The 230,686-nt window shown below is 60.7% G+C and carries 203 protein-coding genes, 6 tRNA genes, 1 other RNA gene and 1 pseudogene (2 of these 211 cut by a window edge); 106 read left to right on the plus strand and 105 right to left on the minus strand.

Features of this window, described 5'->3' with window-relative positions; all coding sequences use genetic code 11:
- Both hmgA and fahA read left to right on the plus strand, forming a co-directional pair.
- A protein-coding gene (hmgA, locus tag ACSOSP_RS16665; protein ID WP_455308405.1) for a homogentisate 1,2-dioxygenase crosses the window boundary here: on the plus strand, positions 1 to 10 show its end. 1,343 nt of this gene lie to the left of the window's left edge; only the last 10 of its 1,353 coding nucleotides appear in the window; its start codon lies beyond the left edge, outside the window; the stop codon is at positions 8 to 10.
- Positions 7 to 1,323, plus strand: coding sequence for a fumarylacetoacetase (gene fahA, locus ACSOSP_RS16670; protein ID WP_455308406.1), 1,317 nt, complete (start codon positions 7 to 9; stop codon positions 1,321 to 1,323). Before hmgA ends, fahA begins: the two co-directional genes overlap by 4 nt.
- 1,122 nt (positions 1,324 to 2,445) lie before the next feature.
- Here fahA and ACSOSP_RS16675 read toward each other — a convergent pair.
- Positions 2,446 to 3,612 (minus strand): MFS transporter, encoded by a 1,167-nt coding sequence (locus ACSOSP_RS16675; protein ID WP_455308408.1) that lies wholly within the window; start codon positions 3,610 to 3,612, stop codon positions 2,446 to 2,448.
- Positions 3,613 to 3,864: 252 nt separating this feature from the next.
- Here ACSOSP_RS16675 and ACSOSP_RS16680 point away from each other — a divergent pair, with 252 nt between their 5' ends.
- Entirely contained in the window at positions 3,865 to 4,317 is a 453-nt protein-coding gene (locus tag ACSOSP_RS16680; RefSeq protein ID WP_455308409.1) for a hypothetical protein, read from the plus strand.
- On the opposite strand, the gene pdeM is transcribed toward ACSOSP_RS16680, so the two are convergent.
- The 6 genes from pdeM to ACSOSP_RS16710 form a co-directional block, all read right to left on the minus strand.
- Positions 4,311 to 4,976, minus strand: a complete 666-nt coding sequence (gene pdeM / locus ACSOSP_RS16685) for a ligase-associated DNA damage response endonuclease PdeM (RefSeq protein WP_455308411.1) — start codon at positions 4,974 to 4,976, stop codon at positions 4,311 to 4,313. The two genes, ACSOSP_RS16680 and pdeM, sit on opposite strands and share 7 nt — an antisense overlap.
- Positions 4,973 to 7,600, minus strand: a complete 2,628-nt coding sequence (locus ACSOSP_RS16690; protein WP_455308413.1) for a ligase-associated DNA damage response DEXH box helicase — start codon at positions 7,598 to 7,600, stop codon at positions 4,973 to 4,975. The genes pdeM and ACSOSP_RS16690 overlap by 4 nt, the downstream gene beginning before the upstream one ends.
- Positions 7,597 to 9,267: an ATP-dependent DNA ligase gene (locus ACSOSP_RS16695; RefSeq protein WP_455308415.1), complete on the minus strand. Its 1,671-nt coding sequence runs from the start codon at positions 9,265 to 9,267 to the stop codon at positions 7,597 to 7,599. The genes ACSOSP_RS16690 and ACSOSP_RS16695 overlap by 4 nt, the downstream gene beginning before the upstream one ends.
- Positions 9,264 to 10,355: a ligase-associated DNA damage response exonuclease gene (locus ACSOSP_RS16700; protein ID WP_455308417.1), complete on the minus strand. Its 1,092-nt coding sequence runs from the start codon at positions 10,353 to 10,355 to the stop codon at positions 9,264 to 9,266. The genes ACSOSP_RS16695 and ACSOSP_RS16700 overlap by 4 nt, the downstream gene beginning before the upstream one ends.
- A 258-nt stretch (positions 10,356 to 10,613) precedes the next feature.
- Entirely contained in the window at positions 10,614 to 11,606 is a 993-nt protein-coding gene (locus ACSOSP_RS16705) for a 2-hydroxyacid dehydrogenase (RefSeq protein WP_455310998.1), read from the minus strand.
- Positions 11,607 to 11,644: 38 nt separating this feature from the next.
- A complete protein-coding gene (locus ACSOSP_RS16710; RefSeq protein ID WP_455308419.1) occupies positions 11,645 to 12,625 on the minus strand; it encodes a LysR family transcriptional regulator in 981 nt (326 codons plus the stop codon).
- Positions 12,626 to 13,208: 583 nt separating this feature from the next.
- Between ACSOSP_RS16710 and aspT the strand changes: the two genes are divergently transcribed.
- The 3 genes from aspT (at position 13,209) to ACSOSP_RS16725 (ending at position 17,770) form a co-directional block, all read left to right on the plus strand.
- Positions 13,209 to 14,891 (plus strand): aspartate-alanine antiporter, encoded by a 1,683-nt coding sequence (gene aspT / locus ACSOSP_RS16715; RefSeq protein WP_455308421.1) that lies wholly within the window; start codon positions 13,209 to 13,211, stop codon positions 14,889 to 14,891.
- Between the two features lie 114 nt (positions 14,892 to 15,005).
- Positions 15,006 to 16,787, plus strand: a complete 1,782-nt coding sequence (locus tag ACSOSP_RS16720) for an aspartate-alanine antiporter family protein (protein WP_455308423.1) — start codon at positions 15,006 to 15,008, stop codon at positions 16,785 to 16,787.
- Between the two features lie 119 nt (positions 16,788 to 16,906).
- A complete protein-coding gene (locus tag ACSOSP_RS16725) occupies positions 16,907 to 17,770 on the plus strand; it encodes an aldo/keto reductase (RefSeq protein ID WP_455308425.1) in 864 nt (287 codons plus the stop codon).
- A 944-nt stretch (positions 17,771 to 18,714) separates the two neighbouring features.
- Here ACSOSP_RS16725 and ACSOSP_RS16730 read toward each other — a convergent pair.
- The 9 genes and pseudogenes from ACSOSP_RS16730 to ACSOSP_RS16770 form a co-directional block, all read right to left on the minus strand.
- On the minus strand, positions 18,715 to 20,787 hold the full coding sequence (locus ACSOSP_RS16730) for a dipeptide ABC transporter ATP-binding protein (RefSeq protein WP_455308427.1): 2,073 nt from the start codon (positions 20,785 to 20,787) through the stop codon (positions 18,715 to 18,717).
- Positions 20,784 to 21,647 (minus strand): ABC transporter permease, encoded by an 864-nt coding sequence (locus ACSOSP_RS16735; protein ID WP_455308429.1) that lies wholly within the window; start codon positions 21,645 to 21,647, stop codon positions 20,784 to 20,786. Before ACSOSP_RS16735 ends, ACSOSP_RS16730 begins: the two co-directional genes overlap by 4 nt.
- Positions 21,644 to 22,675 (minus strand): ABC transporter permease, encoded by a 1,032-nt coding sequence (locus tag ACSOSP_RS16740; protein ID WP_455308431.1) that lies wholly within the window; start codon positions 22,673 to 22,675, stop codon positions 21,644 to 21,646. Before ACSOSP_RS16740 ends, ACSOSP_RS16735 begins: the two co-directional genes overlap by 4 nt.
- Before the next feature lie 51 nt (positions 22,676 to 22,726).
- A complete protein-coding gene (locus ACSOSP_RS16745) occupies positions 22,727 to 24,412 on the minus strand; it encodes an ABC transporter substrate-binding protein (RefSeq protein ID WP_455308433.1) in 1,686 nt (561 codons plus the stop codon).
- 280 nt (positions 24,413 to 24,692) lie between these two features.
- Complete coding sequence (locus tag ACSOSP_RS16750) at positions 24,693 to 25,181, minus strand: cupin domain-containing protein (RefSeq protein ID WP_455308435.1); 489 nt, start codon at positions 25,179 to 25,181, stop codon at positions 24,693 to 24,695.
- Positions 25,182 to 25,335: 154 nt separating this feature from the next.
- Positions 25,336 to 27,441 carry an elongation factor G gene (gene fusA / locus ACSOSP_RS16755; protein WP_455308437.1) on the minus strand — a complete coding sequence of 702 codons (2,106 nt, stop codon included), beginning with the start codon at positions 27,439 to 27,441 and terminating at the stop codon, positions 25,336 to 25,338.
- A 348-nt stretch (positions 27,442 to 27,789) separates the two neighbouring features.
- Positions 27,790 to 28,242 carry a DUF192 domain-containing protein gene (locus ACSOSP_RS16760; RefSeq protein ID WP_455310999.1) on the minus strand — a complete coding sequence of 151 codons (453 nt, stop codon included), beginning with the start codon at positions 28,240 to 28,242 and terminating at the stop codon, positions 27,790 to 27,792.
- A 330-nt stretch (positions 28,243 to 28,572) separates the two neighbouring features.
- Positions 28,573 to 28,767: a hypothetical protein gene (locus ACSOSP_RS16765; protein ID WP_031359822.1), complete on the minus strand. Its 195-nt coding sequence runs from the start codon at positions 28,765 to 28,767 to the stop codon at positions 28,573 to 28,575.
- 329 nt (positions 28,768 to 29,096) lie between these two features.
- Positions 29,097 to 29,674: pseudogene (locus ACSOSP_RS16770) on the minus strand (pseudouridine synthase).
- Positions 29,675 to 30,091: 417 nt separating this feature from the next.
- Here ACSOSP_RS16770 and icd point away from each other — a divergent pair.
- The 3 genes from icd (at position 30,092) to ACSOSP_RS16785 (ending at position 32,684) form a co-directional block, all read left to right on the plus strand.
- Entirely contained in the window at positions 30,092 to 31,345 is a 1,254-nt protein-coding gene (gene icd, locus ACSOSP_RS16775; protein ID WP_455308438.1) for an NADP-dependent isocitrate dehydrogenase, read from the plus strand.
- Between the two features lie 203 nt (positions 31,346 to 31,548).
- Positions 31,549 to 32,073 (plus strand): hypothetical protein, encoded by a 525-nt coding sequence (locus ACSOSP_RS16780; RefSeq protein WP_455308440.1) that lies wholly within the window; start codon positions 31,549 to 31,551, stop codon positions 32,071 to 32,073.
- 20 nt (positions 32,074 to 32,093) lie between these two features.
- Entirely contained in the window at positions 32,094 to 32,684 is a 591-nt protein-coding gene (locus tag ACSOSP_RS16785; RefSeq protein WP_455308442.1) for an ImmA/IrrE family metallo-endopeptidase, read from the plus strand.
- 100 nt (positions 32,685 to 32,784) lie between these two features.
- Here the strand turns inward: ACSOSP_RS16785 and ACSOSP_RS16790 are convergent, their stop codons facing one another.
- Positions 32,785 to 32,994: a cold-shock protein gene (locus ACSOSP_RS16790; protein ID WP_031359827.1), complete on the minus strand. Its 210-nt coding sequence runs from the start codon at positions 32,992 to 32,994 to the stop codon at positions 32,785 to 32,787.
- 651 nt (positions 32,995 to 33,645) lie between these two features.
- On the opposite strand from ACSOSP_RS16790, the gene clpS reads away from it, so the two are divergent.
- From clpS to ACSOSP_RS16820, 6 genes are all read left to right on the plus strand, one after another.
- Entirely contained in the window at positions 33,646 to 33,960 is a 315-nt protein-coding gene (clpS, locus tag ACSOSP_RS16795) for an ATP-dependent Clp protease adapter ClpS (protein ID WP_455308444.1), read from the plus strand.
- Positions 33,957 to 36,257 carry an ATP-dependent Clp protease ATP-binding subunit ClpA gene (gene clpA, locus ACSOSP_RS16800; RefSeq protein WP_031359829.1) on the plus strand — a complete coding sequence of 767 codons (2,301 nt, stop codon included), beginning with the start codon at positions 33,957 to 33,959 and terminating at the stop codon, positions 36,255 to 36,257. Before clpS ends, clpA begins: the two co-directional genes overlap by 4 nt.
- Before the next feature lie 142 nt (positions 36,258 to 36,399).
- Positions 36,400 to 37,770, plus strand: a complete 1,371-nt coding sequence (locus tag ACSOSP_RS16805; RefSeq protein ID WP_455308446.1) for an amino acid permease — start codon at positions 36,400 to 36,402, stop codon at positions 37,768 to 37,770.
- Between the two features lie 95 nt (positions 37,771 to 37,865).
- Positions 37,866 to 38,705 carry a DeoR/GlpR family DNA-binding transcription regulator gene (locus tag ACSOSP_RS16810; protein ID WP_455308448.1) on the plus strand — a complete coding sequence of 280 codons (840 nt, stop codon included), beginning with the start codon at positions 37,866 to 37,868 and terminating at the stop codon, positions 38,703 to 38,705.
- Between the two features lie 54 nt (positions 38,706 to 38,759).
- Complete coding sequence (locus ACSOSP_RS16815; protein WP_455308450.1) at positions 38,760 to 39,737, plus strand: tagatose kinase; 978 nt, start codon at positions 38,760 to 38,762, stop codon at positions 39,735 to 39,737.
- A gap of 4 nt (positions 39,738 to 39,741) precedes the next feature.
- A complete protein-coding gene (locus ACSOSP_RS16820) occupies positions 39,742 to 41,025 on the plus strand; it encodes a D-tagatose-bisphosphate aldolase, class II, non-catalytic subunit (RefSeq protein WP_455308452.1) in 1,284 nt (427 codons plus the stop codon).
- 22 nt (positions 41,026 to 41,047) lie between these two features.
- Here the strand turns inward: ACSOSP_RS16820 and dut are convergent, their stop codons facing one another.
- The 6 genes from dut to ACSOSP_RS16850 form a co-directional block, all read right to left on the minus strand.
- Positions 41,048 to 41,494 carry a dUTP diphosphatase gene (gene dut, locus ACSOSP_RS16825; RefSeq protein ID WP_455308453.1) on the minus strand — a complete coding sequence of 149 codons (447 nt, stop codon included), beginning with the start codon at positions 41,492 to 41,494 and terminating at the stop codon, positions 41,048 to 41,050.
- Positions 41,491 to 42,504 carry an LLM class flavin-dependent oxidoreductase gene (locus tag ACSOSP_RS16830; protein WP_455308454.1) on the minus strand — a complete coding sequence of 338 codons (1,014 nt, stop codon included), beginning with the start codon at positions 42,502 to 42,504 and terminating at the stop codon, positions 41,491 to 41,493. The genes dut and ACSOSP_RS16830 overlap by 4 nt, the downstream gene beginning before the upstream one ends.
- Before the next feature lie 40 nt (positions 42,505 to 42,544).
- Positions 42,545 to 43,762, minus strand: a complete 1,218-nt coding sequence (gene coaBC / locus ACSOSP_RS16835; protein ID WP_455308455.1) for a bifunctional phosphopantothenoylcysteine decarboxylase/phosphopantothenate--cysteine ligase CoaBC — start codon at positions 43,760 to 43,762, stop codon at positions 42,545 to 42,547.
- A 20-nt stretch (positions 43,763 to 43,782) separates the two neighbouring features.
- Entirely contained in the window at positions 43,783 to 44,289 is a 507-nt protein-coding gene (gene lspA / locus ACSOSP_RS16840; protein ID WP_455308456.1) for a signal peptidase II, read from the minus strand.
- Positions 44,289 to 47,123, minus strand: coding sequence for an isoleucine--tRNA ligase (ileS, locus tag ACSOSP_RS16845; RefSeq protein ID WP_455308457.1), 2,835 nt, complete (start codon positions 47,121 to 47,123; stop codon positions 44,289 to 44,291). Before ileS ends, lspA begins: the two co-directional genes overlap by 1 nt.
- Before the next feature lie 153 nt (positions 47,124 to 47,276).
- Positions 47,277 to 48,266, minus strand: coding sequence for a bifunctional riboflavin kinase/FAD synthetase (locus tag ACSOSP_RS16850; RefSeq protein ID WP_455308458.1), 990 nt, complete (start codon positions 48,264 to 48,266; stop codon positions 47,277 to 47,279).
- A 190-nt stretch (positions 48,267 to 48,456) separates the two neighbouring features.
- Here ACSOSP_RS16850 and purN point away from each other — a divergent pair, with 190 nt between their 5' ends.
- The 5 genes from purN (at position 48,457) to nadC (ending at position 54,052) form a co-directional block, all read left to right on the plus strand.
- Positions 48,457 to 49,107, plus strand: a complete 651-nt coding sequence (gene purN, locus ACSOSP_RS16855; protein WP_455308460.1) for a phosphoribosylglycinamide formyltransferase — start codon at positions 48,457 to 48,459, stop codon at positions 49,105 to 49,107.
- Entirely contained in the window at positions 49,104 to 50,405 is a 1,302-nt protein-coding gene (locus tag ACSOSP_RS16860) for an RsmB/NOP family class I SAM-dependent RNA methyltransferase (RefSeq protein ID WP_455308462.1), read from the plus strand. The genes purN and ACSOSP_RS16860 overlap by 4 nt, the downstream gene beginning before the upstream one ends.
- A gap of 280 nt (positions 50,406 to 50,685) precedes the next feature.
- On the plus strand, positions 50,686 to 51,882 hold the full coding sequence (locus tag ACSOSP_RS16865) for a DesA family fatty acid desaturase (protein WP_455308464.1): 1,197 nt from the start codon (positions 50,686 to 50,688) through the stop codon (positions 51,880 to 51,882).
- Positions 51,883 to 52,019: 137 nt separating this feature from the next.
- Positions 52,020 to 53,150 carry a quinolinate synthase NadA gene (gene nadA, locus ACSOSP_RS16870; RefSeq protein WP_455311001.1) on the plus strand — a complete coding sequence of 377 codons (1,131 nt, stop codon included), beginning with the start codon at positions 52,020 to 52,022 and terminating at the stop codon, positions 53,148 to 53,150.
- Entirely contained in the window at positions 53,150 to 54,052 is a 903-nt protein-coding gene (gene nadC / locus ACSOSP_RS16875; RefSeq protein ID WP_455308466.1) for a carboxylating nicotinate-nucleotide diphosphorylase, read from the plus strand. Before nadA ends, nadC begins: the two co-directional genes overlap by 1 nt.
- 3 nt (positions 54,053 to 54,055) lie before the next feature.
- Here the strand turns inward: nadC and ACSOSP_RS16880 are convergent, their stop codons facing one another.
- A complete protein-coding gene (locus tag ACSOSP_RS16880) occupies positions 54,056 to 54,358 on the minus strand; it encodes a hypothetical protein (protein WP_455308468.1) in 303 nt (100 codons plus the stop codon).
- Positions 54,359 to 54,385: 27 nt separating this feature from the next.
- On the opposite strand from ACSOSP_RS16880, the gene ACSOSP_RS16885 reads away from it, so the two are divergent.
- From ACSOSP_RS16885 to hutG, 10 genes are all read left to right on the plus strand, one after another.
- Entirely contained in the window at positions 54,386 to 55,252 is an 867-nt protein-coding gene (locus ACSOSP_RS16885; protein WP_455308470.1) for a transporter substrate-binding domain-containing protein, read from the plus strand.
- A 94-nt stretch (positions 55,253 to 55,346) separates the two neighbouring features.
- Entirely contained in the window at positions 55,347 to 56,069 is a 723-nt protein-coding gene (locus ACSOSP_RS16890; RefSeq protein WP_455308472.1) for an ABC transporter permease, read from the plus strand.
- A 40-nt stretch (positions 56,070 to 56,109) separates the two neighbouring features.
- On the plus strand, positions 56,110 to 56,889 hold the full coding sequence (locus tag ACSOSP_RS16895) for an ABC transporter permease (RefSeq protein ID WP_455308473.1): 780 nt from the start codon (positions 56,110 to 56,112) through the stop codon (positions 56,887 to 56,889).
- A gap of 18 nt (positions 56,890 to 56,907) precedes the next feature.
- The gene (locus ACSOSP_RS16900) at positions 56,908 to 57,699 is read left to right on the plus strand and encodes an ABC transporter ATP-binding protein (RefSeq protein ID WP_455308474.1); all 792 of its coding nucleotides are present in this window, start codon (positions 56,908 to 56,910) and stop codon (positions 57,697 to 57,699) included.
- Between the two features lie 85 nt (positions 57,700 to 57,784).
- Positions 57,785 to 59,305, plus strand: a complete 1,521-nt coding sequence (locus tag ACSOSP_RS16905) for an HAL/PAL/TAL family ammonia-lyase (RefSeq protein WP_455311003.1) — start codon at positions 57,785 to 57,787, stop codon at positions 59,303 to 59,305.
- Positions 59,306 to 59,587: 282 nt separating this feature from the next.
- Complete coding sequence (gene hutU, locus ACSOSP_RS16910) at positions 59,588 to 61,270, plus strand: urocanate hydratase (RefSeq protein WP_455308476.1); 1,683 nt, start codon at positions 59,588 to 59,590, stop codon at positions 61,268 to 61,270.
- Positions 61,271 to 61,272: 2 nt separating this feature from the next.
- Positions 61,273 to 61,863: a HutD/Ves family protein gene (locus ACSOSP_RS16915; protein WP_455308478.1), complete on the plus strand. Its 591-nt coding sequence runs from the start codon at positions 61,273 to 61,275 to the stop codon at positions 61,861 to 61,863.
- Positions 61,860 to 63,092 carry an imidazolonepropionase gene (gene hutI, locus ACSOSP_RS16920; RefSeq protein WP_455308480.1) on the plus strand — a complete coding sequence of 411 codons (1,233 nt, stop codon included), beginning with the start codon at positions 61,860 to 61,862 and terminating at the stop codon, positions 63,090 to 63,092. Before ACSOSP_RS16915 ends, hutI begins: the two co-directional genes overlap by 4 nt.
- Complete coding sequence (locus ACSOSP_RS16925; RefSeq protein WP_455308482.1) at positions 63,089 to 64,474, plus strand: formimidoylglutamate deiminase; 1,386 nt, start codon at positions 63,089 to 63,091, stop codon at positions 64,472 to 64,474. The genes hutI and ACSOSP_RS16925 overlap by 4 nt, the downstream gene beginning before the upstream one ends.
- A 12-nt stretch (positions 64,475 to 64,486) precedes the next feature.
- Positions 64,487 to 65,287, plus strand: a complete 801-nt coding sequence (gene hutG, locus ACSOSP_RS16930) for an N-formylglutamate deformylase (RefSeq protein WP_455308484.1) — start codon at positions 64,487 to 64,489, stop codon at positions 65,285 to 65,287.
- A gap of 11 nt (positions 65,288 to 65,298) precedes the next feature.
- On the opposite strand, the gene nadB is transcribed toward hutG, so the two are convergent.
- The 4 genes from nadB to radC form a co-directional block, all read right to left on the minus strand.
- Positions 65,299 to 66,897 (minus strand): L-aspartate oxidase, encoded by a 1,599-nt coding sequence (gene nadB / locus ACSOSP_RS16935; protein ID WP_455308485.1) that lies wholly within the window; start codon positions 66,895 to 66,897, stop codon positions 65,299 to 65,301.
- Positions 66,898 to 67,137: 240 nt separating this feature from the next.
- Positions 67,138 to 67,305 (minus strand): 50S ribosomal protein L33, encoded by a 168-nt coding sequence (gene rpmG, locus ACSOSP_RS16940; protein WP_006478046.1) that lies wholly within the window; start codon positions 67,303 to 67,305, stop codon positions 67,138 to 67,140.
- 11 nt (positions 67,306 to 67,316) lie between these two features.
- Positions 67,317 to 67,550, minus strand: coding sequence for a 50S ribosomal protein L28 (gene rpmB, locus ACSOSP_RS16945; protein ID WP_031359861.1), 234 nt, complete (start codon positions 67,548 to 67,550; stop codon positions 67,317 to 67,319).
- Between the two features lie 339 nt (positions 67,551 to 67,889).
- The gene (gene radC / locus ACSOSP_RS16950; protein WP_455308486.1) at positions 67,890 to 68,666 is read right to left on the minus strand and encodes a RadC family protein; all 777 of its coding nucleotides are present in this window, start codon (positions 68,664 to 68,666) and stop codon (positions 67,890 to 67,892) included.
- A 315-nt stretch (positions 68,667 to 68,981) separates the two neighbouring features.
- Between radC and ACSOSP_RS16955 the strand changes: the two genes are divergently transcribed.
- The 7 genes from ACSOSP_RS16955 (at position 68,982) to ACSOSP_RS16985 (ending at position 76,010) form a co-directional block, all read left to right on the plus strand.
- The gene (locus tag ACSOSP_RS16955; protein WP_062081042.1) at positions 68,982 to 69,437 is read left to right on the plus strand and encodes an FKBP-type peptidyl-prolyl cis-trans isomerase; all 456 of its coding nucleotides are present in this window, start codon (positions 68,982 to 68,984) and stop codon (positions 69,435 to 69,437) included.
- Between the two features lie 2 nt (positions 69,438 to 69,439).
- Positions 69,440 to 70,396 carry a 4-hydroxy-3-methylbut-2-enyl diphosphate reductase gene (gene ispH, locus ACSOSP_RS16960; RefSeq protein WP_031359864.1) on the plus strand — a complete coding sequence of 319 codons (957 nt, stop codon included), beginning with the start codon at positions 69,440 to 69,442 and terminating at the stop codon, positions 70,394 to 70,396.
- A gap of 486 nt (positions 70,397 to 70,882) precedes the next feature.
- Positions 70,883 to 72,151 (plus strand): branched-chain amino acid ABC transporter substrate-binding protein, encoded by a 1,269-nt coding sequence (locus tag ACSOSP_RS16965; protein WP_455308487.1) that lies wholly within the window; start codon positions 70,883 to 70,885, stop codon positions 72,149 to 72,151.
- A 185-nt stretch (positions 72,152 to 72,336) separates the two neighbouring features.
- Positions 72,337 to 73,287, plus strand: a complete 951-nt coding sequence (locus tag ACSOSP_RS16970) for a branched-chain amino acid ABC transporter permease (RefSeq protein WP_455308488.1) — start codon at positions 72,337 to 72,339, stop codon at positions 73,285 to 73,287.
- A 16-nt stretch (positions 73,288 to 73,303) separates the two neighbouring features.
- On the plus strand, positions 73,304 to 74,473 hold the full coding sequence (locus ACSOSP_RS16975; RefSeq protein ID WP_455308489.1) for an ABC transporter permease subunit: 1,170 nt from the start codon (positions 73,304 to 73,306) through the stop codon (positions 74,471 to 74,473).
- Positions 74,474 to 74,499: 26 nt separating this feature from the next.
- The gene (locus ACSOSP_RS16980) at positions 74,500 to 75,276 is read left to right on the plus strand and encodes an ABC transporter ATP-binding protein (protein ID WP_455308490.1); all 777 of its coding nucleotides are present in this window, start codon (positions 74,500 to 74,502) and stop codon (positions 75,274 to 75,276) included.
- 29 nt (positions 75,277 to 75,305) lie between these two features.
- Positions 75,306 to 76,010: an ABC transporter ATP-binding protein gene (locus ACSOSP_RS16985; RefSeq protein ID WP_455311004.1), complete on the plus strand. Its 705-nt coding sequence runs from the start codon at positions 75,306 to 75,308 to the stop codon at positions 76,008 to 76,010.
- 65 nt (positions 76,011 to 76,075) lie between these two features.
- Here ACSOSP_RS16985 and ACSOSP_RS16990 read toward each other — a convergent pair whose 3' ends face one another.
- The 3 genes from ACSOSP_RS16990 to ACSOSP_RS17000 all read right to left on the minus strand — a co-directional run bounded on the left by ACSOSP_RS16990 (position 76,076) and on the right by ACSOSP_RS17000 (position 79,006).
- Complete coding sequence (locus tag ACSOSP_RS16990) at positions 76,076 to 76,498, minus strand: GNAT family acetyltransferase (RefSeq protein WP_455308491.1); 423 nt, start codon at positions 76,496 to 76,498, stop codon at positions 76,076 to 76,078.
- Positions 76,495 to 77,679 carry an acetylornithine transaminase gene (locus ACSOSP_RS16995; RefSeq protein WP_455308492.1) on the minus strand — a complete coding sequence of 395 codons (1,185 nt, stop codon included), beginning with the start codon at positions 77,677 to 77,679 and terminating at the stop codon, positions 76,495 to 76,497. Before ACSOSP_RS16995 ends, ACSOSP_RS16990 begins: the two co-directional genes overlap by 4 nt.
- A 295-nt stretch (positions 77,680 to 77,974) precedes the next feature.
- Positions 77,975 to 79,006 carry a CDP-6-deoxy-delta-3,4-glucoseen reductase gene (locus tag ACSOSP_RS17000; RefSeq protein WP_455308493.1) on the minus strand — a complete coding sequence of 344 codons (1,032 nt, stop codon included), beginning with the start codon at positions 79,004 to 79,006 and terminating at the stop codon, positions 77,975 to 77,977.
- A gap of 59 nt (positions 79,007 to 79,065) precedes the next feature.
- On the opposite strand from ACSOSP_RS17000, the gene ACSOSP_RS17005 reads away from it, so the two are divergent.
- Complete coding sequence (locus tag ACSOSP_RS17005) at positions 79,066 to 80,205, plus strand: NAD-dependent epimerase/dehydratase family protein (RefSeq protein WP_455308494.1); 1,140 nt, start codon at positions 79,066 to 79,068, stop codon at positions 80,203 to 80,205.
- Here ACSOSP_RS17005 and ACSOSP_RS17010 read toward each other — a convergent pair.
- The 3 genes from ACSOSP_RS17010 to ACSOSP_RS17020 all read right to left on the minus strand — a co-directional run bounded on the left by ACSOSP_RS17010 (position 80,171) and on the right by ACSOSP_RS17020 (position 82,201).
- Positions 80,171 to 80,347 carry a hypothetical protein gene (locus tag ACSOSP_RS17010; protein ID WP_031359874.1) on the minus strand — a complete coding sequence of 59 codons (177 nt, stop codon included), beginning with the start codon at positions 80,345 to 80,347 and terminating at the stop codon, positions 80,171 to 80,173. The two genes, ACSOSP_RS17005 and ACSOSP_RS17010, sit on opposite strands and share 35 nt — an antisense overlap.
- A gap of 124 nt (positions 80,348 to 80,471) precedes the next feature.
- The gene (locus tag ACSOSP_RS17015) at positions 80,472 to 81,341 is read right to left on the minus strand and encodes an alpha/beta hydrolase (RefSeq protein ID WP_455308495.1); all 870 of its coding nucleotides are present in this window, start codon (positions 81,339 to 81,341) and stop codon (positions 80,472 to 80,474) included.
- Between the two features lie 146 nt (positions 81,342 to 81,487).
- Positions 81,488 to 82,201, minus strand: coding sequence for a pseudouridine synthase (locus ACSOSP_RS17020; protein ID WP_455308496.1), 714 nt, complete (start codon positions 82,199 to 82,201; stop codon positions 81,488 to 81,490).
- Positions 82,202 to 82,503: 302 nt separating this feature from the next.
- On the opposite strand from ACSOSP_RS17020, the gene poxB reads away from it, so the two are divergent.
- Together poxB and ACSOSP_RS17030 are read left to right on the plus strand one after the other, a co-directional pair.
- A complete protein-coding gene (gene poxB, locus ACSOSP_RS17025) occupies positions 82,504 to 84,225 on the plus strand; it encodes a ubiquinone-dependent pyruvate dehydrogenase (protein WP_455308497.1) in 1,722 nt (573 codons plus the stop codon).
- 86 nt (positions 84,226 to 84,311) lie between these two features.
- Positions 84,312 to 84,599: a hypothetical protein gene (locus ACSOSP_RS17030; protein ID WP_031359878.1), complete on the plus strand. Its 288-nt coding sequence runs from the start codon at positions 84,312 to 84,314 to the stop codon at positions 84,597 to 84,599.
- Between the two features lie 117 nt (positions 84,600 to 84,716).
- Here ACSOSP_RS17030 and ACSOSP_RS17035 read toward each other — a convergent pair whose 3' ends face one another.
- Positions 84,717 to 85,598 carry a LysR family transcriptional regulator gene (locus tag ACSOSP_RS17035; protein WP_455308498.1) on the minus strand — a complete coding sequence of 294 codons (882 nt, stop codon included), beginning with the start codon at positions 85,596 to 85,598 and terminating at the stop codon, positions 84,717 to 84,719.
- A 75-nt stretch (positions 85,599 to 85,673) separates the two neighbouring features.
- Between ACSOSP_RS17035 and ACSOSP_RS17040 the strand changes: the two genes are divergently transcribed.
- Genes ACSOSP_RS17040 through ACSOSP_RS17060 form a run of 5 tightly spaced genes read left to right on the plus strand, consistent with a single transcriptional unit; the run spans position 85,674 to position 91,470 of the window.
- Entirely contained in the window at positions 85,674 to 86,597 is a 924-nt protein-coding gene (locus tag ACSOSP_RS17040; RefSeq protein ID WP_455308499.1) for an HpcH/HpaI aldolase/citrate lyase family protein, read from the plus strand.
- A complete protein-coding gene (locus ACSOSP_RS17045; protein ID WP_455308500.1) occupies positions 86,594 to 87,796 on the plus strand; it encodes a CaiB/BaiF CoA transferase family protein in 1,203 nt (400 codons plus the stop codon). The genes ACSOSP_RS17040 and ACSOSP_RS17045 overlap by 4 nt, the downstream gene beginning before the upstream one ends.
- A gap of 30 nt (positions 87,797 to 87,826) precedes the next feature.
- Positions 87,827 to 88,651 carry an amidohydrolase family protein gene (locus ACSOSP_RS17050; RefSeq protein WP_455308501.1) on the plus strand — a complete coding sequence of 275 codons (825 nt, stop codon included), beginning with the start codon at positions 87,827 to 87,829 and terminating at the stop codon, positions 88,649 to 88,651.
- Between the two features lie 47 nt (positions 88,652 to 88,698).
- Positions 88,699 to 90,069, plus strand: coding sequence for a short-chain fatty acid transporter (locus ACSOSP_RS17055; RefSeq protein ID WP_455308502.1), 1,371 nt, complete (start codon positions 88,699 to 88,701; stop codon positions 90,067 to 90,069).
- 48 nt (positions 90,070 to 90,117) lie between these two features.
- Positions 90,118 to 91,470, plus strand: coding sequence for a 2-hydroxycarboxylate transporter family protein (locus tag ACSOSP_RS17060; RefSeq protein WP_455308503.1), 1,353 nt, complete (start codon positions 90,118 to 90,120; stop codon positions 91,468 to 91,470).
- A 27-nt stretch (positions 91,471 to 91,497) separates the two neighbouring features.
- Here the strand turns inward: ACSOSP_RS17060 and ACSOSP_RS17065 are convergent, their stop codons facing one another.
- Positions 91,498 to 92,397 (minus strand): LysR family transcriptional regulator, encoded by a 900-nt coding sequence (locus ACSOSP_RS17065; protein ID WP_455308504.1) that lies wholly within the window; start codon positions 92,395 to 92,397, stop codon positions 91,498 to 91,500.
- Between the two features lie 134 nt (positions 92,398 to 92,531).
- On the opposite strand from ACSOSP_RS17065, the gene ACSOSP_RS17070 reads away from it, so the two are divergent.
- From ACSOSP_RS17070 to ACSOSP_RS17080, 3 genes are read left to right on the plus strand one after another with little or no spacing between them, the layout of a single operon-like run.
- A complete protein-coding gene (locus ACSOSP_RS17070) occupies positions 92,532 to 93,836 on the plus strand; it encodes a CitMHS family transporter (protein WP_455308505.1) in 1,305 nt (434 codons plus the stop codon).
- 26 nt (positions 93,837 to 93,862) lie between these two features.
- Positions 93,863 to 95,233 carry an acyclic terpene utilization AtuA family protein gene (locus ACSOSP_RS17075; RefSeq protein ID WP_455308506.1) on the plus strand — a complete coding sequence of 457 codons (1,371 nt, stop codon included), beginning with the start codon at positions 93,863 to 93,865 and terminating at the stop codon, positions 95,231 to 95,233.
- 1 nt (position 95,234) lies between these two features.
- Positions 95,235 to 95,543, plus strand: coding sequence for an AtuA-related protein (locus ACSOSP_RS17080; protein WP_455308507.1), 309 nt, complete (start codon positions 95,235 to 95,237; stop codon positions 95,541 to 95,543).
- A gap of 140 nt (positions 95,544 to 95,683) precedes the next feature.
- On the opposite strand, the gene ACSOSP_RS17085 is transcribed toward ACSOSP_RS17080, so the two are convergent.
- The 5 genes from ACSOSP_RS17085 to ACSOSP_RS17105 form a co-directional block, all read right to left on the minus strand.
- A complete protein-coding gene (locus ACSOSP_RS17085) occupies positions 95,684 to 97,033 on the minus strand; it encodes a RidA family protein (protein ID WP_455308508.1) in 1,350 nt (449 codons plus the stop codon).
- 657 nt (positions 97,034 to 97,690) lie between these two features.
- Positions 97,691 to 99,328 carry an NYN domain-containing protein gene (locus tag ACSOSP_RS17090; protein ID WP_455311006.1) on the minus strand — a complete coding sequence of 546 codons (1,638 nt, stop codon included), beginning with the start codon at positions 99,326 to 99,328 and terminating at the stop codon, positions 97,691 to 97,693.
- 263 nt (positions 99,329 to 99,591) lie between these two features.
- Positions 99,592 to 99,676, minus strand: a tRNA-Leu gene (locus ACSOSP_RS17095).
- 122 nt (positions 99,677 to 99,798) lie between these two features.
- The gene (locus tag ACSOSP_RS17100; RefSeq protein ID WP_455308509.1) at positions 99,799 to 100,959 is read right to left on the minus strand and encodes an ABC transporter substrate-binding protein; all 1,161 of its coding nucleotides are present in this window, start codon (positions 100,957 to 100,959) and stop codon (positions 99,799 to 99,801) included.
- Between the two features lie 115 nt (positions 100,960 to 101,074).
- On the minus strand, positions 101,075 to 102,016 hold the full coding sequence (locus ACSOSP_RS17105; RefSeq protein WP_031359892.1) for a CysB family HTH-type transcriptional regulator: 942 nt from the start codon (positions 102,014 to 102,016) through the stop codon (positions 101,075 to 101,077).
- Between the two features lie 219 nt (positions 102,017 to 102,235).
- Here ACSOSP_RS17105 and ACSOSP_RS17110 point away from each other — a divergent pair, with 219 nt between their 5' ends.
- The 6 genes from ACSOSP_RS17110 (at position 102,236) to cobA (ending at position 108,359) form a co-directional block, all read left to right on the plus strand.
- On the plus strand, positions 102,236 to 103,915 hold the full coding sequence (locus tag ACSOSP_RS17110) for a nitrite/sulfite reductase (protein ID WP_455308510.1): 1,680 nt from the start codon (positions 102,236 to 102,238) through the stop codon (positions 103,913 to 103,915).
- 19 nt (positions 103,916 to 103,934) lie between these two features.
- Positions 103,935 to 104,474 (plus strand): DUF934 domain-containing protein, encoded by a 540-nt coding sequence (locus tag ACSOSP_RS17115; protein WP_455308511.1) that lies wholly within the window; start codon positions 103,935 to 103,937, stop codon positions 104,472 to 104,474.
- Positions 104,471 to 105,202, plus strand: coding sequence for a phosphoadenylyl-sulfate reductase (locus ACSOSP_RS17120; protein ID WP_455308512.1), 732 nt, complete (start codon positions 104,471 to 104,473; stop codon positions 105,200 to 105,202). The genes ACSOSP_RS17115 and ACSOSP_RS17120 overlap by 4 nt, the downstream gene beginning before the upstream one ends.
- 66 nt (positions 105,203 to 105,268) lie before the next feature.
- Complete coding sequence (gene cysD, locus ACSOSP_RS17125; RefSeq protein WP_455308513.1) at positions 105,269 to 106,231, plus strand: sulfate adenylyltransferase subunit CysD; 963 nt, start codon at positions 105,269 to 105,271, stop codon at positions 106,229 to 106,231.
- 31 nt (positions 106,232 to 106,262) lie between these two features.
- Positions 106,263 to 107,588 carry a sulfate adenylyltransferase subunit 1 gene (locus ACSOSP_RS17130; protein ID WP_455311008.1) on the plus strand — a complete coding sequence of 442 codons (1,326 nt, stop codon included), beginning with the start codon at positions 106,263 to 106,265 and terminating at the stop codon, positions 107,586 to 107,588.
- A 21-nt stretch (positions 107,589 to 107,609) separates the two neighbouring features.
- Positions 107,610 to 108,359: a uroporphyrinogen-III C-methyltransferase gene (gene cobA, locus ACSOSP_RS17135; RefSeq protein WP_455308514.1), complete on the plus strand. Its 750-nt coding sequence runs from the start codon at positions 107,610 to 107,612 to the stop codon at positions 108,357 to 108,359.
- 207 nt (positions 108,360 to 108,566) lie between these two features.
- On the opposite strand, the gene ACSOSP_RS17140 is transcribed toward cobA, so the two are convergent.
- The 5 genes from ACSOSP_RS17140 to lptF all read right to left on the minus strand — a co-directional run bounded on the left by ACSOSP_RS17140 (position 108,567) and on the right by lptF (position 113,198).
- Positions 108,567 to 109,871, minus strand: coding sequence for a type II toxin-antitoxin system HipA family toxin (locus ACSOSP_RS17140; RefSeq protein ID WP_455308515.1), 1,305 nt, complete (start codon positions 109,869 to 109,871; stop codon positions 108,567 to 108,569).
- Positions 109,861 to 110,229, minus strand: coding sequence for a helix-turn-helix domain-containing protein (locus ACSOSP_RS17145; protein WP_455308516.1), 369 nt, complete (start codon positions 110,227 to 110,229; stop codon positions 109,861 to 109,863). The genes ACSOSP_RS17140 and ACSOSP_RS17145 overlap by 11 nt, the downstream gene beginning before the upstream one ends.
- 307 nt (positions 110,230 to 110,536) lie before the next feature.
- Positions 110,537 to 110,905: a sirohydrochlorin chelatase gene (locus tag ACSOSP_RS17150; protein ID WP_455308517.1), complete on the minus strand. Its 369-nt coding sequence runs from the start codon at positions 110,903 to 110,905 to the stop codon at positions 110,537 to 110,539.
- A 42-nt stretch (positions 110,906 to 110,947) separates the two neighbouring features.
- Positions 110,948 to 112,096: an LPS export ABC transporter permease LptG gene (lptG, locus tag ACSOSP_RS17155; protein WP_455308518.1), complete on the minus strand. Its 1,149-nt coding sequence runs from the start codon at positions 112,094 to 112,096 to the stop codon at positions 110,948 to 110,950.
- Positions 112,097 to 112,100: 4 nt separating this feature from the next.
- Positions 112,101 to 113,198, minus strand: coding sequence for an LPS export ABC transporter permease LptF (lptF, locus tag ACSOSP_RS17160; RefSeq protein WP_455308519.1), 1,098 nt, complete (start codon positions 113,196 to 113,198; stop codon positions 112,101 to 112,103).
- Between the two features lie 254 nt (positions 113,199 to 113,452).
- Here lptF and ACSOSP_RS17165 point away from each other — a divergent pair, with 254 nt between their 5' ends.
- From ACSOSP_RS17165 to ACSOSP_RS17175, 3 genes are all read left to right on the plus strand, one after another.
- Positions 113,453 to 114,964: a leucyl aminopeptidase gene (locus ACSOSP_RS17165; RefSeq protein ID WP_455308520.1), complete on the plus strand. Its 1,512-nt coding sequence runs from the start codon at positions 113,453 to 113,455 to the stop codon at positions 114,962 to 114,964.
- Positions 114,965 to 115,001: 37 nt separating this feature from the next.
- Positions 115,002 to 115,427: a DNA polymerase III subunit chi gene (locus ACSOSP_RS17170; protein ID WP_455308521.1), complete on the plus strand. Its 426-nt coding sequence runs from the start codon at positions 115,002 to 115,004 to the stop codon at positions 115,425 to 115,427.
- 146 nt (positions 115,428 to 115,573) lie between these two features.
- Positions 115,574 to 115,984: a DUF2486 family protein gene (locus ACSOSP_RS17175; protein WP_455308522.1), complete on the plus strand. Its 411-nt coding sequence runs from the start codon at positions 115,574 to 115,576 to the stop codon at positions 115,982 to 115,984.
- Positions 115,985 to 116,112: 128 nt separating this feature from the next.
- Here ACSOSP_RS17175 and ilvD read toward each other — a convergent pair whose 3' ends face one another.
- On the minus strand, positions 116,113 to 117,786 hold the full coding sequence (ilvD, locus tag ACSOSP_RS17180) for a dihydroxy-acid dehydratase (RefSeq protein WP_455308523.1): 1,674 nt from the start codon (positions 117,784 to 117,786) through the stop codon (positions 116,113 to 116,115).
- Positions 117,787 to 117,892: 106 nt separating this feature from the next.
- Between ilvD and ACSOSP_RS17185 the strand changes: the two genes are divergently transcribed.
- Together ACSOSP_RS17185 and lgt are read left to right on the plus strand one after the other, a co-directional pair.
- Complete coding sequence (locus tag ACSOSP_RS17185) at positions 117,893 to 118,840, plus strand: LysR substrate-binding domain-containing protein (protein ID WP_455308524.1); 948 nt, start codon at positions 117,893 to 117,895, stop codon at positions 118,838 to 118,840.
- A gap of 21 nt (positions 118,841 to 118,861) precedes the next feature.
- Positions 118,862 to 119,767, plus strand: coding sequence for a prolipoprotein diacylglyceryl transferase (gene lgt, locus ACSOSP_RS17190; protein WP_455308525.1), 906 nt, complete (start codon positions 118,862 to 118,864; stop codon positions 119,765 to 119,767).
- A gap of 78 nt (positions 119,768 to 119,845) precedes the next feature.
- On the opposite strand, the gene ACSOSP_RS17195 is transcribed toward lgt, so the two are convergent.
- The 5 genes from ACSOSP_RS17195 to ACSOSP_RS17215 all read right to left on the minus strand — a co-directional run bounded on the left by ACSOSP_RS17195 (position 119,846) and on the right by ACSOSP_RS17215 (position 122,359).
- Complete coding sequence (locus ACSOSP_RS17195) at positions 119,846 to 120,571, minus strand: SIMPL domain-containing protein (RefSeq protein WP_455308526.1); 726 nt, start codon at positions 120,569 to 120,571, stop codon at positions 119,846 to 119,848.
- Between the two features lie 84 nt (positions 120,572 to 120,655).
- Complete coding sequence (locus ACSOSP_RS17200) at positions 120,656 to 121,114, minus strand: EVE domain-containing protein (RefSeq protein ID WP_455308527.1); 459 nt, start codon at positions 121,112 to 121,114, stop codon at positions 120,656 to 120,658.
- 162 nt (positions 121,115 to 121,276) lie between these two features.
- A non-coding RNA gene (gene ssrS / locus ACSOSP_RS17205) (6S RNA) lies at positions 121,277 to 121,458 on the minus strand.
- A gap of 206 nt (positions 121,459 to 121,664) precedes the next feature.
- Positions 121,665 to 121,979: a cell division protein ZapA gene (locus ACSOSP_RS17210; RefSeq protein ID WP_455308528.1), complete on the minus strand. Its 315-nt coding sequence runs from the start codon at positions 121,977 to 121,979 to the stop codon at positions 121,665 to 121,667.
- Entirely contained in the window at positions 121,976 to 122,359 is a 384-nt protein-coding gene (locus ACSOSP_RS17215) for an ATPase (RefSeq protein ID WP_455308529.1), read from the minus strand. Before ACSOSP_RS17215 ends, ACSOSP_RS17210 begins: the two co-directional genes overlap by 4 nt.
- A gap of 692 nt (positions 122,360 to 123,051) precedes the next feature.
- Between ACSOSP_RS17215 and ACSOSP_RS17220 the strand changes: the two genes are divergently transcribed.
- From ACSOSP_RS17220 to cobC, 5 genes are read left to right on the plus strand one after another with little or no spacing between them, the layout of a single operon-like run.
- Positions 123,052 to 124,044: a FecCD family ABC transporter permease gene (locus ACSOSP_RS17220; RefSeq protein WP_455308530.1), complete on the plus strand. Its 993-nt coding sequence runs from the start codon at positions 123,052 to 123,054 to the stop codon at positions 124,042 to 124,044.
- Positions 124,041 to 124,850 (plus strand): ABC transporter ATP-binding protein, encoded by an 810-nt coding sequence (locus ACSOSP_RS17225; protein ID WP_455308531.1) that lies wholly within the window; start codon positions 124,041 to 124,043, stop codon positions 124,848 to 124,850. Before ACSOSP_RS17220 ends, ACSOSP_RS17225 begins: the two co-directional genes overlap by 4 nt.
- A complete protein-coding gene (cobT, locus tag ACSOSP_RS17230; RefSeq protein WP_455308532.1) occupies positions 124,847 to 125,896 on the plus strand; it encodes a nicotinate-nucleotide--dimethylbenzimidazole phosphoribosyltransferase in 1,050 nt (349 codons plus the stop codon). Before ACSOSP_RS17225 ends, cobT begins: the two co-directional genes overlap by 4 nt.
- 7 nt (positions 125,897 to 125,903) lie before the next feature.
- Positions 125,904 to 126,665: an adenosylcobinamide-GDP ribazoletransferase gene (locus ACSOSP_RS17235; RefSeq protein ID WP_455311009.1), complete on the plus strand. Its 762-nt coding sequence runs from the start codon at positions 125,904 to 125,906 to the stop codon at positions 126,663 to 126,665.
- Positions 126,650 to 127,222: an alpha-ribazole phosphatase family protein gene (cobC, locus tag ACSOSP_RS17240; protein ID WP_455308533.1), complete on the plus strand. Its 573-nt coding sequence runs from the start codon at positions 126,650 to 126,652 to the stop codon at positions 127,220 to 127,222. The genes ACSOSP_RS17235 and cobC overlap by 16 nt, the downstream gene beginning before the upstream one ends.
- A 4-nt stretch (positions 127,223 to 127,226) precedes the next feature.
- Here cobC and ACSOSP_RS17245 read toward each other — a convergent pair whose 3' ends face one another.
- From ACSOSP_RS17245 to cobU, 4 genes are all read right to left on the minus strand, one after another.
- Positions 127,227 to 128,135 carry a cobalamin-binding protein gene (locus tag ACSOSP_RS17245; protein ID WP_455308534.1) on the minus strand — a complete coding sequence of 303 codons (909 nt, stop codon included), beginning with the start codon at positions 128,133 to 128,135 and terminating at the stop codon, positions 127,227 to 127,229.
- Between the two features lie 102 nt (positions 128,136 to 128,237).
- A complete protein-coding gene (cobD, locus tag ACSOSP_RS17250; protein WP_455308535.1) occupies positions 128,238 to 129,245 on the minus strand; it encodes a threonine-phosphate decarboxylase CobD in 1,008 nt (335 codons plus the stop codon).
- Positions 129,238 to 130,179, minus strand: coding sequence for an adenosylcobinamide-phosphate synthase CbiB (gene cbiB, locus ACSOSP_RS17255; protein WP_455308536.1), 942 nt, complete (start codon positions 130,177 to 130,179; stop codon positions 129,238 to 129,240). The genes cobD and cbiB overlap by 8 nt, the downstream gene beginning before the upstream one ends.
- 1 nt (position 130,180) lies before the next feature.
- Entirely contained in the window at positions 130,181 to 130,729 is a 549-nt protein-coding gene (cobU, locus tag ACSOSP_RS17260) for a bifunctional adenosylcobinamide kinase/adenosylcobinamide-phosphate guanylyltransferase (RefSeq protein ID WP_455308537.1), read from the minus strand.
- Positions 130,730 to 130,805: 76 nt separating this feature from the next.
- Between cobU and ACSOSP_RS17265 the strand changes: the two genes are divergently transcribed.
- A complete protein-coding gene (locus ACSOSP_RS17265) occupies positions 130,806 to 132,296 on the plus strand; it encodes a cobyric acid synthase (RefSeq protein ID WP_455311010.1) in 1,491 nt (496 codons plus the stop codon).
- A 112-nt stretch (positions 132,297 to 132,408) separates the two neighbouring features.
- Here the strand turns inward: ACSOSP_RS17265 and ACSOSP_RS17270 are convergent, their stop codons facing one another.
- A complete protein-coding gene (locus ACSOSP_RS17270; RefSeq protein WP_455308538.1) occupies positions 132,409 to 132,828 on the minus strand; it encodes a PaaI family thioesterase in 420 nt (139 codons plus the stop codon).
- Positions 132,829 to 132,989: 161 nt separating this feature from the next.
- Here ACSOSP_RS17270 and ACSOSP_RS17275 point away from each other — a divergent pair, with 161 nt between their 5' ends.
- Positions 132,990 to 133,616, plus strand: a complete 627-nt coding sequence (locus ACSOSP_RS17275) for a ParA family protein (RefSeq protein WP_455308539.1) — start codon at positions 132,990 to 132,992, stop codon at positions 133,614 to 133,616.
- Between the two features lie 117 nt (positions 133,617 to 133,733).
- On the opposite strand, the gene panD is transcribed toward ACSOSP_RS17275, so the two are convergent.
- From panD to ACSOSP_RS17295, 4 genes are all read right to left on the minus strand, one after another.
- Positions 133,734 to 134,120 (minus strand): aspartate 1-decarboxylase, encoded by a 387-nt coding sequence (gene panD, locus ACSOSP_RS17280; RefSeq protein WP_455308540.1) that lies wholly within the window; start codon positions 134,118 to 134,120, stop codon positions 133,734 to 133,736.
- A gap of 22 nt (positions 134,121 to 134,142) precedes the next feature.
- A complete protein-coding gene (gene panC, locus ACSOSP_RS17285) occupies positions 134,143 to 134,976 on the minus strand; it encodes a pantoate--beta-alanine ligase (protein WP_455308541.1) in 834 nt (277 codons plus the stop codon).
- 104 nt (positions 134,977 to 135,080) lie between these two features.
- Positions 135,081 to 135,866 (minus strand): segregation and condensation protein A, encoded by a 786-nt coding sequence (locus tag ACSOSP_RS17290; RefSeq protein WP_455311012.1) that lies wholly within the window; start codon positions 135,864 to 135,866, stop codon positions 135,081 to 135,083.
- 131 nt (positions 135,867 to 135,997) lie between these two features.
- Positions 135,998 to 136,186 (minus strand): DUF3460 family protein, encoded by a 189-nt coding sequence (locus tag ACSOSP_RS17295; RefSeq protein WP_455311014.1) that lies wholly within the window; start codon positions 136,184 to 136,186, stop codon positions 135,998 to 136,000.
- 656 nt (positions 136,187 to 136,842) lie between these two features.
- On the opposite strand from ACSOSP_RS17295, the gene ACSOSP_RS17300 reads away from it, so the two are divergent.
- Both ACSOSP_RS17300 and ACSOSP_RS17305 read left to right on the plus strand, forming a co-directional pair.
- A complete protein-coding gene (locus ACSOSP_RS17300) occupies positions 136,843 to 138,576 on the plus strand; it encodes an autotransporter assembly complex protein TamA (protein WP_455311016.1) in 1,734 nt (577 codons plus the stop codon).
- Positions 138,577 to 138,616: 40 nt separating this feature from the next.
- A complete protein-coding gene (locus tag ACSOSP_RS17305; protein WP_455308542.1) occupies positions 138,617 to 142,678 on the plus strand; it encodes a translocation/assembly module TamB domain-containing protein in 4,062 nt (1,353 codons plus the stop codon).
- Between the two features lie 92 nt (positions 142,679 to 142,770).
- Here the strand turns inward: ACSOSP_RS17305 and metG are convergent, their stop codons facing one another.
- Together metG and ACSOSP_RS17315 are read right to left on the minus strand one after the other, a co-directional pair.
- Complete coding sequence (gene metG, locus ACSOSP_RS17310; protein WP_455308543.1) at positions 142,771 to 144,918, minus strand: methionine--tRNA ligase; 2,148 nt, start codon at positions 144,916 to 144,918, stop codon at positions 142,771 to 142,773.
- Between the two features lie 387 nt (positions 144,919 to 145,305).
- On the minus strand, positions 145,306 to 145,962 hold the full coding sequence (locus ACSOSP_RS17315; RefSeq protein ID WP_455308544.1) for an OmpA family protein: 657 nt from the start codon (positions 145,960 to 145,962) through the stop codon (positions 145,306 to 145,308).
- 260 nt (positions 145,963 to 146,222) lie between these two features.
- Here ACSOSP_RS17315 and apbC point away from each other — a divergent pair, with 260 nt between their 5' ends.
- The 4 genes from apbC to ACSOSP_RS17335 all read left to right on the plus strand — a co-directional run bounded on the left by apbC (position 146,223) and on the right by ACSOSP_RS17335 (position 151,207).
- Complete coding sequence (gene apbC, locus ACSOSP_RS17320; RefSeq protein ID WP_455308545.1) at positions 146,223 to 147,311, plus strand: iron-sulfur cluster carrier protein ApbC; 1,089 nt, start codon at positions 146,223 to 146,225, stop codon at positions 147,309 to 147,311.
- Positions 147,312 to 147,545: 234 nt separating this feature from the next.
- Positions 147,546 to 148,019, plus strand: coding sequence for a superoxide dismutase family protein (locus ACSOSP_RS17325; RefSeq protein ID WP_455311018.1), 474 nt, complete (start codon positions 147,546 to 147,548; stop codon positions 148,017 to 148,019).
- 216 nt (positions 148,020 to 148,235) lie between these two features.
- Positions 148,236 to 148,805, plus strand: a complete 570-nt coding sequence (dcd, locus tag ACSOSP_RS17330) for a dCTP deaminase (RefSeq protein ID WP_455308546.1) — start codon at positions 148,236 to 148,238, stop codon at positions 148,803 to 148,805.
- Between the two features lie 104 nt (positions 148,806 to 148,909).
- Positions 148,910 to 151,207 (plus strand): Orn/Lys/Arg family decarboxylase, encoded by a 2,298-nt coding sequence (locus ACSOSP_RS17335; RefSeq protein WP_455308547.1) that lies wholly within the window; start codon positions 148,910 to 148,912, stop codon positions 151,205 to 151,207.
- Between the two features lie 55 nt (positions 151,208 to 151,262).
- Here ACSOSP_RS17335 and ACSOSP_RS17340 read toward each other — a convergent pair whose 3' ends face one another.
- From ACSOSP_RS17340 to ppc, 6 genes are all read right to left on the minus strand, one after another.
- Entirely contained in the window at positions 151,263 to 152,204 is a 942-nt protein-coding gene (locus ACSOSP_RS17340; RefSeq protein ID WP_455308548.1) for a bestrophin family protein, read from the minus strand.
- Positions 152,205 to 152,342: 138 nt separating this feature from the next.
- Positions 152,343 to 153,749 carry an argininosuccinate lyase gene (argH, locus tag ACSOSP_RS17345; RefSeq protein ID WP_455308549.1) on the minus strand — a complete coding sequence of 469 codons (1,407 nt, stop codon included), beginning with the start codon at positions 153,747 to 153,749 and terminating at the stop codon, positions 152,343 to 152,345.
- 203 nt (positions 153,750 to 153,952) lie between these two features.
- The gene (locus ACSOSP_RS17350) at positions 153,953 to 154,738 is read right to left on the minus strand and encodes an anti-sigma factor (protein WP_455308550.1); all 786 of its coding nucleotides are present in this window, start codon (positions 154,736 to 154,738) and stop codon (positions 153,953 to 153,955) included.
- Positions 154,738 to 155,322 (minus strand): sigma-70 family RNA polymerase sigma factor, encoded by a 585-nt coding sequence (locus ACSOSP_RS17355; RefSeq protein ID WP_089163524.1) that lies wholly within the window; start codon positions 155,320 to 155,322, stop codon positions 154,738 to 154,740. The genes ACSOSP_RS17350 and ACSOSP_RS17355 overlap by 1 nt, the downstream gene beginning before the upstream one ends.
- A gap of 346 nt (positions 155,323 to 155,668) precedes the next feature.
- Complete coding sequence (locus ACSOSP_RS17360; RefSeq protein ID WP_455308551.1) at positions 155,669 to 156,517, minus strand: helix-turn-helix transcriptional regulator; 849 nt, start codon at positions 156,515 to 156,517, stop codon at positions 155,669 to 155,671.
- Positions 156,518 to 156,910: 393 nt separating this feature from the next.
- Complete coding sequence (ppc, locus tag ACSOSP_RS17365) at positions 156,911 to 159,967, minus strand: phosphoenolpyruvate carboxylase (protein ID WP_455308552.1); 3,057 nt, start codon at positions 159,965 to 159,967, stop codon at positions 156,911 to 156,913.
- Between the two features lie 347 nt (positions 159,968 to 160,314).
- Here ppc and hemC point away from each other — a divergent pair, with 347 nt between their 5' ends.
- The 3 genes from hemC to ACSOSP_RS17380 are packed head-to-tail and all read left to right on the plus strand — an operon-like array spanning position 160,315 to position 164,701.
- Positions 160,315 to 161,325, plus strand: coding sequence for a hydroxymethylbilane synthase (gene hemC, locus ACSOSP_RS17370; RefSeq protein WP_455308553.1), 1,011 nt, complete (start codon positions 160,315 to 160,317; stop codon positions 161,323 to 161,325).
- Positions 161,325 to 163,508, plus strand: a complete 2,184-nt coding sequence (gene hemDX, locus ACSOSP_RS17375; RefSeq protein WP_455308554.1) for a fused uroporphyrinogen-III synthase HemD/membrane protein HemX — start codon at positions 161,325 to 161,327, stop codon at positions 163,506 to 163,508. The genes hemC and hemDX overlap by 1 nt, the downstream gene beginning before the upstream one ends.
- On the plus strand, positions 163,508 to 164,701 hold the full coding sequence (locus ACSOSP_RS17380; protein WP_455311020.1) for a heme biosynthesis HemY N-terminal domain-containing protein: 1,194 nt from the start codon (positions 163,508 to 163,510) through the stop codon (positions 164,699 to 164,701). The genes hemDX and ACSOSP_RS17380 overlap by 1 nt, the downstream gene beginning before the upstream one ends.
- A gap of 54 nt (positions 164,702 to 164,755) precedes the next feature.
- Here ACSOSP_RS17380 and ACSOSP_RS17385 read toward each other — a convergent pair whose 3' ends face one another.
- From ACSOSP_RS17385 to ACSOSP_RS17405, 5 genes are all read right to left on the minus strand, one after another.
- The gene (locus ACSOSP_RS17385) at positions 164,756 to 166,267 is read right to left on the minus strand and encodes a TolC family outer membrane protein (protein WP_455308555.1); all 1,512 of its coding nucleotides are present in this window, start codon (positions 166,265 to 166,267) and stop codon (positions 164,756 to 164,758) included.
- Positions 166,268 to 166,337: 70 nt separating this feature from the next.
- Positions 166,338 to 166,661 carry a rhodanese-like domain-containing protein gene (locus ACSOSP_RS17390; protein ID WP_455308556.1) on the minus strand — a complete coding sequence of 108 codons (324 nt, stop codon included), beginning with the start codon at positions 166,659 to 166,661 and terminating at the stop codon, positions 166,338 to 166,340.
- A 160-nt stretch (positions 166,662 to 166,821) separates the two neighbouring features.
- The gene (locus ACSOSP_RS17395; RefSeq protein ID WP_455308557.1) at positions 166,822 to 167,475 is read right to left on the minus strand and encodes a protein-L-isoaspartate O-methyltransferase family protein; all 654 of its coding nucleotides are present in this window, start codon (positions 167,473 to 167,475) and stop codon (positions 166,822 to 166,824) included.
- 168 nt (positions 167,476 to 167,643) lie between these two features.
- Positions 167,644 to 168,264 carry a trimeric intracellular cation channel family protein gene (locus tag ACSOSP_RS17400; protein ID WP_455308558.1) on the minus strand — a complete coding sequence of 207 codons (621 nt, stop codon included), beginning with the start codon at positions 168,262 to 168,264 and terminating at the stop codon, positions 167,644 to 167,646.
- A 2-nt stretch (positions 168,265 to 168,266) separates the two neighbouring features.
- Positions 168,267 to 169,103: a Smr/MutS family protein gene (locus ACSOSP_RS17405; RefSeq protein ID WP_455308559.1), complete on the minus strand. Its 837-nt coding sequence runs from the start codon at positions 169,101 to 169,103 to the stop codon at positions 168,267 to 168,269.
- On the opposite strand from ACSOSP_RS17405, the gene ACSOSP_RS17410 reads away from it, so the two are divergent.
- Positions 169,096 to 169,419: a hypothetical protein gene (locus ACSOSP_RS17410; protein ID WP_455308560.1), complete on the plus strand. Its 324-nt coding sequence runs from the start codon at positions 169,096 to 169,098 to the stop codon at positions 169,417 to 169,419. The two genes, ACSOSP_RS17405 and ACSOSP_RS17410, sit on opposite strands and share 8 nt — an antisense overlap.
- Here ACSOSP_RS17410 and trxB read toward each other — a convergent pair.
- Entirely contained in the window at positions 169,370 to 170,365 is a 996-nt protein-coding gene (trxB, locus tag ACSOSP_RS17415) for a thioredoxin-disulfide reductase (RefSeq protein WP_455308561.1), read from the minus strand. The two genes, ACSOSP_RS17410 and trxB, sit on opposite strands and share 50 nt — an antisense overlap.
- Before the next feature lie 378 nt (positions 170,366 to 170,743).
- Between trxB and ACSOSP_RS17420 the strand changes: the two genes are divergently transcribed.
- Positions 170,744 to 173,062 (plus strand): DNA translocase FtsK, encoded by a 2,319-nt coding sequence (locus ACSOSP_RS17420; protein WP_455308562.1) that lies wholly within the window; start codon positions 170,744 to 170,746, stop codon positions 173,060 to 173,062.
- A gap of 57 nt (positions 173,063 to 173,119) precedes the next feature.
- Positions 173,120 to 173,785, plus strand: coding sequence for an outer membrane lipoprotein chaperone LolA (gene lolA, locus ACSOSP_RS17425; protein WP_455308563.1), 666 nt, complete (start codon positions 173,120 to 173,122; stop codon positions 173,783 to 173,785).
- A 90-nt stretch (positions 173,786 to 173,875) separates the two neighbouring features.
- Here the strand turns inward: lolA and cytX are convergent, their stop codons facing one another.
- Positions 173,876 to 175,249 carry a putative hydroxymethylpyrimidine transporter CytX gene (gene cytX / locus ACSOSP_RS17430; RefSeq protein WP_455308564.1) on the minus strand — a complete coding sequence of 458 codons (1,374 nt, stop codon included), beginning with the start codon at positions 175,247 to 175,249 and terminating at the stop codon, positions 173,876 to 173,878.
- A gap of 246 nt (positions 175,250 to 175,495) precedes the next feature.
- Between cytX and ACSOSP_RS17435 the strand changes: the two genes are divergently transcribed.
- The 3 genes from ACSOSP_RS17435 to ACSOSP_RS17445 all read left to right on the plus strand — a co-directional run bounded on the left by ACSOSP_RS17435 (position 175,496) and on the right by ACSOSP_RS17445 (position 178,536).
- Positions 175,496 to 176,809 (plus strand): replication-associated recombination protein A, encoded by a 1,314-nt coding sequence (locus tag ACSOSP_RS17435; RefSeq protein WP_455311021.1) that lies wholly within the window; start codon positions 175,496 to 175,498, stop codon positions 176,807 to 176,809.
- 184 nt (positions 176,810 to 176,993) lie between these two features.
- Entirely contained in the window at positions 176,994 to 178,292 is a 1,299-nt protein-coding gene (gene serS / locus ACSOSP_RS17440) for a serine--tRNA ligase (RefSeq protein WP_455308565.1), read from the plus strand.
- A 154-nt stretch (positions 178,293 to 178,446) separates the two neighbouring features.
- A tRNA-Ser gene (locus ACSOSP_RS17445) sits at positions 178,447 to 178,536 on the plus strand.
- 107 nt (positions 178,537 to 178,643) lie between these two features.
- On the opposite strand, the gene ACSOSP_RS17450 is transcribed toward ACSOSP_RS17445, so the two are convergent.
- Positions 178,644 to 179,012, minus strand: coding sequence for a hypothetical protein (locus ACSOSP_RS17450; protein WP_455308566.1), 369 nt, complete (start codon positions 179,010 to 179,012; stop codon positions 178,644 to 178,646).
- Positions 179,013 to 179,462: 450 nt separating this feature from the next.
- On the opposite strand from ACSOSP_RS17450, the gene ACSOSP_RS17455 reads away from it, so the two are divergent.
- Positions 179,463 to 179,957: an outer membrane beta-barrel protein gene (locus tag ACSOSP_RS17455; RefSeq protein WP_455308567.1), complete on the plus strand. Its 495-nt coding sequence runs from the start codon at positions 179,463 to 179,465 to the stop codon at positions 179,955 to 179,957.
- Positions 179,958 to 180,047: 90 nt separating this feature from the next.
- On the opposite strand, the gene ACSOSP_RS17460 is transcribed toward ACSOSP_RS17455, so the two are convergent.
- Positions 180,048 to 180,410: a hypothetical protein gene (locus tag ACSOSP_RS17460; RefSeq protein WP_455308568.1), complete on the minus strand. Its 363-nt coding sequence runs from the start codon at positions 180,408 to 180,410 to the stop codon at positions 180,048 to 180,050.
- A 262-nt stretch (positions 180,411 to 180,672) separates the two neighbouring features.
- On the opposite strand from ACSOSP_RS17460, the gene map reads away from it, so the two are divergent.
- The 6 genes from map (at position 180,673) to ACSOSP_RS17490 (ending at position 184,861) form a co-directional block, all read left to right on the plus strand.
- On the plus strand, positions 180,673 to 181,455 hold the full coding sequence (gene map / locus ACSOSP_RS17465; RefSeq protein WP_455308569.1) for a type I methionyl aminopeptidase: 783 nt from the start codon (positions 180,673 to 180,675) through the stop codon (positions 181,453 to 181,455).
- Between the two features lie 193 nt (positions 181,456 to 181,648).
- The gene (locus ACSOSP_RS17470; RefSeq protein WP_455308570.1) at positions 181,649 to 182,179 is read left to right on the plus strand and encodes a GNAT family N-acetyltransferase; all 531 of its coding nucleotides are present in this window, start codon (positions 181,649 to 181,651) and stop codon (positions 182,177 to 182,179) included.
- A 209-nt stretch (positions 182,180 to 182,388) separates the two neighbouring features.
- Positions 182,389 to 183,144 carry a septum site-determining protein MinC gene (minC, locus tag ACSOSP_RS17475; RefSeq protein WP_455308571.1) on the plus strand — a complete coding sequence of 252 codons (756 nt, stop codon included), beginning with the start codon at positions 182,389 to 182,391 and terminating at the stop codon, positions 183,142 to 183,144.
- Between the two features lie 96 nt (positions 183,145 to 183,240).
- The gene (gene minD / locus ACSOSP_RS17480; protein ID WP_031359135.1) at positions 183,241 to 184,056 is read left to right on the plus strand and encodes a septum site-determining protein MinD; all 816 of its coding nucleotides are present in this window, start codon (positions 183,241 to 183,243) and stop codon (positions 184,054 to 184,056) included.
- Positions 184,057 to 184,065: 9 nt separating this feature from the next.
- Positions 184,066 to 184,320 carry a cell division topological specificity factor MinE gene (gene minE / locus ACSOSP_RS17485; protein WP_031359136.1) on the plus strand — a complete coding sequence of 85 codons (255 nt, stop codon included), beginning with the start codon at positions 184,066 to 184,068 and terminating at the stop codon, positions 184,318 to 184,320.
- A gap of 235 nt (positions 184,321 to 184,555) precedes the next feature.
- Positions 184,556 to 184,861 carry a YXWGXW repeat-containing protein gene (locus tag ACSOSP_RS17490; RefSeq protein WP_436204998.1) on the plus strand — a complete coding sequence of 102 codons (306 nt, stop codon included), beginning with the start codon at positions 184,556 to 184,558 and terminating at the stop codon, positions 184,859 to 184,861.
- Positions 184,862 to 185,073: 212 nt separating this feature from the next.
- On the opposite strand, the gene ACSOSP_RS17495 is transcribed toward ACSOSP_RS17490, so the two are convergent.
- Entirely contained in the window at positions 185,074 to 186,444 is a 1,371-nt protein-coding gene (locus tag ACSOSP_RS17495) for a chloride channel protein (RefSeq protein WP_455308572.1), read from the minus strand.
- A 296-nt stretch (positions 186,445 to 186,740) separates the two neighbouring features.
- Positions 186,741 to 186,920 carry a hypothetical protein gene (locus tag ACSOSP_RS17500; protein ID WP_455308573.1) on the minus strand — a complete coding sequence of 60 codons (180 nt, stop codon included), beginning with the start codon at positions 186,918 to 186,920 and terminating at the stop codon, positions 186,741 to 186,743.
- A gap of 207 nt (positions 186,921 to 187,127) precedes the next feature.
- Between ACSOSP_RS17500 and ACSOSP_RS17505 the strand changes: the two genes are divergently transcribed.
- Complete coding sequence (locus ACSOSP_RS17505) at positions 187,128 to 188,261, plus strand: OpgC domain-containing protein (RefSeq protein ID WP_455308574.1); 1,134 nt, start codon at positions 187,128 to 187,130, stop codon at positions 188,259 to 188,261.
- Positions 188,262 to 188,325: 64 nt separating this feature from the next.
- Here ACSOSP_RS17505 and ACSOSP_RS17510 read toward each other — a convergent pair whose 3' ends face one another.
- Complete coding sequence (locus ACSOSP_RS17510; RefSeq protein WP_455308575.1) at positions 188,326 to 189,585, minus strand: MFS transporter; 1,260 nt, start codon at positions 189,583 to 189,585, stop codon at positions 188,326 to 188,328.
- Between the two features lie 349 nt (positions 189,586 to 189,934).
- Positions 189,935 to 190,423: an energy transducer TonB family protein gene (locus ACSOSP_RS17515; protein WP_455308576.1), complete on the minus strand. Its 489-nt coding sequence runs from the start codon at positions 190,421 to 190,423 to the stop codon at positions 189,935 to 189,937.
- A gap of 114 nt (positions 190,424 to 190,537) precedes the next feature.
- Between ACSOSP_RS17515 and ACSOSP_RS17520 the strand changes: the two genes are divergently transcribed.
- From ACSOSP_RS17520 to ACSOSP_RS17530, 3 genes are all read left to right on the plus strand, one after another.
- Positions 190,538 to 190,696 carry a hypothetical protein gene (locus ACSOSP_RS17520; protein ID WP_455308577.1) on the plus strand — a complete coding sequence of 53 codons (159 nt, stop codon included), beginning with the start codon at positions 190,538 to 190,540 and terminating at the stop codon, positions 190,694 to 190,696.
- 135 nt (positions 190,697 to 190,831) lie between these two features.
- Positions 190,832 to 191,098, plus strand: coding sequence for a BrnT family toxin (locus tag ACSOSP_RS17525; protein ID WP_455308578.1), 267 nt, complete (start codon positions 190,832 to 190,834; stop codon positions 191,096 to 191,098).
- Positions 191,085 to 191,372, plus strand: a complete 288-nt coding sequence (locus tag ACSOSP_RS17530; RefSeq protein ID WP_158936422.1) for a BrnA antitoxin family protein — start codon at positions 191,085 to 191,087, stop codon at positions 191,370 to 191,372. The genes ACSOSP_RS17525 and ACSOSP_RS17530 overlap by 14 nt, the downstream gene beginning before the upstream one ends.
- Positions 191,373 to 191,438: 66 nt before the next feature.
- Here the strand turns inward: ACSOSP_RS17530 and ACSOSP_RS17535 are convergent.
- The 5 genes from ACSOSP_RS17535 to rph all read right to left on the minus strand — a co-directional run bounded on the left by ACSOSP_RS17535 (position 191,439) and on the right by rph (position 195,521).
- A tRNA-Ser gene (locus ACSOSP_RS17535) sits at positions 191,439 to 191,528 on the minus strand.
- 134 nt (positions 191,529 to 191,662) lie between these two features.
- Complete coding sequence (locus ACSOSP_RS17540; RefSeq protein ID WP_455311023.1) at positions 191,663 to 192,853, minus strand: MFS transporter; 1,191 nt, start codon at positions 192,851 to 192,853, stop codon at positions 191,663 to 191,665.
- A 40-nt stretch (positions 192,854 to 192,893) separates the two neighbouring features.
- Complete coding sequence (gene hemW, locus ACSOSP_RS17545) at positions 192,894 to 194,138, minus strand: radical SAM family heme chaperone HemW (protein ID WP_455308579.1); 1,245 nt, start codon at positions 194,136 to 194,138, stop codon at positions 192,894 to 192,896.
- Positions 194,138 to 194,767 carry an RdgB/HAM1 family non-canonical purine NTP pyrophosphatase gene (gene rdgB, locus ACSOSP_RS17550; protein ID WP_455308580.1) on the minus strand — a complete coding sequence of 210 codons (630 nt, stop codon included), beginning with the start codon at positions 194,765 to 194,767 and terminating at the stop codon, positions 194,138 to 194,140. The genes hemW and rdgB overlap by 1 nt, the downstream gene beginning before the upstream one ends.
- A complete protein-coding gene (rph, locus tag ACSOSP_RS17555) occupies positions 194,760 to 195,521 on the minus strand; it encodes a ribonuclease PH (RefSeq protein WP_455308581.1) in 762 nt (253 codons plus the stop codon). Before rph ends, rdgB begins: the two co-directional genes overlap by 8 nt.
- Positions 195,522 to 195,853: 332 nt before the next feature.
- Here rph and ACSOSP_RS17560 point away from each other — a divergent pair, with 332 nt between their 5' ends.
- The 5 genes from ACSOSP_RS17560 (at position 195,854) to ACSOSP_RS17580 (ending at position 200,814) form a co-directional block, all read left to right on the plus strand.
- The gene (locus tag ACSOSP_RS17560) at positions 195,854 to 196,786 is read left to right on the plus strand and encodes a YicC/YloC family endoribonuclease (protein ID WP_455308582.1); all 933 of its coding nucleotides are present in this window, start codon (positions 195,854 to 195,856) and stop codon (positions 196,784 to 196,786) included.
- 7 nt (positions 196,787 to 196,793) lie between these two features.
- On the plus strand, positions 196,794 to 197,459 hold the full coding sequence (gene gmk, locus ACSOSP_RS17565) for a guanylate kinase (protein ID WP_455308583.1): 666 nt from the start codon (positions 196,794 to 196,796) through the stop codon (positions 197,457 to 197,459).
- Positions 197,460 to 197,516: 57 nt separating this feature from the next.
- On the plus strand, positions 197,517 to 197,720 hold the full coding sequence (rpoZ, locus tag ACSOSP_RS17570; RefSeq protein WP_031359151.1) for a DNA-directed RNA polymerase subunit omega: 204 nt from the start codon (positions 197,517 to 197,519) through the stop codon (positions 197,718 to 197,720).
- Between the two features lie 62 nt (positions 197,721 to 197,782).
- Entirely contained in the window at positions 197,783 to 200,212 is a 2,430-nt protein-coding gene (locus ACSOSP_RS17575; protein WP_455308584.1) for a RelA/SpoT family protein, read from the plus strand.
- A 110-nt stretch (positions 200,213 to 200,322) separates the two neighbouring features.
- Positions 200,323 to 200,814: a phage protein NinX family protein gene (locus ACSOSP_RS17580; protein ID WP_455308585.1), complete on the plus strand. Its 492-nt coding sequence runs from the start codon at positions 200,323 to 200,325 to the stop codon at positions 200,812 to 200,814.
- Positions 200,815 to 200,937: 123 nt separating this feature from the next.
- Here ACSOSP_RS17580 and ACSOSP_RS17585 read toward each other — a convergent pair.
- Both ACSOSP_RS17585 and ACSOSP_RS17590 read right to left on the minus strand, forming a co-directional pair.
- A tRNA-Arg gene (locus ACSOSP_RS17585) sits at positions 200,938 to 201,014 on the minus strand.
- Between the two features lie 77 nt (positions 201,015 to 201,091).
- Positions 201,092 to 201,168, minus strand: a tRNA-Arg gene (locus tag ACSOSP_RS17590).
- 139 nt (positions 201,169 to 201,307) lie between these two features.
- On the opposite strand from ACSOSP_RS17590, the gene greB reads away from it, so the two are divergent.
- Complete coding sequence (gene greB / locus ACSOSP_RS17595) at positions 201,308 to 201,868, plus strand: transcription elongation factor GreB (RefSeq protein WP_455308586.1); 561 nt, start codon at positions 201,308 to 201,310, stop codon at positions 201,866 to 201,868.
- A 109-nt stretch (positions 201,869 to 201,977) separates the two neighbouring features.
- Here the strand turns inward: greB and ACSOSP_RS17600 are convergent, their stop codons facing one another.
- The gene (locus tag ACSOSP_RS17600; protein WP_031359155.1) at positions 201,978 to 203,120 is read right to left on the minus strand and encodes a porin; all 1,143 of its coding nucleotides are present in this window, start codon (positions 203,118 to 203,120) and stop codon (positions 201,978 to 201,980) included.
- A gap of 548 nt (positions 203,121 to 203,668) precedes the next feature.
- Complete coding sequence (locus ACSOSP_RS17605) at positions 203,669 to 203,899, minus strand: hypothetical protein (RefSeq protein ID WP_455311024.1); 231 nt, start codon at positions 203,897 to 203,899, stop codon at positions 203,669 to 203,671.
- 330 nt (positions 203,900 to 204,229) lie between these two features.
- On the opposite strand from ACSOSP_RS17605, the gene ACSOSP_RS17610 reads away from it, so the two are divergent.
- Positions 204,230 to 205,444 carry an exonuclease domain-containing protein gene (locus tag ACSOSP_RS17610; RefSeq protein ID WP_455308587.1) on the plus strand — a complete coding sequence of 405 codons (1,215 nt, stop codon included), beginning with the start codon at positions 204,230 to 204,232 and terminating at the stop codon, positions 205,442 to 205,444.
- On the opposite strand, the gene ACSOSP_RS17615 is transcribed toward ACSOSP_RS17610, so the two are convergent.
- The 5 genes from ACSOSP_RS17615 to pepN form a co-directional block, all read right to left on the minus strand.
- Positions 205,441 to 206,013 (minus strand): chorismate mutase, encoded by a 573-nt coding sequence (locus tag ACSOSP_RS17615; protein ID WP_455308588.1) that lies wholly within the window; start codon positions 206,011 to 206,013, stop codon positions 205,441 to 205,443. The genes ACSOSP_RS17610 and ACSOSP_RS17615 overlap by 4 nt on opposite strands.
- Positions 206,014 to 206,310: 297 nt before the next feature.
- Complete coding sequence (locus ACSOSP_RS17620; protein WP_455311049.1) at positions 206,311 to 206,460, minus strand: hypothetical protein; 150 nt, start codon at positions 206,458 to 206,460, stop codon at positions 206,311 to 206,313.
- A 665-nt stretch (positions 206,461 to 207,125) separates the two neighbouring features.
- Positions 207,126 to 207,201: transfer RNA gene (locus tag ACSOSP_RS17625), tRNA-Thr, on the minus strand.
- Between the two features lie 54 nt (positions 207,202 to 207,255).
- The gene (locus ACSOSP_RS17630; protein WP_455308589.1) at positions 207,256 to 208,281 is read right to left on the minus strand and encodes a class 1 fructose-bisphosphatase; all 1,026 of its coding nucleotides are present in this window, start codon (positions 208,279 to 208,281) and stop codon (positions 207,256 to 207,258) included.
- Between the two features lie 198 nt (positions 208,282 to 208,479).
- Entirely contained in the window at positions 208,480 to 211,188 is a 2,709-nt protein-coding gene (pepN, locus tag ACSOSP_RS17635) for an aminopeptidase N (protein WP_455308590.1), read from the minus strand.
- A gap of 254 nt (positions 211,189 to 211,442) precedes the next feature.
- Here pepN and ACSOSP_RS17640 point away from each other — a divergent pair, with 254 nt between their 5' ends.
- From ACSOSP_RS17640 to aepY, 7 genes are all read left to right on the plus strand, one after another.
- Complete coding sequence (locus ACSOSP_RS17640; RefSeq protein WP_455308591.1) at positions 211,443 to 212,189, plus strand: DUF4136 domain-containing protein; 747 nt, start codon at positions 211,443 to 211,445, stop codon at positions 212,187 to 212,189.
- Between the two features lie 194 nt (positions 212,190 to 212,383).
- The gene (locus ACSOSP_RS17645; RefSeq protein ID WP_455308592.1) at positions 212,384 to 213,088 is read left to right on the plus strand and encodes a CDP-alcohol phosphatidyltransferase family protein; all 705 of its coding nucleotides are present in this window, start codon (positions 212,384 to 212,386) and stop codon (positions 213,086 to 213,088) included.
- The gene (locus ACSOSP_RS17650) at positions 213,085 to 213,903 is read left to right on the plus strand and encodes a HalD/BesD family halogenase (protein WP_455308593.1); all 819 of its coding nucleotides are present in this window, start codon (positions 213,085 to 213,087) and stop codon (positions 213,901 to 213,903) included. Before ACSOSP_RS17645 ends, ACSOSP_RS17650 begins: the two co-directional genes overlap by 4 nt.
- Positions 213,900 to 214,907 carry a flippase-like domain-containing protein gene (locus ACSOSP_RS17655; protein WP_455308594.1) on the plus strand — a complete coding sequence of 336 codons (1,008 nt, stop codon included), beginning with the start codon at positions 213,900 to 213,902 and terminating at the stop codon, positions 214,905 to 214,907. The genes ACSOSP_RS17650 and ACSOSP_RS17655 overlap by 4 nt, the downstream gene beginning before the upstream one ends.
- A 21-nt stretch (positions 214,908 to 214,928) precedes the next feature.
- Positions 214,929 to 215,696, plus strand: a complete 768-nt coding sequence (locus ACSOSP_RS17660) for a phosphocholine cytidylyltransferase family protein (protein ID WP_455308595.1) — start codon at positions 214,929 to 214,931, stop codon at positions 215,694 to 215,696.
- The gene (gene aepX, locus ACSOSP_RS17665; RefSeq protein ID WP_455308596.1) at positions 215,693 to 217,402 is read left to right on the plus strand and encodes a phosphoenolpyruvate mutase; all 1,710 of its coding nucleotides are present in this window, start codon (positions 215,693 to 215,695) and stop codon (positions 217,400 to 217,402) included. Before ACSOSP_RS17660 ends, aepX begins: the two co-directional genes overlap by 4 nt.
- The gene (aepY, locus tag ACSOSP_RS17670; RefSeq protein ID WP_455308597.1) at positions 217,399 to 218,574 is read left to right on the plus strand and encodes a phosphonopyruvate decarboxylase; all 1,176 of its coding nucleotides are present in this window, start codon (positions 217,399 to 217,401) and stop codon (positions 218,572 to 218,574) included. The genes aepX and aepY overlap by 4 nt, the downstream gene beginning before the upstream one ends.
- Positions 218,575 to 218,642: 68 nt before the next feature.
- On the opposite strand, the gene ACSOSP_RS17675 is transcribed toward aepY, so the two are convergent.
- The 9 genes from ACSOSP_RS17675 to ACSOSP_RS17715 all read right to left on the minus strand — a co-directional run.
- Positions 218,643 to 219,113, minus strand: coding sequence for a hypothetical protein (locus tag ACSOSP_RS17675; protein ID WP_455308598.1), 471 nt, complete (start codon positions 219,111 to 219,113; stop codon positions 218,643 to 218,645).
- Between the two features lie 397 nt (positions 219,114 to 219,510).
- Positions 219,511 to 220,842 carry a guanine deaminase gene (gene guaD, locus ACSOSP_RS17680; RefSeq protein ID WP_455308599.1) on the minus strand — a complete coding sequence of 444 codons (1,332 nt, stop codon included), beginning with the start codon at positions 220,840 to 220,842 and terminating at the stop codon, positions 219,511 to 219,513.
- Between the two features lie 35 nt (positions 220,843 to 220,877).
- Entirely contained in the window at positions 220,878 to 222,239 is a 1,362-nt protein-coding gene (locus ACSOSP_RS17685; protein WP_455308600.1) for an NCS2 family permease, read from the minus strand.
- An 11-nt stretch (positions 222,240 to 222,250) separates the two neighbouring features.
- The gene (locus ACSOSP_RS17690; RefSeq protein ID WP_455308601.1) at positions 222,251 to 223,288 is read right to left on the minus strand and encodes an adenosine deaminase; all 1,038 of its coding nucleotides are present in this window, start codon (positions 223,286 to 223,288) and stop codon (positions 222,251 to 222,253) included.
- A 29-nt stretch (positions 223,289 to 223,317) separates the two neighbouring features.
- A complete protein-coding gene (xdhC, locus tag ACSOSP_RS17695) occupies positions 223,318 to 224,343 on the minus strand; it encodes a xanthine dehydrogenase accessory protein XdhC (RefSeq protein ID WP_455308602.1) in 1,026 nt (341 codons plus the stop codon).
- A gap of 19 nt (positions 224,344 to 224,362) precedes the next feature.
- Positions 224,363 to 226,795: a xanthine dehydrogenase molybdopterin binding subunit gene (xdhB, locus tag ACSOSP_RS17700; protein ID WP_455308603.1), complete on the minus strand. Its 2,433-nt coding sequence runs from the start codon at positions 226,793 to 226,795 to the stop codon at positions 224,363 to 224,365.
- Positions 226,796 to 226,823: 28 nt separating this feature from the next.
- Entirely contained in the window at positions 226,824 to 228,335 is a 1,512-nt protein-coding gene (gene xdhA / locus ACSOSP_RS17705; protein ID WP_455308604.1) for a xanthine dehydrogenase small subunit, read from the minus strand.
- 417 nt (positions 228,336 to 228,752) lie between these two features.
- Complete coding sequence (locus tag ACSOSP_RS17710; protein WP_455311025.1) at positions 228,753 to 229,265, minus strand: disulfide bond formation protein B; 513 nt, start codon at positions 229,263 to 229,265, stop codon at positions 228,753 to 228,755.
- A 131-nt stretch (positions 229,266 to 229,396) separates the two neighbouring features.
- On the minus strand, positions 229,397 to 230,686 hold the 3' portion of the coding sequence (locus ACSOSP_RS17715; protein WP_455308605.1) for an amidase. Its footprint extends 87 nt past the window's final position; the window shows 1,290 of its 1,377 coding nt (coding positions 88-1,377); the start codon falls outside the window, past its right edge; its stop codon occupies positions 229,397 to 229,399.

The raw sequence follows: 230,686 nt of genomic DNA on the forward strand, positions 1-230,686 counted from the left end.
GCAACGATGAGCTTTTCAGCCGGCCCGACTCACGAAGCGCTTGAAGCGACGCGCGATCCAGCGCTTAAAAGCTGGATCGAATCCGCGAACGATCCGTTAAGCGACTTCCCGATCCAGAACCTGCCGTTCGGCATTTTCACCGATGAAGTCAATCCAGTGCCGCGCGCGGGCGTGGCGATCGGAGACTGGATTCTCGACCTTGCCATCGTGCATCGAGCGGGGTTGATCGAATGCGAACCGGTGTTCGCGCAGCCGACGCTGAATGCGTTTATTGCATTGGGACGCGATGCGTGGCGACACGTTCGTGTCCAGGTGAGCGCACTGCTCGCAGCCGATTGCGACACGCTGAAGAGCAACACGGCGTTGCGTCCGCGCGCGCTCATACCCAGAGCAAGTGCGACGCTCCATCTGCCTATCGATATCCCCGGCTACACGGATTTTTATTCATCGAAGGAACACGCGACCAATGTGGGTTCCATGTTCCGCGATCCTAAGAACGCGCTACTGCCGAACTGGTCGGAGATGCCCATTGGGTACAACGGGCGTGCTTCATCGGTGATCGTGAGTGGTACGCCGGTGCGGCGTCCGAGTGGCCAGATCAAGTTGCCCGATGCCGAGCGGCCGGTGTTCAGCGCATGCCGGAAGCTGGATATTGAACTGGAGACGGGGTTTGTCATCGGCGCGGGGAATGCGTTGGGAGAGCCTATCGACTGTGAAGATGCGGAGTCGCATATCTTCGGCATGGTTTTGCTTAACGACTGGAGCGCTCGCGATATCCAGCAATGGGAATACGTGCCGCTCGGGCCGTTCAACGCGAAGGGTTTTGCGACCACGATCTCGCCTTGGATTGTTACGCTCGATGCGCTCGAACCGTTCCGTACTGCCACGCCGAAGCAAGAACCTGAACCGCTGCCGTATTTGCGCCACGCTGGCAATCACGCATTCGATATCGAACTCGAAGTGCATTTGCGGCCGGCGCTGGCTGAGTCGGCGACGAAGCTCACGCGAACTAATTTCAAGCTGATGTATTGGTCGATGGCGCAGCAACTTGCGCATCACACCGTGGCGGGATGCAACACGCGTGTGGGCGATCTGATGGGTTCCGGCACGATCAGCGGCCCGACGCCGGATTCATGCGGAAGCCTGCTTGAGATGACTTGGAACGGGCAGCGCCCGATTACGCTGGAAGAGGGCGGCGAGCGCAGGTTTATTGAAGACGGCGATGAATTGACGCTTACCGGATGGTGTCAGGGGGAGGGGTATCGGGTGGGGTTCGGCGAATGCCGGGGGGGGATTTTGCCTGCGGGTGGAGGGCCGGGGTAGGGCGGTTCGGGGTGGTGGGTTCTGGGGTTGGTCGGTGGGGTGCCAGATTTCTGCGTTAGTGGTCGGGGTCGGTGCCGGGTTGGTGCTTTCGGCCTTAGTGGTCTGCGAGAGTCGGATTTTCTCTTTATCACTATTAGCCACTGTGTGTGGCGGCACGTCATTTCTTGGTCCTTAGCGACAAAGAAACGAAGCAAAGAAAACGCTTTTAACCACGCTACCCTAAGTGTCCACAGCGTGCAGTTTTCATTCATGGGTGCCCCAAAAGCACGGTGCTCGCCAGAGCGGAGGATGTGTGAACCCCTCTTTCTCCGAACACCGATACCCACACGCTTCGCCACCAGTGACTGAACCTGCCCAAGGAACACCCCGCGCTATCCGCGTGAACCAACCACCGAATTTGTACGCATGCCGAACCACGTCTCCAACCCACCTCGAAATGAGGCAGCGCAGGTCCATGAGGTCCTACCCACAAGAATAAGCGCGCAGATCAAGCAGCTAACCCACGAAGAAACGCAGCAGCAAATAGACGTGAGGCCCGGACCGACGAAATAACCGTCTAGCCCACGCAATCAATCCACCAAAAACGAAGCTGCAAATATCCGTGAGGCTGTGTGGCCCACGAAGATAGCCGCGCCGAGCTCAGTTAATCCAGCAAAAAACGAGGCCGTAAAGACGCGTGAGGCCGTGCGGGTTCCTTGGCAATGGAGCTTGCCCGAGAGCGTTGGGGGCGAAGCGTGTTCGTGTCAAGATTCGCGAGAAGGAGGGTTTCACACATCATCCGCTCTGGCGAGCACCGTGCTTTTGGGGCACCTATGAATAGAAACTGCACGCTGTGGACACTTAGGTAGCGTGGTTAAAAGCGTTTTCTTTGCTTCGTTTCTTTGTCGCTAAGGACCAAGAAATGACGTGCCGCCACGCACAGTGGCTAATAATGATAAAGAGAATATCCGACTCTCGCAGACCACTAACACTGAAAGCACCAACCCGGCATTGACCCCGACCGCTAACGCAGGAACCTAGCACCCCGGCATCAACCCCGACCGCTAACACCGAAGGCTCCGCCCCGCCCACCAACCCCAAAACCGCCCAACCACCAAAACCCGTCCGCCGGTGCGAACGAACCTAAACTCCGATACTTGCGCGCCGCGCCCGCCGATCCAGCGACGCTGACAACAACGTCAACCCAAACGCGCCGCAGGCCATCACCACGCCAACCCACGGCAGCATGCTGAGCGCTGCACCCGCGCCAATCGCCATCCCGCCGAGCCACGCACCTATCGCGTTGCCGAGATTGAACGCACCCTGATTCAACGTAGACGCGAGATTTGGCGCATCACTCGCGCGATTCACGATCAACATCTGCAATGGCGGAACAATCGCAAAAGCAAGCACGCCCCAGACAAAAATGGTGATCATCGCGGGAATGGCTGCGTGCATCGTGGCGGCGAAAATGGCCTGGACCACGATGATCGATACGAGAAACGTCAGCAGCGAACGCAATAGCTTCCAGTCCGCGAGCTTGCCGCCAAGCGTGCTCCCCACGGTCAATCCAAGCCCGAACAACAGCAGCACCAACGTGACCGCGTGCGGTGAAAAACCGGTCACGTCCTCGAGGATCGGCGTGATATAGGTGAACACGGAAAAGAGACTCGCCGATGCCAGCACGCTGATGCCCAGCACCATCAACACCTGCGGATTCTTGAGCACGTTGAATTCGCGCAGGATGCTCGATTCCCTCATCTCGATGTGCTTCGGCAAGCACACGGCGAGCGCACCCGCCGCGCCCAGCCCAATCAACGTCACCACCCAGAACGTTGCGCGCCAGCCGGCGACCTGACCGAGCGCGGTGCCAAGCGGCACGCCAAGCACGTTCGCGAGCGTGAGGCCGGTGAACATCAGTGCAATGGCTTGCGCGCGGCGGTTGGGCGCGACCAGGTCCGCCGCGACCACCGAGCCGATACCGAAGAACGCGCCATGACAGAACGCGGTCAGGATGCGCGCCACCATCAGCATCCAGTAACCCGGCGCGACGGCGCACAGCAGGTTGCCGACGATGAATACGCCCATCAGGCTCATCAGCGCTCTCTTGCGCGGCATTTTCGCGGTGACGATAGCCAGAATGGGCGCGCCGATGGTCACGCCCAGCGCATAACCCGACACAAGCATGCCGGCTGCGGGGATAGACACCCCGAGGTCCCGCGCGACGTTGGGCAGCAAGCCCATGATGACGAATTCGGTCGTGCCGATACCGAACGCGGCAATGGCGAGGGCGAGGAGGGGCAGAGGCATGGGGTAAGCGGTGACTGAGTGCTGGCCGGTCGCGCGTTATCGGGGTGAGGAACGCAAGCGAGGGCGAGCTGAAGGGATCAAATTGTACCGAACGTTGTTGGGTTTGCTTGGTGAAAACCCTGAGATTTGTGCAGTTGATTCAACGAGTTGGATTTTCGGCCTGTCTCCAGCCTGTCGAGAGGCGATCTGTGTTGCTTTTTGCCATCGTGCGGACTAGGTTGCGAGTTTCTGCTTCTCGACCAAGGATCTTCAATGATTGCGTTCCGGCAATTTTTTCCGTCGATGGTTGCCGCGTTGCTGGCATTCGCGCTCGCGCCGGGGGTGTTTGCTCAGGAAGCCGACGAGAGTGCGGGACCGATTCACACCACGGGCGGCAGCGTGGTCTTCATCCAACAAGGTGCCACCTTCGAAGCGCAAATCGATGGCAAGCCGTTCGATCAATTGAACGCCCGTCGCATTGCGCATTTCGAGGAACCGTCCGGCGCGCGGATGATCGTCGAGGCATTCGATACCGGCGCACCCGAACTCGTTCTCTACGATTTCACCAAGCGGCCGCCCACGGTTGAGCGCATGACAAAGCGCCTGAAGCTAACCGGCGTGTTCTGGCAGCGCGACGAGGTAGTGCTGAAAAGCACCGACGGCTGGTACAGGTTCCAGCGCGGGACGCTGACGAAACTGACGTCATCGAAGATGACTTATCACTGAGACCGCACCGCCATCACGCGTTCCCCCGCAACCACGAAGATCCGTTCGCCGCGCGCGCTGTCGTTCACCTCGAAGCCGCCGGTAAACGCACCGAACGCCGGCAGCACGCCAGAGTCCGCACCGAAACGAAAACACGGCAATCTCGCGCTATCGCGCCGCGTGGCGACGCGGTAAACCGGATGTTCATGCCCTGCCAGCGCATACGCACCGGCCACCCGCTGAGGGTAATGACACAACGCCCAGGGCCCGAACCGGTACGGCTCTTCAACCACCTCGAGCGCGAGCGCGTCGGGTGGCCCGCCCGCATGGCGATCATGATTGCCTTCGACGAGAACCAGCCGCAAACCGGCATGTCGCTCGCGCCACTCGGCCAACGCGCCGAGCGTAGTCAGTGCATGTGACTCGCGGGCATGCAACAGGTCGCCGAGAAACACGATCGTCGCCGGCCGATGCATCGCAATCAGGACGTCCAGGCGCGCGAGCGTTTCCGCAGTCGAGCCTTCCGGCACGGGAATGCCCCGCGCGCGAAACACGGCGTCCTTGCCGATATGCGCATCGGCGATAAACAAGGTTTGCCGCACCAGATCGAACGCCGCTCGCGCCGCCGAGAGCACCAGCGCATGCCCGCCAATATCCACCGTCAACGCTTCGAGCATCATGCGCGCGCCGCCTTTTCCAGATCGGCGAGCATGCGCGCGACGCGATCCGATAACTTCTCGGTGCTCACCTTCTCCCGCAACCGCGCGATGATCAGCGGAAACGCAAACGGCGTCGGCTTCTTCGGGCGTGTGAGCGCGAGCCGGCTCGTGCTCATGCTCTTGAGCGCGGCTCGTATCCTGTCGAGTTCCAGTTCCTGCAACATCACCTCTTCCTCGGCCTGTGCAAGCAGCAAATTCCCGCTGTCATGCCGGCGAAAAACTTCATAGAAAAGCCCACTCGATGCCTGCAATTGCCGCGCACTTTTTTGTTGTCCGGGATGTCCCTGGAAGATCAGCCCGGACACCCGCGCAATCTCGCGAAACCGTCGCGCGGCAAGCTCTGAAGAATTGAGGCTCGCGAGAATGTCGTGTTCGAGATTATCGGGCGAAAAAAGTCCTTCCTGTATGAGCGTCTCCCAGTCGAAGGGTTGTGCGGACAACAACTCGAAGCCGTAATCGTTCATCGATATGGAGAACGTACTCGGTTGATCGCGCGCCACGCGCCAGCCGATCAGCGAACCGAGGCCGACGTGCGCCATCCGTCCAGCAAATGGATAACAGAACAGGTGATGCCCCTCACGCGAACGGATCAGTTCGACCAGCAACAGGCCCGGCTCGGGCAGCGCCGACCACTTCGCCTGCAATTCGAGCAGCGGCCGCACGGCCTGCATCTCGGGTTCATCGTAGATACCGTTCACTGCACGCGCGAGCATCATCAGCGTGGCATCGGCGAGTTCCGACGACAGCGGCATCTTGCTGCCCGCCCATTGAGGCATGGCGCCACGCGAGGACGTCGCGCGTTTCACGTACGCGGTCATCTCGCGTACGCGCACGAGTTCGAGCGCGCGGCCGCCGAACGTGAATACGTCGCCGGGTTTCAGCCGTGAGACGAATGATTCTTCCATCGAGCCAATCCGGCCTCCCGTCATATACGCGATGCTGATGGTCGCGTTGGCGACAATCGTGCCGACGTTGTTACGGTGACGCCGGATCAAGTCCTCACGCGGTACGCGATACACCCCGTCGGTATCGAGCGTCACGCGGTGATAATCCGGATACGCCGCGAGCGACGTGCCGCCGCGTTCGACGAACGCCAGTGCCCAGTCGAACTCCTGCTGCGTCAGGTCGCGATACGCGTAGGTCGTGCGCACTTCGTCGAAGAGTTCACGTGCCTTGAAGCCGCCGCCTATGGCAATGCTCACCAGATGCTGGACAAGCACATCGAGCGGCTTCGCGGGCATCTCGCGGCCTTCTATGCGCCGTTCCTCGACGGCCCAGCGCGCAGCGGCGGCTTCCACCAGTTCGAGCGCGTGCGTGGGTACGATCGTCACCCGCGATGTCCGCCCCGGCGCATGTCCGGAGCGTCCGGCGCGTTGCATCAATCGCGCGACGCCTTTGGGCGAACCGATCTGGAACACGCGATCGACCGGCAGGAAGTCGACGCCAAGATCAAGACTCGACGTGCACACCACCGCTTTCAACTGACCGTTTTTAAGGCCAAGTTCGACCCACTCGCGGACTTCCTGGTCGAGTGACCCATGATGCAGCGCGATCACGCCCGCCCAATCGGGGCGCGATTCGAGCAGCGCCTGATACCAGACTTCGGCCTGCGAACGCGTGTTGGTGAAAACGAGCGAACTGCGCGCATGCTCGATCTCAGCGGCAACGGGTTGGACCTGACGCGTGCCGAGATGGCCACCCCACGGAAAACGTTCGATGGTCTGTGGAATCAGCGTATCGACGATCAGCGTTTTCGGCTGTGCGCCCCGCACCACGATACGCGGCGTTTTCACCGGTGCAAGCAATGCGTCGCGGGCGAGCTCAAGGTTGCCAAGCGTCGCCGATAACCCCCATACCTGGAGCTCAGGCCGCCAGTGAGCAAGGCGAGCGAGGGCGAGCTGGGTTTGCGTGCCGCGCTTGTTCCCAAGCAGTTCATGCCATTCATCGATGACGACCAGCCGCACGTGCTTCATCTCCTCCTCGGCGTTTGCGCGCGTGAGCATCAGCGTGAGACTTTCAGGCGTGGTGACCAGCGCCGTCGGCATGCGCTTGTTTTGCCGCGCGCGTTCGGCGGACGGGGTATCGCCGGTACGCAAACCGATGCTCCACGGCGCCGCCAATTCAGTCACCGCGGTTTGCAATGCGCGGGCGGTATCGGCGGCGAGTGCGCGCATGGGCGTGATCCACAGCACGGTCAGCGGCGCCGGCAGCGTACGTGCCGGATGCTCGGGAAGGTAAGCCGCAAGTGCCCCCAGCCACACGGCCCACGTCTTGCCGGCGCCCGTGGTTGCATGAAGCAGGCCGCTCGCGCCGCCCAATATCTCCTTCCATACCTCGCGTTGAAACGGGAACGGCTGCCAGCCGTGCCGCTCGAACCACGCAGCGAGACGTGCTTCGAACGGGATGTTTACCACGTCCTGATCGATGACGATCGGCACGGGCCGAAACAGTTCGGCAACGGCATCGGCCTTCGCTTGCGCTGCGCGTGTTTTGGGCACCCTGCGCGCACGCGGTGCGCGGCGCTTCGTATCGCTGCTTGGTTGGGTATCCTGATTTTCTGCATCGTCCTCGGCCGGCGTGCTCATGGCGCCGCTCCTTCCAGGAAACCCTTGAGCATGCCGAGCGTGTCGGCGTCGTCAATCTGCTTGTCCGTACGCCATCGCAACATGCGTGGAAACCGCACCGCAATGCCGGATTTATGGCGCGGACTCGCCTGGATTCCTTCGAAGCCGATCTCGAACACGAGCGTCGGTGTGACGCTGCGCACCGGCCCAAATTTTTCGATGGTCGTCTTGCGCACGACCGCATCGACTTTGCGCATCTCTTCGTCCGTCAAGCCGGAATACGCCTTCGCGAAGGGCACGAGGGTGCGCACGCCATCGGCTTCGTCCCACACCGCGAAAGTAAAGTCGGTGTACAAACTCGCACGCCGGCCGTGGCCGCGTTGCGCGTAAAGCAAAACGGCGTCGATGGCGTAAGGCTCGATCTTCCATTTCCACCATGTCCCGGAAGCCTTTGTGCGCCCGACGCCATAAAGCGATTCACGACCCTTGAGCATCAGGCCTTCAACACCTCGACCGCGGCTTTCGTCGCGCAACGTGGCAAGCGTTTCCCAATCGGGCGCTTCGACCATCGGCGACACTCGCAGCAGGTCGACCGCCAGTGTTTCGCCCAACGCGGCGGCCAAGGCATCGAGTTGCGCGCGGCGTTCGATCAGCGGCGTCACGCGCAGATCACGTCCATTGACTTCGAGCAAATCATAGGCAAGAAACGTGGCGGGCGAATCGGCGAGCACTTTCTTCGACAAGGTCTTGCGCGTGATCCGCGGTTGCAGCCGCGCAAACGGCAAGGGTGCATCGCCACCCGGTTCCCACGCGAGGATCTCGCCATCGATGACGGTGCCGTCCGCCAGCGCGGAGCCGAGCGACGCGAGTTCGGGAAAGCGATCGGTGATGAGATCTTCCCCGCGCGACCATAACCACACGCGCCCACCGCGCTTCACGAGTTGCGCTCGAATCCCGTCCCACTTCCATTCGATCACCCACTCCGACGGCGTGCCGAGCGTCGCCGGATCGGCTTGCAAAGGGTGGGCGAGAAAAAACGGATAGGGCAATCCGAGATCGCTCTCATGCGGCGCGGCGGTGTTGTCATCGTCCGTGCTTTCCGGTGCGATCAGACGCAGATATCGCGCCGCGCCCGGCGCTTGCCGCGAATCGGTCCAGCCGACCATGCGCTGCGCAATGCGCGTGTGATCCACGCCCGCAACTTCGGCCAGCGCCCGTACGACAAGCTGACGCGCGACACCCACGCGAAAGCCGCCGCCTATCAGCTTGGTCAACAGGAAACGTTCGCTCCAGTCGAGTTCGTCCCAATAGCCGAGCAAACGGGTTCGAAGCTCACCCGGCTCGAGGCCGCGCAAGGTCAGCACGCGCTCCTCGATCCATTGCGCGAGGCCGAGTTCGGATGTGCGTTGCGCGGGCGGCAGGATATGGGCGATGGTTTCGGCCAGATCGCCGACCGCCTGGTACGACTCTTCGAACAGCCATTCCGGCAGGCCGGCGCGCTCGCGGGCGAACTCGGTGAGAAGACGTGTGGGTACTGACTGGCGTGGTTTGCCGCCGCTGAGAAAGTACGACGCCCAGGCGGCGTCCTCGGGTTCGGCCGCCGAGAAATACGCGATCAGCGCCTCGAGCTTTTCATTTGTCGACGTGGTGCCGTCCAGAGCGGTGTACAGCGCGGCGAAGCGTTTCATCGCGAGTCGGCCTCGGGCGGCGGAGCGGGTTCGACGGCTTGCTGCCCGGTTCGGCTCGCCTGGCCGCTTTCCGCTTCGTCGGCTTCTACCGTGTCATCGCCGTACTCGGTGGTGAACGCGCCCGCTTCCAGGCCCTGTTCCCGCAGCCAGCGCACCATCGGCTCGATTTGTCCGTGCGTGACGATCACGCGTTGCGCGCCCGTCGCACCAATCGCTGTCTGCAAGCCCGGCCAGTCGGCGTGATCGGAGAGCACGAAGCCGCGATCCAGGCCGCGTCGTCGCCGCGTGCCGCGCAGGCGCATCCAGCCCGACGCAAACGCGTCGCTATAGTCGCCGAAGCGACGCATCCACGTGCTTCCTTGCGCAGACGGCGGCGCGATGATCAGCGCGCCCTTGAACGCGGTCTTGTCTTTCGCGGCGATGGCGCTGACCGGCCGCGTCAGCGGCAAGTTCACGCCGGCTTGCGCATATGCGCGGTTCAGCGGCTCCACTGCGCCATGGCAAAAGATCGGCCCGATGGCCGGATCAACGCTGGCCAGGATCCGCTGCGCCTTGCCGAACGAATAGCAGAACAGCACGGAAGCGCGTCCCTCGGCCGCGTTATGCCGCCACCAGGAATCGATGCCGTCGAACACCGTGCGAGGCGGTTCCCATCGATAAATCGGCAAGCCGAACGTGGATTCCGTGATGAACGTATCGCAGCGAACCGGTTCAAACGGTGCGCAAGTGGGATCGGGCTCGACCTTGTAGTCGCCCGAGGCGACCCAGACCCGGCCCGCGTGCTCGACGCGCACTTGCGCGGAGCCGAGCACGTGGCCGGCCGGATGCAGTGAGATCGAGACGCCGTTGATGCTCAGGCGCTCGCCATAGGGGACACCTTGCAGGGAGATGCCGGGCAGCCGCGACAGCAATACGCCGACACTCGCCTCAGCCGCGAGATAACTGGCGTGTCCCGCACGCGCGTGATCGGCATGGGCGTGAGTAATGATTGCCCGATCGACAGGGCGCCACGGGTCGATATAGAAATCCCCCGGCGGGCAATAAAGGCCTTCCGGCCTGGCGACGATCAGATCTTGCGATGCGTCCAACCGTTCCCCACTCGCGAATAAAGGATGATGACCGACAAAAACGGTGCCAGCACGGGCGGGCGGAAATAGCCGCGACTGCCGAAGTGGCATTGGCTAATAGCAAACGGCATGCCGCCTTGAAGTAATAAAACTCCAATTGTTTTGTAGGTTTAATCGTATGAAGAATACTTTGATTATCCGAAAAGCTGATTTATTGGACGGTAAGTATAAAAAACAGCCCGCCAATAAAATCTGCATTCGAATCGTGCAACCGGATTGTCAGGGAAGAACTTGATTGCGCGCAGAGCCGTCAAACCAGGCTTTTACATTTCCGAGCGTGGTAATGGCGATCTCGTTGAGAGCTTCGCGCGTGAAGAAAGCCTGATGGGAGGTAACGATAACATTGGGAAACGACAATAGCCGCGCGAGCACGTCGTCCTGCAGCATGTGATTCGAATGATCTTCAAAGAAGAGCCCGCCTTCTTCCTCGTATACGTCGAGTCCGAGGTGGCCCAGTTGCCCGCTTTTCAATGCGCCGACGAGCGCCAGGCTATCGATCAAACCGCCGCGGCCGGTATTAATCAGCATGGCGCCGTGTTTCATGCGGGCGAGTGCGGCGGCGTCGATGAGGTGATAGGTGGAGGGTAAAAGCGGACAATGCAGGCTGACAATGTCCGACTCGGCGAGGAGAGTATCGAGCGGAACATAATGCGCTCCGGCTTCCAGAAGATCGGCTGCTGGCGCTCCTGGATCAAACGCCAGCAGTGTCATTCCGAAACCGGCCATGATTCGCCCGAATACCCGCCCGATTACACCCGTACCAATAATGCCAAGCGTCTTGCCGTGCAGATCGAAACCCAGAAGGCCGTTGAGCGAAAAATCGCCGTCGCGAGTCCGGGCATAAGCCCGGTGCAACTTGCGATTCAGCGTCAGAATTAGCCCGACGGCGTGCTCCGCCACCGCATGGGGGGAATAAGCCGGCACACGCACCACGCCAATTCCGAGCCGGACTGCCGCTGCCAGATCGACGTGATTAAAACCTGCCGAGCGCAGCGCCACAAGCTGCGTGCCGCCCTCGCAAAGTGTTTCCAGGACAGCTTCGTCAAGGATGTCATTCACAAACGGGCATACCACTGCACATCCGTGCGCAAGAATGGCCGTTTGTGCGTCAAGTTGTGATTCCTGGAACTGCAGAGAGTAACCAAACGCCGCGTTTGCCTCACTGAAGACATCGCGATCATATTGCCGGCTGCTGAAGACGATCATGTGAATCGGCACCGTAGGGTCTCCCTGCCAGCCAGGTAAATGAATCAACTAGCGACTGCGCTCGCCGGGGGCACCATCGAAAGTCGGGAAAGAACGGTTTCCGGCTGCGGCAGTCCGACTTCTCCGCCCGGGCCCATATGTTCAAGCGTGTAGTCAATGAAGGCGCGCGTCTTGGCCGGCAGATATTGTCTCCCCGGATAAACGATAGACACCTTCACGTCCGGATCATCAATAGCGTAATCACCCAATACCCGAACCAGCGAGCCGTTCTCCAGGTCCGCCGCGACAATGCCTTCCGGAATGATCGAAATGCCCATGTGCGCCAGCGTTCCCAGCCGTACCATCAATGCGCTGTTGACAGTATAGACGGGGGCGAGCGTGACCTGGTCGGCGCTGCCGTTGTTGCGATGGCGGAAGTGCCAGGTGGCGCTGCGCATTTCGCTGGGCAAGGCCACGAACGCATGATGCAGCAAATCGGCCGGCGTGCTGGGCGAGCCGTGTTCTTCCAGATAAGCGGGCGTGGCGACGGGAATCAGCGTGTTGGTGGCGACCGGGCGTTCTACCAGCGCCGTACTCGTCACCATGAATGCCGTGACAATCCCGACATCGAATCCGTCCTCCACCAGATCCACATGACGCTCGGATAAGGTGAGGCGCACATTCACCTTTGGATAAACCTGTCGGAAGCCGTCGATCAGCGGCGTCAGCGCCATGAGTGAAAGCGATCCGGAAGCCACCACGCGCAATGTGCCGCTGGGGTCGCCTTCGGTATGCGCCACCATTGACTCGAGATGATCGAGTTCTTCGAGCAATGCGCGGCAGCCTTCGAGATAACGGGTGCCAGCTTCTGTCAGTGAGAGGTTACGAGTAGTGCGATTGATTAACCGTGTGCGCAAATGCGCTTCCAGCATTGCAATTGCTCGAGTAACAAGCGCGTTTGATACGTCGAGTTGTTGTGCGGCTCGCCGAAAGCTTTCGGTTTCCGACACTCGTACGAACACACGCATGGCATGAATTTGATTCATCGTCTCTTACCTCTCAGTGTGCAAAACAGTGTGGGGCCGTATTACGCGGCATCGCGCATACGACGTTTTTAGATCGGCGCCAAGAACCCGTATTGACACCCATGCGGAATTGCAATCTCTGGGCCATTTCTTGTCTGCATTCCGCATTAACCGCAAGACTTTCACATTTGCTAATTCATTGCAATGAAAAATTACACTTCCTCGGATTTTGGAATAGATCGTCTGATTTATGCAGATTTTTGTTTCAAGAGTTGTGTTACGCAATTCGACTCTTGATGCGATCGATATACGACTTGTCTATTGCATGCAATCTGGCGGTTCGACTCTCACCGAACCGCGATAAGCTCTGCCAGGCGTCACGATTACAGGTGATTATTGAGTGGAAACGATACCCGTATGTGCCAAAAATGAAGATGGGCGTTAAATTCATACCGTCCCAACTTGACGGCTGGCAAACTGCGATTTACGAGGTACATTGTTCAACGATTCCGGAATCACGATCATAATTAATCGAATCCTTAATTTCCGTCATTCAAGGCCGCTTGATAGTTGCATTTAAATAATCAATATAGGCGATAATTTCATGATCTGGAATCTGCTGGCGAGTCAACCTGAAATTGCATTGTTCGCGAGTCTGGCACTCGGCTTTTTCATCGGCTCTTTCAAGTTGGGACCCATCCAGCTCGGCGGGGTATGCGGCACCTTGATTGTGGCGCTGGTTCTCGGACAAAGCGGTGCGCGCCTGTCACCGGATCTAAAGAATATTGCATTTGCGCTGTTTATCTTCGCACTGGGTTTCACCGGTGGACCGCAATTCTTCGCGAATATCGGGCGCGGCTGGCGATATGGGCTCCTTTCAGTTGTCGAGCTGGTAGTCGTACTTGGGCTTGTACTCGGAGCCGTCGCCCTCTTCAAGCTCGATCGCGGCACTGCGGCCGGTTTGCTCGCCGGCGCCGCGACGGAATCGGCCGTGGTCGGCACGGCGTCCGAGGCAATCGGCAAGCTCGCGCTGCCTGCTGCCGAGGTTGCCCGGCTGCAGGCCAACATTGTCACTGCCTACAGCGTGAGTTACCTGTTCGGGCTCGTCACTATCGTGTTGTTCACCAGCCAGATCGCGCCGCTCATGTTGCGCGTGAATCTGCGCGACGACGCCGAGCGCCTGTGGCGCGCGCTGGGTGGCGACAGCGCGCTGGCCGAGGGCCAGCGACTGGCGGCGCCGTCACTCGTCGCGCGCGAGGTCAGTGTCTCGGGCGCGGCGGATTTGAGCATCGATGCCCTCGAAAAGCGCCATGGCAACGAGCTCACCGTGGCGCGCGTGGTGCGCGGCCGCTCGCTCGTGAAGGCGCAGCCGAATCTCGTGTTGAAGAAGGGCGACCGGATCGTGATCGGCGGGCGTCGCACGGCGCTCGTGGAGGCGCTGCCGTCCATTGGCGAGGAAGTCACCGGCCGCGATGTCGCCGACGTCTATGCCACCGCGCTCGACGTGATGCTCACGCGGCGCGAAGTGCATGGCCTGACGGTCGCGCAGGTGCGTGCCCGCGCGGCGCCCGCCGATGGCCGCGGTGTCTATATCTCGGCCGTCACGCGGCTGGACAGCACGATCCCCGCGTTGCCGGGAACGGAGCTGCATCGCGGCGATGTGCTGACCTTGATCGGCGGGGCCGATGACGTGCGGCGGGGCGCTGCGAAGCTCGGCTACGTGGTCCGCGCGACGTTGAAGACTGATTTCGTGTTTCTCGGCATCGGTGTCATTGCGGGGATTGTCGTGGGGCACTTGAGCGCACGCGTTGGCGGCGTGCAGATCGCGCTCGGTACCGGCGGCGGCTGTTTGCTGTCCGGGCTGCTGTTCGGCTGGATTCGCTCGCGCTATCCGGTGATCGGTTCGCTGCCTTCCGCTGCGGCGCAGGTGCTCAAGGATTTCGGACTGTGCACGTTTATCGCCGCGGTCGGGCTGGGGGCAGGCGCCGATGCGATCCGCCTGATCCGCGAGTACGGCGTTGCGCTGCCGCTGGCGGGCGTGGTCATCACGCTCGGGCCGGCGTTGGTGTCGCTTGCGGTCGGACGCTGGCTGTTGAAACTCGAAGTGCCGATGCTGCTGGGTGCGATCGCCGGCCAGCAATGCAGCACACCGGCAATCAGCGCGCTGGTCGGTGTGACGGGCAATGCGACGCCGGTGATCGGCTACACGATCACCTACGCGTTATCGAACGTTCTCCTGCCGTTGATGGGGCCGGTGATCGTCGGACTCGCAGGGAAGGTGGGATGAGCAGGTTTCTGTTGTAGAAAAACTTAACGGGCGCGTCGTGAAAAGCCTCAGTAGTGGTATCAGTAGCAGATTCATCAGTAGTCGCGCAGGGCATACCAAACTAGAGAGGGCACTATGGAATGGATACATCAGGTTTTCACGAAATCACCGGAGATCGCGCTTTTCCTGTCTCTGGCGGTGGGGTACTTCATCGGCCAGATCAACTTCGGCAAGTTCCAGCTCGGTGGCGTGGGCGGGTCGTTGCTGGCGGCGGTCGTCATCAGTCAGTTCGGTGTGCAGATCGATAACGGCGTGAAGTCCGTCATGTTCGCGATCTTCATCTATGCAGTCGGCTATGACTCAGGACCGCAGTTTTTCAACTCGCTGTCGCGCAAGACCCTGCGTGAGATCGCGATGGCGGTGTTCCTCGCGGTGTCCGCCCTGGTGACGGTGCTGGTGTGCGCGAAGCTGTTCGGCTTGAACAAGGGCATTGCGGCCGGCTTGGCCGGGGGAGCGTTGACGCAGTCAGCCATCATCGGAACAGCGGGTGACGCCATCGCGCGGCTCGGGCTGCCGGTGGCTGAAACCAAGGCGCTCCAGGGCGACGTGGCAGTCGCTTATGCCGTGACGTACGTATTCGGATCGCTGGGCGCGATCATCGTGTGCGTGAATATCTTGCCGAAGTTCATGGGGCAAGGTCTGAAGGAGGCCGCAGCGGAAGCGGAGAAAAATTTGCTGGGCGGCGCGGTCGCGCATGGGGCCGGTCAGACAGCGGCGCTGCCGGAGCTGGTCGGGCGGGCTTATCGCGTAACCGGCGGCAGCGGTGCGGCGGCGCGCGCGGGCGGCGCGGATGCCGGGGCGCTGTCGATCAAGGCCGCTCCAGGCGGATTGGGTGAATCGGGCGCGGGCGGTGCTGCGGGCCGGACAGTCGCCGAGATCGAGATGGCCGAGTCCGACATGATCACCATCGAACGAATCCGCCGGGCCGGCAAAGCGGTGGAGCCGCGGCCGGACGTGATGCTGCAGGTCGACGATATCGTGCTGGTCGTCGGCCGGCGTGAGGTCATGGTGACGGCGGCGTCGAACATTGGTGAAGAGGTCGCGGACACCGACGGCATCAGCGTCGTGATGCAGAACCGGCAGGGCGTGTTCACGCGCAAGGGCATGAATCACATGACCATTGCGGCGGTGCGCACGACCGTGGATCGTGACTTGCGGCACGGCGTCTTCGTGCAGGAAATTCGCCGGGCGGACCAGCCGTTGCCGATCCTTCCCGAGACCCAGCTCGAACATGGCGATGTCATTACGTTCTACGGCTCGCCGCAGGATACGAAGCGCGCCGTGGATGCAGCGGGTTATGAATTGCCGGTTACCAACAAGACCGATTTCATCTACATGGGCGTAGGGATCGTGCTTGGTTTGCTGATCGGGTTGATCGTGGTGACTGTAGGCGGTGTGCCATTGACCCTGGGCTCCGGCGGAGGCTGTTTGCTTGCTGGGCTGGTATTCGGCTGGATGCGGGGCAAGCATCCGATGTATGGGGTGATGCCATCGGCGGCATCGCAACTGATGAAGGATTTCGGGCTCGCGGCGTTCGTGGCGGCGGTTGGTCTGAACTCCGGGCTGGCGGCCGTGGTGACAGTGAAGAACAGCGGCCTCACGATCTTTTTGCTGGGTGCGATCGTCACGATAGTGCCGCTCGTTCTCACGATGCTGTTCGGCAGATACGTGCTGCGATACACAAACGCCGCGCTTCTTGCAGGCGCCCTGACCGGATCGCGCAGTGCGAATCCTGCGTTCGGCGGCGTGCTTGATAAGGCGGAAAGCGCGGTGCCAACGGTGCCGTTCGCGATTACCTATGCGTTGGCGAATGTCTTGCTGACATTGCTGGGACCCCTGGTGGTGGGATTGGTCTGAAGATGGCCTGAAGATGGTTTGAGTGCGCACGGTTAAGTGAAATCATGCGCACTCAAAAAAATTTGAACTGAAGCGAAGGGCTTGAGCCCAACGACATTCAGCATGAAAGGAGACCGCCCATGACGTCGCAACAAAAGACCGTTCATCTTCCGGCAGCAACCCCGCATGGGACCGGGGAGCAGGTCCCGGCCCTGGGCCAGGGCACTTGGGAAATGGGCGACAGCGCCAGAACCCGCCACGCCGAAATCGCCGCGTTGAAAGCTGGCGTGGACCTTGGCATGACCGTGATCGATACCGCGGAAATGTACGGCGAAGGCGCGAGTGAAAAGCTGATCGCTGAAGCATTGAAAGAGCGTCGCGAAGAGCTTTTCATCGTCAGCAAGGTTTATCCGCATAACGGCAGCGAATCCGGCGTGAAGGCCGCGTGTGAACGAAGCCTCAGGCGGCTGCAGACTGACCGCATCGATTTATATCTGCTGCATTGGCGCGGCGGTGAGGATCTGGAAGGGGTGATCGGCGGCTTCGAGGCTTTGAAGGCGCAGGGCAAGATCCGCCACTGGGGCGTGAGCAATTTCGACACCGAGGACATGGTCGAACTCTTCGCCCTGGAAAACGGTAACCGGTGTGCAACCAACCAGATTCTTTATAACGTCGCCCGGCGCGGTCCCGAATTCGAACTCCTGCCGTGGCTGCGCGAACACAATTTGCCGGCGATGGCATACAGCCCCGTCGATCACGCGCGCCTGCCGAAACAGAGCGTCCTGAACGACATCGCGAAGGCCCGTGGTTTGTCTGTGATGCAAGTCGCGCTCGCGTGGGTCTTGCAACAACCGCAGGTCATGGCGATCCCGAAAGCCGCGACTGTCGCGCATGTGATCGAGAACGCGGCAGCGCGGGAGGTGATTTTATCGACGGAAGAATTGAGTCTTATCGACACCCAGTTCAAACCGCCGAAATCAAAACGTCCGCTGGAAATGCTTTAAGGGGGCGGGGCGGTTCGGGGTGCCAGGTTCCTGCGTTAGCGGTCGGAGTCATTGCCGGGTTGCTGCTTTCGGCCTTAGCGGCCTGCTTGAGTTAGCTGTTTTCTTTACCACTATTAGCCACTGCGCGTGGCGGCGCGTCATTTCTTTGTCCAAAGCGACAAAGAAACGAAGCAAAGAAAGCGCTTTCAAAACGCGGGCTCATAAGTTGACCTAGCGTGCAGTTCCTGCGTTTTTGGCACCCCAAAAGCACGGTGCTCGCAAGAACGACGGATGTTTGAACCCCTCCTTCTCGCGAATCCTGACACGAACACGCTTCGCCCCGTACGCTCTCGGGCAAGCACCCTTGCCAAGAAACCCGCACAGCCCCACGCGTATTTACTGCTACGGGTCTTCATGGGTTAGCTGCTTGGTCGGCATGATTGGCCCGGTTATTTTTTGACGTTAAGGCCTCATCTATCCGAGCACCTTGTTTCGAGGCGGGTTGGCGACGTGGTTCGGCATGCGTACAAATTCGGTGGGTGGTTGTTCGCGGATAGCGCGGGGTGCACCTGTGGCAGGTTCAGTCACTGGTGGCGAAGCGTGTGGGTATCGGTGTTCGGAGAAGGAGGGTTTCACACATCCGTGGCTCTGGCGAGCACCGTGCTTTTGGGGTGCCAAAAACTTGGAAACTGCACGCTAGGTCAACTTACGAGCCCGCGTTTTGAAAGCGCTTTCTTTGCTTCGTTTCTTTGTCGCTTTGGACAAAGAAATGACGCGCCGCCACGCGCAGTGGCTAATAGTGATAAAAAAATGAGCCAACTCAAGCAGACCACTAAGGCCGAAAGCAGCAACCCGGCATAGACCTAGAACCCCTAACGCAGGAACCTGGTACCAACCCCGACCACCCCCCCGAACCTGCTTCCGGTAACGCCACGTTCCTTCAACCTTAACTTCAGCGCGCCGACTCACTCAGGCTTTTGCAAGCGCTTCAGCTCGGCTACAGGAATGTGGCATCGAATCCTGTGTCCATCGGCGGCGTGCGTGTACGGCGGTTCCTCCTGCTCGCAGACCGCTCCAATCTTGCGCGGACAGCGGGTATGGAACACGCATCCCGAAGGTGGGTTCGCGGCGCTCGGCAACTCGCCTGAAAGGCGGATACGCTCGCGCGCTTGCGGTTCATCGCCAATTGCCGGAATCGATGACAACAGCGCTTCGGTATAAGGATGATGCGGCCCGTCGAAGACGTCCGTCGCGCGGCCAATCTCCATCAGCCGGCCGAGATACAGCACCGCAATACGATCGGACAGATAACGCACCACGTGCAGATCGTGCGAGATGAATACGTAACTCACGCCGCGCTCGCGCTGCAGGTCCGCAAGCAGATTCAGGATGGCGGCTTGCACGGAGACATCAAGCGCGGACGTAGGCTCGTCGCAGACCACGACGCGCGGATCACCGGCGAACGCCCGGGCAATCGCCACGCGCTGTTTCAACCCGCCCGACAATTGCCGCGTGCGCGAGCTCAGATAGCGTTCGGGCAAGCGCACGGCGGCAGTCAGCGATTGCAGCCGCGCCTCCTTCGCCGCCCCACGCAACGCGCCGAGTTTCGATAATGACCGCGCGATCAGCCGACGCACCGAATGCGCCCGGTTCAACGCGGAATCCGGATTCTGGAACACGATCTGCAGCGACTTGACCTGCTCGTCGTTGCGGTTTGTCACGCGCGCCGGCAGAGCGGCGCCGTCGAGCTCCAGGGAGCCGCCCGCATCCGGCGAGAGCAAGCCCAGCAAAAGCTTCGCGAGCGTGGTCTTGCCGCTGCCTGACTCGCCGACCAGCCCGAGCGTTTCACCCAGCGCCAGTTCCAGCGACACATCGTGCACCGCCCGCAGAGATTCCCCGCCGACATGAAACGTCTTCGATAAATTCTCCGCGCGCAACGCAACCGGCGCATCCGTCCGGTCGACAGCCGCGCTCAATACTTCCGGTGTCGCGCGCGGCAAATCGATTGCCCGTTCGTGGTAGTGGCAGCGCGCCATCTGGTCACCATGTGCGGCCGATACCCGATACGGCGGCGGCGCGTCACGATGGCAACGGTCATCGGCGAGCTTGCAACGCTGCGCATAGATACACCCCTGCGTCACCGATCCCGGCAGCGGCAGCGAGCCCGGAATGGTGTCGAGGCGGCCGGTGTCCTTGCTGCGTCCCGTGGTCGGCAGGCAGCGCAGCAAGCCCACCGTGTACGGATGCCGAGGCCGCGCGAATACATCGCGTGTGGTGCCTTCTTCGACCAGCTTGCCTGCATACAACACGCCGACGCGATCGCACATCCGTCCGATCACCGCCAGGTTGTGGCTGATGAAAAGCACCGCTGTGCCAAGCTCTTCGCGCAACTGCGCGATCAGGTCGAGCACCTCGGCTTCCACCGTGGCGTCGAGCCCGGTAGTGGGTTCATCGAGGATCAGCAACTCCGGGTTGCACGCGAGCGCCATCGCGATGACCACGCGCTGCTGCATGCCGCCCGACAATTGATGTGGATAACTATCCATCACGCGCTCGGGCGACGAGATGCGCACGCGCCGCAGGATGTCGATGGTGTGTTCCAGCGCTTCATTCACTGACGCGCCCGCGAGCTCGAACGCTTCCGACACCTGCCGCGCGATGGTCAGAGACGGATTCAATGCGCGGCCCGGGTCCTGATAAACCATCGATACCGCGTTGGCGCGCATGTGCCTCAACGTGTCGGCGTTCATCGAAGCGATGTCGTGGCCGGCGATCGAAATCTTCCCCGACTTCACGCGGCCGTTGCGCGGCAGATAACGCAATATGGCGAGTGCGGCGGTGGACTTCCCACAGCCCGACTCGCCAACCAGCCCGTACGCCTCGCCGCGTTTTACCCGCAGCGAGATGTCCTGCAGCACTTCGCGGTCGCGCCCGCGCGAACGGTACGCGACCGTCAGGCCGACGAGCGTCAGCGCGTCGGTGTCGGCGCTTTTCGATCCATCGAAGATGGGGAAGGCCGATGGCGGCGGTCCGTTCATCGGTCGAGCACTCCCTGTATGCCATCGGCGACGAGGTTCACGCCCACCACCAGCGAGGCGATCGCGGCGGCATCGAACACGACGGTCCACCATGCGCCGCCTGCCATCAGCGTGTAGCACTCGGAGAGGGCGAGGCCCCAGTCGGCCGACGGCGGCTGAATGCCGAAGCCGAGGAACGACAGCGTGGCGACCGCGAAAATGGCGTAACCGAGCCGCACGGTGGCTTCCACGATGATCGGCTGCAGCACGTTCGGCAGGATCTCCGCGAACATGATGTAGAACGCGTTTTCGCCGCGCAATTGCGCAGCCAGCACATAGTCGAGATTGCGTTCGGCAAATACGGCCGCACGCACGGTGCGCGCGGTGATCGGCGTGAAGGTGATGCCGATCACCAGGATCACGGTGGTGTTGCTCGCGCCGACTGCCGCGAGAGCAAGCAACGCGACGATCACCAGCGGCAACGCGAGCACCGCGTCGATCAGCCGGCCGATCACGTTGTCGACCCATCCATCGAAATAACCGACGATCAAGCCAACCGCCGTCCCGGCTAGCGTGCCTAGCAGGGTCGCAAGCGGCGCAATGGTGAGAATGTCGCGCGCGCCAACGATCACGCGCGCGAACACATCCCGGCCGAGTTGATCGGTGCCGAACCAGTGCGTCGCGTCGGGCGGGGTGAGTGAGCTCAGCGGATCGGTCGCGTACGGGTCCTGCGGCACGACCCAATGTCCGAACAGCGCGCACGCGACCCAGAACAACAGGATCAGCACGCCGACCACGAACGTGGGTGAACGCAGCAAGGCCTTGCTGCGTTCGAAACGCGGCGCCTTGTGCGGCACGGGCGCGACAGTTGCCGTGCTCATTGCGCGTTCCTTACCCGCAAGCGCGGGTTCAGCACCACATATAACGCATCCGCGATCAGGTTCGCCGCCGTATAGATGACGCCGATAGTCAGCACACCGGCTTCGAGCATGGGGAAGTCCTTGCCTTTGGCGGCGTTGTAAATGAGCGAGCCAATACCCTGGTAGTGGAACAGCGTCTCCACCACGACCAGCCCGCCGATCATATAGCCGAGTTGCGTGGCGGCGACCGTGACGGTCGGCAGCAGCGCATTGCGCAACACGTGGCGCATGATCACCACGCGGCGCGGCAGGCCCTTGAGGATCGCGGTGCGGGTGTAGTCGGCATCGAGCGCTTCGACGGTTCCGGCGCGCGCCATTCGTGCGATGTAACCAAAGAACACCAGCACCAGCGGCAACACGGGCAGGATCAGATGCTGCAACTGAATGAACACGTTCGACCCGGGTGGGAACGTCGCTTCAATCGGCAGCCATTGCAGCCAGATGCCGAACACGAGAATCAGCACGATGGACGAGACGAACTCCGGCACCACCGTCGCCGATAACCCCGCAATGCTGATCGTCCGGTCGATCCAGCGCCCTTCGTGGAGCGCGGAGTACACGCCGCCGGCAATGCCGAGCGGCACGACGACGATAAACGCCAGCGCGCCGAGCTTCGCCGAATTCAACAACGCGTCGCCTATGAAGGGCGCAACCGGTGCGCGATACGAATACGACTGGCCCATGTCGCCGCGCAGGAAGTGGCTGATCCAGCCGGCATATTGCGTGAGCAAAGGCCGGTCGACGCCCAGTTGATGATTGAGCGCGGCGACCGCGCGTGCATCGGCTAGTGGCCCGAGGATTGCACGGCCGACATCGCCGGGAAGCAACTGTCCGCCCGCGAACACGATCACCGACAACAGCCACAACGTGATGAACGCAAGCAACAGCCGCACGCCGATAAACCGCGCAATGCGCGCGGCGCTTCCGGCGTGGCTGCGTGAGCTTATTTTCGGCGCGCCCGGCGCGGCGGGAGGAGAGACCGTGTTCATTGTCGGAGCGTCCTCGGGTCAGGCTTCAATGCGCGAGACTCAAAAATGCGCCTACGCGCCGATAGTCGCGCGTTGGAAATACAACTGCGAAATGGCATTGAAGCGCACGCCTTTCACGTTCGCCCGCGTGACGATCAGCTGATCGTAGAAATAGGGAATCACGATCGGGGTTTCATCGAGCAGCAGGGTCTGGATCTGACCGGAGAGTTTTTTCTGCGATGCCACGTCGAGCGCCGCCACGAAATCCGCCACCAGCTTGTCGTATTGCGGGTTCTTGAAATGCGCGGCGTTCCACGTGCCTTCGCTGGTCAGCGGTGCATTGAGAAACACGTTCGGCACACCACGATGCCCGTAGTCCGTAATGCCGAGCGGGGAGTCGAGCCAGTCCGATTTGCCATACGTGCCTGCGCCGTAATACAGCTCCTGGCTTTCCACCTTCAGCGTGATGCGGATGCCGACCGCTTTCGCAGCGTTCTGGATCACGACGGCGAGATCGGGAATCTCCATGTACTTCTCGGTGGTGAGCGTGACATCGAAACCGTTGGGCACGCCTGCCGCCGCGAGCAATTGCTTCGCCTTCGCGACATCGAGCTTGCGCTGCGGCACCGACAAATCGCTGGACGGAAACACCGGCGAGAACGGACTGTCGTTACCGAGCGCGGCGTGGCCCTTGAACAGCCCCTTCACGATCACCTCGCGATTCACCGCCAGCGCCAAAGCCTGACGCACGCGTTTGTCCTTGAACGGACCGGTGTCGGTGCGCATATGCATCTGCCGATGCGCGCTCGACTTTACGCCGAGCACCTTGAACTCGGGATTCGTCATCATGCCAACGCCGCCCTGCACGGTGAAGTCGCCCATCACGTCGGCTTGCCGGCCTTGCAGCGCGAGCAGCTCCGATTGTTCGTCGGCGTAGAAGGCGAACGTCACCCGGTCGGGCAGCGCTTTTTCGCCCCAGTAATCCGGATTGCGCACGAACGCCGCGCCCACTTTCGGCGTGTACGACTCGAACTTGAACGGCCCTGTGCCCGGGAACGACTTCTCGTACGTGCCGCTGAAATTCGCCGGCAGGATCACGGCGTTGTACGTGTCCGAGGAAACGTAATACGGGAAGTTGCCGTTCGGCGCGTCCAGATGGAACTCGACCGTCATGTCGTCGATAACCTTCACCGAGCCCTTCGACAACACGCCCTTGAGCACCGAGAGCGCCGCCGAACCGCTGGCCGGATCGGCGAGCCGGTTGAAGGTTGCCGCGACGTCCTTGGCGGTCATCGATTGACCGTCGTGGAACTTGACGTTCGGACGCAGCTTGAAGGTCCACACATCGCCCTTGTCGTTCGGCTTCCACGAGAGCGCGAGGGAAGGGCGCAGCACGAGCGCCTGACCGTCATCGTCGATGAGAAACTCGCCGGTCTGATTGATCAGCGCGAGGCCGGCCGGATCAGTGACGGTGAGCGGATCGACCTGGCCCGACGGCGTCAGATGGGCCACGCGAATCGTGCCGCCGGGCTTGCCCGCAGGCGCCTGTGCGCGCGCGTGCGGCATGCCGATCAAGCCGCCCGCGGCCATCGACAAACCCAGCAAGCTCGCGTGCCGCAGCAACTCGCGGCGCGAGAGCCGGCCGGCCTTGAATTCATCGATGGCGTGGTTGCCGAGTTCTCCCGCAGATCCCCTCGCCTGTTCCAGCGCTGCGTGGAAGGGGGAAAGCGACTCCAGATCGGTTGCGGTCTTTTTCATCGGGCTGTCCGGTTCAGGGTTCGGTTGTTGTTTTGACTCGACGATACTGCGCCACCCCACGAGGGACGGTAGCAGCTACGGAATCGGATGCTGCTTTCAGTTTAACGGAGCAAATAGTGTTCTGATTCCTGACGCGCGTTTCACGTGGCAATTAATTGCACGTGCCGCGGGACAGGCGCTCCGTTGCGGAAAAGCTTGCTCAAAGCGTGTGAACGAAGCGTCAGGAAGACGGTAGAAAATTCCGCACCTGACGCGCGTGGCTCAGGTCATGCCATCGTGTTCAATGCTGGTGTGGGTGTTTATGAATCGGATCAACCCAGAACACTTCCTCGGGCTCCTCCACTGCATCGATATTCAGATTCACCACCACCGCCTCGTTGTCGCTGCGCACGAGTACGCATTCGAGCGGTTCGTCGGTGAGTGCGTTGATTTCCTGATGCGGCACGTATGGCGGCACGAAGATGAAGTCCCCCGGTCCGGCTTCAGCGGTGAATTCCAGATGATTGCCCCACTTCATGCGCGCCTGGCCGCGCACGACGTAGATCACGCTTTCCAGCGCGCCGTGATGATGCGCGCCGGTCTTCGCATTCGGATGGATCGTGACTGTGCCCGCCCAGATTTTCTGGGCGCCTACGCGTGCAGCGTTGATTGCGGCCGCTCGATTCATTCCGGGCGTCTGTGGGGTATTCGTATCAAGTTGATCGCCCTTGATCACCTTGACGCCGTTCTCGCGCCAGTCGGTGTGTTCGTGGTCGTGTTCGTCGCTCATTGTCTTCGTCTCCGCCGATCCATGAAAAGGCTGCCGTCAATCTACGTCACAGTCACTCTGGCAAAAAGCAAAAAAGTCCGTTGCCGCCGGGAGGCAACAACGGACTTCGTTACGTCGCTAAGTCGCCCGATTCGATTTTCGAGCCTGGCAACGTCTACTTGCTCTTCGAATTCACGATGGCTTCAGCGACGTTGTTCGGCGTCTCGGCATAGTGCTTGAACTCCATCGTGTAAGTGGCGCGGCCTTGGGTCAGCGAGCGCAGCGTCGTCGAGTAGCCGAACATTTCAGCCAGCGGCACCTCGGCGCGCACGATCTTGCCGCCGCCGCCCGCAATGTCTTCCATGCCCTGCACGATCCCGCGGCGTGACGACAAATCGCCCATCACGTTGCCCATGAAATCCTCAGGCGTTTCCACTTCCACGGCCATCATCGGTTCGAGCAGCACCGGCTTGGCTTTCCTCATGCCGTCCTTGAACGCCATCGATCCAGCCATGCGGAACGCGTTTTCGTTCGAGTCCACGTCGTGGTACGAACCGAAGGTCAGCGTCACCTTCACGTCCACCACCGGATACCCCGCCAGCACGCCGGCTTTCAGCGTTTCCTGAATACCCTTGTCGACCGCCGGAATGTATTCTCGCGGCACGACGCCGCCCTTGATGGCATCGACGAATTCGTACCCCGTGCCCGGCTTTTGCGGCTCCAGCTTCAGCACCACGTGCCCGTATTGACCGCGTCCGCCGGACTGCTTGACGAACTTGCCTTCAATATCTTCGACCGGAATGCGGATCGTCTCGCGATACGCAACCTGCGGTTTACCGACCGTCGCTTCGACGCCGAACTCACGGCGCATCCGGTCGACCAGAATTTCGAGGTGCAGCTCGCCCATGCCAGAAATGATCGTCTGGCCGGATTCCTCGTCGGTCTGCACGCGGAACGACGGATCTTCCTGCGCGAGCCGGTTCAACGCGATACCCATCTTTTCCTGGTCGGGCTTCGTCTTCGGCTCGACGGCCTGCGAGATCACCGGTTCCGGGAAGATCATGCGTTCGAGAATGATCGGATGAGCCGGGTCGCACAGCGTATCGCCGGTGGTGGCTTCCTTCAGGCCCACGGCAGCCGCAATATCGCCGGCGCGCACTTCCTTGATTTCCTGACGCTCGTTCGCGTGCATCTGGAGAATCCGGCCGAGCCGCTCCTTCTTCTCCTTGATCGCGTTGTAGACCGTATCGCCGGAATTGACCACGCCCGAATACACCCGGAAGAAGATCAACTGGCCGACAAACGGGTCCGTCATGATCTTGAACGCGAGCGCGGAGAACGGATCTTCATCGGTCGGATGACGTTCCGCGTGTTTGTCGTACTCGTCCACGCCGTTGATGGCGGGGATGTCCGCCGGCGACGGCAGATAGTCGATCACTGCATCCAGCATGGCCTGCACGCCCTTGTTCTTGAACGCGCTGCCGCAGAACATGGGGACGATCTCGCTCCTGAGCGTGCGCGCCCGGATGGCTTCCTTGATCTCGTCTTCGCTGATTTCTTCACCGCCAATGTACTTGTCCATCAGCGCTTCATTTGCGTCCGCTGCAGCCTCGATCATCTTCTCGCGCCATTCTTCGGCGGTGGCGACCAGGTTCGCGGGGATGTCCTGGTATTCGAACAGCACGCCCTGGCTGGCTTCATCCCAGATGATTGCTTTCATCTTGACCAGGTCGACCACGCCCTGGAAGTGTTCCTCAGCGCCCACGGGAATCTGCATGGGCACGGCGACGCCCTTCAGGCGCTCGCCGATCTGACGTTGCACGCGGAAAAAGTCGGCGCCCACACGGTCCATCTTGTTGACGAACGCAATGCGCGGCACTTTGTATTTGTTGGCCTGGCGCCAGACCGTTTCGGATTGCGGCTGAACCCCGCCGACCGAGTCGTAGACCATGCAGGCGCCGTCAAGCACGCGCATGGAGCGCTCCACTTCGATGGTGAAATCGACGTGTCCCGGCGTATCGATGATGTTGATCCGGTGTTCCGGATAATTCCCCGCCATGCCTTTCCAGAAGGCCGTGGTGGCGGCGGAGGTGATCGTGATGCCGCGCTCCTGCTCCTGCTCCATCCAGTCCATCGTGGCCGCGCCGTTGTGAACCTCACCAATTTTGTGATTCACACCGGTATAGAAAAGAATGCGTTCGGTGGTGGTGGTCTTGCCGGCATCGATATGAGCGCTGATACCAATATTCCGATAGCGGTCGATGGGAGTCTTGCGGGGCACTTGAACCTCCTGTTGATTGGTTGGAGCTTGGTAGCCCGAACCGGGCACAATGGCCTGGCCGGCGGCTCCGGAGCGAAGCTCTGTCGTGCTTGGCGAGCGCTTCGCTGGTTTATCAGGATAGCGCGTCGAGAAGGTCTTTGCAGGATTCTTGCCAGCTCGGCGAAAAAGATGAATCTTTGATGACGCGTGGATGGCGTTCCGGGCGCTGTCCAGCGTTCCGCACGTCTCAGACAACAAAAAGCCGGCGCGCGCGCAAAAAGCGGGCGGCCGGCTTTGGTCAAGAGCGACACTAGTGGCGCCGGAGGAGCGGAGCGCGCTGCGATCAATCACCCCCGCCCGAGGCACATGTCATTGCGGTGCAGGCAACCCCTTGATCTGCATGCCCGGCTGAATCCCTTTCGATGCAAACCAGCCTTTGCTCATTTCCAGTGCGTACACACCGTTATTGCGCGGGCAGTGGTTGTTTTCCGTCTCGGCCTGCATTTCGTCGATATCCGTGACCGTTCCGTCCGCGCGCATGAACGCGATGGACAGCGGGATCAAGGTGTTTTTCATCCAGAAACAGTGGACGGCCGTCTCATTGAAGACGAACAGCATGCCTTCGTTGGGCTCGAGCTTCTTGCGATACATCAGGCCCTGTTCGCGATCGGCATCGTTCGCGGCAACGGCGGCGTCGATCACATACATGCCCGCGGTGAGTTTCGTGTGCGGGAAATCGGCGGGCTTTTTCGCACCCGCCGGCATTTCTCCTGCTGCTGCGGGCAGCGGTTGAGCGTGTGCTGCCAGCGGTGCAACCGCCATCAACGAAACGAGCGGAACGGAGAACGCAACCAGCGCGCGGCGCACGAGACGCCCAAGATCAAACGATGAAACCGAACGGGGCGAGAGCCATGAAAGACGCACGGCGAAACTCCTGGTGAGATGAAGCCGGTTAGCTGAAGAATCGGTGAAGACTGGCGCATGTTACTTGAGCGGGCGCACGCCGACAAAAAGTGCACGCAGACTCAAGCCACGGGCATTTCAAAGACCCAAAGAAAAAGGCAGAAACCCTTGCGGGTGTCTGCCTTTCAATGCCGCTTTCGCGGCGGCAATGCTTGGTGTAGCGTCGCGTTACCGCGATCTATTACCAACTTACTCCGACGCGGCCGAAGCAGCAGCAGCCGAAGCTGCCTTCTTGTGCGTAGCCTTCTTGTGGGTCGACTTCTTGTGCGTTGCCTTGTGAGCGGTCGAAGCAGCTGCAGGAGCCGATGCTTCCGGGGCCGAAGCTTGTGCAAATGCAGCCGTTGCGAACAGGCCAGCGACGAGAGCAGCGATCAGTTTGTTCATGTTGTAAATCCTCAGCTTTAGTTTGATTTAACCTTGTGACCCGGTCGATGGAGTCATGACGGTAAACGAGCCATCCACCTTTTGGTTGACAGGGGGATCGAACAAAACTTCGATCCCGCTGCGAGCGCTTGAACCTTACATAAAGCCTTCGAATGCTGGCTGTGTGTTGCGGTCCTTCGCTAATGCCGGATGGCGGTTTTAAGGCATCTGCAGCGAATAACGCCGCACGTCGGAAGTCCGTTGACGTGTTTTTTCGGCAATCGTGCAGCGATGATTGTTTGCAAGGCGAAATAAATTTGTAATGTCTGGCTCTGGATGAAACGTTACGCTCAAACGATGCCATTCCACGGCGCGCGCGGCGGCAGTTCGATCGATGCGCCCGGCGCCAGTCCGAGACTGAATATATCCAGCGCGCCGATACCCACGCGCACCAGCCGCAGTGTTGGATATCCGACAGCTGCGGTCATTCGACGCACCTGCCGATTACGGCCCTCGCTGATCGACAGTTCGATCCAGGTGGTTGGAATGGCGGCGCGATAACGGATAGGCGGGTTACGTGGCCAAAGCTGGTCCACCCATTCCACGGGTTCAACCCGCTTCACGCCGCACGGCCGCGTCACGAAGTCACCCAGGTCCACACCCGCGGCGAGACGCTCGAGAGCGGCCGCGTCGGGCTTGCCATCCACTTGTGCCCAATATCGTTTGACCAGCTTGGACGCGGCTCGGCGATACGCGCCTGAAGCGCGCCATCGTCGGTGAGCAGCAGGAGGCCTTCGCTGTCGGTGTCCAGTCGGCCGGCCGGATAAACGCCGGGCGTCTTGACCCAAACGCCTAGCGAAGGGTGCTTCTCGTGCGGCGAAAATTGACAGATCGTGCCGAATGGTTTGTTAAGAGCAAGCAGCGGCATGGCGGGGAAATCGATGAGGAAACGCGCTAAGGAAACGAGGCTGCAATCAAGCGCAGCGCGGGAATCCGGCTATGGCGGATGGCGCGATATTAATGCATAATCCGAAACATCAAGTCTTATATAAGACATAAGACTGAAATCAAGCAGCAGTCGGTCGCGGCCGCAGCGCGCAAACGCCATCAACGGACAATCTTCGGACCGCGCCCACGCGCACCATTTTGTTGCAATGCGGCGAAACGGGTGCCGGGCAGGCGTTCCGCACCGTGGGCTAGAATACCCTTCTGGTCGCCTCGGGCACCGCGCCGGCACTAGCGCTGGTAGTCCGGTCACCGTTCGCTCATCTGCTTTTCGCCGAATTTCCGAACGTATTCTTCGCATTTCTGTAGTTAGCTAGCCTAGCCATCTTTGGAGTCGACCATGCCGTATCAGCACATCAAGGTTCCGACGGGCGGTGACAAGATCACCGTTAATGCGGATTACTCGCTCAATGTTTCCGACCAGCCGATCATCCCTTTTATCGAAGGCGATGGGACGGGTGTTGACATCACGCCGGTGATGATCAAGGTCGTGGACGCTGCCGTGGAAAAAGCCTATGCAGGCAAGAAGAAGATCCACTGGATGGAAATCTTCGCGGGCGAGAAGGCCACCAAGGTGTACGGCCCGGACGTCTGGCTGCCGGATGAAACGCTCGACGTGCTGAAGGAATATGTCGTCTCCATCAAAGGGCCGCTTACCACGCCGGTTGGCGGTGGCATCCGTTCGTTGAACGTCGCGCTGCGCCAGCAACTCGACCTGTATGTCTGCCTGCGCCCGGTGCAGTATTTCAAGGGTGTGCCGTCGCCGGTGCGCGAGCCGGAAAAGGTCAACATGATCATCTTCCGCGAGAACTCGGAAGACATCTACGCCGGCATCGAATGGGCGGCCGAGTCGGAAGAAGCGAAGAAGGTCATCAAGTTCCTGCGTGAAGAAATGGGCGTGACGAAGATCCGCTTCCCGGACACGTCGGGCATCGGTGTCAAGCCGGTGTCGCGTGAAGGCACGGAGCGCCTGGTTCGAAAGGCGATCCAGTACGCCATCGATCACAATCGCAACACTGTCACGCTCGTGCACAAGGGCAACATCATGAAATACACGGAAGGGGCGTTCCGTGATTTCGGCTATGCGCTGGCGCAGAAGGAGTTCGGTGCGGAACTGATCGACGGCGGCCCGTGGATGAAGATCAAGAGCCCGAAGGGCGGAGACATCGTGCTGAAGGACGTGATTGCGGATGCGTTCCTCCAGCAGATCCTGCTGCGCCCCGCTGAGTACGACGTGATCGCCACGCTGAACCTGAACGGCGATTATGTTTCGGACGCGCTCGCCGCTCAGGTCGGCGGTATTGGCATTGCTCCGGGCGCGAATATGTCGGATTCGGTGGCCATGTTCGAAGCGACGCACGGCACCGCGCCGAAATATGCGGGCAAGGACTACGTGAATCCGGGTTCGGAAATCCTGTCGGCGGAAATGATGCTGCGCCATCTCGGCTGGACTGAAGCGGCGGACATCATCATCAAGTCGATGGAAGCGTCGATTTTGAAAAAGCGCGTGACGTATGACTTCGCGCGTTTGATGGAAGGGGCGACGCAGGTTTCATGCTCGGGCTTCGGGCAGGTGCTGATCGAAAACATGTAAGTTCGGCCAGGCTTCAGGGAACGCCCCGGTGCGAGCAGCTCGCCCGGGGCTTTTTTCATGGGCAATGCGAACGCGATTGGCGCCACTTTGCACAGCTCTGTCAAAACTTGTCGCAAGCGAGTGTTTCACTGCAGCGGAGTGATACCCTCGAATTGCTGGACAACCTATGTGTTTTTATACAGTTCGCCTCGCTGGACACGCCTATGCCTCACCAAAATTCGAACCTGAATATCGTGTTCGCCCGCTGGCTCGCGAAAGAAACGCGCGGTTTGCTTGGCGGCCTCGCGGGTGGCGTGATCGGGGGTGTTGTCGCGTTCACGCTGATAAATCGTTTTAGTGCAAGCAGCCTGGCGAATGGCGTCGATGCAATTTCCATTGCAAACACCTATATCGTCTATTCGACACTCATGATCGCGGCCGTTGCCGTTTTCCTGACCATGGCGGGTTTGATATTCACGCAGCATTTCGCCATGGAGAAAGAACGTCACGTCGCGGACGCCTTTGCAGCGTTGGTGGCCGAAATGGCCCGCACCAACGGGTGCGCTGTAGAAGTCGTGAAAGAAGTCATGAAGAACGCCGAAGTGGTCCAGCATTTCGAAGATCAGGTAAAGGAGAAGCTCAGGGAAGTGATGCGTGCGCAACTGGACAACGCAGACCAGCGTAGGGCGCGTGCGCGTAGCGAACGTGATGCGCTGTCGCGCATAGCCAGCGATTTGGAAAGCGCCTAGACCGTTTGGGAGGAAAGAATATGACGATCGTTTCCGCTGTACCTATCTTGCGGACCACTGCAGCGTTGGCGGCATTTTTGATGGCCGAGCGCCGTTACGACATGGTGGAGTTCGCACCGCCAATCGAAGTCGACGAAATCGCAAGATTGCTCCAGATCAAGGTGACCGAGCATGCGGATCCCGGCGCCGCTAACACCATCGGCAAGATAACGCTGAACCAGGAAGGGCCTGCCGAGATCTGGATCAATCCGGCGGAAAATGCCTATGGCCCAAGGCGTCGATTCACCCTGGCTCACGAAATAGCGCACTTTTGCATGCACAGATCCGCCGACCGCCACGAATTTATCGACGACAAAAGCACCATGAATCGCAGTGAATCCTATTGGAACAGTTACGAGTCCGAGGCAAACCGGTTTGCTGCCGAACTGTTGATGCCGCAACAGCTCATTGAATCGCTGGGACGGCGCGTAATCGATGCATATAAGGCGGAGCACAACACCGAAAAAATGCCGCTGACGCACTTTATCAATGTAATGGCGGCCAAATTTCGGGTTTCCCATCCGGCCATGGAGTTCCGATTGAGCAATGTCGGAATTGGCAAGCACAAATAGCCAAAGAGCCAAGAGGCGTCCCGGCTCTTCCTGTTCACGATGCACAAACAAAAAAACCCGGCGCAATGCCGGGTTTTGAGGACAGCGCGCTATCGAACGGTCAGGCAGCAGATTCCTGGATGTTCGACGCCTGTTTGCCCTTGGGTCCCTGGACGATCTCAAAGCTGACCTTCTGGCCTTCCTTGAGAGTCTTGAAACCATTCATCTGTATCGCCGAGAAATGAGCAAACAGATCCTCGCCGCCTTCATCGGGCGTGATGAATCCGTAGCCTTTCGCGTCGTTGAACCATTTGACCGTACCAGTTGACATCACTTCCCCTCACTCTCGTCGCTACCACGAGCACGCTCGAAAAGCTTGGCAACCCACAATGTGGACCGCCCCCTCCTCACAAGCTCACCGCGGCCCTTCTCCACCTGAAACGCTTCGGAAAAAAGTGCCAATTTGATTGTTTAATCTCTTAAATCAAGTGTCAAGAAAATTTTGAGATGGTCGTAAAGACGTTGTAAAGACCTCATTTCAAGGGTTTTTCCCGCTTTGCGCGTATCCCGCCGCACAAGCACGCCATCTTGAAAAGTCGCATAATCGACGCACATGAGGAGTACCGGCAGCGGGCGGCCAGAGCCAGTTGCCGCAGCGGGTTGCAGGAGCAGGTCGCACGAATGTTTCGAACAATTGCTTCGCGCGAATGGATGACCTGGTCAGTCGTAGCGGGAATGGGGCCAATGCGGTGCGCAATGCGGTTCCCAAGACAGGCTGCGTCCGAGTGGAAAATTCGTTTTTTTAAGAGCTGTGCGATACTGGATTCAACGATGTTTCAAGAGGGCCGGCCCGTATCACAAAGGTCGGCGGAATTCAGCAAGCGACAGGTTGCGCGAAGTGTGCGGCGACACCGTTCGGTTCTCACGGCGAACGGAGTTTTGGCGAGATGGCGAGCCTGTCCGAGTTGTTTAGAATGGGCGTATGGCGATCAATCCCAACGAGCAGGATGGCACCGTACTGGAGCGGCAGGAACAAAAGCTGAAACAGCCGTCCATGTACAAAGTGGTGCTGCTGAATGACGACTTCACGCCGATGGAATTCGTCGTGTTCGTCGTGCAGGAACATTTCAATAAAGATCGTGAGACTGCGACGCAAATCATGCTGAAGGTTCATCGCGAAGGCAGGGGAGTTTGTGGGGTCTATACGCGGGACATCGCGTCGACCAAAGTTGAGCAAGTCGTTAGCCACGCGAGGCAAGCGGGTCATCCGCTGCAGTGTGTGATGGAGGAAGCATGATTGCCCAGGAACTGGAAGTCAGTCTGCACATGGCGTTTATGGAAGCACGTCAGGCGCGGCACGAGTTCATTACGGTCGAGCATCTTTTACTGGCCTTGTTGGACAACCCGACCGCGGCTGAAGTGTTGCGCGCATGCGCAGCAAATATTGAAGATTTGCGTCAAAACCTGCGCAATTTCATTCACGACAACACCCCGACCGTGCCCGGCACGGACGATGTCGATACCCAGCCGACGCTTGGTTTTCAGCGCGTGATTCAGCGCGCGATCATGCATGTGCAATCAACATCGAATGGAAAGAAGGAAGTGACTGGCGCGAACGTGCTTGTCGCTATCTTCGGTGAAAAGGATTCACACGCCGTCTACTACCTGCAACAGCAGGGAGTGACGCGCCTCGACGTCGTCAATTTCATCTCGCATGGCATCGCGAAGACGAATACGGGCGACGCCGCGAAGGCCAGCAGCGACGCGAACCCCGAAGCGGAAGATGCGGCTGCGCAAAAGGAAACGCCGCTTGCGCAGTTCACGCAGAACCTGAACCAGCTCGCGAAAGACGGCAAGATCGATCCGCTGATTGGCCGCGAACTGGAAGTCGAGCGTGTGGTGCAGGTGCTGTGCCGTCGCAGAAAGAACAATCCGCTGCTGGTCGGTGAGGCTGGCGTGGGTAAGACCGCCATTGCCGAAGGGCTTGCCTGGCGCATCACGCGCGGCGAAGTGCCGGACATTCTTGCGGACGCCCAAGTGTATTCGCTCGATATGGGCGCATTGCTGGCCGGTACAAAATACCGGGGCGACTTCGAGCAACGCCTCAAGACGGTGCTCAAAGAGTTGAAGGAACGCCCGCACGCGGTGCTGTTCATCGACGAAATTCACACGCTGATTGGCGCGGGTGCAGCTTCGGGCGGGACGCTGGATGCATCGAATCTGCTGAAGCCGGCGTTGTCGTCGGGTCAGTTGAAGTGCATCGGCGCGACCACGTTCACGGAATATCGCGGGATCTTTGAAAAAGACGCAGCGTTGTCGCGTCGTTTCCAGAAGGTCGACGTTGCCGAGCCGACGGTCGAGCAGACCATCGCCATTTTGCGCGGTCTCAAGTCACGTTTCGAAGAACATCACGGCGTGAAGTATTCGTCGGGTGCGCTGTCCGCGGCGGCTGAGTTGTCGGCACGCTTTATCACGGACCGTCATCTGCCGGACAAGGCTATCGATGTGATCGACGAAGCGGGCGCGGCGCAACGCATCCTGCCGAAGTCGAAGCAGAAGAAGACTATCGGCAAGAACGAGATCGAAGAGATCATTTCGAAGATCGCGCGCGTCCCGCCGCAAAGCGTGTCGCAGGACGATCGCAGCAAGTTGCAGACGCTCGATCGTGACCTGAAGAGCGTGGTGTTTGGCCAGGATCAGTCTATCGATGCACTCGCTGCCGCCATCAAGATGGCGCGGGCGGGTCTCGGCAAGACGGACAAGCCGATTGGCGCGTTCCTGTTCTCGGGTCCGACGGGTGTCGGCAAGACCGAGGTGGCGAAGCAACTGGCGTTCACGCTGGGTATCGAATTGCTGCGCTTCGACATGTCCGAGTACATGGAGCGTCATGCGGTCAGCCGGCTGATTGGCGCGCCGCCGGGTTATGTTGGGTTCGATCAAGGCGGTTTGCTGACTGAAGCCGTCACGAAGAAGCCGCATTGCGTGCTGTTGCTCGATGAAATCGAAAAGGCGCATCCGGACATCTACAACGTGCTGCTGCAGGTCATGGACCACGGCACGCTGACCGACAACAACGGTCGTAAAGCGGATTTCCGCAACGTCATCATCATCATGACGACGAACGCGGGCGCCGAAGCGATGCAGAAGTCGGTGATCGGATTTACGAATCGTCGGGAAACCGGCGACGAAATGGCCGATATCAAGCGGATGTTCACGCCTGAGTTCCGCAATCGTCTGGACCAGATCATCAGCTTCCGCTCGCTGGATGAAGAAATCATCATGCGTGTGGTCGACAAGTTCCTGATGCAACTGGAAGATCAGTTGCATGAAAAGAAGGTCGACGCGGTCTTCACCGACGGCTTGCGCGCGCATCTGGCGAAGCACGGTTTTGATCCGCTGATGGGTGCACGTCCGATGCAGCGCCTGATCCAGGACACGATTCGTCGTGCGCTGGCGGACGAACTGCTGTTTGGCAAGCTGATGTCGGGCGGTCGGGTGACGGTAGACGTTGACGAGAACGACAAGGTTGCGCTCACGTTCGATGAAAGCCCGGTGCCGCGCAATCCGAATCCGGAAGCGGTCGAGGTTGAATGAGTGCGTAGGAAGCGATGACTGAAGTCAGGTGACACGCGCTTGAGGTGTGTCATCATCGGCGAGGCGGCGCGGGGAAGTTTCCCGCGCCGCCTCGTTTTTTTGCGTCCGCGTTTGTTGCGGATAACGACTTCAAGAGGTTGATTTGAGCTTTAAACGTGGGTCGTTCGAGACCATTGTCGAACGGGAGAAGGGGCTGCACCGGAGTTTGACCGCCGGACAAATGTCGATGATTGCTATCGGCGGGGCGATTGGAACGGGGCTCTTTTTAGGCAGCGGTTTCGCGATCGGTTTCGCCGGGCCGAGTGTGTTGGTGAGCTACGCGATAGGTGCGCTGATCGCCTTGTTGCTGATGGGCGCGCTTGCCGAGATGACCGTCGCGCATCCGACTTCCGGGTCGTTCGGTGCGTATGCGGAGTTCTACATAGGGCCGCTCGCGGGATATCTCGTGCGGTACGCGTACTGGTCGGCGGTCGTGTTCGCGGTCGGCACCGAGGTCAGCGCGGTCGCCGTGTTCATGAAGTACTGGTTCGCGAACGTGCCGGGCTGGTACTGGATCGTTGGTTTTTCTGTTGCGCTGATTGGCGTGAACGCCGCAAGCGTCAAGGTGTACGGCGTGATCGAGTACGCGTTTTCGATGCTGAAGATCGTCGCGATTGTCGCGTTCATTCTGCTCGGTGCGGCGTTCGTGTATGGCGCGCCGGTGTCATCTGGCGTCGGGCTGAATAACTTCACGGCGCACGGCGGATTCTTTCCGCACGGCGTGAAGGGCATGTGGTTCGCGGTGATCGTGTCCATCTTCAGCTACTTGAACATCGAGACGATCGCGGTTGCAGCGGGCGAAGCACGCGATCCCCAACGCGCCGTGGCTCGGGCTTTTCGCTCGACTGTGTTCCGGCTGGTGCTGTTCTATCTCCTCACGCTGGCCTTGATGCTCGCAATCGTTCCGTGGACGCAGGCAAGCACCGACGAAAGCCCGTTCGTCAAAGTGATGGCGGCCACGCACGTCCCGTTCGCCGCGGGCGTGATCAACTTCGTGGTGCTCATCGCAGCGCTTTCCGCGATGAACAGCCAGCTCTACATCACCACGCGCATGATGTTCAGCCTGTCGCGGGCGGGTTATGCACCGGCGCGTTTCGGGCGTCTGAGCGCGAACGGCGTGCCCACCGCTGCGCTGTCTTTATCGACCAGCGGCATTGCGCTCGCCACGATCCTGACCGCGTTCTGGCCGGCGATGGCGTTCGGTTTGATGATGTCGCTGGCCATCTTCGGCGCGATGTTCGCCTGGCTGATGATCTTCGTCACGCACCTGTTTTTTCGCGCCCGCTATGACGGGCCCGCGCCGTCTTTCCGGATGGTGTTACATCCGTTCGGAAGTTTGCTGGGCGCGGGTCTGATGGCGGCGATCATGATCACTACCGCGTTCACGAACGAATTCCGCATGACGCTCGTCTACGGCCTTGCGTTCATGGTCGTCCTGGTTGCGACCTACCTGCTCTGGTATAGAAAACGGTAGACAGGGCGGGTAAACACCGACCATAAACTACTTTGCATGACTTTCGTTTCGAAACTAGAATCTTTCGAAACGAAAGTGCAAAGGTGGTGCTGCCTGTGTTGGCCAACAAGAATTCGCTTCATCGGCGTTTGCGTATCGTCGAACTTGTCCGCAAGCGCGGGGAAGTTTCCGTCGACGAACTCGCGACGGCGTTCGATGTCTCCAGCGTCACCATCCGCTCGGACCTGAACTATCTGGAGCAGCAACGCTACCTGATCCGGGCGTTCGGCAAGGCGCGCTACGTCGCGCAGAGGCCCGGTGAGAATGCGCTGGCTGCCCTGCCTGCGAGCGCAACTCGGCAGGCCGCGGACATGGCGATTGCGCGCATGGCGGCGGATTTCATCGATGACCACGCGTCGGTGTTCATCGGCGCCGGTCTGATCACCCACAAGCTGCTGCCGCTGCTCGCGGATCGCGCAAACTTGGCGCTGACGCTTAACGACATCGCCATGGTGCCGACCGTCCAGCGTTTCATGCGCTGCGAATTGCGCCTCACCGGCGGTTCGCTGGATGACGATTCCACCGTGCTGCTCGGACCGGACGCCGAGCGCTCGCTCTCAGCGCTGTCGCTGGACCTGGTGGTGCTGGAGGCAAGCGGCATCGACCGTGAAGGCAATTTGCTGTGCGCCGATCCACGTCTGGCAGGTGTATTCAAAGCCGCGTTGAAGAACGCAAAGCGTATCGTGGTCGTGGCTTACCAACCCGCGTTGCGGGGCGATGGGGAGGCTTTCTGCCACCTCAGCCGTCTGGGCGGATTGGTGCTGGATGACGCCATCGACCCGCCGGCACTCATCATGATCCTCAAAGCCGGATTGGTCGTGCATCTGCGGCAGGAAGGAATTATTGAGTTTCGTAATCAATGGACTTCAGTCCGTACTTCCAACAACTCATCGTGAAAGGCATCGTGATCCTGGTCGCGGTGTGTATCGATGTTCAAACGAAGAAACGTCATGCCTAACTCAAACGCTGTTACATCCAGGAAGCCCGGCACCATCGTCGCGATGGGCGAGATCCTGGTCGAGATCATGGCCACTAAAATTGGTCAGAGCTTTCGCGAACCGGGCACGCTCATTGGTCCGTTCGCGAGCGGCGCGCCGGCCATTTTCATCGATCAGGTCGCGAAGCTCGGCAGCCCATGCGCGATGATCGGCTGCGTGGGCGATGACGATTTCGGCGTGCTCAACGTCGAGCGCTTGCGCCGCGACGGCGTGGATGTTTCCGGTATCGCCGTGCTGAAGGATGCGACAACCGGCAGCGCGTTCGTCACATATCGCGAGGACGGCGATCGCGACTTTATCTACAACATTACGAACAGCGCGTCGGCGCAGTTGTCGGTGGCGAACCTGCGTGATGATCTGCTCGCGCAGTGCGGGAATTTCCACGTGATGGGGTCGTCGCTGTTCTCGTTCAGGATCATCGAGGCGATGAAGCAGGCTATCGAAACGGTGAAGACGAACGGCGGCACCGTGAGTTTCGATCCGAACATCCGCAAGGAAATGCTTCGGATTCCCGAGATGCGCGATGCGCTCGATTTCATTCTCGACTACACCGATGTCTTCCTGCCGAGCGGTCACGAAGTGACCTTGCTGGCCAGCGCGACGTCGGAGCGCGGCGCGATCGATGAACTGCTCAAGCGCGGCGTGAAGGAGGTGGTGGTCAAGCGCGGCGCGCAAGGCTGCAGTTTCTTCGATGCCAACGGCGAGACGCATCGTCAGGCGTTCAAGGTCCAGGAACTCGATCCCACCGGCGCGGGCGACTGTTTCGGCGCGACGTACATCAGTTGCCGCGCGCAAGGGCAGGACGTGGAGACCGCGCTCAACTATGCGAGCGCAAGCGGTGCGCGAGCGGTCGGCGTGAAAGGCCCGATGGAAGGCACGGCGACGTTCGCTGAACTCGACGCGTTTCTGGCAACGGCAACCACGGAGTGATGTCATGAATTCGATCGTCTCGCGTTTGAGCAATGCGCATCCGGCGTCGGCGTGGTTGGCCGGTATCTATTCGATTTGTTCCGCACATCCGTGGGTGCTGGAAGCGGCCATGCGGCAGGCGTTGGAAGACGAGACGCCATTGCTGATCGAATCGACATCGAATCAGGTCGATCAGTACGGCGGGTACACGGGTATGAAGCCGGTGGATTTCGTGGACTTTGTTCGTTCTATTGCCGAGCGCGTGGGGTTTCCTCACGAGCACCTGATCCTCGGCGGCGATCATCTCGGGCCGAACGCATGGCGGCATCTTCCCGCCGAAGAAGCCATGCAACGCGCCGATGCGTTGATCGACACGTATGCATCGGCGGGATTCACGAAGATTCACCTCGACACGAGCATGTCGTGCGCGGATGATCCCGAGCGCTTGTCAGACGCGGTGGTGGCAGCGCGGGCCGCGCGCTTGTGCGCGGTGGCCGAGGCGGCGGTGAAGCGCGCCAGTTTAAGCGTGAGCCCGGTCTATGTGATCGGCACCGAAGTACCGGTGCCGGGCGGTGCTGCGGAAGAGCTTGAAGTAGTCGAGCCGACATCGCGAGAAGCCGCGATCGAAACGGCGTTGGTCCATCGGCAAGCGTGGAAAGAACACGGCGTCGAGGACACATGGTCGCGCGTGATCGCATTGGTCGTGCAGCCGGGTGTGGAGTTCGATCATACGAAGGTGATCGACTATGTGCCGGCGCGTGCGGAGTCGCTGAAGAGCGCGTTGAGTGATCTGCACGGCATGGTTTTCGAAGCACATTCCACCGATTACCAAACGCCCGAAGCGCTAAGCGCTTTGGTCCGCGATGGCTTCCGCATTCTCAAGGTTGGTCCGGGCGTGACGTTCGCATTGCGCGAGGCGTTGTACGCGTTGGCGGATATCGAAACGCAATTGGTTTCGGAAAACCAGCGATCGAATCTACGCGACGTAGTCGAGCGCGTGATGCTGAGCAAACCTGGCTACTGGGAAAAGTATTATCACGGCGATGCCGCGCAGCAACGCGTGTTGCGCACTTACAGTTACAGCGACCGCGTGCGTTATTACTGGGCCGATGCGGAGATCGGCGCGGCTGCGCAAACGCTGCTCGACAATCTGAGCGCTCTGAAGATTCCGGAGAATTTGCTGAGCCAGTTCTTGCCTGAGCAGTATTGGGCGGTGCGGCGCGGGCTGCTGAAAAACGAGCCGCTCGCGCTGGTGCAGGATCGCGTGCGGCAGGTTATTCGAACGTACGCGGCAGCCTGCCGCACTTAACGCTTGTAGCTGGCCCGAAAGCTCAGTGCTTGCCCGTGCTGCCAAAACCGCCGGCGCCGCGCTCGCTCTGGGCGAAGTCATCGACAATATTGAACGTCGCCTGCACCACCGGCACGATCACCATTTGCGCGAGGCGTTCCATCGGATTTAGTGTGAACGCGGTCGCACCGCGATTCCACGTCGAGATCATCAACTGGCCCTGGTAATCAGAGTCAATCAACCCGACCAGATTTCCCAACACCACGCCATGCTTATGGCCCAAACCCGAACGCGGAAGAATCACCGCCGCATACCCCGGATCTTCGATATGAATCGCCAGGCCCGTGGGCACCAGCACCGTCTGGCCGGGTTCGAGCGTGATGGCTTCGTCAAGGCACGCACGCAAATCGAGTCCGGCGCTGCCGGGCGTGGCGTAGGCGGGCAGGTAATCGCGCATGCGCGCATCGAGGATCTTGATGTCGAGTTTCATGAGTTCTGTTTGTTGAGTTCGAAGGCTTCAGCCAGCAGTTCATACGAGCGCAAGCGCGCGGGGTAACTTCCCGCAACGGTCAATACGATGAGTTCGTCGGCATCGAAACGTTGTTGGAGTTCATGCAATTGTTCGGTCACGCGCTCCGGCGTGCCGATGATGCTGCGATTTTTTTCCCGCGCAATCACGCTCAGTTCGCGTTCGCCGAATGCCTGGCCCGCACCCTGAGCAATCGATGGAATCGGCATGTTCAGCCCGTACGCCATCTGCACGCGGCGCAGATCGACTGCGCGTTCCAGCGCGGCGGCTTCTGCTTCGGTATCGGCGCAAATCACGAACACAGCGGCGGCCAGATAGGGTTTCGAACCGTTCCGCGATACAAACCTCTCGCGATAAGCCTCCGCCACCGCGTGGCCATATTGCGCGTTAATAAAATGCGCGAACGCGAAACGAATGCCGAGTTGCGCCGCGAGCAGGCCGCCGAAGTCGCTGGAACCGAGCATCCACAACTCGGGACGCGTCGCAATTTCCGGCTGCAGCAACACACCATGTGCGAGGTGATCTTCGGGCAACGTGCCGTCAAACAGGCCAACGAGTTCGCCCACTTGCTGCGGGAAAATATCGCCGCGATTGTAGTCACCCGCGGCCACTGCTTGCGCGGTACGCATATCGCCGCCGGGTGCGCGCCCGACGCCCAGGTCCACGCGATTCGGGAACAGCGCTTCGAGCATCAGGAACTGTTCGGCGACCTTGAACGAGCTGTAGTAGGGCAGCATGACGCCACCCGAGCCAATGCGCATTCGCTGCGTAATGCTGCCAATTCGCGCGAGCAAAACCTCAGGGCACGGATTCGATACCCCGCGCAACCCGTGATGCTCGGCGCACCAGTAGCGCGTGTAGCCGAGCTCATCGGCGAGGCGCGCGAGATCGAGCGTGGCCGCGATTGCGTCGGCGGTGCTATGGCCGTGAATGACCGGCGTTTGATCGAGTACGGAGAGTTTCGTCGTCATGGTCTCGGCAACAGCAATGGCAATGGGCTAAGCCAGCAGGCTAAGACAGCAGTGAACCGCCGCGTGGCGCGCGCTTCGCAATCTCGCCAATCAGCAACTTCGCGAGCAGCTTTTTATCGGCGCGCGGCAGACGTGTGATTCCTGATGCCTCGAACAGCACGACTTCGTTGTCGTCGAGGCCGAAGGTCAGCGGTCCAAGATTGCCGATCAGCAGCGGCACGTTCTTGCGTGCGCGTTTTTCTTCGCCATGCACTTCGAGATCGCCGCTTTCCGCCGCGAACCCGACGCAATACGGCGGGTTCGGCAAACGCGCGACGCTCGCGAGAATGTCCGGGTTTTCGACGAACGTGAACGTGGGCATCGGCTGACCGGCGGTCTTCTTGATCTTGTGCTCGCTCAGGTGATCGACGCGCCAATCCGCGACGGCCGCCACTGCGATAAAGATGTCCGCATCCGGCGTGGCGTGCATCACGGCGTCGTGCATTTGCTGCGCGGTCTGCACGTCTTCGCGATAAACACCCCAAGGCGTTTCCAGCGCCACCGGCCCGGCCACGAGATGCACATCTGCACCCGCCTGAGCCGCGGCGCGTGCGAGCGCGAAGCCCATCTTGCCGGACGAACGGTTGGTGATGCCGCGCACTGGATCAAGCGGTTCGAAGGTCGGACCCGCCGTAATCAATACGCGATGTCCCTGCAAGATCTTCGGCTGAAAAAACGCGCAGATCGCTTCAAACGTCGCCGATGGTTCCAGCATCCGCCCATCGCCCACTTCTCCACACGCTTGCGCGCCGGAATCGGGCCCAAGCACTTGGACGCCATCGCCACGCAGTTGCGTGACATTGCGTTGCGTTGCCGGGTTCTGCCACATCTGACGGTTCATCGCAGGCACGACGAGCAGCGGGCAATCGCGCGCGACGCACAGCGTGGAGAGCAGATCGTCGCAATTGCCATGCGCGAGCTTGGCGATGAAGTCGGTGGAAGCAGGCGCGATCACGATTGCATCGGCTTCACGCGACAGATCGATATGCGCCATGTTGTTCGCAATCCGCGCGTCCCATTGCGACGTGTACACGGGACGGCCGGACAGCGCCTGCATGGTGACGGGCGTGATGAATTGCGTGGCGGCGTCGGTCATGACGATCTGCACCGTCGCGCCGGCTTTCACCAGCAAACGCGTGAGTTCGGCGATCTTGTAGCACGCAATACCGCCTGACAGCCCAAGTACGAGATGCTTTCCTGCGAGTTCTGCCGTGTCCAACGATGCCTCCCTCAAACAGATTACTTCGCTCCGCGCACGCGCCGCAACTCGTCGAATACGAGCAGCACGGCGCCAATGGTGATCGCGCTGTCGGCGAGATTGAACGCCGGCCAGTGCCACGTGTTGATGTGGAAATCCAAAAAGTCGATCACATGGCCATAAGCGATCCGGTCGATCACGTTGCCGATCGCGCCGCCCATGATCAGCGCCAGCGCCGTGCAGAACAACCGTTGCGTACCATGGCGTTTCAGCAAATAGCAGATCACGATAGCCGCGACCACGCCCAGCGCCGTGAAGCCCCAACGCTGCCAGCCGCCCGCGCTGGCGAGAAAGCTGAACGCCGCACCGCGGTTGTAGATCAGGAACAGGTTGAAGAACGGCGTGAGCGCGTGCGGTTCGCCATACGTGAACACGCGCGCGACCGCGATCTTCGACAACTGGTCGAAGAGAATCACGATCAGCGCCACGCCCAGCCACGGCGCGAGTGAACCACTGCTTTGGGTTTGTTTCGGCATCGTTCTCGCCATTATGCTGCGCTCCGCGTTTCGCCGTTGCCGAAGAGATTGGTGATGCATCGGCCACACAATCCGGGATGTTCCGCCGATGCCCCCACGTCGTCGCAATAGTGCCAGCAGCGCTCGCATTTCAGATACGTCGATGCCATCACGTCGACGCCTTCTTCCGCTTCGCTCGCCACCTTCACCACCCGCGCCGCCGATGTGATCAGCACGAAGCTGAGGTCATCGCCGAGACTGGTCAGTGCGTTGTAGCGCGCGCCGCTCGCGCGAACATCCACTTCAGCCTGCAACGACGAACCGATCAGATTGGCTGTGCGCGCTTCTTCCAGCGCCTTGGTGACGTCGCTGCGCGCCGAGCGGATCAACGTCCACTTGTCGAGCAGTTCACCGGCTTCCGGCACTTGCGGATAAGCGTGATAAACCTCGGTGAAAATGGTGTCGCGGCCGGGTTGGAGCACCTTGTACGCCTCTTCCGCCGTGAACGACAGATACGGCGCGATCAGCCGCAGCAAACCATGCGCGATGTGATGCAGCACCGTCTGCGCCGCGCGGCGTTCGCGCGAATCGGGCTTCATGGTGTAAAGCCGGTCCTTCAGCACATCGAGATAAAACCCGCCGAGGTCTTCCGAGCAGAACGTAGCAAGCTTCGAGACAACCGGGTGGAACTCGAACTTCTCGTAATGCGCGAGCACGTCGTCCTGCAGGTTCTGCGCGAGGGCGACAGCGTATTTATCCATTTCGAGCCAGTCTTCCACCGGCCGTCCATGTTGCTCGAAGTCGAAATCGGAGAGATTGGACAGGAGGAAACGCAACGTATTGCGAATCCGCCTGTACGTCTCCGTCACGCGCTTCAGGATCTCTTCGGAGATCGCGAGTTCGCCCGAATAATCCGTCGATGCAATCCACAAGCGGATGATTTCCGCGCCCAACCGGTTCGACACTTCATGCGGATCGATGCCGTTACCGAGCGACTTCGACATCTTGCGGCCTTCGCCATCGACGGTGAAGCCGTGCGTAAGCAGCGCGTTATACGGCGGGCGGCCGTCGAGCATGGACGCGGTCAGCAACGACGAATGGAACCATCCGCGATGCTGGTCCGAGCCTTCCAGATACAAGTCAGCCGGGAATTGCAGCGAATCCTTGTGCGAGCCGCGCAGCACGTGCCAATGCGTCGTGCCGGAATCGAACCACACGTCGAGCGTGTCGCGATTCTTCTCGTACATGTTGGCTTCGTTGCCGAGCAGTTCAGCCGGATCGAGCGTTTGCCACGCTTCGATGCCACTGACTTCCACGCGCTTGGCCACTTCCTCGAGCAACTCCAGCGTACGCGGATGCAGTTCGCCGGTTTCCTTGTGGACGAAGAACGCCATCGGCACGCCCCACTGGCGTTGCCGCGACAGCGTCCAGTCCGGCCGGTTCGCGATCATGCTGTAGAGCCGCTGTTTGCCCCATGCCGGGAAGAACGCCGTGTTCTCGATGCCTTCCAGCGCGGTTTCGCGCAGTGTGCGCGACGTATCGTTGGGCTTCACGTCCATGCCGGCGAACCACTGCGACGTCGCCCGATAGATGATCGGCGTCTTGTGGCGCCAGCAATGCATGTAGCTGTGCGTGTACTTCTCGGTTTTCAGCAGGGAATGTGCACCGCGCAGGGCTTCAACGATCTGGTCATTCGCTTCCCAGATGGAAAGTCCGCCGAACAGCGGCAACGACTCGATATACCGTCCATCGCCCATCACCGGGTTGATGATGTCCGAGTCGGTCATGCCATGCGCCTTGCACGACACGAAGTCTTCCACGCCATACGCCGGCGACGAATGCACGATCCCCGTGCCGCTTTCGGTCGTGACGTACTCGCCCAGATACACGGGCGCGGTGCGCTTGTAGCCGGGATGCGCCGCGCTCAGCGGATGATGAAAGCGCACGCCGCTCAACTTCGCGCCCGTCGTCGTCGCGATGGTCGAACCCGTGAGACTGTACTGCTTCAGGCATTCTTCCACGCGATCTTCGGCCAGGATCAGCAGGCCTTTTTCCGTATCGACGAGGCTATAGACAATCTCCGGGTGCACATTGAGCGCCTGGTTCGCGGGGATGGTCCACGGGGTCGTCGTCCAGATCACGATGCCGCCTTCCTGCTTCGGCATTGCGTTCAAGCCGAACGCTTGAGCGGTTTTCTCGGGCTCGGCGAAAGTGAACAGCACGTCGATGGTCGGATCGACCTTGTCCTGATACTCGACTTCGGCTTCAGCCAGCGCAGAACCGCAGTCGAAGCACCAGTTCACCGGCTTCAGCCCGCGATACACATAGCCCTTCTCGAGGATCTTCCCCAACGCGCGGATTTCGCCCGCTTCGTTGGTGAAATTCATCGTCTTGTACGGATTGTCCCAATCGCCGAGCACGCCCAGGCGCCGGAAGCCTACCTTCTGCTTTTCGATCTGCGCGCTCGCGTAGGTGCGCGCTTTTTCCATCACTTCGCGCGCCGGCAGCGACTTGCCGAACTGCTTTTCGATCTGGATTTCGATCGGCATGCCGTGGCAGTCCCAGCCGGGGACATAGACCGCGTCGAAGCCCGCCAGGTTGCGCGCCTTCACGATCATGTCTTTCAGGATCTTGTTCACCGCGTGGCCGAGGTGGATGTCGCCGTTCGCATACGGCGGCCCGTCGTGCAGGATGAACTTCTTGCGGCCCTTGCTGGCGGAACGGATCTTCTCGTAGATCTTGTTGTCCTGCCATTCCTTCACCCATTGCGGCTCGCGCTTGGGCAAGTCGCCGCGCATGGGGAACGGCGTATCCAGCAGATTGACCGGATATTTCGACTGGGGCTTGGCTTCTTTCTTGTTGCTCATGGATGACTCGATATGTGTTCGATGAGGCGGCGGTTCCGGGCAGGCAAGCTCGGGAACGGGCTCGAAGGTGCGTGCGAAGGTGCGTATTGTGCGAGGCAGCGGGCAGCGCGTCGGGAGCTTGATCGGAAACTTCAGGCACCCGGCGCCACGCGCTCACCTAATTCGGTCGGTGGCCGAGGTGGCGAACCCGCTGTCGCGGCCACTTGAGTTCACATCCGCAGCGAAATACGCCCGGGCGTTGGTCACGTCGCGGGCGATGGCTGCCGTCAACGTTTCGAGGTCCACGTACTTCTCCTCGTCGCGCAGCTTTTTCAGGAATTCGATGCGCACCAGCTTGCCGTACGCGTCGCCATGCCAGTCGAGCACGAAGGTCTCGAGCAGCACGCGGCCGGAATCGTCCACGGTCGGGCGCAGTCCCAGGCTGGCCACGCCCGGGAGCGGTTCCGGTCCGAGTCCATGCACACGCACGACGAAGATGCCTGCGAGCGCCGGCCGCTTGTGGGCGATCGGCATGTTGAGCGTGGGAAAGCCGAGATCGCGGCCGAGTTTTTGCCCGTGGACCACGTGGCCGCTGATGACATAGGGGCGTCCGAGCGCGAGCCGGGCGGCATCGAGATCGCCTGCCACCAGCGACGCCCGCACGCCTGAACTCGAAATGCGCGCACCGTTCAGGTCCGCGACGGTCGCCATCTGCTCGACTTCAAAGCCGTGCTTGCGTCCGGCGCCTTGCAGCGATCCGAAATCGCCGGCGCGTTTCGCGCCGTAGCGGAAGTCGTCGCCGATCATCACCCAGCGTGCATGCAGGCCGTTCACGATCACGTTTTCGACGAACGTATCCGGCGGCTGGCCGGCGAAAGTGCGATTGAAATGTTCGACCACCACACGATCCACGCCGTTGGTGCGCAGCGCTTCGAGCTTGTCGCGCAGCATGGCGATGCGGGGCGGTGCGCCGGCGGGATTGAAGAATTCGCGGGGATGCGGCTCGAAGGTCATCACGCAGACCGGCAGTCCGCGGGCGTCCGCGGCGGCGCGCACGTGGGCGAGCAGCGCTTGATGGCCACGGTGGACACCGTCGAAATTGCCGATGGTCAGCGCACAGGGCGCGCGGCTTTCGGCATTGGGTAGGCCGCGAAAGACTCTCACGATAGCGGTTGGGTCGGCGGTTGGCGGTTAAGTGGGCTAAATACAGTAATGCAGGGCCGATGCAGCGCGAAGCTGGCAACGCCGCAAAGCGTTCGATTATAAACGCTCACAGCACAGGACGGAGGCCTAGCCCACCGCGGGTCGGGCGGATTCGCCGGGTTTTGACAGCATCGAATGATAAAATCCGCGGATGAAAAAAATCGTCATCCTGATTTCCGGGCGGGGAACCAACATGGAAACCGTCGTGCGGGCTTGCGCGCGCGAAGGCTGGCCGGCGCGGGTGGCCGCTGTCATATCGAATCGGCCGGACGCCGCCGGGCTTGCGTTCGCGGCGGAAAACGGCATTCCGGCAACTGTCATAGATCACCGTGATTTCACCACGCGCGACGCCTTCGATCAGGCGCTTGCACGCTGTATCGACGGCTTCGAGCCCGATCTCGTCATGCTCGCGGGTTTCATGCGCGTGCTGACCGATGCTTTCGTCGATCGCTACGCGGGCCGCATGCTGAACATTCACCCGTCGCTGCTGCCGTGCTTTCCGGGCCTCAAAACCCACCAGCAAGCGCTCGATGCCGGCGTTCGCGTGCACGGCGCAAGCGTGCATTTTGTCACGCCGACGCTGGATCATGGACCTATCGTCGCGCAGGCGGCGGTGCCGGTCATGGCCGGCGACGACGCCGCAGCGCTCGCTTCGCGGGTGCTGGCGGTCGAACACATTATTTACCCACGCGCGGTGCGCTGGTTCGTCGAAGGGCGTCTTGCCATCGACGGCGAGCGCGTCGTGCTCACGCCACCAGAGCCGCAATGGCTCTTTGCCGACATTGCCGGGGAGGGCGTATGAGGCTTCATGGATTTTTGATAGGACAAACAGAGACGTTGCTGGCTGACGTTTTACGCTTCAGCGGCCCGGCCGACGCGGCCACCAGCCGCTTTTTCCGCGCGCATCCGAAGCTCGGCCACAACGAGCGCGGGGTTATCGCCGAAGCGGTGTTCGCCGTCCTGCGCCGCAAGATGGAGTTTTCGCATCTCGCCGAAAGCGGCAGCGGCAACCTCGCACGGCGTCTCGCCTTGCTGGGCCTGATGCAGACGGCGGGGTTATCGGCGGTCAAGCCCTTCATTTCCGCCGATGAATACCAGTGGCTCAACCAGGTGTCGAAGATCGATCCGGGCAGCTTGCCGGTGCGGGTGCGGACCAACCTGCCGCAGTGGATCTACGACGCCATGACGAAGCGCTTCGATACCGAAGAGCTCGCGTTGCTGGCCGCCGCGCTGAACTACCCGGCGCCGCTCGATTTGCGCGCGAACCCGATCAAGGCCACGCGTGAGTTGGTGATCAAGACGCTGACCGAAGCGGGTATCGACGCCGGCGAAATGCCGTTTGCACCATTTGGCGTGCGCGTAGCCGGCAAGCCGGCGCTGACGCGCCTGCAGCCGTTCCAGGACGGCTGGATCGAGGTGCAGGACGAAGGCAGCCAGCTTTTGTGCTCGCTGGTGGCGCCCCGGCGCGGCGAAATGATCGTCGATTTTTGCGCCGGTGCGGGCGGCAAGACGCTGGCGCTCGGTGCAATGATGCGTTCCACGGGCCGTCTCTACGCCTTCGACGTGTCCGACCGCCGGTTGGCCAAACTCAAACCCCGCCTGGCTCGCAGCGGATTGTCGAACGTCAATCCGGTGCTGATCGACAGCGAACACGACGCCAAGATCAAGCGTCTCGCGGGCAAGATCGACCGCGTTCTCGTCGATGCTCCGTGTTCCGGTCTCGGCACCCTGCGTCGTAATCCGGACCTGAAATGGCGCCAGTCGCCGGATTCGGTCGCGGAACTGACGCCGAAGCAGTTGTCCATCCTGACCAGCGCGGCGCGGCTGGTGAAAGTGGGCGGCCGTCTCGTCTACGCAACATGCAGCATGCTGGAAGCGGAAAACGAGGGCGTGGTCAACCAGTTCCTGGCAACGCATCCGGGGTTCAAGCTGGTTCCGGCGCGCGAGGTGCTGGCTGAACAGCGCATTGACCTCGATACGGGCGACTACCTGCAGCTCTGGCCGCACAAGCACGGCACGGATGGCTTCTTCGCCGCTGTGCTCGAACGATTGCCGGTTGCCGCAAAAGAAGCCGCCGTTGAGGACGCAGCAGAGGAATAAGCAATATTTGCTCGCTTTGGCCGGCGGAATCGAGAAGCGACCCCGGCCAAAGCTTTCAAAAGCGGGAAATTCGTGTTTACCGCACTAAACAACAACGCTATTTAACGGTCAAATTTCCTGCTGACCCTGCGCGAAATCAAAATTTTCCCTAATCGACACAAAGACTTGGAACGCATGAAGTAAAATGCCGTCGAACCACGTGCATATTCCTTTCATGCACCCAACAGCCGTCGATCCTGTTTTCGTTCGGCTATTTTTTCCGCCTTTCAGGTAAATTGCCTTGCTGAATTCATCGCTTGAATTTCTTGCCAACGGATTGCTCGACCTTTCTTGGTGGCAGATCTTGCTGTTCACGCTCGTGATGACGCACATCACGATCATCGGCGTAACCGTCTATTTGCATCGCTGCCAGGCGCACCGCGCGCTGGAACTGCATCCGGTCGTCAGCCACTTTTTCCGCTTCTGGCTTTGGGCCACCACCGGCATGTTGACCGGACAGTGGGCCGCAATCCATCGCAAGCATCACGCCAAGTGCGAGACCGAAGAAGATCCGCATAGCCCGCAAACGCGCGGCATCTGGAAAGTCTTGCTCGAAGGCGCTGAACTTTATCGTTCGGAAGCCAAGAACGAAGAAACCATGCGCAAGTTCGGTCATGGCACGCCGAACGACTGGATGGAACGCAACGTCTACACGCGTTATCCCATTCTCGGCATCAGCATCATGATGGTCATCGACGTGGCGCTGTTCGGCCTGGTCGGACTGACGGTGTGGGCCGTGCAGATGATCTGGATTCCGTTCTGGGCGGCTGGCGTGGTCAACGGACTCGCGCACTGGTGGGGTTACCGGAATTTCAATTCCGCTGACGCCAGCACGAACATCTTCCCGCTTGGCATCCTGATCGGCGGCGAAGAACTGCACAACAATCACCACACGTACGCCACGTCGGCGAAGCTGTCGAACAAGTGGTACGAATTCGATATCGGCTGGATGTATATCCGCATCATGTCGGCGTTCAAGCTGGCCAAGGTCAAGAAGATCGCACCCACGCCGCGTCTGTCGGCGTCCAAGCCGGTGCTCGATCACGACACGCTGCAAGCCGTTCTGTCGAATCGCTATGAAGTGATGGCGCGGTACGGGAAGACGCTCAAGCGTGCGTATCGTCAGGAATTGTCGAAGCTGAAAGAAGGCGGTTCCGCCGATAAGTACCAACTGATGCGCGGTGCCCGCAAGTGGGCGCACAAGGAAGAGGCGGGTCTGGACGAACCGCAACGCCAGCAGTTGCCGGCGCTTTTCTCCGATAACCACAAGTTGCGTACGTTTATTGAATTGCGTCAGGACTTGTCGGCCATGTGGGACCGTTCCAATGCGTCGCGTGAACAACTGCTCGCGCAACTGCAGGACTGGTGTCATCGGGCTGAGCAAAGCGGGATCAAGGCGCTGCAGGACTTCGCGTCACGGCTGCGACGCTACGCCTGACAGTTTCACACCGCAGACCTTCGTCATCGATATCCGTTAAAATTTGATGACGTCACAAGACCCCGCTCTGGCGGGGTTTTGTCGTTTTGGGCCACAGTATTCACGACGTATCGATGAGCAACGGAGACGAGGAAGCGATGGAGCAGGCGATTAAAAGCGTCGAATACGACCGGCCGCAGGGACTGACATGCGGCATCGGCCAGGCGTGGGCGAAAGTGCCGGACGCCCCTTCGCGCGAGGAAAAGCGCGAGTTGAAGGAGCGTATCCGAGCGTTGCTCGTGCGCGAGAAAGCGGTGCTGGTTGCGCATTATTATGTCGATGCCGAGTTGCAGGAGCTCGCCGACGAAACCGGTGGTTGCGTCGCGGATTCGCTTGAAATGGCGCGTTTCGGGCGCGATCACGCGGCACAGACGCTGATCGTGGCCGGCGTGCGTTTCATGGGCGAGACGGCAAAAATCCTGAGCCCTGAAAAGCGTGTGTTGATGCCCGATCTCGACGCCACGTGTTCCCTCGACCTGGGTTGCCCCGCCGACGAGTTTTCCGCTTTCTGCGACGCCCATCCCGACCGCACTGTTGTGGTCTACGCGAATACGAGCGCTGCAGTGAAAGCGCGGGCGGACTGGATGGTGACATCGTCGATCGGGCTGGAGATCGTTGCGGATCTGCACGCACGCGGTGAAAAGATCCTCTGGGCGCCTGACCGGCATCTTGGTGGTTATATCCAGAAGAAAACCGGCGCAGACATGTTGTCGTGGCAAGGCTCGTGTCTTGTCCACGATGAGTTCAAAGGCATCGAACTCGATCTTCTGCGTGCCGAGTATCCCGATGCAAAGATCCTCGTTCATCCGGAATCGCCGGAAGCGGTGGTGGCATTGGCCGACGTGGTGGGTTCCACCACGCAGTTGATTGACGCGGCGGTGCGGCTTGATGCGAAGCGGTTTATCGTCGCGACGGATCTCGGGATCCTGCACAAGATGCGGCTTGCTGCGCCGGACAAGGAGTTTATCGAAGCGCCGACGGCCGGGAACAGCGCGACCTGCAAGAGCTGCGCGCACTGCCCGTGGATGGCGATGAACGGGCTGGCGAATCTGGCGGCCGTGCTGGAGCGTGGCCACAACGAAATTTTCGTCGATTCGCAGATCGCGGCGCGCGCGCGGCTGCCGATCGACCGCATGCTCGATTTCGCTGCCCGTCACAAGAAGCGTGTCCAGGCGAGCGGTGACCTCGCGAAGGATGTTTCGTTGTTTTCAAACGTAGGAGCGGCGTAATGGTGGCGAAGGTTGAGAGCGTGGCAAGTCAGTTGGTTTCTCCCTTGTTTGAAGAAATCCGGGCTTTATACGGTGAAGCATTCGATCAGGCGCTTCAGCGCAACGTCACCGATGCGCTGGCGGAAGACATCGGCGATGGCGACCGGACCGGACTTCTCGTGCCCGCCACCGCACGGCGTACGGCGCGTATCACGGTTCGTGAAGAGGCTGTGTTGTGCGGCGTTCCCTGGTTCGAGGCCGTCATGCGCCGAGTGGACGAATCGATTCGCATTGAATGGCTGTATCGGGAAGGGTCGCGGATGAGCGCCAATACGCCTGTGGTTATCCTGCACGGGCCGGCGCGCGCGCTGTTGACCGCGGAGCGCAATGGGCTGAATTTCCTGCAGATGTTGTCGGGAGTGGCGACCGCGACCCGTCGATATGTGGATGCAATTGAAGGAACGCGGGCGCGGATTCTCGATACCCGCAAGACCTTGCCGGGTTTGCGCCTGGCGCAGAAGTACGCGGTGCGGGTCGGTGGCGGCGCCAACCAGCGGCTGGCGCTTTACGACGGCATTCTCATCAAGGAAAACCATATTGCCGCGGCGGGTGGCGTGGGCGCGGCAATGGATGCGGCGCTTGCGTTGAATGCCGGGGTGCCGATCCAGATTGAAGTGGAGACGCTCGAACAGCTTGAAACGGCGCTGGCGCATCGGGCGGAATCGATCCTGCTCGATAATTTCGCCTTCGACGCCATGCGCGATGCCGTGCGGCTGACGGCCGGCCGGGCGGTGCTGGAGGTATCGGGTGGCGTGAATTTCGATACCGTCAAGACGATTGCCGCCACGGGCGTGGACCGGATTTCCATCGGCGCACTGACCAAGGATGTGCGAGCCACCGATTATTCGATGCGGCTTGAGTAGGCGTCAAAGGGGCGGGTTGCTGCTTTCAAACTTGGTTAAGTCGGTTTTATCATTTTGGTGAAAGCGGGCAGCAACCTCCCATCCCTCGGCCCTCGTGTCTAGACAACTTAAATAAACGTTATAAAAAAACGCACGACCGCTCGTCAAATCTCCCGCCTGCACCACAGTAAAGCCTCCGTAAGCCTTATCCACCAAGCTCGTCAGTATTTTCCCTAACTTCTCCTGCTTAGGCGAAAAAAACGTTGCCAGTCCTTTTTGTTCACTCCATGCTTGTATATACAAGTTGGCATTCGCCACTTGGTCCAACAACCTTCGTGGAAGAGTGGCTCAACAATGACAGGCAAAACGAAATTGCTCGCCCGGCTGGCTGCATCGGTGGCCGTTGGTGTAATCGCTCTCGGCGCTGCCAGCGCCCAGGCAAAAGACTGGAAAACCGTCACGATCGCCACTGAAGGCGCGTACGAACCGTGGAACCTGACGCTTCCCGGCGGCAAGCTCGGCGGCTTCGAGCCGGAGTTGATCGAGAACGTCTGCGCCCGCATCAAGATCCAGTGCAACCTGGTCACGCAAGACTGGGACGGCATGATCGCCGGCCTGCAAGCAGGCAAGTTCGACGTGCTCATGGACGCGATCTCGGTTACGCCGGAACGCGAAAAAATCATCGCTTTCTCGACGCCGTACGCATCGACGCCGGCCGCTTTCGTGTCCGCGGATCAAAGCCCCGCCACGCTCGCAAAGCAGCCCGGCGCGGGCCAGATCGTCAAGCTGACCGGCGACGCTGCCCACGACAAAGCCACCGTCGACGCACTGCGCGTCGCGCTGAAGGGCAAGACCATCGGCATCCAGTCGGGCACGGTCTACACCAAGTTCATCGATACGAACTTCAAGGACGTCGCGACCATCCGCGAATACAAGACTGCGCCGGAGCATGATCTGGATCTGGTGGCAGGGCGCATCGACGTCGCCTTCGACGACAGCACGTACTGGGCTTCGGCATTCACCAAGCCGGAAAACAAGGGCCTCGCGTTCACCGGTCCGAAGATCGCCGGAACGGTCTGGGGTCCCGGCGAAGCGCTGGCATTCCGTCAGTCCGACAAGGACCTGAAGGCGAAATTCGACCAGGGCATTCAAGCGGCACTCGCCGACGGCACGGTCAAGCGCCTCTCGCTGAAGTGGCTGAAGGTCGACGCCACGCCTTGATGCGTTGCTGATTTACCAAGCCCCGTCGAGCGGGCGTCAATAAGTGCGCTCGACGATGTGTCACCGTTCGACGTGTCACCGTTGGAGAAAAAAGATGAGTCTGGTTCAACTACTCGGCTTTGGCGAGCAAGGATGGGGCCCCGCCTTGCTGATCGCGCTGCTTATGACCGTGGTGCTGACGATCGCGGCGCTCGCAGTGGGCGCAGTGTTCGGCGCAATGGTCGCCGCCGCGAAACTGTCGCGCAGCCGCACGCTAAGAATTATCGGCGATGCCTACACCACGCTCTTTCGCGGCATCCCCGAGCTGCTGATCATCTATCTCTTCTACTTTGGCGGCTCGTCGGTGATGACCGCCGTCGGTCACTTCTTTGGCGCCGATGGCTTCATCGGCGTGCCGCCTTTCGTGGTCGGCGCGCTCGCCATCGGCCTGATTTCCGGCTCGTATCAAGCAGAGGTGTACCGCTCGGCCGTGCTCGCTGTGTCGCGTGGTGAGATTGAGGCGGCGCGGGCCATCGGCATGCCGACAGCTACGTTGTGGCGGCGCGTGCTGATTCCGCAAGTCATCCGGTTTGCGTTGCCGGGTATCGGCAATGTCTGGCAATTGAGTCTCAAGGACTCTGCGTTGATCGCCGTGACGGGACTCGCCGAACTGATGCGCACGAGCCAGGTCGCAGCCGGATCGACGCATCAATACTTCACGTTTTATATGGTTGGCGGGGCGCTGTACCTGGTCCTCTCGAGCGTATCGAACCGCGTGTTCGATCGCGCCGAAGCGCGCATCGGCCGTTCGTTCCGCGGCACGCTCGCGCGCCACTAAGCCTCTGAGCCATTAATACGTTCCCCAAGCGAATCCGACCATGAACATCGATTTCGAATTTCTCGGCGATACGTTGTCGAAACTCTTAGCCGCCGTCCCCACCACGCTCGGGCTGTTCTTCGCCTCGCTGATCGCGGGCGGTTTGCTTTCTCTAGTGATTGTCGCGATGCGGGTCAGCCCCAACTGGGCGCTGAATCGCTTCGCGCGTGGCTATATTCTGGTGTTTCGCGGCTCGCCGCTGCTGATCCAGATGTTTCTCGTCTATTACGGCCTGGGCCAGTTCCCGGCGGTGCGCGAGAGTTTCCTCTGGCCGCTGCTGCGCGTGCCGTACGTGTGCGCGATCGTCTCGCTCGCGTTGTGCACGGCCGGATATACCGCCGAAATCATTCGTGGCGGTTTGCAATCGGTGCCGCACGGACAGATTGAAGCGGCGCTCGCGGTCGGCATGTCGCGCTGGACTGTGTTGCGCCGGATCATTGCGCCAATCACGCTGCGTTACGCGCTGCCGGCGTACTCGACCGAAGCCGTGCTGCTCGTCAAGTCGACGGCGCTGGCCAGTCTTGTCACGGTTTGGGACGTGACGGGCGTCGCGCAGCAGATCATCCAGCGGACTTATCGCACGATGGAGGTTTTCATCTGCGCGGCAGCCATCTACCTCGTGCTGAATTTCATCATCGTGCGGGCGCTGGGCATGCTTGAAAAGAAGCTCTCGCCGCATCTGCGCGATCGCAATGCCACTGCGGCCACTGCGCCGAAGAAGTCTTCAGGCGGCGCCCTCAAGGCGGCAACCGTCCCCGACGGCCAGCACATCGATTCCTGAACCAAGGGAGAAAACCTCATGAACGTAAGCACTTCCATTGCTCTGTCCGCGACCAACATCCACAAGTCTTTCGGCGACGCTCACGTGCTCAAGGGCATTTCCCTAGACGCGCACGAAGGCGATGTGATCTCCATCCTCGGCGCGAGCGGGTCCGGCAAAAGCACCTTCCTGCGCTGCATCAACATGCTGGAAACGCCCGACGACGGCGAGGTGAAACTCGCGGGCGAAGCGATCGAAATGAAGCGTGGCCGCGATGGACGCCTGCAACCGGGCAACCGCAAGCAGGTCGACCGGATTCGCTCCCAACTCGGCATGGTGTTCCAGAGTTTCAACCTCTGGTCGCACATGACGGTGATGCAGAACGTGATCGAAGGACCGCTGCGTGTGCAGAAACGCACGCGTGCGGAGTGCGTCGAAGAGGCCGAGCAGTTGCTGACGAAGGTCGGTCTTTTCGAGAAACGCGATGCTTACCCCGCGCATCTTTCGGGCGGTCAGCAACAGCGCGTAGCCATTGCGCGGGCTTTGGCCATGCACCCCAAGGTCATGCTCTTCGATGAGCCCACATCCGCGCTCGATCCGGAACTGGTCGGCGAAGTATTGCGCGTGATGCGCGCGCTCGCCGAGGAAGGCCGGACCATGCTGGTCGTCACGCACGAGATGGGTTTCGCGCGGCATGTATCGAATCGGGTGATGTTCCTGCACCAGGGACAAGTCGACGCCCAGGGCGCACCCGACGACCTGTTCAATGGGCGCTGCTCGGAACGATTCCAGCAGTTTGTGTCGAGTCATCATTCCCGTACTGCTAACTAATTCAAGCGAGGTTGACGTGCTTGCCAGTTCCGTTTTACCGACGCCATCGATTGATCCGATTGATCCCATCCTCATCGGCGCGGACTTGAGTGACAGTTGTGGCGAGGAGCGCTCGCCGGCAGCGGTGTGTATCGACAAGCCGCTCGACTGGCGCGGTGTCGCCCGGATTGCGAATGGTGCGAAGCTGGTTCTCTCGCCGGATGTGCGTTCGCGGATCGACCATGCGCGTGCGCTGGTCGAGCAGATCGTCGAGCGCCGGATTCGCGCGTATGGCGTGAACACCGGTGTGGGCGCACTGTGCGACGTGGTCGTGTCGCCGTCGGAACAGCGCGCGTTGTCGCGCAATATCCTGATGAGTCACGCGGTCGGCGTCGGCGAGCCGCTGCGGCGCGAAGAGACGCGCGCGATCATCGCGGCCGCCGTGAACAACTTTGCCCACGGGCATTCTGGCGTGCGCCTCGAACTCGTGGAGTTGCTTGTTACGTTGCTCGATAGCGGGTTGACGCCCGAAGTTCCGGCGTTCGGCTCGGTCGGATATCTGAGCCATATGGCGCATATTGCGCTGGTGCTGATCGGCGAAGGATTTGTCCGCGACGACAGCGGCCGTATGAGCGCCGCTAGCGCGTTGCAGCGCCTCGCGCACGAACCGCTCGTGCTCGAGGCGAAGGAAGGCCTGAGCGTGGTCAACGGCACGCCTTGCGTGACGGGACTCGCCTCGCTGGCGCTCGCGCGCACAGAGCGGCTGCTGGAATGGGCCGACACCATTTCGGCGATGTCGTTCGAGAACCTGCGTGGCCAGGCCGCCGCCTTCGATGCCGACTCGCTTGCGCTGCGTATATCGCCGGGATTGTCGGTGGTGGGCGCGCATCTGCGGGCGCTGCTTGCGGATAGCGGCATCATCGCGGCGTCGTTTGGACGCAAGACGCAGGATCCGTTGAGCTTGCGGACCGTTCCCCACGTGCATGGTGCTGCGCGCGACGTATTCGCGACGACGGCGGAAGTGGTGAATCGCGAACTGGCTTCGGTCACCGATAACCCCGTTGTCTCGGGCACGCTCGCGTCGCCGCGGGTGTTTTCGCAGGCGCACGCGGTGGGCGCGTCGATTGGTCTGGCGATGGATAGCTTGAGTACTGCGGTTGCCGAAGTTGCCGCGATGGCCGAGCGGCGCATCGACCGGTTGGTGAATCCGCTGGTCAGCGGCTTGCCCGCGTTTCTCGCCGAGGGCGGCGGCACGTGTTCCGGTTTCATGATCGCGCAATACACGGCGGCGTCATTGGTTGCGCACAACCGCCGCCTTGCGATGCCCGCGAGTCTGGACGGGGGGATCACCTCGGGCTTGCAGGAGGACCATTTGTGCCACGCGACGCCGGCCGCGTTGAAGGCGTTGGAAATCATCGCCAACGCCGAGCGGATTCTGGCTATCGAGTTGCTGGCGGCGACCCAGGCGTATGACCTGCAACCGGCTGATCAGTCGCGTGCGCCTAAAACCGACGCGGTTTATCGAAGCGTCCGTGCTGTTGTCTCCCGATACCGGGACGACCGGCCATTGGCAGGCGATATCGCCGCAGCGTGGGCCTTTGTCCGCGAGGCAAACCCGGAGTTTTAATCCAACGGGTTGTTGTATAGACAGATCTGCTGTGCTCGGTTGTCGTCGATTTCGCCGTTTTTACGCGGGATCGACGGCTGCCGCCCCAATCTGTATATGGCCGAGAGCCACCTTCAAGTAAACCCCTACCCGAATCGATCTGCACACCGCTTGCGCTCTGATTTATTTTAATTCAAACTTGTATATACAACTCGCCGACCAAGCTTCATCGCTGCCCAAATCGCCCCGATGAATTGGCTGCAAGATACCGAATGTTCACCATCCCGTCCGAGGAGTGCTTTGATGAAAAACCACAACCCGCGTCCCCTGCGCGCACCGCGCGGCACCGAGCTTACGTGCAAGAGTTGGCTCACCGAAGCACCGTACCGGATGCTGCTGAACAACCTCGATCCCGAGGTCGCCGAGAACCCCGACAAGCTGGTGGTCTATGGCGGTATAGGCCGCGCTGCCCGCAACTGGGAATGCCTCGACAAAATCCTCGAAACGCTGCAACGCCTGGAAAGCGATGAATCGCTGCTGGTTCAGTCCGGCAAGCCGGTCGGCGTGTTCAAGACGCATGCCGATGCGCCGCGCGTGTTGATCGCGAACTCCAACCTCGTGCCGAAATGGGCGACGTGGGAACACTTCAACGAACTCGACCGCAAGGGCCTGTTCATGTACGGCCAGATGACGGCCGGAAGCTGGATCTACATCGGCAGCCAGGGGATTGTGCAGGGCACGTACGAGACCTTCGTCGAAGCCGCGCGGCAGCACTTTAACGGTGACTGGAAGGGTCGCTGGATCCTGACCGCAGGATTGGGCGGCATGGGCGGCGCGCAGCCTCTGGCGGCGACGCTGGCGGGCGCGGTATCGCTGAATATCGAGTGCGACCAGACGCGCATCGATTTCCGTCTGCGCACGCGTTACGTCGATAAACAAGCAAAGGACATCGATCACGCGCTTGAACTGATCAAGCAGCACACCGCCGCGGGCGACGCCGTGTCGATCGCGCTGCTGGGCAACGCAGCCGAAGTGCTGCCGGAACTTGTGCGCCGCGCCAAGGCGGGCGGGATCAAGCCGGATCTGGTCACCGACCAAACTTCGTCGCACGACCTGATCAACGGTTATCTGCCGGCTGGATGGAGCCTCGAAAAGTGGCGCGCGGCGTCGCAGGATGAGTCCCAGCACGCTGAACTCAAGGCCGCCGCGCAACGCTCGTGCGCCCAGCACGTCCAGGCCATGCTCGACTTCCACGCCATGGGCATTCACGCAGTGGATTACGGCAACAACCTGCGTCAAGTCGCTTTCGACGACGGCGTCAAGAACGCATTCGATTTCCCCGGCTTCGTTCCCGCGTACATCCGCCCGCTGTTCTGCGAAGGCAAGGGCCCGTTCCGCTGGGTCGCGTTGTCCGGCGATCCGGAAGACATCTACAAGACCGACGCCAAGCTGAAAGAACTGTTCCCGCACAACGCAGGCATGAACCGCTGGCTCGATATGGCGCGCGATCGCATCGCGTTCCAGGGTCTGCCGGCGCGGATTTGCTGGCTGGGCCTGGGCGAGCGTCATATTGCCGGTCTCGCGTTCAACGAGATGGTCAAGAGCGGCGAGCTGAAAGCGCCGATCGTCATCGGCCGGGATCATCTGGATACGGGTTCCGTCGCCAGCCCGAATCGCGAAACGGAAAGCATGAAGGACGGCACGGACGCCGTGTCGGACTGGCCGCTGCTCAACGCGTTGTTGAACACCGCGGGCGGCGCGACGTGGGTCAGCTTGCATCATGGCGGCGGTGTCGGCATGGGCTACTCGCAACACGCAGGCATGGTGATCGTGGCCGATGGCTCCGACGCAGCGCAAAAGCGCCTCGCGCGGGTGCTGGTGAACGACTGCGCGTCCGGCGTGATGCGTCATGGCGATGCCGGCTACGAGCAAGCCATTGAATGCGCGAAGAACTTCGGCCTCGATCTGCCGTTCATCACGACCTGATCATGGCGCCGGCCTTCACCATTATTCGCGCGGCCGGTTTGAAGGCCGTGCCGTGGAAGAACGGCGGCGGCGCGACGCGCGAGATCGCCGCGTCGCCGCCGGGCGCAGCTTTCGATGCGTTCGATTGGCGCGTGAGCGTTGCCGATGTATCGGAGGCGGGGGCGTTCTCGGTGTTCGAGGGCATCGACCGCGTGTTGACGTTGATCGAAGGCACGCAGATGGTGCTCGTCGATGCAGCCGGTCCGCGGCATGTTCTTGCACGCTGGGATTCGCTCGCCTTCGATGGCGAAACGAAGATATCGGCAGAGTTGCCGCACGGTCCGACGCGTGATTTCAACCTGATGTTGAGGCGGAGCCGCGTGTCGGGAACCGTGACCGTGCGGCGTGATGCTGCGGCGTTGAGCGTGGAGCCGGGCAGCGTTGTGCTCGTCTGCGCGCTTGGCGAATTTGCAGTCGATGCCGAGCGGTTGGCCCAAGGCGATGCGCTCGTTCTTGAGGCCAGGCTTGGCCGCCACGTGTTGAATGTAGAACCGCTTTCGCAAGGCGCGGTTCTCATCGACGCCCGTATTGTTTCAAAGGAAGCGCTGATATGACCGATAACAGCGTGCAGATCTGGCGCAATGCACGCCTTGCAGCGCGCGCCGATCCGGCAGATGTTCTGGAAAACGCGGCGATCGTCGTGCGCGATGGACGCATCGAATGGTTCGGTAAAGAAGCTGAACTACCTTCAACGTTTGCCGAAGCCGAAAGCCACGATCTCGAAGGGCGTCTTGTAACGCCGGGTCTTGTCGATTGCCACACCCATCTCGTCTACGCAGGAAATCGCGCCGAAGAATTCGCGATGCGGCTCGAAGGGGCGAGTTACGAAGATATCGCGAAACGCGGTGGTGGCATTGTCTCGACGGTGCGCAACACGCGCGCCGCGAGCGAAGACGAGTTGTTCGCGCAGTCGCTGCGCCGGCTCGACGCGTTGCTCGCCGAAGGCGTGACCGCGCTGGAAATCAAATCCGGCTACGGGCTGGATCTTCCGACCGAACGCAAGATGCTGCGCGTCGCGCGGCGGCTCGCGGCGGCACGGCCTGTGACCATTTCCACGACGTTCCTTGGCGCGCACGCTTTACCGCCGGAGTACGCTGGCCGCGCCGATGACTACATCGCCCATGTCTGCGACGCGATGTTGCCGGCGCTCGCGTCGGAAGGCCTGGTCGATGCCGTCGATGTGTTCTGTGAGCGCATCGCCTTCACGCTCGAGCAGGCGGAGCGCGTGTTCAACTCGGCATCGAAACTGAATCTGCCGGTGAAAATGCACGCGGAGCAGTTGTCGCTGATGGGCGGGGCGGCGCTCGCGGCGAAGCATCACGCGCTATCGGCCGATCACCTCGAATTCCTCGACGAAGCCGGCGCAATCGCGATGCGCGAAGCCGGCACCGTCGCTGTGTTGCTGCCCGGCGCGTTCTATTTCATCCGCGAAAAACAGTTGCCGCCGATCGATTTGCTGCGTCGTCACGGCGTGCCCATAGCGCTTGCCACGGACAGCAATCCGGGAACGTCGCCGAGTACGTCGCTGTTGCTGATGCTCAACATGGGCTGCACGTTGTTCCGTTTATCGGTGGCGGAAGTGCTGGCGGGCGTGACGCGTCACGGCGCAAAGGCGCTCGGTCACGCCGATGTCAACGGCGAAATCAGCGTCGGCGCGAAGGCCGATTTTGTTGCGTGGGATATCGAAACGCTTGCGGAACTGGCGTACTGGACCGGCCTCGATCGTTGCGCGTTGGTCGTGCGGCACGGCGCCGTGACCGTGGATAAACGGACTCTCCGATGACCTCAAAAAGTTTGTTCGCCGAACACGCGCGTCTGCAAGACGGCTGGCGCCGCGACGTGCTGCTGGAATGGGACGATCACGGAACGCTGGTCGCCGTTACGCCGGACAGTGCGCAACCGGCTGGCGTGAACAAAGCCAAAGGCCCGGTGCTTGCCGGCATGCCGAATCTTCACTCGCACGCGTTCCAGCGCGCAATGGCGGGGCTCACCGAATATCGCGCGAATCCTACCGATAGCTTCTGGAGCTGGCGCGACCTGATGTACCGATTCGCGGCGCGCATTTCCCCCGACAGCATCGGCGATATCGCGCACTGGCTTTATATCGAAATGCTGAAGGCCGGCTACACGTCGGTATGCGAATTCCACTACGTGCATCACGCGCCGGATGGAGCGCCCTACGCGAATCCCGCCGAAATGGCCGCGCGCGTGGTCGATGCCGCTAAGCAAACCGGCATCGGCATGACGATGTTGCCCGTGCTCTATCAATACAGCGGTTTCGGCGAGCGCGAGCCAACCTCCGGTCAGGCGCGCTTTGTCCACACGCCGGAAAGCCTGCTCGATGCCCTCGTTTCATTGCGTTCGGCGCAGCCCGAAAACGGCAACCTCCGATACGGCGTCGCACCGCATTCGCTGCGTGCGGTATCGAAGGAATCGCTGGGCCGTTTGCTCAACGGACTCGACAGCGCTTTTCCGGGAGCGCCGGTGCATATCCACATCGCCGAGCAGACGGCTGAAGTCGACGCTTGTGTCGATACGCTGAAAGCGCGCCCCGTACGCTGGCTGCTCGATAACTTCGACGTGGACGAACGCTGGTGCCTCGTTCACGCGACGCACGTCGATGAAAACGAAGTCCGCGCAATGGCCGCGAGTCACGCCGTCGCGGGCCTGTGCCTGACAACCGAAGCCAATCTCGGCGATGGCATTTTCCCCGCGCATGCGTTTCTGTTCGACGGTGGGCGCTTCGGGCTCGGCTCGGACAGCCACATCGCGGTCGACTGGCGCTCGGAACTGCGCTTGCTGGAATACGGACAACGCCTGACGCGCCGCGAGCGCAATGTGCTGGCATCGAATGAGCAAGGGTACGTCGCCGACCGTCTTTTCGACGCCGCGAGCCGAGGCGGCGCCAGCGCCACCGGCCGCGCGGTCGGCGTGCTGGAAGCGGGGCGCCGGGCGGATTTCATGGTGCTCGATCCCGATCATCCGGCGATTGCCGGGCATGCGCCGGATGCGTGGTTATCGGGCGTGGTGTTTTGCGAACACGGCGAGACGCCCGTGTTGGATGTGAGTGTTGGCGGCAAGCTCGTGGTCGAGGGGCGCCGGCATCGCGATGAAGGAGAGTCGTTCGGGCGGTATCGAAACACGTTGGCCGGCTTGCTCAAATAAAGGACACCGCTTGTGACCGATCAAGTTTTTACGTTGAAGCGCGGCACCTCGCCGCTGCTTATTTCGATTCCCCATGCCGGCACGCAGATTCCCGCCGACATAGCCGCCTCCATGACGCCGATCGCCCAAGAAGTCGATGACACCGACTGGCATCTCGAACGTCTCTACGCGTTTGCGGTGGAGATGGGTGCATCGATCCTCGTGCCCGCGAACTCGCGTTATGTGATCGATCTGAACCGTCCCCCGGATGGCGCAAATCTTTATCCAGGACGAGATACGACCGGCCTGTGTCCGGTCGATACCTTCAACAGCGAGCCGTTGTATCCCGCGGGCGGCGCGCCTTCGGATGCACAGATCGCGGAGCGTCGCGAGAAGTATTGGAGGCCCTACCATGACGCATTGGCCGAAGAACTGATGCGTTTGAAAGCCGCGCATGGCAAGGCATTGCTCTGGGAAGCGCACTCCATCCGTTCACACGTGCCGCGTTTCTTCGATGGCAAGCTGTCCGACTTCAACTTCGGCACGGCGGGTGGCGAAAGCGCGGTTGCAGGTCTGGCGGAAAAGCTCGAAGCGATAGTGATCGGCCAGGGCGCGTACACAGCGGTAGCTAATGGCCGCTTCAAGGGCGGATACATCACGCGACACTACGGAGTGCCGCAGGACGGTATTCACGCGGTGCAACTGGAGTTGTCGCAGGCGACTTATATGGAAGAGACCCGACCGTACACCTACGACGAAGCGCGCGCCGCACGGGTCGTGCCTTTGATGCGAGATCTGGTGCAATGCGCGCTGGATGCGGTGCGATCCGCGTAGGCGATCGCAGTTCAGATCTCCCGGCGCCTCACTGCCGGCGGTGTCAATACAGTCGGCAGTGCTTTAGGCAACGTCTCCGGCCAGTCGCGGCTGAAGTGCAGACCGCGGCTCTCTCGCCGTGAGCAGGCGCTTTCCACGATCATCGAAGCGACATCGACAAGATTGCGCAATTCAAGCAAATCGCGGCTCACCTTGAAGTTCGCGTAGTACTCGTGGATCTCGTCACGCAGCAGCGCTATTCGGTGTTGAGCGCGTGCGAGCCGTTTATCGGTACGGACGATGCCCACGTAATTCCACATCAGCCGCCGCAATTCGTCCCAGTTGTGCGCGACCACGACTTCCTCGTCCGGATCGGAGACGCGGCTTTCATCCCAGGCGGGCAGGGGTGCATGGCCGCTCGCCGCAAAGCCGCGCTCTTCCATGGCTTGCGCCGCTGCACGCCCGACAACCAGGCATTCGAGCAGAGAGTTGCTAGCCAGCCGGTTCGCACCGTGCAACCCCGTGCACGACGTTTCCCCCACAGCATAAAGTCCCGCGCGATCCGTGCGGCCGGCCAGGTCGGTGACGACCCCGCCGCACGTGTAATGCGCGGCCGGCACCACGGGAATGGGCTGCTTCGTTATATCGATGCCGAACTCGCGGCAGCGTGCAAGGATGGTGGGGAAGTGTTCCTGAAGGAACGCTTCCGGCTGATGGCTGATGTCGAGATAAACGCAATCAATCCCGCGCTTCTTGATCTCGAAGTCGATCGCCCGGGCGACGATATCGCGAGGCGCGAGTTCAGCGCGTTCGTCGTGGGCAGGCATGAAGCGCGTGCCGTCGGGCAGGCGGAGGATGCCGCCTTCGCCGCGTACGGCTTCCGAAATCAGGAAGGACTTCGCGTACGGATGAAACAGGCAAGTCGGATGGAACTGGATGAACTCCATGTTCGATACCCGGCAACCGGCGCGCCACGCCATCGCAATACCGTCGCCAGTCGCCGTATCCGGATTCGTGGTGTACAGGTACACCTTGCCGGCGCCCCCGGTCGCGAGCGCGGTATGTGGCGCCTCGATGGTGACGGTACGTCCGCTCGCAAGATCCAGCGCATAAAGCCCATGACAGCGATGCCCGGGCAACCCGAGCCGCTCGGACGTGATGAGGTCAATGGCGTAGTGGTCTTCGAGGACCGTGATGTTCGGATGATTGCGCACGCGCTCGTTGAGCGTGGTGACCACGGCGTGACCGGTTGCATCGGCGGCGTGAATGATTCGCCGATGACTGTGTCCACCTTCGCGTGTCAGATGAAAGCCAAGTTCAGCGGACAGATCCTTCGTGAACGGCACGCCTTCGTTGATCAGCCATTCGATGGCCGCGCGCCCGTTCTCCACGATAAACCGCGTAGCGGCCTCATCACACAAGCCGCCGCCGGCTATTAACGTGTCGCGCACATGGTTGTCGACGCAGTCGGCCGAGTCGAGCACGGCTGCGATACCGCCCTGGGCCCAATCGCTGGCGCCTTCGCTCACGCTGCGCTTGGCGAGGATCACAACGCGCCGGGTGTCCGCCAGGTTCAGCGCCACGCTTAAGCCCGCCAGCCCGCTGCCGATGATTGCCACGTCGAAATTCATCCCGCCACGTCTCCGTCAATTTTGTCCGCTGCGACTTTCGGGATTCACGCCGGTGGCATGGGGAAAGCCTGGTCGGTAAGGATAACGCGTGGCACGCCAGGCGGCCACTTGGCCGTTCGGCCAGTAGGGCGAAGGGCGCGCGCAAGGCTGGGCGGACGAGGTGCCAAAACCGCGGCGCCAAAGCAAAAAGCCTCGCGTGAGCGAGGCTTTTCTTGAAGCTGAAGCGAAAGAGACCGGATCTTATTTGATCTTGGTTTCTTTGTATTCAACGTGCTTGCGGACAACGGGATCAAACTTCTTGATCGCCATCTTTTCCGGCATGTTGCGCTTGTTCTTCGTGGTCGTGTAGAAGTGACCCGTTCCTGCGGTCGATTCCAACTTGATCTTGTCGCGTGCGCCCTTGGCCATGTTCGTGCTCCTTAGACTTCGCCACGTGCGCGCAAATCTGCGAGCACGGAGTCGATGCCGTTCTTGTCAATCAGGCGAAGGCCGGCGTTCGAGAGACGCAGACGAACCCAGCGGTTTTCGCTTTCAACGAAGAAGCGGCGATTTTGCAGATTGGGCAGGAAACGACGCTTGGTGCGGTTGTTCGCATGGGAAACGTTGTTGCCGCTCATCGGCCCCTTCCCGGTTACTTGGCATACACGTGCCATGAGAGCACTCCTAATACGCTTTAATTCTGAGTTCGAACGCCAGATACATTTTGGACCGCTTCGGGCTACCGGAGAGGTTTGCCCGAAATGATGACCGCGCACGCTCGGAACAGGTTGGTTGAAAGAAGCAAACCGAGATTCTAACCGCAAAAAACCAGCAAAATCAACTCTTTTTGGTACCGGACGAGGTATCCGGCTATCTGGTCCGGGGCAGGTTTCAACCGATTTTCGGCTTGCGCAGCCCCATTCAGGCTTGGTTTTGCCACTTTTGCCGCCGGCGGGCTATTAATTCAATGAAATCCGCGTTGGGCCGCAACTTCGGCTGCGCCGGGATTCACGTCATGCCGCAATCCATCCCTGTCGCGAAAAAGAGAAGACTTCATTTGAGGTTACAACCAGATGATCCAGCAGCCGGACGTCGATCAACGCGAGCGAGTCCTGCAGGACTCGCGTCAGCCTGCGGTCGTTTGCGCTCGGCTCAACGCCGCCGGAGGGGTGATTATGCGCGACGATCAGGCTGGCCGCATTTAATGTGAGCGCCCGCCGCACGATTTCCCGAGGATAGACGGCAACGCGCGAAATCGACCCCTTCGACGATTCGTCCACGGTAATCAGGCAATGTTTGATATCGAGAAACAGGGTGACGAACACTTCGTTGGGCCGCGTGCCGATCAGCCATTTCAAATAGTCTTCCACCGCTTGCGGGGCGTCGAGCAAGGGCCGGTCGCGGGTTTTCTCCGCGAGCGAACGCTGGCACAACTCCGAGACAGCGAGCAGCAGCGCCGCCTTGGCCGGGCCGATGCCGTCGAATCTGCGTAATTCCGTCGCAGTCGCGCCCAGCACGCCTCTAATTGATTCGAACCGGATCAGGAGGTCGCGCGCCACGTCGACGGACGTCATGCCCGGGCGGCCCGTATTCAGGAACAGCGCCAGCAACTCGGCGTCCGATAACGTCTGCGCGCCCAGTTTCAACAGGCGTTCGCGCGGACGGTCACGCTCAGGCCAGTCGAGCATGCGCATGACAGCAGGCGCGATCGGTGCTGAAGGCTCAACGGCGTGCAGGGCGTTGACGGGATAGGGCGCGTTGTTGTGCACCAGCTCGAGCCGGGCATTCATGTCTCGCTCCTGCCCGCGCGCAGGCGCGGAAATATTGTCGAAAGCCGCGAGCGCCCGGCCCATTCCATATCTGGCTGGGCCATTATTCGGACCGAGGCGGGGCGGTCGCACTGTGGCTTACAATGCAGGTTTGGCATCTCCCCGAGCGAGCGCCTGGCGGTTTGGTCCACGAGGCCGTTGCTCCCGGCGCAGCGATGCCCGGATACCGGCCAGGCTTTCGCCATGACCGCGTCCTCTTTGGACGCCCGGCCTTTCATCGGACGGCGGGACCGGCTGAGAAGGTAAATCAGGCTTTTACGGCTACCACGATCAAACATGAGCATCATTGATATTTCCGAGGTGAAACCCGGTTCGCACGTCACGCTTCATTACCGGCTTGCGCTTGAGGATGGAGCGGACATTGTCAGCACGTTCGCCGACAAGCCCGCTACGCTGTTGTTGGGCGCCGGTCATCTCGCGCCGCCGCTGGAAGACATTCTGCTGGGTCTGAAGGTAGGCCACCACTCGACCTTTCGGCTGATGCCTGGCCAGGCGTTCGGTCCGCGCAATCCGGAAATGCTGCAATGGGTGTCGCTTGCCACGTTGCGAGAGAACGCCATGATCGGCGAGAATTTTTCTCCCGGCGACCTTGTCGAATTCAATGCGCCGGGCGGTGGCCGTTACGCGGGCGTGCTCAAGGAGGTCGGCGAGACCTCCGCGCTGTTCGATTTCAATCATCCACTTGCCGGCCAGGCGCTGGCGTTCGAAGTGAAAATCATCGGAATTCTGTAGCCATGAGCTCCACTGACACCCTGCTCGATGTCGAAATTCTTCTCGCCCAGCCGCGTGGCTTTTGCGCCGGCGTCGATCGTGCAATCGAAATCGTGGAGCGGGCCATCGCGCTGTTCGGCGCGCCTATCTATGTACGCCATGAGATCGTGCACAACGCCTATGTGGTCGAGGACTTGCGCAAGAAAGGCGCGGTGTTCATCGAAGACCTGGCGGATGCGCCTGAAGGCAGTACGCTGATTTTCAGCGCGCACGGCGTGTCGAAGGCGGTGCGCTCGGAAGCGGAAACTCGTGGCTTGCGCGTGTTCGACGCCACCTGCCCTCTCGTGACCAAGGTGCATATGGAAGTAGCGAAAATGCGCCAGGAGGGCTTCGATATCGTGATGATCGGCCACAAGGGCCATCCTGAAGTGGAAGGCACGATGGGGCAGAGCGGCGAAGGCATGCATCTGGTGGAGGATATCGAGGACGTGGAGGCGCTCGCGCTCGCCGATCCCGACCGGATTGCCTACGTGACGCAAACCACGCTGTCTGTCGACGATGCCTCCGCAATCATCGGTGCATTGAAGTCGAAATACCCGTCGGTGAAAGAGCCGAAGAAGCAGGATATTTGCTACGCCACGCAGAATCGTCAGGACGCGGTGAAGTTTCTCGCGCCTCAATGCGATGTGGTGATCGTAGTGGGGAGCCCGAACAGTTCGAATTCAAGCCGGCTGCGCGAAGTCGCTGAAAAGCGCGGCATCCCCGCCTACATGGTGGATTCGCCCACGCAAATCGATCCGAAATGGGTGGAAGGGAAAAAGCGCATCGGCGTGACGGCGGGCGCGTCGGCGCCGGAAGTGCTGGCGCAGGCCGTGATCGCGCGGTTGCGCGAGCTGGGGGTGCGCAACGTGCGTCCGCTGGAAGGGATCGAGGAGACGGTTTCGTTTCCGTTGCCGCGTGGGCTGACGCTGCCGGGGTGACGCACTGTCCGGGAAGCGTCGTCCCTCGTTGCTGAATTGGAGATGACAGCCGAAGGGTGTATTGAAAGGCCGCGCCAACGTGTGTTGACGCGGCCTTTTGTCCATTTACGCGCTTCGGAAATAGTGCGCCCGAACGCCGCGCTCGCGAGCACGTCGGCAGGGCCGATACGAGAACGCCCGGATTGACCGGTTGATTTTGCACTCGCACCATGAAATTCGTTGATGAGAATCCGCAGCGTCGCCGAAGCGATGCGCACGCATCGGTGTTTACCCACGATGCCAACCGATGGTGCAACTAGCGCGCCGACGCGAGGCGCAACCGGGTTGCTCCAAGACCTCCATCAGAGGCCGAAGCGAGGGTTGCAATGGAGGAAAACCCCTGTCGCTGAACAATATTGCACGTCTCAAAAACCGAGTTACAATGCGCGCGTTCCAAGCCGGATGGGCTGGAAACACCAGCTTTTCAAGGCGCCGGAGACCTACTGAATGCGAATGAAGTTTGGCTTTGCCGTGACCATCGCGGTTGCGATGGCAACGGCGTGCAGCAAAAAGAGTGATAACGAGCCCGCCGCGGGGGCATCGGCGGTGCCGGAAGCTTCGGCTGCAGCCTCGGCGAATGTTGGGGGGAGTGCGCCGGCCGTGCCGGCATCGGCGGCTGCGGCCTCCGCGCCCTCACCGGCCAGCAACGCGACTGTCGTCAAGATCGGCCACGTTGCACCGATTAGCGGACCGCTGGCTCACCTCGGGCAGGACAACGAAAACGGCGCACGGCTGGCTATCGAGGAAATAAGCGCGCAGGGGCTCACCATTGACGGCCACGCGATTCATCTCGAGCTGGATACGCAGGACGATGCAGCCGATCCCAAGAAAGGGATGGCAGCGGCGCAGCAACTGGTGGCCGATCACGTGGTAGCAGTTGTCGGGCATTTGAATTCGGGCGTGTCGATTCCCGCATCGAAGATCTATAGCGACGCGGACGTGGCGCAGATCTCGGGTGCGACGACCAATCCCGCGTTCACGCAGCAAGGGTACAAAACGACCTTCCGTGTCGTGCCGACGGACGCGCGCCAGGGGCCGGTGCTCGCGGCCTATGCGCTCAAGACGCTGCACGCGCGGAAAATCGTGGTTGTCGATGACGCCACGCTCTATGGCCGGGGTCTCGCGAACGAGTTTGCGAAAGCCGTAGTCGCAGGCGGCGGGCATATTACGGGGCACGAAGTCACGACCGACAAGTCCCGTGACTTCAAGGCGATCCTGAACAAGATCAAACGCACGCAGCCGGACGCGGTGATGTTCGGCGGCATGGACGTCACCGGTGGACCGTTTGCCGAGCAGGCTGCGGCGCTGGGTATCAAGGCAAAGATTCTTGGCGGTGACGGCATATGTTCCGCCGACATGGCCACGCTCGCGGGCAACGCAGCGCCGAACGTGGTGTGCTCGGAACTGGGTGTGGACGTGTCGAAGCTGGACAAAGGCGGGGATTTCGCGCAGCGCTACGCAGCGCGGTTCCAGATCCCGGTAGAGAGCTACGCGCAGTTCACCTATGACGCTGTCTATGTGATTGTCGACGCCATGAAGCGGGCGAATTCGATTGAAGCGCCAAAGGTGCTTGCCGCGATTGCATCGACGGATTTCAATGGCCTGACAGGGCACATTGCATTCGATGACAAAGGCGATTTGAAGGGCGGCGGAGCCATCACGCTAATCGATTTCAAGGATAACAAGAAGAACGTCATTGACGTCGTTACGCCGTAATCCTGTGTTGCGGCGCCATGCGGCGAATGCACATAAGGTTGACCAACCCCTCGATACGTAGTCACTTTCGGACGTTTTAGAGTTTTTTTTCAAGTACGCGCGGTGCGGTTGCATTTTTTACTTCCCTTCGGTTTATCGGCCAGCGATAAAGCGTAAATCTAGTCGCACGGGCTAAGGAGCCTTCAATGGATATCTTCATCCAGCAGATTCTCAACGGGCTGGTGCTTGGCAGCGTCTACGCCATCATCGCGTTGGGTTACACGATGGTGTACGGGATTCTCGGCATCATCAACTTCGCACACGGGGACGTGCTGATGGTCGGCGCCATGGTGGCGCTGTCTGCCATCGGCGTCATGCAGAACCATTTCCCGGGCCTGCCGTTATCGTTGGTGCTGGTTATCGCGCTACTGGTTGCCGCAGTCGTGTGCGCGTTGGTCGGCTACACCATCGAACGCGTTGCTTACCGGCCTTTGCGCAAGGCGCCGCGTCTGGCTCCGCTGATTACGGCTATCGGCGTATCGATTCTTCTCCAGACCATCGCCATGATGATCTGGGGCCGTAATCCGCTGGCCTTCCCGCAACTGCTGCCGACCGATCCGATCAACGTGATCACGGCCACCGCCGATCGTCCGGGCGCCGTTATTTCGATGACGGAAATCGTGATCATCGTGGTCGCGTTCCTCGTGATGGGCGGCTTGCTGCTGCTCGTGCACAAGACGAAACTCGGCCGCGCCATGCGCGCCATTGCCGAGAATCCGGGTGTCGCGAGCCTGATGGGGGTCAACCCTAACTTCGTGATCTCCGCGACCTTCATGATCGGCTCCGCGCTCGCGGCTCTTGCCGGCGTGATGATCGCCTCCGAATACGGCAACGCGCACTTCTACATGGGCTTCATCCCCGGGTTGAAGGCGTTCACGGCGGCGGTGCTGGGGGGGATCGGCAACCTGGGCGGCGCGATGGTGGGCGGCGTGCTGCTCGGCCTGATCGAACAGCTCGGCGCCGGGTATATCGGCAATTTGACCGGCGGTGTGTTCGGCAGTAACTACCAGGACGTGTTCGCGTTCATCGTGCTGATCATCGTGCTGGTGTTCCGTCCGTCCGGCCTGCTCGGCGAACGTGTCGCAGATCGCGCTTAAAACAGGGAGACCAAGCATGACTTCAATTCAACCGATCGAGCCGTCGACCACGCTCATCCCTGAAAGAAAGACCGCGAAGAACTACATCGTCACGGTGCTGGTGACCGCGCTGGTGATCCTCGCCCCCATGCTGATCGGCGCGGCCGGCGGCAATTACTGGGTCCGCGTGCTCGACTTCGCGATGCTGTACGTGATGCTGGCGCTAGGTCTTAACGTGGTGGTGGGTTTCGCCGGCCTGCTGGACTTGGGCTATATCGCGTTCTACGCAGTGGGCGCGTATGTGGCTGCGCTGCTGTCCTCGCCGCAACTGACCACGCAGTTCGAGTGGATCGCGCATCTGTTCCCTGGTGGCCTGCATGCGCCAATCTGGGTGATCGTGCCGTGCGCGATGGCGTTGGCAGCCACCTTCGGCGTCTTGCTCGGTGCACCTACCCTGCGTCTGCGCGGCGACTACCTCGCTATCGTGACACTGGGCTTTGGGGAAATCGTCCGGATCTTCATGAACAACCTGGATCGCCCGGTCAACATCACGAACGGGCCGAAGGGGATTACCGGCATCGACCCGGTGTCGTTCTTCGGTTTCGACCTGTCGAAGACCCACTCGTTGTTCGGGTTCAATTTTCCATCGGTCTACAACTACTACTACCTGTTCGTGCTGTGTGCGCTGTTCGTGATCTTCGTGTGCATACGCTTGCAGCATTCGCGTATTGGCCGCGCGTGGGCCGCGATCCGCGAAGACGAAATCGCCGCCAAGGCGATGGGCATCAACACCCGTAACGTGAAACTGCTGGCCTTCGCGATGGGTGCATCGTTCGGCGGTTTGTCGGGCGCCATGTTCGGTGCGTTCCAGGGATTCGTCTCGCCGGAATCGTTCACGTTCTGGGAATCGGTCGTGGTGCTCGCGTGCGTGGTGCTGGGCGGCATGGGCCACATTCCGGGCGTGATCCTGGGTGCGGTGCTGCTGGCTGTGTTCCCCGAATTCCTGCGCTCGACCATGGGTCCGCTGCAGAACTTCATCTTCGGCCATGAAATTGTCGATACGGAAGTCATTCGCCAGTTGCTCTACGGTCTCGCGATGGTGCTGATCATGCTGTATCGCTCGGAAGGCCTGTGGCCGTCTCCGAAACACGAAGACAAGATCGCAAAAATTGCGAAGCGCGCTGGCAAGAAGCCGGTGCGCGCCTGAGCCCCCGAGAGAGTGGAGAAAAAACAATGAGCGATAAACCCATTCGACTGTCCGTGAAGGGCGTGAACAAGCGCTTCGGCGGCCTGCAGGCACTGGCCGAAGTCGGCCTGGAAATCAGGGAAGGCGAGATCTATGGCCTGATCGGCCCGAACGGCGCGGGCAAGACCACATTCTTCAACGTGATCACGGGCCTTTACACGCCGGATTCGGGCGATTTCGTGCTCGACGGTACGCCGTACACGCCGACCGCGGTTCATCAGGTGGCGAAGGCAGGCATTGCGCGGACCTTCCAGAACATTCGCCTGTTCGGCGGCATGACGGCGCTCGAGAACGTGATGGTTGGACGCCACGTGCGCACGAAACACGGTCTGATCGGCGCGGTGCTGCAGACGCCGGCCGAGCGTCGCGAAGAGAAGGAAATCAAGGAGCGCGCGCTGGAGTTGCTGGAGTATGTGGGCGTGCTGCAATACGCGGACTACACGTCGCGCAACCTGTCGTACGGGCACCAGCGCCGGCTGGAAATTGCGCGTGCGCTGGCCACCGATCCGAAGCTGCTCGCGCTCGATGAACCTGCCGCCGGCATGAACGCGACGGAGAAGGTCGAGCTCACACGCCTGCTCGACAAGATTCGCAGCGACGGCCGCACGATTCTGTTGATCGAACACGATGTGAAACTGGTGATGGGCCTGTGCAACAACATGACAGTGCTTGATTACGGCAAGGTGATCGCCCAGGGTCTGCCGCAGGACGTGCAGAAGGATCCGAAGGTGATCGAGGCTTATCTCGGGGCAGGGGTTCACTGATGGCTACGACGAATGGCGCAAACGGCGCGATGTTGAAGATCAAGGGGCTGCAGGTCAGCTATGGCGGCATTCACGCCGTCAAGGGCGTGGACCTGGAAGTGGGCAAGGGCGAACTCGTGACGCTGATCGGCGCGAACGGCGCCGGCAAGACGACCACGATGAAAGCCATCACGGGCCTGAAGGCGTATTCGGCAGGCGATATCGAATACATGGGCGAGTCGATCAAGGGCGTGCCATCGCATGAATTGCTCAAGCGTGGCCTCGCGATGGTGCCGGAAGGACGAGGCATTTTCGCGCGTATGTCGATTCTTGAAAACATGCAGATGGGCGCGTACCTGCGCAACGACACGGACGAAATCAACAAGGACACCGAGCGCATGTTCGGCTTCTTCCCGCGGCTGAAAGAGCGGGCGTCGCAGTATGCGGGCACGTTGTCGGGTGGTGAGCAGCAGATGCTGGCCATGGCGCGTGCGTTGTTGTCGCGGCCAAAGTTGCTGTTACTCGACGAACCGTCGATGGGTCTCTCGCCAATCATGGTCGAGAAGATCTTCGAAGTGGTGCGTGAGATTTCGGGCGAAGGGCTGACGGTGCTGCTGGTTGAGCAGAACGCGCGGCTGGCGTTGCAGGCGGCGAATCGCGGGTATGTGATGGATTCGGGTCTGGTCACCATGTCGGGCGACGCGAAGACCATGCTGGATGATCCGAAGGTTCGGGCGGCTTATCTAGGCGAGTGATCGCAGATTGATGAATGACAAAGCCGCATGCCTTTGAAGGGCATGCGGCTTTTTTTTAATACATGTCAGAGGCGCTTGCCGAAGCTCACCACTTCATCCATCTGATAACCGAGTTTCGTGTAAAACGCCCGCGTTTCCGGCTTGTTCGCCATGACCTGCAGATTGAGTTTCGGACATCCGATGGCGGCGAGCGCGCGTTCCGCGTGCTCAACCAGCGCCCGGGCATAACCGTTACCGCGTTCATCCTCGGCGATCGCGAGCGAATACATCCATCCGCGATGCCCGTCGTAACCCACCATCACCGTTGCGATCAGACGCTCGTTCAATACGCCGACGAAGAAGAACTCCGGCTGCATGGCGAGCTTGTTTCGAATCGATAAACGCGGATCTCGCTGCGGTTTGCCAGGCGTTGCATACTCCGGAAACGCTTGTGCCCAGAGCGCAAGCACGGCCTGCGTGTCGCGCTCGTCGAAGACCCGAATGATCACAGTGCGTCCAGTATCGACCGCAGCATCGACATCATCTGGTCGATCTCGTCCTTCGTCACGTTCAGCGCCGGCATGAAGCGCAGCAGGTTGGGCCGCGCTGCATTCAGCAGCAAACCGTCCGGTCCCATGTCGCGCGCCATTTCGACAATCTTCGGACCGTTGTCGTTATTGAGCAGCAACGCGCGCAGCAGGCCTTCGCCACGTTCGCCGTTGAAACCGCGCTCCTCCGAAAGCTGCAGCAACTGTGCCTTCAGATACTCGCCGCGCTCGCGCACACCTTCCAGGAAGCCAGGCGCCGTCAGTTGCGAAATCACCGAAAAACCTGCGGCCGTCATCAGCGGATTGCCGTTGTACGTGCCGCCCTGGTCGCCGGGTTCGAAGCACGCCACTTCCTTGGTCGAGAGCAGCGCGGCCAACGGCACGCCGCCGCCAATGCCCTTGCCCAGGGTCATGATGTCTGGCTCCACGCCCGACAATTCATACGCGAACAAGGTGCCGGCGCGGCCGCAGCCGCTTTGGACTTCATCGACGATCATCAGCAACCCATGTTTTTTCGTCAGCGCGCGCAAAGCCTGCATGAACTCGCGCGTCGCCGGGATCACGCCGCCTTCGCCTTGAATAGGCTCGAGCATCACGCCGACGGTTTTATCGGTGATGAGCTTTTCCACCGACGCGATGTCGTTCAGGTCAGCCTTCGGGAAGCCCGGCACTTGCGGTGCGTAGATGGTGTCCCAGCCCGGCTTGCCACTCGCCGACATGGTTGCCAAAGTCCGGCCGTGAAAGCTGTGATCGAACGTGATGATCTCGTACGCGCCGCCCTTGAACTTCTTGCCCCACTTGCGCGCGAGCTTGATCGCGCCTTCGTTGGCTTCGGCGCCGCTGTTGGCGAAGAACACTTTGTCGAAGCAACTGTTGGCGGTGAGCAAGCCGGCGAGCTGGGCCATCGGCGCGTTGTAGAACGCGGGCGACGGGTTGATCAGCGTGCGGGCCTGCTTGTCCATGGCTTCGATCATGCCGTCGTTGCAATGACCCAGACTATTCACCGCCCAGCCCTGGATGAAGTCGAGGTATCGCTTCTCGTTGTTGTCGTAGAGCCAGGAACCCTTGCCGTGCGTGAACACGATCTCAGGACGGTTCGTGATGAACATCAGCGATTCGACGGGGTACTCTTGGAAATTCATGACGGCGGGCTCCACGAAAACAGCAAGGAAAAAAGGTGGCGAGGAAAAATACCGAACCCACAATGCAAAAAGCCACGGAATTCCGTGGCTTCATGGTGGCGAAGTGTGCGCTGGTTCGAAAACTCAAGCGCCAATCCGTGACGAGCCAGCGGCATCCCTAGGGGAGCGGCGAGCGACGTCGAAGAGTGGCGTAAATTTTGAGCATTCGCGAAGAATACGTTACGAAGTTCCTGCGTGTAAACCATGGCGGCCCGATTTTTTGTCGAGCCGCCACACTCTGCAGCCTCTAGTGCGCTTAGACCGGATTGGCAAGATCCGCCGCGCTGGTAAACGAATCGGCGTAGAACTCGTCCTCCGGCAAACGGTGGTGACTCGTGAAATCTCGCTGCGCGGATTCCACCATCACCGGCGCGCCGCAGGCGTACACCTGATACGCGCTCAAGTCTGGCAGATCTTCAATGACAGCACGATGAACAAAGCCGGTTCGGCCAGTCCAAGCGTCGCTTGCATCCGGTTCCGACAGCACCGGCACGAACGAGAAGTTGGGCACGTCCTTCGCCCATTGTTCAGCCATGTCCATCATGTACAGGTCTTGCTTGCGGCGCCCGCCCCAGTAAAGCGTCATGGGCCGGTTCAGGTTCTTGAACACAGCATGTTCAATGATCGCCTTGATAGGCGCAAAGCCGGTGCCGGAAGCGAGCAGCACGATGGGCTTCTCTGAATCTTCACGCAGGAAGAACGTGCCGAGCGGGCCTTCGAAGCGCAGGATGTCGCGCTCTTTCATGGCGCCGAACACGTGGTCCGTGAAAGTGCCGCCGGGCATGTGGCGCACATGCAGCTCGATCGGGCCTTCGTGATGCGGCGGGCTCGCCATTGAGTAGCTGCGACGCTTGCCGTCTTTCAGGATGAATTCGATGTACTGGCCGGCCAGGTATTGCAGCCGTTCGTTGGCCGGCAATTGCAGCTTCAGTTCGATGACGTCGGTTGCCTTGCGTCCCAGCGCGTTCACGCGGCAAGGCAGCTTCTTGACCTGGATGTCGCCGACCCCTGCGACTTCGCGTATATCGACCGTCAGGTCGCCCTTGGCGGTTGCGCAGCACAGCAGCGCCATGCCGCGGGTTTTTTCGTCGTTGGACAACGCCGATGACGAATGCGGGGCCTGCTCGACTTCGCCTGACACGACCGTGCCCTTGCATGAACCACAGGCTCCGTTCTTGCAGCCGTAGGGAAGTCCTATGCCCTGACGCAGGGCGGCGAGCAGCACCGCTTCGTCGGGTTCTACCTGAAACTGCCGGCCGCTTTGCCGGAGCGTAACGTTGAAAGCCATAGATCCTGGATCAGTTGGATGAAACAAATGCAAAAGCTGTCGCGGCTACAATTGACAGCATGATCGCCACTCGAAAACTACGCCGCGCGCGTGTGCTGATTGCCGGTTGCGGCGATGTCGGCCTGCGTTGCGTGCCGCTTCTCGCCCATCGTGCCGCCGCGCCTCGCGTGATCGCACTTTCAAGTCAACCCGCGCGGGCAGCCGAACTGCGCGCAGCCGGCACAACACCGTTGATCGGCAACCTGGACGAGCGCCGCAGCCTGCAGCGGCTGGCCGGTCTGGCGTCAACGGTTCTGCATCTCGCGCCTCCGCAGAAAACCGGCGACGACGACAACAGGACCCGCGCGCTGATTGCCGCGTTGAGTGCACCGCGACGCTCCGTTGCGCGCGTGGCGACCAGCGCTGTGGCCCGTCAGCGAGCGTGGCGCGGATGGTTTTGCGCGACCTTCAAAAGCAGCATGCCGGCGGGCGTCAGAGTGGGCATCGCTACGCACGCCAAAGCTATAAAAAGAGCGCCTATTGTACCCGACCGGGTTTCTGGCGCCGCCGCGCGCCGGGCGCGGATTCGCCTGATTTATGCGAGCACGTCCGGGGTGTACGGCGATTGCGGCGGGGCGTGGATCGATGAAACGCGCCCGGTCAGGCCTGACAACGCGCGCGCGAAACGGCGGGTATCGGCGGAAACGCAATTGCGGAACGCCACGCGGCGCGGCATGCTGAGTGCATCGATCGTGCGCATTCCAGGGATCTATGCCGGCAACCGCTTGCCGTTGGCACGGCTGCAGAAAGGAACGCCCGCGCTTGCCCCCGCCGACGATGTCTACACCAACCATATCCACGCCGACGACCTCGCCGCCATTCTCGTGCTCGCGATCCGGCGCGCGCGCCCGCAGCGCGTGGTCCACGCATCGGACGACAGCGACTTGCGCATGGGCGACTATTTCGACCTGATCGCCGATGCGTTCGGTTTGCCGCACGCACCCCGCGTTTCGCGCGAGCAAGCCGAGGCGCAACTCGAGCCGATGATGCTCTCGTTCATGCGCGAATCTCGACGTCTGCAGAACACCCGTCTGCGAGACGAAATGCGTTACACGCTGCGTTATCCGAGCATCGACGACTTCCTGCGTGAGTCCCCGCGCAAGAAGGCGGACGATCATCCGGCCGTCACATCAGTACCGGCAGCGTCTCCAGCAGGATGAAGCACAGCAAGGCCCCGATCAGCGCACCGATCAGGTTGGGTTGATAGCGATGACGCAGATGCATCGTCACCAGCAATCCGACGATAAACAACACGCTGATCGCCACGAACGCAATCATTGCAATGGTCATGTGAGCGGCCATGATGGCCCTCCTGCTTCTTTTAATAGTCGTGTAAGGAGTATAGATTTCCGTCGTAAGAAAGGCATGCTGCAGTGCCGCGCCAGCGTATTGTGTTAACACCTATTGAATAGCACCGTCGGTTTATTTACCGCGAGTCGATGAACGACGAAACGTCCGCGAGCACCGTCGAGCGTCCCCGCAAGGGCAACGCCAGCGCCGAAACAATGCGGATATGGCCGAAGCCGTCGTAGTGCTTCACCTCCACCGAGTCACCATGTTTGCGCAGCATGGCCGCCAGGCGGTCGGTGTTGCCGGGATCGACGACGGAGTCGTCGGTGCCGGCTGCGAGGAACATCGGCGGCTCGTGGCCCGTGACGTAGTTGATCGGCTGGCTCTCGGCGCGCGTGTCTGCTGGAAAGACATCGAACAGTGTTCGATCCGTGATGGGCAGGAAATCGTAAGGTCCGGCCAGACCAATCACGCCACGCAAGTCGGCTTTCGACATCGACTGAGCGCCGAGATAGCGCGGATCGGTCGCGATCAGCGCGGCAAGATGAGCGCCCGCCGAATGGCCCATGACAAACAGCCGCGATGGGTCACCGCCGAATTCATGCGCGTGGTCACGGGTCCAGCGAGCGGCGGCGGCCGCGTCATTCACAAAACCGGGGAACGCCGTTTCCGGATACGTCCGGTAGTCGGGCAGCACGGCCACGTAACCGCGCGACGTCAGCGCTTGCGCCACAAACAGGTAATTGCCGCGATCGCCGTTCTGCCAGCTTCCGCCGTAGAAAAAGACGACAACCGGGCGCGGCTCAGTACTGGCCGCAGCGGCTGGCACGTACACATCGAGTACCTGGCGCGGATCGCTTCCGTACGCAATCCCTGACGTTTTCCGATAACCGCTCGACGGGATGGTGGCGTTCAAAAGTTTGACGGGACTACAGGCTGCGAGCGCCGCAGCGCCAAGACTGGCAAGACCGAATGTCACGATGCGGCGTTTTTGTTGTGCGGGCATAAATATCGAAAAGCTGGGGGATGCCACTTCTACGCTCGAAGCAACCGGATGGATGCAGCGCGCCGGGTTGGCCTGATTGAGACCTTAGACCTTGCGAGGGCTTGGCTCAGCGCGCTGTCGCACGAACATGACACGCGCGAGACGTATCAGCCAAGCCTGAGCATGGCGAGGTCCGCATCGTCCAGCCAGCGCCATTGGCCTTCAGCGAGATCGTCGGGTAGGGCAAACCCGCCAATCCGCTCCCGATGCAATTTCTCCACGCGGTTCCCCGCCGCCGCGACCATCCGCTTTACCTGGTGGTACTTGCCTTCGAGCACCGAAAGCTCGAGCTGGCGTTCGTCGCGCTGCCCGGCGCTAACAGCTGCAACGGGCTGTGATTCGCCATGCAGCAAGACGCCGTTGCGGAGTGCCGAGAGTTGAACGTCGTCCAGTGGATGGCGCGTGGTTGCAAGGTAGACCTTCGGCACCTTGCGTTTCGGCGATGTGAATGCATGCACGAACGCGCCGTCATCGGAGAGAAGCAGCAGGCCGGTCGTGTCCTGGTCCAGGCGTCCCACGCATTGCACGCCACGCTCCGTCAGTTGCGGCGGCAACAGGTGAAAGACGCTCAGGTGATGCTGCGGGTCCCGCGAGCACTCGTAGCCCGGCGGCTTGTTCAGCACCAGATACGCTTTCTCTCGATATCCCCATGTCACGCCATCGACTTGAAACTCGAACGACGCGAGCGTGTCGGACGCAATGTCGAGCGCGGGATTGCTGCAAGTTGAGCCCGCAACGGACACGCGTTCATCGGCGATAAGAGCGCGGCATTGGCGGCGCGAGCCGAAACCCTGCGTGAAGAGAATGCGTTCGAGATCCATCAGGGCGGTTCTTGGCTAGCAGGAAGTAGGAATGGACATTCTAGCAACCGGCATGGTTCTATCCCTTCCTGCAACAGCCTGAGCGAGGGCCGCGCACGCACACTTAAGCATTGCCTGCAGCGGCCGTCGGCCATTCGTAAAGCAGGCTGATTAAGTTTTTTTCATAACTGATCCGCCGCATGGCGTCTATGCTTTTCGGCTTGAACCCGTTTTGACCTGTCTCACGCGTATGACGATAGGACGCTGACAACCCGGCATCCAATCGACCACTCCGATCCCTCTTTTCATCCAAGGAGCAGGACATGGCAAGAAACACGGTTGCGGAATATTTGGCGAGGACGCTGGCGGCAGCGGGCGTCGAGCGTATCTGGGGCGTTACCGGCGACAGCCTGAACGGGCTCGCCTACAGCCTCGATCAGGTCGGCTCCATCCGCTGGATGCACACGCGTCACGAGGAAGTGGCCGCGTTCGCGGCAGGCGCCGACGCGGCATCGACGGGAAAGCTCGCCGTGTGCGCCGGCAGTTGCGGCCCGGGCAACCTGCACCTGATCAACGGCTTGTATGACTGCCACCGCAACCAGCAGCCGGTGCTGGCGATTGCCGCGCATATCCCATCGACGGAAATCGGGCTCGGATACTTCCAGGAAACCCATCCGACCGCGCTGTTCAAGGAGTGCAGCCATTACGTCGAGCTGGTGTCGAGCGCGGCTCAATTCCCCCGCGTGCTTGCCCGCGCGATGCGCACGGCGATTGAAGAGCGCGGCGTCGCCGTGATCGTCTTGCCCGGCGATGTCGCGTTGAGCGATGCGCCCGCGGAAAAGCCGGGCTGGTCGGCCACGGGGCCGTCGACCATTTTGCCTTCCGATGTCGATATCGACCGGCTCGCGGCCATGCTGAACGAGTCGGAGGCGGTGACGCTCATGTGCGGCAGCGGCACCGCAGGCGCGCATGACGAAGTGGTCGCGCTCGCGGACCTGCTCGGCGCACCGGTCGTCCACGCAATGCGCGGCAAGCAGTTCATTGAATGGGACAACCCGTACGACGTCGGCATGACGGGGCTGATCGGCTTCAGTTCCGGCTATCACGCGATGATGTCATGCGACACGCTGCTGCTGCTCGGCTGCGATTTCCCCTACCGGCCGTTCTATCCCGCCGACGCCAAAATCATCCAGGTCGACTGGCGCGGCTCGAAGCTCGGCGCACGGGCGCCGCTGGCCCTTGGGCTGGTCGGTACGGTCAAGGAAACGGTCGCGGCAGTCCTGCCGAAGCTCACGCGCAAGCCTGACCGCAAGTTCATCGATACCGCCCGCAAGCACTATGCGGAGGCGCGCAAGGGACTCGACGAGCTCGCCACGCCGGCGGGGCCGGGCAAGGCGATCCATCCGCAATACCTGACGAAGCTCATCGACGAGGCAGCCGCGGAAGACGCCATTTTCACCGCCGATGTCGGCACGCCGACGGTCTGGTCCGCGCGCTACCTGACGATGAACGGCAAACGCCAGCTTCACGGCTCGTTCAACCACGGTTCCATGGCAAACGCGATGCCGCAGGCGCTCGGCGCCCAAGGCGCGAATCCGGGGCGCCAGGTGATCTCGCTCTCGGGCGACGGCGGTTTATCGATGCTGCTCGGCGACTTGCTCAGCGCCCGCCAGCTCGATCTGCCGATCAAAGTGGTGGTTTATAACAACAGTCTGCTCGGCTTCGTTTCAATGGAACTCAAGGCCGCCGGTTACCTGGATACCAACGTCGATCTGGCCAAAACGGACTTCGCGGCCATCGCCCAGGGAGCGGGCATTTTCAGCATCCGGGTCGAAGAGTCTGAAGATATCAAAGAGGCTCTGCAGAAGGCTTTCGCTTATCCCGGGCCGGCGCTGGTCGACGTGGTGACGTCAAAACACGAGCTGGCGATGCCGCCAAAAGTGGAATTGGCGCAGGCAAAAGGCTTCAGTCTCTACATGCTGCGGGCGATCCTGAACGGTCGCGGCGACGAGATCGTGGAACTCGCGAAGACCAATTTTCGCTAGGAACATTCTGAATTCGTTGAAATTCCATGCATTTCGAACAACAATGCGGTGCTGCAATCAATTTACAACTCCAGGGAGATTTGGCAATGAAGAAGTTCTCGCAAATTGCAATGGTTGGTGCGCTCGCATTCGCGTTCGCAGGCACGGCAATGGCACAGTCGGGTGGTGGCGGTTCGAAGACGGACACAAGCAAGCCTGCTGTCAGTCCGAAAGAACCCAAACCGCACCTGCCGCACTTCAAGCATAAGAAAGCAGCATCGGGCGTAGGCGGTACGACGTTGCATCAGGAAGACAAGGCATCGCACCTGAAGGGCGCCTCGGCGGCCGCAGCTGCTTCAGCCCTGGGTACCAACGACAAGGGTCAACCGCAGTAAGCGGCAAGGCCCTGAGTAAGGCGCTCGGGACGGTATGTTCGAAGCGCTGCATACGGCGGCACGCGTCAAGCGTGCCGCCGTATTGTTTTTGGGGCGGAGCAAAGGCGCCCGGTATTTTCAGGCTATCGAGCCGCGCACGCATTGAAGCGCGCATTCCACGAAGCCGCGGATCAACCGGTCGCGCACCGACGCCCGTTTCCAGAGCACACCAAAACGGCGCGGCTCCGACTCCATCGGCAAGCTGATCCGGGCGATGCGCAGGACGCCGGTTATTGGCGACTCGACATCCGGTGCAAGCGACACCCCGAGTCCACGGTCCACCATCATCGCGATGGCGGCGAGCGAGCTGAGTTCGAAGCGCTCGGTCGGCACAATGCCGGCGCGCCTCAGATAACGCTCCGCTTCCTTGCCGCCCGCCCGCGAGCGGTCGTAGCGGATCAGCGGCTCGTTGGCGAGCAGGTCGTGTGCATCGCGTTTCGCCAGGCTTTGCGGCGCGATCACCACCAGCGGTTCTTCACGCAGGAGTTCCCACACGAAGGTCTTTGGCATGGCGAATGCGGGATGCGTGCAGACGGCGGCATCGACGTCGCCTTGCTGCAATGCTTCATACAATTCGTTCGATGACCCCGACTGAATGAATACCTTTACATGCGGGTGAGCGCTGACAAAAAGCGCGAGGATATCCGGCAGCAGGTTGTGCAGCGCCGTATTGATCGTGCCGAGCCTGAGCTCGCCGGTCGCATAGTCGTCGTTGGCGAGGATCTTCAGGTCGGCGAGTTCGCGCAGCAAGCCCCGCGATTGCGCGACTATCCGGCTGCCTGCCGGCGTCACCGACACCGTCCGTCCGGCGCGCGCGAAGAGCGGCGTGCCGAATTCGCGCTCCAGCGTGCGGATCTGCTGCGCCACCGCGGCGGGCGTCAGGTCGAGGCGGCGCGCGGCTTCGGCCATTGAACCGGTATCGACGACCAGCAGGAAACTGGTCAGGAACGAGGTCTCCATAAAGATACTTTTAGTTGATTTTGAAGGCACATTCTATCGCTTTATCTTCATTGTGCCGATGTCTAGACTGGCAGCATGAAAAGCAAACTATTTGTTCCGGGCTCACGGCCCGAACTGTTCGCCAAAGCGCTGGCGAGCCAGGCAGACGCCCTTTCATTCGATCTCGAAGACTCAGTGTCGGAGGCGCGCAAATCCGAAGCCCGGGCGCATCTGCGCGACTTCCTGCTGGATTCTCCGCAAGAGCCAGGCGCCTCGGACCGTTTTCGCGGCAAGACGATAATCGTGCGTGTGAACGCCATCGATTCGCCTCACTTCGAAGCCGATCTCGCCGCAGTCGTGCAGACGGGCGTCAATCTGATCAACTTGCCGAAACCGCGCAACGCCGACGACGTTCGGGCAGCCGCGAACGCGCTCGATGCCGCCGAACGTGCCAACGGCGTGACCGGGCCGATTGGCTTGCTGCTGAATATCGAGTCGCCGGGTGCGTTGCGGCGCGCGTTTGAACTGGCCAGCGCCCATCCTCGCGTGAAAGGCTTGCAGCTTGGGCTGGGTGACTTGTTCGAGCCGCTCGGCATCGCGCGACGGGAAACCGCGGCCATCCAGCAGGCCATGTTCGCGTTGAGCATGGCGGCGGGCGAGGCGGGGGTGTTCGCCTACGACTCCGCGTTCGCCGATATCCGCGATCAGGCCGGCTTCCAGACGGAAGCACGGCTCGCGCGCAGTCTTGGTTTTATAGGCAAGAGCTGCATTCATCCGAGCCAGGTCGCGCTCGCCAATGAAGTATTCCAGCCGACGCCCGATGAGCTCGCCCACGCGCAACGGGTCGTCGAAGCGGCTGCAGAAGCCGATGCAGCGGGCCGGGGCGCGTATGTGGTCGACGGCAAGATGATCGACGTTCCATTCGTCGCGCGGGCGCGGGCGATCGTGGCGCAGGCGGCTTTGAATGCGGTCGTGGGCGAGACCTCAAAGCAGGAGCAAGATCAGGAGCCGCAGTCATGAGCACGTCATCTCGCAGACCCGAAGGCGCACGCGGACCGCTTAGCGGCATCAGGGTGCTCGATCTGAGCGCTTATATCGCCGGGCCGTATGGGTGCAGCCTGCTCGCTGACCAGGGCGCCGAAGTCATCAAGATCGAGCCGCCCGCGGGCGACAACCTGCGCAAATATCCGTCGACGCTCGAGAGCGAAAGCCGCGCCTTTCTCGGTGTGAACCGCAGCAAACTTGGCCTCGCGCTGGACCTGAAACAAGCTGAAGGACTGGCTACGCTGAAGGCGCTGGTGGCAACCGCCGACGTGCTCGTGCACAACTTCCGGCCGAGTGTGCCGGCGCGACTGGGTATCGATTACGAGCAGTTGAGAGCGCTCAATCCACGGCTCATTTACTGCGCCGTGACCGGTTATGGCGAAACCGGTCCGCTCAAGGACAAGGCCGGTTACGACCAGGTGCTGCAAACCATGACCGGCATGTGCACGATGCAGGGCAAGAGTGGCGGTCCGCCCGAGGTGCTGTACGGATCCGTGGTGGATTACTACGCGGCGGCTTTGGTAGCTGGAGGCGTGGCGTCGGCATTATTCGAGCGCGAGCGCAACGGCGAGGGGCAATACGTGGGCGTGTCGCTGTTGCGAAGCGCGCTCACCATGCAGTCGGCGCGACTGGTCTGGACCGACAGCGAGCCCCGCGAAGTCGGCCGCGACATGCGTTCAGGCGGCATTACGGGGATTCATCCGACGCGCGATGGCTACCTCTACATCTCCGCCAATACGCCGCATTTCTGGCAGGCGTTGTGCAGCAAGACAGGCCTCGACGCACTCGCGGCCGATCCGCGTTTCGACACCGTCAGGAAGCGCGCGCTTCACGTAAATGAAATCGTGCCGCAGCTTCACGCCGCACTGGCAGCCAAGAGCGCGCTGGAATGGGAAGCGCTGTTCGGCGAAGACGTGCCTTGCGCGGCGGCGCGGACAGTGGAGGACATGTTCGACGACCCGCAGGTGCTGGCCGAAGACATGATCGCGACGTATGAGCATCCGGTGGTCGGCCGATATCGCGGGCTCAAGCGCTCGATCCGCTTCGGCCGCACACCCGGTCCCGAACCGTTTGCCGCGCCTACGTTCGGACAGGATTCAGAGCAAGTGCTGAGCGAACAAGGCATGTCGGTCGATGACATCGAAGCGCTGCGGGCAAAGCGCGTGATCGAATAAAAGCGGATAAAAACAACAAGGAGACACGTCATGCCCGCAATCACCCTGGCGCCACCGCTTGCCTGCGACGCGCACATGCATGTCTACGATGCCCGTTTTCCGCACGACGGCACGATGGTGAGCAACGCTACCGCCGATGATTATCGGCGTGAGATCCAGGCGCGCATCGGCACTACACGCACGGTGGTCGTGACGCCGCGTATCTATGGCGTCGATAACAGCGTGACACTCGACGCGATCCGGCAACTCGGCGCCGACCGTACGCGCGGCGTGGCGGTGCTCCGTCCCGACGTGACCGACGCCGAACTGGTCACGCTGCATACGGGTGGTATCCGCGGGATTCGGTTCACGCTGTACACGCCGGTGCAGGCGGTGGTCGGCTTCGAGATGGTGGAGTCGCTCTCGCAGCGAGTGCATGAACTTGGCTGGCATGTCCAGTTGCATTGGACAGCGGCGCAGATCGTTGAACATGAGGCTTTGCTGAGGCGCCTGCCGTCGAAGATCGTCTTCGATCACCTCGCGCGTTTGTCTTTGCCCGAGGGGATTGATCATCCCGCGTTCGGCATCGTGCGCTCGCTGCTGGACGGTGGGCGTGCGTGGCTGAAGTTGTCGGGTCCGTATCTCGATTCGCGCGTGGGCGAAGCGCAGCGCTACAGCGACATGGACCGCGCGGCGCATGCATGGGTCAATGCTGCGCCCGAGCGTCTGGTGTGGGGCAGCGACTGGCCGCACACAACGGAAGCGACCAAGCCCGACGACACCACACTATTCGACCTGCTTTCCCACTGGGTTCAAGACCCGATACAACGCCGCGCGATTCTCGTCGATAACCCCGCGAGCCTGTATGACTTTTGACGCCGCCCGACGCTAGAACATCCAACAACAATGACAAGGAGACTGACATGAAACCGGCGAGCGCCTCACCTTCGGGCGGCAGCGGTAAAACACGCTTCACCAACGCGACCATCGAGCTTTTCGAGCGAGTCATCCCCGACCCGTTCGTTCTCGCCATCCTGATCACCGCGTTCGTCGCGGTAGTGTCTGCGTTGTTTGCGCCGCACGCGTCGTTCATGGGGATTGTCGGCGGCTGGTACAAGGGTTTCTTCGATATCCTCACGTTCGCGTTCCAGATCACGCTGATCCTCGTCACGGGCCACGCCTTCGCGCATGCACCTCCTGTGCAGCGGCTTTTTCGTGCGGTCGTTTCTCTCGCGCGTACGCCGGTCCAAGCTGCCACGCTGACGTTTGTGTCGGTGGCGGTCGCCTCATTTTTCAACTGGGGGTTCGGGCTCGTGGTTGCAGCGCTGCTCGCGCGTGAAGTCGCCAAGCGCATGCGCGTGGACTTTGCGTGGATTGTCGCCGCCGGCTTCTCCGGCTGGGTCGTGTGGGCGAGCGGCATCTCGAGTTCGATCGCACTCGCCCAGGCGACACATGGCAGCGCCATGAACGTCGTCGAGAAACTGACGGGGCAGGTGTTGCCCTTCAGCAGCACGGTGTTCACCGCGTTCAATCTCGTGCCGACAATCCTGATGCTGGTCGCCACGCCGATCGTGTTGGCTTTCCTCAAGCCGGCCGATGAAGACATCGTCGTACTCGATCTCGACAAGAATCCCGATGCTCCCGTGAAAACCCGGCCCGCAGGCAAGCTCACGCCGGCGAAGTGGCTTGAGTATTCGTGGGTGGGCAGCGCGTTTATCGGTGCGGCAGGGGTGTCGTTCCTGGCGATTGCGTGGACGCACAAGACCGGCTTCAGCGGCGTGAACGCGGTGATCTTCGTGATGTTCATCGCGGGCGTGGTGCTGCATGGTTACCCCCTCGCTTACGCCGATGCCATCAAGAATGCCGCGCGCCAGACCGGCTCGATGATGCTGCAGTACCCGCTCTACGGCGGCATCATGGGGATCATGGATGCGACCGGTTTGCCCGACGTCCTGTCGCACTTCTTCATCGCTATTTCGAACGCGCACACGCTGCCTTTCTGGAGTTACGTGTGTTCGCTGATCGTGACTTTTCTCGTGCCTTCCGGTGGCGGGCACTGGGCGGTGCAGGGACCATTCGTGGTGCCGGCGGCGGTGGCGCTGCATGCATCGGTGCCCGGCACGACCATGGCGGTCGCCATGGGTGAACAAGTGTCCAACATGCTGCAGCCGTTCTGGGCCGCGCCGGTGGTGGCCATGGCGGGTGTCGGCGTGCAGCGGGTGCTCGGCTTCACCTTCATGACTTTCCTGCTCGGCGCGGTGGTGTATGGCGCGGCCTTGCTGTTGCTGATCTAGGTGTGCGCGTCGTTAGCGCGGTGGCAAAACAAAGTCACGGAGACTTGAATGGAGACGTCTGAAGCACGCGATACCCAAGCCGCTGAGCCCTCGAGCGCGACGGTATGGAGAGATCGCTGGTGGGTGATATTCGATGTCCGTATCGGCGTGGTGCCCTTGCCGGTGTATATCGTGCTGCTGCTTGTACTCGCCGCAATGGCTGCCGGCGGCAAACTCGACGCCGATCTGCCGACGGGCATCGCGCTGGTCGCCGTCGGTGGTTTCAGCTGCGCTGAACTCGCGCGGCGCATTCCGTGGATCCGGCACATTGGCGCAACGTCGATCTTCGCGGCCTTTCTGCCGTCGGCCCTGATCTATTACCACCTGATGCCCGTAAGCGTCGTGAAGTCGGTCACGTCATTCACCAAGAGCACCAATTTTCTCTATCTCTTCATCGCCGCGATTATTGTGGGCAGCGTGCTCAGCATGGACCGGCAAACGCTGATCAAAGGCTTCATCAAGATCTTCGTGCCGGTCTGCGCCGGTTCGCTGGCAGCGGCGCTGGTTGGCACGGGCGTGGGCGCACTGCTTGGGCTCGGCGCAAAACATACGCTGTTTTTCGTGGTCGTGCCGATCATGGCGGGCGGCGTGGGTGAGGGCGCATTGCCGCTGTCGATGGGATACGCGCAGACGCTCGGTGTCGATCAAGGCCCGTTGTTCGCGCAAGTGTTGTCGGCGGTCATGCTTGGCAACATCGCGGCAATTTGCTGTGCGGGTTTCCTGAACTACGTGGGCACGAAGAAACCGGCATGGACCGGCAACGGCCAATTGACGCGCAACGACGATCGCTCGCAGGCGGATACACCAACATCAGCGCCTGTCGCGTTTGAATTCGATGTCAGCTCGGTCGCCGCGGCGGGCGCCACGGCCATCGCGCTGTATCTGGTCGGGCAGTTGAGTCATCAATGGTTCGGCTGGCCCGCGCCCGTGGTGATGCTGTTGCTGGTGGTCGCGGCGCAATTGCTGCAAGCGGTGTCACCCCGTGTACGCGGCGGCGCGCGCTTCATGTATTCGTTCTTTGCCACTGCCGTCACGTACCCGCTGATGTTCGCGATCAGCGTCGCCATGACGCCGTGGGGCGAGATCGTGACGGCATTTCATTGGGCGAATATCCTGACGGCCGTGGTGACTGTGCTGACGCTGGTGGTGACGGGCTTCTTCGTCGGCCGGCTGATGGACATGCATCCGGTGGAAGCAGCCATGGTCAACGCAACGCATAGCGGCTTGGGCGGCACCGGCGATGTGGCCATCCTGACGGCGGGAAATCGCATGGAGCTGATGCCGTTCGCGCAGATCGCGACGCGCATCGGCGGCGCGATCACGGTGATGGCCGCGCTGGCCGTGTTCGCCTTCATGCATTGAACCTGCGTTGGGTCGGTAGCCGGCCCCTCAATCTCCGCGCTGCCCGAGCCCCTTCACGATCACATCGACAAACGCCTCGGTCACGGGCGGCAGCGTGCGTCCGCGCTTCTTCACGAGCGCGATGGGGCGCACGAAACCCGGCTCATCGATAACCCGCGTCACCAGCGCCGGTTCAGCGCGCACCTCGCGCGCCGAGCGCGGCAGGACGGTCACGCCGAGCCCTGCGCGAACCATGGCCACCGCCGTCATCATGTAAGTCGGCTCGCAGGTGGGCACGGGGGCGCAGCCGGCATGCTCGAGTGCGGCGTCCACCACTGCCCGCACGCTCGTTCCCGCCGCCGTCAACACCAGCGGATAGCGGACGATCTCCTCCAACCCGATCCGCTTGCCAGCCGTCAATGGATGCCCCTGCGGACACACGACGCACAGCCGGTCCTCGCCCGCGTGCAGCACTTCCAGCGAGGTATCGGTGACATCCCCGCCGGTCAGGCCCACGTCGACATCCTCGTTACGCACCAGCGTATTCACGACGCTTGCGACCACATCGCGGATTTGAAACGACACATGCGGAAGCTCGCGTCTGAAATCCTGGATCAGGTCAGGCAATAAGCTCGCGGCGAACGACGGCAGGCACGCCAGCCTTATCGTGCCGGCGGAGCCGTCGCTGAGCGCGCGGGCGTCGTGGAGAACCTGTTCCATGTCGCCGAGCGACTTTTGCAGGACGGGCAGCAGATCCCGTCCGACCGGTGTCAATGCAACGCTGCGGCTATTGCGGTCGAACAGCCGCGCACCGATCGTTTCTTCAAGACGGCGGATCTGCACGGTCAACGCGGGCTGCGACAGATGCAGCCGCACCGCCGCGCGCGTGAAATTGCCCGCCTGCGCCACGGCGATGAACGCGCGGATATCGCGGAGATTCAGGTCCATGTTTTGGGTTCGTGCATGATCAATTATGAAATGTGATTGCTGTCATCAAATCATTTCAATTGTTTTATCGACGCTCTGAAACTACGCTTGGTTCAGTCATAAAACAATCGATTAAAAAGATCGGAGACAAAACCTTGCTGCCCTTACTTGGCGTGGCCACGATCGTCGTCCTGCTCGCGGCGATTCTTTCAAAACGGATGTCGCCGCTGGTGGCGCTGATCATCGTGCCGATAGCGGCGTCGCTGATCGGCGGCTTCGGCTTGCAGACGAGCAAGTTTGTCATCGACGGTCTGAAGAGCCTGGCGCCCGTCGTCGGCATGTTCGTGTTCGCGATCCTGTACTTCGGCACGATCACGGACGCGGGCACGCTCGATCCGATCATCGACCGAATCTTGCGCACGGTCGGCACGCGGCCGACGCGCATTGTGATGGGCACGACGCTGCTCGCGCTGCTGATTCACCTCGATGGTTCGGGCGCGGTGTGCTTCCTCGTCACCATCCCCGCGATGCTGCCGCTTTACGACCGTCTCAAGATGGATCGGCGCGTGCTGGCCGCGGCGGCATCGATGGCGGCGGGGATCAATTTCCTGCCATGGACAGGGCCGATGATCCGTGCGTCGGCGTCGCTGCATCTGCCTATATCGGCGCTGTTCAATCCGCTGATTCCGGTGCAGATCGTGGGTCTCGTGTTTGTGTTTGGCATGGCTTGGTGGCTCGGCCGGCGTGAAGAGAAGCGCCTGGGATACTCGGGCGCTGACGGCGCTATCCCAATGCCAAAGCGCGAACTCACCGATGAACAAAAAGCGCTGCGTCGACCGAAAAACTTCTGGTTCAACATCGTGCTGACATTGGTGGTGCTCGGCACGATGGTGGTGATGGGCGAGAAGATTCCGCCGGCGATCATGTTCATGGTCGGCCTGTGCGTCGCGTTGCTCGTCAACTATCCGAACGTGGACATGCAGCGCCAGCGCATCGATGCCCACGCACGCGCCGCGCTGATGATGGCGGGCATCTTGCTGGCCGCGGGTGTGTTCACGGGCGTGATGCAAGGCAGCGGCATGCTCAAGGCAATGGCGCAAGCCGCGGTCGGTTTCGTGCCGCCATCGATGGCAACGCATATTCCCGTTGTGCTTGGTTTCCTGTCGATGCCGCTCAGCATGCTCTTCGATCCCGACTCGTTTTACTTCGGCGTGCTGCCCGTGATCGCGGAAGTCGCAGGGCAGCTTGGCGTGCCCGCCGTGCATGTCGGCCAGGCCGCATTGCTTGGGCAAATGACCACGGGGTTCCCGGTCAGCCCGCTTACGCCGGCGACGTTCCTCGTCGTCGGACTCACCGGCATCGATCTCGCCGATCATCAGAAATTCACGTTTCCGCTGTTGTTTGGCGCATCGATCGTGATGACGATTGCGTGCGTCGTGCTGGGGATCTTTCCTCTTTGAGCGCGTTTTTTAACGCAAGGAATCGTATGACTGCTGCAACCAATGCTGTGACTCAAACCACCCGCGTACGGATCGGCGCGGGTGCGGGTTACTCGGGCGATCGCATCGAACCCGCGGTCGAATTGGCCGAACACGGGGCGCTCGACTATCTCGTGTTCGAGTGTTTGGCAGAGCGAACCATTGCGCTTGCGCAGCAGGCGCGCAGGGCGAATCCGGAGCTGGGTTACGACCCGTTGCTCGAAGCGCGGATGCGCGCCGTGTTGCCGGCGGCCGTGCGTAACCATGTACGGATCATCTCGAACATGGGCGCGGCGAATCCGCTGGCGGCGGCGCGCAAGACGGCGTCGATTGCGCATGAATTGGGTTTGAGCGGTTTGAAAATCGCGGCTGTCAGCGGCGACGATGTGCTCGATGTCGTGAGGCAAGGGACGTATGTGTTCGAGGAGTCGGGCGATAGAGTTGCCGACTACGACAACCGGCTCGTTTCGGCTAACGCGTATCTCGGCGCGGAGCCGATTGTCGATGCATTAAAGGCCGGCGCCAATATCGTGCTCACCGGCCGCGCGGCCGATCCGTCGTTGTTCACGGCGCCGCTGATCCATGCATTCGGCTGGACCATGGACGATTGGAACACGCTCGGTCAGGCGACGGTGGTGGGACATCTGCTCGAATGCGCGGGTCAGATTACGGGTGGTTATTTCGCCGATCCCGGTTTCAAGGATGTGCCAATGCTCGCGCGCCTCGGCTTCCCGATCGGTGAGGTCGACGCCGATGGCGCCGTCACGATCACGAAGGTCGCGCACGCCGGCGGCCGCGTGACGGAGGCCACGTGCAAGGAGCAACTGCTGTACGAGATCCACGATCCCCGTCGATACCTGCAGCCCGATGTAGTCGCCGATTTCACGCAGGTTCGCGTGGTGGAAGAAGCGCCGGATCGTGTGCGGGTGAGTGGTGGGCGTGGGACATCGCGTACGGGGACGTTGAAGGTGACCGTGGCTTACGTGGATGGGTTTATTGGCGAGGGGCAGATTTCGTATGGCGGTCCGGGCGCGCTCGCGCGCGCGAAACTGGCGCTTGAGATCGTGCGTGAGCGGTTGGAGATAACTGGTGTTGCGACGAGCGAACTGCGCTTCGATTTGATCGGTATCGATTCGCTGCATGGCGCGACGCTGGGTGAGCGTAACGTGGAACCGTATGAGGTTCGTGTGCGCGTGTCTGGTCGCACGGATTCGATGGAAGAGGCGGTTCGTATCGGCAATGAAGTCGAGACGCTTTATACCAACGGTCCGGCTGGCGGCGGCGGGGTAGCAAAGACGGCACGCGAAGTGATCGCGGTGCAGTCGGTTTTGATGCCGCGAGAACTCGTGCGGGCATCGTTTGAAATGGTGGAGGCTTGAGATGAAACTACGTCTGCTTGCTCATTCCCGAACCGGCGATAAGGGCAACACGCTGAATGTATCGGTGATCTGCTATGACGCGCGGCACTACGATCATCTGCTCGCTCATGTCACGCCGGAGCGCGTGAAAGCGCATCTGAGCGATGTGGTGAAGGGCGATGTGACGCGCTTCGAATTGCCGGAAATCTCCGCGATGAATTTTGTGCTCGGACGCGCGTTGGGCGGTGGCGTGACGAGATCGCTCGCGCTCGATGCGCATGGGAAATCGCTGAGTTCGGCGTTGATGGATCTGGAGATTCCGGAGCCTTGACAGGCTGTGGAAATACCTCGCCCCGAAGTCACCCGAAAGGTCTGTAGTTGAAACGTTGTTAGTGAAATCCCCACTACTGTGATTCACCTTTGGCTTGTCGGGTAACTTCGGCAATTCTCAGATCGGAAAATAAATACCGATTACGCTTTTCGAGGCGTGCCTTCAGCGTGTGACACAACTGCTTCGATCTGAATCAAAGCATTTTTAGGCAAAGCTGATACGCCAACGGTTCTACGTGCAGGAACACCGCCAGGAAAGAATGTTGAGTAAACAGAGTTTACCGCATCGATGTCTTCTATATTTTTCAGGAAAATATTTACCTTAACCACATCGCCCATAATGTGGCCGATGCTTTCTACGATTGTCTTAATGTTTTTCAAGCACTGTCCAGCTTGCGCTTTTATGTCACCGGCGACCAATTCACCAGATTTTGAGTCGATAGGCAATTGAGCTGAGATATGGTTGTAATGAGAGAAAGCGACAGTTTGTGTAGACAGTGCGCATTTTGGCGCATTATCTGTATTTCCTGCTTTGATAACAATGCCATGACGGTCTTCAACCAGTTGCGGAGGCGTGCCATCTCCGTGTGACACAACTGCCTCGATTTGTACCAACGCACCCATGGCCAACCCTGATGCCGGAACTATTGTCCGCGCTGGAAAATATGCTACTGCTCTGGCGATCGCCGAGTCCGGGAAGAATGTCGTATAAACCTCATCTACGGCGTCAATATTCGAGAGATTTTTAAGGAAGATGTTTATTTTAACAATGTCGTCAAAAGGAACATCAATGCTTTCTAAAATTGCCTTGATGTTTTTCAAGCACTGGCGAGTCTGCTCTTTCGCACCACCAGCAACCAATTTACCGGATTTCGGATCGATCGGTAATTGAGCTGAGATGTTATTGTAGTGAGAGAAAGCGACAGTTTGCGTAGACAGGGGGCTTTCTGGGGCGTTTTTCGTGTTGTTTGCAAGCTTTATCAGATCGCCTGCCTGCGGTGCGTTCGGAATTGTGCCTTCGCCGTTCGACACAAGCGCTTCAACTTGTACCAAAGCGTTCATCGGCAAAGCTTCAACGGCGACGGTCGTCAGTGTGGGAACATAGCTCGTAAAAAATGTGGCATAGACTGCGTTCACAGTATCAAAATCCGCACTATTCGTAACGAATATGGTGATTCTAACCACGTCGTCCATAATATGGCCGATCGTTTCCACAACTGCCTTGACATTTTTGAAGCACTGTTCAGTCTGCTCTTTTATGCCGCCAACTACCAATTTATCGGTTTTTGGATCGATAGGTAGTTGAGCGGAAAGATTGTTGTAATGAGAAAAAGCTACGGTTTGTGAATATGGGCCGATACTTTTCGGTGCATTTTCCGTATTTCTTGCTAATACTGCGTTAAAGCCGCTCATAATTTTACTCACCTTTAAGTTGCAATTCATCGGGTTGCGCGCAAAGCATGTGTTCTCTTTGCAATTGACAGTTGCCACGGCCCTATGCGGGCGACGTGCCTTGAGACCGGGCGGGCGTGGATTAGTAACCTCGGCAATTACTTTATGGGTCAAGCGCAATCCGGCAATGTAAAGGACAGATCAACTACAGTCAATTGCAGAACTTTGGACACAATCAGCGCAATAGGTGTCAAAAAATTTAACTAACAAAATTTTCTGTTCAGCATCGCTCGGTTCGCTGATCAGGGTTTTGTCGTATTAAGGCGGCGTTGTTGCATAAATCGAATTTGAAGCTGAATTCTGCAATGAAAATGGAGTACGGGCGGACGAGAGCCGTCATTCGGTTTAGCAGGTTCATGCGGATCGAAATCTCGGTCGCCTGCGCCGATAGGTCGCGCCGTATAGACGATTGTCGGTTAGCAGCATCGGAAGAACTTTTAATGTTTTTGGCAGTTGTGAATGATCTGCGGCGTACCAACTCGTGTGATCGAGCGAGCGTGACAAATGGGTACACTTTCCAGTCATCCACGTGCAATGTTGAATTGCCGCAGACGTGTCTGCGTTTCAAAGTGCAAATCCAGCATCTGCCGCCCTGGCCGTCGCGAGGGCATTCCAGTCAGTTGACAGCAAGCAATTTGTTTAATAAACCGGCATCGACATGACAAGCAAGTCACGGCGATGCCCGTCTTCATCCATTCACTCTTCGCTCGTTGCGGCGGCTGGTTTTCGCGGACGCCGGCTAGCGGGAGCCGTTTTACGGGGAGCCTTTTTCGCAGCCGTTTTCTTTGCCGCGGGCTTGTCCGTGCTGGCTGCAGTTTCAGTTGCAGGTGCAGCGGCAACCTCAACTGGCGCTTCCTGCTGTTTCTTTGCCACGATTTTTTTCGCTGCAGCCTGACGTCCACGTCGCGCTACGCCGCGTTTGGGTGACGGCGTTTCACTTACTTCGCTGAGTTGCGCAACTGCTTCTTCCGTGCGTTCCACGAACACGAATTCTTCCTTAGCAGCCGGCTGTCGTCGGGTGAAGAAAGATGGTTCGTCGGCGGCATCCGCATAAACCTCCGGCTGCTGATCATGTGCTGCATCCACAGAAGCGTCGGGTGGCAGTTCCTGTGCTATATCGAACAGCGGTTCGTGGACCTGCGGCCTCGCGTTCCGATTGTTTCGGCGATTGCGGTCGCGGCCCTGCCTGGGCCGTGCTTCCTGCTGTGCCTCAGGTTGCTGCGCGGTTTGCGCTTCGTCGACGAGCGGTTCCGCGACCTGTGATTGCGGGTTCGGTTCGTCCCCGCGATCAGCTTCACCGCGCGATTCGGATTGCGTTTCCGGCCGCGATGCGGATTGGGCTTCGCGCGATTCATCGAAGAGCGGTTCGGAAAGTTGCGGCCGCTGGTTGCGGCCCTTTCTCCGATTCCGGTCGTTACCCGAGTTACCCGAGCCACCCGTCTGCCGGTTGTCCTTCGACACGACAGGCGCCTCGATTTCCCTTACCGAATCGACTGCGGCCACCGACTGCGCGCGAAACACAAACGAACCCGACTTTTCGTCCCGTCCCACTTCTAGCAGACCGCGCGCCTGCGCTTCTTCCAGCAGATTGCCGAATGCGCGAAAGCCATAGTACGACTCGTTGAAATCGGGCTTGCGCCGCTTGATCGCGCTCTTGAGTACCGACGCCCAGATCTTGCCGCTTTCGCCGCGCTCGGAGGCGAGGTCATCGAACGTCTCCACCGCAATCGCGATCGCCTTGGCCTTGCGGGCTTCGAGCTCCTGCTTCGGCTGGCGGTCGTCGTCGGCCGAGCGCTTCGGCGACGATGCCGCAGCGTTCGCATCGCGTGCGTCGCGTGCTTCACGGGCCTCACGCGCTTCACGTTTCGCGATGCTGCGTTGCTGCTCGCGCACGAGGTCATCGTAGAAAATGAATTCATCGCAGTTCGCGACGAGCAGGTCCGAGGTCGAGTTTTTCACGCCGACGCCGATCACTTTCTTCGCGTTCTCGCGCAACTTCGACACGAGCGGCGAGAAGTCCGAGTCACCGCTGATGATGACGAAGGTATCGACGTGGGATTTCGTGTAGCAGAGATCGAGCGCATCTACGACGAGCCGGATGTCCGCTGAATTCTTGCCTGACTGACGCACGTGCGGAATTTCGATCAGTTCAAAACTCGCTTCGTGCATGGCGGCTTTAAAACCTTTGTAGCGATCCCAGTCGCAATAAGCCTTTTTCACCACGATGCTGCCTTTGAGCAGCAGCCGTTCGAGCACCGGCATGATGTCGAACTTATCGTATTTCGCGTCGCGCACGCCGAGGGCGACGTTTTCGAAGTCGCAAAACAACGCCATGCTGACGCTATCAGGGGATGAGGCCATAGAAACTCCAGCAGGAATGCCGGGTGTGCACGGCAGTATTAACGAGCGCACATGATATCTGTTTGTGCGGCGGCGTTTTAAAGGAGAGAAACAATCGTGGCGGGGAAGGGGCTGGCAGGGCTTTGGGTATGCCTGGAAACAGACATACCGTGATGGTGGGGATGTTCGGGTTTCGCTGTTCCTGGGGCCAATGCGAAAAAGCCGTCTCTGCTTACGCAGAAACGGCTTTTCGGAAATGGTGCCCGGGGCCGGAATCGAACCGGCACGCCTTGCGGCGGGGGATTTTGAGTCCCCTGCGTCTACCAATTTCACCACCCGGGCAAACAGCATTTGAACCAGCCGGCTGAGTGCGGAAAAATCCGACGCCAACCGGCAAGTCAGCGATTATGCCGAAAATCGTTTCCGCGGGCAAGCCCTTGAGCGGGCGCAGACGACTACGGCACTCACTGGCTCAAATACGTGAACTGGCCGTTCTTGATGATGCCCATCACGCTGGCCCGCTGATCCAGGCCGACGTGATCGGTGGCGCTGGTGTTGACCACGCCGTTCGGCACAACCAGTTCATGTGCGTGTTCCAACTCCGATCGCAGCGCCACCCGAAACGCCACCGTCCCCGGTTGCCCGGCCTTCAGCGCGCGTCCGACCGCATCCGTCAGCCGCGGATAGACCCCGGCCGCATCGCCGGCAAACTGCGTGACCGTGCCCTTGCCGTACTTCGCCTCGTACGCATCGACAAAAACCAGCGCCGCTTTCTTCGACGGATGATCAGAAGGCAGTGTCCGCGCAACGACAACCGGCTGCGTCGGGAACAGCGTGCCTTCCACGTCCTTGCCGCCGAGCTTGATGAACTCCGGCGTCGCAATGCCGTGTGTCTGATAAATCGGGCCTTTATAACCGCGCTCGATCAGCGTGCGCTCCGGCAACACCGTCGGCGTACCCGCGCCCGCGATCAGCACTGCATCCGGTTTCGCAGCCATCAGCTTGAGGATCTGCCCGGTCACGCTCGCGTCCGTACGATTGAAACGTTCACTCGCGACCACCTTGATATGCCGCAATTCCGCGAACTTCGAAAACTCGTTGAACCAGCTATCGCCGTAACTATCGGCGAAACCGATGAAACCGACCGTCTTCACGTTTCGGTTGACCATCGTGCGGGTCATCACGTCGGCCATTGCGCGGTCGGTCTGGGCCATCTTGAACGCCCACACCTTCTTGCCTTCCTGCGGTTCGACAACCGACGCCGAGCCGATCAGCGTGATCATCGGCGTCTGGTATTCGGCCACCGGATCGAGCGCCGCGAGCGCCGCCGGCGTGATGTTCGGCCCGACGATCACATCGACTTTATCTTCTGTAATCAGCTTGCGGATATTGCGCACTGCCGCGCCCGGGTCGGAGCCATCGTCGAGAATGATGTATTCCGCCTGTTGACCCGCGATGGTCTTCGGCCACATCAGCATGGCGTTCTTGCTCGTGATGCCGATAGCGGCCGCCGGCCCCGTGCTCGACAAATCGATACCGACTTTCAACTGCGCATTGGCCGCCGCGCTGAAAAATGCGAGTGCGCTGAACATGAGCGCCGGACGCATGAACTTCGACAACTTCATTGGAAGGTCTCCGCGAAGAGGTGTGGTTTAAAAATGCTGAAGTGTGGGGCTGTCAAAAATCGCGCGGAGCGCGTTTTGACGCGAGCGTTGCCCGCGTCGTGACTACAGCGCTCAATCAAAGCTCATAAGTTTCATGCTCGCCCGACAGCGCCTGCTCGATCAGCTTGCGGTTCATGGAAGGCGAGAGCAGTTCGACCAGCGTGTACACATAGCTGCGTAAATACGCGCCTTGTTTCAAAGCGAGCCGCGTGACATTCGTGCCGAACAGATGGCCGACGGGCATCGCCCGAAGGTGTTTATCGCGTTCCGGGTTGAAAGCGATATCCGCGAGAATGCCCACGCCCAGCCCCAGCTCGACATAGGTCTTGATCACGTCGGCATCAATGGCTTCCAGCACGATGTCCGGCGTCAGGTGGCGCAGCGCGAACGCCTGGTTGATCTTCGAGCGGCCGGCGAACGCGTTGTCGTAGGTGATGATCGGGTATTGCGCGAGATCGTCGAGCGTCAGCAGCTTGCGCTCGAGCAGCGGATGGTCCGGCTGCACCACGGCCACGTGATGCCACTGGAAACAAGGCAGCGACACCAGTTCCTTATAGTTGGCGATCGCTTCCGTGGCGATGGCGATATCAGCCTGATCATGTATGACCATTTCGGCCACCTGCGTCGGACTACCTTGCAAAATGGAAAGGTGGACCTTCGGAAATCGCTTCTTGAACTCCGCGATGGCGTTCGGCAGCGAATACCGCGCCTGCGTATGCGTGGCCGCAATCACGAGATTGCCCTGATCCTGCGCTGCGTAATCTTTACCGACACGCTTCAGGCTTTCCACTTCCTGCAAGATTTTTTCCACCGATGCCAGGATAATTCGCCCCGGCTCCGTCAGCGAACGAACCCGTTTGCCATGACGCGTGAAGATCTCGACCCCGAGTTCGTCCTCCAGCTCGATGATCGCTTTCGATACCCCCGGCTGCGACGTGAACAGCGCTTTAGCGGCTTCGGTGAGGTTGTAGTTCTGCCGGACGGCTTCGCGCACGAAGCGGAACTGGTGCAGATTCATATATAACCCATCCGCATATCAAAGTAATTTATCAGTCGTTTGCAATATATAGGAAGTTTATTACCATCGAGCCAATTTTTCCAATATCGATATCTGTATTTGTCATAAGCAAATGAACGCACGGTCTGAACGGCGTTCCTGGCAATGACTCTACTAATTTCGAGATGCGGCGTGGCTAGGACGCCGTGTTGACGGAACACCTAAAACTGGGGCCCCCGAATGTATCAATACGATCAGATCGACCAGAAAATCGTCGACGAACGCGTCGCTCAATACAGCGACCAGGTGCGCCGCCGCTTATCCGGCGAGTTGAGCGAAGAAGAATTCCGGCCGCTGCGCCTGCAAAACGGCCTGTACATGCAGCGGCACGCGTACATGCACCGCATCGCGATTCCGTACGGCAACTTGCGCAGCGACCAGTTGCGCATGCTCGGCACGATCGCGCGTGAGCACGACCGCGGCTACGGCCACTTTTCGACGCGGACCAACATCCAGTTCAACTGGATCCAGCTCGAAGAGACGCCCGAAATCCTGCGCAAGCTGGCATCGGTGCAAATGCACGGGATTCAAACGTCAGGCAATTGCATCCGCAATATCACTGCCGATCAATTTGCCGGCGTGGCGCCCGATGAAATCATCGATCCGCGTCCGTGGGCCGAAATCCTGCGCCAATGGTCGACCTTTCACCCCGAGTTCGCTTGGTTGCCGCGCAAGTTCAAGATCGCGATCAACGGCTCGGTGGAAGATCGCGCAGCCGTGCAAGTGCACGATCTGGGCGTCTATCTGAAGAAAAATGCGGACGGTGAAGTGGTCGCGAGCATCCTCGCGGGCGGCGGGTTGGGACGTACGCCGATCGTTGGCGCGATCATCAAGGAAGATCTGCCCTGGCAGCATCTGCTGACGTATTGCGAAGCCGTGTTGCGCGTGTATAACCGCTACGGCCGTCGTGACAATATGTATAAGGCGCGCATCAAGATTCTCGTGAAGGCGTTGAGCCCTGCGAAATTTGCGCAGCAAGTGGAAGAGGAATGGGCACATTTGAAGGACGGTCCTTCCACGCTCACGCAGGAAGAACTCGATCGCGTGTCGCAGTTTTTCGCACCGCCCGCCTATGAGAAGTTGGCGGATACGGACGCATCGTATGAAAAGCATCTCATCGACAGCAAGCCGTTCGCGCGCTGGATCGAACGCAACGTGCGGCCGCACAAGGTGCCGGGTTATGCGTCGGTGACGTTGTCGTTAAAGCCCACGGGCATTGCGCCGGGCGACGCAACGGACGTGCAGATGGAAGCCGTCGCCGATCTCGCCGATGAATTCTCGTTCGGTGAAATCCGCGTCTCGCACGAGCAGAACCTGATCCTGGCGAACGTGAAGAAGCGCGATCTGTTCACGGTGTGGGAACGCGCGAAAGCGCTGGGTTTCGCGACATCGAATATTGGCTTGCTCACCGACATCATTGCGTGCCCGGGCGGCGATTTCTGCTCTTTGGCAAACGCGAAGTCGATCCCGATCGCACAAGCCATTCAAGAGCGTTTCAGCGACCTCGACTATGTGTACGACCTCGGCGACCTGACGCTCAACATCTCGGGTTGTATCAACGCGTGCGGTCATCATCACATTGGCAACATCGGTGTGCTCGGTGTCGATAAGGACGGCTCGGAGTGGTATCAGGTCACGCTCGGCGGCGAGCAAAGCTCGGGCGCAACGGGCGCGCATCTGGGCCGCGTGATCGGCCCGTCGTTCTCGGCGGAAGAGATGCCCGACGTGGTGTCGCAAGTGATCGATACGTTCGTCGAGAACCGCATTGAAGGCGAGCGTTTCATCGAGACGTATGGCCGTATCGGCATCGCACCGTTCAAGGAACGCGTGTACGCGTCGCGCCAGCCGGCGCATGCTTGATCGCTTAAGGAAAAAGCACATGGCTTTGATTATCAAGAATCGCGAAGTGGTTGAAGACGACTGGACCGTGGTGCGCGCTGCCGAAGACGGCACGCTGCCCGCAGTCGATGCATTGTTGCCGGGCAAGGTGATCGTGCCGTTCACATGGTGGAAAGAGCACAAGGACGCGCTGACATCGGCGCACAAGAAAGAACCGATCGGCGTGTGGCTCGCCCCCGACGATGAACCCGCGGAACTGGTCGAAGACTTCGACAAGATCGCGCTGATCGCCGTCGATTTCCCCAAGTTCAGCGATGGCCGTGGTTTCAGCATCGGCCGTTTGCTGCGTGAGCGGTATCAGTGGAAGGGTGAGTTGCGGGCTATTGGCGATGTACTGCGCGACCAGTTGCGCTTTCATGCGCGTTGCGGTTTCGACGCGTTCGCCGTTCGCGCCGATAAGGACATTCACGACGCGCTGAACGCGTTCGGTGAATTGAGCATTCCGTATCAAGGCGCGGTGGACGATCCGAACCCGTTGTTCCGTCGCCGCGAAAAAGCGGCCGCCGGAGCGTCTGCATGAATGCCGAACTGCAAGCCAAAGTCGAACGTCTTGACGCGCTGCTCGATTCCATCGCGCAACGTCATGCGAACGTCAAACTAGCCAGCAGTCTCGCCGCCGAAGACATGTTGCTTACGCATGCCATCCTGTCGCGCGGCGTGAAAATCGGCATCTTCTCGCTGAACACCGGTCGTCTGCATGCTGAAACGCTGGGCATGCTTGATCGTGTGAAAGAGCGTTATGGATACGATATCGAACAGTTCCATCCGCAGCCCGAAGCGGTGGAAGAGTATGTTCGGGATCATGGTTTGAACGCGTTCTATGAAAGCGTCGATCTGCGTAAAAGCTGTTGCGGCATTCGTAAGGTCGAACCGTTGAATCGCGCGCTAAAAGACGTGAGCGCGTGGGTCACGGGTCAGCGGCGCGAGCAATCGGTGACGCGCGTGGAATTGCATGAAGAAGAGCATGACGCGCCGCGTAATATCGCGAAGTTCAATCCGCTTGCGGACTGGACTGAAGCCGATGTCTGGGCTTATTTGAAGGCCTTCGATGTTCCCGTCAACCCGCTGCATGCGCGCGGTTATCCGAGCATTGGCTGTGAGCCGTGCACGCGCGCCATTCGTCCGGGCGAAGACAGCCGGGCAGGACGCTGGTGGTGGGAATCGCGGGACACGAAGGAATGCGGCTTGCACGTGACGAACATAAAGATCGTGGAAGACCGCAGCGCAGCGCCAAGCTCGGCGCTCTGAACGCATTGATATTGACGCATGACGCCGCAGTTAAGTGTCATGCAAAGCAACCAAGGAATGACGCATATGAGCAGCACGCTCGATTCAACAGTCAACGCCCCGATCGCGAATCGCGGCGACCGGATGGACCACCTCGACTGGCTCGAAGCCGAGTCCATTCACATCCTGCGCGAACTCGTGGCCGAGTGCAGCAAGCCTGCTTTGCTGTTCTCCGGCGGCAAGGATTCGGTCGTCGTGCTGCATCTCGCGTTGAAGGCATTCGGCCTGGGCTCGGGTCGCAAGACCGTGCTGCCGTTCCCGCTGGTTCATATCGATACCGGTCATAATTTTGATGAAGTGATCGACTTCCGCGATCGCCGTGCCGCTGAAATTGGCGCGGAACTCGTGGTCGGTCATGTCGAGGATTCGATCAAGAAAGGCACAGTGCGTCTGCGTCGCGAGACGGATTCGCGTAACGCCGCGCAAGCGGTGACGTTGCTCGAAACCATCGAAGAGTACGGTTATACGGCGTTGATCGGCGGCGCGCGTCGCGATGAAGAAAAGGCCCGTGCGAAAGAGCGCATCTTTTCTTTCCGCGATGAATTTGGCCAGTGGGATCCGAAAGCGCAACGCCCGGAATTGTGGAGCATCTACAACGCGCGCCTGCATAACGGCGAGCATCTGCGCGTGTTCCCCATTTCGAACTGGACCGAACTGGATATCTGGCAATACATCGGCCGCGAGAAGCTCGAGTTGCCGTCCATTTACTACGCGCACGATCGCGAGATCATTCGCCGTAACGGGCTGCTGGTGCCGCTGACGCCGATCACACCGTTGCAGGAAGGCGAAGTATCGGAGATCGCTCAAGTGCGTTTCCGGACCGTCGGTGACATCAGTTGCACATGCCCGGTTGCGAGCGATGCCGACGACGTCGAGAAGATCATCGCTGAAACGGCCGTGACGGAAATCACGGAACGCGGCGCCACGCGCATGGACGATCAAGCGTCCGAAGCCGCAATGGAAACCCGCAAGAAACAAGGTTATTTCTAAGCATCACGCCGCAAACAAGGAACAGGGAAACATCATGAGTATTCATCAACCCGAAGACCTCGGCGTGTTGCGTTTCATCACGGCGGGCAGCGTTGACGACGGCAAGAGCACGCTGATCGGCCGCTTGCTGTTCGATAGCAAGGCCGTGTTGTCGGATCAATTGTCGGCGTTGTCACGCGCGAAGAACAAGCGCACCGTTGGCGATGATATCGATTTGTCGCTGCTGACCGATGGTCTTGAAGCCGAGCGTGAGCAGGGCATTACGATCGACGTTGCATACCGCTATTTCGCGACTGCGAAGCGCAAGTTCATCATCGCCGATACCCCCGGCCACGAGCAGTACACGCGCAACATGGTGACGGGCGCATCGACAGCACATGCCGCGATCATTCTCGTCGACGCAACGCGCGTGACGTTCAAGGATGGCGTCGCGCAATTGCTGCCGCAAACGGTGCGCCACAGCGCCATCGTCAAGTTGCTTGGGCTGCAGCATGTGATCGTCGCGATCAACAAGATGGACCTGATCGACTTCAGCGAGTCACGCTTCAACGAGATCCGCGATGCGTATGTCGAACTCGCGCGCCGGCTGGGAATTGCCGACGTGCGTTTCGTGCCTGTATCGGCGCTCAAGGGCGACAACATCGTGACCGCCAGCGAGCGCATGCCATGGTACGCGGGCGAGCCGCTGCTCGATCTGCTCGAAGCGCTGCCGGTTGCACAGCCTGTCGATCAGGCGCTGCGTTTCCCGGTGCAATGGGTCGCACGTCAGGACGGCAGTCAAGCCGATGATTTCCGCGGCTACATGGGTCGTGTTGAATCGGGCGAAGTGAAACTGGGCGACACGATCACCGTGTTGCCGGGCAATCGCGATGCAACCGTCGCCGAGATCATCGCGCCGGTTCCGGGCGGCGTGGCGCAAGTGGATCGTGCGTTCGCGGGCCAGACGGTGACCATTCGCCTGGCGGAAGATGTCGACGTCTCGCGCGGCGATACGTTCGTGCCCCGCAACACGAGCGGCACGAAGATCGAGCCGGCGAAGAAGCTTGACGCGGACCTCTGCTGGTTCGATGAAGAGCCGCTTTCGCCGCAGCGCAAGTACTTGCTGAAGCAGACCACGAACACGGTGTTCGCGCGGATTGGCGCGATCAAGGAAGTACTCGACGTGCATACGCTGCTGCACTCGGTGGACCGCCATAACCTGACGATGAACGACATTGGCCGCGTGGCGCTGACGCTGCAAAAGCCCATCGTCTGCGATGCCTACGACACGCATCAGGGCACGGGCGCGTTTGTTCTTATCGATGAAGCGACGCATCACACGGTTGCGGCCGGTATGATTCGCGCATATTCAGCCTGACTTATTAAGCGACCATTGACTATGGGTAAGGTGTATTTGATCGGCGCGGGACCGGGTGCTGCGGACCTGATTACGGTTCGCGGTGCTCGGTTGTTGGGGCAGGCACAGGTCGTCCTGCATGACGCGTTGATCGAGCCGGCCATGCTCGACTACGCGCCGGACGCGCGCAAGATCGCGGTGGGCAAGCGTTGCGGACAGCGTTCGACCGCGCAGCATTTCATCAACAAGCAGATCGTCGATGCCGCTCTCGAACATGATGTCGTCGTGCGTTTGAAGGGCGGTGACCCCATGCTGTTCGGCCGCGCTGACGAAGAAATGCGCGCGCTCGAAGCGGCGGGTATCGAATACGAAGTCGTGCCGGGGATTACGGCTGCGTTGGCGAGCGCCGCGACGCTCAAGCGCTCGCTGACCTTGCGCGGAGTCGCACGAAGCGTTGCCCTGGCGACCTACAGCCGTGCGCCCGACAGCGATGAAATCCGCGAGCAGGCGAGTGCGGATTCGCTCGTGTTCTACATGGGCCGCGACAGCGCGCCGGAGATTGCGCAGCAGCTTATCGATGCAGGGCGGCCGGCGTCGACGCCGGTTGCTATCGTCGAGGCTTGCAGTACAGAACGTGAGCGTTCGTTGACGCTGACGTTGGGCGAGATGGCGGCTGGCGAGGCTCAGGACTGGCTCGATGCATCGCAACCGAGTTTGCTGATGATCGGTGAGGCATTCGCGGAGCGGTCGGTGTTGGTGCCGGTCATGGTTCAAACCGCGAAGGCTGCGTAGCAGGTTGCAGCTTGATTCAAGCCGAAGGCTGTGTGGAGAAAAGTTGCCGTAGTGCTCGAGATCGCTGCTTGATGTAGCTTCCCGTTCAGCTTCTCTGAAAGCCCTCGTTGGTCAATGACCCATGAGGGTTTTTTTGAATTTATTCGAGATTGTTTGATCCTTGGACCAATTGCGCTTATAAGGTCCGGTTCAAAAGCGTTTAAAGAACTATGCTTTCTCCACTTCCCGCAGACCAATAGCCTGCGGCTTCCGAAACGCCGAAGCGATCTTGTCGCATTCAGTCTTGGGAACGCCGAATTCCTCGAAGTAGATTCGCCACTCCCTCACTACTGCCGATAGTTGCTGGATGATTTCGACGGCCGCGTGCTTGAGCAGGCCGAATCGCCCCGCAGCCGAGAGCGCGTTGTCGAGCGTCGCCAGCCGGCCCATCGCCGGGCCTACGCCGAGTACGAGGAACCGCTCGGAGCCGACTTGCGGCTTCGGCACGACGTCGTACAGGTCGCTCAGGCGCCAGCCCTTGTTCGCTCCGTCCCACACAAACGCATGATTGCGCAGATGGTCATCGTCATTCGTCACGAGGATGTTGAATACCATTCGCTTGAACAATTCGACCTTGTCAGCCGCCACGAAACCGGTCGCGCCGCGTTCACCGAGCAGCTCCGCCAGATCAGCGTAGTTGGCTGAGGCGGTATCGCTCTCATGCATCTTGAGCATGGTCAACGCGCTCACGACGTGCCGTTTGCCGAACGCGCCTCCGGGCAGCGGCACGCGGTCAAATCGCTCGATCAGCATGACATCACGCCCGTCGGCCAAGTGAACGGGTTTGGTTGCCGGAACGCGCATACCGCACTTGCGGGCGAGCTCAAGCGTGGCGCGCTCGACCACGGGAACGTTGAAACCGTCTCGGGACACGGGGAATTTGGCAACCCACTGTCGGCCATCGTCCAGCAGAACCGCTTTGGGCCGTGCACCTCCGAAAGTCGCACCGACGCTGAAGAGCAACTGCAATTTTTTCGGAACCGGCTTGCCGTCCTGGATCATCGCTGCGGCATCCAGCAGATAGGACAGCTCTTTGGCATCCGGCAGCTTCCCAGGTTCGGCAGGGGCGGTGGGAGAGCTTCTGAAATCGAGTGCGCCAGTTCGATGCGGGCCGGCGTGAGCCAGATACTCCGTTTCAGGCAAGCCGTCGGGTGCAGCCCTCAACATATTCTCAATGACGCGTCGTCCCCAGGAGTCTGGGGCAGCGTCACGAATCGCGCCAAACAGCGCCAGACCTGCAGGGGGTTGGAATACCACTTCCTTCGAATTCTTCGCTTCGTCCAGAGGCATGCTGACCGGGTCTATGGCAGCGGCGTTGGCGCGTTGGACATACTTGTTGCCGTAGACGAAGGTGGACCCGACAGGCCTGATGCCTTGCTCGAGTAATTCGAGCTTACCGGCAGGAACCGCCTCGGACGCGCCTTCCAGGGCGATGAAGACGTATTTGCTCCATGTCGTTGTATTAAAAATCATACTCGCCTGTCTTCGAAGCGGGCTTGCGTGGGCGCACACGGGATTCCGTTTTACGCCGCGCTTCACCGATTACATCGTTTTGCGGATTCGCGAGTGGCTGGAGCAATCCGAGCAGGCCGGCCCGTTCGAATGCGTGCAGCCACGACGAGAAACTGACCGAAACATCGCCGTTTTCAATGCGCACCAGCGTGCTCGGGCTAATGTTGGCTCGTTCGGAAAAGTCCTTCCGGGTCATATTGCGTGCGATCCGGGCGGCTGCAACCGCGTGCCCCAGTCCCACAGCCTGTTGGCTGAGTTCTGGAGAGGAAAATTCTCGATTATTGCGCTTCATTTTGTCGTATCTGACACATAAAACCACTTAATTGGTCAGTATAGACAAAATATGGAGTTCGTCAATGTTCCAAGATGACTGTATTATCCATATCTGACCAATTAAGTGGCTTAATTGGTCAGATATGACTATTTTTGGTCATTTGCGAGTCGTTTGATTGATGGGACGTTCAGGCGGTCTGTGCAGAGACTTACCTTGCGTTGTTCGAGCGCGAGTGTCACGGGATTGCTCAAAAATTTTGCAGACAAGACAATGCCCCGGAAGTCTGTGACTCGCGGGGCATCGCAAAGCGACCGGGCTTTCGTGAGGACCGTGGCGGGAAAGGCAGTCCGGCCTATTCAATCTGCCGAATGCAATATTGCGCGACCGCATCCAGCACCGAGTCGTCTTCACCGACCGCTGTTGCGCAGTGGATGCTTAGCGATGGAAACATCACCCGGCATCGATCCAGCAATTCAGGCAGGTCGCGTCGTATATGGCCGCCCTGGCCGAAGAACACGGGCACGACGGTGAGCGCATCGCACCCATCCGCCGCCAGGCGTTCGATCGCTGTAGGCAAATCAGGTGTCATCAGTTCGAGAAACGCCAGCGATACCGGCTCAGGGCGCATCGTCCGCAGCTTCGTGGCGAGCCGTTCGAAAGGCTCGGCCCAGCGTGGATCGCGTGCGCCGTGGCCGAACAAGATCATGCCGTGCTTGCTCATCGCGTTCTCCGCTTGTTTCTAAAGCCCTGGCGCCTAAAGCCCCTAATGCCGGTCCACCCACCGCAACCCGATCAAGCCCACGACCAGATACGCCAGCGCCGGCGCCGCGGCTGTCAATGGCGCGGGCCACGTGTTCAGCGTACCAATGTGTGAGAACAGCGTGTTGACCAGCTGGAAGCTCATACCGATCATGATGCCGCCGAACACCTTCACACCGACCACGCCGGCACGGGTATGCAGGTAAGCAAATGGCAGCGACAGCACCAGCATCACGAGCACCGCGAGCGGGTACAGGATCTTGCGCCAGAACGCGATCTGGTAACGCTGCGTGTCCTGATGATTTTCCGTCAAATGCTGGATGTAGCGGAACAGGTTGAACATCGACATCCGGTCCGGCGACACCAGCAGCACCGACAAAATCTGCGGCGTGAGCTCGGAGCGCAGCGAGTACTCGGGAACGGTGATCTGTTTCGCGCGATAAACGGGGTTAAGCGCATCACCAGGATTCACCGCTTGCGGCGGCGCGTCGACGAGTTCCGTATCGGTCACGTCGGTGAGCTTCCAGTGGCCCGGCGGCTCGAACACACCGCTCTTCGCAATCCGCACATTTGTCAGCCGGAACAGCGAATCGAATTCGTAGATGCGCACGTTTGCAATGGTCGTATCCGGATTCAGCGTGCCCACGTTCACAAAGCGGGTGACCTGTTCGCCGTCCGCGCGCGCGGTCAGCGTGTCTTTCACCCAGACGCCCGATTCGAAGTTCATGGACACCGATGACCCCAGCGCCTCGAGCCGTACTTTCTCGGAGAGCTGGTCGGAGTAGGGGCCGACCACTTCGCCGATCACATACGTGAGGAACACCATGGGTATGCCGATCTTGAGCAGCGAGCGCAACGCCTTGCCCGTAGACAATCCGGACACGCGGAAAATGGTGAACTCCGACGCGGCTGCCATTTGCGCGAACACATAGATGGCCGCGATCAACGCTGCGACCGGAATGATTTCGTAGAAGCGCGAGGGTGTCTGCAAGGCCACCCGCAGCACGGCGAGCCCGAACTTGTAGTTGCCGTGGCCGACCGTATTCAGCTCATTGATCAGGTCAAAGAAGAAGAACAGGCCCGAGAACGCAAACAGGATGAAGATGAACGCGAGATAGATCTGGCGTGCGAAATACCGTTCGTAAATGCGCATCGCGTCAGGCCCCTTTCGAGCGGGTGAACGCCGACAGCTTGAAGAGCGGACGATTGCGTATGCGCATCCAGAAGATGACCGCAACCATGATCGAGACGAGTATGTGCAGTCCCACGAGCCCGACGACGAACGACACCCGGCCTTGCTCGATCCACGACTGCACCACGTTCAGCAGGTTGGAATATGTCAGGTAGATCAGCACTGCCATCACGAGATTGATTGTGCGACTGCGTCGCGGATTCTGATAAGACAGCGGAATGGCAAGCAGCATCAGGTTGATCGCGATCAGCGGCAGACCCGCGCGCCACGCAATTTCGGCAAGGTTCTCGCGAGTGGGATTGGCCAGCAATTCATTCGTGTACATGCCGGTCGTGGTGGGCGTGTTCACGAATTGCTGGCTTTGGATCTTCACGCCGTAGCGCTCGAATTCCATGATCCGGAAGTTTGGCTGGCCCGGGATGCCGTCATAACGCCGGCCGTTTTCCAGCACCACGAAACGATCGCCATTGGCGTGCGTTTCAGTATGACCGTTCTTCGATACCACCACGTTGACCTTGCCGCCTTCCGTGCTTGTCACGAACACGTTCTGCACGTGCCCCTGATCCGGCGACATCTTTTCGATAAAAAACACGCGGTGGCTGGTCTGCGATTCGCGGAACTGCCCAGGCGCGAGCAGCGAGACTTCGTCGCGTTGCTGGAACCGCGCCTTGATCAGCTTGCTTTGCAGATTCGACCAGGGCCAGACCACGAACGCGAAAAATACGATGGCAATGATGATGGGCGTGGAGAAGAGCGCGATCGGCTTGATCAGCGCAGTCTGGCTGATGCCTGACGCGAGCCACACCACCATTTCCGAGTCGCGATACCAGCGCGTCAGCACGAAGAGGATGGACACGAACAGGGTCACGATCATGATCACGGCGAGATAGCCGATAACGGTAAGCCCGATCAGCACGACGACGTCGCGCGGATCGACTTGCCCCGATGCCGCGAAGCCGACGATGCGGATCATCATCGTGGTCAGCATGATCGTGAGCAGAACCATGAATACGGCGCCAGCCGTATACGCGAGTTCACGCTGAAGGGAGCGTTCGAAGATCATTGATTGTCAGGTGGAAACCGGCGGCGAGGCGGTTGGATTGGCGGTTGGATTATGTGGGGTCCGCCGTTTGGATCCGCGCTTGGATCCGCGTTTGGACCGCACGCCATGACAAACGTGCCGATTGAACGAGTCACGAACGAGTCATGAGCGAGACATTCAATCCGCGTATCGCTGCCCGCGACCGCCTCGGAAAAAAATAGCGGATAATTGCGGCTTTCATCCTTCAGCCCAGATTTTATCCGAGGATAAGCGCGATGGACTTTAGCATAAAAGCCTGTGATTGGAGCAAAGGCTCGGCAAATGGTTTCCTTAACGGAAAGGCCGATGTAGTGGTGCTCGGAGTGTTCGAAGCGCAGACGTTGACGGGCGCAGCCCGCGAGATGGATTTGGTGACCAAGGGACTGCTCACGCGCACGGTGAAGGCCGGCGACATGAGCGGCAAGGCCGGTTCTACGCTGATGCTGACCGAAGTGACGGGGATTGGCGCGTCGCGCATCCTGCTGGTCGGCCTTGGCAAGCAGGACGGTTTCAACCAGAAGACTTACGCGGAAGCCGCGCGCGCCGCATGGCGGGCGCTGCTCGCCACGAAGATCGCGAACGTGGCGTTCACGCTGGCCCAGCTGCCGGTGCCGGAGCGCACCAGCGACTGGGGCGTGCGCAGCGCCATCCTCGCGCTGCGCGAGCTGACCTACAAGTTCACGCAGATGAAAAGCAAGCCGGAAAACGGCGATCGCGCGCTGAAGAAAGTGGTGTTCAGCATCGACGCCGACGACGACAAAGCGGCGAAGCTTGCAGTGAAACATGCAACCGCGCTCGCCAACGGCATGGACCTGACGCGCGATCTCGGCAACCTGCCGCCGAACGTGTGTACGCCCACGTATCTCGGCCATACCGCGAAAAAACTCGGCAAGGAATTCAAGCTGAAGGTGGAAGTGCTCGGCCAGAAGCAGATCGAAGCGCTGGGCATGGGGTCGTTCCTGTCGGTCGCGAAAGGCTCAATTGAACCGCCTGCGTTCATCGTGATGCATCACCAGGGCGCGGGCGCGAAGGCGGCGCCCGTCGTGCTGGTCGGCAAGGGCATTACGTTCGACACCGGCGGCATCTCGATCAAGCCGGGCGAGGGCATGGACGAGATGAAGTACGACATGCTCGGCGCCGGTTCCGTGTTCGGCACCATGCGCGCGATCGCGGAAATGGGGCTGAAGCTCAACGTGATCGGCGTGGTGCCGACCTGCGAGAATATGCCGGCCGGCAATGCGGTGAAGCCGGGCGACATTGTCACGTCGATGTCGGGTACGACCATCGAAGTGCTGAATACGGACGCGGAAGGCCGCCTGATTCTCTGCGACGCGCTGACCTACGTGGAACGCTTCAAGCCCGCGGCAGTTATCGATATCGCCACGCTCACAGGCGCGTGCGTCGTGGCGCTCGGCCATCACAACACGGGTCTGTTCTCGAAGGACGACGCCCTGGCGGGCGAGTTGCTGGACGCATCGAAGGAAGCTATCGATCCGACCTGGCGCATGCCGCTCGACGACGAATACCAGGACCTGCTGAAGTCGAATTTCGCCGATGTTGCGAACATCGGCGGACGGCCGGGCGGCGCGATTACCGCCGCGTGTTTCCTGTCGCGGTTCGCGCAGAACTATCCGTGGGCTCACCTCGATATCGCGGGTACGGCGTGGAAAAGCGGCGCGGCGAAGGGCGCAACCGGGCGTCCGGTACCCTTGCTCACGCAGTTCCTGGTCGATCGCGCGGGCCAATGAGCGTGGTTGAACCAAGCGTAAGCAGGGAGAGGCAGGTATGACGCGGATCGATTTCCATTCGAATGTGGGGGATTCGATCGCGTACGCCTGCCGCCTCGTGCGCAAGGCCTACCTGAGCGGCCAGCCGTTGATCGTGCTGGCCGAGCCCGAGCGGTTGAAACAGTTCGACGAGCAATTGTGGACGTTCAAGCCGCTCGAGTTCGTACCGCATTGCATGGCTGACAGCGCGCTGGCGGCTGACACGCCGGTGTTGCTGACGGCGTCGCTGGAAGCGCTGGTGCTGGATCAAAGGCATCAGATCCTGGTGAATCTTGGTGCAACGGTACCGCCGCAGTTCGCGCGGTTTGAGCGGCTGCTGGAAGTGGTCGGCAACGAGGAGCAGGAACTCGTGGCTGGGCGCGAGCGGTATCGTTTCTATCGCGATCGGGGCTACGTGCTCAACAACTACAAGCAAGGCGAGTGAAGCCACGCTCAGTCGCTGTCTCCATAGCGACGGGCAGCGGCCACGCGGTATGATCGGAAAAATGCCCGCCGTTAGCCCGCAGTCAACCTGCCATCAGGTTGCTATCAGGTTGTCAGCAGCCTGCCAACAAGAGACGGAGTCCACTCGTGCCCATCACCACCGCGCCCGATACGGCTGAAACACCCGAAAATTTCGATTCATCCATTCCTGTGCTGACCGATGTCATCGCACCAGGCCGGCCGGACCGTGCCCGTGTTGCACCGCGTGCGCCGGAGCCGGTGTTATCTCCTGCGGCAGTGCCATCGCACGAAGAGCTTAAACACGGAACAGATCGTGACGCCGATGTCATCGCAGACAGGCTGCGCGGGCGCTTCACGCACTTTTTAACCGGCGATGGACGGGCGTTAATCGAGGAACGTTGCAGGGAGTCGTTGCAGGAGCATTCCAACTGGCTGGTCAGCCAGATTACGCGGGAGGTTGCGTTGGCGCTGGAAACGGAGTTGACGCAATGGGTGCGCGAGGCGGTGGCCGATGAGCTGGAGCGGCGAGGGCGTTAGTAAGAAGAGATCGCCGCTGGAGCCGAGCGTGGCCCCAGTGCAGCATTAATCAGGCATTGATTCTCCGCTTAGCGCCGGCAGAACCTGAAACGGTGTCTACTGGCGCCAAGCGAAAAAACTGCCTGCAATCAACCCGTTACCGCGCCCTTATTAGCAGGCTGAGCAAGCGCAGCATACTTGGCCAGCACGCCGCGCGTATAACGCGGCGCAGGCTGCTTCCATTCCCCACGACGGCGCTCGATCTCGGCGTCATCCACGTTCAGTTGCAACAGCAGCTTGTGGGCGTCGATGGTGATCGAATCCCCTTCCTTGATGAACGCAATCGTGCCGCCCGCATAAGCTTCCGGCGCTACGTGACCGACCACCATGCCCCACGTGCCGCCGGAGAAACGGCCATCGGTAATCAGGCCCACGGATTCACCCAGCCCCTGGCCGATGATTGCTGACGTAGGCGCCAGCATTTCCGGCATGCCCGGACCGCCCTTCGGGCCGAGATAGCGCAGCACGACGATATCGCCCGCCTTGATCTGACCCGCGACAATCGCGGTCATCGCGCTTTGCTCGTCCTCGAACACGCGAGCCGGTCCGGTAATGACCGGATTCTTCAGGCCGGTGATCTTCGCCACGGCGCCGTCCGGCGCCAGATTGCCCTTCAGGATCGCGAGGTGGCCTTCGTCGTAGAGCGCCTTGTCGATCGGGAAAATCACGTCCTGGTCAGCGCGCGGCTTCGACGGCACGTCCTTCAGTTCTTCCGCGATGGTCTTGCCCGTGATCGTGATGCAATCGCCGTGCAGCATGCCCGCGTCGAGCAAGATCTTCAGCACTTGCGGAATGCCGCCGGCCTTGTGCAGGTCGGTCGCCACGTACTGGCCCGACGGCTTCAAGTTGCAGATCACCGGCACTTTCTTGCGCATGCGCTCGAAGTCATCGATGCTCCATTCCACTTCGGCCGCATGGGCGATAGCCAGGTAGTGCAGCACGGCATTGGTCGAGCCGCCGGTCGCCATGATCAGTGCGACCGCGTTTTCAATCGATTTCTTCGTGATGATGTCGCGCGGCTTGAGATCGGCTTTGACCGCTTCGACCAGCACACGCGCGGATTCCGCCGAGGAATCGACTTTTTCCTGGTCCGGGTTCGCCATGGTCGATGAATACATCAGCGACATGCCGAGCGCCTCGAACGACGAGCTCATGGTGTTGGCCGTGTACATGCCGCCGCACGAACCGCTCGACGGGCACGCGTTTTTCTCGATGCCGTCGAAATCTTCCTTCGACATCCGCCCGGCCGAGAATTCACCCACTGCTTCAAACGACGACACGATGGTCAAATCCACGCCCTTCCAGTTGCCCGGACGGATCGTGCCGCCATACACATAGATGCCCGGCACGTTCATGCGTGCGAGGCCGATCATGCCGCCCGGCATGTTCTTGTCGCAGCCGCCGATCACGACAACGCCGTCCATCCACTGGCCTTGCACGGCCGTTTCAATACAGTCGGCGATCACTTCGCGGGACACGAGCGAGTACTTCATGCCTTCGGTGCCCATCGACATGCCGTCCGAAATGGTTGGCGTACCGAAGGTCTGCGGATTCGCGTCCGATTTGCGGATCGATTCGACGGCGGCGTCCGCCAGCTTTTGCAGGCCCGAGTTGCACGGCGTGATGGTGGAATGACCGTTGGCGATGCCGATCATCGGCTTGTCGAAGTCTTCTTCCTTGTAGCCAAGGGCGTAATACATCGAGCGGTTCGGGGAACGCGCGATGCCTTGCGTGATGTTTTTCGAGCGGCGATTGAAGGCCATGTGGGGGCTCCTTGAGGATTTTATTGTCTGGTCGCGAAAGGATGAAGCTTGTACGAACGCGTGTCCAATATATTATTCAGGGTCTATTAAGTCGCGGAAGATATCAGTGGAAGCGCGGAACATCGAACTCAGGTTGTTGCGGTATTTTGTGACGGTTGCCGAAGAAATGCACTTCGGGCGGGCCGCTGGACGGCTCGCCATGACGCAGCCGCCGTTGTCGCAGGCTATCCGGGCGCTGGAGGACATGCTCGGCGTGGCACTGTTCGTGCGGACCAAGCGTTCCGTCGAGCTGACGCCCGTGGGCAAGGACCTGCTGCCGGAAGTGCGGCGGCTGCTCGCAGGCGCCGATGCGTTAAGACCGCTCGCCCAGTCGCTTGCGCGGGGCGAGGCGGGGGTTCTGTCGCTGGCATTCGTTTCCACCGCAGATTACGGCCTGCTGCCGCTGCTGCTGCGCGATTTCGGCGCCCGTTTTCCTGGCGTGCGGCTACAGCTCGTCGAAGCGACCAGCGACGTCCAGGTGGAAGAGCTGGTGGCGGGCCGCATAGACGCCGGGCTCGTCATTCCGCCGCTTCCGCCGCGCCACGCGGTGGCGCTGTCGTATTTGCCGATTGCGCGCGAGCCGTTGGTCATCGCCATGTCCAGCGATGCCGCCGCTGAGCTCGGGCAGGGCGGCGAAGAGTGGTCCGAGACGCCGGTCAGCCTTCACCAGCTCGCCGATGCCCCGCTCGTCGTCTTTCCGCGGCGTCTCGCGCCCGGTTTCTATGACATGATTATGGGTTGCTACGGCGCGGCCGGCCTGATGCCGCGCGTCGGGCAGGAGGCAATTCAAATGCAGACCATCGTCAGCCTGGTGTCGGCTGGCATGGGTGTCGCGCTCGTGCCGCAATCGCTGCGACATCTGCGCAGGACCGGAGTGGTGTATCGTCCGTTGCTCGAATCGGGTCCGGTTGTCGAGACCGGACTCGTGTGGCGCGCGGCGGAGGTCAGCCCGGTGCTCGCCGGTTTTATCGATATAGTGCGCGCTCATGCGGCTACCGTGCCTGCGTTGCCGTGACTCCAACACGTAAATAGAAACATGCTCATTCACCCGAATTTCGATCCCATCGCGCTTCATCTAGGTCCGCTCGCTGTGCGCTGGTATGGCCTCATGTATTTGCTGGCGTTCGTCCAGTGCATTGTCATCGGTCGCTTGCGGCTACGTTTGCCTTACGTCGCGGCGCAAGGGTGGACGACGAAGGATATCGACGACATCCTGTTCTACGGGGTGCTCGGCACCATCCTGGGCGGCCGGCTTGGCTATGTGCTGTTCTACAAGTCGAGTTTCTACTTCGCGAATCCGCTCGATATCTTCAAGGTCTGGGAAGGCGGCATGTCCTTCCACGGCGGCATGATCGGCGTGACGATCGCCATGGTCGTGTTCGCGTGGCAACGAAAGCGGACCTGGCTGCAAGTCACCGATTTCGTCGCGCCGCTGGTCCCGCTCGGACTGGCGGCCGGCCGCTTTGGTAACTTCATCAACGGCGAGTTGTGGGGTCGGGTGACCAATCCGAATGCGCCGTGGGCCATGCTGTTCCAGAACGCATCCCCCGATGACGCCATCTGGCTGCGCAACCATCCGCAACAGGCCGCGCAGTGGAACCTGAACGAAATTTTCGAGCGTTACCAGATGCTGCCGCGCCATCCGTCGCAGTTGTACGAGATCGCGCTGGAAGGCTTCGCATTGTTTATCGTGATGTGGCTGATGTCGCGCAAGCAGCGGCCGGTCGGCGCGATTTCGGCGGTGTTTCTGATTGGTTATGGCATCGCGCGTTTCACGGTTGAATTCGCGCGTGAACCGGATGATTATCTCGGCCTGCTGGCCATGAACCTGTCGATGGGCCAATGGCTTTCGCTGCCTATGATCATCGGCGGAATTGGCTTGCTCATCTGGTCGTATCGACGTGGGCGCGCGGTGCCTTCGGAGTCTGCAAAGCTCTCCTGAACGAGAGACAAGCAGCAAGCAAATGCCATGAAAAAGCCTCGCGTAGCGAGGCTTTTCTGTACCGCGAGACTTGAGTGTCTATCGGTTCATCTGCACTGAACCCGATACGTTCACGGTCACGGTCGACGTTCCCCCTTCAAGCGCCATGGGCGCCGACATTTTTGCATCTGCGCCCATGCTGCGTGCGGCCATCATCATGACCGGACGCGGCGACGACCCGTTATGGCCGATGTTCACCTCGCGGATCGCATAACCGCTATAACCGAACGCCTGTGCCGAACTCTGTGCCTGTTGCTTGAACGAAGCAATGGCCTGCGTCGACAGTTTCTGTTCCGCTGCACGCTGCGCTTCCGGCGAGAGCGAGAACGTCACGCTGCCCACTTGCATCGTATCGCTCATCTTGCCCGCCAGTTTGGACGCCGCCGCGAAGTCCTTCGACTCGAGTACGACTTCCGTGCGGCCGCGCCATGCGGAGATGCGGCCATCGCGATCCGTAGACGGGTAGACGGTGAACGAACCACTGTGCGCCGTGACGTTTTCGACACCCTTCGCCTGGCGGAGCGCCGCGTCCGCGCGCTGATTGAGCACCGATGTCAACGAGGCCGGGTCCTGCGCTTCCTGCTCATAGAACAGCGTGATGTCGACCACGTCTTGCGGCACGTCGGCGCTCGCCTGGGCTGCAAGCGACAACACGCCCGACGGCTGGGCCTGAACGACGTTTTGCGCGAAGGCGTTCTGTGCCATGACAGCGCCTGCAAGCAGCACAGCGGCTGCCAGTATGGAAGTGGTGTTTTTCTTTGTCATCGTCTAACTCCGTAAGCATGAGTGCGCGTCATGTGACGCGAAGCTTAGGCGCTTCTCATGCACGCGAAGTTCCCTTCAACGAGGTTACAAGAGGTGACTGGTGATGAAGCGCCATTGCGCCTCGGTGACCGGCGTGATCGACAACCGGTTGCCTCTTGCGAGCACTTGCATATCGGCAAGCTCTGCATGATCGCGTAGCGTGGCAAGTGGAATGAGCGGCGTCTTCTTCACGAAGTGGACGTCGACGAGCAACCAGCGCGGTTTTTCCGGCGATGACTTCGGATCGTAGTAATGGCTGGTGAAATCGAATTGAGTGGGATCGGGATAAGGCGCCGACGACACCTTCGCAATGCCTGCGATTCCCGGTTGAGGACAGCTCGAGTGATAGAACAGCACGCCGTCGCCAATCTGCATGCCGTCGCGCATGAAGTTGCGCGCCTGGTAGTTACGCACGCCAGTCCACGGCAGGGTTTTTTTCGGCGCGTGAGCGAGATGGTCGATGCTCGCTTCGTTCGGTTCCGACTTCATCAGCCAGTAGTGCATGAATGTCTTCCATGGAGAAAGGCGCCGTGCAAAGAAGCATGCACGATGCAGGATTCACGATGCAAAAGAAAACGGCGCCGGAGAAACTCCAGCGCCGTTAATCCATTCAGTCAACTTAACCGCTTGCCAGCATGCATTAAGCAAATACGCATGCTGTTGAAAAGGGTCCCCGCCCAAGCCGCTAGGCCGGCATCCTGAACCTGGGTTCAAGATTGGTCGCAGTAAGCAACACCTTGGGCTCATCAGACAGAGTGACGCGCTCGCCAGTGCTACAAGGTCCCACAACCGTGCACAATGGCATTGGTTCAAGGAATATATGACCTTGGCAAACCAGGCAGGGAGCAGTCACTTTACACCAATCATCGAGACGATGCAGCAATGATCCCGGAAAACTTCATGACGACCGGTGAATTTGTTAAATGCTGCAAAACATAGAATCGTGCCAGCGCTCCGGCAACAAAATAACATCCGGACATTAGCCAGCGCGTCAAGCATTTAAAGCAAATTCCACGATGCTACGCGCTCGCCATTGCAGCAACGACTTCGTCAACTACAGCGCTTCATATTGCGAAATCACGACGCCCAGTTGCTCATTCATTTGATGCATGGTGCGGCGAATTTCTTCGGCCGGGAATGCTTCGCCGTGACGCACGCTGTTTTGCAGCTTCAGCAATTCCGACGCCAGCGACAACGCCGCCATTACCGCGATCCGGTCCGTACCGCGCACGCTGCTTGCGTTTCGTACTTTCGACATTTCCGCGTCAACGCGGGCCACCGCTTCGCGCAAAGCGCCTTCGGTTTCCGGCGAACATGCGAGCCGGTACGGCGCGCCGAGAATGGATACCTCGATCTGCTTCGACGTCATGCCTTTTCTCCGTGATGGTGTGATTCTTCATGCAACGCACCGTGCGCCGAGTCGGCGGTATCCGGTTCGATGCCGCCATCGGGAGGCAAAAGGGCAAGCTGGTTGTCCGGCTCCGGTGCAGCTTTCGCACGCGGCAATTTTTCGAGAATCACGTTGAGACGAATCTGCGCGTCGTCGATCTTGGCCGACAGCGAGTCGCGCTCTGCCACCAGCGCGTCACGTTCTTCGCGCATGGCCGCGAGCTCGCCCTGCGTGTTGGCATAGTCGGCGCGCAACTGTTCGAGTTGCTGGGCCAACGCGTTGTGAGCTTGATGATGGCGTTCGCTGATCTTGATCAGCCGGCCGATATTCTGTGACAGTGATTCGAGTTCGTTGAGCATGTGCTGCGTCCTCTTAAGACCTCGCATTTTAGCGCGCTTCTCCGGCGCTTCAGAAAATTGGTTCGTTTCCAGACGTAACAGCAGTCGGTCTTCAAAGCATGGGCGCGACCCTTTATTTGTAGGGGGAAACGTTTTATGCGGACTCATTCTCCCATTCGTTCAGGCGTGCGAGCGTTCGTGGAAATATCGCGCGGAGGCCCTTAAAACAGGGGTAATCGAATAATCGAACCACGGCGAAGACGCTCTGTACGCCTGCATTGCCGCGCTTTCTTGACGGCTTGATGTGCCGCTCTTAAACTCCCGCACCTTAGGGCCTGCGGGCTCTTGCAAGCGGGCCGGTACTGCAGGAAGCAGGGAGCGCAGGCCGCGCGGACCAGCCAACCTGCGCTGTCCCCGCAACGGTAAGCGACTCCAACGCAAGTTGCAAGCCGGTCCTGGTGCGCGTCGTCCGACGCATTTCACCACTCGAAATGGCGTTCATCCGCTGTGCTTCAAGCTTCGACGATCTGTACTATCCGTTCAGCGGCATTCCGTTGGATCGTTCCATCATGGGGCGGAGCGCTTATCGATGACCTCGGGACAACCTCTTCAACAAGGACCATTTGCTTGCGCACTCGTACAACACGCCGCGTCGCGGGGCCTCGAACATGCCCTGCCGACCGCCACAGTGAACCGCAGTGAACCTTAAGCGCATGAGCGCCCAGCGCGCTTTCATGGTCTGGACCGGGCTTGGCTTCGCCGCGCTCGCTGTGTTCGTGGCGTCGCTGGCGCTGGGGAGTATTGCCGTGTCGCCGGTGCGGGTGATGCAGGCGCTCGTGTCCCGGTCGACTGACGTGATCGATGAAATCGTGCTCAGCCTGCGCTTGCCGCGCGCGCTCGGCGGCTTTGCCGCTGGAGCGCTGCTTGGCATGGCTGGCGGGTTGTTGCAGGTCTTGTTGCGCAATCCGCTCGCCGAACCGTATGTGCTAGGCGTATCGGGTGGTGCAGCCGCATTCGCGCTCGCCGCGATGCTGTTCTCCCTGTCGTGGTGGAGCGTCGACGTTGCTGCGTTCGCGGGCGCGTTCTTGTCGATACTGCTTGTGCTCGGCCTCGCCCGGCGTGAGTTGTGGCGCGGCGAACCGCAGGACACATCGCCGAGATTGCTGCTCACCGGTGCGGTGATCGCGGCGGGGTGGGGCGCGTTGATCACGCTTATGCTTGCTGTCGCGCCCGAGAACCGTCTGCGCGGCATGGTGTTCTGGCTGACCGGTGACCTGAACGGCGTCGCGATGCCATGGACCGCGTTGATCGCTTTGGTGATCGCGCTGGTCGCGATCGTGCCGGCGGCGCCCCAGCTCAACGTGTTGCTGCGTGGCGATGTAGCGGCCGAGGCGCTGGGCGTGCGCGTCGTGCAGTTGAGACTGCGCGTGTACCTGGTTGCGTCGCTGGCGGCAGCGGCTGCGGTGACGACGGCCGGGACCATCGGTTTTATCGGGCTCGTGGTGCCGCATGTGTTGCGGCTCGCGTTCGGCAACGATCAGCGCATGCTGCTGCCTGCATCGGCGCTGGCTGGCGGACTGGCTGTGATGGGCGCGGACCTGATCGCGCGCACGGTGATCGCGCCCGCGCAGTTGCCGGTGGGCGTCATCACCGCGCTGATCGGCGTGCCGGTGTTCTTGTGGATGCTCCTCAGGCGCGCGCCATGAACGGACTCCAGATCACTCAACTCACGTTGCGTGTGGGTACTCATGCAGCAGCTCGCGTATTGGTCTCGGACCTCACGCAGTTCTTCGCGCCGGGCGAAATGTGGTGCATCGCCGGTCCGAACGGTGCGGGCAAGACGACGTTGATCGCGGCGATGGCGGGGGTATCGAAGACGGCATCGAATGCGATTTCACTCGATGGACGCGCGTTGAGCGCCTGGGGCGCAAGCGAACTCGCCCGCCGCCGCGCGTTGATGCCGCAAGCCACCCACGATGCGTTCAGCGCCACCGTTCTCGAGACCGTCATGCTGAATCGCTTTCCGCATCTGACCGGCTGGGGATGGGAAAGCGATGCGGACCGCGCGGCTGCGCATGCGGCGCTGGATCTGCTTGGCCTCGCCGAATTCGCTTCACGCGATGTCCTGTCGTTATCAGGCGGCGAACGTCAACGCGTGGCGCTGGCCGCGACCTTGTGCCAGGACGCGCCGCTATTATTGCTCGATGAACCGCTCGCGCATCTCGACGTGCATCATCAGATCGATTGCCTTGAAGCGTTGAGCGGATGGGTCCGATCGAAACAACGCAGCGTGATTTTCTCGTGTCACGATCTGAACCTTGCCCGGCGTTTCGCTACGCACGCTTTGCTGCTCGATGGCGCCGGCCACGCGCATGCCGGCCCCGTTCGCGATGTCCTGACGCCCGAGCGTGCCGGCGCCGCGTTCGGTTATCCGCTTACGCTGATTCAGCAGGACGGTCATGAGGCGCTCGTGCCCGTGATGCGTTCAACCTCACCTTACACATCGCTATGAACGACACACTTCCCCGTCCTGAACCGCTCGATCGATCGATGGCGGCCGAGCTGCAACATGTCATCGATACGAAGACAAAACCGCCCGGCAGTCTCGGCCGGCTCGAATCGCTCGGGCTTCAGATCGGGTTGATTCAACGGACGTTGCGGCCGCGTATCGAGCGGCCGGCGATCATTGTTTTTGCCGGCGATCACGGGATTGCGGCCGAAGGCGTGAGTCCGTTCCCGCAGGAAGTGACCGTGCAGATGGTTGCGAATTTCATCGCGGGCGGGGCGGCGATCAATGCGTTGTCGAAGGCGGCGGGCATGACGCTCGAAGTGGTGGACGCGGGTGTGGCGAGCGCGTCGCCCGCAGCGGCGAGGTTTGTCGATGCAGCGATCCGGCGCGGCGGCACGCGCAACTTCGCGCACGAACCGGCGATGACGCGCGACGAAGTATGGCAAGCCATCGAGCGTGGTGCCGAGCGCGTGCGTTTTCACGCGGCGCTCGGGACCAACGTGATCGGCTTCGGCGAAATGGGGATCGCGAATACATCCGCGGCGGCGTGCCTGATGAGCCGGCTCTGCAACGTTGAGATCGATGCATGCGTGGGACGTGGCACCGGACTCGACGACGCCGGCCTGAACCACAAGCGCGATGTGCTTGCTGCTGCCTTAAAGAAACACGCGGCATCCACTGATCCGCTCGAGACGCTGGCCACGTTCGGCGGCTTTGAGATCGCGATGATCGTAGGCGCCTTCCTCGCGGCGGCCGAAGCACGCATGACGATTCTGGTCGATGGTTTCATCGTGACGTCGGCGTTGCTCGTGGCTCATGCGCTCAATCCGGCCCTGCTCGATTACTGCGTGTTCGCGCATGCATCGGATGAGACGGGGCATCGGCGTATGCTGGAACATCTCAATGCAGCGCCGTTGTTGCAACTGGGATTGCGTCTCGGCGAAGGCACCGGCGCTGCGCTCGCATTGCCGTTGTTGCGCGCGGCGGTGGCGTTCATCAATGAAATGGCGAGCTTCGAATCCGCCGGTGTGTCCGACAAATCCGCGTGATGTCGATATGAACCGGCCATCGCAAGAACTCCGCTACTTCTTTACCGCACTCGGGTATTTCACCCGCGTGCCGGTACCGCGTTGGGTCGGTTTCGAAGCGCACTATCTGAATGCGGCGGCGCGCTATTTTCCGTTGATCGGTGCGCTGGTCGGCGGGGTCGGCGCGGTCGTTTATCTCGCCGCGCTGCAGGTGTTTTCGGCAGGGGTTGCAGTGTTGTTGTCGATGGCGGCAACGTTGCTTGTCACCGGCGCATTTCACGAAGATGGCCTCGCGGATTGCGCCGATGCCTTAGGCGGCGCCTACACCCGCGAGGATGCGTTGCGCATCATGCACGACTCGCGGATCGGCGCATTCGGCGCCATTGCGTTGATCGTTGCGCTTGCGCTGAAGTGGCAGACATTGGCCACCATGCTGCCGTTGCGTACCGCGTGGATGATCGTCGCGGCGCACGCGGCAAGCCGCACGTTTGCGATCAGCTATCTCTGCACGCTCGACTACGTACGGGCCGAAGGCAAGGCGAAACCGGTCGCGCAGAAGATGAGCGCGAGCGCGTTTCTGCTGGCTGCCTTGTTTGGATTGCCGTGGCTTTTCTGGCCCGACTGGCGGCTTGGATGCGTGATGATCGTGGCGCTTGCCGTGTTGCGTTTTGCCATGGGGCGTTATTTCGTGAAGCGCATTGGCGGCTACACCGGCGATTGCCTCGGCTTTGCGCAACAGATTTTTGAACTTGCAATCTACCTGATTGGACTCGGATGGATCTCGTCCTGATTCGCCATCCGGCTGTTGGTATCGACACCGGGATTTGCTATGGCAGCACCGACGTCCCGCTTCTAGGCGATGCTGCCGATTCCGCGCGCGTGCTGGAAGAACGATTGCGGCTGCTGAAAGTGCCGACGTTTGAAGGCGTCTGGCATACAAGCCCCTTAAGCCGATGCTGCTTGCTGGCAGAAGCACTCGGCCCTGTCCAAGCCGATACCCGTTTGCAGGAACTCGATTTTGGCGCGTGGGAAGGGCAGCGATGGGACGGCCTCGATCGCGCGATGCTCGATGCCTGGGCAGCGGATCTTGAACACGCCCGCGAGCACGGCGGCGAGAGCGTCGCGCAGTTCGCCGCGCGGGTGATCGGTTGGGCAGACTCCGTTTGCACCGCGAACGCCGATGGCCCGATTCACGCCGTGACGCATGCGGGCGTCATTCGGGTTTTGACTGGCCATTTACTCGGCGTCCCGCGTGCGAACGCGATTCAATGGCCGCTGGATTTCGGCGCGATCGTCTGGTTGAAACGCGTGCGCAATGAATGGTTGCTGGTTCGCTGGAACGCCTGAGGCTTTACTTCGGTCGCCGCGTTCTGGCTACTTCCAGGTCTTCGCACAATGTAGCCGCACCGAGCGCGAGGCGCGGTGTGGGCCGGTTGATCAGGTCGCCATCGATACCGAACAGATTGTTGCGCGCGACGGCTTGTACCGAAGGCCACTTGCGCCACGCATCCAGCGACGGCAACGCATGATCTGAAGTTGTCGCACCGGGCGTGGCCGTCACAATCGCCTCGGGATTGGCAGCGAGTACGGCTTCAGTCGAGATGGTGGGCACCAGCGGTTTCAGATCCGCAAACACGTTGTGGCCACCGCACAGATCGATCACCTGGCTGACAATTTGCGACCCGTTGAGCGTCATCAGCGGGTCGTCCCAGACTTGGTAAAACACATTCACCGGCGGACGGTTCGAATAGCGCGTGCGCAAGCCGGCGATATCGTGACGGAACGCCTCCGACGCCTTCTTCGCTTCAGCCGATGTCCCGAGCAGGACGCCGAGTTTATCGATGGTGACAGGGATATCGTCCAGCCTGTGCGGCTCGCTGAAAAACAGCGGTACATGCAGTTCGCGCAACCGGTCGATCTGCCGCATCGCATTGCCATGCCGCCAGACAACGATCAGGTCGGGTTTCATCGCGACGATGCGTTCGAGGTCCAGCGATTTGTTGTCGCCGACACGCGGGATGTTTTTCGCTTGCGGCGGGTAATCGCTATAACTGACCGCGCCGACAACCCGCGCACCGCCGCCCGCCGCGAACAGGAGTTCGGTGACGTGGGGCGCCAAGCTAACAATGCGCTGTGCCGGCGAAGCGAGGGTAACGGTGGCGCCGGTGTCGTCGGTGACGGTGAGGGTTTCAGCCCGAGCTTGGGCCGATGCAAAAATCGCAGCGATAAAGGTCAGCGTGAGGACGTGGCGCAAAGTCATGAGGTGTGTTGGTTCGGGTGCGTCATGCATTGCGAGCGCTGCGTAAGAAGCACGAATACGCGAGCGCTCATTTTTGTTTGAGGACGTGAGGCGCTCGATCGTTCAGCGGGCCGCTTTCACGGCGGCGTTGAACGCTTCCTCAAACCGCGCCCATTCCTCTTCCGATCCCGTCAAACCAATCCGCAGACTCGGCGATGCGCCGTGCTCGAAGAGCCGTGTCCAGATTCCGCGTGTGGCCAAAGCGTTCTGCAGCGCCGCTGCTTTGCCGGTCTCGAACCATACAAAAAGCGGTGTCGCTCGGGGATCGAAACCTTGATTACGGATCAACGCTGCCAGCCTTGCGCTATCGCGAGCTAGCGTAGCGCGCGTCTCTGCTTGCCATGAAAGGTCAATGAACGCGGCCTGCACCGCGTGTCGTGCCGGACCGCTCACTGTCCACGCACCGAGCGCTTCTGACAGGGCATCGCGTAAGGCTGGCGCTGCGAGCACAAACCCCGCGCGAATCCCGGCCAGCCCATAAAACTTGCCGACCGAGCGCAGCACGACCAAGCCCTCGCGCCCACTTTCCGACGCCATCGACATGGCCGCATCGCCGTAGGCATCGGCGAAGGCTTCATCGACGATCAGCGTGCCGCCGCGTTTCGCCAATTGCTCACGCCATCGAAGCAACACGTCACGCGCGACGAGTTCGGTCGTAGGATTGTTAGGATTCGCAACGATTACATGGTCGACGTCGTCCTTCAAATCGGCCGATGCAACATCGAGCGTCACGATCCGATGCCCCGCGCGTTCGAACGCCGGCCTGTATTCGCTGTACGTCAAAGGTGCAACGGCAGCAACGCCGCGTCTCAACACGCCCGGCAACGCACGAATCGCCGCCTGGCTACCGGCAACAGGCAGCGCCCCTGGCGCTCCGTAGTGACGCGCCGCCAGCTCGGCCAGACCATCGGCGTCTTCCGGCAATCGGCGCCATGCGTCCATCGGCAAGGGCGGGACCGGATACGCCCGCGGATTGATCCCCGTCGATAAATCCAGCCAGTCGCCCAGCGCGATTCCGTATCGACGCGCAGCTTCCCGCAGATTCCCGCCATGCCGAATGGGATCAGCCATGAAGCCCCACGCCCATGAAAGCCAGTACCAGCAGCACTGCGAGCCAAAACAGCAAAGTACGTTCGACCAGCCGCAGCGCGGCCACCACGTGCCGCGGCGAGGCGGTCATTCCAAACCCGAGCACAGGCCGCGTTTCCAGCGTGCCGTGATAGATCGCCGGGCCGCCGAGCAACACGTTCAGGCTTCCGGCGCCCGCCGCCATCACCGGCCCCGCGTTCGGACTGTCCCACAGCGGCGCCTGCGTGCGCCAGCAGCGCCACGCCGTGCGCGTGTCGCCCATCATGGCGTAGCTGGCGGCCGTGAGCCGCGCGGGCACGAAGTTCAGGACATCGTCGAAACGGGCGGCGGCCCAGCCGAAGCGCAGGTAACGCGGCGTGCGGTAACCCCACATGGCATCAAGCGTGTTGGCGAGGCGAAACATCAGTGCGCCCGGTCCACCCGCGATCACGAACCAGAACAACGCGCCGAAAATAGCGTCGTTGCCGTTTTCCAGCGCGGATTCCACGGCGGCGCGGGAGAGCGCGGCTTCATCGGCGTTGGTCGTGTCGCGCGAGACGATCCGCGCCGTCAGCTTTCTCGCGGTGGCAAGATCGCCAAGCCCGAGCGCGCGGGCGATCGGGGCGATGTGGTCTTTCAGGCTTTTGGCGCCGAGCGAGAACCACAGCAACGCGACATGCACCGCGCACGCGGCGCCGAACGGCAGCACGCTCACGAGCATCCAGCTGACGATCACCGGCGGCACGACGGCCAGCAACCACGCGAGAATACCCGCCGGCCGCGCCCGGAAACCCGTGTTCATTTTTGCTTCGATACGCGTGGCAAGGCGACCGAACGCAACCAGCGGATGGCGCGTGGCCGGTTCGCCGAAGATCCGGTCGATCACGACGCCGGCAATGGCGAGCATCGCCGTGACGTAGAAGGAGAGCAGCAGCATGTCAGCCTTTGAGCACGAGCGGCTGGCCGGCGACCATCATGGTCACGTGCGTGCTCGCGGCGGCGACGCGCTGGTTGAGCCGGCCGAGTTCATCGACGTAAAGGCGCGTCACCGATCCCATGGGCACCACGCCCAGGCCGATTTCGTTGCTCACTATGATTACCTTGCCGCGTACGGTTGAAAGCGCCGCGTCGAAGTCGGCGAAGGCTTGCAGCGGCGGCCCGTCGGGCGGGGGGGTAGACCCCGAGCCATCGGCGGGGAACAGCAGGTTGGCAAGCCACAACGTCAGGCAGTCGATCAGCACCACATGACCCTCGCGATCCAGTTCGCGCAGCACGCCGCCCAGATCGAGCGGCGCTTCGACCAGCGCCCAATGCGCCGGCCGGCGTTCGCGATGCTGCTCCACGCGCGCGGCGAATTCGGCGTCGCCAATACGCGCGGTCGCCACGTACGTAACGGGCAAGCCGCTGTCGGCGGCCAGCCGTTCGGCAAACGCGCTCTTGCCCGAGCGCGCGCCGCCGAGAATGAAGGTGAGGTCGGGTGAAGTCATCGCAATATTGTACCGGCGGGCGCTACCATAGCGGCTTCCCGGATAACCGATGGAACCGATGACCACGGAAACGCCCATGCAATTTGCACCGCGCGGCACGCTGATGATCCAGGGCACGACCTCCGACGCCGGCAAGAGCACGCTGGTCGCGGGCCTGTGCCGGCTCGCGCGGCGCGGTGGCATGCGGGTGGCGCCGTTCAAGCCGCAGAACATGGCGCTGAACAGCGCGGTGACGGTGGACGGTGGCGAGATCGGCCGCGCTCAGGCGCTGCAGGCCATCGCCGCGGGCGTCGATGCGGAAATCGACTTCAATCCCGTGCTGCTCAAGCCGACGAGCGACCGCGGCGCGCAGGTGATCATCCACGGTCACGCACATGCCAATCTCGATGCCCGCGCGTACCACGCGTACAAAACCATTGCCTTCGATGCTGTGCTCGCCTCGTACGCCCGGCTTCGGCAGCGTTTTGACGCGATTATCGTGGAAGGGGCGGGAAGCCCGGCGGAGGTGAACCTGCGGGATCGCGATATCGCCAACATGGGGTTTGCCGAGCGCGTGGATTGTCCGGTGGTGCTGGTAGCGGATATCGATCGTGGCGGCGTGTTCGCGCACCTGCTGGGGACGTTGGCGTGTTTATCGGAGACCGAAAGGGCGCGAATTCGCGGCTTCGTGATCAACCGTTTTCGTGGCGATATCAGCCTCTTGCAGCCCGGTCTCGACTGGCTTGAAGCGCAAACCGGCAAGCCGGTGCTGGGCGTCGTGCCTTATCTGCATGGCCTGACGCTCGATGCCGAGGACATGTTGCCCAGCCAGTTGCACGCGCGTGGAGAAGGCGCGGAGGGTTTGAAAGTCATCGTGCCGGCGTTGCCGCGCATCAGCAATCACACGGATTTCGATGCGTTGCGCGCCCACCCGCAGGTCGATTTCTCCTACGTGCGCGCAGGGACGGCGCCGCCGCCGGCCGATCTCATCGTGTTGCCGGGCTCGAAAAGCGTGCAGCGCGACCTGGCGTGGCTGCGCGAAAACGGCTGGGATCGGGCGATTGAACGGCATCTCCGATACGGCGGCAAGGTGCTGGGCATTTGCGGCGGCATGCAGATGCTGGGCCGTACGGTGGATGATCCGCAGGGGTTCGAAGGGCCGGCAGGGTGCGTGAATGGCCTGGGCCTGCTCGATCTCGACACCACGCTGACGGCAGACAAGCTGCTCGACAACGTAACCGGCCGGCTGACCTTAAGCACTGGCACTGGCGCGGCGCCCGTGCGGGGCTACGAGATCCACATGGGCCGCACGACGGGCGCAGCCCTCGCCCGGCCGGCCGTGATGCTTGAAATGCTCGAAGGCGAGCGTCCGGACGGTGCGATTTCCGCCGATAACCAGATCGCCGCAACCTATCTGCACGGCATCTTCGATACCCCCGAAGCTTGCGCAGCGCTGCTCGAATGGGCCGGTCTGCGCGATGCCGCGACGCTCGATTACCCGGCGCTGCGGGAGGCTTCGCTGGACCGTCTCGCCGATACGCTCGGGCAAGCGCTCGATCTTGACGCCATCGGATCGATGTTTGCCTGAAAGCGGTCAGGCTCGAACGACGTCAACAGTCCGACCCGCGGCACATACCCCCGGTGAGACCGCCGGGCGCACGTTCGCCCCGTGCTCAAGCCCCTGATTACACGGTGAAAACTCAATACAAGATCATCTGCGTGCAGCGAAATAACGCGATGGTTTTACCCTCGCCGTTCGTCACGATTGCGTCCCATACATGCGTGCTGCGGCCCAGGTGCACAGCGGTCGCCTTGGCCGTGATGACCCCCTCGCGGGCCGTGCCCACGTGGTTGCTCTTCAGTTCGACAGTCGTAAAATTCTTCGCACCCTCGGGCAGGTGAGCGATGCAAGCGTAGCCGCAACACGTGTCGGCGAGACCGATCACCGTCGCCGCATGCAGGAAGCCGTTCGGTGCGAGCAGTTCGGGGCGGATGGTCAATTTGCCGGTGAGCGTGCCGCTTTCCAGCGATACGACGTCCACGCCGAGCAGCTCCGGCAGGCAGCCGCGCTGGCGTTCGCGCAGAGAGTCAGGGGTGATGTCGGGGCGCAGTGTGGCCATGATGCGGAGTCCTTGAAGTTGCGCGGCGTTGTCGACGCGCATGGATTGAAATTGGCAAATCCGATAGTATCAACGGCTCGAAGTTTTCACTTAATGCAGCGCTTACAGCACGCCGGGTGTGTCCGGCGTGGAGCGCGGCCGACAACGCGTGGATTGAACCTATGACGGTGATCGTGGTGGCGAATCCGAAGGGCGGCGTGGGCAAGAGCACGCTGTCCACGAATCTGGCGGGTTATTTTGCGGCGAACGGCGAGTGGGTCGCGCTCGCGGACCTGGACAAGCAGCAGTCGGCCCACGGCTGGCTGGGCTTGCGCCCGGACACGCTGCCGAAGATAGAAGAATGGAAGACAAACGTCGACGCGCCGTCGAAGCCGCCGAAAGGTCTGGAGAAGGCGGTTGTCGACACGCCTGCCGGGATTCACGGTACTCGTCTCGCGCTGGCGCTGGACTTGGCGGACAAGGTAATCGTGCCGCTCCAGCCGTCCATGTTCGATATCCTCGCCACGCAGGAATTCCTTGAGCGCCTGCAGAAAGAGAAGGCGGTACGCAAGGGCACGATCGAGGTCGGCGTGGTGGGGATGCGGGTGGATGCCCGGACGAAATCAGCGGATCAGCTGCATCGGTTCGTGGAAGGGCTTGACTTGCCGGTGCTCGGTTTTATCCGCGATACGCAGAACTACGTGCAAGTCGCCGCGCACGGGCTGACTATCTGGGACATCGCGAAAAGCCGGGTGGAGAAAGATATCGAGCAGTGGCAGCCGATTATTGAATGGGTGTCGAAGAAGTAGGAGCAGGCGTAGACGGCCCGTTCGAGCCATAAAAGCCATGAAAAAACGTCGGTTGGCTTCAATTCAACGAAAGCCAACCGGCGTTTTTTGCGTTTTCGCACCAGACCAAACCCGGATTCAGGTCCAGTTTTGCGTCGGCACGTGGTCGCGGTTTCCCTTGATGCGGTTCTTTTCATCGACGAACACAAGATCCGGCTTCCAGCCCGCCTTCAGTTCCGCCTCATCGACCAGCGCGAACGCTGCAATGATCACCAGATCGCCCAGTTGCGCCCGGCGGGCTGCCGAACCATTCAGCGAAATCATGCCGCTGCCGCGCTCGCCCTTGATGGCGTAGGTCGTCAGGCGCTCGCCGTTATTCACGTTCCAGATGTCGATCTGCTCGTTTTCAAGCAGATTCGCGGCTTCCAGCAAGTCCTCGTCGATGGCGCACGAGCCTTCGTAATGCAATTCGCAATGCGTGACCGTGGCGCGGTGAATCTTCGATTTCAAAAGCGTTCGCTGCATGCGTATCTCACCCAATTTTCGCTCAGACTTCCAGGTTATCAATCAAGCGCGTCGTGCCCAGCTTGGCGGCGGCCAGCACGACGAGCGGGGTTGCGGTATCGGCCGGGCCGGGTGGCAACAGGTCCACGCGTCTTCTCACCGCGATGTAATCGGGCTCCCAGCCCCGCTGCGCAAGCGATTCCACGGCTTCCTTTTCGATCGATGCAAAGTCGCGATTTCCCGCCAGCACTGCATCGCGTACGCGATTCAGCGTTTTTGCCAGGATCGGCGCCTCGGCGCGCTCGGCCGCTTGCAGGAAGCGATTGCGCGAGCTGAGCGCCAGGCCGTCGGCGTCGCGCACGGTTTCAGCCGCGATGATCTCGGTGGGCAGCGCAAACTGGTGACACATCTGCCGCACGATCATCAGCTGTTGATAATCCTTCTTGCCGAAGACGGCCACGCGCGGCTGCACGCACGACATCAGCTTCATCACGACCGTACACACACCCTGGAAGAAACCCGGCCGGAACTCACCTTCCAGGATGTCTCCCAGATTAGTTGGGGGATGAACCCGGTATTGCTGCGGTTCCGGATAAAGATCGGCTTCGGTCGGTGCGAACAGCACGTAAACGTTCTCGGACTGCAGCTTTTCGATGTCGTCCTGCAGCGTGCGCGGGTATTTATCGAAGTCTTCGTTTGGTCCGAACTGCAGCCGGTTCACGAAGATACTGGCAACCACCGGATCGCCATGCTGGCGCGCCAGCCGCATGAGCGACAGGTGGCCTTCGTGCAGGTTACCCATGGTCGGGACGAAGGCGGTTCGGTTCTGGCCGCGCAACTGGTCGCGCAGTTCATGGATCGAGCTGATGACTTTCATCTAGCAGGTGTCTCCTGACGGGCAGCCTTGAAAACACTGCTCCAAGGGGAAAGAAAGGGGAAGGGGCTACGTTACGTTTGCGCTACTTTTGCGCCACGGAAGGCTTAAGCCGGCGAATACGCGAGTCTCACGTAGATGGGCGCATACGGCTCGGCCTGGGTGATTTCAATCAGCGCTTCACGCGACAGCTCAAGCATCGCGATGAAATTCACGACCACGACGGGCACGCCGCGCGATGCGTCGAAAAGATCGCCGAATTCCATGAAGCGGGCGTTCTGCAGGCGTCGCAGGATGGTGCTCATATGCTCGCGCACCGACAATTCCTCACGCGAGATCTTGTGATGCTCGACTAGCCGGGCGCGCTTGATGACGTCGGCCCAGGCGGCGCGCAGGTCGTTTGCATCGACGTCGGGGAAGCGCTGCGCCGAACTCTGCTCGACGAACACCTCCGCCCGCAGGAAGTCGCGGCCCAGTTGCGGCAGGTGATCCAGGCGCTGCGCCGCGAGCTTCATCTGCTCGTATTCCAGCAAGCGCCGCACGAGTTCGGCGCGCGGATCTTCCGCGTCCTCGCCGGTATCCGCTTTTTTCACCGGCAGCAGCATGCGCGACTTGATCTCGATCAGCATGGCCGCCATCAACAGATATTCCGCCGCGAGTTCCAGGTTGGATTCGCGAATCTGGTCGACGTAGCCCAGGTACTGACGCGTCACGTCGGCCATCGGGATGTCGAGGACGTTGAAATTCTGCTTGCGGATCAGGTACAGCAGCAAGTCGAGCGGACCTTCGAACGCTTCGAGGAAGATCTCGAGGGCGTCCGGCGGGATATACAGGTCGGTCGGCAGCTTCCAGAGCGGCTCGCCGTAGAGATGCGCGAACGCCACGCCGTCAATGGTGTTCGGCGTGGAGTCGTTCGCGGGCGCGGCTAGGGCCGCAGCGCGATCATCCTTACCCGAGTGTCCTGGATGACCAGAATGTCCCGGACGCTCCGAAGCTGGCTGCGCCTCGCGGGCGGCACTCACGTTCAGAAATTCTGGTAATAGACGTAGGGCGTTTGTTCGACCCGCGAAGTCTTGTTTTCCGAGCGCTCGTCCAGGTCGATAGGCTGTTTGTCCCACAGCAGCGCACGGCCTTGGCGCTGCTCTGCTTCGAGCGACGGTTTCTGCTCTTTCATCTGATTGATGAACTGGGTGATGTCCGACAGGTACATGATTCGACTTCCGTTGGCTCAGAGCGATTCGAAAACGGGCGCGGCGGAGCTTCCAGGCGAATAGCCGCCGTGAGTCGCCACCGTGATTCATCGCAATTTTACCGCAAGCATCGGGCAGCGGAGCGGTTAACCCGGCTGAAGCTCGCGGATAAGCGCAGACATCGGCCATCCGGTCTATCGGAACGGCCCCAGATGCAACCATAAGCCATGACAAGCATCGGTAAAACCTTGTCAATTATTGAAACACGCAAGGAACAAGCGCGATAGAGAGCCGTCCAAGGCGCACCTCCGGTATTTTTAGGAGCGGATGCGGGTGAGCGGGTGAGGCGAAGCGGGGCGACGATTGGGTTGAGTGTTGTCCGATCGGCTAACCCGGCGGTTTTTGGGACAGCCGGCCGCGCCAGTGTGGTGAAATAGCGCCTGCCGTACCGACGCTCGGCGCTTGCAGGCAAATGCGCAGCCGACATCAAGCCGGCACCGAGCGCCGGCCGTCCCGTGTCACCAACGCAATCCGATTAACCCAACCCCGGAGGTCACGTTTGGCGGGGCGCCTGTTTGATCCGCTGCGCATCAAGCGCGGGCAAGCCGATGACCGGCGGCTGAAGCCGCCGGTCATCGCGTCGTCGAAGGCGCCTTCCCGTGCGTGGTGGTGGTCATCCGTGCGCCGTGTCCTCTGGTCGCTCCACGCGCTGGCGCTGTTTGCCGTGGCCCAACCGGCGCATGCGAAATACGACGTGGACATCGACGCGCCGCGCAGCGTCCGGGCGCTGTTGAAAGATCATCTGGATCTGTCGCGTTTCAAGAAGCGTGACGACATCAGCGACGAACAATTCGACTTCCTGGTCACTGCCACGCCGCAGGAAGTCCGCGATCTCGTTGCAACCGACGGCTATTTCACGCCGATTGTGCGAACCGATGTAAAGCATGACGGCGATAAAAAATCGGTCACCATCAGCGTTGATCCCGGTCCGCAGACCAAGGTCGCCTCCGTCTCGCTGACGTTCAAGGGCGCCATCACGACCGAAGATCCTGCGCAGGAAAACGCCGCGCGTCTCGCGTTTTCAGTCAAGGAAGGCGATCCGTTCTCGCAAGACGCGTGGGATGACGCGAAGAATGCCGCACTCAAGGCGCTACAGGCTCGCCGCTATCTTGGCGCGAAAATCTCGCAATCCAAGGCGCGCGTGAATCCGCGCACGCATATAGCGGATTTGTCGGTGACATTCGATAGCGGTCCGACCTTCACCTTCGGCCAGCTCGACATCAGCGGCGTACGGCGTTACCCGGAAAAGATCATTCACAACGTGAACCGGATCAATCCCGGCGACACTTACGACGTCGCGCGCGTGAACGAGTTGCAGCGTCAATTGCAGAACACGCCGTATTACGCGTCGGTGGCTATCGATGCGGATAACGACGTCAACAAGCCGAATGAAACGCCGTTGCACCTGAAGGTCAGCGAGTATCCGTACAACAGCGTGCGTTACGGCGTGGGTTACGCGACCGATACCGGGCCGCACATCCAGGGCGCCTACAGTTACCTCGATACCTTCGGCAAGGCTTATCCGTTCACCATCTCCGGCCGTCTGGACCAGACGCAGCAATATGGCCAGGTGCAACTCGCGATGCCGCCGGACGGCCGCACCTGGGTGAACAGCGTGCTGGCTTCGTACACGAACACGAACGTATCCGATACGCGCATCTACAGCGCGCGCGTCGGCGTGCAGCGCACGCGCTCGCTGCAGAACATCGACACCACGTTTTCGCTGCTGTTGTATGCGGACCGGCTGACGCAAAATCTCGGTCCACCGACCAGCAGCCGCGCGCTGGTGCCGTCGTGGCAATGGGTGCGCCGTAATGTGGACGATCCGCTGTTCCCGCGCTCGGGCAACCTGATTCGGGCGGAAGCGGATGTCGCGGTGAAGGGCATTCTCACCGATCAAACCTTTGGCCGCGTTTATACGAACCTGCTGCAATACCTGCCGGTGGGCAAGAGCGACCTGTTCGTGTTCCGTGCGGAATTCGGCGGGGTGTTCACGGCGGGCAGCTCGAACGGTATTCCCGCGTCGCTGCTGTTCCGGGCGGGCGGGGCGAACTCGGTGCGCGGTTACGGTTATCAGAGCATTGGTAATGACGTCGATGGCTCCGTCTTGCCGACCAAGTACCTGATGACCGGCAGCTCGGAGTACCAGCACTGGTTTTCACACGATTGGGGCGGCGCGGTGTTCTTCGACATAGGCACGGCCACCGACACCTGGAAAGAGCGCGTATTCGAGCCGGGCACGGGTGTGGGCGTGCGCTGGCGCAGTCCGGTCGGGCCGGTCAACGTGGATATTGCGTATGGCTTCAAGAACCGCGATATCCGCCCATACCTGACGCTCGGGATCGCCTTTTGATGAATTTGCCTGGATTTTTTTCTCACTTGACCCTGCACGAATGAGCGACCAGAACGGCCAATCTCCCGCAGACCAACCGGACCCTTCCGAGGACCGGGGGAACGGCGCGTCTGAAAGCGGAGCGCGTGATCCGAAGCCACGGCGCGGCGGCTGGCGGCGCCTGGTCAAATGGCTCGGCGGTATCGTGCTGGTGCTTGTGTTGTGCCTGGCGCTCGGCGTCGCGATGATCCTTTACGGACTGAACAGCGAGCGCGGGACGCGCTATGTGTGGCAGGCGGCGACATCGCTGCTCGGCGGCCGGCTGAGCGGCACGCTCGATGGCGGGGCCATTGCCACGGGCCTGCGCTTGCGCAACGTGCACTGGAAGAGTCTGGACGGCAAGGGAACGGATATCACCGTCGACAGCGCCTCCGGCCGATGGGAACTGACACGTGAGCCGTTGCGGTTCACCATCGATTATTTGCGTGTCGGTACGGTCGATGCGCGCATTGCGCCCTCACCGAAAGACACCAGCAAAACCGAGCTGCCGACGGATTTGCGCTTGCCAATCCAGCTCGCCATCAGAGATGTGACGCTCGACAAGCTGCGTCTCCATGAAGGCGCGACGACCACCGAATTCTCGCGGCTCGCCCTCGACGGACATAGCGATGGCCGTCATCACGAGGCGCGCGTCCAGCGTCTCGATACGCCGTTCGGCGCGGTCACGGCGGCCTTGAAACTCGATGGCGGCGCGCGCCCGTTCCCGTTGACCGGCGATGCCGGTTATTCGGGCGAGGTCAGCGGCGAGGCCGTGCAGGTCGCCGCGCATCTGACGGGCTCGCTGGAAAACCTGGCCGCCGATATCAACGCAAGCGGGTTGAAGCTCAAGGGCCAGGCGCACGTCGAAGCTGCGCCCTTCGGCGATGTCCCGCTCAAGCGCGCGCTGGTGACCATCGATCACGTCAATCCGCAGGCGTTCAGCCCGAGCGCGCCGTTTGCGGATCTCGCATTGCGCGCCGAGCTGAAGCCCGATCCGGCTACGCCGAATGCGCTGGTGGTGACCGGGCCCATATCGATCGTGAACGCGAAGCCCGGCTCCGTCGATAACAAACTGATCCCCTTGATCGATGCCCACGCGAACGTGAAGCTTGATGCATCGGAGCAAATCATTTCGGACCTGAACGTGCGGCTGGTGAAGGATGCAACCGTCAGCGGCGGCGGAACGCTCAAGGGCGCGACGGGACAGTTCGACCTGAAGGTCGCGAAACTCGACCTGAACGCGATCGAATCGACCATCCGGCCGACGCAGTTTGCCGGCCCGATCGGCATCCATCTTGCCGGCGATACGCAGACCATCACACTCGATCTCAACGATCCGAAAGCGGCGCTGCACGCGCAGGGCAAGGTCACGCTCGACGCCAAACAAACCGCGTTCGATGCCGTGAAACTGAGCGTAGGGAAAGGCCGTATCGAGTTGAGCGGGGCGCTTCAGAAAGACATCCATTCGAGCTACGACCTGAAGGCCAAACTCATCGATTTCAATCCGCTGCTGCTGACCGACCAACTGGTCGCGAAGCCGCCGCCAAAGGGTTCGAAGGCGAAGCCGGTGGTTACTAAATCCAAGCCCATCGAAGCGCGCGTGAACGGCACGCTGTCGGCCACGGGTGTACTCGCGCCAACGCTCACCACCAAGGCCCAGTTCAAGCTCGGCGACAGCGTCTACGACAACCTCCCGCTCACCGGCGCGGGCACGATCCAGGTCGTGGGAACGCGCATCCTGCCGAGCAAGGCGACGCTCTCAATTGCCGGCAACGACATCGATCTCAACGGCAGTTTCGGCGGCCCGGGCGATCGCTTGCGTTTTCGTGTCGATGCGCCGCAACTCGAGCGCCTGGGTTTCGGCCTGGCAGGCCTGATCAAAGCCGATGGCGATGTCACCGGCTCATTCGCGCATCCGAATCTGGCGGCGAACTATCAGGCCGACAGCGTCGTGTTCGGCGCGAACCGCGTGGGCCATGCAGAAGGCCGGGCGGAAGCCCGCGACGGCGCGAACGGTGCGCTGGTGTTCACCCTTCAGGCCCGCGATGTCAGCACGGACGGCGTCGATCTCGCGAGTCTCGACGCGAACCTGAACGGCACGCGCGCGAACCACACGCTCAATGCGACCGCGCTCGGCAAGGTGCACGGCAACGCCGTCAACCTGACGCTGGCCGCCAACGGCCGCCTGACCGATGCCCGCGACGGCGCGCATTGGGACGGCACCGTGACGCGCCTGTCGAACAAGGGCACGCCGAGCGTGAATCTCGAGGCGCCGCTCACCGTCAGCTACGCGCCGAACCACGTGGTGCTGGGCGCGACACGCTTATCGGCGGAAGGCGCCGTGCTCGACTTGAAATCGTTCGCACTCGATGGCGGCCGTATCAGTTCGGCGGGCCAGTTGACGAACCTCTCGGTCGCGCGGCTGCTTGAAATTCGCCAGGAACTGGAAGGCGGACCGCCGCCCGTCAAGACCGACCTGGTCTTCGATGGCGACTGGAATTTCGCGCTCGGCTCCACCGCAACGGGTTACGTGCAACTGAAGCGCCGTTCAGGCGATGTCTCCATCGACGCCGCCCGCGGCGTCGCCGCGCTCGGCATCACGGACATCACCGCGCGCGCCGACTTTACCGGCGGCAACCGGCTCAACGCGACGGTGCATGCGCAGGCAACGCGAATCGGCGCGATCGATGCGAACGTCCACACCAACCTCGTCGCGCGCGACGGCGTGCTTACGGTCGCCGATGAAGCGCCGATCAGCGGCGCGATCGACGCGAACGTCCCCACGCTGCGCACGACCGGCGGGCTGCTCGGCCCCACCTATCTGCTCGATGGCCAACTCGGGTTGAAGCTGACCATCGCGGGGATCGTCGCGAAACCGACGGTCTCCGGCATGCTCACCGGCGACAAACTGTCGGTAACTGTCATCGATCAAGGCGTGCAGTTAAAGGACGGCGTGATCCGGATAGCGCTGTCCGAGAATCTGGTCGATTTCCAGCAGGTCGAGTTTCACGGTGCGAGCGGGACGTTGCGCGCGACCGGCAAGGTGCGGCTGGATCAGCAGCAGCCGGACCTGACGGCCAGCATCATTGCGGACAAGCTCGAGCTGTTTGCATCGCCTGACCGGCAGTTGCAGTTGTCGGGCAGCGCGTCTGTGGCGAACGCGGGCTTGCAGGGCGGCATGGCGATCGACGGCAAGTTCACCATCGATCAGGCGCTCTTCGATTTGCCCGAGAAATCGGCGCCATCGCTTGGCGACGACGTCGTGATCGTGCGTCCCGACGGTACGGTGAAGGGCGAGGATCAGCACGTTGTCGCAACCGGCGAGAAGCCCGTGGGCGCGTTCGCGCCGCGCGCGAATATTGATATCAATCTCGGCCAGAAATTCCGCTTCCGTGGCGCGGGCGCTGACCTTGGCCTCGCTGGCACCATCACCGCCATGAGCGCGCCGAACATGCCGCTGCGGGCGGTGGGCAATGTGCGCGTGACGCCGGGTTCCACGTACACGGCGTTTGGGCGGAAGCTGGGAATCGAGAACGGCTTTTTCACCTTCAACGGACCGGTCGCGAACCCCGGCATCAATATTCTGGCGATGCGGCGCAATCAGGAAATCGAGGCCGGCGTGCAGGTGACGGGCACGGTGCAGTCGCCGGTTGCCAAGCTGATTTCAGAACCGAACGTGCCGGATAACGAGAAATTATCGTGGCTGCTGTTCGGGCATGGCACGGATCAGGGCAACAACATTGGCCAGCAAAGCGCGATGACCAATGCGCTTGCATTGCTGGGGAGCACTCAGGGCAAGCGGATTGCGCAGACGTTCGGGCTGGATGAGTTTTCTATCGGAACGAGTGAGGTTGGGCTGACCGATCCGCAAGTCGTGATGTTGTCGAAGGCGATCAATGAACGGCTTGTGCTCGGCTATGAGCAGGGTCTGCAGTCGGCAAGCAACGCGATCAAGGCGACGCTGAGCCTGTCGCGGTTCTGGTCGATCTCGGCGTACGGCGGCACATTCCAGGGCATGGATTTGCTCTACACCCGGCGATTCGATTCGTGGTCGAAAAGGAACGGGCCGACAGAAGGGAAGTAGATTGCGGACCGCATAAACGTTAAAAGGCCGTATTCAACGTGAGTTGAATACGGCCTTTTGGTCTTGCTTTTCGAGCGGTGAAACCCGTACTTTTACTTCACGCGCATGCCCGGCTTCGCGCCGCCATGCGGCTCGAGAATATACAAGCCCGGTTCGGCTTTCTCGTCCTCGGCGGAAGCGGCCAGGACCATGCCTTCCGACAGCCCGAACTTCATCTTGCGCGGCGCCAGGTTGGCGACCATCACCGTGAACTTCCCGATCAGGTCCTGCGGCTGATACGCCGACTTGATCCCGGAGAACACGTTGCGGGTCTTTTCCTCGCCAATATCCAGCGTCAGTTGCAGCAGCTTGTCCGACCCTTCTACCGCCGTGCAATTCACGATCTTGGCGATTCGCAGATCGACCTTGGCGAAGTCATCGATGGAAATCACGCCTTCGGCTTCCGGCTCTTTCACCTTTGCCGCCTTCTTCGACGATGACGTGGAAGCAGCCGCAGGCTCGGCAGCAGCAGCTTGCCCAGGCGCAACCGATTCCCGGTTGGCCTCGATCAACGCATCAATCTGCTTCGGATCGACGCGCGTCATCAGGTGCTTGTACGCGTTGATCGGCTGTGAAGAACTGAGCGGCGCCGAAACATCGGCCCAGACCAGCGGCGCGACGCCAAGGAACCCTTCCACCGATTCCGCCAGCACCGGCAGCACCGGCTTCAACGCCAGCGACAGCAAGCGGAACGCTTCCAGGCTCACGCTGCAGGTTTCATGCAGCGCAGCCGGATTGGTTTCGTCCTTGGCTTGATCCCAGGGCTTCGCGGTATCAACGAACGCGTTGACGGCATCGGCGAGATCCATGGTCGTGCGCAACGCGCGCCCGTACTCACGCGCCTCGTAGAGCGCGGCGATCTCCGGTACGGCGGCGCGCAACTGCAGCAACAGCGGATGATTCATCGCGCTGTCCAGCACGCGGCCATCGAAGCGCTTGATCAGGAACCCTGCGGCACGGCTCGCGATATTTACGTACTTGCCGACCAGATCGCTGTTCACGCGCGCCTGGAAATCGGCCAGATTCAGGTCGATGTCTTCCATCGTGTGGTTCAGCTTCGCGGCGAAGTAATAGCGCAGCCATTCGGGGTTGATCCCCGTATCGATCACGCTTTTCGCCGTGATGAATGTGCCGCGCGACTTGGACATCTTGGTGCCGTCGACGGTGAGAAAACCGTGGGCGAACACGTTCGTCGGCGTGCGATGGCCGGAAAACTCCAGCATCGCGGGCCAGAACAGTGTGTGGAAATACAGGATGTCCTTGCCGATGAAGTGATACTGCTCCGTCTTCGATCCCGGCCGGATCCATTCCTCGAAATCGAGGCCGCGCGCATCGGCCAGATTCTTGAAGCTGGCGTAATAACCCACGGGCGCGTCCACCCACACGTAGAAATACTTGCCTGGCGCCCCCGGGATTTCGAAGCCGAAATACGGCGAGTCGCGCGAAATATCCCAGTCGGCGAGTTTCGCGTCGCCTTTGTCGCCGAGCCATTCGCGCATCTTGTTCGTAGCTTCGGGCTGCGCGAGTCCGCTGACCCAGCCGCGCAGGAAATCTTCGCAACGCGGATCGGAGAGGCGGAAGAAATAATGCGTCGAGGTTTTGCGCACCGGCGTCGCGCCCGACACCACCGAATACGGGTTGATCAGGTCGAGCGGCTGGTAAGTCGACCCGCAGACTTCGCAGTTATCGCCGTATTGATCCTTCGCGCCGCATTTCGGGCATTCGCCCTTGATGAAGCGGTCGGGCAGGAACATTTCCTTCACCGGATCGTAGGCTTGCTCAATATCACGCGCCTCGATCAGCCCGGCCGCCTTCAGCGACTCGTAGATGGATTCGCACAGCACGCGGTTTTCTTCGGCGTCGGTGGAGTAATAGTTGTCGAACGAGATGCCGAAGCTGTCGAAATCGCGCTTGTGCTCTTTCCCTACGCGCTCGATCAACTGCTTCGGCGTGATGCCTTCCAGCTCGGCGCGCAGCATGATGGGGGTGCCGTGGGTATCGTCAGCGCCGACGTAGTAGACCTCGTGACCGTGCATTCGCAGCGAGCGCACCCAGATATCGGTCTGGATGTATTCGACCATATGGCCGATATGAATCTGGCCGTTCGCGTACGGGAGCGCGGACGTGACGAGAATCCGGCGATGGCCAGGGGTGGCTGACGCCGCTGCGGAAACGGAGGGTGACGAGGTAGGTGCTGACATGAGGCGCTGGCCCTGCGGTTGAAGAATTCAGTGATTGCGTGAAAAAGCGAATCACGATTCTATCAGCCTGGGGTCTTTCGTTCGCACTGGGGCGGGAGCGGGGAAGGAGCGCTGGGAAGGGCGGCCGGGCTTGGCCGGAGACTTCCTCCAAAATCCAGGCGAAAAAAAACCGGGGCGATTAACGGATTAACGGCCCCGGAGCAACAACGACAAGAGGAGAATGGCACGTGGCGGCAAAGCCAGCCACCTACCGTTAATACAGACACGGACTGCAGGAGCAAAGTTTCAAATATTTTTCATGTTCGCGACGAGGTGGTGTTCCGCGGCGAAACGAATTGAATCTCTGAGCCTGACTACAGCGTCAATCTCCCTTGTAAATCAAGCGTCTTACTGAACTTGACCCGGCTGCGCGGTGGCGCGCAGATAGATTTCCACCCGACGATTCTGCGCACGGCCAGCTTCGGTGCTGTTGTCAGCAATAGGCTGCGTCTGGCCCATGCCCTGCGCCGACAGACGCTGACCTGCCACGCCATGACTAGCCAGATACGAAGCCACGCTTTGTGCGCGATTCTGCGACAGCGTCTGGTTGTATGCCGGCTGACCCGTGCTGTCCGTATGTCCAACCACTTGCGCGATCAGCTCAGGATGTTGCGTGAGCGTTTGCGTAACTTGATCGAGCACCGGTGCGAAACCGGGCTTGATGGCGTAGCTGTTGGTATCGAAGGAAATCGAGTTCGGGATGTTGACCTTCAGCGAACCGTCCGGCTGTTCCGTCACTTGCGTGCCCGTGCCCTTCGTTGCGCCGGTCAGCTTGCCCTTGATGGCCTGCCAGTTGTAGCCGGTGATGCCGCCCGCCGCCGCGCCTACGCCCGCGCCGATGGCAGCACCCTTGCCGCCGCCGAAGATTGCGCCAAGCGCCGCGCCAGATGCTGCGCCAATGCCCGTGCCAACGGCGGCGTTGTTGCCTTGCTCGGTTGCGCAGCCGGCGACAAGCGCGCCCGCGACAGCGATTACAGTCCAGCGGGTCATCATTTTCGAGTTCATTTGTTCATTCTCCAGGATACCAATTCAGACAAAGCCGGTGCCGACAGCCCGAAGGGTCTTCCGGCGCGTCGTAACGGCTGCCACTACAATACGGCCAAGGATTCAAGCGATTATAACGATGCATCCCCGAATCATCGCAGCGTCGGATAGTGCATCGCCCAGTGCTGCAGCGCAACGTGGTGCAACAATTCCTTTCAATTTCATATTTGCGTGCGGAACATTCGATCCGCCTAAGCATAAAGCGTTCCCCTGGAGTTTCGATGAGTCTTGATCGCGCCCAGATCGATACCGCGCTCAGCGGTTTGATCGATCCCAACACCAGCCGCACTTTCGCGGACACGAAAAGCATCCGCAACGTGGCTGTGGACGGGGCAAACGTGTCGGTGAGCATCGTGCTGGGTTATCCGGCGAAAAGCCAGTTCGACACCATCCGCACACTTGTGGCGAACGCTGTCGCCGCCGTGCCGGGCGTGGCCGATGTGCAGGTCACGGTGGCGTCGCAAGTGGTCGCGCACGCGGTCCAGCGCGGCGTGAAGTTGCTGCCGAACGTGAAGAACATCATTGCGGTGGCGTCGGGCAAGGGCGGGGTCGGCAAGAGCACGACCGCCGTGAACCTGGCGCTCGCGCTGGCGGCGGAAGGCGCGTCGGTCGGCATGCTGGACGCGGATATCTACGGCCCGTCGCTGCCCATGATGCTCGGCATCAGCGGCCGTCCGGAATCGCCCGACAACACGTCGATGAACCCCATGATCGGCCACGGCATCCAGGCCAACTCGATCGGTTTCCTGATCGAACAGGACAACCCGATGGTATGGCGCGGCCCGATGGTCACGTCCGCGCTCGAACAATTGCTGCGCCAGACCAACTGGAAAGACCTCGATTACCTGGTCGTCGACATGCCGCCCGGCACCGGCGACATCCAGCTCACGCTCTCGCAAAAGGTGCCTGTGACGGGCGCGGTGATCGTCACCACGCCGCAGGACATCGCGCTGCTCGACGCCAAGAAGGGCTTGAAGATGTTCGAGAAAGTGGGCATCCCGATCCTCGGCATCGTGGAGAACATGAGCACGCATATCTGCTCGAATTGCGGCCACGAAGAACATATCTTCGGCGCGGGCGGGGGCGAGCGGATGTCGAAGGAATATGGCGTGCCGGTGCTTGGCCACTTGCCGCTCGATATCGCGATCCGCGAGAAAACCGATGCGGGCCAGCCGACGGTGATCTCGGAGCCGGACGGCAAGATTGCCGAGGCGTACAGATCGATCGCGCGCAAGATCGCCATTTCGATTGCCGAACGCCAGCGCGACATGACGTCGATGTTCCCCAGCATCGTAGTGCAAAACACTTAGGCGGCACGAGGACGCGGGCGATTTTCGCGGCGCGTGTCGCGGTATCATGTCGCCTTGATTGGCGCGGCCAGGTGAACACACGGGGTGGTCGCGGGTCGCCATGAGGATCGCATGAAACAAAGATTCGACGGGCCTGAATCGCGCAGCGCGCCTGCCGCGAGACACCCGGTCCCGAGCCTGATACTGAGTTTGAGCGCGGCTGCAAGCACAGCTGTAAGCGCGTTAGTCAGCGTCATGCTGCTCGGCGGCTGCGGCCTCCTGTTCCAGAACCACGAAAAACGTGCCGACGCCACGTTGCAGCCGACCGGCGGCAATGGGGCGACCGGCACGGTCACGTTCATCGAACGCGCAGACGGTGTCCAGGTGTCTTACAACCTGTCGGGCATGCCGCCCAACAGCGAGCACGCGCTGCAGATCCATGAACGCGGCGACTGCATCATCCCGGCCTCGTCTGACGGTGGCCCCGTATTCGCGCCCGCGTCCGAACGCAGCGACTCCGGCTCCAAGGTGGAAGGCGACCTGGCCACCATTCGTGCCGACGCGAATGGCGCGGCGACCGGTTTCATCGTCGCGCCGGACGTGTCGCTCGACGGCGTGCGCTCCGTGTTGTCGCGGGCCATCGTGCTACATCGCGACACCGCGGACGGCTACGCCATGGTTCCGCACGGCGCCGGTCCCGCCCTCGCGTGCGGCGTGATCCGGCAGTGATCTTGATCTTTCAATGAAATCAGGCTGTTGGGGCGCGTGACCTGGCCGGTTGGCATAGCCGCGTCGCGCGGCTTGCGCATCAAGTAAAATACCCGCTTCTCGTCTGGTCTGGCCGGCTTCGGCGTGCTTCTGCATCCATCCCGAGTCTCCGGCCACGCCCTGTTTCAAGCCCGGCGGTCTCTATCAAGCCGCCTCTTTAGTTGGGTAGCGTTCCCTATGAGCATCAAGTCCGACAAGTGGATCCGGCGCATGGCCGCAGAGCACAACATGATCGAGCCGTTCGTGCCCGATCAGGTGCGGATGTCTGAAGACGGCCGCAAGATCGTGAGCTATGGCACGTCCAGCTACGGTTATGACATTCGTGTGGCAGACGAATTCAAGATCTTCACCAACATCAATTCCACGATTGTCGACCCGAAGAATTTCGACGAGAAATCGTTCGTCGACTTCAAGGGAGACGTCTGCATCATCCCGCCGAACTCCTTTGCGCTTGCCCGGACGGTCGAGTATTTCCGGATTCCGCGCTCGTGCCTGACGGTTTGTCTCGGGAAATCCACGTACGCGCGCTGCGGGATCATCGTGAACGTGACGCCGTTCGAGCCCGAATGGGAAGGATTTGTGACGCTCGAATTCTCGAATACGACACCATTGCCTGCCAAAATCTACGCGAACGAAGGCGTGGCGCAGGTTCTCTTCTTTGAAAGCGATGAGATCTGCGAGACTTCATACGCCGATCGTGGGGGCAAGTATCAAGGGCAAGTCGGCGTAACGCTGCCGAAAACCTGACGGTTCTTATCCATTAGAAACGTCATTGCAACACTTTTTGAAAGACCGCTGGAATCGAGCACGCACACCTCGGCCAGCGGTCGTTCCATTTGGAGATTCGCCGCATGAAGTTCCGTTTTCCCGTCGTCATCATCGACGAAGATTTTCGCTCCGAGAACATTTCGGGTTCCGGCATCCGCGCCCTTGCCGAGGCGATCCAGGGTGAAGGCGTCGAGGTGCTCGGGCTGACGAGTTACGGCGACCTGACGTCGTTTGCGCAGCAATCGAGCCGCGCGTCGTGTTTCATCCTGTCGATCGACGACGACGAATTGCTGCCGTACGCGGACAACAACGTGGTGCTGGCCGAAGGCGATACGCCGGAGCTGGCCTCCGCTATTGTCGCGTTGCGCGCGTTCGTGCAGGCAGTGCGACGACGAAATGCGGATATCCCGATTTTCCTGTACGGCGAAACGCGTACGTCGCGGCATTTGCCCAACGACATCCTGCGCGAACTGCACGGCTTCATTCACATGTTCGAGGACACGCCGGAGTTCGTCGCGCGCCACATCATTCGCGAGGCGAAGGTTTATCTCGACGCGCTGGCGCCGCCGTTCTTCAAGGAACTCGTGCAGTACGCGGAAGAGGGTTCGTACTCGTGGCATTGCCCGGGGCATTCGGGCGGCGTTGCATTCCTGAAGAATCCGTTAGGGCAGATGTTCCATCAGTTCTTCGGCGAGAACATGTTGCGGGCGGACGTCTGCAATGCCGTCGATGAACTCGGCCAGTTGCTCGACCACACCGGGCCGATCGCGGCGTCCGAGCGCAACGCGGCGCGCATTTTCAGCGCGGACCATTTGTTCTTCGTGACCAATGGCACGTCGACATCGAACAAGATTGTCTGGCACGCGACCGTGGCGCCGGGCGACATCGTGCTGGTCGACCGTAATTGCCACAAGTCGATCCTGCACGCCATCACCATGACGGGCGCGATCCCCGTTTTCCTGACGCCGACGCGCAATCACTTCGGCATCATCGGACCGATTCCGCGCGACGAATTCAAGCCGGAAAACATTCGCAAGAAGATTGAAGCGAATCCGTTCACGCGCGAGGCGCTGGCGAAGAATCCGAACGCCAAGCCGCGCATCCTGACCATCACGCAAAGTACCTATGACGGCGTGATCTATAACGTCGAGATGATCAAGGACCTGCTTGGCGATTTGCTCGACACGCTTCACTTCGACGAAGCCTGGTTGCCGCACGCCGAGTTCCACGAGTTCTATCAGGACATGCATGCGATCGGCGCCGGGCGTCCGCGTACGGGCGCGCTGGTGTTCGCCACGCACTCCACGCACAAGCTGCTCGCGGGAATTTCGCAGGCGTCGCAGATCGTGGTCCAGGACTCCGAGAACAGCACGTTCGACAAGCATCGTTTCAACGAGGCGTACCACATGCATACGTCCACGAGTCCGCAGTACGCGATCATCGCGTCTTGCGACGTGGCCGCGGCCATGATGGAGCCGCCGGGCGGCACGGCGCTGGTGGAGGAGTCGATTGCGGAAGCGCTGGATTTCCGCCGCGCCATGCGCAAGGTCGACGACGAATACGGCGACGAATGGTTCTTCAAGGTGTGGGGACCGGAAGCGCTCGCGGAAGAGGGCATTGGCGATCGTGAGGAATGGGTGTTGAAGCCGAATGACCGCTGGCACGGTTTCGGGGCGCTTGCCGAAGGCTTCAACATGCTCGATCCGATCAAGGCGACCATCATCACGCCCGGACTCGACGTGGACGGCGAGTTCGGCGAGACCGGCATTCCTGCTGCCATCGTGACGAAATATCTGGCGGAGCACGGGATTATCGTGGAGAAGACCGGGCTGTATTCGTTCTTCATCATGTTCACGATCGGCATCACGAAAGGTCGCTGGAATTCGATGGTCACCGAGTTGCAGCAGTTCAAGGACGACTACGACAACAACCAGCCCCTGTGGCGCGTGTTGCCGGACTTCATTGCGCTGCATCCGTCGTATGAGCGCATGGGATTGAAGGATCTTTGCGAGCAGATCCATAGTGTTTATCGGGCCAACAATATCGCTCGGCTGACCACCGAGATGTATTTGTCCAGCATGGAACCGGCCATGAAGCCGTCCGATGCATATGCGAAGCTGGTGCATCGGGAGATCGACCGGGTACCTATCGATGAACTCGAAGGGCGCGTGACCAGCATCTTGTTGACGCCGTATCCGCCGGGCATTCCGTTGCTGATTCCGGGCGAACGGTTCAACAAGACGATCGTCGATTACTTGCGTTTTGCGCGCGAGTTCAACGAACGTTTCCCGGGTTTCCATACGGATATCCACGGGCTGGTCGGGGAGATGATCAACGGGCGTATCGAGTATTTCGTCGATTGCGTGGCGCTTGAGCGTTGATTTGACGGCGTGAAGAAATACTGACGAAGGCCTGCATTGCGCAGGCCTTTTTCTTTCAGGTAACGATAAACAGACGTTCTGACACACCCGGTTCCGCCAAGGCTTTCGGTGGTCGCGTGAAGTTGGGATCGGCGGCCATATCGTGGAGCGCGGTTTCCAGCGAGTCGCATAGCGCGGTCAACGCCAGGTCGTTTTCTTCCAGACCGAACGGATCTTCGATCTGCGCGGCAATCGCCTCCAGCGACATGAACGCGTACGCAACCAGCAGCGCGAACAAGGGTGTGAGCAAGCCCGCTCCGTCGACAAGCCCGAACGGCAGCATGACGCAGAACAGATACACGGTCCGGTGGATCATCACTGAATACGAGAACGGCAGGGGCGTCGACGCCAGCCGTTCGCAGCCGCCAATCACCGCGGACAACTCGTTCAAATTCTGCTCGAAGGCAAGCACGCCGTAGCCGTCGAGCGCGCCTTCGCGAGCGCGTGCGCCCGACCATTCGCCGAGCCATCGCAGGATCAGGGACGAGCGGTATTGCGCTTGAACGACGCGTTGATAAAACGCGGACGGAAGACGCGTGGCGAGATCGGGGAGGGGGTCGGTGCGGCGCATTTCGTGACGCAGCGCGTGACCCAGTGCGCCGATTCCCGCGATGAACTCGCGCGTGTCTTCGCTTTTTACGCCGCGTGGCAAGGTTAGCGCTTGCCGCGCGATCGAGCGGCCGTGGATCAGCAGCGAACCCCACAGCTTGCGGCCTTCCCACCAGCGCTCATAACTCGCGCTGTTACGAAATCCGAGAAACACCGCGAGCGCGATGCCAACCAGCGCGAACGGCGGCGTGCCGAGGCCGACCGGGTAATTGCGCACGTTGTCGTGCATCACGATTGCCGCGACCGACAACACGAAGATCAATGCGAGGCGCGGCAGCAACTGCGGCAGTACAGACCCGCGCCAGACGAACAGCATGTGGAACCAGTTGAGTTTGGGACGGATGATCATGGGCGTACCGGAGACAACAGGGTTGAATGCATTCCACTGCGCAATCACCGCGCGCGACTGTAGCCAGATCGACTACGATCGTAGCCAAGTTAGCTACGATCGATGGTGGTCCCAAGCTGTGCGCAGCCAGCCGCCTATTTACCCCAACGCCGCCCGCGCCGCCTTCGCGGCCGCCCGAACCTGTTCCGGCGCCGTTCCACCGGCGTGATTACGGCTGGCGACCGAGCCCTCCAGCGTGAGGTACTCAAACACGTCCTCGCCAATCAAACGCGCCACGTTCGGCAATTCCGCGCGCATTTCGTCGAGCGTCAGGTCGGCCAGATCGCAGCCGCGGTCCACGCAGATCCGCACGGCCAGCGCCACCGCTTCGTGCGCATCGCGGAACGGCAGGCCTCGTTTCACCAGGTAGTCCGCGAGATCGGTTGCCGTCGAGAAACCCTGCAACGCCGCTGCGCGCATGGCTTCCGGCTTCACCGTAATGCCCGCTGCCATTTCGGCGAAGATACGCAGGGTGTCGGAGACGGTATCGACGGTATCGAACAGCGGTTCCTTGTCTTCCTGATTGTCCTTGTTGTACGCGAGCGGCTGGCCTTTCATCAGCGTCAGCAAAGCCATCAGATGCCCGTTCACGCGACCCGTCTTGCCACGCGCCAGTTCCGGCACATCCGGATTCTTCTTCTGCGGCATGATCGACGAGCCGGTGCAGAACCGGTCAGCCAGGTCGATAAACCCAACCCGCGGACTCATCCACAGCACGAGTTCTTCGGAGAAGCGCGACACGTGCGTCATGATCAGCGCGGCAGCAGCCGTGAATTCGATGGCGAAATCGCGATCCGACACAGCGTCGAGCGAGTTCGCGCAGATGCCGTCGAAGCCGAGCGTCTTGGCAACAGCGTGACGATCGATCGGATAACTCGTGCCGGCGAGCGCAGCAGCGCCGAGCGGCAGGCGGTTCACGCGCTTGCGGCAATCGAGCAGGCGTTCGCTGTCGCGGCTGAACATTTCGACGTAAGCCAGCAGGTGATGGCCGAACGTCACCGGCTGCGCGACTTGCAGATGCGTGAAGCCGGGCATGATGGTTTCGGCGTTTTGCTCGGCAATATCGATCAGCGCCCGACGCAATTCGATCAGCAATTCACCAATCCGGTCGATCTCGCCGCGCAACCACAGGCGGATATCGGTTGCCACCTGGTCGTTGCGCGAGCGGCCAGTGTGCAGGCGTTTGCCGGCATCGCCGATAAGCGCCGTCAGTCGCGCTTCGATGTTCAGGTGGACGTCTTCCAGGTCGAGTTTCCACTCGAACTCACCGCGTTCGATTTCGCCGCGGATCTGCGTCATGCCTTGCTGGATGGCTTGGAAATCCGCATCGGCGATGATCTTTTGCGCGGCCAGCATGGCGGCATGGGCCAGCGATCCCTCGATATCGACGAGCGCGAGGCGCTTGTCGAAGAACACCGATGACGTGTAGCGCTTGACCAGATCGGACATTGGTTCGTTGAAGCGAGCCGACCAGGCTTCGCCTTTTTTGTGCAGTTGGGACGTCATAGTGATGTTCGTAAGAGGGCGGAAAGTCGTGTGGCAGGCGGCCGGGCGTAGCGCAATCCGGATAGAAACCCGCGGAACTGGCGATTTTACAGGCATTGAGAAGGAGCAACCATCGAACGCAGGGGTGCGTTCAACAGGCGCAGACATAACCCAATAGAAAAAGGGCGCCTCGCGACGCCCTTTGATCAACCGTCAACCCAGCGTCACGCCGCTGGAATCACCTTACCCGTATAGACGACCGGGCCGGTCGGCCCATTCGGATTCGGCGATCCGCCGACGGGCTCCACGGACACAGCCAGTATCGGATACGCATTCACAGAAGCCGCCTTGAATCGTGCGGTACCGCCGACAGGCAGCACGCCGAGCGAAACCGGGTGTCCTTCCTTAGGCAGGCCCCAGAGCTGCATGGACTTGTCGGTTGGATCCGACGAACCGCTCAAACGGCGCACGGTGACTTCGGACGTCCGGTCGTCCCACGTCACCAGCATCCTCGCGTTCGATTTGTCATCGGCAAGGGTAGCTACATAACCAATCCGCGGTTCCTGAGCGACTTGCGGCGCGGGAACGGGGGCAGGAACAGGAGCCACGGTAGACAGCTCGCGAATGGAGACAACCAACGCAATCGCTGCGATGGCGGTGGCGGCGATCGACCAGCCGCGCCAGAACGACAGGTTCTCGAACCAGCTCGGTTTTGCTCGAGTAACCGGGGCGGCAGACGGAACCGGCCGGGCAGCCACTGCCTCGCGCCGGGCGTTCACCAGGTTCAAGCGCCGCTCGATAGCCGGCCAGATCTCCGGTGGCGGCGCGACCGCGGCCCCGAGCTCGGTCATTGCCTCCAGCCGCAAACGCCAGGTTTCGACGGCCAGGCGAATCGCCGGATCGTGCTGCGAAATAGATTCAAAGCGCCTTCGCGATCCCCCGCGCAGCACGCCGAGCGTGTATTCGGCTGCAAGCTGATCGACCAGGCCTGCGTATCGATGCAGATCCATCACAGACCTCCCAGGCACGTCTTAAGTTTTTCGAGGCCGCGCCGAATCCACGACTTCACTGTGCCAAGCGGTACTTTCAAGACATCGGCCACTTCGCTGTGGCTCTGGTCGCGCAGATAGGCCAGCGCCACGGCCTGTCGCTGATTGGCTTCGAGCCGCCCCATGCAGATGGCGAGTTGCCGTGCTTCCTGACTCATCAACATCTGCTCGGAGGGATCTGCCTCGTTTGCCGGCAAGGTATCGTCCAACGCGTCGCTCCATTCTGTTTCGGCGCTTGCCCCGTTGGCCTTTTGCCGCCGCAAATAATCGAGGGCCCGGTTGCGGACAATTGCCGCCATCCAGGTCATCGGCGCGGACAGGCCGGCTTTGTAGTCGCCCGCGTATCGCCAGATATTGACGAACGCGTCCTGCAAAACTTCTTCGGCCCACTCACGCTTCACCAATATACGAAGCGCGAGGCCAAACAGTTTCGAGGAAGTTAAATCGTAGAGCGCGCGCAACGCGGCGGCATCTTCGCTGGCGACACGATCGAGCAATTGCACGAGGGTGTCGGGAGTCGGGTCGTGGGGGAGTGTCGTTGTCATGGGACCGGTCGGGTGGGCGACGCGATTGATCTTACCGAAATAGTCGATACGAACCGCGCAGGTTTTTTTTGCATCCGGATGCATCCGTTTCGTTTTTACCTGCGTACCAACGGATACGAGCCCCGCGGTGCGCGAAACAATGGCGCAGCACGCAAAGCTCACCATGTGTCCCCGTTCTCCTCCGGCCCTGCCGGGGAGATGCGGCTTTGCCCGGCCGGCCAGGTCGGGCATTTTTTTGGGCTATCGGTTCAGAAGCGTGCCGATAGCGTTGCATCGTGGGCCTTACAGGTTTGCGTTCGGCGGTGGTTTTCGTGCTTGCAGGACCACGATGGCTGGCGTGGTCCGGCTACTCCCGGGCACGTTCCGCCACATCGGAACCCACCAGCATCACCAGTTTCAAATCCTCCCGATGCGCCGGCTTGAACGTAATCTGGTCAAACACGAGGCGTCCGCGGGTCGGATGATTGAATTCCCGCGTACCGCCTTCCCGTTCGCCGACGTCCTGCGACGCCCAAAAACGCGCGAACGCGTCGCTGGCGGCACTGAGCGAATCGATCAGCGCTCGCGTGGGAGCATCGTTCAGATGGCGGATCGAATCCGCCCGGAACTCCGCTACCAGCCTTCGCGCACGCGTCTCCCAATCGACGATCAAGCTCTGCGCCCCTGGCGCTGTAAACGTGAAGCTAAGCAGATTGCGGTCCTGAACACCGTCCAGCCAGCCGACGAACAATTGCGCCGCTTGGGCGTTCCAGCGCAACGCGTTCCACTGCCGGTCGAGGACGTAGGCGGGAGCATCGATCAGTTCCACCGATTTCAGCAGCGCTGCCGGCGCGTCCTGCGCCGCCGGATCGGGTTCGGCAGGGTCCCGCTGGGCGGCCAGTTCAAAGAGATACGCTCGTTCGGCCCGTGATAACTGCAACGCCACGGCGATGCGCGCAAGCGCGTCGGCGGACGCGGACACCGGCCGTCCTTGTTCGATCCACGTGTACCAGGTCGGACTGACGCCGCATAACTGGGCGACTTCTTCTCGCCGCAACCCGGGCGTGCGGCGGCGCGGGCCGGGCGGCAAGCCGACAGCCATGGGCGACAGCCGCTCCCGATGCGCGCGGATGAAATCGCCGAGTGCACGGGCTGGCGTGGCGTCGAGTGGCGGGGCGAGGTCGGTTTTGCTGGCGGCGGGGATGGTCGGTGACAAGGATATTAGGCTCAATACACGCGTTGGAAAGTCTGACGGCGGTTCAGGTAGTGTAGATACCAGAATAACCGCGCAACTTGTACCGGTACAAGAGGGCGTCCATTGTAGCGTCGCGGCTGGCAGGAAAAATACTGACGAAAACGAGTAGCAATGGATGAGACGCGAAGAGCAGGCTGCCCACGCAGCCGGTTCCTACGCGCCATGATTGGCGCAGCGATTCGGCATTTAGTCCAACGGCGCGACCTTAGCTCGACGAGTCCGTTGCGGCCTAAGTACCGCACATGAAATGCGCCAGCGCCCCGATGATTGACCCTCGGACAAGCAATGAAAAAAGCCGGCTGTGACGTGCACAAGCCGGCTTTGCGATAAAACTATCAGGTCGCTACTTCTGGATCACCCCGTATTGCGCAACCCCGCCGCAATCCCGTTGATGGTCAAATGAATCCCGCGCCCGAGCCGCACGTTGTCATCCCCCGCGCGATGGCGTTTGAGCAACTCCACCTGCAAGTGATTCAGCGGATCGAGATACGGGAAGCGGTTTTTAATCGACCGTGCGAGCAGCGGATTATTCGCGAGCCGCTCGTTGTTCCCCGTGATCTCCGACAACACGCTCGACGTCCGTTCCCATTCCGCCACGATCCGGCCGAACACATGCTTGCGAAGTTTTTTATCGGTGACGAGTTGCGCGTAACGTGATGCCACCGCGATGTCCGTCTTCGCCAGCACCATGTCCATGTTCGACAGCAAATTCGCGAAGAACGGCCAGGTCTTGTGCATGTTCTTGAGCGTCGCCAGCCGCCGGGTGCGTTCGGCGGCGTCGGGTGCGGCATCGAGGAAACCGGTCACCGCGCTGCCGAAGCCATACCAGCCCGTAAGAAGCAGGCGGCATTGGCCCCACGAGAAGCCCCACGGAATCGCCCGCAGATCTTCGATCTTGCGCTGCTTCGGGTCCTGCAGTTTCCGCGATGCCGGCCGGCTGCCGATGTTGAGCTCCGCAATCTCCGAGATCGGCGTCGACTCGAAGAAATACTCCTTGAAGCCAGGCGTCTCGTAAACCAGCGCGCGATACGCGGCCATGGCCGAATCCGACAGCGTCTGCATGGTGGCTTCGAACAGCGGCAGCTGCGCCGGGGTGTTCTCGTGCGGCAGAAGCGACGCTTCGAGCGTCGCGGCGACCACGAGTTCGAGATTGCGGCGCCCGATCTCGGCATTGCCGAACTTGCTCGCGATCACTTCGCCTTGCTCGGTCGTGCGGATCTGGCCGTCGACGGTTCCCGGCGGCTGCGACAAGATCGCCTGATAGGTCGGGCCGCCTCCGCGTCCGACCGTACCCCCACGGCCATGAAAGAGCCGCAGCGTGGTCTTGTGCTGCTTGAACAAGGCGACCAGCGCCAGTTCCGCCCGATACAGCTCCCAGTTCGACGTAAGGAAACCGCCGTCCTTGTTGCTATCGGAATAACCGAGCATCACTTCCTGCTCGCCGCCTTGCAGTTCGACCAGCTTGCTCACGCCCGGCAGCGCAAAAAAATCGCCCATGATGTGCGGCGCATTGCGCAAATCGGCGATGGTTTCGAACAGCGGAATCACCATCAGGCCATCGTGCGCAGGATCTTTGGCGTGTCCCAGCCGCCCCTGCAGCAAGCCCGTTTCCTTCTGCAGCAACATCACTTCCAGCAGATCGCTGACCGTTTCCGTGTGCGAAATGATGTAGTTGCGCACTGCGCGCGTACCGAATTTCTCACGCGTCACGCGCGCCGTTTCCAGCACGCCGAGTTCGCTCTTGGCGAGATCGGAGTAATCGAAATAAGGCAGGCGCAGCGGCCGCGGTTGCGCCAGTTCGCTCAGCAGCAATGCGATCTTGTCGGCTTCGGGCAGCGCGGCGTAATCGTCCTGAACGCCTGCACGTGCAAGCAGTTCCGCGATCACCGCTTCGTGGATATCCGAGCTCTGACGCAAGTCGATGCTCGCCAGATGGAAGCCGAACACCTCGGCCGCGCGCGCCAGCGGCGACAAGCGCGGCGTGGACAAATACTCGCCGTGATGCGCCGCGAGCGATTCGATCAGCACATTCAGGTCAGTGCCGAATTCCGCCGCCGACGCATACGGTTTCGCCGGATGACGGCTGCGCGCGGGGACCAGGCCGTTTCCAAGGCGCTGGTCGGCGCTCGCGACCAGCCGTGCATACACACCGATCAATGCACGCCGATACGGCTCATCAATACGATGCGGCGACGAGTCCGGTGATGCATCGGCAAGCGCCTTCAATGCATCGCTCGCGCCGGCGAGCAAATGCGACACCGACAATTCCGCGCCCAGCTTGTGAACCTGCTCGAGATAATGTTCGAAGATCACCGTGGCCTGGCGCGTGATGGCGTGCACGAGCGTCGGTGCGGTGACGTTCGGATTGCCGTCGCGGTCCCCGCCAATCCAGCTGCCCATTTGCAGGAAAGGCGGCAGGCGCGCGGGCAGGCCGTGCTCGCTCAGTGCAGCTTCGATGTCGGCGTAAAGCGCAGGGATTTCTTCGAGAAACGTCGCGCGGTAATACGAAAGCGCGTTTTCGATTTCATCGGCGACGGTCAAGCGGGCGTCGCGCAGCATCCGCGTTTGCCAGAGCGACGTGACACGGGAGCGCAGCATGGCTTCGTTGTGCGCCCGTTCACGCGCGGTCAGTTCCTGGTCGCGCTCGGCCAGCAGCCGCGCGACTTCGTGCTGCGCATCCAGGATGCTCTTGCGCGAGACTTCGGTCGGGTGAGCGGTCAGTACGGGAACGATGAGCGCGTTATCGAAGAATTTTTGCAGCGTGGCTTTCGCCGACTTCGCATTCTTCGCATTCGGACTCGCCTTCAGGCGTTCGATGGCATAGGCCATCGTGCCGGGCTGCGGGCTGGAACCGGCGAGCGCGTGAATCCGGCGGCGCCGGTTGTGATGCCGGTCCTCGGCAATATTCGCAAGATGCGAGAAGTAGCTGAACGCGCGCACAACGCTCACCGTCTGCTCGGGCGAGAGCGATTTCAAGCGCTTTTCAAGCGTCTGGGACGCCTCGTTGTCTTCCTCGCGACGAAATTTCACAGCCGTCTGACGAATCGTTTCCACGACATCGAACACTTCGTCGCCTTCCTGTTCACGCACCACGTCGCCGAGCAGGCGGCCGAGATAGCGGATGTCTTCGAAGAGCGGATGGTCCTTGATGTCGCGCGTGCGGGACGGCGCCTTGACGGCTTCGCCAACGGGTGCGGGGGCCGTGCGGCCGTTCGTCACGCGTTTGCTGGTCTTGGCCGCAGCCGTTTTTTTCACGGAGGTGGCGGTTTTGGACACTTTGGCGACCGTGGCCGCGCGGCTACGAACGGCGGGAGCCGCGGCGGGTGCAGTAGCGGGGGCGGCGGAAGAAGCATCCTTCGATACAGCGTTGCGGCGGGGGCGGGCGTTGCGCGCCGATCCGGGAGACGTCACGTTGAATTCCTCTTGAAAACCAGAGACAGGATACCGAGGCGGCCGTGCGCCAGATAAGACCAAAGGGCGCGAGACCGCCGGCCGGTGCGACGTTCGACTGCTATGCCATGCCTGACTACACCGAGGCGGATGGAACCCGAGAAAGCAAAGGCGCCTTGCCGCGGTCACACGATAAAATGCGTGCCCCGGCGATGCCGCGCGCTGCGGCACACCCTTGCTGTCTCCGTCCTGCCGCCTTGCTCGAAGCCCGTGCCGTGGCGCTCGGGCGCGGGGAACGACTGTAATTGGGCAATGGCGTGCGTGCTACCATTGTTTGTTATCCATCCCGTCATCCGATTGACTTTGCAATGAACTCCGAGACGCCTTCCACGCCACCGCCCGACACTCTGGTCATTGCCTCGCGGGAAAGCCGTCTAGCCATGTGGCAGGCTGAGCACGTGCGGTTTGCGCTGCACAAATTATATCCATCTTGCGACGTCAAAATTCTCGGAATGACGACACGCGGCGATCAGATCCTCGACCGGACCTTATCGAAGGTCGGCGGCAAGGGCCTGTTCGTCAAGGAACTGGAAGCCGCGCTGGCCGACGGCCGCGCCGACCTGGCCGTGCATTCGCTCAAAGACGTGCCCATGGAACTGCCCGAGGGTTTCACGCTGAGCACGATCCTCGAACGCGAAGATCCCCGCGATGCCTTCGTTTCGCCGCACTATGCGTCGCTCGAGGAACTGCCTGAAGGCAGCATTGTGGGGACGTCGAGCTTGCGCCGCGAAGCCATGCTGCGCATGCAGTTCCCTCATCTCGATGTCCGCCCGTTGCGCGGTAACCTCGATACCCGGCTCGGCAAACTGGATCGTGGCGATTACGCGGCAATCATCCTGGCCGCCGCCGGGTTGATACGCCTCGGTCTTGAGTCGCGGATTCGCGCCAGTTTACCGGTTGAGATTAGCCTGCCGGCTGCAGGGCAGGGCGCGCTGGGTATCGAGATCCGCGCCGGCCGCGACAATCTTGCCGCGTGGCTCGCGCCTTTGCACCATGAAGCGACGGCCGCCGCCGTCGAAGCTGAACGGATGGTGTCGCGCTCGCTCGGCGGCAGTTGTGAAGTACCGCTTGCCGCCTATGCTGACTGGCGTGACGGCGTGCTGCATCTGCGCGGGTGTGTATCGACGGTCGACGGCACGCGGGTCTTGCGCGCTGAAGGCACCGCCCAGGCCGCTGACGTGCAGGCCGCGCTGGATCTTGGCAGCCGCGTGTCGGCCGAACTCGAAGCGCAGGGCGCAATGGATATCGTGCGTGAGTTGAGCACCGCGAGCGGCGCGCGTATTCCTCCCGCTCCTCCTGCCGTCTTGCCCGCCGACTGATGGCGAGCGCTCCTGGATCTGCCCAGTCATCGGCGCAAGGGCCAACGCAGCGACCGGTTGTTGTGGTCACGCGTCCTTTGGGACAGTCGGGCGCGCTGCTCGGGCTGCTTGAGCACGCCGGTTTTGATTCAATCGAATTTCCGCTCATCGATATCGGCCCCGTGGCCGATGCCGCGCCGCTGCACGCCGCGCTCGGCGAGCTCTACGCGCCTGCACCGCTTGGCTTTGCGCTGGTGGTGTTCGTGTCGCCGAATGCGATCGATCACGCGTTTGCCGCGCTCAGTTCAGCGTGGCCTTCGCAAATTGCGATTGGCGTAGTCGGCCCCGGCAGCGTGGCTGCGCTCGCCCGGCAAGGCGTGACGCCACCCACCTATACGATCATCAGTCCGGCGGCCGGCGCGACGGTGACCGAAACACCCACAGATCCTCGATACGATTCCGAGGCGCTGCATGCGGCTATCGAAGCGCATTTCGGCGCGGATGGCCTGAAGGACAAACGTGTGCTGATCGTGCGCGGCGACGGCGGCCGTGAATGGCTCGCCGACGCGCTCAGCGCAGCGGGCGCGAAGGTGGAAAAAGTCGCGGCGTACCGGCGGATCGTGCCGGAACCGTCCATGCGCGACTGGGAACGCGTTCATGCATTGCTCGCAGGCGTTGCGCACGCGTGGCTGCTGACGAGTTCGGAGGGCGTGCGCAATCTTGAAGAGCTTGCCCGCGAACATCTCACCGTCGATGAAACCCTCACGCTCAAGCACGCGCCGCTCGTTACGCCCCATCCGCGTATTGCCGAGGCCGCGCGGCAAGCGGGTTTTGATAGGATTACGGTGTCCGGCGCCGGCGATGAGCGTATCGTGCAGGCGCTTGGCGGCATCTTCGCGAAACAACAAGAACTTGAACGAGAATCCGAGGCGCAGGTTGCAAAAGCGCAGGAACATGGATACAAGGCCTCGACGGCAGCGCCGTTCAGCCAATCCAGTCAAACCAACCAGGAGTCCGCGCCGACGGATTCCAGGCCGGCTTCAACGCCGGCTCACCAACCGGCTCAATCACGCATGACTGATTCGATCGATTCGAGTAAGAACCCCTCGCAGTCCACCACGTCAACGCCGCCGTTGCCGCCGAACACGCCGTTTACCCCTTACGAGTCCCAGCCGCCGAAACAGCGTGGCGGTGGCGCGGGCACAGCGCTGCTGTGGCTGGTGCTGCTGATTGTCGTGGTGGTTGCGGGCGTGGGCGGTTTCATGCTCAACCGCAAGTTCGACCAGCGCGACACGCAATTCGCGCAACGTCTGCAAGCAAGCGACACGCAAACGGCCGCGTTGCGCGCGCAAGCCGATGAGGCCGCGAGCTCCGTGTCAGCGATCAACACGCAGATCATCCAGTTCCAGGGCAAGCTCACCGACGCGCAGGCGCAAAGCCAGGCGCTGCAGCAGCAATACCAGGATCTGGCGAGCAATCGTGATGACTGGACGCTCGCCGAAGTCGAGCAGATCCTCTCCAGCGCGAGCCAGCAGTTGCAGCTCACCGGGAACGTCCAGCTCGCGCTGTTCGCGCTGCAAAGCGCGGACACGCGCCTCGCTGCCGCCACCGGTCCGCAGATCGTGACGATCCGCAAGGCCATCGCGCAGGACATGGACAAGCTGCACGCAACGCCGACCACCGATCTCACCGGGCTGGCCATCAAGCTCGATACGGCAATTGATCAGATCGATTCCCTGCCGCTCGCGGGCGAAGCGCCGATCACACCGGCCACTGCCCACGCCGATACCCCGCGCGACACCGCCTCAATCGCAGCGAAGACTGGCCAGCCGGTCTGGAAAGTGTGGCTGGAGCAGGTTGCCAGCGGTATCGGACAACAGTTGTCGAGCCTGGTGACGGTGCGTCGTATCGATAACGCCGACGCCATGCTTGCATCGCCGGACGAAGGTTATTTTGTGCGTGAGAACGTGAAGCTGCGGTTGTTGTCGGCGCGCTTATCGTTATTGTCGCGCAGCGAACCCACGCTCAAGTCTGATCTTCACGCCGCCGACACCGCGCTCGGCCGGTATTTCGATCAGTCCTCGGGCAAGGTCAAGGCAGTGCGTGCGCTCGTGCAGCAAGTGGACCAGGCGTCGCTCGCGGTCACCGTGCCCGATCTGAACGCGAGTCTCGCGGCCGTCCACCAGTTCAAGCGAGGCGGATGATGACGATGCGCGGACTCATCTGGTTTGTGCTGCTGTTTGCGGCAGCTGCGGGCCTGGCGCTCGTTGGCGTCTTCGACGGCGGGCAAGTGCTGCTGATCATGCCGCCGTATCGGGTGGACATATCGCTGAATCTGTTCGTGGTGGCGCTGGTGGTGTCGTTCATCGTGATCTACGCCGTGCTTCGCGCCATTCGCAGCGTGCTGAAAATGCCGCAGCGCGTGTCGGCGTACCGGACCCGCTCGCGGCTCGCGAAGGCCAACGCGGCGTTACGCGATGCCATCGGCCATTTGTATGCGGGACGTTTTTCGAAGGCGGAGAAGTCGGCGCGCGATTCCCTTATCGTCGATGAAAATGCGGGCGCCGCCGGGCTAATCGGCGCCAAGGCGGCGCACGAGATGAACGAGTACGCGCGTCGCGACGAATGGCTCGCCAAGGTGCAGGGCAGCGACTGGCAGGACGCTCGTTTGATGGCCACCGCCGACATGCGTGCCGATGGCCGCGACGCGGACGGCGCGCTCGTCGCGCTGACCGAAATGCAGGCGCAGGGCGGCCGGCGCCTGCGTGCGCAGCAGATTGCGTTGCGCGCACAGCAGCAGTTGAAGAACTGGGGCGAAGTGCTGAAACTGGTCAAGACGCTGGAAAAACGTGAGGCGCTGCATCCTGCGGTCGCGGTGCGTTTGCGTCAGGTCGCGGCGGAAAACCTGCTGCGTGACCGAAGGCACAATCCGGACGCGTTGCTGGAGTTCTGGCAGTCGTTATCGGCGACTGAGCGGCAATCGCCTCGTCTTGCTGACCTTGCAGCCGAATTGCTGATCGCGCTGGATCGAAGGAACGACGCGCGCAAGATTGTTGAAGAAGCGTTGAATCACAACTGGGACGCGCGGCTGTTGCGGCGTTACCCGGATTGCGCATCGCCGGGCGACGCATTGCCGTTGATCCAGCGAGCCGAAGCATGGCAGAAGGAGCGCACCGAAGACGCGGACCTGATGTTCACGCTTGGGCGGCTGTGCCTGCATCAGCAGTTGTGGGGCAAGGCGCAGGCGTTCCTGGAATCGGCATTGAAGCTTGCGGACAACGAACCGTTGAAGATTCGCACGCATCGGGCGCTGGCCCGTTTGCACGAACAACTCGGCGATAGCGAAAAGGCGAGCCTGCACTATCGCGAGAGCGCACTGGCAATGAACGTGGTTTGAGTTGGTCGGAGTGCGCAAAACAGCGGGCATCTTTTCTCAAAAGATGCCCGCTTTTTATTGCGGCATCAAACGGCGGCCAACCGCGTTGGTTTTACGCGCTGCCGCGCCCGGATGCGGCACGCTTGGCGCCACCGGCAATGCGGTCAGCGCCGTATCGTCGGTGGGGGAGAGCAGCATGTTGAGCGAGAGCACATCGCTATCGGTCAGGCTTGCCGTTGACGCCTTCAGTTTCAGCGAATTGATCAGCGTGTCATAGCGGGCTTTCGCGAGATCGCGTCGTGCCGAAAAGAGCTGATCCTGTGCGTTGAGCACATCGATGTTGATCCGCACGCCCACCTGATACCCCAGCAGATTCGATTCAAGCGATGTCCTTGCCGACTGTTCAGCCGTTTCGAGCGCACGAACCTGTGCAAGTCCACTCGATACCCCCAGAAACGCCTGTCGCGCCGATAACGCCGCCGAACGCCGTGCTGCATCCAGATCCGCTGCCGCCTTGTCTTCCAGCGCCAGTGTCTGGCGCACGCGGCTTTGCGTGGCGCCGCCTTCGTACAGGGGAATAGTGAGCTGAACGCCCACGGTTGCATTGGTGTAATACGCGCCGTAATTGCCCAGTTCGGCCGCTGCTGCCGGAATCTCGGGCGAAAGCGTATTCGCGCCGCTGCCAAATCCGCCGCCGAAATTCCCACCGAAGTTGCCGGCGCCCGCCGCACCCAGACTGTTTTTTCCGTAACTTGCGATCAGGTCGAGCGTCGGATAATGACCGGCCTTCGCCTTCAATGTCTCGCGCTGCGAGTTCGCCACGGCCAGTTGCTTAAGCACGACCTGATAGTTCGCGTCGCGTGCCATATCGACCCATTGCTGCATGTCGGCGGGAACGGGCGGCGGCAGCGTCACGCCGCGCGCGAGGCCGTCCACTCGCGTCACCGGATGCCCGACGATTTGCTCCAGCCCCGCCAGCTTCACCTCAAGGTCGTTCTGAGCCGCAATTTCCTGCGAGATCGCCTGATCGTATTTGGCCTGGGCTTCGTTGGTATCGGTGATGGTCGACTGGCCGACATCGAACGAGCGTTTCGCCGATTCGAGCTGCTCGGCAATCGATGCCTTCTGCGAACGCACGATAGCCACGCTGTCCTGCGCGGAAAGCGCGTCGAAGTAGGCTTGGCCGAGCCGCACGATCAGGTCCTGACGGGCGGCTGCGAACTGCGCCTGCGCGGTCGTCAGCGCGATCTGGCCTTGTTGATAGCCTTGCCAGCTCGCGACGTTGATGAGCGGTTGGGTCAGCGAAACGGTGTAGCCATTGCTGTTGCCAGTCGATGCTGGGAAACCGCCGCCGAATTCGGTGCGCTGCTCGCTGGCGGTCGCCGTCGCCGAGAGTTGCGGCAATAGTTTCGCGCGGGCTTGGGGTAATTGCTCGCTGTCGGCGGTGAGGCCGGCGCGAGCGCTTTGCAATTGCGCGTCGGTTTCGAGCGCTTCGTCGTAAAGCTGGTTGAGACTCACGGCCGAGGCCGGCGAGCATGCAAACCCGGCGCCGAGACTGCATAGCGCGAGTGCGAACATCGGGCGCATGGGTTTTGTCCGGGACCGGTGAGCGGGGCAGAGCGACTAAAACGAGAACGCTAAAGCGAAAGCGGACGGATCAGTACGTGGGAACGGCCGGGTCGACCTGACGCGACCATGCGTCGATACCGCCGAACAGGTTGAACACGTGCGTAAAGCCGTGGGATTCCAGGAACATGCCGACCTGCGCGCTACGGGCGCCGTGGTGGCAGATGCAGACGATCTGCGCTTCGTCGTCCAGTTCTTCGCTGCGCGCCGGGATATCGCGCATTGGGATGGCGACAATGTTGGCGAGCCTGGCGGTTTGAATTTCCCATGGTTCGCGGACGTCGAGCAGGACAGGGGCGGGACGCGATGTATCGGCGAGCCATTCGGCCAGTTCGGGTGCGGACAGGTTTTGCATGGGATTCCGGTGAAAGTGGTTAGCGACGGCGAGCCGGGCGGCCCTCCGGTGCTACCCGCACAGACAAATATGCAGCTTGCAACTTGATGCTTCGGACTCGCCGCAATGACTTTAAAACTAACGCCCGTGCGAGTCCGTTCGTGAAACCAAGGCCGTCGTATCAGAACTTGAAGCGCGACGGCTGCACTGCGTTCTTGAGCGGCGGGATCAGCGTTTCGAAGATATCGGCGATGCGGAATTGCTTTTCGTCCACGCGCGTAATGATCTGCGCCTTCATGACCGGCGCGCCACCGACAAACGCTGCCAGACGGCCGCCGATCTTCAACTGATCGAGGAATTCCTGCGGCATGACCGGCAGGCCACCCGAGACGCAGATCACGTCGTAGGGTTCGCTCTCTTTCCAGCCGAGCGCGCCGTCACCGAGCACGACCTGCGCATTCGATACGCCGTTCGCTGACAGGTTTTCCGCAGCCAGCTTTGCGAGTTCGGGCTCGATTTCGACGGTGGTGACCGAACGGCCGCGCGCCGCGAGCAGCGCCGCCATGTAACCCGAACCAGCGCCGATCTCCAGCACGACTTCGTGTTTTTTCACGGCGAGTTCCTGCAGCACCCGCGCTTCGACGCGCGGAAACAGCATGTGTTGGCCGGCCGGCAGCGGAATTTCGAGATCAGCGAACGCGATGTTGCGATACGCGGCCGGAACGAAATTTTCACGCTTGACGATCGACAGCAGGTTCAGGACGTCCTGGTCCAGCACATCCCAGGGACGGATCTGCTGTTCGATCATGTTGAAACGCGCTTGCTCGATGTTCATGTTCAGTCTGCGGGCCGATCGACCGTTGAAGTGGAGTTGACGTAACGACTTGGCGTAAATGCGATGCCGGAGATAAGGCGAAAATCGAAGAGAGATTGTAGCAAATAGCCGGCGGCTTTCGCTTGCGTGAGTGGGCGGGGCAGGCAGGGCCGGCGTCGCGGCTACAGGTCAGTGCGGCAAGCGGACGTCCAGCTTGAGCGTGGCGAGCCGCGCGATCAATATAAACCCGGTCGATACCAGCACGTTGTACACCCCTTCCAGCCCCAGCCAGTCCAGTCCGAGATACAGCCAGCAACCCGCCAGCGCACACACCGCATAGGGGCGCGAATCGCGCAGGATCAGCGGCACCTCGTTGCACAGCACGTCGCGCATGATGCCGCCGAACACCCCCGTCATTACGCCCATCATGGCTGCCGTGAAGGCGGGCATCTGCGCATCGAGTGCAATCGACGTCCCCGAAATGCTGAAGAGGCCCAGTCCGATGGCGTCTGCAATCAGCAGCGCGCGCTGGTCGAACAGGCGGGTGGTCGTGCGCAGCAGCAACGGCGCAAAAATCGCCATGATGAAGATGACGATCACGTAGTCCTGATGCTGGACCCAGTAGAACGGCCGGCGCGACAGCAGCACATCGCGCATTGTGCCGCCGCCAAAAGCGGTGGCGATCGCCACCAGGAAGGCGCCGACCACATCCAGCCGGCGCTTTCTCGCTTCGATCAACCCGGAAATCGCATACGCGAAGATCGCGAACGCCTCCATGACGGAGATGGCCAGCGTGAGCCTGGGATGCACGGTTACAGCCCCTTCCTCTGGTCGCGCCGGTGATCGGAATCCCGGTCCTGCGGATGACTGTGATGCTGCGGCGAACCGCCCGGCTGGAGCAGCACGAGCACGGCGCCCGCGCCGCCATCGTGCGGCCGCGCCTGACAGAATGCGATCACTTCCTCTTTCTGCACGAGCCACGCGCGCACTTTGCCCTTGAGCACCGGTTCGCGTCCGATCGACCCAAGTCCCTTGCCGTGGATCACGCGCAGGCAGCGCAGCCCGCGTTTCACCGCTTCACGGATAAATTCCGATAACGCCTCACGCGCTTCCTCGCGCCGCATGCCGTGCAGGTCGAGTTGCGCCTGTACGATCCATGCGCCACGCCGAAGCTTGCGCACCACTTCCTGGCGCACGCCGTGGCGGCAATAGGAGAGGGTGTCGTCGGTGTCAAGAAGGCTTTCGGGATCGTATTCATCGGAGAGCGCTTCGTGCAGGACGGCTTCTTCATCCAGGCGAGTCTGCAGCGGCAGCGGCGACGGCGGCACACGCGGGAGTGGCATGCGGGGCGGGACTTTGAGCGGCGCTACTTCGCCGATCGAACGACGGAATACATCTGCGTCCGCCACGGCTTCGCGTTCGGCCAACACGGCGGCGGCGCGCTGTATCTTGCGTTTGGCGGCTTCCGCTTCGAGTGAGCGGCGCAGCGTGCCGAGGCCCGCGAGGCCATCGCGTTTTAACGCCGCCGACAACTCTTCCGGCGTCGGCGCAGCGGCCTTGGTCGAAGCGGCGGCGATAGAAGACGCCGACGCCGAGTCGCGCTGGCGTTTCAGCTGGGGTTCGTTCGGATGGGGCAGGTTCTTGGGCATTGCACGGCAGAAGAAAATGCACGGCGGCGAAACACGTTTTTCGCCGCTTCCGGAAACCCTTTTTAACATGGGAAGGGGAAAAATCGGCGCGCCGGGTGTTTTCTTAACCGGTTTTCATCCCGCGTCGACCATGTTCAAAACGCAAACGCCGGCCGATCCAGAGGATCGCGACCGGCGTTTTTTAGCTTTTTCCCCGGCAGACCGGGGCGTAATCAGAATTCAGCCGAAGCGTCGTATCAATCACGCCGCGCCGCCTTCCCAGCCGTTTACCGTTCCGCTTCGGCGCTCATCGAGTGCACAGCGGGATTTTCGTTGATGCTTTCAAGGTAGCGCTGAGCATCGAGTGCGGCCATACAGCCCGTGCCCGCGCTGGTGACAGCCTGGCGATAGATATGATCCTGCACGTCGCCGGCGGCGAACACGCCCGGAATGCTGGTGCTCGTTGCGTTGCCTTGCAGGCCGCCGGTCGTGATGATGTAGCCGTTTTTCATCTCGAGCTGGCCGGCAAACAGGTCCGTATTCGGCTTGTGGCCGATTGCAACGAACACGCCTTGCAGCGGCACGTCGCTGGTCGCGCCGGTGTCGGTGCATTTGATGCGCAAGCCGGTCACCCCGGAAGCGTCACCGGTGACTTCGTCGAGCACATGGTTCCACTTGATATCGACCAGACCTTCCTTTTCCTTCGCGAGCAAACGGTCGATCAGGATTGGCTCGGCGCGGAACTTGTCGCGGCGATGCACCACCGTCACCTTCTTGGCGATACCCGCCAGGTACAGCGCTTCTTCCACGGCCGTGTTGCCGCCGCCGATCACCGCAACTTCGCCGTTCTTGTAGAAGAAACCGTCGCACGTCGCGCAAGCGGACACGCCCTTGCCCATGAACGCTTCTTCCGACGGCACGCCCAGATATTGCGCCGATGCGCCCGTCGCAATGATCAGCGAGTCGCACGTGTACTCGCCCGAGTCGCCGATCAGGCGGATAGGCCGTTCGGTCAGCTTGGCGGTGTGGATGTGATCGAAGACAATTTCAGTGTTGAAGCGCTCGGCGTGCTCCAGCAAACGCTGCATCAGTTCCGGACCCTGCACGCCCAATGGGTCGCCGGGCCAGTTTTCGACGTCTGTGGTGGTCATGAGTTGACCGCCCTGCGCGATGCCCGTGATCAGCAATGGCGACAGGTTGGCACGCGCCGCGTAGACAGCGGCGGTGTAGCCGGCGGGGCCGGAACCGAGAATCAGCACTTTTGCGTGTTTGGGCGATGACATGAGAGCAATCCGTTGTGGTTAGGGCCGAACCGTTGATCCGCGTTGGTCTGCGTTGATCGATTGAACGGTTCATATGGGCATCAGCGCGCAGAGTAGAAACTCGCTCAGGGCGGCGATCCGCATGCCGCGCACTGCTGCCGGTGACCTGTAGTTAGGTGCGAGTGCGCCATTATAAAGGGGGTGAAGAACGCTCGCCGAGTGATCCTTTCAATGGCGGCCATAGCACGCTGCAAGGCTTGCTGCCTGTAACGCGTGTGTTACAGGGTGAAACCGCAGACCATTTTTGCTCGACCATCGCAATGCAGCGTTTACAATGCGTCATTAAACCTGTCGACCCGGTGCATCCCCGTGCAACGGGTCAGAAAGCCTTACGGATCAATGGCAAAAGCTACCTATTCTGCAAGCGCGCAGGCATTGCCGCACCGCATGTCGCGCCTTTTCACCGAAATTCGATGGATCCTGCAGGTCGCGCTCGGCGTGTTCCTGCTCATGGCGCTGGTGAGCTACAGCCGCCACGATCCAAGCTGGACCCACGCCGCCCAAGTCGACCAGATCGCCAACTGGGCCGGCCGCGTGGGCGCGTGGACGGCAGACATCCTGCTGCTTCTGTTCGGGCTGTCGGCTTACTGGTGGGTTGTGCTGCTGGTGCGGCGGATCATCGCCAATTATCGGCGGATCACGAATCAGGAAGCGTCTGATGAAGCGCCGGCGAAAGATCGCACGTGGCTGGCCGAGGCGTTCGCGTTCGTGCTGGTGCTGGCCGCCAGCGACGGTCTTGAAGCGTTGCGCATGTGGTCTCTCAAGGTCCAGATGCCGCGCCAATATGCATCGGGCGGCGTGGTTGGCGAAGCGATTGCGCACGGCGTGTCCCACGCGCTGGGTTTCACCGGCGCTACGCTGTTCCTGCTGATCGCGCTGGCGATCGGTTTGTCGCTGTATTTCAACTTCTCCTGGCTGTCCGTTTGCGAAAAAACCGGCGACGGCATCATGGCGACCATCACCGGCGCAAGGATGCGCCGCGAAGCAGGCCGCGACCGCAAGCTGGGTGAGGTGGCAGCCGTGAAGCGCGAAGGCAAGGTCGTGCGCGGGCGCGTGAAGATCGAAGAGCAGGAGCCTGTGATGATCGTGCCTCCGGTCGCGCCGGCCAAGTCGGCGCGGGTGGAGAAGGAAAAGCAGGTACCGCTTTTCACCGATCTCCCCGGCGACTCCACGCTGCCGCCGCTGGCGTTGCTCGATGCCGCGCCGGAAGTGAAGGAAACCATTTCCGCCGACACGCTCGAATACACATCGCGGCTGATCGAGAAAAAGCTGAAGGATTTCGGCGTGGAGGTGGCCGTGGTGGCCGCGTACCCGGGTCCGGTCGTGACGCGCTACGAGATCGAGCCGGCCACGGGCGTGAAGGGCTCGCAGATCGTCGGGCTGGCGAAGGATCTGGCGCGCTCGCTGTCGCTCGTCTCCATTCGCGTAGTCGAGACTATTCCGGGCAAGAATTACATGGCGCTCGAGTTGCCGAATCAGCGCCGCCAGACCGTGCGTCTGTCCGAGATCCTCGGTTCGCAGGTTTATGCCGATGCCGCTTCACCCCTGACCATGGGCCTCGGCAAGGATATTGGTGGCAAGCCCATATGCGCCGACCTCGCGAAGATGCCCCACTTGCTGGTGGCGGGCACTACGGGCTCGGGCAAGTCGGTGGGTATCAACGCGATGATCCTGTCGCTGTTGTACAAAGCCACCGCCGACGAAGTCCGCATGATCCTCATCGACCCGAAGATGCTCGAAATGAGCGTCTACGAAGGCATTCCGCATCTGCTCTGTCCGGTCGTCACCGACATGCGGCAGGCCGGCAACGCGCTCAACTGGGCGGTCGCCGAAATGGAACGCCGCTACAAGCTGATGAGCAAGATGGGCGTGCGTAATCTTGCGGGCTTCAACAACAAGATCGACGAAGCCACCAAGCGCGACGAGAAGATCCCGAATCCGTTCAGCCTCACGCCGGACGAACCGGAACCGCTTAACCGCTTGCCGACCATCGTGGTCGTGATCGACGAACTCGCCGACCTGATGATGGTGGTCGGCAAGAAGGTGGAAGAGCTGATCGCGCGGATCGCGCAGAAAGCGCGCGCGGCCGGCATTCACCTGATTCTCGCCACGCAACGGCCGTCGGTGGACGTGATCACCGGCTTGATCAAGGCGAACGTGCCCACGCGGATGGCGTTCCAGGTGTCGTCGAAGATCGATTCGCGGACCATTCTGGATCAGCAGGGCGCCGAATCCTTGCTCGGCATGGGCGACATGCTTTATCTGCCGCCGGGTTCGGGATTGCCCGTGCGCGTCCACGGCGCGTTTGTATCGGACGAAGAAGTGCATCGCGTGGTGGCGAAGCTCAAGGAGCAGGGCGAGCCGAACTACATTGAAGGCGTGCTTGAGGGCGGCGTGCTGGGCGATGGCGAGGACGGTGCGCCAGGTGGTGCCGGCGCGGGCGGCGGGGAAGGCGAAGCCGATCCGCTTTACGACCAGGCCGTCGAAATCGTGATCAAGAACCGGCGCGCGTCGATTTCGCTTGTGCAGCGGCATCTGCGGATCGGTTATAACCGGGCAGCACGGCTGCTCGAACAAATGGAAAACTCGGGGCTCGTTTCGGCGATGTCCTCGAACGGCAATCGCGAAATCCTCACGCCGGCGCGTGAAGCCGAATAAGGTTATCTGGAGAGTTTTTATATGCAGTCAGTTTTGGGATCGGCTTTGAGATCGGCGATGAAGTATCAAAGCCGGACGATTAAAGCGGTCGTTTTTGGCGCTTCGTTATTGCTGGCGTCGCAGGCGTTTGCAAGCGGTACCGAGCAGTTGAAGGCGTTTATCGCGCAGGTTCACTCGGCGCATGGCAACTTCGTCCAGCGTGAAGTGAAGGCGCCGAGCAAAGCGGCGGCATCGGCTACGCAGGGCATGGCGGCGCGGCTTGGTGGCACGTCGAGCGGTACGTTTACGTTCGCGCGGCCGGGCAAGTTCATCTGGGCGTACGACAAACCGTATGCGCAAATACTGCAGGCAGACGGCGACAAGCTCTATGTGTACGACAAAGACTTGAACCAGGTCACTATCCGGCCGTTAGGCAACGCGCTGGGTGCGAGCCCGGCTGCGATTCTTTTCGGCAGCAACGACCTTGACAAGAATTTCACGTCGCGCGACGCGGGCGTGAAGGATGGCATCGACTGGCTGGAACTGACGCCGAAAGCGCAGGACACGCAATTCCAGCAGGTGGGCATCGGCTTCAAGGACGGCAATCTAGAAGCGATGGAATTGCATGACGTGTTCGGCAATGTCACGTTGCTGACGTTCTCGAACATTCAGAAAAATCCGCCGCTGAAAGCCGATCAGTTCAAGTTCGTCGTGCCGAAGGGCGCGGATGTGATCAACGGCTGACGGTAACGGAGGTTCTTCAAGCCCAGGTTGTCCAGGCCGGCGTGAGGATTTTGACGGTCCTCACGCGTGCAACGCTCGCTTGAGTTCCGCTTAAGTCGCCGGCGACTGCCGTTGTTCCCGGCGGCCCGCCACCAGCGCGAGATAAGCCAGCGCGCCCACAACGAGCGCAGGCAGCGTGGCGCCGAGGTTCGGCAGCCACTGGTTGATCGCGTGATACGCCGCGATGCCCAACGCCCACGCAATAAACCCGCTCACGTGCCAACCGCCCGAGAATCCGTACGGGCCGCGTGGATCGGTGAGCGCAGCGACTTCAACGCGACGTTTTCTCACGATAAAGTGATCCACCAGCACCACCCCGAATAGCGGCGCGAACACCGAGCCGATCAGCAGCAGGAAGTTCTGATACTTGCCCATTTGCACGAGCAGCGCGATCAGCGTGCACAACGCGCCGAACGCCGACGACAACATCGGCACGCTTGCCTTCGCCCAGAACGTGCCGGTGGACACGGCGGCGGAATGGATATCGGCGAAGGCGTTGTCGATTTCATCGATGAGAATCAGCAGCAGCGCAATCCCGCCCGCCGCCTGGGCCAATGCAACGGTCAAGAGCGCATCGCCGCCGCCGGCCGCCAGGCCGTAGAACGCACCGAGCGCATAGAACCAGATGTTCGCGATTCCGTAGCCGAACAGCGTGCCGCGGAACGTGCCGCCCGCGCTGCTCCCGAAACGCGTGTAATCCGCGATCAGCGGCAGCCACGAAAGCGGCATCGCGACCACCAGGTCGATACCCGCGCCGAACGGCATGTCACCCGTGCCGGGACGGGCCATCAGCGCGCCAAAGTCTTGTTTCGACAGCAGATTCCACGTCAACCAGCCCGCGCCGCCGAGCAGCAGCCAGATCCCCCACGTGCGCAAGAAGCGCCGGACGAAGGACAATGGCCCGGTGATGGCGAGCGCTGTCGCCAGCACGCCGAAGATCAAGGTCCAGATCAGCGGCATGGAGAGGCCGAATGATTGTTTGGCGAGGGCATCGGCGGAATCGCGCATCACGATGATTTCGAACGAGCCCCAGCCGACCAGTTGCACCGCGTTGATCACCGCGGGCACGGATGCGCCGCGAGTCCCAAGCGTCGGCCGCAACGACGACATGGCGGCGAGGCCCGTGTCGGTGCCGACTACGCCCGCGAGCGCCAGCAAGACCACGCCGATCACCGTGCCGATCACGATAGCCGCGAGCGCGTGCGGCAACGACATGCCCGGCACGAGCAGCGCCCCGGCCTGCGCCACCAGCAAGCCGATGCCCAGTGAAAACCACAGGGCGAAGGCGTCCGATGTGCCGAACGCGCGGCGCGCGGCGGGGACCGGCAGAAGTGGCGCATAAGTCGATGCGCCGGTTTCGCCTGTCGTGCCTGTCGTGCCGGTCGTGTTCTCCGTGGTGTTGCCCGTCGTGTTCCCTTTTGCCATTCGCGTTTCGTCCTTATCTGTAGGGCTTGGCCCGGTTCATGCGCGTTTCTTCGGTTCGTCCGCGGCTGTCATAATCACCCGATGCGTCGCGATTCGCGTTTTTTCGAGCCGAAACGTCCATTTTGAAGCAGCGGCGGCGTCTGTCTCGAAAAGCGCACGATTATCGCTGTGTTTGCCCAAATTGCGCAGTATTCAGACGCATTGTCCAGATCTACCCCGACCTATCCGGAAACCCTCCAGAGCGCCATGTTCGAAGAAAACCGTGCCAATGTTCCGCTTGCCGAGCGTCTGCGTCCTCGCACTATCGACGAGGTGATCGGCCAGAAACACCTGCTCGGCGCCAGCAAGCCGCTGCGTGTCGCGTTCGAGTCCGGCGAGGCGCATTCCATGATCCTCTGGGGACCGCCGGGCGTCGGCAAGACCACGCTCGCGCGCTTGATGGCGGCGGCGTTTCACGCTGAATTCATCTCGCTGTCGGCGGTGTTGTCGGGCGTGAAGGACATTCGCGAGGCGGTCGAACTGGCGCAGATTCATCGGGCGAACGGGCATCAGACGCTGGTGTTCGTTGACGAGGTGCATCGCTTCAACAAGAGCCAGCAAGACGCGTTCTTGCCGCATGTGGAGTCGGGCCTGTTCGTGTTCGTGGGCGCAACGACCGAGAATCCATCGTTCGAGGTGAACAGCGCATTGCTGTCGCGAGCGGCCGTTTACGTGCTGAAAAGCCTCGACGCAAGCGAGCTCACCGAGCTGCTGGACCGGGCCCAGGGCGAACTCGGCGGTCTCACATTCACCGATGAAGCGCGCGACGCACTCATCGGTTCCGCCGATGGCGACGGCCGCAAGCTGCTCAACAATCTCGAGATCGTTGCGCGGGCGGCGGCGCAGAAGAAATCGACGCATATTGACGGCGCGTTGCTCGGCAGTGCGCTCGCCGAGAATTTGCGTCGTTTCGACAAGGGTGGCGACGCGTTCTACGACCAGATCAGCGCACTGCATAAATCGGTGCGCGGCAGTAATCCGGACGCGACGCTTTACTGGTTTTGCCGAATGCTGGATGGCGGCGCCGATCCGCGATATCTGGCGCGGCGCATCGTGCGCATGGCATGGGAGGACATTGGTCTCGCCGATCCGCGGGCGGGGCGGATTGCGCTCGATGCCGCCGAGACCTACGAGCGGCTGGGCACACCGGAAGGTGAGCTGGCGCTCGCGCAGGCGCTGATTTATCTGGCGATCGCGCCGAAATCGAACGCCGGCTACAAGGCCTATAATGCGGCGCGACAGTTTGTCGGCAAGGATCAGTCGCGCGGGGTGCCGGTGCACTTGCGCAACGCACCGACGAAGCTGATGAAGGAGTTGGGTTACGGGCATGAATACCGTTATGCCCACGATGAACCCGACGCGTTCGCGGCGGGCGAAACCTATCTGCCGGACGGCATGCGCGATCCGCACTGGTACGAGCCGACGCCGCGCGGCCTGGAGGGCAAGATCGGCGAGAAGATGGCGCGGCTGGCCGAGATGGACGCGCAATGGCGGCGCGAGAACAAGGGCGAGAAGAAGTGATCGAGGGTGCGCGCAGCTTGAGATTGTGTATAAAAGCGCTGCGACCAATTTCGAGAGAGGTTTTTCTGGAACGGAAAACGCCTCGGACATCAGGCCGAACGGCTAACGCGACCACAGCACGCCAATAACCCCTCGGTGCTGAGCTAAAATCGCGGATTCGCACCTACTAAGAACCGGCCCTGCCATGCTCGACATTCAACTTCTGCGCAAAGACCCCGACGCTGTCGCCCAGCGCCTGGCCCAACGCGGCTACACCCTCGACGTCGCGGCTTTCGCGGCACTGGAAACCGAACGTCGCGAGATCCAGACGCGGACCGAAGAACTGCAGATGCGTCGCAACACGCTGTCAAAGCAGATCGGTGGAATGAAGGGTCGCGGCGAAGATACTGCCGGGGTGATGGCGGAAGTGAGCGGAATTGGCGACACCATGAAAGCGTCGTCGGCACAACTTGACGATATCCAGAAACGCCTCTCTGACCTCATGCTCGGCGTGCCGAACCTGCCGCACGAGAGCGTGCCGGTTGGCCGCGACGAGACGGAGAACGTAGAGTTGCGCCGCTGGGGCACGCCGCGTTCGTTCGATTTCGAGGTCAAGGATCACGTCGATGTAGGCGCACCGCTCGGCCTCGACTTCGAGACCGGAGCCAAGCTCTCCGGCGCGCGTTTTACGCTGTTGCGCGGCCAGATCGCGCGGCTGCATCGTGCGCTTGCCCAGTTCATGATCGACACCCACACCGAGCAGAACGGCTACACGGAGGCGTACACGCCGTATATCGTGAATCCGGAGATCCTGGTCGGCACTGGACAGTTGCCCAAATTCGCGGACGACATGTTCCGGGTGGAGAAGGGCGGCGAAGAAAACACGGTCACGCAATATCTGATTTCGACCTCCGAGATTTCGCTGACGAACACGGTGCGCGAAAGCATTCTCGAAGCCGCTGCGCTGCCGGTGAAACTCACCGCGCATTCACCCTGCTTCCGCTCTGAAGCGGGCTCGTACGGCCGCGATACGCGTGGCCTGATCCGCCAGCATCAGTTCGACAAAGTCGAAATGGTGCAGGTTGTGTCGCCGGAAAAATCGTACGACACGCTCGACGAAATGGTCGGACACGCCGAAGCGATCCTGCAGAAGCTCGAACTGCCGTACCGCGTGGTTTCGCTGTGCACGGGCGACATGGGATTTTCGGCATCGAAGACATTCGACCTGGAAGTCTGGCTGCCGGCGCAAAACACCTATCGCGAGATCTCGAGCTGTTCGAATACCGAAGCGTTTCAGGCTCGCCGGATGCAGGCGCGTTTCCGCAATGCGCAGGGCAAGCCCGAGTTTGTTCATACGTTGAACGGGTCGGGACTGGCGGTCGGTCGCACGCTCGTTGCGGTGCTCGAGAACTTCCAGAATGCGGATGGATCGGTGACGGTGCCGGCGGTTTTGCGGCCGTACATGCGTGGTGTCGAAAAACTGGAAGTGCGGGGATCGGAGTAAGCAGCGGATTGAGCTGCTGTGTTGTAACCGGCTCACGAAAAGGGGTTGGAAATCGATTCCGAGTCGTCTATAATCTTTCTCTTCGCTGAGCATCGACCCGCTCAGCGAAGACCGCAAAAAGCTGGTAACAAGCAGCAAAGCGGTTGCAGTAAATGGAAAGGTGGCAGAGTGGTCGAATGCGCTGGACTCGAAATCCAGTGTACGTTTAGGCGTACCGTGAGTTCGAATCTCACCCTTTCCGCCAAATTCAAAAAACCCCGCTGATCGAAAGATCAGCGGGGTTTTTGCCTTTCCGGCGCCGCTGGAACGTCCCTTGAGCCGCACGTCAACGCGCCGCCACGCGTTCACTCATCAGCACTTTGGCAGCAAGCGCTCAATATCGAAGGTCGACTTGCCGTCGGGATTTCTGCCGGCTGAACTCCGCGCCAGATTATTCGACGTCCTGCATGCCCAGTTGTCCGGCTTCTCAATACTGGGCGTTTGCCGGCTCGACCAGTCATCTGCCCCGGATGCGGGCTTTGGGTCGGACGCCGGCTGTGACGTCCCGACAATAGAGGGCGGCCGATATACATGGACAGGTGCTACAGACAGCGGGACTGGCTTGTCGACAGTCGGGTCGACCGGGTCAGTAGCCTGCGCCTCTGCCATGAAGCAAAGCGATGCAGCGGCCGCTGCCGCCGTCAGCAAGCTTCTGCAGACATTGAAAGCGAGGTGGTTCATGCGTGTACTTCCGTTGTGAGAACGGTGGCGATAGAGGCCGCGACGGGCACATCCGGCCGCAGTCGAAGCGTTTCATGAAATGAAAACGTGGATTCGCTTATTAAACCTAATTGGAACTACCGTTATATTCGTATCTGATTCAAACTCTTAATTCGTTGCATTCTGTTAATTTAATCGCATAGACGTGCTATTAACACTCGTTGCAAATTGATCACAAAACCATCGTAACCTCCTTCCCCTGCGGCGCCTGCGAACCAGAAGTCTATAAATAATAACGCCAAAAAGATAATTAAGAGCGCTCCGATTGGTCACGCACGTCCTTGCAATTTAATCTTTCGCTTCGTTGCGAGATTCTGATCAATATAAATTCCGTAAATCTTATTAACAGTGAATGTGCACGAACGTGGCAATTAGCGTTGCTTTTTAATTTAATGTTATGTATCGACTTCCATGTCCAATTTAAAGAAGTTTTTTGCCGCACTGGTCATCGCCCTGACCGGTCTTTCGTGCGCTCAGGCAAGCGAGTTCGCCGGCCCCTACGCCGGTGTCAAGGTCGGGGAGAACTGGTCTGACGCGTCCGGCGTCGTCAACAAGTCTTCTCATGCAACGTTTTTCCCCGGCCTGACCGCGGGCTATGGGTTCGATGTGAAGCAGTTCGTGATCGGCGCAGAAGTGTTCGCGGATTTCCACCACGGTTCGACGACCTACAAAGATGGCGGCATCGATCTCAAGTTCGGAATGCCATTCAACACGATCATGCCTTACGCACGTTTGGGTATGACTGGAAGCTGGCCCAATGCGCGCCTTCACGGTGGCTTGGGCGTTGAATACAAGTTCGCGAAGCAATTCAGCGTCGCGGCTGAATGGACAGCTGATTCAAGCAGCCATGATGGCACCAAACGCCATAATGACAGCGTGACAGTCGGAGTTCACTACTACTTCTGATTGGTTTAATAATTTATTGAGCCAATATTAAAAAATCCCCGGACGAATAATCATTCTCCGGGGATTTTATTTGGCTGATGCCAATTGAATTCAAGTCGTGCAGCGCGCTATATCGAAGCGCATTTCAGGTTCGGGCAATCCGCCATACTCTTCTGAAGACTTTTGCACCTTTACGGTCGATCCATATTGCGATGGCGAGAGCGTAACCAGCCATGCGTTCGGCCCGACCAGCAATTCCGAAGCACTACCGAGCTTCGACGCGGACACTGAAGGCAACTTGTCCTCAAGGCAATTCAGCACATCAGCCGGCTGGCGGTGCGACGACACGTAGATCACCGGATTCGAAGCGCGAAGCTCAGGGACGCTTGCAGAACTGCACGCGGCGAGCGCAATGACAGACGCTATCAAGGACACAAACAAGAAGGTGAACGGAACAACTCGGCGTGAGGGCATAAGCAATGGGCGTCAGCGAAAACGAGGAACAAACGAGGCAGCATCGGAACAAAAACAGGCCGCAAATCAGGGGCCAAAACAACCCGCGCGAGCAAACTGAATCAAGCTGGACCAAGCCTAAAGCATGACGTCGCGCGACCGCAAGGCAATCCTGCGCGCCATCAAAAAAAGAGCGAAAAAGCGTGCGATGCTATCATCGCCGGCATCCTGAAATAATGCGTCCGCGATACATCGATATTGCGCGCCGACACACCAACGCTCCATGGCCATTACACTCAAGTCGCCTGCCGACATCGAAAAACTGCGTATTTCCGGGCGCTTGGCCGCAGAAGTCCTCGCGATGATCGGCGAGCATGTGCAGCCCGGTATCACCACGGAAGAGCTGGATACAATCTGCAACCGCTTCATTGTCGACGAACTGAAGGCGATCCCGGCAAACGTGGGCTACATGGGTTTTACCAAGACCATTTGCACGTCGGTGAATCATGTTGTCTGTCACGGTATTCCCAGCCCACGCGCGCTGAAAGACGGAGACATCATCAACATCGACGTCGCGATCATCAAGGACGGCTATTTCGGCGATACCAGCCGCATGTACTACGCCGGCACGCCGAGCCGTGAGGCCAAACGGCTGTGCGACACGACGTATGAGGCAACGGTCGCCGGCATTCGGGCGGTGCGTCCGGGCGCGACGCTGGGCGATGTGGGTTATGCGATCCAGTCAGTAGCCAACCGCGAGGGTTATTCGATCGTGCGCGAGTATTGCGGACACGGCATCGGCCGTGTGTATCACGAGGACCCGCAAGTGCTGCATTACGGACAACCGGGAGCAGGATTGCGTTTGAAGCCCGGACTGGTTTTCACCATCGAGCCAATGGTCAATGCAGGCCGCGCTGCAACGCAGCAATCGCGCGATGGCTGGACCGTGACGACCAAGGACCGGTCGTTGTCGGCGCAATGGGAGCATATGGTCGTGGTGACTGACGACGGCTTCGAATTACTGACGCCGTGGCCTGATGGAACAGGCGAATACGCTGCACCGTAAAGCAGCATAAAGCTGATAAAACACCATGAAATAAGCGATGTGGTGGGGAGAGAGACCCACGATGAGGGCACGTCGCGCATTGACTGAAATAATGATTTGACTCGTTAGCCTGTTCGGTTGAAGCTATTAAACAGACCAAGCCGGCTTAAGAAAGCTTAAGAAGCTTGTTAAAGCTTGAGAGAAAAACACCCGCATGAGTCCTTCACTTACTGTTCGCAGGATCACCGCGCATCAAGGTGCAGTCCTGCGCGAGCTTCGCACGGCCTCATTGCGCGAGGCGCCTTACGCGTTCGGTGAGACGCTGGAGGAGGCCTTGTCCGCCGACGTCGCAAGCTTCGACGAAACGGCCGACCGCCACGCGAATTCACCCGCTATCGCGACGTTTATCCTGTACACCGAAGGTCATCCGGCGGGCCTGGTGGGTGCGTTTGTCGATGAAGCGCCTGCACCGCGCGCATTCGTCTACGCGTTGTGGGTGGCGCCTGCGGTGAGGCATCTGCGCGGTGGCGAGTTGCTCGTGAATGCCGCCACGCAATGGCTCGCGGAGCGGCGCGTGCATGACGTCTTTGCCTGGGTCACCGACGAAAACCGCAACGCCATGCGGTTCTACGAGCGCTTGGGCTTTGGTCCTACCGGTGAACGTCGCCGGATTCCGGCGCATCCCGAGGCCTATGAAACGCTGCTCGTGCGCCGCGTGATCGATTCGCGTGACTTGAGCGCATGACCTGAGCATCCGAGGCTGATTGGCCACGGTTCGCGTGGCTTCAGGGCGGCTGCAGTGTGGTTTCCAAGTCCCGGCTCATCTTGCCGTTGCCTGTCTCGCCTATCTCGTTCTCTTTTCACATCATGCTGCCCGCGTTCGGGCGGCAATCTGAAATTTTCCGTTTGCTTGCGCTCACGCCTGTAAAATACGCAAAATTTTTGGCTTTACCTATGTCGCTCAAAAAAACGCCCTTTTTCGAATTGCGCAGCGGCTCTGTCGACACGCTTCTGTTTGTCGTCAAGACTACCGACCTCGACGCGCTGCGAACGGAACTCACGCGGCGCTTCGAAGCGACTCCCGAGTTTTTCGCGAACGATACTGTCGCCATCGACGTGCGCCGTCTGGCGGCCGACGAGCGCATATCGATCAGCGAGCTCGCAGCGTTGCTCGACAGCGTACGCATGCGCCCCATCGGTGTAGTGGCATCGGCGGACCAGGCATGGGCGTCCGAAGGCGCGCTGCCGTTGCTCGAAGCACGCGACCGGCGCGGCGCACCGAAGCCGTCGGTCGACGCGGGCGTTGAAAACACCGAGGCGGCTGCCGTGATCGAAGCGGCCGTGGCGCAAACGCCTGCGCCGAGCGTGCCGGTACCGAAGACGACCATCATCGACCGGCCGTTGCGTTCGGGCCAGCAGGTCTATGCGAAGGGCGATCTCGTCGTGCTGGGGCTCGTGAGCTACGGCGCGGAAGTGATCGCGGAAGGCAACATTCATATCTACGCGCCGTTGCGTGGCCGCGCGCTCGCGGGCGTGCACGGCAACCTCGACGCACGGATTTTCTGCACGTGTCTGGAACCGGAACTGATCTCCATTGCCGGCATCTACAGGACGATGGAAACGCCGCTCGGCCCCGATGTCCTGGGCAAGTCGGTGCAGATCTGGCTCGACGAAGAAAAACTGATGATCGAACCGCTGCGGCTGACCTGAGAGGCCTGATGAAAATCAGCCGAGCGCGCCTGATTGGGACGGCGCGCTCTCGGACAGAATGCAAGCGGATTTAATTGACGAACACAAGGTACAGGAATGGCAAAAATCATTGTGGTGACTTCGGGCAAGGGCGGCGTCGGCAAGACGACCACCAGCGCGAGCTTCGCATCGGCCCTCGCGTTGCGCGGGCACAAAACGGCTGTTATCGACTTCGATGTCGGCCTGCGCAATCTCGATCTCATCATGGGCTGCGAACGCCGCGTGGTGTACGACCTCATCAACGTGATCCAGGGCGAAGCGAACCTCAACCAGGCGTTGATCAAGGACAAGAAGTGCGAGAACCTGTTCATCCTGCCGGCCTCGCAGACCCGCGATAAAGACGCGCTGACGCAAGACGGCGTAGAGAAGATCATCAACGACCTGATCGCGATGGACTTCGAATACATCGTCTGCGACTCGCCGGCGGGGATCGAATCGGGCGCGTTGCTGGCCATGCATTTCGCCGATGAAGCATTGATCGTGACGAACCCGGAAGTGTCGTCCGTGCGTGACTCGGACCGCATTCTCGGCATTCTTTCGTCGAAGACGAAGCGCGCAATTGAAGGCAAGGAGCCGATCAAGGAACATCTGTTGATCACACGCTACAACCCGAAGCGCGTGAGCGAAGGCGAGATGCTCTCGCTGACCGACATCCAGGAAATCCTGCGGATCGAATTGATCGGCGTGATTCCTGAATCGGAAGCGGTGCTGCATGCGTCCAACCAGGGTCTGCCGGCCGTGCACCTCGATGGCACTGATGTGGCTGAAGCCTACAAGGACATCGTTTCGCGCTTTCTCGGCGAAGAAAAGTCCCTGCGCTTCACCGACTATCAGAAGCCAGGTCTGTTGCAACGCATCTTCGGCAACAAGTAAGGGGACGCAATGTCGATTCTTTCGTTTTTGCTGGGCGAGAAAAAGAAGTCCGCTTCGGTCGCGAAGGAACGCTTGCAGTTGATCATCGCGCACGAGCGAGCGGGCGGACATGCACCCGCCGATTATCTGCCGGCGTTGCAACGAGAACTCGTTGCCGTGATTTCCAAGTACGTGAAGATTTCAAGCGACGATATCCGGGTAAGCCTCGAACGTCAGGACGATCTCGAAGTACTCGAAGTGAAGATCGAAATTCCATCGGTGTGAAAGTGGATGACGATTTGAACCAGCGCTGACGTATCTTCCTGGCGCGCAGCATCCGAAGGCCGGAATCATTCGATTCCGGCCTTTTCACTTGTGCGTTTGCACCTCTAAGTCGACTTACATCAATATTCCGTTGCAGTTTAGCCATCGCCGTTACACGGGCGCTGTCGGCTAAACCGTGGCCTCGCGCATTGAGTGTGTATCGCTGATACGAGGCGACCAACTCAAGAGGCCGATCATGAAAATACGTTTGTTCATTGCCCAGGCGGCGATTGTTCTGGCCGGCGTTGCGGCGGTAGCCGGAAGCGCATCGGCTGAAGTGATTATCGTGGCGCCGAATGCGCCGCCGCCGGTGCGCGTGGAATCCGTTCCGCCGGCTCGCGTGGGTTATGTCTGGGATAACGGCCACTGGCGCTGGGAACACGGCCAATACGTGTGGAATCCGGGGCATTGGCAAGTCGAGCGCGTGGGTTACCACTGGGTGCCGGGACACTGGATCGCGCGTGGCGGCGCATGGCGCTGGATGCCTGGACACTGGGCCTGACGCCTTCTCGGCTTGATACCCCTCGAGGGCGGTCCATCAAGCACCGCCCGAATCTGATTCGATAAACCCGTTGCCGGAGTTCCACATGAAAACCAAACTGTTGATTATCGGCTTGCTCGCAACCATGCTGGGTGGTTGTATTGTCGTGCCGGCGCATCCTTATGCTTATCATCCGGTGCCACGCGTCTACGTTTATTAAGTTTGCCCAAGCTTTATTTGGTCACCGGCTCTTCGTCCTCGACGGGCGTTTCGGGCAGTTCCGGTGAAGCCCGTGGCACGGGTGAGGGCAATGGGGTCATGTAGCGCTCGGCCAAGGCTTCGTAAAGCGGCGGCGAGAAGAGGCGCGACACCCGGCTCGCGATCAATGCTGTTGCCATCAGCGAGATCACCAGCGCATGGCCGTTGATCATTTCCATCACGATCACGAACGACATGATCGGCGACTGCGTGACGGCCGCCAGATAACCGACCATGCCGAGCGCAATCAGCATCGACAACTGCATGTGGCTGAAGACCATGTGCAGCACGTTGCCGAAGCCGGCGCCAATCGATAGCGACGGCGCGAAGATGCCGCCCGGAATGCCGGGCAGATACGAGCCGATCATCGAGACCATCTTGAGCAGAGGATACAGCGCCGAGAGGTGCTCGTGGCCTTCCAGCAGGCCGCGCGCCTCGGCGTAACCGCTGCCGAAGGTCGTACCGCCCGACACAAGTCCGACCACGGCGATGATCAGCCCGCAGAGCGTGGCGAACACGACCGGGCGCGTCGCATGCATCTCGCGCAGACGTGCCGGAATCCACTTGGACGTGTTGAGCAGCAACCAGCAAAACGCGCCGCCCGCGATGCCCGTCACGATAGCCGTGATCACCACCGCGACCGCCAGCAAGCTGGGGAAATGCGCGTCGACTTCGATGGTGCCGAAATAGGTGTAATTGCCGTTCAGGCCGAGCGCGACGATACCCGCGAGAATGATGCCCGTGATCAGCACGCCGCTCGTACGCGCTTCGAAACTGCGCGTCAGTTCTTCGATCGCGAACACAATGCCCGCAAGTGGCGTGTTGAAGGCCGCCGATAAGCCCGCCGCCGCGCCGGCCAGCACGAGTTGCCGTTCAATGCGGGCGTTCGAGCGGGGAAAGAGTCGTCGCAGGTTGTACATCAGTGCCGCGCCGACCTGGACGGTCGGACCTTCGCGGCCGATGGTGAAACCACCGAGGATCGCGATAAACGAGATCCCCATCTTGGCGATCAGGATGGCTGGCGACAACAGCCGAGTCCCCAGCCCCGGCGGACTGTGCAACACGGCGATAACCTGCGGGATGCCGCTGCCTTCCGAGCCGCGGAAAAATTTTCGCGTGAGCCAGACGGATAACGCGGCCACCGCCGGCGTCAGGATCAGCGGCAACCACACATGGTCGTGCTGAACCGCGCGAAAAGCGTTATAGCCCCAGTCGATGAGCCTCGCGTACAACACGGCGACCAGCCCGACCGCGATCGCGCCAACCCAGAAAATGCCGTAGCGGTACCAGAGGTTGCGCGCGCGTCGAAGAGTAAAGCGGGGAAGAGACCGTAACGCTCGAATCATGTGCAGTGAGCCATGCGACCGGCTGTCGGCAAAGCGGTGAGTATACCGATTTGTCGCAATAATCAAGCCGATCGCTCCCGGATAACCCGCTTTGAAAAGAAAACGGGGCGCGGCTATGAGCCGGCGCCCCAAAAACACTCTCGTCGGGGTGGCGAGAGTGGAGAGAAAAACGTAATTAATAAGTAATGTTTTATTCAGGTATTTGAATGACACGCAAACGTTTCAACGATGACCCAGGCAGATTGAAAGTTTTATCGATTACTGTATTAGGCGGGACGTGAAGCGCTTACTGAAGATCAGGTTGTCATTACTTCGAAAGCGACTACGGCGGCAATGGCGCCGGCGTTTGCAAGCAATGCCTGCAGTACGATCCCGCGCCAGCTCGTCGTCCGGAAACGCACGGCCAGCATGAGTGCGGTGAAAAGCGCGATGGCGATTATCGCTACAACATCAGCACTTTGAAGATGAATGCGCATGACGCTGGCCTCACGATTGTTCAGTCTTTGTTGAGTGTTTGACGAGTATAGACAGCGCGTGCCGGTACGCAAGTTGCATAAAAATAATCAAGGCTGGGGCTGTCGTATTTATCTAATGATCTGATGGGAATTTTCCGGGCGCAGTCCGTACTAACCCGGATTGGTGTTTTCCCGGGAAGGGCAAACTTCATCCACGGAGTTGCATTTATGAATTCGCCGAATCGCCGTTCTCTTGAAGTGGATTTCTTCCGGGGACTCGTGCTGCTGGTGATTGCCGTCGATCATATTTCGGGAAGCGTTTTATCCAGATTTACACTTCATAGTTACGCGTTCTGCGATTCCGCAGAGGTTTTTGTGTTCCTCGGGGGATATGCATCGGCCGCCGCTTATACAACGCTGGCAGCGAACCGAAGTCACGGGGCCGCGCGCCTGCGCTTCCTGAAGCGCAGTTGGGAGATTTATCGCGCGTACCTGTTCACCGCCGTGATGATGCTGCTCGGCGGGGCGATGCTCATGTGGCTGCGCGTCGACACCCCGATGCTCCAGATCACCGAATGGCCGACGTTCCTGGCCCAGCCGCTGGGGCTGACGTTCGATGTCGCGACCTTGCGGCATCAGCCGTATCTCTCGGCGGTATTGCCCATGTACGCCATGTTCGCGCTCGCTGTGCCGTTCGTGGTGCCGCTGGCTGAACGTAAGCCGGTTGTGGTGTTGTTCGGCAGTCTCGGCGTATGGCTTTTTGCATCGTCTCTCGCGCAATGGCTGCCGTCGGCTTACGCGGAAGGGTGGTCGTTCAATCCGTTCGCGTGGCAACTGATGTTCGCGCTCGGCATTCTGGCTCGCGTGCAGCCGATTCCCGCCGAATTCCACGATTCGAAAACCGCTCGCTGGATGACCCGTGCGGCCGTTGTCGTGTTCCTGACGTTTGCATTCGCGAAGCTGTTCCTGGAGACGCAAGCGCCGCCCGGGTACATGAAACAGAACCTGGCGAGCCTGCGCATTGTGAGTTTTGTCGTGATCGCGTGGCTGTTCGCTCAGGCGGTGCACGCCGGATGGATAAAGGCGCTGGCGAAGAGCCTGCCGAGCGTGGTCAACATCGGCAAGCAGGGGCTGGTGTGCTTTATTGCGGGCGCGTGCATGTCGCTGGTTATCGATACCGCCTTGCGGGTCGTGTCGCTCGGGCAATATCAGTGGATAGCGGGGCTGGGCGGCGACGTCGTCGCGATTGGCAGCCTGATCTGGCTCGCGGCTTTCTGGCGCGATCGCAAGGAGGCGCAGCGGGCGCGGTTGCCGAAGGGGCCGACGGTGCCGGCGCATGCTGTCAATCGGCGCGATAGATGAAAGAGGGAGTTTGAACAATGCGTGCCGGTGAGCTTCATGAAGCGTCGCCGGCACGCATTGAGCGCTACGAAAGTTTGATGTCCCGCGTTTCCCGCATGCACAGGACGCCGAGCAGGCTGATTGCCGCCGCGACCGATACATACCCGCCGACCCACGCCAAACCGCCGCGATTCGCCAGCAGTTGCGCGATGTACGGCGCTACCGACGCCCCCAGAATGCCGCCCACGTTATACGCCACGCCAGCGCCGGTATAACGCACGTTGGTCGGGAACAACTCGGGAAGCAGCGCGCCCATCGGCGCAAAAGTGATGCCCATCAGGAACAGTTCGATGGTGAGAAACAGCGCGACCGCGTACGTGTTGCCGCTGCCGAGCAGCGGGGCCATCGTGAAGCCCGACAGGATGGCCGCGATACAACCCACGATCAGCACCGGCCGGCGGCCGAATTTATCGCTGGCTAATGCGGAAATCGGCGTGGCGATCGCCATGAAAATCACCGCGAAACACAGCAGGCCAAGGAATTTCTCGCGCGTGAAATGCAACGTCGAGACGCCGTACGAGAGCGAGAAAACCGTCGAGATATAGAAGAGCGTGTAGCAGACGATCATCGCGATCGCGCCGAGCAGCGTCGGTTTCAGGTATTGGCCGAACAACGTCGCGATAGGCACGCGCACGCGTTCCTTTTTCTCGATAGCCTCACGGAACGCTGGCGTTTCCGCAATTTTCAGGCGCACATAAAGCCCGAGCGCCACCAGCACGGCGCTGACGAGAAACGGCACGCGCCAGCCCCAGCTACGGAATTGTTCATCGGTGAGCGAGAGCGCCAGTCCGAAGAACAGTCCATTCGATGCCAGGAATCCCACCGACGGCCCAAGCTGCGGGAACATGCCGAACCAGCCGCGCTTGTTTTGCGGCGCGTATTCGGTGGCGAGGAGCGCTGCGCCGCCCCATTCACCGCCGAGCCCGATGCCCTGGCCGAAGCGCAGGATGCACAGCAGCACCGGCGCCAGGCTGCCGATGGACGCGTAGCCCGGCACGAAGCCGATCAAGGTGGTCGACACGCCCATCACGAGCAGCGAGGCGACGAGCGTCGATTTTCGCCCGATGCGGTCACCGAAGTGGCCAAAGATGAACGAGCCGATCGGCCGTGCGATGAACGCGATGCCAAACGTGACGAACGCCGATAACGCTTGCGCCGCGGGCGAGCTATGCGGGAAAAAGACCGGGCCGATGACGAGCGCAGCGGCCGTCGCGTAGACATAGAAATCGTAGAACTCGATTGCCGTGCCGATAAAACTCGCGAAGATCACACGGGAGGTGCTCATTTTCGCGTCGCTTGCCGGCGATGTGGGAAAAGAGCCCGATGGTGAAGCTGATGACATGGCGTCTCCGGGTTCGCCCTTCGTGTCGCGTCCGGGAATGCGAACGCGCGTTGGGACACTTTGTATTGAATGCGCAATGAGGCGGCGTGCAGCGGTGAAAACGAACGGTGTTGAACTGCGCGTGGTATGTCGCGGAGTCGACCGGTCAGACGCCGGCTCAAGCGCTGGATGGGCGAAGGCGACGGCTTTGCCGGCATGGCCGGCGCGGGGTATCGAAAATTATAACGATCGTGCGCCACAGCCTGCAAGGAAACCGTATTGGTGGAAGGACCATTGATTCTGCTTTTTCCATTTAATCGATGGTCGTCGCCTGCGGTGAATGGACGCTGCGTAGCTGGAACTGACCGTTGTCGTTGAAGAGCCAGTCCTCGAACAACTCGAGATGGCCGTTGCCATCGAGCAGGCGCGCCGGCGGTGTGGGCAATGGCGATGCGCGTCGCAGCGACGCGAGCGCGGTGGCTTCGGCTTCGTCGTCGCCATTGGTCCGATAGACCGACGAGCGGATCACGCGGCCGCTGCGGTCCACGGTGAACGCGACCACGACGAGCGAGCGCAGCATCGCTTGGGGCGTGCCTTTGAGCACCAGCGAAGGATTGCGGTCGAAGATCTGTTGCGCCACGCGCACCTTGTATTGATCGAGAGTGGCGCCGCTGACGGCGGCGGCCGGCTTTGGCTCGAGCGCGCTAGGTGGCGGGGTGATCGTGCAGGCGGCGATAGTGGCCGCTAGTGCTGTGGCAAGCGCGTTACGTGTGATAAGCGCGATTTTCAGGCTGGAGGTCATGACAGGCGAAGCTCCGCGATTTCGTTGTACTCATACTTAACAATACGCGGCTGGTCCGGGACTTGCTGCCCCTTTTTGCACACCCACGGCATGTTGATGCGCAAGGAGAAGACCATGAGCAATGATTCAGCTGATTTGAACCAACCGAAGCCCGTCGAACATAGTGATAACGAGTCAAGCAAGATGCCCGAGCGCGACGACGAAGACCGTAAGCAGGCCCCAAGCGATAAGCCTGGGAAGAAGCCAGGCGAGGGCGAGCCGGACGTGGGGTGAAACTGAGTAGGCGCGTCCCGCAAGCTGAAACCCGCATCGGTGACGATGCGGGTTTTTTTATCAACGCGCCTCGTTCGATATTTGTATATACAAAAAACCTGGCTTTCCACGAATTTTGTATATACAATTTGCCTGATGCAAGTCTCCTTCGATGTGGTTAAGAGCACCCGCAACATCGGCGAACGCGGTTTATCGTTCGAACGGGCGGCAGATTTCAATTTCGAGACAGCGTTGATCGGCACGGATGATCGGCGTGTTTATGGGGAAGTACGGTACGTCGCGTTGGGGTATCTCGACGATCGCTTGCATGTTCTCTGTTTCACAGAAACCCATGATGGAATTCGCGTGATCAGTTTTCGTAAAGCTAATTCGAGAGAGGTAAATCGCTATGCCAGCACGTAAGCCCATGATCGACGAGAGCGGAGAAGTACGTGAACTGACCGCCGCGGACGTCAAGACGTTCAAGCGCGGTGGCGCTGCGTTACCCGCGTCGTTGCGGGCGAAGACAGGTGTTCGCGGGCCGCAAAAAGCGCCAACGAAGATTCCATTGTCACTTCGACTTTCGCCGCAGGTCGTGGAGGCGTTTCGTGCGTCAGGTGAGGGATGGCAGACGCGTATCGACGTGGTTTTGGCCGATTGGCTCAAGACCCACTCGCCGGACGAACTGGCGGTGTGAATTGGTCTGGTACGAAGGCGAGGGATTTAAAGCAGAGAGTTGCGGACAAGCCGGAATGCCGGTGTTTGGCGGAAGCGGTGAGATTCGAACTCACGGACGAGTCACCCCGTCGCTAGTTTTCAAGACTAGTGCCTTAAACCGCTCGGCCACGCTTCCACGTTTCACAAATTTTCACACACAGCAACTACAAGAAAAATGCGCCTGAACCGCGTCGCACCTTTCCGGCAAGGCGCGTATTGTAGCGCAACTTTCGCGGGCGTCCACCAAGCAAAACATCAAGCAAAACCGCCTCACCCTTCCAGCGACCTCGTTGCTCGCAAACCGGGAAACAATCGCATCCATAACAACGCAACGGCGATCGTTCCTACGCCGCCAATCAGCACTGCGGGCACTGCGCCGAACAGTCCCGCCGTCATCCCGGACTCGAACTCCCCCAGCTGATTCGATGTCCCGATAAACAGCGAATTGATGGCGCCCACGCGTCCTCGCATATCGTCGGGTGTTTGGAGTTGAACGAGCGACATGCGCACGACGACGCTGATCACATCGGAGGCGCCGAGCGCGGCCAGCGCGATCAGCGAGACATACAGATTCCGCGACAGCCCGAACACGATCGTCGCAATGCCAAACGCGATCACACCGCCGAACAACGCCGTCCCGGCCCGCCGCCGCAACGGGAAATGCGCGAGATATATCGATCCGGCCAGCGCGCCGACGGCAGGCGCCGCGCGCAATACGCCAAGCGCCCACGGCCCGGCGTGCAAGATATCGCGGGCGAAAACCGGCAGCAGCGCAGTCGCGCCGCCAAGCAACACCGCGAACAGATCAAGCGATAACGCCCCCAAAATCACAGGCTTGCGTCGAATGAAGGCGATGCCGGAGAAGAGCGATTCGAACGTCAGCGGCGTGCGCGTGCGCACCACTTGTTCGATCCTTATCGATGACAACGCCACCGCCGCCCCGATGAACGCCACCGCCACCGCGCCATATACCGTCAGCGCTCCGAGTCCGTAGAGCAGACCACCCATTGCCGGTCCGAGGATCTGTGCGCTCTGGTTAGCCGACGTCGACCACGCGGTCGCGTACTGCAACTGGGCGCGTGGAATCAGGTTGGGCAAGAGTGCGGCCATCGACGGCGACTCGAACGCGCGTGCCGAGCCGGCAACAGCCGCGATCAAATAGATCAGGCCCTGGCTGGTCATTCCGTGCCACGTCGCCACGCACAGCGTCAACGCGGCCACCCCCTGAATTGCCTGACAGACGAACGCGATCGTGCGCCGATCGTAGCGGTCAGCCACATGACCGACCACCAGCGTGAGCATGAACATCGGCAGGAATTGCGAGAGGCCGACGAGCCCGAGTGCGAACGCGCTGTGTGTGATCGAGTAGATCTGCCAGCCGATTGCCACCGACATCATCTGGAACGCAACCGATGACATCACCCGCGCGCTCCAGAAGAGCGCAAAGGGCCGGTGCCGCATCACGGAACCGGCGGTCAAAGTAGGGGCGGGCGCATTCAATTTAACGGTCTTCCCTGATCGTTATCGACGGCGTGTCTCTAAGAAAGAGCGCCTGCAGGTCGTTGAGAAAATCCTGTCCGCGCTGCGTGGGCGCAATGCGATCGATGTCGCGCGTGATCAAGCCACGACGCTCCGCTTCCACCAGTCCCGATTCAATTGCGGACATCGCGAGCCCGGTTCGTTCGTTGAACGAATGCACCGGAAACCCTTCCACGAGCCGCAAGGTGTTGAGCATGAATTCGAATGGCAAGTCGCGCGGTCCGACCTCGTGCTCTTCTTGCACTGCCGCGCCCGCAAGCGCTTCATCCATGTACGTTCCAGGATGTTTATAACGCACCTGGCGCAGGATTTTCTGCGGAAACGACAGCTTGGTATGCGCGCCCGCACCAATGCCGAGATAGTCGCCAAAACGCCAGTAGTTCAGGTTGTGCCGGCTCTTCCTGTGCGGCTTCGCATAGGCGGAGACCTCGTAGCGCTCATAACCCGCTGAAGCCGTGCGCTCGTGAATCCAGTCCTGCATATCGGCGGAAGCGTCGTCGTCGGGAACGGGCGGCGGGTACTTCGCGAACATCGTGTTCGGTTCAAGCGTCAGGTGATACAGCGACAAATGCGGCGGCGCGAAACTGATAGCCGTTTCGATATCCGCCCGGCATTCATCCAGCGTTTGTTTCGGCAGCGCGAACATCAGGTCGAGGTTGAAGTTATCGAAATTCCTGGCCGCTATTTCCACAGCCTGACGGGCTTGCGTTGCATCGTGAATCCGGCCAAGCGCCTTCAGATGTTGCTCGTTGAAACTTTGAATACCTATCGATAAACGGTTCACGCCGCTTGCGCGGAATTGCGCGAACTTCGCGGCTTCGAACGTGCCGGGATTGGCTTCGAGCGTGATTTCAGCATCGGCGTCGAGCGGCAGGAGGGCGCGGGCGTCGGAGAGCAGGCGGTCCAGTCCTTTCGCCGACAGCAAACTGGGCGTCCCTCCGCCAATGAAAATGGTGTGGACCTGCCGGCCCCAGACCATCGGCAATGCGCGTTCGAGATCGGCGCGCAATGCATCGAGATAACGATCCTCGGGAAACGTCTCGCCCTTCCACTCGTGCGAATTGAAATCGCAATACGGACATTTGCGCACGCACCACGGGAAATGCACGTACAACGCCAACGGCGGCAACGAGGTCAGCCGGATACTGCCCGGCGACGTGAACGCCTTGACTACGTTGATCGTCTGAGGACCGCTCGAACTGGCCATTACGATATGTCCTTCAACCGCGCCAGCAGATGCCGAAGCGCAATCGCCCGATGACTGTTGGCGTTTTTAACCGCAGGATCGAGTTCGGCGGCGGTTTGTCCCAGCGACGGCACCAGGAAATGCGCGTCATAACCAAAGCCGTTTGCACCACGCGGGGTATCGATGACTTCGCCGTGCCAGCGGCCTTCCGCAATCAGCGGTTCGGGATCATCGGCATGACGCACGAGCACGAGGACGGAGAAGAAATACGCGCGCCGGTCTGATTCATTGGCGAGATCATTCACGAGCCGCGCGTTGTTCGCGGCATCGCTTTTTTCGCCGCCGTTGAGCAATTGCGCGTAACGCGCCGAATAAACGCCCGGCGCACCGCGCAACACATGCACGCAGAGGCCGGAGTCGTCGGCCAGGGCAGGCAATCCCGTCGCCGCCGATGCATGCCGCGCCTTCGCCAGCGCATTCTCGACGAAGGTCACATGCGGTTCCTCGGCCTCGGACACGCCAAGTTCGCCTTGCGTCACGAGATCGATGCCGGCCGTGCTCAGCAGTGCTGCGAACTCGCGCAATTTGCCCGGGTTATTCGACGCGAGTACGACGCGTCCCAAGGCGCTAAGGGAATCAGAATCAGACACTGAGCAACTCCAGCGCGATCTTCTGCTTCGCGATCAACGTTTCGATACCGCTTTGCGCCAGATCCATCAGCGCGTTCATTTCGGCGCGCGTGAACGGCACGCCTTCGGCCGTTCCCTGCACTTCGACGAAACCACCGGCGCCGGTCATTACGACGTTCATGTCCGTGTCGCACTGCGAGTCTTCGTCGTAGTCGAGATCGAGCACCGGCTGGCCGTTGTACACGCCCACGGAGATCGCGGCGACAAATTGATTGATCGGTGATTCCGCGATCTTTCCGGCGGCCAGAAGCTTGGTGACTGCGTCGTGGGCCGCGACAAACGCGCCCGTGATGCTAGCCGTACGCGTGCCGCCGTCGGCCTGGATCACGTCGCAATCGATATGCAGCGTACGCGCCCCCAGCTTGTTCAGATCGAACACGGAACGCAGCGCGCGCCCGATCAGGCGCTGGATTTCCTGCGTGCGCCCCGTTTGCTTGCCGCGCGCCGCTTCACGGTCGTTACGGGTGTTGGTGGCACGCGGCAGCATGCCGTATTCGGCTGTGAGCCAGCCTTGATCGCGTCCGCGCAGGAATTCGGGCACGCGCTCCGAAATGCTCGCGGTGCAAATCACTTTGGTGTCGCCGAATTCGACGAGAACCGACCCTTCCGCGTGCTTCGTGTAATGCCGCGTGATGCGCACGTCGCGCAATTGGTCCGCACGACGGCCGCTCGGGCGGTTGGACGGGGCGGACGGGTTCAGCGTGGAGTTGGTCATGGAGGCGGCAAAGTGAAAGAAACGCAGTGAAAAGGAGCTTGGGCGCGCGATAAAAAAAGCATAAAAATCGCGCCAAGGTTCGAATTTTATCCGCAATCGGAGTGAGCGTCCGGCGCGGCGTCCTGTCTGCGTTCGCGCGCGCCGCATGGCGGTATTGCGTTTCCAGGGGTGGGATCGGCAAAAATGGGATAATGGCAGCTTCCTCGCCCGGCCAACATTGCCTGCCATATCGCGCAGCTTCACGCCGGGCGTTTCGAAGCGAACTGGCCGTGCCGCGCAAGCAGCAAAGCGAACAGCAAAAAGCGCCACGGCCTTCAATCACGGACGCGACAATGATCTACAGCATGACAGGCTACGCGAGCGCCACGCGCGAAGTAGCGTCGGATGGTGCGGGCGCCAATGGCTCGGGTGTGGGGGTATCGGTGGAATTGCGCACGGTGAATTCGCGCTTCCTCGACATGAATTTCCGCATGCCCGAAGACGTGCGCGTCTGCGAGCCGCAATTGCGCGAAATGCTGATGAACAAGCTCTCGCGCGGCAAGGTCGATATCCGCATCAACCTGAATCGTGCCGAACAGATCACCATTGCCGGCGTCCTCAATCGCGATGCGCTGTCGCAACTCGCCGCGCTCGAGCGCTCGGTGCTGGATATTTTCCCCGATGCCGAACGCATGCGCACCGGCGAAATCCTGCGCTGGCCGGGCATTTTGTCGGAGAGCGGGGTGTCGGCGGAAACGCTGCGCGACGCGGTGCTGGCTTGCGGCAAACAGGCGATCACCGAACTCATCGATGTCCGTGCCCGCGAAGGCGCTGCGCTCGCCGCCGTGCTGATCGCGAACGTGACGGAAATGGAAGCTATCGTGGCAAAGGTCACGCCGCTCGTGCCGGAATTGATCACGAAGCATCAGCAGAAAATTGTCGAGCGTTTGCAGGATGCGCTGGGCATTGCATCGCCGGAAGGCACGCAAACCAGCATTCCGCGCGAGGAAATTGCGGAACGGATTCGCCAGGAAGTGACCATGTATGGCATCCGTATCGACATCACCGAGGAATTGCAGCGGCTCTCCGCGCATCTGGCGGAAACGCGCCACGTGCTGCAAAAGGGCGGCAAAGTCGGCAAGCGGCTCGACTTCATGATGCAGGAATTGAATCGCGAAGCGAACACGCTCGGCTCGAAAGCGGCTGCGAAAGAACTCGCGGACTCGTCGATGACGCTCAAATTGCTCATCGAACAGATGCGCGAGCAAGTGCAAAACCTGGAGTAACGCAGCCATGAACGACGCACAACGCAACACCTACGCCGGGGTTTATCCGGGCAACCTGTTCATGGTCGTGGCGCCGTCGGGCGCGGGCAAATCGACGCTGGTCAACGCACTGCTCGCGCAGGACGAAGCGATCCGCCTGTCCGTGTCGTACACCACGCGCGCACCGCGTCCGGGCGAGGAAAATGGCGTTCAATACCACTTCGCTTCCGTCGATGACTTCATGGCGCGCCACGCCGCCGGCGAGTTCCTCGAAAGCGCGGAAGTGCACGGCAACTATTACGCCACGTCGCGCGTATGGATTGAAGCGCAGATGAAAAGCGGCCACGACGTGCTGCTTGAAATCGATTGGCAAGGTGCGCAACAGGTCAAGAAGCGCTTTCGCAACGCGGTGGAAATCTTTATCCTGCCGCCGTCGCTGGATGCGCTGGAAGAGCGCCTGAAGAAGCGCGGCCAGGACGCCCCGAACGTGATCGTGCGGCGTTTGCTGGCAGCCGGCAGCGAGATGGCGCATGCGCCGGAAGCGGAATACGTGCTGATCAACGAGAACTTCGAGCGCGCGCTCGGCGAACTGCAGTGTCTCGTTGCAGCCACACGGCTACGTTTCGGTTCACAGTACGCCCGTCATACGCAGTTGTTTGTGGAGTTGGGCATACACTCGCCGCACGCCGAGTGAACGGGGCTTTCCGGTCACATAAGGTAGAATGAAGAACATATCGAGAAGGAATCAACCATGGCCCGCATCACCGTCGAAGACTGTCTGAAAATGATCCCCAATCGCTTCGAGCTCGCGCTCGCAGCAACGTATCGCGCGCGCCAGCTCGCTCAAGGCCATACGCCGAAGATCGAAAGCCGCGACAAACCGACGGTTGTTGCGCTGCGCGAAATCGCGGCCGGCCAGGTCGGCGTCGAGATGTTGAAGAAGGTGCCGGTCTGATTTGCGGCCCGGACGTCTGCGCGCATTGTCACTAACCGCGTCAGCCAACCACGGAGGCGACCATGAATCCTGTTCCATCGTCCGTCTCTGTGGACCCGCATCACGACGTCCTCAGTACCGAGCACGCCGGGTCTCATTCCGAAAATCACGCGCACGATCATGACAACGCTCATGATGCCGATTCGCCCTCGGCCGCGCGCAAGTACATCGACGCAGTCCTCGAACAATCGTTTCGCCATCTGTTCGGGCCGACTGCCACACCGGAAAAGCCGCGTCGCCACGATGTCGTTTCCATTGCGAAACTGACCACCGAGCTGGCCGCGTACCTTTCGCCGGAAGAAATCAAGCAGGTCAAGCTGGCTTTCCATTTCAGCGATGAAGCCCATCTCGGGCAGTATCGTCAGAGTGGCGAGCCGTACATCACGCATCCGGTGGCCGTCGCGGAGATCTGCGCGAGCTGGAAACTGGACGATCAGTCGATCATGGCGGCGTTGCTGCACGACGTGATCGAAGATCAGGGCGTGACGAAGACCGAGATTGCGGAGCGGTTCGGGCCGAAGGTGGCTGAGTTGGTGGACGGCTTGTCGAAACTCGACAAGATGGAGTTCCGCAATCGCGAGGAAGCGCAGGCGGAAAACTTCCGCAAGATGCTGCTCGCCATGGCGCGCGATGTCCGCGTAATCCTCGTCAAGCTGGCGGACCGGCTGCACAACATGCGCACGCTGGGCGCGGTGCCGCCGGAAAAACGGCGTCGCGTGGCGCGCGAAACCATCGACATTTATGCGCCTATCGCGCATCGGCTTGGGCTGAACAACACGTATCGCGAACTGCAGGACCTGAGCTTCGCGAACTTCAATCCGCATCGGTATGCCACGCTTGAGCGCGCTGTGAAGGCCGCCCGCGGCAATCGGCGCGAAGTGGTGGGCAAGATCCTTGAAGCGGTCCAGCGGACCATCGCGGATGCAAAAATCAAGGCTGACGTGACCGGCCGCGAGAAAACCATCTTCAGCATTTACAAGAAGATGCGCGACAAGCAGTTGTCGTTCTCGCAAGTGCTCGACGTCTATGGCTTTCGCGTGGTGGTCGATACCGCGCTCGAATGTTATACGTGCATTGGCGCGCTGCACGCGCTCTACAAGCCGGTGCCGGGTAAGTTCAAGGACTACATCGCCATCCCGAAGGTGAACGGTTATCAGTCGTTGCACACCACGCTGGTGGGCCCGTTTGGTGCGCCGATCGAATTCCAGATCCGCACGCGCAAGATGCACGAAATCGCCGAAGCGGGCGTGGCCGCGCATTGGCTTTACAAGAATGGCGGCGCTGACCTGAACGATGTGCAAAAGCGCGCGCACCAGTGGTTGAAGTCGCTGCTCGACATTCAAAGCGAAGCCGGCGATTCAAGCGAATTCCTCGAGCACGTCAAGATCGATCTGTTCCCCGATGCGGTCTACGTGTTCACGCCGAAGTCGAAGATCATGCCGCTGCCGCGCGGCGCGACGGCGTTGGATTTCGCGTATTCCATTCACAGCGACTTGGGCAATCAATGCGTCGCGGTGAAGATCAACAACGAATTGCTGCCGCTGCGCACCGAGTTGAAGAGCGGCGATATCGTGGAAGTAATCACAGCGCCTTATTCGAAGCCGAATCCCGCGTGGCTTGGCTTCGTGCGCACCGGCAAGGCGCGTTCGGCCATTCGCCACTATCTCAAGACCATGCGGCTGAACGAGTCGGTTCAACTGGGCGAACGGCTTGTTGACCAAAGCCTCAAGGGATATGGACTCGCGCTGTCGGAAGTGACGCCGGAGGTCTGGGAAAGACTGGCGCAATGGACCGGCAACAAGAGCCGTCAGGAAATTTTCGCGGATATCGGCCTTGGCCGGCGCGTGGCCGCGGTGATGGCGAAGCGTATCGAAGTGCTCATGAACGGTCGCGACGACGACGATTCCCCGCGCGAGAGCTTCACCACGAATACCGCGCCGCCGGTCGTGATCACCGGCACCGAAGGGATGTCGGTGCAGTTGTCCGCCTGCTGCCGCCCGATTCCCGGCGACGACATCATGGGTTACATCGGCATTGGGCTGGGCATGGCGATCCATACCACCGAATGCCGTGTGGCCCAGCGGATTCACAAACGTGATCCGGGCCGATGGATCGACGTAGCCTGGGCGCCGCAGCCGGGCCGCCTATTCGATGTATCCATCAAGGTGCTCGTCAGCACGTCGAAGGGCGTATTCGCCCGGGTAGCGGCTGATATTACGTCCGCCGATGCCAACATTGTCCACATCGCCATGGACGAGGATGTGACGCAGGAATCCACCGTCCTGCGTTTCGTGATCCAGGTCAGCGATCGCGTGCACCTGGCGAACGTCATGCGGCGCGTGCGCACGAACCCGGACGTGATGCGTATCGCGCGTGAGCGTCCGAGTGACGAGCCGCATCATCGCAATACCGAAGGCGGCATGCGGATCGATCGCGAACGCGGCGATTATTGAGGCCCGGCGTTCGCCCTTTAGCGTAGCGGCTGGCGCAGCCTGAGGCTCAACCGCTACCGCCGGAACGCGACCTGCGTGCCTGTACCCATTCTGCGTACACAGGGGCACTTATGAAAACATCAGAACTGGAAGGCGCCGAGCTCGACTATTGGGTCGCGCGCGGGCTGCATGAGTTCATCCGCGAAATTCATTTCACCGATGGCGGCCAGACGCTCTCCATCCGCGGCAATGACCGCGGACGGGCATGGGACGGGCGTTTCCTGCCATCGTCGTCGTGGGAAGCGGCGTCCGTTGTGCTCGAGCGCGCGTCTCGGCTGGAGATGAACGACCACGGGCGCGGCGAAGTCATCTGCACGGCGATATTCGGCAAGTCCGGTGGGCAAGTGGAAGGGCGCGGGCCGTCGCTGCGTATCGCATTGCTGCGCGCTTTTCTGATGCATGCGTTCGGAGACACGGTGGACGATGAATTCCCGCATCGTTCGCAAATGCTGCTGGGGGAGCGGGCCGAACCGTGGGGCGAGCAGAGCGCTACGGCGACGATTGAAGATGCACCGTTGCCGGAGGGGCGTATAGGCGACATTGGGTCGACTGCACGGCAGTGAACCAGTCTTTCGCCTCTCCTTGGGCGCTTGGGCGGAGCAGTCCAGCGCAATTCCAAAAAAGACCCGCGCGCTTTCCCCCGCACAAACAAAAAGGGCCTTCCGTGCGGAAGGCCCTTCTAAAACTGGTGCGGCTGGCAGGATTCGAACCCACGACCCCTTGGTTCGTAGCCAAGTACTCTATCCATCTGAGCTACAGCCGCGCACAAAGCAGGGTAATACAAAAAACGGATACTGGAAACGCTTGCTTGAAACGAAACAACAAAACGCTCTAAAAAAGTGGTGCGGCTGGCAGGATTCGAACCCACGACCCCTTGGTTCGTAGCCAAGTACTCTATCCATCTGAGCTACAGCCGCACGCGAGACAAAGAGTATAGCCAAGCTCTCCCAAAAAAGGAAGGGTTTAGCCTCGATTTCTGTAATGCCGATCTCCTTCGTGTTACCGTGTACAGGAGCTATCTCGCTCCTCTGCACGTTATTTTGAGCGGTTTGCACCATGAACAAAGCATTTGTAAAGGAATCGGACGAGAGCGATGAAGATGTCGACCTCGAGCAACCCGCCGGCGTCCCTCCCGGCACGAAGAACTACATCACGCCCGCAGGGCATCAGCGTCTGCGCGACGAGTTGCTGCATCTGCTGGACGTCGAGCGGCCGGATGTCGTGAAACTGCTTTCCTGGGCGGCGTCCAATGGCGACCGCTCGGAGAACGGCGATTACATTTACGGCAAGCGGCGCTTGCGTGAGATCGACCGGCGAATCCGCTTCCTGACCAAGCGTCTCGACAAGGCCGAAGTGGTGGACAGCAGCCGGCAAGAAAATGTCGATCAGGTGTTTTTCGGCGCAACGGTGGATTACGCCGGCGACGATGGCGACGTGCACACGGTGACTGTTGTCGGTGTGGACGAGGTGAATCTGGATGTCGGGCACGTGAGCTGGATCTCGCCCATCGCCCGAGCGTTGCTCAAGGCCAAGGTCGGCGATACCGTCACGCTGCACACGCCCGCAGGCGTGCAGCAAATCGATATCGTCGATGTGCGTTATCCGGCGAAGGCTTGAGGCGCTTCAACTGAAGCAATAACCTCAGCAAGCTCGGGACGAAAAAAAGGCGCCGCAAGCGGCGCCTTTTTCACATCGGTACGACTCGAATCTAGTCTTAAATCAAGACTTAGAAGCGGTGGCGAATGCCAACCGTTGCCGAGACCTGGTTCGGGGTCGACGACATGCCTACGCCGTTGATCGGAGCGCCGATGCCGCTGTCGCCCAGGTCAAGCGCGTGAACGTATTCGCCTTGCAGGTACACGTCCGTGCGCTTCGACAGCGAATAAGCTGTCTGCAGGCTGAACTGATGGAACGACGGCTTTTCGCCATCGAGACGAGCATCCGTGTACGTGTACGCGCCTGCCAGGCTCAGGGCCGGGGTCAGTGCATAGTGTGCATTCAGCTCATAGTTGTTGAAGCGAGCGTAGTTGCCGATCGCGATGTTGCCCGTGTTGCCAACCGTAGCACCGTTGATGCTTGCTGCATCTTCGAGCTTGGTTTGCGTGAACACGAAACCAACCGTTGCCGGGCCGAACGCGTAGTTCAAGCCAGCGCCGAACGTGCGTTGCAGACCTGCGTTGAACGTGTTGTCGCCAGCAACAGCGCCGTTTGCGTTGTTGATTGCGCCAGCCGTCAGGTTGTTGTTCAGTTGCAAGTACGCTGCAGCAATGTTCAACGGGCCGTAGTTATACGACGCGCCAACGCTGTACGAGCGGTTGTTCGCGAAACCATCAGCCTGGTTCGAGAAACCATACAACGCGCCGAACTTGAAGCCGGCGTAGTTCGCGCTCTGGTACTTGACCGAGTTGTTGATACGGAACGAGTTGTCGAGGTTGTCGTTGTCGAACGGATGCGCGAACTGCGTGCCGCCGTATTGCGTGCCGGTCAGAGCCAACGGGCCGAGATAGTCGACCACGGAGTCATACTGACGACCCAGCGTGACGGTACCGAACTGGTTGCTCGACAAACCAACGAAAGCTTGACGGCCAAACTCACGACCTTGCTGGCCAAGCGTACCGTTCGCAATGCTGAAGCCGTTTTCCAACGTGAAGATTGCCTTCAGGCCACCACCGAGGTCTTCAGAGCCGCGCAGGCCCCAACGGCTGCCGTTCACCGCGCCGCTCGTCATCTTGAAGTTATGTGAACCGTTTTGATTGTTCGTGTACGTCAGGCCAGCATCGATCAAACCGTACAGCGTCACGCTGCTTTGGGCATGAGCGGCAGTTGCAAATACGCCCGACAGGGCGGCGACCATGAGAGTCTTTTTCATCTTTGTAACTCCGAGAGCAATTTGGGTCTGACAACCCAGGCTTGAAGGAAACCTTCACTCCGACGCGCTGCGAGAGGCGCAGTCAGGTGTTTCGTGTGTCGATAGAAGACACAGTCGTTTCCGGACCAGACGAAGTGTAAAGACGGTGTTACAGCGATGGCATTCCGATTTACGCAATAAAGTATTCTGCGATCGGCAATGATTAAGAAAGGCAATCTAAGCCTTTACTGGCAAGGCTTTGCGGGGGAATGGCGGGGGATAATGCGCAGTGTCAACAGGGCTTCGTTGCGCAATTGCTACATGCGCTATCGTTAAAATACAACGCCAATAATCCTAGATGTCGATTGTTGACGGAACCGCAATAGATGATTGCTGAATCCGTTAATGATTACCAGAAGGCGTCCCGTTATACTTTAATCGCTGCTTTCCGAAGCAGACTTTTTCGTTGACGGAAAAGATCTCCAAACCTTGTCGGCGCGACTTCCCAGTCGCGCTTTTTTTTGCCTGAACGGGCTCGATGCCCGAAGCCTGTTCCAGGCGATGCGCACTTAGTTGGCAGCTTCGACTTCTTCTTCCTGCGGCGCTTCCGCTTCTTTGTCGCTATCGAATGTCAGCCAACTCGATATTGTCCAGTCTTCCATCACATAACGGCGTGCATCCATTGGCGAGGACAGGAGGTTCTGCCAATGATCGCCATGCCATGCCGGGTCGAAATCCAGAGCTGAATGCGACTCCACTACTGCTTGGGGTCCTACCAACGTCCTGATCCACGAAAACATGCTTTTGAGTTCGGTCGTCAAAGCTATGACCTCCTTTAAAGTGCCTGCAGTACTGTTTCATGATGCCGATCCCTGATTTCGGTAACAAGGCTCGTATACGCTTACGATTCGACAAAAGCGGTTACAAGCTGAGTAAATATTGCTTCTTGGCGCGTATGGACGATTTAATCCGGAATTATTACGACGTTTGTTTTCTTTTCAACCGTCCTGATTCCAGAGCGCATGCGGACTGGGCTTAGATGCTTCTCCTGTGCGTCGAACCGGCCCCGTGACTGGAAACGGCCTGGAACCGCCAGCGCTTGAACGGACGTGCGTTAAAATGGCCGATCGATGCGCCTTTTTCTTGCGCGGATCGCGTCCATTCCTCTCTTTGCGGTCAGCGCTGTGCTCCCAATCGTTACTAATATTGTTAGTCTGGAACCGCTGGTTTTCGTCGACCTCGAAACCACGGGCGGCACCTTCGGCGTGAATCGCATCACGGAAATCGGCGTGGTCGAGGTCGGACCGGCCGGCGTGACGCAGTGGAGTTCGCTCGTCAATCCGCAGCAGCCGATTCCGTTCTTTATCCAGCAGCTCACCGGTATCAGCGATTCGATGGTGCGCAACGCGCCGACGTTCGAAGCGATCGCGCATGATTTGCTCGCGCGTCTCGACGGCCGGCTATTTATTGCCCACAACGCACGGTTCGATCACGGTTTTCTGCGCAGCGAGTTCAAGCGGGCAGGCATCAAGTTCCAGCCCGACGTGCTGTGCACGGTTCAGTTGTCGCGCGCCATTTATCCGGCGGAGCGTCGGCATGGGCTCGATGCGCTCATCGAGCGGCATGCGCTCGTGCCGGCGGCGCGCCACCGCGCACTGGCCGATGCCGATCTGCTCTGGCAATTCTGGCAGCACCTGCATCGCGCGTTTTCCGCCGATGTCGTGCATGGCCATATAGAACAGGTTGCACGGCGTTTCCGGCTTGCCGGCGATATTGACGAGGACACCATCGAACAGATTCCGGCAGGCTGCGGCATCTACGTGTTTTATGGCGAGGACGATGTGCCGCTGTACGTTGGGCGAAGCGTGCGCTTGCGCCAGCGCGTGCGGGCACATCTGTCGGGTGTGAAACGTTCGGCGAAGGATCTGCGGCTGGCGGAACTTGTCCGTCGCGTGGAGTGGACCGCGACGGGCGGCGAGATCGGCGCGATGCTGGCGGAAGGGCGCTCGGTCGCGCGGTTGCGGCCGGCACATAACCGGTTGTCCAAAGCCCGTCGCGATGACCCGAGCCACGCGCCGTGGACGTACCCCGGCGCCATTGCAATAGCGGAAACGGATGCGACGACCAATGTGCGAGTCTGGCATGTCGTCGATGCCTGGCAGTATTTCGGCATGGCCGCGTCGCTCGACGAAGCCGCGCAACTTCGCGCGGCAGCGCCCGCGGCATCGTTCGAGTTATCGACGTACCGGATTCTCAGCGAGCGTCTCTCGCATGGACTGACGATCGTGCCGCTTGCAGCTACCGCGTGTCCGTCAGGCGAGCCGGTCTTAGCCGACCGCGTCTAGCCGACCGCACCCACACCGCCCGACGCGCATACGTGCGACAACGCGCGCGCGAGCGGCGCGTTCTGGGCCGAATCGTAGCGCGTGAGATGTTTCCAGCGAGCGATGCTGTCGGCCAGTCGTAGCGGGCAGTCGTCGGCATGGCGCAATGGCTCCACGCCAGCTAGCGCGGACAGCAACGCGTTGGTCACCCGATCGAGCTTCGGCCGGGTATCGCGAGCGAGGTCCGGTGGCGTCCCTTCGGGCGCACGTAACTTCCGCCAGTTATCGAAGAGAGCGTTTTGCACGTCCTTGCTCGCCTCGATCTGATCACGAAAGAAAAGCTGCGCAAACGCCGGATCAATACCCGCGGATTTTGCTCGGCTATCGATACCGGCCAGCAACGCGGCTTCACGGGGTTGATCGGTGATGGGCTCGTGGTTCGCCCATTTCCAGCGCGCGACCGGCTCGGCAAGCGCCAGCCGTTGTGACGACAACGCGATGAGATTGGTGAAGGGCGTGTCGTCGCCGTCAGCGAAAGCCGCCGAAGAACAAGCAGTGATGGCAATAATAATGGCAGCCATGGAAGTCATGGCGCGGAGAACGTGCAAAAGGGAATGGCGAAGCATGAATACCGGAGCCAGAGCGTTAAAGCCGCAGCTTAACGTATGACGCGTAGGGCGCGCGCGTGGTGATCATGGGGTGATCACGAATGAGCGCCACGTTCGTGATGTTAAAAGGTGGAACCGTCGGGCTATTTCAGTCGTTCTATTAGCACCCGCGTGCAAACCCCGCGCTGCCGCAAAGGCATGCTGCGACGATCAACCGTGCGGAGATCTCTGCTTGCACAACATATGCAAACACGGTGAGCGTACTGCGCATTTCAGCAATTATTTCGGGTCGAACAGGTTACGTTGTTCGTCGAAGAATGCCCGCACGTATTCGGGCAACTCTGCGAGGAATTCGACCCCGACCGGTTCTTGATCCGGACATTGCACCTTGTCGGGTGTCGGGATTTTCGTCGGCTTGGCGTCCATCATTTTCTCTCCTTGTATGGGTCGATTATCAATCTCGACTCTGGCTTCGCGCTAGCGTCGAATGCGAGGCTGGCGCATTTCCACGTATCTGTGTTGCTTTAACGGAACATTCTTCGCGTGACTTAAGGCTGTGATAATTCTTGGATCAGCAGCCGATATTTTTCTGCGCCTCGCGATCCGTTCACCATTTTAATTTCCGACCACTTCCACTGATTAACTCGTCTCCCGGTTATTGGAGATCCTTGCAGACACCTCGCGGCGCAGCGTTCAATATTTCGCAAGCCACTTCAAACCTCATCCTGCTTGTCTGCCCTGCCAATTCCGGGAGCGTAGGCGCCTCGCTGCGTAAAACGGACCTCGCTCAATATTGATAACGGCACGATTCGGCTGCGGTTGACCGTTTTATTCATAATTAAAAAAATTTAACGTTTCGCTATGTCTGAAAGCGCACGTATTCATACAATCATTCATCTAAACGAATGTTCGCAAATCACGCGAGAAGAAAGCATCGAGGAAACGACGGGAAGTTTATGAATTGCGCTCACTTAAAGTTTCACTTTAAGTACATGAACTTACGGATTGATCTTGAACATAATTTTTGAGATGGTGCCGGGAAAATGAAAAACCCGCGAGGCCTGGAGGCGACGCGGGTTTCTTGAAATGAAGCTTGGTGCCGGAAAGAGGAATCGAACCCCCGACCTTCGCATTACGAATGCGCTGCTCTACCGTCTGAGCTATTCCGGCATCAGAGAAACAAGATTATAAGGACCTTCCGGCGAGTTTGGCAACACCCTACGGTCAATTAATTTCCGAGTGGTAGCGCGTCACGCGTTCGACCTCGTTCTTCGATCCGAGGAACACCGGCACGCGCTGATGCAGGTTGGTCGGAACGATGTCCAGGATGCGCTGCTCGCCGTCCGTCGCAGCGCCGCCCGCCTGTTCGACGATGAACGCCATCGGGTTCGCTTCGTACAACAGGCGCAGCTTGCCCGGACGATCGGGCGTGCGTTTGTCGGCGGGGTACATGAACACGCCGCCGCGGTTCAGGATGCGGTGCACGTCCGCGACCATCGACGCGATCCAGCGCATGTTGAAGTCGTCTTTGCGCGGGCCGTCCTTGCCTTCGTTCAGCTCGTTCACATATTTTTGCACCGGCTCGTACCAGTGACGGCTATTCGATGCGTTGACTGCGTACTCGCGGGTGTCGGCGGGGATCTGCATGTTGCTGTGCGTGAGTACCCACGAACCCAGCTCGCGATCGAGCGTAAAGCAGTTCACACCGTAGCCGGTGGTCAGCACGAACACGGTCTGCGGACCATAAACCGCATAACCGGCTGCGACTTGCGCCGAGCCCGGCTGCATGAAAGCCTGTTCGCTCGGCTCCGCGCCGTCCGGGCATCGCAGCACTGAAAAGATCGTGCCGATAGACACGTTCACGTCGATATTCGACGAACCGTCGAGCGGATCGAACGTAAGCAGATAGTTACCCTTCGGATATCGGTTCGGAATTGGGAAGATTTTTTCCATTTCTTCCGATGCCATCGCAGCCAGGTTGCCGCCCCATTCGTTGGCTTCGAGCAGGATTTCGTTTGAAAGAATATCGAGCTTTTTCTGCACTTCGCCCTGGACGTTTTCGCTGCCGGCAGTGCCTAGCGCTTCGCCCAACGCGCCCTTGCTCACTTGAAAGCCGATCTGTTTGCATGCGCGTGCGATCACTTCGATCAACAGCCGAAGGTCCGCGGGAAGGTTTTGATGTTCCCGTTGCTGCTCAATCAGATACTTGGTGAGCGTCGTGCGACGGGAAATAGATGAGGGGGTCGACATTGCGTTGGGCTCCAGGCGTTAGACGAATGCCTCAGATTCTACCCGCTTGGAATGTGTCTCCCGATGTCACAGGAATGTGGCGCACATTTAACGGGTTGCGGAGAAACGCGTAGCCTGGTTTTCGAAACGACGATCTTGCATAAAAAAAACCGGCGCCAAAGCACCGGTTTCACTAATCCAAGGTAAAGGCTTAAACCTTCAACCCAGCGCTTTTTCCACAATCTCGCGTACATCGCGCGATTTCACCTTCGACGCTACCAATTCCAGCGCTGCATGCGCCTGCTCGCGCAAAGCTGGCGTATACCGGCGCCATTGCTCGAGCGTGCGAGCAAGGCGTGCGGCCACCTGAGGGTTCATCGCGTCGAGCGCCACTACCTGCTCGGCCCAGAACGCGTACCCGGAACCATCTGCAGCGTGGAATTGCGCCGGATTCGCGCCGCAGAAGCTGAAGATCAGCGAGCGGGCCCGATTCGGATTTTTCAGCGTGAACGCCGGGTGCTGCATCAGCTTGCGCACGATCTCGAGCACATTGCGCTTCGGGCCGCCGCGTTGCGTGGCCTGCAGCGCGAACCATTTGTCGATGACGAGCGGCTCTTTCTCGAAGCGCTGGTAGAAGTCGCTGAGCGCGGCATCGGCAGTGCTGGTATCGACGGAACCCGATGCTCCCGCCGTCAGCAGCGCCGACAACGCAGCCGACCGGTCCGTCATGTTGTTCGCGGCGTCGTACTGGGCACTTGCCAGTTCGATGGCGCGGGTGGGGTCGTCGAGCTGACTCAGGTAGGCGAGGGCAAGATTCTTCAGCCCGCGCTTGCCGGCGTCGTCTGGTGTCGCGCGATATTCGCCCGGCGTACGGTTCGCTTCGTACACCGCGAGCCAACGCTCGCGCAGGCCCGTGGCGAGGCGGCGGCTGACGAACACACGTGCCGCGTGGACGGCGGCGGGGTCGGACACAGCCATCTGTTCTGCAAGATATCCCTCGGATGGCAACATCAGCGCCAGTTCCTGGAATGCCGGCGTGAGGGTGCTGTCGTCGAGCACCTGGGCGAATGCGGATACCACCTGGTCGTCGAGCGTCAGTTCTTCACCTTTCGATGCACGGTCCGCCAGCGCAAGCAGTTCGCGCGTCGCGAGACGCTGGCCGGCTTCCCATCGATTGAACGGGTCGCTGTCATGAGCCAGCAAAAACGCGAGCTGTTCGTTGGTGTAGTCGTAGTCGACCACCACCGGTGCCGAGAAATTACGCAGCAAGGAGGGCAACGGCTCCTCGGCGACATCGGCGAACGTGAACGTTTGTTCCTGTTCCGTGAACTCCAGAACGCGCGTGGTGCCTTGCGGTTCGTTCTCGCCGTCGAGTTTCAGTGGCAAGTCGTCTCCGTTCTTGCCGATCAGGCCGATCGAGAACGGAATCAACAGCGGACCCTTCTGGGTCGCGCGCGCGGCCTCGGACGCTTCGCCGTAGCCTTGCGCGAGCGTCAGCGTGTAACGCTTCGCGGCTGCGTCGTAACGCGTGCGAACCGTGATCCGGGGCGTGCCCGCCTGGCTGTACCAGCGCTCGAATTGCGCCAGGTCGCGGCCGTTGGCGTCCGCCATGGCGTGGCGGAAGTCGTCGCAGGTGACTGCCTGGCCGTCGTGGCGCTGGAAATACAGGTCCATGCCGCGCCGGAAACCGTCGCGCCCGAGCAGCGTTTGGTACATGCGCACGACTTCCGAGCCTTTTTCATAGACGGTCATCGTGTAGAAGTTGTTGATCTCCACGTAGCTTTCCGGGCGCACCGGATGCGCCATTGGACCGGCGTCTTCCGCGAATTGCATCTGGCGCAGCACGCGCACGTCGTCAATCCGTTTGGTGGCGCGCGCCGCGTCGCTGGCTGCGCCTGGTTCGAGTCCGGCGGCCATGTCGGCGGAGAATTCCTGGTCGCGGAACACGGTCAGGCCTTCCTTCAGACTCAGCTGGAACCAGTCGCGGCAGGTCACGCGATTGCCCGTCCAGTTGTGGAAGTACTCATGGCCGACCACGGCTTCAATGTTGCTGAAATCCACGTCCGTCGCCGTCTCAGGATTCGCGAGCACGTACTTCGTGTTGAAGATGTTCAAGCCCTTGTTTTCCATTGCGCCCATGTTGAAGTCGCTCACGGCGACAATCATGAAGCGGTCCAGGTCGAGCTCAAGCCCAAAGCGGCGTTCGTCCCATTCGATGGAATGAACCAGCGAATCCATGGCGTGCTGGGTCTTGTCGAGATCGTGAGGTTCAACCCAGACCTGCAGCAGTTTTTCCTTGCCCGAACCGGACTTCATGCGCTGCTCGAGCTTGACGAGCTTGCCGGCCACCAGCGCGAACAGGTAGCTTGGTTTCTTGAACGGGTCTTCCCAGCGCGCGAAATGACGGCCATCGTCGAGATCGCCTTCTTCGATCAGGTTGCCATTCGATAACAGCACGGGATACGCCGCCTTGTTCGCCCGCAACGTGACGGTGTAGGTGGCCATGACATCGGGACGGTCGAGGAAATACGTGATGCGCCGGAAGCCTTCAGCCTCGCATTGCGTAAAGAAATTGCCGCCGGATACGTACAGGCCCGACAAGGTCGTGTTCTCAGCCGGATTGCAGGTGCTTTCCAGAGTCAATTCAAACGCGTCGGGAATATTGCTCACCGACAAACCGTTCTCGGTAACGCGGACATCCGCATGCGGGCGCCCGTCCAGCGTTGCGCTAACGAATTCCATTTGCTCGCCGAGCAACTCCAGCGTCGCCGCAGGCGTGGCATCAGGGTTGCGGCGCAGGCGCATGGTATTGCGCACTACCGTGCGTTCGGGGACGAGATCGAATTCGAGCGCGACGGTATCAATCAGGAATGCGGGCGGCGTGTAGTCGGCACGGCGGATTACGGCAGGTGCGGTCGAGTTGGACATGACGGTTCTGATTGAGTTGAGCGAGCGCCTTTGGCTTCCAGGCGGCCTTGTGTCGGACCATTGTACAAAGGCTCGCGGGATCGTGCGCTCGATTCGGGGTCGGCCGAATGGCCTGTTTCCCGAACTTCGTCTATTTGTGAAGGTCTTTAAACAGGTGAAGTCAGGCGGTTTTCGCGCGGTGCGTGCGACACTTCGCGGTTGCTGTTTTACGCATGACATCGCAACAAAAATCAACAAGACATATGAGGTCGGCCATGACGTTGGGACGGTTGTTCGGGGAATGGAAGAGTGCAGCGCGCGTGGTGCTGATAGCGGGATTCGCGTTGCTCGGAGGCTGTACGACCTACGTTCAGACGCAGGTGGCGGCGTTCTCCGACTGGTCCGGGACAGACGCCACGCGGACCTATGCGTTCGCGCGCTCGGCGGCGCAGCAAAACAGCATTGAACAGAAGACGTACGAGGTGCTCGCTGCGAACGAGCTCGCCACTCATTCGTTCAAGCAGGTTCCCGACGCCAGCGCGCGTTATCTCGTGGAACTGTCCTATTCGATTCGCGGTGACATGGTGACTGTTCGCCAGCCCGTCTATTACGATCCGTGGCCCATGTACGGCGGCTGGTACGGCCGGCCGTACGGATGGGGCGGATACGGAGGGTGGGGACCGTGGGGAGGGTGGGATATGGGACCGACAGGTTATGTCGACCAAAGCTACCCGATCTTCGTCCACGCGCTACAGATCCGCATGACCGAGCGCGAAAGCGGGCGCGAAGTGTACAAAGTGACTGCGAGCAATTCAGGCGGCGAATCATCGCTGGTCCGGGCCATGCCTTATCTGATCCGCAGTGCGCTTGCGGATTTTCCTCTGGGCAACGGTACCGTGCGCACGGTGAAAATCCCGCTCGATAAAACGGGCGGTGTGAGCAACGAAGCGCCAGTTGCGATAGGGACGAACGAGAAGGCCGCCGCTCCAGCGCCTGTCCCAGCCCCGGTACCCGTGCAGTAGCCGTCAAGCCGGAGCAGTTTCCGGGCTCTGATTGAGAAAAATTTACCGTTACGGTGACGGGCTGCCCGATCCAATCATCGCCTTCGTTGCAGCCATCGAAATGCTGAAATTTCCGTTAAAAATCCGCTTTCTTACAGGCGTGTGGCACAGCGCCCTTATATGCAATTAAATTCGAAACGAGATATATTTCGTGGATGAACAAACCCCGCAAAGCCCAACCACATGCGCTTCCTGAGCCCGCAACCTGGGATGCGCGGCTCGCCCGCCGTCTCGTTACACCGCTCATCGGCACCCCGATTACACCGAATCACCTGACCACGCTGCGCTTGCTGATTGGCATTGCCGGCGCGTATTACCTGTCGGTCGGCAGCTTCTGGTCGTGCAGCCTGGGCGCCTTGCTGATCGCGCTGTCCAATTTCGTCGACCATACAGACGGCGAACTCGCGCGAATCAGCGGGCAATCGAGCAAAATCGGTCATTTTTACGATCTCGCGTGCGATTCGGTGGTGACCGTGCTGCTGTTCGTGGGTCTCGGGTTTTATGTGAAGGTGCATCATCCGGCCATGATCGTGTCGGCCGAATGGCTTGGCGGGATTGCGGGCGTCGCCGTCGCGCTGATCTTCTTCCTGCGCATGCGGATTGAGTCGATGGCGGGCAAGAGCGGCACGAAGCAGGCTTCCATGGCGGGTTTCGAGACCGAAGATGTGTTGTATCTGCTGCCGTTGGTGACGCTGCTCAACGGCATGACGCCGTTCCTGGTGGCCGCTTCCATTGGCGCCCCGCTGTTTGCCGTGTGGGTAGTTGTCGATTATCAGCGCGCGCTCCGGCGTTTTGCACGGGCCACGGTGAGCGACAAAGACGCTGATGGTCAAGATCAAGATTTGCAGGCTGTTCAATGAATTCATCTGTCGACTCGCTATCCACGCGTGCGTTTGGCGGCAAGTCCGCTGAGCGCAAGAACCTTCACGCGCTCGACGAAACGCTGGGCGCGCATCTTCAGCACCTGTCTCCCGAGCGCCAGACCGCGAAGCTGCACGAAACGTTTGATAACCAGGGCGCGTTCCTGTATCTCGATGACTTCCTGCCGCGCGAGTTCACCGAGAAGCTGGTCGCGGCTGTCCATGCAGTCACGCCTGCCATCAACCGCAATTATTTGCCGGGACACAAGCAGGGTGGAAGCGTCAGCCGTCACGCGATCGACGAACTCGCGCCGTTCATCGCCGAGTTGTACCGCTCGCCGGCGCTGATCAGCTGGCTGGAGAAGATCAGCGGCGATACGCTCCAGGAATCGCCCGCCGACGACCCGCACGCGTACGCGCTGTATTTCTATACGAAGGCGGGCGACCATATCGGCTGGCACTACGATACGTCGTACTACGAAGGCCGTCGCTACACGCTGCTGCTCGGCGTAATGGACGATTCGTCGTGCCGTCTCGACTACGAACTGCATACCCGTACGCCGGAGATTCCCGACCAGCCAGGTTCGGTGCAGATCCCGCCGGGCGGCCTCGTTTTCTTCGATGGCGACAAGCTGCGCCATCGCATCACGCCTGCGCGCGCAGGCGAATTCCGGGTCTCGCTGACCTTCGAGTACGTCACGAATCCGAACATGCGGCCGTGGCAGCGTTTCATCTCGAACATGAAGGACTCGATCGCGTATTTCGGCTTCGGACAGGTTTTCCGCCGCAAAGGCGGGAAGAACGGCGCAGCATGAGCCGCGCCGGAACGGTCCTCCTGTCGCTCGGCGTGGTGTTGTTCATCGCGCTGCTCAGCTGGCAGGGCTTCGGTTCCGTCGCGACCGCGCTCGCGGCCGCAGGGTGGGGTCTGCTCGCGGTGGCGGCGTTCCATTTTCTGCCAGTCGTGATCGATGCGCTGGCAATCGAAACGCTCTTCGCCCGCAATGAACGCGATGTGAGCTTTCGCGACGCGCTGCTCGCACGCTGGACCGGTGAGTCGGTGAACAGCCTGATGCCGGCCGGTCAGATCGGCGGTCCCATGCTGATGGTGCGTTATCTCTCGCAGCGCGGCATGCGGGCGCGCGACGCTGCGGCCGTTATCACCGTCAGCACGACCATGCAATCCGTCGGGCAGATGATCTTCGCGATGCTCGGCCTCGCGTTGCTGAGCAGCTATGCATCGGGCGTGGGCATGTTGTTGCCGGTGCTGATTGTGATCGTGGCGTGTTCGCTGATGGTCGTCGGCTTCTTCTTCGCCCAGCGCAAGGGTTTGTTCGCCCGCGCGACGCGTTTCGCCTCGCAATTCGCCGCGTGTTTTTCGAAGAAGCGCGACTGGTCGTCGCTGGTGTCGCGCGCGGAAGCCGTGGACACCGCCGTACTCGAACTCTATAAAAAGCCCGGACCGGTCGCGGCGAGTTTTGCGTTGAGCCTGCTTGGCTGGATCGTGGGCACCGGCGAGGTGTGGCTTGCGTTACGTTTGCTGGGTTCGCCGGTTGGCTGGGGCGAAGCGCTGATGCTGGAAAGCCTCGGCCAGGCCATTCGCGGCGCGGCGTTCTTCATTCCCGGTTCGCTGGGTGTGCAGGAGGGCGGCTACTTGCTGCTCGCGCGCCTGATCGGCTTGCCGCCGGAAGCCGCGCTCGCGCTTTCGTTAGCGAAGCGCGCACGGGAGTTACTGCTCGGCCTGCCGGGTATCGTTTATCTGCATTTCGCTGAAAAGGGCTGGCAGCGCCGTCGTCTCGCGCGCGTGCCGGATATCGAATAAAGCATCACCGATAGGATCAACATGCGCGCAATTATTCTTGCCGCCGGGATGGGTTTGCGCCTGGTTCAGCCGGAAGGGCAGCAAAAGCCGAAGTGCCTGCTGCGTTTCGGCGAGTCGTCGCTGCTCGAACGCCATCTTCAATTGCTGAAGACGGCCGGCGTCAAAGAGATCGTCTTCGTGCTCGGCTTCAAGCATGAACAGGTTGAAGCGGAACTTGCTTCGATCGATTGGAAACCGCACACGGAAGTGGTCGTGAACCGCGAGTTTTCGCTCGGCAGCGTGCTGTCCGTGCACACGGCAGCCGAAGCGCTGACCCGAGGTGGCGACGTGCTGCTGATGGACGCCGACGTGCTCTACGACGAACGCATTGTGGAGCCGCTGGTAGCAGGCGCGGGACCGGTGAACCGTCTCTTGATCGACCGTGATTTCGAAGCCGGCGATGAACCCGTGAAGCTGTGCGTGGCGAACGGCGTGCCGGTGGAATTGCGCAAACAGGTGCTGGCGGACCTTCAGTTCGACGTGATCGGCGAGTCGGTGGGATTTTTCCGTTTCGACGAAACCGCTGCACGGCGTCTGGCTGAACTCGTCGCAGGCTATGTGGAGACGGGCCGCGCCAACTTGCCGCATGAGGAAGCCGTGCGTGATTTGCTGCTGGAACGCAGCCAGGTATTCGACGTGGCCGACGTAACCGGCGCGCCTTGGATAGAAATCGATTTTCAGAACGACGTTAAACGCGCGGCCGACGAAGTCTTGCCGCAACTGCGTCAGCTTGCAGGAGCTCTACGATGAACGCACCGTATCAACTACCAGCCGCCTATGCCCGCAGCCTTCGCCTGCGCGAGATGCTGCAGAGCAATCAGCTCGAATTCCTGATGGAAGCGCACAACGGCTTGTCCGCGCGCATTGTGAAGGAAGCCGGTTTCAAGGCGATCTGGGGATCGGGTCTCACGATTTCCGCGCAGTACGGCGTGCGCGACAACAACGAAGCGAGCTGGACGCAAGTGGTCGACACGCTCGAGTTCATGGCGGACGCGAGCGACCTGCCTATCCTGCTGGATGGCGACACAGGTTATGGCAACTTCAACAACGTGCGCCGGCTGGTGAAGAAGCTGGAGCAGCGCGGCATTGCCGGCGTCTGTATCGAAGACAAGCAGTTTCCGAAGACCAATAGTTTTCTCAACGGCGAGCGTCAGCCGCTCGCCGAGATGGACGAATTCTGCGGCAAGATCAAGGCCGGCAAGGACTCGCAAAGCGATCCGAATTTCTCCATCGTCGCGCGCGTGGAAGCGTTGATCGCGGGCTGGGGCATGGAAGAAGCGTTGAAGCGCGCGGAGGCTTATCGCCAGGCGGGTGCCGATGCCATTCTGATTCACAGCAAGCTTTCCAAACCCGACGAAATCCTCACGTTCGCACGCGAATGGGCCGGTCGCGGCCCGCTCGTGATCGTGCCGACGAAGTACTACAGCACGCCCACCGACGTGTTCCGCCAGGCCGGTATCAGTACGGTGATCTGGGCGAACCATTTGCTGCGCGGCGCGGCGTCGACCATGCAGGCGATCGCGAAGGAAATCCACAGCAGCGAGACGCTCGTGAACGTGGAAGACCGCGTGGCGACCGTGAACGAAATCTTCCGTCTGCAGGACGCCGAGGAGTATTCGACGGCTGAAGGCGTGTATCTGTCGTCGGCGAGTGCATCGCGCAATGCCGTCGTGCTCGCGGCAAGCCGGGGCGCCGGACTGGAAGCCGTTACCGCCGATAAACCCAAGGTCATGCTGCCCATCGCAGGCAAGCCGCTGCTGCGTCGCCTGGTGGAAGCGTTCAAGAAGGAAGGCATCAACGACATTACGGTGGTCGGTGGTTATCGCGCCGATGCCATCGATACATCGGGGATTCGGCTGGTTGTGAACGAGAAGCACGAACAGACGGGCGAACTGGCGTCGCTGGCATGCGCGGCGAAATCGTTCACCGCCGACACCGTGATCTCCTACGGTGACCTCTTGTTTCGCAGCTACATTCTTCGCGATCTGGTGGAATCGGACAGCGACTTCTGCGTGGTGGTCGATTCATCGCAGAAGCCGGCGGCCGGTGGGGCATCGACGGACTTTGCTTATTGCTCGACCGCTGACGATCGCGCGTTGTTCGGCCAGAAAGTCTGGCTCGAAAGCGTGACGAGCTCGGCGGGTCCGGTGGGTTTGGTGGATTCGAAGACACCGCAAGGCCGCTGGATGGGCCTGCTCAACGTGCGCGGCGCGGGCCGTGAACGTCTGGTCGCCACGCTCGAAAAGCTGCAGCAACGCGATGACTTCGACAAGCTCGACATGGCCGCGCTGCTCAACGCGCTGATTGCCGCGGACGAAAAGATCGAAGTTCAGTACGTGCACGGTCACTGGCGCGGCGTGAACGACCTCGACGAGTTGCGTCAAGCGGGGGACTTTGCCCACGGCCAGGCGCCGTACGGATCGAACGGCTCGGGCTCCTCGGAGGCCGGCGCGTGATTGAAGCTGCACAATTTGTCGAAGCCGCGCGCGAGCGGGGTTTCGACTGGTACGCGGGCGTGCCGTGCTCGTACCTGACGCCGTTCATCAACTACGTGCTGCAGGATGAGTCGCTGAATTACGTATCGGCGGCGAATGAGGGCGATGCGGTTGCGTTGATCGCGGGCGTGGCGCTGGGCGCATCGGGTGCGCACAAGGCGCGTCGCGGCATTTCGATGATGCAGAACTCCGGGCTCGGCAATGCCGTAAGCCCGCTGACCTCGCTCACGTGGACGTTCAGGCTGCCGCAATTGCTGATCGTCACGTGGCGCGGTCAACCCGGCGTTGCCGATGAACCGCAGCACGCGCTGATGGGGCCCGTCACGCCGGCCATGCTCGACACCATGGAAATTCCATGGGAACTGTTCCCCACGGAAGCCGATGCAATCGGACCCGCGCTCGATCGCGCCACCGCGCATATGGACAGCACCGGTCGGCCGTACGCGCTGGTCATGCAGAAGGGCAGCGTCGCGCCGTACAAGCTGAACAAGAAAGGCTTGAGCGGGGTGCGCCAGCGCGCGTTGAACGAGCGCGCCGAGGTTCAGTCGGTTAAAGGCGCGGACGAACGCGCGTCACGTCGCGATGCTTTGGAACGCGTGATCGCGCATACGTCGAAAGCGTCGACGGTCGTGCTGGCATCGACGGGATTTTGCGGGCGGGAACTCTACGCTATCGATGACCGCGAGAACCAGCTCTACCTGGTTGGATCGATGGGATGCGTGACGCCTATGGCGCTAGGCCTGGCGTTGTCGCGGCCTGACCTGAACGTAGTTGCGCTCGACGGCGACGGCGCCGCGCTGATGCGCATGGGCGTGTTCGCGACGCTCGGCGCTTATGGTCCGGTCAACCTCACGCACTTGCTGCTGGATAACGGCGCGCATGAGTCGACCGGCGGTCAGGCAACGGTGTCGGAAGGCGTCGAGTTCGCCCGGATCGCGTCAGCGTGCGGATACGCGATGGCGCTAGACGGCGATGACATCTCGATCGTGGACAAGTTGTTCGACGCGAAGGACGTCGACGGAGTCCGCTTTGCCCGTCTGTCGATCAACACCGGCACGCCGAGCGACCTGCCGCGCCCGTCGATTACGCCGGAAGATGTGCGTAGCCGGTTGCAGGCTCATATCGGACGTTAGACTGCTCGCTGTTCACTCAAAAGGCCGCGCAAACCGATGTTGGCGCGGCCTTTGGTTTTATGGGCGCATCAATCGTGATTGATCGTGGCCAATTGCGGCGAATCGGGCTTGCAGAAGATCGCTGTGATAAAAGGCGCGACGCGATGAACAACGGCGTCACTGCCGGCGGCGCGGACCTTTTCCTTGACCGCGTTTTCCCCGCCGATAACGACGGCTCCATACGCCGAATCGGCGATCGGTTCGCCATTTCCTTGCTTGAAAATCACGTCATTCTTCTGGAACCCGACTACCGCAAATACACCGAAATCGAACGCGGTCAAATGGCTGTCGCGCGTTGGCTTAAACGCGTTGATTGAATTGGGTTCCACGCGCATGGGCGTGGTTTCTATCGCGTGATTTTCCTGAAGCGGCGCGATGAACGCATGCGCGCTCGATTTGCAATCGAGTTGGGCGTCCAGCGCGTAAGCCGAAGCGTGTGCGGACGATGCTGCAATAAGAACGAATAAGCCGATGCGGACGGCTTTTATAAGTGGCTTCATGTTTGTTTCACTCCACGCGCCCGTGAACGAGGCTGCGCGAGTACGCTCGCGGCGTTACCAAAAGCCTAGACTTTAGCCGTAAGCGGGAAAGTGTGCTTAAACAAGCGCTTAGAGTCCGCGTAGCGCAGCGATGCGGAGCGTTTTCACGTTGAATTTGTGGCGAAATTCGTACAGCTCACGGGAATCCTCAGCGGAATTACCGTGAGCTGTACGAATTGGTTTTGAGGAGGGACGAACCGCTCCGTCGAGGATGTCAGCTAATCGAAAGTCCAGGTGTGCCAATGAGCCGCGCTAAAGACGACGAGCGCGCCGAGCAGAAACTCGGCGCGCTCGTTATGTCCAGGCAGTGCCGGGCGGATCATCGTCGCTTCAAGCGTGAGACCCAATCGCAACGCCTTCAGGCCGCCGCCAACTCCGGCACCGTCCCACGCCGCGTATCTCTACGATGCACGCATTTTCCTGCCGCATACGTCTCGAACACGGCGCGGTCGTCGCCGAGCATCGCGAACGCGAACAGCAGTTCTTCCAGCGATTCCGCCCGCGTCGTGCGGCGGTCCAGCAGAGGGGTGCCGGCAGGGTCCAGCACAACAAAATCCGCCTCGCTGCCGGGCTTCAGCGTCCCCACGCGGTCCGCCATATCCAGAACCTCGGCCGCGCCCGTGGTCGCCAGCCAGAACATTCGCGCCGCGGTCAGGTGATGACCGGTCAGGCGCGCGATCTTGTGCGCCTCGCCCATGGTTTGCAGCATCGAAAATGTCGTGCCGCCGCCTACGTCGGTTGCCAGCGCGACCGGCATCTTTGCAGCCCCGGCCTTTTCGACATCGAACAAACCGCTGCCGAGGAACAAATTCGATGTCGGGCAATGCGACGCCACCGCGCCCGTTTCAGCCATGCGCTGACGGTCGGTATCGTCGAGATAGATGCAATGGCCGTAGACCGCGCGCTGACGCAGCAAGTCATAGTGATCGTAGATATCCAGATAGCTCCGATGCCCCGGAAACAGGCTTTCGACCCACTTGATCTCATCGGTGTTTTCGGCGACGTGGCTCTGGATATATACATCCTGATGCTTGCGCGCGAGCACCGCACAGGCTTCGAGTTGCGCCTCCGTCGACGTCGGCGCGAAACGCGGCGTCAGCGCGTATTCCTGCCGCCCGCGACCATGCCAGCGCGCGATGAGTTCGGCGCTGTCGTCATAGCCCGATTGAGCCGTGTCGCGCAGATACTCCGGGCAATTGCGATCCATCAGCACCTTGCCCGCGATCATGCGCAGGTTGCGCGATTCGCTTTCGCTAAAGAAGGCATCGGCGGATTGCTTGTGGACCGTGCAATACACGAGTGCCGTGGTCGTGCCGCAAGCCAGCAGTTCATCGATGAAAAAGCTTGCTGTTTCCCGCGCGTACGCCGGGTCCTCGAACTTGCGCTCGGTCGGAAACGTGTACGTGTTCAACCATGGCAGCAGACCCGGCGCGGGCGACGCGATCATGTCGGTCTGCGGATAGTGAATGTGCGAGTCGATGAAACCCGGCACGATCAATTTGTCCCGCAGGTCTTTCATGATTGCATCGGGCGCGATGGCGTTGCGTAACGCCGCATACGCGCCCGCTGCCACCACGCGGCCATCTTCCACCAGCAACAGGCCGTCGGTTTCATGCACGGCGTTGTCATCGGAAAGAGCAGGGTCGTCGCGGAAAGTGAGTAGCTGTGCGCGGTAAGCGGTCTGAGTCATGGGTGAAACGTCTCCAGTAAAGCGGGTCAACGCCCTTATAGCTGTGTCAACAACAGCAACGACAGCGCGGCGACAATCCACATCGCCGGCTTGATTTCTTTTCTGCGGCCGGTGAACGACTTGATCACGACAAATGCGAGGAAACCGTACGCAATGCCATCGGTGATCGAATACGTCAGCGGGATCAGGATCATCGCGAGGAATGCGGGAATGGCTTCGTCGAAACGGCTCCATTCGATCTTCGTGATCGACTCCATCATGAATACGCCGACCAGCACGAGCGCAGGGGCGGTCGCGATGGCAGGCACCAGCGAGAGCAGCGGCGATAGGAACAGGAACGGCAGGAAACACAATCCCGCGACCACCGCGACCAGCCCGGTGCGCCCGCCCGCCGATATCCCCGCCGCCGATTCTATGTACGCGTTTGCCGGACTCGTGCCGAGCGGCGCGGAGATCAGCGCGGCAAACGAATCGACCATCATCGATTGGCGGATATTGCGCGGGTTGCCGTCTTTATCGAAGAGCTTGCCGGCTTCCGAGATCGCCATGAACGTGGAGAGCGCATCGAAGAACGACGTGAACAGCATCACGAAAATAAACGGCCAGTAGATCACCTTCAGCGCGCCGAGCAGGTCCAGTTGGCCGACCGCTGAAAAGTCAGGCGCCGAGAACAAACCGTTCCAGTTCACGAGCGTTTTGGTGGCAATTGCCGCGGGCCAATAAGCGGTGCCGTCGCCCCAGAATCGGCCGATGGGAATCGCAATCACGGTCGTGAAAATGATGCCGATCATCAATGCGCCGGTCACCTTTCGCGCAACCAGAATCGTGGTCACCGCGAGGCCGATCAAAAACGTGATGACCACCGGATTCAGCGATGCTGAATGCACGATCGTCACGGGATCGCTGACAACAAACTTCGCGTTGACCAATCCGATCAGGCTGATAAACAGTCCGATGCCGCATGAAACGGCATGACGCAGGTTGGCAGGAATGGCATCGACAACCAGCTTGCGCGCGTTGAACGCCGCGAGCACCGCGAAGATCACGCCGGCCCAGAAGACGCAGCCAAGCGCGGTCTGCCACGGCATCTTGCCGCTGTGAACCATCACGAACGCGAACAGCGCGTTCATGCCCATGCCCGGCGCGACGAGCACCGGGTTGCGCGCGTAGAGGCCCATCGCGCAACTACCGAGGAAACTGACAATCACGGTAGCGGTGAGCGCAGCAGGGAAGGGCACGCCGGCCTGCGACAAGATCCCGGGATTGACGACGATGATGTACATCGCCGTAAGGAAGGTCGTGATGCCCGCAACAATCTCGGTCTTCGTGCGCGAACCCGCCGCACGGATGCCGAAGAAACGCTCGAGCGTGGTGGTGTCGTTGGTAATCGTAGCCATGACGTTCTCGCTCAAGCCGCCGCGTGCCCGTCGTGCCAATAGGCGTCGAGTTTGGCGACCATCGCGAGGCGTTCGGCTTCAGTCACGAACGACGCTTCCAGGCTGTTTTTCACCAGCGTGTAGCACTCGGCGTCATTGAGTTTCAATGCATCGAGGATCGCGAAGTAATTGGCGTTCACGTAGCCGCCGAAATACGCCGGGTCATCTGAGTTGATCATCACGGCGACGCCCTGATCCAGCAGCGCCTTGAGCGTGTGCTTCGCCATATCGTCGAATACGCGCAGCTTCAGGTTCGACAGCGGGCAGACGGTCAGTGCGATGCGGGCATCGGCGAGACGGGCGACCAGCGCCGGGTCTTCCATGCTGCGCACGCCGTGATCGACGCGGTCCACTTTCAACAGGTCGAGCGCTTCGTACACGTACGCCGGTGGCCCTTCCTCGCCCGCGTGCGCCACGAGCTTCAGGCCCTTTTCACGCGCCTTCGCGAACACGCGTTCGAACTTCGAAGGCGGGTGGCCGCGTTCCGATGAATCCAGCCCGACGCCTATCAATCGATGCGCATATTGGTCGAATAAGGGCAACGCTTCATCGAACGTTTTGAGCGCATCTTCTTCCGGCAGATGGCGCAGGAAACACAGGATCAGCTTGCTCGTCAAACCGCGCCGCTCACCTTCAGCCAGCGCGCTTTCGATACCCGCAACTGCCGTCGCGATCGATACGCCGCGTTCAGTGTGCGTCTGTGGATCGAAGAAAATTTCGGTGTGCGTGACATGATCGGCGAGGGCGCGTTCAACATAGGCCATCGTCATGTCGTGGAAATCGCGCTCGTGCAGCAGAACACTTGCGCCCGCATAGTAGATGTCGAGGAACGATTGCAGGTCGGTGAACGCGTAGGCGGCGCGCAATGCATCGATGGAGTCGTACGCAAGCGTCACCCCATTGCGTTTCGCGAGCTCGAAGATCAACTCGGGTTCGAGCGAACCTTCAATGTGAATGTGAAGTTCGGCCTTGGGCGCGTGGGCGATTTTGTCTGCGAGAGTGGGATTCATGCTTGTTTTGTGCTCTAAAAGGTCTGGAATCACGCGGTTTGCGGATGCTGCGCGGAATTGTAGCCGTGCGCGGCGCGTTCCTCGACCTTCTGCAACAACTGAGCTGCTACCGATACTGCAATCATTTCCGGCGCTTTATCGACAATGCCGGGCACGCCAATCGGGCATGTCATGCGGCTGATCAACGCGGCATCCAGGCCTCGTGACGCCAGCCGGCGTTCGAACAGCATCTTCTTCGTGTGCGAACCGATCATGCCGAAAAACGCAAAATCGCCGCGCCGGAGAATACGCTCGGCGAGTTCGAGATCGAGCGCGTGGTTGTGCGTCATCACCAGGAAGTAGCTATTGGCCGGCGCTTCGTCCACGGCGGCTTCCGGGATACCGCTGGCGTCCAGCGTGACGTTTGGCGGAAGACCGTCCATGGGCGGGAAGGTTTCGTCGCGTTCATCGACCCACACCACGCGGCATGGCAGATTTGAGAGCACCCTGACCAGTGCCGCGCCCACGTGACCCGCACCGAACAGCACCACCGGAAAGTCGCGTACTGCAATGGTTTCGGTGAGCAGCGAGCCGCTTTCGTCGAAACCCGCGCCGTCCCAGAGCAGGCAATCGGGGCCGGTCATGCCCGGTTCCGGGTCGGAGATCATCACGCCGTCGGGAATTGGGCCGAAGCCGACGCTGCGCACCGTCGATAATCCCTGCGCCATGCGTTTGTTCAACGACGTGACCCAGGCAAGATCGCCGATATCCAGCCGTTCGAACGCAACCACGACCGCACCGCCGCAGCATTGACCGAGGCTTGGGCCGAGCGCGAAACGTTCAAGCCGTCGCATGTGCGGACTGCGGGCGCCATCTTTCAGCACTTGCCGCGCGGTTTCAATCGCCTTCCATTCCAGATGCCCGCCGCCGATGGTGTGGCGTGCATCGTCACGTGTGACGATCATCTTCGTGCCCGCTTCGCGCGGCGCCGAGCCTTCCACGCGCGCGACCGTCACCAGCACGACGGGGTCGCCGTGTGCGAGGAGGTGTTGCAGATCGTGTAGCCAGGCTTGCATCGAATGGGTTCCTGGTTGATTAGTTGACCGGTGCGGGTTGAGCTTCGTCCGGAGTCGTCGCGGCTTGAATCTTCGCGGCCTGTGCGTCAAGCGCATTCAGGATCGACTCGGGAGTAGCCGGGGCGCGTAATACGGGGGCATCGATTGAATCAGGCGCGACCGACGCCACCGCGGCGCGGATCGCCAGCAAAACCGAGAAGCCGAGCAGCAACGGCGGTTCGCCCACGGCTTTCGAACGGAACACGGTCGGCTCGACGTTCTGGTTATCGTAGAGGGCGACGTTCATTGCAGCGGGAATGTCGCTCACCGATGGAATCTTGTACGTGGATGGCGCGTGCGTCATCAGACGGCCGTCGCGATTCCACCAGAGTTCTTCGGTTGTCAGCCACCCCATGCCCTGGACGAAACCGCCCTCCACCTGGCCGATATCGAGCGCAGGATTGATCGACTGCCCCGCGTCGTGGAGGATGTCGGCGCGCAGCAGGCGCCACTCGCCGGTGAGCGTGTCCACGACCACTTCCGAGATCGCCGCGCCGTACGCGAAGTAGTAGAACGGCTGGCCCGTCAGCGTTTTCGAATCCCAGTTGACCTTGGGCGTCGCGTAAAAACCGTCCGACCACAATTGCACACGCGACAAATAAGCCGCCCCGACCAGTTGATCGAAAGGCATCTGGCCGCCGTTCGACTCGACCACGCCATCGTGAAAACGCACGTCTTCCGCGCGTCCGCCCAGCTGCTTCGCGGCGAGTTCCGCGAGCCGTCCGCGAATGGTGAGCGCGGCGGCTTCGGCCGCCTTGCCGTTCAGGTCGCTGCCGGTGGACGCAGCAGTGGCCGATGTATTCGCGATCTTCGAGGTATCGGTGGCGGTCACGCGCACCCGCGACAACGCCACGCCCAGCGTATTCGCCACGACCTGCGCGACCTTGGTGTTCAGGCCCTGGCCCATCTCGGTGCCGCCATGATTCACAAGCGCGGAGCCGTCTTTATAGACATGCACTAGCGCGCCCGCCTGGTTCAGGAACGGCACGTTGAACGAGATGCCGAACTTGACCGGCGTGAACGCGATGCCGCGCTTGAGCACGGGACTCGTCTGGTTGAACGCGGCGATTGCGTTGCGCCGCTGCACATAATCACTCGATGCCACCAGCTCGTCGGTCAGCGGCGCGATGATGTTGTCTTCCACGGTCTGGCCGTAAGGCGTCACGTTGCGCTCGGCGATGCCGTAGTAGTTCACGCGACGGACATCGACGGGATCGCGCTTCAACCGGTGCGCGATTTCATCCATCATGATTTCCATCACCAGCGCGCCTTGCGGACCGCCGAAACCGCGAAAGGCCGTGTTCGACTGCGTGTTGGTGCGGCAGCAGAGCGCGGTGATATCGACGTCTTGCAGGTAGTACGCGTTGTCGAAGTGACAGACGGCGCGGGTCGCGACCGCACCCGACAGGTCCGCCGAATAACCCGCGCGCAACGCAATTTCAACGCGTGCGCCTTGCAGGCGGCCGTCGTCATCGAAGCCGGCTTCGTAGGTGTAGATCGCGTCGTGCCGTTTGCCAGTGATCATGAAGTCGTCGTCACGATCCGCGCGCAATTTCACCGGCCGATGCAGCAAATGCGCCGCCAGCGATGCGATGCACGCGAAGATCCCCGACTGCGATTCCTTGCCGCCGAAACCGCCGCCCATCCGGCGGCATTCGCAGATGACGTTATGCGTCGGCCAGTCGAGCATATGCGCGACCAGATGCTGCATTTCGCTCGGATGCTGCGTGGAACTGTAGACGAGCAAGCCGTCGAGTTCCTTTGGAATGGCATACGCAACCTGCCCTTCGAGATAGAACTGTTCCTGCCCGCCAACCTCAAATTCCCCCTGCAACCGATGCGCCGCCGCAGCCATTTTTCCGTCCGGATCGCCGCGCTTCAGGTGCAGCGGCGGCAGAACGAACTGCTGTTTTGCTTTCGCGTCGCGCGGCGTGAGGATGGCTTCGCGCGCTTCGTATCGGATCACTTCTTCGCTTTTGGCAAGCGCTGCCGCCCGGCGCGCGAGATCGTGCGTTTCGGCGATAACCACGAACACCGGTTGTCCCAGGTACAGCACTTCATCTTTCGCGAGGATCGGGTCGTCGTGGAGAACGGGGCCGCAATTGTTCTCGCCGGGGATGTCGTCGGCGGTGAACACGGCAATCACGCCGGGCGCGGCCAGAACCAGGTCGAGGTTGATCGAGACAATGCGGGCATGCGCATGCCGCGACAGACCGAGCGCCGCGTGCAGGGTGCCGCGCAGCTCGCCGATGTCATCAACGTAAGTCGCTTCGCCGCTGACATGCAGCGACGCCGATTCGTGCGGCAAGCTGACGCCGATCGCTGCGGGTTCCGGCTTTTGCGTCGCGGCGTGCAACGCAAGTGCATCAGCCGCGGCACGGTCGATGTGAAGGGGATCGGTACGCTTGTTCATCGCGTGGTCCTCGGAACTTGGTGTGACGTCATGTCGCGCATTGCACGTCGAATGCGAACGCGTTGACGTCGCGCAGTGCGAGCGGCGAATCCTCACGGGTCTCGAGGAAAAAACGCCACAGCACGTTGCGCGCCACCTTGCTGCGGTAGTCGCTTGACGCCCGCATGTCGGTGAGCGGCTGGAAGTCGACGTCCAGCGCGCGCATCGCGGCTTTCACGTTGACCTCGTTCCACTCTTCGCCCACCAGCACGGCTTCCGCATTCGATGCCCGTTTTGGCGTGGCCGCCATGCCGCCGAACGCGAAACGCGCGGTGCTCACGCGGGTGCCGTCGAGCGTCACGGCGAACGCGGCGCACACAGCCGAGATGTCCTGGTCATAGCGCTTGGAGACCTTGTAGGTCCGAAAGCGCAGTTTCGCCGATGGCAACGGTACGCGAACTCCCGCGACAAATTCGCCCGTTTCAAGCGCGGACTTTTGATAGCCCAGATAGAAGGCATCGAGCGGCATCGTGCGGACTTTAGCGGCTTTCTGCAGCACGATTTCGGCACCCAAAGCGATCAGCGCCGGCATGGAATCGCCGATGGGCGAGCCGTTCGCGACGTTGCCGCCGAGCGTGCCGGCGTTGCGGATAGGCCTTGACGCAAAGCGCGTCCACAATTCCGCGAGTTCCGGATAAACGGCTGAGAGCGCGGCGTATGAATCTTCAAGCGAGGCCGCAGCGCCGATGCTCAGCCATTGCCCGTCGCGGGTGATCGACTTGAGTTCGGTCACATTGCCGATATACAGCATGTCGCCGAGATTGCGGAATTGCTTGGTGACCCACAGGCCGACGTCAGTGCTGCCCGCCAGGATGCGTGCGTCCGGATGGTCGGCGCGCAAGCGGGCGAATTCAGCGAGCGAGACGGGAGCAAAGAATGTCGGTTGGCCGAATGCGGCGCCGCGTGCGTCGGGCGCCGAGTATTCGAGTGTTGTCTTGCGCTGGATGCTTTCGAGCTGGCGTTTGAGCTGGTCGCGATCAAGCGGCGCGCGAGGATACTCAAACATTTTCTGCGATGCATCCACAATCGGCCGATAACCTGTGCAGCGGCAGAGATTGCCGGAGAGGGCGGTGTTGATTTCGTCGCGCGTGGGCAGGCCGGCATCGGCGGGCTGGTTCTGATAAAGCGCCCACATCGACATCACAAAACCGGGCGTGCAGAAGCCGCATTGCGAGCCGTGGCAATCGACCATGGCCTGCTGGACCGGATGCAGCGTGCCGTCTTTCGCGCGCAGGTCTTCAACCGTGAAGAGCGCGCGACCGTCGAGCGTCGGCATGAACTGGATACAGGCGTTGACGGCCTTGAGGACGGGCTGGCCTTCTGCATCGAGTTCACCGATCACCACCGTACAGGCGCCGCAATCGCCTTCCGCGCATCCCTCTTTCGTGCCGGTGCATTGGTCATGCTCGCGCAAATGCTGGAGCACCGTACGTGAGGCAGGTACGTCGTGCACTTCGCGCAGGGCGTCGTGCTGGAAGAACCGGATGGTTTGCGTTGTCATATACAAGTCCAGGACACTGCGGATCGGGCGCGCGTTACGCGAAATCGGCGTCAGGAGTCGAAAGAAACCAGGTCGAAAGAGCGCACGTGGATCGCCATCCATAAATAACGATATCACCGCAATATCTCAAAAATATTCCGGTAAGCGTATCAAGACTATGCGAACGGCCGAATGAGGGTGGGCGGGGTAGGCGACCAAACGGTATACAGAGGGAGTGCGAGGGATAGCGATGAGACGGCTTTGGCGCCTGGCGTCTTGGACAAAGGCAGTGGCCGTTCGCGCGCGGTGGCGCTGCAAATATATAACTGAGTAACAACCGTCCATTGGAAAGGCTTACGGGCCGCCACGCAGCGCGGCTCCAGTTTTTGCGGTAAGGGGAGCAGTCCGACGAAGATCCGAACCGCTCGCCTTACATACTCAACCAGCGCGCAACCTGCGCTTGCCCAGCAAGCTGCCGGCGACGGACAGGAATATCACCCCAAACGCAATAAGACCCCATTGCGGAAGCGAAAGTCCGAAAATGGGCGGATAGGGCGTCTCGCAAAGTCCCGCGACCTTGAACACCTGGGGCAGCCATTGCGCGGGCGGAAGAGAGTCCACGACGGGCTGGAGGGCATCAAACCCGCAGCTATATCCTGGATGCGCCTGCACATAAACGTGCCGGCCGGCTGCTACCACGCCCCCGAGCGCGGACAGCGCAACCAGCGATTCGAGCAACGCGATCCCGCGCCATCCCCGGAACGAGGCGCCGAGCAACGCAAAGACCGCGATCAGCACGAAAAAGTAGCGTTGAATGATGCAAAGCGGGCAGGGATCTTCACCTTTCACGAACTGAAGATAGAGCGCTCCTCCAACGAGCCCCAGGGAAATCACAGCGAGCAAGACCAGCAATCGTCGTTCGCGGCGAATCACGCGATCGTCTTGGTGCATGGTGAAATGATTCAAGGAGTTATTCATATTTTCCGAATTGTTCGAGAAAAAACACCTGGAAGGGCACATCCGGCGACGGAATTCTATCGCGATCGCGGTCGCCGGACGGTTTCAGGCGCGGCATGAGCGGTTCAGCGCGTGGTTTCGAGTACAGCTTCAACGGCGCGGCCGATGGAGAGCAGCGCGTCGTCGCCGAACGGCGACCCGGCCAGCATGAGGCCGACCGGCGCCTCTCCCCGTGGATGGCACGGCAGCGACAACGCGCAACTATCGAGGAAATTGAAAACGGAGGGGTTGCGCAGGATCAGCGCATTGGTTCGGCCGAACGCTTCGTCGTCGTGTTCGAGGTCGGCCACACGCGGCGGCACGACCGGCACGGTCGGGCACACGATGGCGTCGAACCGCTGCCACAGCGCACGCGCCTGCTCGATCATCGCGGCGCGCGCCTGCAGCAAGTCGATGTAATCAGCCGCGCTGGCGGGCTGGCCTTTCAGGATCCGCACGCGTACGCGGGGATCGTATTCATCGGCATGCGCCTGCAAAAGTGGCCGATGCCATGCGTAAGCCTCGATTGACGCGAAGCTGAAGCGATTGACCTCGGCAAGCTGCTCGAGCGGCGCGAAACGCACGTCTTCCACCAGCGCACCCGCCGCCGACAGATGCCCGATTGCCGCGGCGTAGGCACTGGCGACCGTTTCGTCGACACCGTCCATGACGTAGTTCGTCAGCACGCCAAGTCGCACGCCGTCCAGCGGCCGGGTCGCAGGGACGGCGGAGTCGCGGCCGGCCAGGATGCGGTCGACAAGCGCGCAGCACGCCACCGACGACCCGATCGGCCCGAACGAGTCGAGCGTGCTGGACAGCGGCACGCCGCCTTGTGTGGGCACGCGGGCGGCGGTCGGCTTGAAGCCGGTGAGTCCGCAGAGCGCAGCCGGGATGCGGATGGAGCCGCCGGTGTCGGTGCCGAGCGCGATGGCGGCCATACCGTCGGCCAGCGACGCGGCAGCGCCTGATGAAGAGCCCCCGGCGATCCGCTCGTCGCCCGCAACATTGCTTCGATACGGCGAGTGCGGCGTTCCGTAATGCGGGTTCAGTCCGAGCCCGGAGAACGCGAATTCACTCATGTTGGTGCGCCCGACGATCACGCCACCTGCTCGCCGCAGCCGGGCAACCGCGACAGCGTCGGCCTTGGCCGGCTGCGCGCCGGCCAGTATGCGCGAACCGGCTCTTGTCACCTGGCCTTCGATATCGAAGAGATCCTTGATCGAGATCGGAATGCCCGCCAGCGGCGAGAGGACGGTGCCCGCACGGCGCAATGCATCGTGGGCGTCAGCGGCGGCGCGGGCACGCTCTGCATCGACATGCAGGAAGGAAACCGCTCCCTGCCCCGAAGGATCCGCAATGCGATCGAGCGCCAGCTC

The organism is Caballeronia sp. KNU42, from assembly GCF_053760385.1.

Coding starts and splice junctions, on each gene's coding strand:
- fahA (WP_455308406.1), top strand. CDS start 7: ATGAGCTTTTCAGCCGGCCCGACTCACGAAGCGCTTGAAGCGACGCGC.
- ACSOSP_RS16675 (WP_455308408.1), bottom strand. CDS start 3,612: ATGCCTCTGCCCCTCCTCGCCCTCGCCATTGCCGCGTTCGGTATCGGC.
- ACSOSP_RS16680 (WP_455308409.1), top strand. CDS start 3,865: ATGATTGCGTTCCGGCAATTTTTTCCGTCGATGGTTGCCGCGTTGCTG.
- pdeM (WP_455308411.1), bottom strand. CDS start 4,976: ATGATGCTCGAAGCGTTGACGGTGGATATTGGCGGGCATGCGCTGGTG.
- ACSOSP_RS16690 (WP_455308413.1), bottom strand. CDS start 7,600: ATGAGCACGCCGGCCGAGGACGATGCAGAAAATCAGGATACCCAACCA.
- ACSOSP_RS16695 (WP_455308415.1), bottom strand. CDS start 9,267: ATGAAACGCTTCGCCGCGCTGTACACCGCTCTGGACGGCACCACGTCG.
- ACSOSP_RS16710 (WP_455308419.1), bottom strand. CDS start 12,625: ATGAATCAAATTCATGCCATGCGTGTGTTCGTACGAGTGTCGGAAACC.
- aspT (WP_455308421.1), top strand. CDS start 13,209: ATGATCTGGAATCTGCTGGCGAGTCAACCTGAAATTGCATTGTTCGCG.
- ACSOSP_RS16720 (WP_455308423.1), top strand. CDS start 15,006: ATGGAATGGATACATCAGGTTTTCACGAAATCACCGGAGATCGCGCTT.
- ACSOSP_RS16725 (WP_455308425.1), top strand. CDS start 16,907: ATGACGTCGCAACAAAAGACCGTTCATCTTCCGGCAGCAACCCCGCAT.
- ACSOSP_RS16730 (WP_455308427.1), bottom strand. CDS start 20,787: ATGAACGGACCGCCGCCATCGGCCTTCCCCATCTTCGATGGATCGAAA.
- ACSOSP_RS16735 (WP_455308429.1), bottom strand. CDS start 21,647: ATGAGCACGGCAACTGTCGCGCCCGTGCCGCACAAGGCGCCGCGTTTC.
- ACSOSP_RS16740 (WP_455308431.1), bottom strand. CDS start 22,675: ATGAACACGGTCTCTCCTCCCGCCGCGCCGGGCGCGCCGAAAATAAGC.
- ACSOSP_RS16745 (WP_455308433.1), bottom strand. CDS start 24,412: ATGAAAAAGACCGCAACCGATCTGGAGTCGCTTTCCCCCTTCCACGCA.
- ACSOSP_RS16750 (WP_455308435.1), bottom strand. CDS start 25,181: ATGAGCGACGAACACGACCACGAACACACCGACTGGCGCGAGAACGGC.
- ACSOSP_RS16760 (WP_455310999.1), bottom strand. CDS start 28,242: ATGGCGGTTGCACCGCTGGCAGCACACGCTCAACCGCTGCCCGCAGCA.
- ACSOSP_RS16765 (WP_031359822.1), bottom strand. CDS start 28,767: ATGAACAAACTGATCGCTGCTCTCGTCGCTGGCCTGTTCGCAACGGCT.
- icd (WP_455308438.1), top strand. CDS start 30,092: ATGCCGTATCAGCACATCAAGGTTCCGACGGGCGGTGACAAGATCACC.
- ACSOSP_RS16780 (WP_455308440.1), top strand. CDS start 31,549: ATGCCTCACCAAAATTCGAACCTGAATATCGTGTTCGCCCGCTGGCTC.
- ACSOSP_RS16785 (WP_455308442.1), top strand. CDS start 32,094: ATGACGATCGTTTCCGCTGTACCTATCTTGCGGACCACTGCAGCGTTG.
- ACSOSP_RS16790 (WP_031359827.1), bottom strand. CDS start 32,994: ATGTCAACTGGTACGGTCAAATGGTTCAACGACGCGAAAGGCTACGGA.
- clpS (WP_455308444.1), top strand. CDS start 33,646: ATGGCGATCAATCCCAACGAGCAGGATGGCACCGTACTGGAGCGGCAG.
- clpA (WP_031359829.1), top strand. CDS start 33,957: ATGATTGCCCAGGAACTGGAAGTCAGTCTGCACATGGCGTTTATGGAA.
- ACSOSP_RS16815 (WP_455308450.1), top strand. CDS start 38,760: ATGCCTAACTCAAACGCTGTTACATCCAGGAAGCCCGGCACCATCGTC.
- ACSOSP_RS16820 (WP_455308452.1), top strand. CDS start 39,742: ATGAATTCGATCGTCTCGCGTTTGAGCAATGCGCATCCGGCGTCGGCG.
- dut (WP_455308453.1), bottom strand. CDS start 41,494: ATGAAACTCGACATCAAGATCCTCGATGCGCGCATGCGCGATTACCTG.
- ACSOSP_RS16830 (WP_455308454.1), bottom strand. CDS start 42,504: ATGACGACGAAACTCTCCGTACTCGATCAAACGCCGGTCATTCACGGC.
- lspA (WP_455308456.1), bottom strand. CDS start 44,289: ATGGCGAGAACGATGCCGAAACAAACCCAAAGCAGTGGTTCACTCGCG.
- ileS (WP_455308457.1), bottom strand. CDS start 47,123: ATGAGCAACAAGAAAGAAGCCAAGCCCCAGTCGAAATATCCGGTCAAT.
- purN (WP_455308460.1), top strand. CDS start 48,457: ATGAAAAAAATCGTCATCCTGATTTCCGGGCGGGGAACCAACATGGAA.
- ACSOSP_RS16860 (WP_455308462.1), top strand. CDS start 49,104: ATGAGGCTTCATGGATTTTTGATAGGACAAACAGAGACGTTGCTGGCT.
- nadA (WP_455311001.1), top strand. CDS start 52,020: ATGGAGCAGGCGATTAAAAGCGTCGAATACGACCGGCCGCAGGGACTG.
- nadC (WP_455308466.1), top strand. CDS start 53,150: ATGGTGGCGAAGGTTGAGAGCGTGGCAAGTCAGTTGGTTTCTCCCTTG.
- ACSOSP_RS16885 (WP_455308470.1), top strand. CDS start 54,386: ATGACAGGCAAAACGAAATTGCTCGCCCGGCTGGCTGCATCGGTGGCC.
- ACSOSP_RS16890 (WP_455308472.1), top strand. CDS start 55,347: ATGAGTCTGGTTCAACTACTCGGCTTTGGCGAGCAAGGATGGGGCCCC.
- ACSOSP_RS16895 (WP_455308473.1), top strand. CDS start 56,110: ATGAACATCGATTTCGAATTTCTCGGCGATACGTTGTCGAAACTCTTA.
- ACSOSP_RS16900 (WP_455308474.1), top strand. CDS start 56,908: ATGAACGTAAGCACTTCCATTGCTCTGTCCGCGACCAACATCCACAAG.
- hutU (WP_455308476.1), top strand. CDS start 59,588: ATGAAAAACCACAACCCGCGTCCCCTGCGCGCACCGCGCGGCACCGAG.
- ACSOSP_RS16915 (WP_455308478.1), top strand. CDS start 61,273: ATGGCGCCGGCCTTCACCATTATTCGCGCGGCCGGTTTGAAGGCCGTG.
- hutI (WP_455308480.1), top strand. CDS start 61,860: ATGACCGATAACAGCGTGCAGATCTGGCGCAATGCACGCCTTGCAGCG.
- ACSOSP_RS16925 (WP_455308482.1), top strand. CDS start 63,089: ATGACCTCAAAAAGTTTGTTCGCCGAACACGCGCGTCTGCAAGACGGC.
- nadB (WP_455308485.1), bottom strand. CDS start 66,897: ATGAATTTCGACGTGGCAATCATCGGCAGCGGGCTGGCGGGCTTAAGC.
- rpmG (WP_006478046.1), bottom strand. CDS start 67,305: ATGGCCAAGGGCGCACGCGACAAGATCAAGTTGGAATCGACCGCAGGA.
- rpmB (WP_031359861.1), bottom strand. CDS start 67,550: ATGGCACGTGTATGCCAAGTAACCGGGAAGGGGCCGATGAGCGGCAAC.
- radC (WP_455308486.1), bottom strand. CDS start 68,666: ATGAATGCCCGGCTCGAGCTGGTGCACAACAACGCGCCCTATCCCGTC.
- ACSOSP_RS16955 (WP_062081042.1), top strand. CDS start 68,982: ATGAGCATCATTGATATTTCCGAGGTGAAACCCGGTTCGCACGTCACG.
- ispH (WP_031359864.1), top strand. CDS start 69,440: ATGAGCTCCACTGACACCCTGCTCGATGTCGAAATTCTTCTCGCCCAG.
- ACSOSP_RS16965 (WP_455308487.1), top strand. CDS start 70,883: ATGCGAATGAAGTTTGGCTTTGCCGTGACCATCGCGGTTGCGATGGCA.
- ACSOSP_RS16970 (WP_455308488.1), top strand. CDS start 72,337: ATGGATATCTTCATCCAGCAGATTCTCAACGGGCTGGTGCTTGGCAGC.
- ACSOSP_RS16975 (WP_455308489.1), top strand. CDS start 73,304: ATGACTTCAATTCAACCGATCGAGCCGTCGACCACGCTCATCCCTGAA.
- ACSOSP_RS16980 (WP_455308490.1), top strand. CDS start 74,500: ATGAGCGATAAACCCATTCGACTGTCCGTGAAGGGCGTGAACAAGCGC.
- ACSOSP_RS16985 (WP_455311004.1), top strand. CDS start 75,306: ATGTTGAAGATCAAGGGGCTGCAGGTCAGCTATGGCGGCATTCACGCC.
- ACSOSP_RS16995 (WP_455308492.1), bottom strand. CDS start 77,679: ATGAATTTCCAAGAGTACCCCGTCGAATCGCTGATGTTCATCACGAAC.
- ACSOSP_RS17000 (WP_455308493.1), bottom strand. CDS start 79,006: ATGGCTTTCAACGTTACGCTCCGGCAAAGCGGCCGGCAGTTTCAGGTA.
- ACSOSP_RS17005 (WP_455308494.1), top strand. CDS start 79,066: ATGATCGCCACTCGAAAACTACGCCGCGCGCGTGTGCTGATTGCCGGT.
- ACSOSP_RS17010 (WP_031359874.1), bottom strand. CDS start 80,347: ATGGCCGCTCACATGACCATTGCAATGATTGCGTTCGTGGCGATCAGC.
- ACSOSP_RS17015 (WP_455308495.1), bottom strand. CDS start 81,341: ATGCCCGCACAACAAAAACGCCGCATCGTGACATTCGGTCTTGCCAGT.
- ACSOSP_RS17020 (WP_455308496.1), bottom strand. CDS start 82,201: ATGGATCTCGAACGCATTCTCTTCACGCAGGGTTTCGGCTCGCGCCGC.
- poxB (WP_455308497.1), top strand. CDS start 82,504: ATGGCAAGAAACACGGTTGCGGAATATTTGGCGAGGACGCTGGCGGCA.
- ACSOSP_RS17030 (WP_031359878.1), top strand. CDS start 84,312: ATGAAGAAGTTCTCGCAAATTGCAATGGTTGGTGCGCTCGCATTCGCG.
- ACSOSP_RS17035 (WP_455308498.1), bottom strand. CDS start 85,598: ATGGAGACCTCGTTCCTGACCAGTTTCCTGCTGGTCGTCGATACCGGT.
- ACSOSP_RS17040 (WP_455308499.1), top strand. CDS start 85,674: ATGAAAAGCAAACTATTTGTTCCGGGCTCACGGCCCGAACTGTTCGCC.
- ACSOSP_RS17045 (WP_455308500.1), top strand. CDS start 86,594: ATGAGCACGTCATCTCGCAGACCCGAAGGCGCACGCGGACCGCTTAGC.
- ACSOSP_RS17050 (WP_455308501.1), top strand. CDS start 87,827: ATGCCCGCAATCACCCTGGCGCCACCGCTTGCCTGCGACGCGCACATG.
- ACSOSP_RS17055 (WP_455308502.1), top strand. CDS start 88,699: ATGAAACCGGCGAGCGCCTCACCTTCGGGCGGCAGCGGTAAAACACGC.
- ACSOSP_RS17060 (WP_455308503.1), top strand. CDS start 90,118: ATGGAGACGTCTGAAGCACGCGATACCCAAGCCGCTGAGCCCTCGAGC.
- ACSOSP_RS17065 (WP_455308504.1), bottom strand. CDS start 92,397: ATGGACCTGAATCTCCGCGATATCCGCGCGTTCATCGCCGTGGCGCAG.
- ACSOSP_RS17075 (WP_455308506.1), top strand. CDS start 93,863: ATGACTGCTGCAACCAATGCTGTGACTCAAACCACCCGCGTACGGATC.
- ACSOSP_RS17080 (WP_455308507.1), top strand. CDS start 95,235: ATGAAACTACGTCTGCTTGCTCATTCCCGAACCGGCGATAAGGGCAAC.
- ACSOSP_RS17090 (WP_455311006.1), bottom strand. CDS start 99,328: ATGGCGTTGTTTTGCGACTTCGAAAACGTCGCCCTCGGCGTGCGCGAC.
- ACSOSP_RS17100 (WP_455308509.1), bottom strand. CDS start 100,959: ATGAAGTTGTCGAAGTTCATGCGTCCGGCGCTCATGTTCAGCGCACTC.
- ACSOSP_RS17105 (WP_031359892.1), bottom strand. CDS start 102,016: ATGAATCTGCACCAGTTCCGCTTCGTGCGCGAAGCCGTCCGGCAGAAC.
- ACSOSP_RS17110 (WP_455308510.1), top strand. CDS start 102,236: ATGTATCAATACGATCAGATCGACCAGAAAATCGTCGACGAACGCGTC.
- ACSOSP_RS17115 (WP_455308511.1), top strand. CDS start 103,935: ATGGCTTTGATTATCAAGAATCGCGAAGTGGTTGAAGACGACTGGACC.
- ACSOSP_RS17120 (WP_455308512.1), top strand. CDS start 104,471: ATGAATGCCGAACTGCAAGCCAAAGTCGAACGTCTTGACGCGCTGCTC.
- cysD (WP_455308513.1), top strand. CDS start 105,269: ATGAGCAGCACGCTCGATTCAACAGTCAACGCCCCGATCGCGAATCGC.
- cobA (WP_455308514.1), top strand. CDS start 107,610: ATGGGTAAGGTGTATTTGATCGGCGCGGGACCGGGTGCTGCGGACCTG.
- ACSOSP_RS17140 (WP_455308515.1), bottom strand. CDS start 109,871: ATGATTTTTAATACAACGACATGGAGCAAATACGTCTTCATCGCCCTG.
- ACSOSP_RS17150 (WP_455308517.1), bottom strand. CDS start 110,905: ATGAGCAAGCACGGCATGATCTTGTTCGGCCACGGCGCACGCGATCCA.
- lptG (WP_455308518.1), bottom strand. CDS start 112,096: ATGCGCATTTACGAACGGTATTTCGCACGCCAGATCTATCTCGCGTTC.
- lptF (WP_455308519.1), bottom strand. CDS start 113,198: ATGATCTTCGAACGCTCCCTTCAGCGTGAACTCGCGTATACGGCTGGC.
- ACSOSP_RS17165 (WP_455308520.1), top strand. CDS start 113,453: ATGGACTTTAGCATAAAAGCCTGTGATTGGAGCAAAGGCTCGGCAAAT.
- ACSOSP_RS17170 (WP_455308521.1), top strand. CDS start 115,002: ATGACGCGGATCGATTTCCATTCGAATGTGGGGGATTCGATCGCGTAC.
- ilvD (WP_455308523.1), bottom strand. CDS start 117,786: ATGGCCTTCAATCGCCGCTCGAAAAACATCACGCAAGGCATCGCGCGT.
- lgt (WP_455308525.1), top strand. CDS start 118,862: ATGCTCATTCACCCGAATTTCGATCCCATCGCGCTTCATCTAGGTCCG.
- ACSOSP_RS17195 (WP_455308526.1), bottom strand. CDS start 120,571: ATGACAAAGAAAAACACCACTTCCATACTGGCAGCCGCTGTGCTGCTT.
- ACSOSP_RS17200 (WP_455308527.1), bottom strand. CDS start 121,114: ATGCACTACTGGCTGATGAAGTCGGAACCGAACGAAGCGAGCATCGAC.
- ACSOSP_RS17210 (WP_455308528.1), bottom strand. CDS start 121,979: ATGACGTCGAAGCAGATCGAGGTATCCATTCTCGGCGCGCCGTACCGG.
- ACSOSP_RS17215 (WP_455308529.1), bottom strand. CDS start 122,359: ATGCTCAACGAACTCGAATCACTGTCACAGAATATCGGCCGGCTGATC.
- ACSOSP_RS17220 (WP_455308530.1), top strand. CDS start 123,052: ATGAGCGCCCAGCGCGCTTTCATGGTCTGGACCGGGCTTGGCTTCGCC.
- ACSOSP_RS17225 (WP_455308531.1), top strand. CDS start 124,041: ATGAACGGACTCCAGATCACTCAACTCACGTTGCGTGTGGGTACTCAT.
- cobT (WP_455308532.1), top strand. CDS start 124,847: ATGAACGACACACTTCCCCGTCCTGAACCGCTCGATCGATCGATGGCG.
- ACSOSP_RS17235 (WP_455311009.1), top strand. CDS start 125,904: ATGAACCGGCCATCGCAAGAACTCCGCTACTTCTTTACCGCACTCGGG.
- cobC (WP_455308533.1), top strand. CDS start 126,650: ATGGATCTCGTCCTGATTCGCCATCCGGCTGTTGGTATCGACACCGGG.
- ACSOSP_RS17245 (WP_455308534.1), bottom strand. CDS start 128,135: ATGACTTTGCGCCACGTCCTCACGCTGACCTTTATCGCTGCGATTTTT.
- cobD (WP_455308535.1), bottom strand. CDS start 129,245: ATGGCTGATCCCATTCGGCATGGCGGGAATCTGCGGGAAGCTGCGCGT.
- cbiB (WP_455308536.1), bottom strand. CDS start 130,179: ATGCTGCTGCTCTCCTTCTACGTCACGGCGATGCTCGCCATTGCCGGC.
- cobU (WP_455308537.1), bottom strand. CDS start 130,729: ATGACTTCACCCGACCTCACCTTCATTCTCGGCGGCGCGCGCTCGGGC.
- ACSOSP_RS17265 (WP_455311010.1), top strand. CDS start 130,806: ATGCAATTTGCACCGCGCGGCACGCTGATGATCCAGGGCACGACCTCC.
- ACSOSP_RS17270 (WP_455308538.1), bottom strand. CDS start 132,828: ATGGCCACACTGCGCCCCGACATCACCCCTGACTCTCTGCGCGAACGC.
- ACSOSP_RS17275 (WP_455308539.1), top strand. CDS start 132,990: ATGACGGTGATCGTGGTGGCGAATCCGAAGGGCGGCGTGGGCAAGAGC.
- panD (WP_455308540.1), bottom strand. CDS start 134,120: ATGCAGCGAACGCTTTTGAAATCGAAGATTCACCGCGCCACGGTCACG.
- panC (WP_455308541.1), bottom strand. CDS start 134,976: ATGAAAGTCATCAGCTCGATCCATGAACTGCGCGACCAGTTGCGCGGC.
- ACSOSP_RS17305 (WP_455308542.1), top strand. CDS start 138,617: ATGAGCGACCAGAACGGCCAATCTCCCGCAGACCAACCGGACCCTTCC.
- metG (WP_455308543.1), bottom strand. CDS start 144,918: ATGTCAGCACCTACCTCGTCACCCTCCGTTTCCGCAGCGGCGTCAGCC.
- ACSOSP_RS17315 (WP_455308544.1), bottom strand. CDS start 145,962: ATGAACTCGAAAATGATGACCCGCTGGACTGTAATCGCTGTCGCGGGC.
- apbC (WP_455308545.1), top strand. CDS start 146,223: ATGAGTCTTGATCGCGCCCAGATCGATACCGCGCTCAGCGGTTTGATC.
- ACSOSP_RS17325 (WP_455311018.1), top strand. CDS start 147,546: ATGCTGCTCGGCGGCTGCGGCCTCCTGTTCCAGAACCACGAAAAACGT.
- dcd (WP_455308546.1), top strand. CDS start 148,236: ATGAGCATCAAGTCCGACAAGTGGATCCGGCGCATGGCCGCAGAGCAC.
- ACSOSP_RS17335 (WP_455308547.1), top strand. CDS start 148,910: ATGAAGTTCCGTTTTCCCGTCGTCATCATCGACGAAGATTTTCGCTCC.
- ACSOSP_RS17340 (WP_455308548.1), bottom strand. CDS start 152,204: ATGATCATCCGTCCCAAACTCAACTGGTTCCACATGCTGTTCGTCTGG.
- argH (WP_455308549.1), bottom strand. CDS start 153,749: ATGACGTCCCAACTGCACAAAAAAGGCGAAGCCTGGTCGGCTCGCTTC.
- ACSOSP_RS17350 (WP_455308550.1), bottom strand. CDS start 154,738: ATGGATCTGCATCGATACGCAGGCCTGGTCGATCAGCTTGCAGCCGAA.
- ACSOSP_RS17355 (WP_089163524.1), bottom strand. CDS start 155,322: ATGACAACGACACTCCCCCACGACCCGACTCCCGACACCCTCGTGCAA.
- hemC (WP_455308553.1), top strand. CDS start 160,315: ATGAACTCCGAGACGCCTTCCACGCCACCGCCCGACACTCTGGTCATT.
- hemDX (WP_455308554.1), top strand. CDS start 161,325: ATGGCGAGCGCTCCTGGATCTGCCCAGTCATCGGCGCAAGGGCCAACG.
- ACSOSP_RS17380 (WP_455311020.1), top strand. CDS start 163,508: ATGACGATGCGCGGACTCATCTGGTTTGTGCTGCTGTTTGCGGCAGCT.
- ACSOSP_RS17385 (WP_455308555.1), bottom strand. CDS start 166,267: ATGCGCCCGATGTTCGCACTCGCGCTATGCAGTCTCGGCGCCGGGTTT.
- ACSOSP_RS17390 (WP_455308556.1), bottom strand. CDS start 166,661: ATGCAAAACCTGTCCGCACCCGAACTGGCCGAATGGCTCGCCGATACA.
- ACSOSP_RS17395 (WP_455308557.1), bottom strand. CDS start 167,475: ATGAACATCGAGCAAGCGCGTTTCAACATGATCGAACAGCAGATCCGT.
- ACSOSP_RS17405 (WP_455308559.1), bottom strand. CDS start 169,103: ATGCCCAAGAACCTGCCCCATCCGAACGAACCCCAGCTGAAACGCCAG.
- trxB (WP_455308561.1), bottom strand. CDS start 170,365: ATGTCATCGCCCAAACACGCAAAAGTGCTGATTCTCGGTTCCGGCCCC.
- ACSOSP_RS17420 (WP_455308562.1), top strand. CDS start 170,744: ATGGCAAAAGCTACCTATTCTGCAAGCGCGCAGGCATTGCCGCACCGC.
- lolA (WP_455308563.1), top strand. CDS start 173,120: ATGAAGTATCAAAGCCGGACGATTAAAGCGGTCGTTTTTGGCGCTTCG.
- cytX (WP_455308564.1), bottom strand. CDS start 175,249: ATGGCAAAAGGGAACACGACGGGCAACACCACGGAGAACACGACCGGC.
- ACSOSP_RS17435 (WP_455311021.1), top strand. CDS start 175,496: ATGTTCGAAGAAAACCGTGCCAATGTTCCGCTTGCCGAGCGTCTGCGT.
- serS (WP_455308565.1), top strand. CDS start 176,994: ATGCTCGACATTCAACTTCTGCGCAAAGACCCCGACGCTGTCGCCCAG.
- ACSOSP_RS17450 (WP_455308566.1), bottom strand. CDS start 179,012: ATGAACCACCTCGCTTTCAATGTCTGCAGAAGCTTGCTGACGGCGGCA.
- ACSOSP_RS17455 (WP_455308567.1), top strand. CDS start 179,463: ATGTCCAATTTAAAGAAGTTTTTTGCCGCACTGGTCATCGCCCTGACC.
- ACSOSP_RS17460 (WP_455308568.1), bottom strand. CDS start 180,410: ATGCCCTCACGCCGAGTTGTTCCGTTCACCTTCTTGTTTGTGTCCTTG.
- map (WP_455308569.1), top strand. CDS start 180,673: ATGGCCATTACACTCAAGTCGCCTGCCGACATCGAAAAACTGCGTATT.
- ACSOSP_RS17470 (WP_455308570.1), top strand. CDS start 181,649: ATGAGTCCTTCACTTACTGTTCGCAGGATCACCGCGCATCAAGGTGCA.
- minC (WP_455308571.1), top strand. CDS start 182,389: ATGTCGCTCAAAAAAACGCCCTTTTTCGAATTGCGCAGCGGCTCTGTC.
- minD (WP_031359135.1), top strand. CDS start 183,241: ATGGCAAAAATCATTGTGGTGACTTCGGGCAAGGGCGGCGTCGGCAAG.
- minE (WP_031359136.1), top strand. CDS start 184,066: ATGTCGATTCTTTCGTTTTTGCTGGGCGAGAAAAAGAAGTCCGCTTCG.
- ACSOSP_RS17490 (WP_436204998.1), top strand. CDS start 184,556: ATGAAAATACGTTTGTTCATTGCCCAGGCGGCGATTGTTCTGGCCGGC.
- ACSOSP_RS17495 (WP_455308572.1), bottom strand. CDS start 186,444: ATGATTCGAGCGTTACGGTCTCTTCCCCGCTTTACTCTTCGACGCGCG.
- ACSOSP_RS17500 (WP_455308573.1), bottom strand. CDS start 186,920: ATGCGCATTCATCTTCAAAGTGCTGATGTTGTAGCGATAATCGCCATC.
- ACSOSP_RS17505 (WP_455308574.1), top strand. CDS start 187,128: ATGAATTCGCCGAATCGCCGTTCTCTTGAAGTGGATTTCTTCCGGGGA.
- ACSOSP_RS17510 (WP_455308575.1), bottom strand. CDS start 189,585: ATGAGCACCTCCCGTGTGATCTTCGCGAGTTTTATCGGCACGGCAATC.
- ACSOSP_RS17515 (WP_455308576.1), bottom strand. CDS start 190,423: ATGACCTCCAGCCTGAAAATCGCGCTTATCACACGTAACGCGCTTGCC.
- ACSOSP_RS17520 (WP_455308577.1), top strand. CDS start 190,538: ATGAGCAATGATTCAGCTGATTTGAACCAACCGAAGCCCGTCGAACAT.
- ACSOSP_RS17525 (WP_455308578.1), top strand. CDS start 190,832: ATGCAAGTCTCCTTCGATGTGGTTAAGAGCACCCGCAACATCGGCGAA.
- ACSOSP_RS17530 (WP_158936422.1), top strand. CDS start 191,085: ATGCCAGCACGTAAGCCCATGATCGACGAGAGCGGAGAAGTACGTGAA.
- ACSOSP_RS17540 (WP_455311023.1), bottom strand. CDS start 192,853: ATGCGGCACCGGCCCTTTGCGCTCTTCTGGAGCGCGCGGGTGATGTCA.
- hemW (WP_455308579.1), bottom strand. CDS start 194,138: ATGGCCAGTTCGAGCGGTCCTCAGACGATCAACGTAGTCAAGGCGTTC.
- rph (WP_455308581.1), bottom strand. CDS start 195,521: ATGACCAACTCCACGCTGAACCCGTCCGCCCCGTCCAACCGCCCGAGC.
- ACSOSP_RS17560 (WP_455308582.1), top strand. CDS start 195,854: ATGATCTACAGCATGACAGGCTACGCGAGCGCCACGCGCGAAGTAGCG.
- gmk (WP_455308583.1), top strand. CDS start 196,794: ATGAACGACGCACAACGCAACACCTACGCCGGGGTTTATCCGGGCAAC.
- rpoZ (WP_031359151.1), top strand. CDS start 197,517: ATGGCCCGCATCACCGTCGAAGACTGTCTGAAAATGATCCCCAATCGC.
- ACSOSP_RS17575 (WP_455308584.1), top strand. CDS start 197,783: ATGAATCCTGTTCCATCGTCCGTCTCTGTGGACCCGCATCACGACGTC.
- ACSOSP_RS17580 (WP_455308585.1), top strand. CDS start 200,323: ATGAAAACATCAGAACTGGAAGGCGCCGAGCTCGACTATTGGGTCGCG.
- greB (WP_455308586.1), top strand. CDS start 201,308: ATGAACAAAGCATTTGTAAAGGAATCGGACGAGAGCGATGAAGATGTC.
- ACSOSP_RS17600 (WP_031359155.1), bottom strand. CDS start 203,120: ATGAAAAAGACTCTCATGGTCGCCGCCCTGTCGGGCGTATTTGCAACT.
- ACSOSP_RS17605 (WP_455311024.1), bottom strand. CDS start 203,899: ATGTTTTCGTGGATCAGGACGTTGGTAGGACCCCAAGCAGTAGTGGAG.
- ACSOSP_RS17610 (WP_455308587.1), top strand. CDS start 204,230: ATGCGCCTTTTTCTTGCGCGGATCGCGTCCATTCCTCTCTTTGCGGTC.
- ACSOSP_RS17615 (WP_455308588.1), bottom strand. CDS start 206,013: ATGACTTCCATGGCTGCCATTATTATTGCCATCACTGCTTGTTCTTCG.
- ACSOSP_RS17620 (WP_455311049.1), bottom strand. CDS start 206,460: ATGATGGACGCCAAGCCGACGAAAATCCCGACACCCGACAAGGTGCAA.
- ACSOSP_RS17630 (WP_455308589.1), bottom strand. CDS start 208,281: ATGTCGACCCCCTCATCTATTTCCCGTCGCACGACGCTCACCAAGTAT.
- pepN (WP_455308590.1), bottom strand. CDS start 211,188: ATGTCCAACTCGACCGCACCTGCCGTAATCCGCCGTGCCGACTACACG.
- ACSOSP_RS17640 (WP_455308591.1), top strand. CDS start 211,443: ATGACGTTGGGACGGTTGTTCGGGGAATGGAAGAGTGCAGCGCGCGTG.
- ACSOSP_RS17645 (WP_455308592.1), top strand. CDS start 212,384: ATGAACAAACCCCGCAAAGCCCAACCACATGCGCTTCCTGAGCCCGCA.
- ACSOSP_RS17650 (WP_455308593.1), top strand. CDS start 213,085: ATGAATTCATCTGTCGACTCGCTATCCACGCGTGCGTTTGGCGGCAAG.
- ACSOSP_RS17655 (WP_455308594.1), top strand. CDS start 213,900: ATGAGCCGCGCCGGAACGGTCCTCCTGTCGCTCGGCGTGGTGTTGTTC.
- ACSOSP_RS17660 (WP_455308595.1), top strand. CDS start 214,929: ATGCGCGCAATTATTCTTGCCGCCGGGATGGGTTTGCGCCTGGTTCAG.
- aepX (WP_455308596.1), top strand. CDS start 215,693: ATGAACGCACCGTATCAACTACCAGCCGCCTATGCCCGCAGCCTTCGC.
- ACSOSP_RS17675 (WP_455308598.1), bottom strand. CDS start 219,113: ATGAAGCCACTTATAAAAGCCGTCCGCATCGGCTTATTCGTTCTTATT.
- guaD (WP_455308599.1), bottom strand. CDS start 220,842: ATGACTCAGACCGCTTACCGCGCACAGCTACTCACTTTCCGCGACGAC.
- ACSOSP_RS17685 (WP_455308600.1), bottom strand. CDS start 222,239: ATGGCTACGATTACCAACGACACCACCACGCTCGAGCGTTTCTTCGGC.
- ACSOSP_RS17690 (WP_455308601.1), bottom strand. CDS start 223,288: ATGAATCCCACTCTCGCAGACAAAATCGCCCACGCGCCCAAGGCCGAA.
- xdhC (WP_455308602.1), bottom strand. CDS start 224,343: ATGCAAGCCTGGCTACACGATCTGCAACACCTCCTCGCACACGGCGAC.
- xdhB (WP_455308603.1), bottom strand. CDS start 226,795: ATGAACAAGCGTACCGATCCCCTTCACATCGACCGTGCCGCGGCTGAT.
- xdhA (WP_455308604.1), bottom strand. CDS start 228,335: ATGACAACGCAAACCATCCGGTTCTTCCAGCACGACGCCCTGCGCGAA.
- ACSOSP_RS17710 (WP_455311025.1), bottom strand. CDS start 229,265: ATGCACCAAGACGATCGCGTGATTCGCCGCGAACGACGATTGCTGGTC.